The following is a 230686-nucleotide window of genomic DNA, read 5'->3' as shown; positions in this document are numbered from 1 at the left end:
GCGTCCGCCTCGTCCACCTTCGGCGACAGCGACGCGAGGTAATGCGCGATCGCGCGCACGTCGCCCTCGGGCAGTTCGGCAAGCCCGGCCACCACCGGCGCCATCGGGCCAGCCGCCACGCCGTGCTCGGGCGAGAAGCCGGTGCGCAGGTAATCGAACAGCGCGTCCTCGGTCCACGGCACGGGCGCCGCGTGCGAGGCGGCCACCAGCGCCGGCGCGTCCCAGCCCTCGGCGCTGCCGCCCGTCAGGTAGGCGAAGCCGCCCTGCTCGGCGCCGAGCGCGTTGCGCGGCGAGTGGCAGGCGCCGCAGTGGCCCGCGCCGTCCACCAGATATTTGCCGCGGTTCCAGAGCACCGACTTCTGCGGATCGGGCTGGTACGGCGCGGGGTCGTGATAAAGCCAGTTCCAGCCGGCCACCAGGCGCCGCTGGTTCAGCGGGAACGGCAGGCGCGTGGGCGGCGGCGCCGCTTTCACGGCCGGCTGCGACATCAGGTAGGCGTAGAGCGCGAGCAGGTCCGCCTCGCTGAGCTTCGCGAACGCCGTGTACGGGAACGCCGGGTACAGGTGGCGGCCGTCGCGCGAGATGCCCTCGCGCATCGCGCGCGCGAACGCCGGGTACGACCAGCTGCCGATGCCGGTCTCGGGATCGGGCGTGAGGTTGGTCGAATAGATCGTGCCGAACGGCGTGTCGAGCGGGAAGCCGCCCGCGTTGGTGCGGCCGCCCGGCGCCGTATGGCAGACCGCGCAGTCGCCGGCCAGCGCGACCAGCCGGCCGCGTGCGAGCGTCTCGGCGCTCCATACCGGCGCGCCGCCCATGCTGCCGGCCGGCAGCGGCGCGATCGGCGCGGGGCCGGGCAGCAGCGCGCCGGCCAGCCCGATCAGGCCGCCCACCACGCCGCCGATGCCGCCGCCCGCCAGCCAGCGGCGCCAGCGCCGCGCGGCGGACGGCCGGCGTTCGGCCGGCACGGCGCGCGGGTCGTGCGCGGCCAGCGCGTCGCGGATCGTGCCGGTATCGAACGGCGGGGCGCGAAAGCGCACCCCGGTGGCGTCGTAGAGCGCATTGGCGATCGCGGCGGCGGCCGGCGCCACGGCGCGTTCGAGGCGCTCGCGCTCGGCTTCGTCGAGGTCGGCGGGTTCATCCGCCGCGTCCATGGCCTCGACCGCGGCCTCGAGTTCGCCCGGCCGCTGCGCGCGCCGCAGCGCATGCGCGAGCGCGCCGCGCGAACCGTCGGCCGGCGCCGTCTCGTCATGCGCGTGGTGGGCCGCGTGACGCGCGCCGAGCACGCGCGAGACGGCCGCCGCGAGCCGCGCGGCCGGCACCCCCGACAGGCTCGCGGCCTCCGGCGAACCGGGCCGGCCGGTGCCCTGCCCGGCCACCACGCGGCGCAGCGCGACGTCGCCGGTGGCCGGATCGACGTCGATATCGACCACCCAGGCGGTCCAGTCGGGCCGCGTGTCGAGCGCGGGGTCTAGCGCGTTGCCGGCCTGATCGCCGCGTCCGTCGAACGCGAAGCCGCGCCCGCGCAGCCACGGCGAGGCCGGCGACGGCCGGGCGGCGCCCGGCACGCGCCACGCCGCGCGCTCGGTCACCATCCGGATCACTTCGTGCGCACCGGCGTCGCGCACCGGATCGAGCTGGCGCAGCCGCAGCTCGACCGGATCGATCCGCCACTCGGCCGCGCATTCGTCGAGCGCCGATTCGCGCGCGAACACATGGGCCTGCGCCGGCATGCGCCGCGCCGGATCCTCGATCTCGACAGCGAGTTCGGCATGCCGATAGACGAACGGCAGCGCCGGCGCCGGGCCGCCGGGCGACACCGGCAGCGTGCGCGCGCCGGCCGCCGCCGTCAGCCGCGCGCGATAGCGCCAGCTGGCGAGCGTCGCGCGCGCGGACAGCACGGCCTCGACCTCGAACCTGGCTTCGGCGTCGCCTTCGGTGCCGGCCACCGGCCAGCCATAGGCCCAGGCGCGGCGCGCTGGCGGCGCGGCAGCGTCGGGCCGCGCCGCGTTCGCCGCCAGCGCGGCCGCCGTCGATTCATCGTTCATCGTCGTGTTGCAGGTAACGCGCCGCGCGTTGCACCGCGCGCACGATCTCGAGATGGGTGCCGCAGCGGCACAGGTTGAAACGCAGCGCGTCGCGGATCGCCGCGTCGTCGGGCGACGGATCGCGATCGAGCAGCGCCTTGGCGCTCATGATCATGCCGTTCAGGCAGTAGCCGCACTGCGCGGCCTGCTCGTCGATGAACGCGCGCTGGATCGGGTGCAGCGCGTCGAGCGTGCCGAGCCCCTCGAGCGTGGTCACCTCGCGGCCGTGGGCGGCGCCGGCCGGCACCACGCACGAGCGCGCCGGGAGGCCGTCCACCAGCACGGTGCAGGCGCCGCACTGGCCGAGCCCGCAGCCGTACTTCGGGCCGTTCAGCGCCAGATCGTTGCGCAGCACGAACAGCAGCGGCGTGTCGGGCGCGGCGTCGGGGACGCGGCGCTCGTCACCGTTGACGCGGAGCGTGAGCGGTCCCGCGGGATGGCCGGAATGCGACATGACAGACCCGATTCGTCGATACGCCGGCACGCGCGGGCTCGCGCGTGCCGGCAGGCGAAGGCGCGGCACGCGCCGCGCGCTTTTCGTTATACCCCGCCGAAATTCCGGCCGGGCCAAAGCCCGAGCCGAAGCCGGCCCCGCGCCGCGGTTCAGCCCGCCACGGCCGATTCCCTGGCCGGCGCGTCGAGCGGCACCTCGAACACGTCGTAGCCGAACACCCACGACGGATCCTCGTTGGTGCGCAGCCACGTGTTGTTGTGCGAGACCAGCTGCACCTTCGAGGCACGCGCCGCGCGGTTCGCCTCGTACAGCGCGAACGCGTTGCCGTAATCACCGACGCCCACCTCGTCGAGGCAGCGCGCGAGCATCGCCGCGTCCTCGATCGCCATCGCCGCGCCCTGCGCCATGTGCGGCTTCATCGGATGGCAGGCGTCGCCGAGCAGCACCAGCCGGCCGCGGCTCCAGAGCGGCAGCGGATCGCGTTCGAGCAGCGGCCATTTCGTGATCGACGGCGACACGTCGATCAGATGCTGGATGTCGGGATGGAAGCCGGCGAACGCCTCGCGCATCTCCTCGCGGCTGCTGTCGACCATCGACACGCCGGCCGGCCACTCGGCCTGCGGCACGCCCGTCACATAGTAGTACTCGTCGCGTTTTTCGGTCACGTAGTAGACCATCATGTGACGGTCGCCCGACCACCACTTCACGCACATGTCATAGGGCTTGTTGTCGAGCAGCGAGGCCGGGAACACGGCGCGGTGCGCCACGTAGCCGGTGTAGCGCGGCGGCTCGGCGCCGAGCAGGTGCTCGCGCAGCCGCGAGTTCACGCCGTCCGCGCCGATCGCGATGTCGGCCGTCTCCACGGTGCCGTCGTCGAACGTGAGCCGCACCTCGCTGCCGGTGTCCTCGACCGTCGTGAGCCGCTTGCCGAACACCAGCGTGCCCGGCGCGATCGCCTGGGTCATCAGCGCGTGGAAATCGCCGCGATGCACGGTCAGGTAGCTCGCGCCGTAGGTCTTCAGCGCGTAGTCGCCGAGCGGGATCTGCGACATCACTTCGGCGCTGAGGCCGTCGCGGCTGTACCAGAAATCCGGATGCGAACCCATCGCGTTCAGCGCGTCCTCGCAGCCGATGCGGCGCATGATCTTCATCACGTTCGGGCCGAGGTGGATGCCCGCGCCGAGGCGCGAGAACGCCGGTGCCTGCTCGTAGAGCCGCACGTCGTAGCCGCGTCCTTGCAGCAGCGCGGCGGCGGCGGTGCCGCCGAGGCCGGCGCCCACGATCGCGATACGGGGTTGCTTCATCGGAATCTCCTGTTCTGCGCGCCGGCGGCAGCACGCCGGCCGGGCGGATGGGTTACGGTTAAATCTAGCGTACACACTGCAAAATATTCGCACAAGAAAAAACTTTCCCTCGAGGAACCGGCCACGATCCGTCATGCTTCAACAGCGATTTACGCCTTAAATACAAGGGTTTTCCCGAGTCCGGTCGAGATTTTTGAGACGTTGTGAAATTAAAACGTACACGCTAGACTTTGCGCACATTCGGCAATCCGGCCGCGCGCCGCTTGCCGCTTCCTGCCGCCATGGAGCCCCAGATGACTCGAACCTTTCGCATCGGCCAGATCGTGCCGAGCTCGAACACCACGATGGAAACCGAGATCCCCGCGATGCTGCGGCTGCGCGAGACGATCCGCCCCGAGCGCTTCACGTTCCATTCGAGCCGGATGCGCATGAAGAAGGTGGTGAAGGAGGAGCTCGCGGCGATGGACGCCGAGTCGGACCGCTGCGCCGTGGAGCTGTCGGACGCGCGCGTGGACGTGCTCGGCTACGCGTGCCTGGTCGCGATCATGGCGATGGGCCGCGGCTACCACCGCGTCTCGCAGGCGCGCCTGACGCGCCACACGGCCGAGAACGGCGCGCGGGCGCCGGTACTGACCAGCGCGGGCGCGCTGGTGGACGCGCTGAAGGTGATCGGCGCCAGGAAGATCGTGGTGGTGGCGCCGTACATGCTGCCGCTGACCGAGCTGGTGGTGGACTACATCAGCCACGAGGGCTACGAGGTGATCGCCTGGCGCGCGCTCGAGATTCCCGACAACCTCGACGTGGGCCGCCACGATCCGGCGCGCCTGCCCGACATCGTCAGGACGCTGCCCTACCAGGACGCCGACGCGATCGTGCTGTCGGCCTGCGTGCAGATGCCGTCGCTGCCGGCCGTGGCGAAGGTCGAGGCGATCACGGGCAAGCCCGTGATCACGGCCGCGATCGCCACCACCTACTCGATCCTGCGCGAACTCGATCTCGAACCGGTCGTGCCGGGCGCGGGCGCGCTGCTGTCGGGCGCCTACTGAACCGGGAGCCGACCATGACCGCCTCCACCTTCCTGTACGGCGCGAACGTCGCCGCCAACGGCATTCGCCAGCACTACCTGCGCTACGGCGGCGCGAGCGGCGAGCGCGCCGCGCGCTGCGCCGTGATCCTGATCCCCGGCATCACGAGCCCGGCCGTCACCTGGGGCTTCGTCGGCGAGGTGCTCGGCGCCGGCTTCGACACCTACCTGGTCGACGTGCGCGGGCGCGGCCTCAGCTCGGCCTCGGACACGCTCGACTACAGCCTCGACGCGCAGGCCGACGACGTCGCCGCGCTCGCCGCCGCGCTCGAGCTCGAACGCTTCGCGCTGGTCGGCCACTCGATGGGCGCGCGCATCGCCGCGCGCGCGGCGACCCGGATCGGGCGCGGGCTCGCCTCGGTGGTGCTGGTCGATCCGCCCGTCTCGGGACCGGGCCGCCGCGAGTATCCGGGCAAGCTGCCGTGGTACCTCGATTCGATGGCGCTCGCGCGCGCCGGCACCGACGCCGACGGCATGCGCGCGTTCTGCCCGAGCTGGACCGACGAGGAACTGCGGCTGCGCGCCGAGTGGCTGCATACCTGCGACGAGCGCGCGATCCTTGCTTCCTACGACGGTTTCCACCGCGACGATTTCCACGCCGACGCGGCGCGCCTGGCCGTCCCCTCGCTGCTGATCACGGCCGAGCGCGGCGACGTGGTGCGCGACGAGGACGTGGCCGAGCTGCAGCGCGCCACGCCCGCGATGCGCCACGTGCGCGTGCCGAACGCCGGCCACATGATTCCATGGGACAACGCGGCCGGCTTCTACGCCGCGTTCGGCGATTTCCTCGGCGCGCCGCTCGTGCCGCCGCGCGCCTGAGCGCCCCGCCCCCTTTCGACCGGAGCCGACCATGCCGATCAACGACACCCAACTGATCGACGCGTTCAAGCGCGTGCTGACGCTGTCCCGCCTCGAGGCGGGACAGACCGTGACGATCCTGACCAGTGCCTCGACCCATCCGCAGACGCTGCAATGCGCGCTGATCGCCAGCCAGCAGATGGGGGCGATCGTCAACCGCCTCGACCTGCCGCCCGTGAACGGCGAGAAGGCGTTCAGCCGCGATTCGCTGGCCTATCTCGGCACCACGCCGCTGACCGGCAACCATGCCGCGATCGCGGCGCTGAAGGCGAGCGACCTGGTGCTCGACCTGATGACGCTGCTGTTCTCGCCCGAGCAGCACGAGATCCTCGAGTCGGGCACCAGGATCCTGCTCGCGGTCGAGCCGCCCGAGGTGCTGGCGCGAATGGTGCCGACCGAGGCCGACCGCACGCGCGTGCTGGCCGCCGCCGCGAAGCTGCGGGCCGCGCGCGAGATGCGCGTCACGTCCGCCGCCGGCACCGCGCTGGTGTGCCCGCTCGGCGAATTCCCGCCGACCGCCGAATACGGCTACGTGGACGAGCCGGGCCGCTGGGACCACTGGCCGAGCGGCTTCGCGCTGACCTACCCGAACGACGGCACCGCGCACGGCACCATCGTGATCGACCGCGGCGACATCCTGCTGCCGCAGAAGCGCTACGTATCCGAGCCGATCACGCTGACCGTGGAAGGCGGCTACGCGACGAAGATCGAGGGCGGCGTGGATGCCGCGCTGCTGCGCGACTACATGGAGACGTTCGGCGATCCGGAAGGCTATGCGATCTCGCACATCGGCTGGGGGCTGCAGCCGCGCGCGCGCTGGTCCACGCTCGGCCTCTACGATCGCGAGGCCACCATCGGCATGGACGCGCGCGCGTTCGAGGGCAACTTCCTGTTCTCGCTCGGGCCGAACAACGAAGGCGGCGGCAGCCGCACCACCACCTGCCACATCGACATCCCGCTGCGCCACTGCACCGTGCGGCTCGACGGCGAGCCCGTCGTGCGCGACGGCCGCGTGCTCGACCAATCCGCCTGACGAGAAGGCCACGCATGAGCCAACCCAATTCCTCGCTTCATTCCGCCGCGGACCACGCCGAGGCCGGCGTCTATCGCCAGCAGGGCTTCGGCACGCCGCTCGCGCCGGCCGGCAAGGTCGGCCTGCTGATCGTCGACCTGGTGGTCGGCTTCGCCGATCCGGCCACCTTCGGCGGCGGCAACATCGCGGCCGCGATCGCGCGCACCACGCGGGCGCTGGCGATCGCGCGCGAACGCGGCTGGCCGGTCGCGCACAGCCGCATCGTCTACGCGGCCGACGGCAGCGACGACAACGTGTTCTCGCTGAAGGTGCCCGGCATGGCGACGCTGACCGAGGATCATCCGGCGAGCCGGATCGTGCCGGAACTGACGCCGGCCGCGGGCGAGCTGGTGGTGCGCAAGCAGGTGCCGTCGGCGTTCTTCGGCACCCAGCTCGCGCCGTGGCTCACGCAGCGCGCGGTGCGCACGCTGCTGGTGGCCGGCGCCGTGACGAGCGGCTGCGTGCGCGCGAGCGTGGTCGATGCGATGTCGCTCGGGTTCCGGCCGTTCGTGCTCAGCGACTGCGTGGGCGACCGCGCGATCGGCCCGCACGACGCGAACCTGTTCGACATGGCGCAGAAGTACGCGGCCGTGATGCCGCTCGACGACGCGATCGCGGCGATCGACGCGGCGCGCGCCGACGCGCGTTGAGTTTTTTGGCGCCGGGACGTTTGCAGGGGGCATGCGCCGGGCGCGATGCACCGCCGGCGGACGTGCTGCCAGCGGACGTGCTGCCAGAAAACGCGGCGGGAAAACGATCCGGGCCGGCTGGCGGCGGCCGTGATTCGTTACGCTCGTTCGTTGCCACGGATTGCGGTGGTGAGTTTGCCGTTTGCCGTTGCGGTTCACTGGCCGGCCGCGCCGTTTGACCGGCGAGTTTTGGCTGTCTAGATTGCTGGCTGCCGGCGCCGCGGCGTCGGCGCCAGCCCGCGCCGCGCCTCGAAGCCGGTTCATGCGATGAACCGCCCTCCACCCCTCACGCGGAACCCACGCTCGTGAACCGCTCCGAACTGCTCGCCCGCGACGGCTGCCTGACGGTGATCCGGCGCCCCGCGCCGCCCGTCAAACCGGCCGCCGGCCAGCCCGGCAGCCTGTCGTCGTATACGCCCGAGGTGGCGGAAGTGTTCGTCGCGATCCTCGACGACGGGCGCGTCCTCGCGTTCAACGGCCACGTCGATCTCGGCACCGGCATCCGCACCTCGCTCGGCCAGATCGTCGCCGAGGAACTCGACCTGCGGCCCGCGCAGGTCGCCATGGAACTGGGCCACACGGCGGCCACGCCGAACCAGGGGCCGACCATCGCCAGCGCGACGATCCAGATCTCGGCCACGCCGCTGCGCGCGGCCGCCGCGCAGGCGCGCCAGGCCCTGCTCGCGCTCGCGGCCGACCGGCTCGGCGTGCCGGCCGCGCGGCTCGCCACCGACGGCGGCAGCGTGTTCGTGAAGGATGATGGCGATGGCGACGATGGCGACGCCGTCGCTCCCGCATCCGCCGCGCCGCGCCGCCTCGCGTTCGCCGAACTCGTCGCCGGCCGGCGCATCGCGCTCGAACTCGAGCCGCGAACGCCCGTCAAGGATCCCTCGACCTATCGCGTGATCGGCCGCGCCTCGCCGCGCGTGGACCTGCCCGCCAAGGCCACCGGCGCGCCGACCTTCGTCCACGACATGCGCGTGCCGGGCATGCTGCACGGCCGCGTGGTGCGCCCGCCCTACAGCGGCCTCGACAGCGGCCCGTTCGTGGGCCGCCTGCTGGCCGGCGTCGAGCGCGAGTCGATCGCGCACCTGCCCGGCATCGTCGAGGTGGTGGTGATCGGCGACTTCGTCGGCGTGGTGGCCGAGCGCGAGGAACAGGCGCTGCGCGCGGCGCGCGAGCTGCGCGTGAACTGGCATCCGCTGCCGCCGCTGCCCTCGCTCGACGATCCGCGCGCCGCGATCGAGGCCGCGCCGGCCACGCGCCGCCCGCTGCTGGAGGAAGGCGACGTGGCCGCCGCGCGCGAGACGCCGGGCGCGCTCACGCTGTCGCGCACCTATGTCTGGCCGTACCAGCTGCACGGCTCGATCGGCCCGTCCTGCGCGCTGGCCGACTATCGCGCGCCGGGCGCCGGGCGCATCACCGTCTGGTCGGGCACGCAGAACCCGGTCACGCTGCGCTACGACCTCGCCACGCTGGTGGGCCGCGACGAGGCCGATCTCGACGTGGTGCGGATGGAGGCGGCCGGCTGCTACGGGCGCAACGGCGCCGACGACGTCTGCGGCGACGCGCTGCTGCTCTCGCGCGCGGTCGGCCGCCCGGTGCGCGTGCAGCTCACGCGCGCCGACGAACATCTGTGGGAGCCGAAGGGCACGGCGCAGGTGGTCGACGTGACCGGCACCGTGAGCCGCGACGGCCGCCTGCTCGGCTACGATTTCGCCACGCGTTATCCGTCGAACGACGCGCCGCTGCTGGCCTCGCTGCTGACCGGCACGGTGCCGGTCGTGCCGCGCGTGTTCGAGATGGGCGACCGCACCGCCGTGTCGCCCTACGAGAGCCCGAACCGCCGCTTCGTCTGCGACGACCTCGCGCCGCTGGTGCGCTCGTCGTGGTTTCGCGGCGTGTCCGCGCTGCCGAACTCGTTCGCGCACGACGCGTTCGCCGACGAATGCGCGGCGCTGGCCGGCGTCGATCCGCTCGAATTCCGCCTGCGCCACCTGTCCGACACGCGCGCGGCCGAACTGCTGCAGGCGGTCGCGACGCGCGCCGGCTGGGTGTCCCGCGCGGCGCGGCGCGAGCCCGAGCCCGAGCCCGCGCCGGCCGACCCGGCGCGCCTCGCGCGCGGCCGCGGCATCGCCTACGCGCGCTACGTCCACAGCCGCTTTCCCGGCTTCGGCGCGGCGTGGTCGGCATGGGTGGTGGATCTGGTGGTCGATCGCCTGACGGGCGAGATCCGCGTGGAGCGCGTGACGGTGGGCCAGGACACCGGCACGATGATCAACCCCGACGGCGTGCGCCATCAGATCCACGGCAACGTGATCCAGGTGTTGAGCCGCTCGCTGAAGGAGCGTGTGCGCTTCGTCGACGGCCGCGTGGCGACGCGCGAGTGGGCCAGCTATCCGATCCTGACGTTTCCGGAGCTGCCGGCCGTGGACGTGGTGCTGATGCCGCGCCAGGGCGAGCCGCCGCTCGGCGCCGGCGAATCGGCCTCGGTGCCGGGGCCGGCCGCGCTGGCCAACGCGATCTTCGACGCCACCGGCGTGCGCTTCTGCGCGCCGCCGTTCAATCCCGAGACGATCCGCGCGGGCCTGCGCGCGGCCGGCAAGCTGCTCGACGCGCAGCCGGCCGCGCCGACGGGGCGGCCCTGATCCGGCGTGGCGCCCGCGGCGAAGCAATCAACGGCTGTGCAAACGGCGGAGGTGGCGGCAAAGGCCGCGGCGGCGCTCAGGCGTCGTCGCCTTCCATCATCTTGTTGAGCAGGAACTGCAGCGCGACGCGCTCGCCCACGTTCAGCGCGCCGTAGGTGCGCTCGGTCACCTGCCGCGCGAACGGCACGGTGCGATCGATCAGCGCGAGCCCGGCCGCGCTCGCGCGCACCACCAGCTTGCGGCCGTCGCTCGGATCGGGCAGCACTTCCACCAGCGAGCGCGCCTTGAGCCGCTCCACCACGCCGCGGATGGTGGCCTGGTCGATCGCGGTGGTCTTGACGATGTCGTTCAGCGAGCAGCCCTTCTTTTCCTTGACGGTGCAAAGCGTGACGAACTGCGCGGCGGTCAGGTCGGAATCGGGGATCGCCTCCTGGAAGATCGCGACGTGACGCTGGTAGGCGCGCCGCAGCAGGTGGCCGATCTGGTCGTGAAAGTCGTAGGAATCTTTGGAGGACGGCATGAACGGCGGCGGCCCGACGGCCCGGAATCGAAAGACACGCAGTGTACACCCTCGACTTTTGCGCTCCGCGAGCTTCCCGCGCGCCGTCGCGACCAGATCAAGGGACGACTCGAACCCTGCCTCGCGCCCCGCCTCGCACCTCGTCCGGCAAGCCTCGCGCGCGCGCCGGCGGCCGCCGCGCGGGCACGGAAGATGCATGACGTGAAGCCTCGACAATTCATGATGTGTACGCTTCATTTTCATGCGAATCCGCACTATTCGAGTGCGACGATGCCGGCCCGCGGGACCCGCACGCACCGTTCCCGATCCTCATGGAAACCCCTAGTGAAACAATGGATTCCACCCGCACGACGGGTTTCGGCGGGACACTTTTCGAGCTTCGTACACTCGACAATTTTATAGTGTGTACGCTCATTAAATGGCGTGATATACAGACTACCGGGCGCCGCCGCGCACCCGATCGCGGCGGCCGGCTTCCACCCAACCCCACCCATCCGAACAGGGGCAGTCCCATGTCAACGACTCATCCGAACGCGGCCCTGCCGGCCGCACCGGCACAACAGCAGGCGCTGTACCGCAAGGTCACGATCCGTCTCGTCACGATCTTCTGCCTCTGCTACTTCGCCGCCTACCTGGACCGGATCAACATCGGCCTCGCGAAGCTGCAGATGCTCGACGCGTTGAAGTTCAGCGACTCGATCTACGGGCTCGGCGCGGGCCTGTTCTTCGCCGGCTACATCCTGTTCGAGGTGCCGAGCAATCTGGTGCTGCAGCGCGTGGGCGCCAAGCTCTGGATCGCGCGCATCATGATCACCTGGGGCATCCTCTCGGGCGCCACGCTGTTCGTGAAGACACCGATGCAGTTCTACGTCGTGCGCTTCCTGCTCGGCGCGGCCGAGGCCGGCTTCCTGCCCGGCGTGCTGCTGTACCTGACGCAGTGGTATCCCGACGCGCGCCGCGCGCGCATCGTGGCGCTGTTCATGGTGGGGCTGCCGCTGTCGAGCATGGTGGGCAGCCCGATCTCGGGCTGGATCATGCGCGCGTTCGACGGCCTGCACGGGCTGGGCGGCTGGCAGTGGCTGTTCCTGCTCGAGGCGCTGCCGTCGATCGTGCTCGGCTTCGCGGTGCTGCGCTGGCTGCCGAATTCGATCGAGACCGCCGCGTGGCTCGACGCCGCCGAGAAGCAGACGCTGCGCGCGAACCTCGACGGCGATCCGGCCGACAACAAGAGCCACGCGCTCGCGCGCGCGTTCAGCGACCCGAAGGTGTGGGCGCTCGGCATGATCGACCTGTGCGTGCTGCTCGGGCTCTACGCGGTGAGCTTCTGGCTGCCCACCATCCTGCGCGACACGGGCGTGAAGGACGCCTACCAGATCGGCTGGCTGATGGTGATCCCGAACGCGGCCGCGGTGCTCGCCACGCTCTATTGCGGCGCGAGTTCGGACCGCACGCGCGAGCGCCGCTGGCACATCGTGGTGCCGTTCGCGATCGCGGCGGTCGCGCTGGTGGCCGCCGCCGGCGCGCCGCACGGCACGCTGATGACGCTGCTGCTGTTCTCGCTGATCAACGCGGGCGCCGCCGCCGCGATGCCGGTGGTCTGGTCGCTGCCGTCGATGTTCCTGAAGGGCGCGGCCGCCGCGGGCGGGATCGCGTTCGCCTGCTCGCTTGCCAACCTCGGCGGCTTCGGCAGCACCTACTTCATCGGCTGGCTGCGCGACACGTTCCATTCGCAGAGCGCCGGGCTCTACGGCTTCGCGGCCTGCATGCTGGTGGGCTGCGCGCTCGCGCTCGCCTATCCGAAGCAGCTCGTCAACCGCTGAGGTGGCGGGGGCGTCGCCCCCTCTCTTCACCGCGAAAACGAGGATGCGGAACCGTCGCCGGTTCCGCGTTTTTTCATGCCCGACCGACGCGGCTCAGGTCGCGCCGGCCCGGTCCCGCGCGATCAGAAGCGGTGGCGCAGGCCGATGCGCGTGGCGAACTGCGAGTTCGCGCCCGCGTTGCCGAGGAACGACGACGACGAGCCGATTTCCGCCTGCACCGGCACCACGCGGCCGGCCACCGTGTTGCTGCCGGCCGCGTGCTGGTAGACCGCCAGCAGGTAGACGTCGGTGCGCCTGGACAGCGCGTAGTCGAGCGCGCCGCTCAGCTGGTGCCAGCGGCCGTCGAAGGTGCCGCCCAGGTCCGAGAACGTATAGGCGAGGCTGGCCGCGAGCGGCGTGGCGAGCTGGTACTTGCCGCCGATTTCGTAGTTGTTCAACGTCGAGGACGGCAGCAGCAGCGGCTGGAACTGCGTGTGCGTCCAGTTCGCCCAGGCCACCGCCGGCCCGAGCGTGTAGCGCGCGCCCACGCCGACCGTCGAGAGGCTGCGCAGCCCCTGCGTGTTGACGTTCGCGATGCTGACGCTGAACGCCGGCGCGGCCGCGTTCGGGAAGCGGATGCTGGTATAGGCCGCGCCGATGCCGACCGGCCCCTGCGCGAAGTTCGCGCCGAAGCTGTAGGTGCTCGACGAGCCCTGCGTGGTGGTGGTGCCGACCGTGGTGGTGGGCGTGCCGGCGAAGTTCGTCGAGTTCGAGAAGCCGTACAGCGCGCCGAACGTGAGGCCCGAGAAGTTCGCGCTGGTGAACTTCACCGCGTTGTTGATGCGGCTGGAGGTGAGCTGGTCCAGATCGTTGATGTGGTAGGCGTAGTTGCCGGCCACGGTCTGGCTGCCGGCCGAGTAGTTCGCGCCGATCACGTCGGTCGAGAACGAGTACTGGCGGCCGAACGTCAGCGCGCCGACGCCGGCCTTCGACAGGCCGACGTAGGCCTGCCGGCCGAACAGCGCGCCGCCCTGGCCGAGCGTGCCGTCGCCGCTGCTGAAGCCGCTCTCGAGCACGAAGATCGCCTTGAGGCCGCCGCCCAGATCCTCCGAGCCGCGGATGCCCCAGCGGCTGCCCTGCGCGACGCCGTCGCCGTACTTGACGAGGTCGCCGTGGCCGGTGCTGGTGGCGGCCTTGTTCGTATAGGTCACCCCGGCGTCGATCACGCCGTACAGCGTGACGCTGCTCTGCGCGTAGGCCGAGGCGCCGAACGCGCCGAGTGCCGCCAATGCAATGCTCTTCTTCATTCCTGTTCCTGACGATTCCTGATGATGAAACGACACGGGCAGCCGGCCGGGCCGGCGCTCGCGACGCGATGAAACGAACCGGCCGGCCTGGCCGCCGCCAATGGCGCGAGCGAAAACCGCGCGCGTGACGACGCCTCGCCGGGCAATGCGCGATCAGGTCGAACGATTCGCTGGATTCAGTCGAGGCCCCGTCGGCGGCAGCCGGTCGATCGGACCGGTGGCCGCCCCTCGCCGTCGCGCGGAACGCGCCGGCAGAACGCCGCGCTCCGTGATGACCGGAGCCGTGGCTGGCTTCGCAATATTTTGTGGAATATAGCCAGCTGTTGGTAAAGCGTAAACGTTTTCATCGTCACTGTCGGCTGGAGACGACAGTTTTGGTGCCGGATGGCTTGACGGCGCTCGGTTCGGAGGCGGGAAGCGGGCCGGCGGATTCGCACCAAAGGCGTGGCGGTCCTGGCGTTTCAGCCGGAGCGGAGGCGCCGGCCGGGGGTGAGCGCGGCGCCTGGCAGCGAGCGGGGAATGAAGCCGGAAGCCGAATGCATCAAACGCGCGCGAAGTCCGGTAACGGCGAGCGGAATCGGGGCAATGCGTCGGGTGGGCGGTGACCTGAGCGAGGTGCTCATCGGCCCGGGCATGCTGGTCGTCGCGACATCAAAAAGACAAGGGCGACCCCAAGGGCCGCCCTTCCTTCACCTGCCGCTCGATCGCGAAACGATCATCCGCTTCGTGTACCTGATCGATCCGGCAGCGATACGAGGCCGACGTGATGCGATCGATCACGGATGACGATACATCGCGTCCCAATCCGACTTCGACACCACCGGCCGGCTGCCCGACTGCGTCGCGTTGCTCACGCCGCCGTAGCCGCTCGTGTCCACGCCGTTGACTGCCGCGACCTGACGCTCGGCGGCCTGGATGTCGGCCGGATAGCGCGTATCGGCACCGGCGGACGGGCGCCAGCCGGTCTGTTCGAGCTGCACCAGTTCGGCGCGCACCTGCGCGCGGGTGACGGGACCGTTCGACTGCGCCTGGGCGAACGAAGCAACCGGAACGACGAGCGCGGCGGCCACGGCAACGGCCTGGATCAGATTCTTCATGATCGATACCTCCTGGGTGTTGGTGTGTTCGGTGCGAACTGTTTCGCAACCGATGGAATGCAGTGTAGGCGCATCAACACCTAGGGTTAACGCTTAAATCGTGACAACAGTATTTCTTGATGCAGAACAATGGGCGGCCAGTCCGATGCACTAGTGCGCCGCCGCCCGGCAGCGGATTCCGGGTGTCGGGGCCGGGCCACCCCGCCGCGTCATCGATGAGGCGTGGGCTCGCGCGCGGCGGCCGTCAGGCATTCGGCGAACGCCGCGGCGGCCCCGGGCCGCTCGCCGGCCGTGCGCTCGACGTAGCCGATCTCGCGCGTCGGCGGCTCGCCGCCGAGCGGCAGCGCCGCCACCGTGCGCGGCAGGCGCAGCGCACTCGCGAGCGGCACCAGCGCCACCCCGACACCGCGCCCCACCAGTTCGACGATCGCCTGCAGTTCGTCGAGTTCGACCACGTCGTGGACGTCGGCGCGAACCTTGCGCAGCCAGCGATCGACGATGCGCCCGCCGAACGAGTTGCGGTCGTAGCGCACGAACGGCTCGCGCTTGAGCAGCGCGCGGGCGTCCTCGTGGCGCAGCGCGCGCGGCACCAGCAGCACGAACGGCTCGTGCGCGAGCGCGCGCCATTTCAGCTCGGCCGGCAGCGCGAACGGCGGGCGGATCAGGATCGCGCCGTCCACCTCGCCGGAATCGACCTGCGCGAGCAGGTTCAGCGACACGCCCGGGATCACGCGCACGCGCCAGCCCGGCGCGCGCTCGCGAAACGGCACGATGGCGCGCACCAGCAGCGAGGTCTGCGCCGAGGCGATCGCGCCGATCCGCAGCAGGCCGCTGTCCTGCCCGGGCACGCCCGGGTCGGCGAGCCGCGCGTAGGCGGCCAGCAGTTCCTCCGCACGCTCGACGGTGCGCCGGCCCGCCGCGTTCAGCGTGGCCGAGCGGCCGGTGCGATCGAACAGCGCGAAGCCGAGTTCGTCCTCGAGCCGCTGGATCTGCGCGCTGACGGCCGACTGCGTGAGGCCGACCTGCGCGCCGGCGCGCGCGAACGTGCCGTGGCGCACGACGGACAGGAAGGTTTTCAGTTCGCGGATCATGGGCCGATTGATCGAAATCATTGCTGGAAGGCCGCCAATATAGCGTGCTTCGCAACGCATTCCTTCATGCATTTCGGGTCACGTCGACGGTATTCCTCAGGCCGGGCCGAACCGGCCCGTACCCGATGCCTTGGCCGCCGTCGTTGCGCCCGCAACCAGTCCGGGCGCCGTCATGACGTGCCATGCGGCGCGCACGGCCATGCCGCCCCGGATGCGCGACGCGGCACGCCTCTTGCGTCCTCGCGTCCGCCCCACGCGCGAGAGGCCGCGAGGCCGGCGCGGCGAGCCATCGCTCGCGAGGGTTTCGGACCGCCCCGTCAAGCCCGCCCGGCGGGGCGGCCCGCCTGCCGCCGGCGACGCAAGCGCTTGATTCGCAACGCCCGCCCGCCGGCCAGCGCGTTCGCGGCGGCGCCGGCCCGGGCACCCTCCGGCCAGTACCGGACCGCGCCGGCCCGGTGGCCCGGCGCCCGATGCGCCGCCGCGCGCGGCTTGCCATGCCGCCGGAACTAATCGGTGCCGGGTCCGATCATGTTAACTTCCTCCTCGTTTTCCATGATCGGCCGGCGCGTCGTGCGCGCGGCCACCCACGCCCAACATGCGACAGATCCTTATCGGCTGGCTGCTCGCCATCGTCGTCACGTCGGCCCAGGCGGCCGCGCCCGCCGCGGCGGCCTCCACCGCCGTGCCGCCGCTCACGCCGCAGCAGGCGCAACAGGCGCTCACCGTGCTCGAGAATCCGCGCCAGCGCGCGCAGTTCGAATCGACACTGCGCGCGATCGCCGCCGCCGGCGCGCTGAGCACGCCCGCCGCACCGGCCAGCGCCGCCAGCGCGGCCTCGCCCGCGAGCGCCGCGCCGGCCGCCTCGAGCCCCACCGCGTTCCTCAGCAACGGGCTCGCCTCGCAGCTGATGCGCCAGGGCTCGCACTGGGCCGCGCAGATCGGCAACGCGCTGCGCGACTCGATGCGCTCGCTGCTCGACGTGGGCTCGGTGGGCGCGTGGTGGCGCACGAAGCTCACGCATGCCAACGAGCGCGCCGACTTCGCCAGCTTCCTGCAGCTGATCATCGCCGCGCTGGCCCCCGCGCTGCTCATCGAATGGCTCGCGCGCCGGCTGCTGCGGCGTGCGCTGACGGCGCTGGCCGCGCGCCGCGCCGGCGGCGTGCTGGCCGGCGAGCCGTCGTCCGAATCCGCGTCCGAATCCGCGCTCGAATCGCCCGCGGCCCCGTCGCCGGCCGCCGCCGACACGCCCGCCGACGTTGCCACGCTCGCCGCGGCCGGCACCGGCGCGAGCGCCGCGCCGCGTCCCGACGAGCCCGATCACGCGCAGCGCGCGGCCCACGCCACGCGCGGGCGCGGCCACGCGCTGCGCCACAGCACGCTGCTGCAGCGCATGCCGCGCGCGCTGGTGAGCCTCGCGCTGCGCGCGATTCCGCTGCTGGTGTTCGTCGGCGTGGCGACGCTGATGATGTCGATCCTGACCGACGACGACACGCCCGCCGCCAACGCGATCGGCTCGCTGGTGGACATCTACGTGATCTGCCGCGCCGTGGCGATCGTCTCGCGCCTGTTCTTCCAGCCCGACGCGCCGCAACTGCGGCTGCTGCACATCGGCGACACCTGGGCCGCGTTCACGCAGCACTGGATCCGCCGCATCGTGATCGTGATCGGCGCCTGTTCGGCGGTGGTCGAGACGGCCGGCAGCTTCGGCCTGAGCGACGCGGGCCACGTCGCGCTGATGAAGGCGGTGGCGCTGATCGGCCACGTGATGGTGTCGATCCTGATCCTGCAGTGCAGCCGGCCGGTGGCCGCCTGGATTCGCGCGCAGTGCAGCGGGCAGCCCTCGCTCGCGGTGCTCGGCAACGCGCTGGCCGACGCCTGGGCGCCGGTGGCGGTCTTCATCGTGATGGCGCTCTGGTTCGTCTGGGCGCTCGACGTCCACAACGGCTACCACGTGCTGATCGCGCTGGGCGGCCGCTCGATCGCGGTGATGATCGGCATGCGGATCGTCTCGATCGTGGTGTTCGGCGCGCTCGCGCGCCTGTTCGAGCGGCACGGCAGCGACCACGGCACGGTGATGCACCGCCATGCCTATCGCTACTATCCGCTGCTGCGGCAGGTGGTGTCCGGCGTGGTCGGCATCGTCACGCTGCTGCTGTTGCTGCAGATCTGGGGCGTGCCGGTCGCGCGCGCGTTCGAGGCCGGCACCATCGGCCACCGCCTCGCCTCCGCGCTGGTGACGATCGCGATCGCCGCGCTGGTCGCGCTGCTGGTGTGGGAAAGCGCGAACATCGCGATCGAGCGGCGCCTCGACCGCTGGACCAAGCAGGGCAACCTGATGCGCGCCGCGCGGCTGCGCACGCTGCTGCCGATGCTGCGCTCGCTGCTGTTCGTGCTGATCGCGCTGGTGGTGGTGCTGACCGGCCTGAGCGAGCTGGGCGTGAACGTCGGGCCGCTCCTGGCCGGCGCGAGCATCTTCGGCGTGGCGCTCGGCTTCGGCTCGCAGAAGCTCGTGCAGGATTTCATCACCGGCATCTTCCTGCTGATGGAGAACGCGATGCAGGTGGGCGACTGGGTCACGCTGGCGGGCGTGTCGGGCACCGTCGAATACCTGTCGATCCGCACCGTGCGGCTGCGCGCCGGCGACGGCTCGCTGCACACGGTGCCGTTCAGCTCGGTGTCCACCGTCAACAACACCAATCGCGGGCTCGGCAACGCGGCCGTGAAGGTCAGCATCCTCTACAGCGAGGACATCGACCGCGCGGTGGAAACGCTCAAGGAGATCGGCGCCGCGCTGCGCGAGGACCCGAAGTACAAGGACGGCATCCTGTCGGACTTCGCCTACTGGGGCGTCGATTCGGTGGACGGCTCGGCGATCACCATGTCGGGCCAGGTGCAGTGCCGCGACAGCGGACGCTGGGGCGTGCAGCGCGAGTTCAACCGCCGCATCGCCGTGCTGTTCGCCGAGCGCGGCATCCGCATCGCGAACCCGCAGCGCACCGTCTATGCGCGCGATCCGGCCGAGGCGGGCGATGGCGGCGAGGCCGGCGGCGATCCGCGCGACCCCGATGGCGGCAGCGACCGTGGCGGGCCGAAGGATGGGGCGCCGGCGAACGGGAAGGCCGATGCGTCCTCGGCCGCGGCGCAGGCCGACAAGCCGTCCACGGCCGCGCCCCACGCGCCGCCGCCGACCAAGTCCTGACGGCACCTTGCCGGGCCGTGGCCGATGCCGCGGCCCGGCCGCGCGCAATGCCCGCGCCCGCGGCCTGCGAGGCGCATCGGAACCGGGCCGGATTACGCATCAGCGCCGCCCCTATCGCTCGCGTCGCGGCCCGCGGACCGCTTCGCAGCCGGACCGGATGAATCGCCGGCGCCGTGCGTCCCCCGCGCCGTGACGCCCATGATGGTCGTCGCGGCTCGCGATGGCCCGTGGCGCCCCGTCACCGCCCGGCCGCCCCTTCAGCGCCCGTCCCCACCCTCGTCGAAGCCGCCCGCGAACGCCTCGCGCAGATAGGCGACGAACGCCCGCACCACGCGCGGCACGTGCGTCGCGTAGGGCCGCACCGCCAGCAGCTGCTCGGCGAACACGCCCACCGGGCGCCACTCGGGCAGCACGCGCACCAGCGTGCCGGCGCGCAGCGCGGCCACCGCCGTGAAGTCGGGCAGCAGCGCGATGCCGAGCCCGTCGAGCGCCGCGTCGCGCAGCACCTCGCTGTTGTTCGCGCCGAGCGGGCCGGCGATCGGCACCGTCACGCGCGCGGCGCGCTGGCGCCGCGTGCCGGTGCGCTCGAAGGTCCACGCCGCCGAATCGTGGCTGCGCGGGTAATAGAGGCAATCGTGGCCGGCCAGCTGGTCCGGATGCGCGGGCGCGCCGCGCGCGGCCAGGTAGGCCGGCGTCGCGACGATCACCGAGCGGGTGCGGCACAGCTTCCAGGCCACGTGCGTCTCGGGCGCCGCGGCGCTGTGGCGGATCGCCAGATCGAAGCCCTCGGTGGCGAGCGAGGCGAGCCGGTCGGACACGTCGAGCTGGATCCGCACCGCCGGATAACGGCGCCGGAATTCGGCGAGCCGCGGCACCAGCTGCTGGCGCGCAAGCGCCACCGGCGCCGTCACGCGCAGGCTGCCGCGCACGTCGCCTCCGGTGTCGCGCACGCCCGTGAAGCTCTGCGAGATGCGGTCGTAGAGCGGGCGCGTCTCGTCGGCGAGCCGCAGGCCCGCCTCGGTCAGCCGCACGCTGCGCGTGGTGCGCTGCACCAGCGGCACGCCGGCCGCGCGCTCGAGTTCGGCGATCTTCAGGCTGACGGCCGCCTTGCTCACGCCCAGCCGCCCCGCGGCGCCGGTGAAGCTGCCCTGGTCGGCCAGCACGGTGAGCCAGTGCAGGTGGACCCAGAGGCTTTCGATATGGTCGGTTGGCATCGCTCGATCGTTCAGAAATTTAAACAATGATTTCATCGCCAGTGTATATCCAGCGCGCCGGGCGGCTCCTACACTGCCGGACATCCACACTGGCATCGGCCACATCCCGGAGGAGCACATGGATTCGTACACCGATCGCGCGGACGTCGAACATTTCATCGGCGGCCAGCGCACCGCCGGCCGCGGCACGCGCTCGCAGCCCGTCTACAACCCCGCCACCGGCGACGTCGCGCGCACGCTGCGCCTCGGCGACGCGAGCGACGTGGACGCGGCCGTGGAAAGCGCGCGGCGCGCCTTCGCGGGCTGGAGCAACACGCCGCCGATCCGCCGCGCGCGCGTGATGCTGCGTTTCCTCGAACTGATGAACCAGCACCGCGACGCGCTGGCCGCGATCATCACCGCCGAGCACGGCAAGGTGTTCAGCGACGCGCAGGGCGAGGTCTCGCGCGGCATCGACGTGATCGAGTTCGCGTGCGGCATCCCGCAGCTGCTCAAGGGCGACTACACCGAGCAGGTCTCCACCGGCATCGACAACTGGACCACGCGCCAGGCGCTCGGCGTGGTGGCCGGCATCACGCCGTTCAACTTCCCGTGCATGGTGCCGTGCTGGATGTTCCCGGTGGCGATCGCGGCCGGCAACTGCTTCATCCTGAAGCCGAGCGAGCGCGATCCGTCGGCCTCGCTGTTCATGGCTGACCTGCTCAAGCAGGCCGGGCTGCCGGACGGCGTGTTCAACGTGGTGCAGGGCGACAAGGACGTGGTGGACGCGCTGCTCACGCATCGCGACGTGAAGGCGGTCAGCTTCGTCGGCTCGACGCCGATCGCGAACTACATCTACGAGACCGGCGCGAAGCACGGCAAGCGCGTGCAGGCGCTCGGCGGCGCCAAGAACCACATGGTGGTGATGCCCGACGCCGATCTCGACGCGGCCGTGGACGGCCTGATCGGCGCCGGCTACGGCTCGGCCGGCGAGCGCTGCATGGCGATCTCGGTGGCGGTGCTGGTGGGCGAGGTGGCCGACCAGCTGGTGCCGCGCCTGGCCGAACGCGCCCGCCAGCTGAAGATCGGCAACGGCATGAACGCCGAGTCGGAAATGGGCCCGGTGGTCACGCGCCAGGCGCTTGAGAAGATCGAGGGCTACATCGGCCTCGGCGTCGAGGAAGGGGCGACGCTGGTGGTGGACGGCCGCGGCCACCGGGTGGCGGGCCACGAGCACGGCTTCTTCACGGGCGGCACGCTGTTCGACCACGTCACGCCGGAGATGCGCATCTATCGCGAAGAGATCTTCGGGCCGGTGCTGGCCTGCGTGCGCGTGAAGGACCTGGGCGAGGCGATCGAGCTGATCAACGCGCACGAGTTCGGCAACGGCGTGGCCGTCTACACGCGCGACGGCCATGTGGCGCGCGAGTTCGGCCGCCGCATCGAGGTGGGCATGGTCGGCATCAACGTGCCGATCCCGGTGCCGATGGCATGGCACGGCTTCGGCGGCTGGAAGCGCAGCCTGTTCGGCGACATGCATGCCTACGGCGAGGAAGGCGTGCGCTTCTACACGCGCCAGAAGTCGATCATGCAGCGCTGGAACGAGAGCATCGAGAAGGGCGCCGAGTTCGCGATGCCGACCGCGAAGTAAGCGGCGCGGGCCGCGCGGCTCTCGCCCGCGGCCCGCCCGCATGATGAAAGAAAGGCCGGCGCGCGGCGCCGGCCTTTTCACATCGTCAGCTCGTCACATTCTCACATCGGGCGCGCGGCCCGCGTGCCTTGCGCTTTACCACTCCACCACGATCTTGCCGAAGTGGCCGCCCTGCTCCTGCCAGCGGAACGCGTCGGCCAATTCCCCGAAACCGAAGCTGCGGTCGATCACGGGGCGGATGCCGGTGGCCTCGAGCGCGGCCACGTAGTCCTGCTGCTGGCGCCGGCTGCCGACGATCAGCCCCTGCAGCCGCGCCTGCTTGCCCATCAGCGCGGCGGTCGGCACGTCGCCCTGCATGCCGGTCAGCACGCCGATCAGCGAGATGTGGCCGCCCACGCGCACCGCGTCGATCGACTGCGCGAGCGTACCCGGCCCGCCCAGCTCGATCACGTGATCGACGCCGCGCCCGCCCGTCAGCTCGCGCGCCACGCGGCCCCAGTCGGGCGTCTGCCGGTAGTTGACGGTGTGATCGGCGCCGAGCGCGCTGGCGCGGCTCAGCTTTTCGTCCGACGACGAGGTGACGATCACGGTCGCGCCCGACGCCTTGGCGATCTGCAGCGCCGCGATCGAGACGCCGCCGGTGCCAAGCGTGAGCACCACGTCGCCGGGCTTCAGGCCCGCGTCGCCGACCAGCGCGCGCCAGGCGGTCAGCCCGGCGGTGGTGATGGTCGCGCTCTCGGCATGGCGCCAGCCGCGCGGCGCGTGCGTGAACGCGCCGGCCGCGCGCACCACCACTTCGGTCGCGAAGCCGTCGATGCCGTCGCCGGGCGTGCCGGCGAAATCGCCGACCGGCGTGGACGGCGCGCCGTCGGCCCAGTGCGGGAAGAACAGCGAGACCACGTGGTCGCCCGGCGCGAATTCGGTCACGCCCTCGCCCACCGCCTCGACCACGCCCGCGCCGTCGGACATCAGCACGCGGCCGTCGGCGGTACCCATGCCGCCCTTGGCGACGATCAGGTCATGGAAATTGAGCGAGGTGGCGTGCAGCGCGACGCGGAGCTGGCCCGGGCCGGGCCGTCCCGGGTCGGCCACGTCACGGATCTCGATGCGCTCGAGGCCGCCGGGGGCGCGGAACACGGCGGCCTTCATGCGAGCCTCCGGCGGACGGTGACGGCCGGCGCGGCGGCGGCCGCGCGCGAAATGGAAACGACTGAATGCATGCTGGACTCCCTCGAAATCGGGTGGGAAGAAAGCGCCGGCGCCGGCGGCCTCGTCACGGCAAGGCACGGCACGGCGATGCGCGGTGGAGCCGGTGCCGGCAGCGAACGCCGAGGCGCCGCGCGGCAAGGGCTCCATGATCGCTCCGTGGCCGCGTCGCTGCCAAGCCGAAATCGCGCGCGGGTTGACGGGGGCGTGCGCGGCGAAGCAGCGGCAGGCCGGCAGCGCCGAGGCGCCCGACAACGGCAAGCGGCAAGGAGCAAGAGACAAGCGGCACGCCCGCCGCCGACACTCGCGCGTACCCACGTTTGCTTCCGGGTTTCCTCGTCGCCCCCGTATCGGCCGCTCGCCGCCGCCCGGACCGCAACCGGCGCCCGCCGCCCGCGTTCCGCCCGCCCGCGTCCGGCTCCGGCAAGAACGCCGAAACGCGGCTAGAGTAGCGGGTTCGACGCGGTGCTTCAGCGAGGCGCCGCGCCCGCCCCTTCGCCCCGCGGCCCCGCACGCGGGCTGTCGATGCCCTTTTCGGAGAACATTGCATGAGCCAGGATTCCGTCTACGTCCCCCCGGCCGTCTGGACGCAGCGCGCGCCGTCCGGCGGCCATTTCGCGAACATCAACCGCCCGGTGTCCGGCGCGACCCACGAGAAGGCGCTGCCGGTCGGCAAGCATCCGCTGCAGCTCTATTCGCTGGCCACGCCGAACGGCGTGAAGATCGGCGTGATGCTCGAGGAACTGCTCGCGCTCGGCCATGCGGGCGCCGAATACGACGCCTGGCTGATCCGCATCGGCGACGGCGACCAGTTCGGCAGCGGCTTCGTGGACATCAATCCGAATTCGAAGATCCCGGCGCTGGTCGACCACGGCGGCGCCGCGCCGGTGCGCGTGTTCGAATCGGGCTCGATCCTGCTCTACCTCGCCGACAAGTTCGGCGCGCTGGTGCCGACCGATCCGGCCGCGCGCGCGGAAACGCTGAACTGGCTGTTCTGGCAGATGGGCTCGGCGCCCTACGTGGGCGGCGGCTTCGGGCACTTCTACGCCTACGCGCCCGAGAAGCTCGAATATCCGATCGACCGCTTCACGATGGAGACCAAGCGCCAGCTCGACGTGCTGGACCGCCTGCTCGCCACGCGGCGCTACATCGCCGGCGACGCCTACACGATCGCCGACATCGCCATCTGGCCGTGGTACGGCGGCCTCGTGCAGGGCGAACTCTACGGCGCGGCCGAGTTCCTCGACGTCGGCACATACACGCACGTGCAGCGCTGGGCCGACGAGATCGCCGCGCGGCCGGCCGTCAAGCGCGGCCGCCACGTCAACCGCGTGCGCGGCGACGCCTCGGAGCAGCAGCACGAGCGCCACGACAGCGCCGATCTCGACCGCTTCGCGCCGGCCACGCGCGCGTAACGACGCGCGCGCAACGGCACGGCCCCGGCCGGCGCGCGCCGACGCAAGGCAACGCGCGCCGGCCCCCAAACGTCAACCCAGACGCATCGACAGCTCGACGTCGCCGCCGAACGGCGTCGACAGATAGCCGTGCCGGGGCGCGCGCACGCGTGCCAGATACTCGGGGCTGTGCTCGGCGTTGTCGGCCACCACGAACGCGCCGGGCCGCAGCCGCGGCTCGATCAGCGCGAGGATCTCGGGATAGAGCGACTTCGCGCCGTCGAGCAGCAGCAGGTCGACACGGTCCGGCAGGCCGGCCGCGAGCGTTTGCAGCGCGTCGCCCTCGCGGATCTCGACGAGATCGATCAGGCCGCCCACCGTCAGGTTGTGGCGGGCGCGCGCGATCTTCGACGGCTCGAACTCGCTCGTGATCAGCCGGCCGCCGCCGTTGTCGCGCAGCGCGGCGGCCAGATGCAGCGTCGAGATGCCGAACGAGGTGCCGAACTCGACGATGGTGCGCGCGCCGCCGCCGCGCGCGAGCTGGTACAGCAGCGTGCCGGTGTCCCGCGATACCGGCAGCGGCAGATCCTTCATGCGGCCGTAGAAGTCGAGATAGTCGGTCTTGCTGCGCATCAGGCGCGTCAGTTCCCCGTCGGGCAGCCCGGCGGCGGCGCGGCTCATGGCCGGCGCCGCGGCGTCGGCTTCGTCGAACAGGCGCGCGAGCAGCGGCGCGAGCGGGGCGGTGGTCAGGGTGCTCATGACTTACTCCATGAAAAGGAAGTCTCGTTTCAATCGGCAGGATGACTAAACGATCGCGCATCGATCCGGGCCCCGGACCGGCGCGTCGCGGGCTCAGTCGAACGTGCCGCGGTATTCGGGGGCCGCGTCGGCGCGCGTGTTCAGCTCGAACATCACGCCGCCCGGCGCCCGGCAGAAGAAGCGCGAGCCGCGGCCGTTGTTGAAGATGCCGGTTTCGAGCGCCACGCCGTCGCCTTCGAAGCGTTCGTAGAGCGCGCGCACCGCGTCGATGTCGGGCATCTCGAAGCCGGCGTGGAACGATCGCGGCCAGGCCGGCGCGCCGTCGTCGACGTGCTCGATCACCACGTCGAAGCCGGGGCGCTTGAGGATGTAGGACCGGTCCCAGGTACCGGCGACCGTGAAGCCGAGATAGCGTTCGAAGAAGGCGGCGGTCGCGGCCGTGTCGGCCGAGGGAAAGCTCAGGTGATTCAGTTTCATGATGGCGTAAGGGCTCCGGATGAACCGGCGGTGATCCATGGTCATCACCGCCAGCGCCATCAGAATACGGGCCGGGGCCGGCGGCCGGCTACTCGCATTGCCCGCGCCCCGGCGCGGCGCCGGGAACGCCGCGCGGCAGGCCGCGGCGGCCCGGTGCGGCGCGCCGGAGCCGGCTCGCCTTGCTCACATTCACGGCTCGCATTCCGCCAACACGGGCGGGCCGCCGCGAGCGCCTCAGCCGGCGCTCCGATGCGTGAGATAGCCGAACACGGCCGCGCGAACGCGCCGTTCGAGATGAGCCACGTCGCGTTCGCCGCGCTCGCCGGCCGCGTCCACCAGCCCGCGGATCATCGCGCACAGATCGGCCGCGGCGAGCGCCGGCTCGGGGCAGGCCGGGAACGCGCGGCGGATCACCGTCGCGACGATCTCCGGCATCGACGCGCATCGCACCGCGTCGCGCAGCGCCGGATTGCCCTCCTGCACGTCGAGCAGCCGCGCCAGCATCGGGCGCTCCAGCTGCTGGCGCGCGGCCGCGCCAATCAGGCGTTCGAGCGCGGCGGTGCCGTCGGGCGCGTCGAGCGCCGCCTCCAGATCCTGCTGGAAGCGCAGCATCTCGCGCTGCATCAGCGCGACCGTCAGGGCATCCTTGCCGGGGAAATACTGGTAGAGCGAGCCGATGCTGACGCCCGCGCGCTCGGCCACGGCGTTGGTGTTGAACCCCTCGATGCCGACCATCTCCAGCACCTGCGCGGCGGCCTCGACGATCGCGGCCACCGTTTCGGCCGCGCGCGCCTGGCTTGGGGTCTTGCGGGGCTGCAGGCGCGGGGCCGAGGTGCGTGTGGACATGGCGGGCGGGCGCCGCGGGGGCGCATGAGCGGTCGGATCGCCGTCATTGTACAAAGCCGGCGCACGCCGATCGAGCCCGGCCGGCGGCCGGGCGCAAGGCGTCAGAGCTTGCCGAGGCGCCGGCGCATCGCCGCCGTGATGCGCGTGCGCGCGGCATCGTAATCCTCCCACGGGTCGGCCCGCTGCGTGTCGAGCCGCGCCGGCAGGTTGGCGATCGTCCACTGCGCACCGCCCGTGGTGGCGGCCACCTCCTCCCAGGTGAGCGGCACCGATACGCCCATCCCGGGCCGCGCGCGCGCCGAATAGGCGGCTACCGTGCTCGCACCGCGCCCGTTGCGCAGGTAGTCGACGAAGATCAGGCCCTTGCGGTTCTCCGGCCCCATCTTCGCGGTGAAGCGGTCCGGCAGCTGCCCGGCCAGATGCCGCGCCACCGCCTGCGAGAACGCCTTCGCGTCGTCCCATTCCGTATGCCGCGTGATCGGCACCACCAGGTGCAGCCCCTTGCCGCCGCTGGTCTTGCAGAACGCGGGCAGCCCGAGTGCGTCGAGCAGCGCGCGCACCAGGCCGGCCGCCTCGATCATCCGCTCCCACGGCAGCGCCGGATCGGGATCGAGGTCGAACACCAGGCGCTCGGGCCGCTCGATCCGGTCCACCGTCGCGTTCCAGGTGTGGAATTCGAGCGCGTCGAACTGCGCGGCGCCCACCAGCGCGGCGGTGTCGTCGAGCGTCATCAGCGCGTCGTGGCCGGGATCGAGCCCCGGGTGGCGCGTGACGAAGCCCATGCCGCGCTCGCCCGCGTGCTTCTGGAAGAACGATTCGCCGCCGACGCCCTTCATGTAGCGCACCAGCGACACGGGCCGCCCGCTCAGTTGCGGCAGCAGCCAGCGCGCGACCGACGCGTAGTAGCGCACCACGTCGATCTTGCGAAAGCCGCCGTCCGGATCGACCATGCGCTCCGGATGCGTGATGCGCACGCCCGCCACGGTCGAGTCCGCGGCTTTCGTTGCCTTCGTTGCCTTCGTTGCCTTCGTTGCCTTCGTTGCCTTCGTCGGCTCGTTCGCCCCGGCGCGATGGCCGCGCCTGGCGTTGCCGGCCGTGACGGGTTCGGTCGTGGCCATCCTGGTTCCCGTGGTTTGCCCTGCCGTCGGCACGGCGGTTTCCCTGACGATGCGCGCGGCCGGCTTGTCGTCGCGCAGCGCGACGAACGCCGCCTGCCGCACCAGCCCGTCGGCGGTCCAGCCCGCGAACTCGCATTCGGCGACGAGCGTCGGCTCGACCCAGCGTACCGCGTCGCCGCGTGAAGGCGGCGGCACGGCGAACGGCGCGCGTTCGCATTCGAGCGCCGCGAGCCGCTTCGCGAGCGCGGCGAGCTGCCTGGCGTCGAAGCCGGTGCCGACACGGCCGACGTACTGCAGGGCGCGCGGCTCGCGCGCGCCGTGGCGGCCATGCCGCCGCGCGCCGTCCGGCGCCGCGTGGACGCCGAGCAGCAGCGCGCCGAAGTGGCTGCGGCTGCCGCGCGGGGCGCTGTAGCCGCCGATCACGAACTCCTGGCGCTGCCGGCATTTGAGCTTGATCCATTGGCTGCCGCGTCCGGCGCGGTAGGCGCCGTCGGCGCGCTTGCCGATCAGGCCTTCGAGTCCGGCTTGCGCGGCGGCCTCGAGCAGCGCCGCCGGCGGGCCGTCGAGCGTCGGCGAGAACCGCAGGCAGCCGGAATCGGAATCCGCCAGCAGCGCGGCGAGCCGCTCGCGGCGCGCCTCGAGCGGCACGGCCTGCAGCGCGCGGCCGTCCAGATGCAGCAGGTCGAACACGAAGCAGACGATCGCCGCGTCGTTGCCGTCGGACAGCGCCTGCTGCAGCGCCGAAAAATCGGGGACGCCGCGCGCGTCGAGCACGACGGCCTCGGCGTCGAGCCAGGCGTTGTCGACCGGCAGCGCCGCGAACGCCGCGCACTGCGCGCCAAACTTCGCGCTCCAGTCGAGGCCCTCGCGCGTCAGCACGCGCACCGTACGGCGCCTGCCGCGACCGGCGATGCGGATCAGCACGCGGTAGCCGTCGAACTTCATCTCGTAGCGCCAGCCCTCGTCCTCGGGCGGCACGGCGACGAGCATCGCGAGCTGCGGCGCGAGCGTGTCCGGCAACGCGGCGCGGCGCGCGCCGGGAAGATCGCTTCGGGTGCGCGATTTCGTTGCCGTCGATTTCGTTGCCGTCGATTTCGTGGCGGCCGGTTTCGTGGCGGCCGGTTTCGTGGCGGCCGGTTTCGTGGCGGCCGGTTTCGTGGCGGCCGGTTTCGTGGCGGCCGGTTTCGTGGCGGCCGGTTTCGTGGCGGCTCGCTTCGCCGCCGCCTTGCCGTGCCGGATGCGTCGTCCCGTGGCGGGTTCGTCCGCCGGTACGTCGCCGGCCGCGTCGTCGCGCGCCTTCACGAGCAGCCACGACGACTTGCCCCCGGCTCCCGGCATCGCGGTGCGGATCAGCGACCAGCGCCCCCGCAGCTTCGTGCCGTCGAGTTCGAACGTGAGCTTGCCGTCGCGATAGCCGCGCCGTGCGCCCGCCACGCCGCCGTCGGGCCGCCAGACGCCGTGGTCGTCGATCCGCACGCTACCCGCGCCGTAGTGGCCGGGCGGAATCTCGCCCTCGAAACCCGCGTAGTCGAGCGGATGGTCCTCGACGTGGACGGCGAGCCGCTTGTCGGCCGGATCGAGGCTCGGGCCTTTCGGCACGGCCCACGATTTCAGCACGCCGTCCAGTTCGAGACGGAAGTCGTAATGCAGGCGCCGCGCGTGATGCTCCTGCACCACGAAATGCAGCGGCCCGGCCGCGCCACGCCGCCGCTTCGCGCCGGCCGGCTCGGGCGTCGCGTCGAAGCGGCGCCTGCGCTGGTATTCGGAAAGGGGGTCGGCCATCGTCGTCGCCATCCGCGCGTCAGGCGGCGCGCTTGCGCGACGCGGGTGCCGCGCTCGTCGAGCGGCCGGCGGACTTGCGGCTCGCGCCGGGCTTCGCGTCCTTCTTCGCGTTCTTCTTCGCAGCCGTTTTTGCGGCTGGCTTCCCGGCGGATGTCACGGCAGGCTTCGAGCGGCTCGACGTGCCGCTGGTCTTCGCCGCCCGCGCAGGTTTCGCCGCCGCGCGCGCCGCGGGCTTTCCGGCCGCCGTCTTCCTGCCGGCCGCCTTGCCGTTCCTCACCCGCCCCGCGTCCTCCTCCCCGGCATCCTTGCCGGCGCCGCGCCGCCCGCCGCCACCGAGGCTGCGCCTCAGCAGCTCGGTCAGGTCGAGCACGTTGGACGACGTCTTCGCCGGCGCGTCGGCGTGCGGCGTCTCGATGGTCTTCGTCTTGCCGGCCTTCACCTTGCGCTCGACCAGCGCGAGGATGTCGTCACGAAACGTGTCGTGGTACTCGTCGGGCGCCCAGTCGCCCGACATGTCCTCGATCAGCTTGCGCGCCATCCGCCGCTCCTGCGCGCTCGCGCTGGCGCCGCGCTTGCCGCCCTTGCCGCCCGACAGTTCGTCGAGCCCGCGCAGCTCGTCCTGCCAGCGCAGCGTATCGAGCGCCAGCACCTCGCCCACCGGGATCAGCGCGGCCAGATGCTGGCGCTCGCGCATCACCACCAGCGCGATGCCCACCCGGCCCGTCTCGGCCAGCGCATCGCGCAGCAGCGCGTAGACCTTCTCGCCGTTGCGCTCGGGCAGCAGGTAGTAAGGCGTGTCGAGATAAAGAAACGACACGGCCGAGGTGTCGACGAAGGTGAGGATGTCCACCGACTGCGTGGACTCGGGATTGGCGGCCTGGATCTCGTCGTCGCCGAGCACGACGAAGCGCTCCTTCTCGTACTCGTAGCCGCGCACGATGTCCTCGCGCGCCACCTCGCGGCCGGTGCGCTTGTTCACGCGCCGATAGCCGATCGGGTCGAGCGAACGCCGGTCGAGCATGCGAAACGACGGCTTGACGGTACGCGTGGCCGGCACGAGCCGCACCGGCACATGGACCAGCCCGAAGCTGATCGCGCCTCTCCAGATCATCGCCGGCATCGCTGCCCTCCTCTCGTGACGGGTTCGCACGCCGCGACGCGCAGGTTCGCGCCGCCGCCGCGCCACCGGCGACGCAACATGCATGCCACGTGCGCCGCGAGCGGGCAGGCGCCGCGTTCGAATCGCCGCCGGAACGTCGCCGGCACATCATCGGACGGCGCCGTCGAGCCAACTCATCCGTCCGCTCCGCGCCCCGCTCCACCGCCACGCCGGCGGCCCGTTTCGGCCGCCGGCCTCACATCATCTTGCGGCGCGCGCTCCGCCTTCGCCGCGTCGGCCGCCGACGCCACGTCGCGACCCTCCTCGGGCGGAGGCAGCACGGCCTCGAAGCCCATCGACTGGAGCCACATCTCGCGCGCCCAGCCGCGAGTGTGATAAAGGTGATGATCCTTGTCCGCCTCCACCTCATCGTGCGCCTCCTTGAGCACCCGGGCGGCGTCGCCGGACAGCCGGTCCGCCGCGCAGCCGGTCAGCGCCCGGTTCAGGTGATCCTTCGTTTCGGCCGGCACCACGCACTCGGCGGCCACGATCTGCGCGACCGCCGGCGCCGCGTTTTGCTTCGCCGGCTCGATCGCGTTGACGAGCGACTTGCCGGTTTCCATCACCGCGCGGCGGCCCGCCGTCTGCGTCTGCTCGTCGAGCCCGAGGCTGCGGAACACCAAACGCAGCACATCCTGGTGATGCGGCGTCTGCCGATAGTCGTGCTCCCATTGGTCGTGCAGGCCCTGATCGATCGCGCAGGACAGCGCCGCCCGATAGATCCGCGCGCCGCCCAGCTCGGTTCCAGCGCCTGATACAGCACTCGTGTGTACCCGGTTCCTTCGCCTTGCTGCATGCCAAGGCTGCCTCCGTGAAGAATGGGCCGCGACGAACCGGCCCGGCCGTCACCGGAGCATCGCGCAACGGCCGTGCCGCGCGCCCGGGTTGCCGGCCGCCGCCGCCCCGGGCGACAACCGCGCAAAAGCTGCATGACGTTGTAAAAAGGAGGCCCCCGCGCGCGGCCGGCCGGCTCGCCCGCGCCTCGCGCGATGGCACGGCGTTTGCGTGGTCGGGAGCGGGGCATCGCGCCGGAACCGGCGGGCCCGGGTTCCGGCGGCGGCATCGACAGGCGCCGCGCGGCACCCGCCCGACCCGCCGGCTCGATCGATCCCGCAGCAGCGTCCCACGTCCGGCTTCGCGCATCCCGCGCCGCCATCTCGAAGGAGGTATCCCGATGAAAACGCCCGATACGAAACCCGCCGGCTCGCGGAGCGGCCCGCTTGCCGGCTATCGCGAGACCGATCCGAGCGGCGCGCTGCCGATCGCCGCGCATACGCTCGAAGGCGCCAGCGTGCGGGCCGACGACGACGTGGACGTGGGCCACGTCAGCGACCTGCTGCTCGACCTCGGCGGCGGGCGCATCACGCATGTGCTCGTGACGAGCGCGAAAGGCCAAGGCGATCGCCTGATCGCGATTCCCTGGCAGGCGCTGGCGGCCGACACCGAGGGCAAGGGCCTGCGCGTGGCCGTGTCGTCCGAGCGCGTATTCGCGGCGCCCGACTTCGACCGCAACCAGCTGCCGTCCGCGCGGCCAGCCGACTGGGCCAGTTCGATCGAACGCCACTTCGGCTCGCGGGCCTGACGCGCGAGGCCCGATGCGCTGCCCGCCTGCCGCGCCATGCGCGATGCGGGAGGTCCGGTGCCTGATTGGCGACGCCGGCCATTGCGATTCGCGCGGCGCGGGCACACTGGTGTAATGTCGTCGCTTTGCGCCGCGCCGAGCCCGCCATGCCCGCCTTCGAACCCATCACGATCATCACCCGCCGGCTGCGTCTGCGCGCGATGCGCGACGACGACTGGCAGGCCGGCTTCGCGCTCTGGTCCGACGCCGACGCGATGCGCTACTTCTCGTTCCCGCCGATGATCGAGCCGGCGCACGCGCGGGCCCGCACGGCGCGGCTCGCGCAGGCCGCGGCGTCCGGCGAGGAATTCGTCTGCGTGGTGGAGGCGCTCGCGAGCGGCGAGCCGCTCGGCGACTGCAGCCTGTTCGATCACGACGCGCAGTGCCGCCGCGCGCAGCTCGGCTTTTCGCTGCAGCGCCGCCATTGGGGCAACGGCTACATGACCGAGGCCGTGTCGGCGCTGCTCGACCATGCGTTCGACACGGTGGGCCTGCGCCGTGTCGAGGCCGACGTCGATCCGCGCAACGAGGCGTCGACGCGCCTGCTCGACCGGCTCGGCTTCGTGCGCGAGGGCTTGCTGCGCGAGCGCTGGATGGTGGGCGGCGAAGTGTCGGACAGCGCGATCTACGGGCTGCTGCGGACCGACCGCCGTCCCGCCGCGACGGTCACGCCCTCGCTCAGCGACGCCGGCGGGCGCTGAGGCGCGCGAGAGCCGAACGCGGCGTCATGCATTCACGAGGCCGGGCGGCTCGCGCGCCGCGCCCCCGATTCCAGCCTGTCACGCCACCGGCCGCGTGAGGCAAGCGGAAATGCCGCCGGCCGTGCGATGCCGCCCGGTGGATCGCGGCGCGCCCGCACGCGTCCACCCGCCCCGACACCGCTTCCAGCCAACGCCATCCCGATGCCGCACGCAGCCGGCCGCGTGAGCATGGTCCGCGCACGCGGCGCGGAAAAACCGCCGGGACGCCTCGCGGCGACGCTCAACGATAGAACACGTATTGCGCGAGATACGGCACGCTGCCCGATTGATGCTCGCTCGCGCACGGCGCGGCCGGCGCGGTGCCGCCGACGGTATGGATGCGCTGCACGTAGCGCACCCCGGCCAGCAGCCCCGCCGCATCGGTGCCGTGCGTGAGCAGCAGCAGTTGCGGGATGCTGCCCGGCGTCGCGCTCGGCTGCTGCGCGCGCACCTGCCCGACGATGCGGCTGCCGTCGCCGGCCTGCCACGACGGCCCGGCGCCATGGCGCAGCACCTCACGGCCGCTGTCGTCGTAGAGCACGGCGCGCGGCTGCTTGAACACCCATTGCAGGCGATGCTGCGCATCGAATTCGCAGGCGTAGATCTGCACGCCCGACGCGTTCAGCGTCATGACGCGCACGCCCTCGGGTGCCTCGATCGCGGCACCGGGCGCCGCCACGGGAGCCGCACCGGGCGCCATCGCGCAGGCACCCAGCGCAAGCCCCGCGGCGCTGCAGAACGATGCGCACGCAACGGTTCGGACGACCGGCATCGTCGGCCGATCGCCGTCGTGCCCGACCGACCGCGCCGACGGCCCGGCCACGCCAACGCGGCGCGACCGGGAGAAGCCCGATAAAGCGAACGAGACACCCGCAAGCAGGCGACGCGAAAGGTTCGAATTCAACATGACGAAAGCCCCGGAGTAAGGATCGCGCGAACGCACGCCCCGCCGTCCTGCCGACGGCGGTATCCGTGCGACCACTCCCCCCCAGAACACCCGAACCCGCCCCGCTATTCCATCGCCCCGCTCGCCGGTTCCATCCACCGGATCCGTGCGCGATCCCGATGGAATAAAAGCCCCGGCCTCGTGTTCTGCACTCGACGAACGCGCGCTGCGCCGCCGCTGTCGGGGGGGGACACGGCGGCCACCCCGGCGCGCGCCGTCGCTGCATCCGCGCCGGCCAACCCAAGGCCGGCCGGACCCGAATCCCAACATCGATCAGGAATCCAACATGAAGACGAAACGCATTGCAGCCCTGGCCGCGCTGGCCGCCGTCACGGCCTTCACGCTCACCGCATGCGGTGGCGGAGACGACGACAACAATCCCGGCAGCCCCACCGTGACGGCCCCGCCGCCGCCCGCGCTGAAGACGCAGTTCAAGGCCACCACACTGGTGTCCGACGGCAGCGCCACCGCCGCGAACCTCGACCCGAACCTGAAGAACGGCTGGGGCATCGCGTTCAATCCGACCGGCGTGATGTGGGTGTCGGACAACAACACGCAGCGCTCGTCGCTCTATGACGGCAACGGCCTGGTGCAGTCGCTGGTGGTGACGATCCCGCCGAACGCGGCCGGCCAGAACGCCGGCCCCACCGGCATCGTGTTCAACAAGACCACCGACTTCCAGATCAGCGCGAACGGCGGCGCGGCCAGCAACGCCGTGTTCCTGTGGGCCACCGACGCCGGCACGATCGCCGCGTGGTCGCCGAAGGTGCTGCCGACGCAGGCCGTCAACGCGCACGACGACGGCACCGGCGGCGCCGTCTACAAGGGCCTCGCGATCGGCGTGAACAACGGCGCGAACCTCCTTTACGCGACCGACTTTCACAACAGGAAAATCGACGTGTTCGACAAGTCGTTCAACAAGGTCCAGCCCGGCGGCAGCTTCACCGACCCGAACCTGCCGGCCGGCTTCTCGCCGTTCGGCATCGCCGCGATCGGCAACACGCTCTACGTGTCCTACGCGCTGCTCGGCGGCAACGGCAAGACCCAGGTGAACGGTGCCGGCAACGGCGTGGTGGACGCGTTCGACATGGCCGGCAACTTCGTCAAGCGCATCGCCGCCGGCGGCACGCTCAACTCGCCGTGGGGCATGGTGCTGGCGCCGGCTAACTTCGGCTCGGCCAGCAACGACCTGCTGGTGGGCAACTTCGGCGACGGCACCGTGGACGTGTTCGACCCGAACACCAACCAGTTCGTCGGCGCGCTGCCGAATCCGGACGGCTCGACCTTCAAGCAGGCCGGCATCTGGGGCATGTCGTTCGGCAACAACGCGGCGAACCAGCCCGCCAACACGCTGTTCTACGCGGCCGGCCCGACGCCCGCCACCGGCGTGTACGGCCGCATCGACGTCACGCCCTGAGTCGTGCCGCCGGTCGTGCCGTCCGTCGTGTTCACGATCGCGCCCCGCCTCGCGTGCCGAAGCCGGGCCGCGAGCGCGGCAGGCATGCGCCTTCCGCCACGATCCGCGCGGCCGCGGCCGCGCGTGAACGGCGCGGCCGGCGTGAGTCCGGCGCACGCCCCGGGCGCCGCCAGACCCGTTTCGAACAACCGCGCGAGCGCCGCGCGCCGGCGCCGCCGGTGGCGGCCGCCTGCCTCGCGCGCGGCCATCCGCAGTCCTGCCCGCCGGCGGTCCGCCGCCGCGCGGCCACGCATGCGCCGGCACGCCGGGCGGAATCGCGCCCCGGGCGCCAGGCTTCCGCGATCGCGCCCCCGGCACGCGTGCGCGGTCGCCCGACGACCGGCGATGCAGCAACCGGACCCCAGGGGAGAGTTACGTCGATGACCGGTGCAGACTTGCCACGCCTGCTTCCCGAGATGCTGCCGCGGCTCTGGGCCTTCGCACTGCGGCTCGCCGGCGATCAGCACGATGCCGAGGATCTGGTGCAGCGCGCCTGCCTGCGCGCGCTCGAACGCGCCCACCAGTTGCAGCCCGACACCGCGCCGCTCAGCTGGATGTTCTCGATCGTCCACACCACCTGGCTCAACGAATTGCGCGCGCGCGGCGTGCGGCGGCGTTCGAGCCTCGACTGGGACGACGACTTCATCGAGAACCTTGCCGATCCGTCGGGCCGCACGCCGGAATCGGCGCTGATGCACGAGCAGGTGATCGCCGCCGTCGAGCGGCTGCCCGAGGCGCAGCGCGTGGTGATGCTGCTGGTGGCGGTGGAGGGCCTCAGCTACCAGGAAGCGGCCGACGTGCTCGAGATCCCGATCGGCACCGTCATGAGCCGGCTCTCGCGCGCCCGCCAGGCGATCGGCGCGCGCTTCGCGCCGCGTCCCGCCGCCCCGCGCGCCACGACCACGCCCGGAGATTCGCTCGCATGAGAATCGACGAGACCTTGCTGATCGCCTACACCGACGGCACGCTGCCGCCCGCGCAGTTCGCCGGCGTCGCCTCGCTGGTGGCGGGTTCGGCCGAGGCCGCGCGGATCGTGCGGCTGCTGCGCGCCTCGCAGCTCGACTATCGCGCCGCGTTCGCCGCGCAGCCGCTGCCGCCGCTGCCGGCCGCGCTTGCCCGCGACGTCGGGCGTCTGGTCGGCGACTGGCGCGAACCGCGCGCGGCCGCGCGCGACGGTGCCGGCCGTGTCGACAGGATCGAAGCAGCCGACGAGGCCGGAGACGCGGCAAGCGGAAACGACCGCGGCACCGGCGGCCATGCCGCCGGCATGCCCGCCGCCTCGCACGCCGCGCCGCCGCGCGACCCGCCCGGCCGGCCGCGCGCGCGAACGTTCGCGCGCCCGCCGTCGCCGGCATCGCTGCCATGGCTGCTGGCGGCCCGCGCCGGGCCGCTGCTGCGCGCGGGGCCGGACGCCGGGCTCGCGCCGTGGGTCGAGGCGGCGCTCGGCTACCAGCGGCTCCACACGCGCGACACGGCCCACCGCACGCGGCTCGCCGCGGCCGACGCCGCCGGGCTGGTCGCGACGATCCGCGAGCGGGACGGCCTCGATCCGCGCCTGCCCGAGCTGGCCGCCGCCGGCCTGCAGCTGCGCGCCGTGCAGCGCCTGAAGTTCCACGGCAGGCCGCTCGCGCGGTTCGTCTATCTGCCGCGACGCGGCGCGCCGGTGGCGCTCTGCGTGATCGGCGAGGCCCGGCGCGATGCCGGCGTGACGGCGCGCAGCATCGGCGCGATGCATGTGGTAACGTGGCGCCGCGCCGGGCTCGGCTACGCGCTGATCGGCGCGCGCGGCGATCTCGATCTGGCCGCGCTGGGCCGCCGGCTCGCGGCCGACGCCAAGGACGGCGCGCCGCGATGAAGCCGGTCGCAAGGAACGCGCAACGAAAGCGTCAGGCCGGTAACGGCGCGTGACGCGGAGACCCGGCGCGTGACCGAGGCCCATGAACGAGGCACGCGGAAGAAGCGGCAAACCGGGACGAAGGTACGGAACGACCGCGCAGGATGACGGCGCGGAGCAAAAACGCGGAGCAACCGCGTGCGGCGGCAACGCGGCGAGGGCCGCGCGCCGTCGCGACAAGCCAGTGCGGCGAACCTGTACCGCACGGCAAATGCGGCGCCGATCGGACCGTCGGCGCCCGGGAATGGATCGACTCCATCCGCCCCCATTCGATTAGAACGACACCGATTGATGAAACCGGACGATATCCAGCTACTGGCTTACGTGAACGGCGAACTGCCGGCCCGCGAGCGCGACACGGTCGAGCAGGCAATGCGCCGCCTGCCCGACGTGGCGGGGCAGGTCGCGCTGCTGCGCGCGTCCGACCTGCCCTATCGCGAAGCGTTCGCCGCCCAGCGGCTGCCGCCGCTGCCGGCCGGCCTCGCGCGCGGCATCGAGCGGCTCGCGCAGCACCACGCGGCCCGCATGCCGCGCGTGACGGTGGCGGCCGGCGCCAACGATCCCGTGGTTGATCCCATCGACCCGGCCGTCGCCTCGAGCGGCACGGCGCGGCGGCGCGTGGCGCCGGCCTGGCTCGCGGCGGCGTTCGTGGCCGGCGCGTTCATCTGGGGCGGCATCGCGCGCCTCGCGCCCGACGGGTTCGCCGGCCTCGGCGGCGCGGACGGCCTGCTTGCCGACGCGCCGGCGACGCGCGGCTGGATCGCGGCGGCGGCCGGCTACCAGCAGCTCTATTCGCACGACACGCTGGCCTCGGTCAGCGTCGATCCGCACCTGACGGCGTCCACGCTCGGCGAGATCCGCCGCCTCGACGGCCTCGCGCTGACGATCCCCGACCTGCGCGCGGCCGGCCTCGCGTTCAAGCGCCTGCAGCGGCTGCGCTTCCAGGACCGGCCGCTCGCGCAGATCGTCTACCTGCCCGAACACGGCGCGCCGGTGGCGCTCTGCGTGATGCGCGAGAACCGGCCCGACGAGGCCGCGGCCGAGCACACGGTCGAGCACATGGACGTCGTGACGTGGCGCAGCGCCGGGCTGCGCTATGCCCTGATCGGCCGGCCCGGCGACGCCGATCTCGCGCTGCTCGCGCGCCGCATCGCGGACGCGGACGGCGAGCCGCTGTTCTCGTCGCTCGGCACCGCGCCGGCCGCGGACGCGAGTGCGAACGGCACGGCGCCGACCGCCGGCTGAGCGCGTGGCCGTCCGCTGCGCGTCATTGATTTCATGCGGCCCGCTTTACGCCGTTATTGCGCCGTTATTGCCCGACGTCGTGCCGGCATCACGGCCCGCCCGCGTCGCCTCGCAAGCCGCCGCACCAGGCGTGCCCCGCGAACCGCGAGCAGGTGCCGCCCGCCTTACGATCCTTGCGCCCGCCTCGCCCGAACGCCTTGCCCCACGGGCCTCGCGCACGGAAAATCCGGCGCCGTGATGGAATAGACCGCGTGCCGCGAGCGTTATGCAAGGGAGCGGACGACGATCGCCGGCCGCCACCCTCCTTCAACGCAACCGACTCACCGACCACGCCATGAAACTGATTCCGCATCGCGCCCTGCTGCTCGCCACGCTGGCCCTCGGCCTCGGCTCGTCGCTCGCCGCCCGCGCCGACACGCTCGCCGTCCACGCCGACCTGACGGCCGCCGCCGAAGTCCCGCCCAAGCAGAGCGACGGCCACGGCCAGCTGACGGGTTCGTATGACACGGGTTCGAAGCAGCTGAGCTGGCACGTCGTCTACGCGGGGCTGACCGGCCCGGCGACGATGGCGCACTTCCACGGCCCGGCGCCCGTCGGCCAGAACGCCGGCGTCGTGATCCCGATCGACATGAAGGACCTGCCGAGCCCGATCAACGGCCACGCCACGCTGAGCACGGCGCAGGAAGCCGACCTGCTGGCCGGCCGCTGGTACTTCAACGTCCACACGGCGAAGAACCCGGGCGGCGAGATCCGCGGCCAGGTGGCCGCCGACCGCCAGTAACACCGGCCATGGCGACCTGTCCGCACCACCGGGCCGGCCCGGTCGCCGCGGCCCGCCCGGCGCGGCGCTTTCTGCGCGGCGCGGGCCAACCGGCGCATCATGTATGCCGTTGGCCGCATCCGCCGCGCCCGCAGCTCGCGGCGCGCGGCGCCCCGGGGCGCCCGCCGGGGTGCATCCAGCGCCGTTCCCGTTCCCGGGCACCGGGCTGACGCGTCCGTCGCCACACCGCTTGCCCGCATCGCACCGTTGCACTGTTGCCCCGAACCCGACCGACCATCGACCGACCATCGACCGACGACGCACCATCACGACCCGAAGAAGATCGACATGAATTCACGCGCCCCGTCCCCCGCCAGCCCGACCGATGCCACGGTCCGCCCCGTCATGCGCTACACGCGAACCGCCATGGTGCTGCACTGGCTGATCGCGCTCGGCATCCTCTGCAACGTGGCGATCGTGCTGTCCGCCGATTCGATGCCGGACGGCTGGGTGCGCCCGGCGATCGACATCCACAAGTCGATCGGCATCACCGTGCTGGGCCTCGCGATCCTGCGTCTGCTGTGGCGCGCGACGCATCGCCCGCCCGCGCTGCCGGGCTGGTTCCGCCGCTGGGAGCTGCGTGCCGCGCACGTCGCCCACATCCTGCTCTACGTGCTGATGTTCGCGATGCCGATCACGGGCTGGCTGCACGACTCGGCCTGGAAGGACGCGGCCACGCATCCGATGTCGCTCTACTACCTGGTGCCCTGGTTCCGCCTCGGCTTCATCACGAGCCTGCCGCCGGACCTGAAGGAACACCTGCACACGCTGTTCGGCGAGTTCCACACCTGGGGCGCCTACGCGCTCTACGCGGTGCTGGCGATGCACATCCTCGGCGCGCTCAAGCACGAGCTGTTCGATCGCGAATCGGTCCTGCGCCGCATGCTGCCGTGAGCACCACCTCGTCCACCTCGAACCGGGAGCCTCGCATGGGCCATCCGCGCCACCTGCCGCGCCGCCTCGCCGCGAGCGGCGCCAATGCCGTCACGGCCGCCGCGCGCGACGCGCTCGACCTGGCCCGCACGCGCCTGTCGCCGCGCCTCACGCCGCGCGATACGCCGCTCGCGAGCCGGCTGATCCACGGCGGCGCGCTGCTGCTCTGGATCGCGCTGTTCACGCGCGCGCTGGCGCCGGGCCTCGTGTCGTGGTCGGTGGGCATCGCCTACGTGATCTACGACACGCTGCTGCTCACGTTCGTGGCCATCAAGATCCTGCCGCTCGCCGGGCCGCTCGCGCGCGTCCACGCGCCGGCCGCCCCCGCGCCCGGCGCGCGCCGGCCGTCGCTCGGCGTGGTGGTGGCCGCCTACAACGAGGCGAGCGTGATCAAGGTCACGCTCGACGGCCTGTTCGGGCAGACCGAGCCGCTGCAGCAGATCGTGTTCGCCGACGACGGCTCGACCGACGCCACCATCGAGGTGCTGACCGCCCAGTACGGCCTCGTGCAGGCGCCCGACGGCGAGCTGAGCGCGCCCAGCACGCGCCATCCGAACCTGCGCTGGCTGCGCGTGCCGCACGGCGGCAAGGCGGCCGCGCTCAACGCCGCGCTGATCCATCTCGACACCGACGCGGTGCTGACCGTGGACGCCGACACGCGGCTCGCGCCCGACGCCTGCGCCGCGATGCGCCGCGCGTTCGCGGCCGAGCCGGCGCTGGTGGCCGCCACCGGGATCCTCACGCCGATCTGTGCGCGCGACCTGTCGGGCCGCTTCTTCCAGTGGTTCCAGACCTACGAATACATCCGCAACTTCATCTCGCGCTTCGCCTGGATGCGCGCCGACAGCCTGCTGCTGATCTCGGGCGCGTTCGCCTGCTTCCGGCGCGACGCGCTGCTGAAGGTGGGCGGCTTCGACGGCGCCTGCCTGGTGGAGGATTACGAGCTGATCCACCGGCTGCGCCGCTACGCGGTGGAGAACGGCGAGACCTGGAACGTGCGCGTGATCGGCGACGCCCACGCGCGCACCGACGCGCCCGGCACGCTGCGCAGCTTCCTGCGCCAGCGCCGCCGCTGGTTCGCGGGCTTCCTGCAGACGCAGTACTGGAACCGCGACATGACCGGCAACCGCCGCTACGGCCAGCTCGGCCTGCTGATGCTGCCGGTCAAGGCGCTCGACACCCTGCAGCCGATCTACGGCCTCACCGCGATCGTGCTGCTGATGCTGTTCCTCTGCCAGCACCGGTTCCACGTCGCGCTGTCGATCTCGGGCGTGATCGCGGCGAAGATCGCGATCGACTTCGCGTTCCACCTCTGGTCGATCCACCTGTACCGCCGCTGGACCGGCAGCCGCGAGCATTCGAGCCTCGCGATCGCGTTGGTGGCCTCGGTGCTCGAACCGTTCAGCTTCCAGGTGCTGCGCCACGCGGGCGCCGCGCTCGGCTGGGTCCACTTCCTGCGCGGCAACCAGCGCTGGGGCGCGCAGGAGCGCACCGGGCTGGTCGGCGACGGGCAGTAAGCGCTCGGTGCGCGGCAGCGGGACGAGGACGACGGCGCTGCCGTCGTCCTCGTTTTCGTTGACGCCAGGAAACGCGGGTTGTCACGGGTTGTCACGGCCCGCTGCGCTCACTGCGCGATGCGGCAGGCGTGGTCCTGGATCTCCTCGGCCGGCACGCCGCGCCAGAAGCCGCCCGTCGCCTCGAGCACGAGGAACGTGTCGGGCGCGAGATTGACGAGCGCGATGCCGGTGTAGGCGAGCCGCCGGTGCCCGGCGGCGACGTGCTCGCCCACCAGCGCGAACAGGTTGGTCGCCGCCAGCTGCGCCGCGCTCAGCTTCCTCGCTTCGTAGCGACGCCCCGCGAGCGGCTCGGGCAGCGTGAACCAGCCGTCGCCGAGCCGCGTCGCGTCGAGCCGGCCCAGCACCGCGCGCGCGGCCGGCGCGAGGCACGAGACGTGGATGTGCAGCTGGTTCTGCGAGCGGGCGTTTGCGGCGTTGACGGTCAGCGCCACGTCGGTGTCCGGCAGCGGCCGGCCGAGCCGCTCGCGCACCCGCGCGCGCGCCTGCCACGCGAACTGGAAATAGTCCGGCACGTCGGGCGCCTGCAGGCGCGCGTCCTCGATGCCGGTGACGCGCACGGTCGGCAGCAGCAGATACTGGTAGCGGTCGCCGTCGACCTTGTAGAGCGCGTAGCCGCGTTCGGGATCGACACGCGCGCAGGGCCCGGGATCGTGATCGGCGAGATAGCGCGGCAGGCACTGCTGGCTCAGCCGGTTCCAGAGGAAGTCGGGATCGGCCGCGCGCGCGCGAGGGCTCGGCAGCAACAGCAGGCAGGCCAGGATGGCGCCGCCGGGAACGGCGAGGGATCGGAGCATCGAGGCTGGCCCGGCAGGAAACGGTACGGCGCGCCCGGCGGCCCGGGCGGCGCTGCCGTGATTGTCCACGCGCCGCCGCGGAGCAACAAGCCCGCCGCGCGAACCGTGTGCCGTCCACGCGAACGCGCGGCGCCCGGCGTCCCTGCCGGCGCGCCCGCCCTCAGCACCCGAGGCCGCCGCCCAGCCGCACCGAGCGGTAGGTCTCCGAGCGCTCGGGATGGGTCAGCACGAGCTGCCAGAGCTGGCCCTGCCGCGAGCGGAAGAAGCCCGCGCAGCAGAGCAGATAGTATTTCCACATGCGGTAGAAACGCTGGCCATAGCGCGCCTGCAGCGCCGGCCACGCGGCCTCGAAGCGGTCCCACCAGGCCATCAGCGTGCGGTCGTAGTCGGGGCCGAAGTTGTGCCAGTCCTCGATGATGAAGCGCCCGTCCACGGCCTCGACGATCTGCCGCGCCGACGGCAGCTTGCCGTTCGGGAACACGTAGCGGTCGATCCACGGATCGGTGCCGGCCGCCTCGGTGGCGATCCCGATCGAGTGCAGCACGAACACGCCCTCGGGCGCGAGCAGGCGCTTCGCGGTGTCGAAGTAGGTCGCGTAGTTCTTCGGCCCGACGTGCTCGAACATGCCCACCGAGACGATCTTGTCGAAGCGGCCCCGCAGCTCGCGGTAGTCGCGCAGCAACAGCGTGACGGGCAGCCCGCGGCAGCGTTCCTGCGCGAGCGCGAGCTGCTCCTTCGAGACGGTCACGCCGGTCACCTTCGCGCCGTAGCGCTCGGCCGCGAACTTCGCGAGCCCGCCCCAGCCGCAGCCGATGTCGAGCAGCGTCTCGCCGGGCCGCAGCCGCAGCTTGCGGCACAGCATGTCGAGCTTGTCGATCTGCGCCTGCTCGAGATCGGTGGCGTGTTCCCAGTAGCCGCACGAATAGATCATGCGCGTATCGAGCATCGCCTCGAACACGTCGTTGCCGGCGTCGTAGTGCTGCTCGCCCACCTGGAACGCGCGGCTCTCCGATTGCAGGTTGAACAGGCGGTGGCGCAGATGCCCGGCGGCGAGCCGCAGCTTTGCCAGCCCCAGCGCGGCGCCGTCGAGGTCGGCGCGCAGCAGCTTCGTGAACAGCACGTCGAGCCGGTCGCAATCCCACTGCCCGTCCAGGTAGGCCTCGCCGAGCCCGAGCGACCAGCTCGCGAACACGCGCCGGTAGACCTGCGCGTCGTGGACCTGGATGTCCCAGGCGCGCGGGCCGTCGATCGTCACGTCGGCCTGCCGCAGCAGCTCGCTCAGGACCGCGGGCGCGGCGCCGGTGCCGGTACGGGTGCCGTCGGGCCGGCCGGGGAAACGGGATTCGGGTGTCATGTCGCTCCAGGTCGCGTTGCGGTTCGCCGCCAGTCGTTCGCGGATCTGACGTGGATCCGCACTATCGCCGTTCGCGCCCCGACTGTGAAATTTAATAAACGAATGAGACCGATAGTGTCGGGCCGCCTGACGACCGGCCCGCGCGAGCCGCCCGGGCGCGCCGGCCGGCATGTCCGTCGGCAGCGTGAAATGGCAGGAATCGTCGTGCCGCCAACATTGATATCAACTATCAATAAACGGAAACTTATTGCGTTTTGCGACACAGCAACCGGCGCGGCTCCCGCGATCCCGGCTGCGTGCCGCGGCAACCAGGCCGGCGATCGCCCAGCGGAGGCGAGCGCCGGCCGGCATCCTCACGCGCCGGCTCGCCGAGACCGGCACGCGCCTCCCCACGCCCGTTCAGGAGAAAGTCCATGTCCGACAAGACGACCGCCACCGCGCCGTTGACCCACGCCACCGGCGCCCCGGTCAGCGACAACCTCAACATCCAGACGGCCGGCCCGCGCGGCCCGGCGCTGCTGCAGGACGTCTGGCTGATCGAGAAGCTCGCGCACTTCGACCGCGAGGTGATCCCCGAGCGGCGCATGCATGCGAAGGGTGCCGGCGCGCACGGCACCTTCACGGTCACGCACGACGTCACGCGCTATACGAAGGCCAGGCTGTTCTCGGAGATCGGCAAGCGCACGCCGATGTTCGCGCGCTTCTCGACGGTGGCGGGCGAGCGCGGCGCGGCCGACGCCGAACGCGACATCCGCGGCTTCGCGCTGAAGTTCTACACCGAGGAAGGCAACTGGGACGTGGTCGGCAACAACACGCCGGTGTTCTTCTTCCGCGATCCGCTGCGGTTCCCCGACCTGAACCACGCGATCAAGCGCGACCCGCGCACCGGCCTGCGCAGCGCCGACAGCAACTGGGATTTCTGGTCGCTGCTGCCCGAGGCGCTGCACCAGGTGACGATCGTGATGAGCGAACGCGGCATCCCGCGCACGTTCCGCCACATGCACGGCTTCGGCAGCCATACCTACAGCTTCCTGAACGCCGCCAACGAGCGCAGCTGGGTGAAGTTCCACTTCCGCTCGCAGCAGGGCATCGAGAACCTGACCGACGGCGAGGCGGAGGCGCTGGTAGGCCGCGATCGCGAGACGCATCACCGCGACCTCTACGAGAGCATCGAGCGCGGCGAGTTTCCGCGCTGGACGCTGTTCATCCAGGTGATGACGGATGCGCAGGCCAAGGCGCACCGCTTCAATCCGTTCGACCTGACGAAGGTCTGGTCGAAGCGCGAGTTCCCGCTGATCGAGGTCGGCCAGGTCGAGCTGAACCGCAACCCGGAGAACTTCTTCGCGGAGACCGAGCAGGCCGCGTTCTCGCCCGCCAACATCGTGCCGGGCATCGGATATTCGCCGGACAAGATGCTGCAGGCGCGGCTGTTCTCGTACGCGGACGCGCAGCGCTACCGGCTCGGCGTGAACTTCAACCACATCCCCGTGAACGCGCCGAAGTGCCCGTTCCACAGCTACCACCGCGACGGCGCGATGCGCACCGACGGCAACCTCGGCGGCACGCCGTCGTACTGGCCGAACAGCAAGGGCGTGTGGGCCGATCAGCAGCAGCTCAACGAGCCGCCGCTCGAGATCGACGGCGCCGCCGCGCACTGGGACCACCGCGTCGACGACGACCACTACCAGCAGCCGGGCGACCTGTTCCGCATGATGACGCCCGCCCAGCAGCAGACGCTGTTCGACAACACCGCGCGCGCGATGGGCGATGCGCGCGACGTGGTCAAGCAGCGCCACGTCGACAACTGCGCGAAGGCCGATCCGGCCTACGGTGCCGGCGTGGCCGCGGCGCTCGCGCGGCTCGCGGCCGGGCAGGGGCGCTGAGGCGGTAGCGAGCCGGGGAAGGCCGGCGGCAGGTCGTGTCGCCGGCCTCCGGCAGCGGACTTTCGGCCGGCCGGCTCGGCAACCCGGCGGGCCGGCGGCCGTCGAGCGGGCCGGCATCACGCCGGTCAAGCGACGCGAGCGACGAACCGGCAGTCGAAGCGGGCGGACACCGCGCGTGGCGCGTCCCGGAGCCCGTGCCGATCCATGCCCGATTCACCATCGCGCAACGACTCTCACGATCCGGCCGATCCCGCGCCGGCAAACCCGCCGGCCACACGCCCTTCCTCCTTCAGCCTCCCGCCTGGCGCCTTTCCCGCCGCGCGCACCACCCGCCACCAACCCGCGGCACCGGCGAACATCGGGAAAAACCGCACGCGCCGTCCCGACGAATCGCATCGTCGCGGTCACCGGGCGGGTACGCCTCGCGGCGAATCACGGCGCCCATCGAGGTTCGCCGGCATGCGTCGCGAACGCCGCCGTTCGCATCTGCCCGACAACACGCCCGTGCGCGTTCCGCACCGCGCCGGCCCCGCCTGCCGGCAGGCCGCAACGGCCGCTCCGGCGCCCCTGGCTGACGCGAATCTGGCAGCCCTGCCAGCAAGCGGAGAACGGAGTGGCGATGCGCAAAATGAACCGGTAGTATCCCGGCGTTGTGCCGGGCCGCGCCGCCCGAAATCGCGGACTTTCCCTCCATCGTTTCTCCAGGAAGACCATGCTCGGCCTAGTACGCACTGCCTTGCGAAGACCGTACACGTTCGTCGTACTCGCAATCCTGATTCTCATCATCGGGCCGCTGGCGGCGCTGCGCACGCCCACCGACATCTTCCCGAACATCCGGATCCCCGTGATCGCGGTGATCTGGCAATACACGGGCCTGTCGCCGGACCAGATGGTGGGCCGCATCTCGTCGCCGTTCGAGCGCGTGCTGACCACCACCGTCAACGACATCGAGCACACCGAGGCGCAGTCGATCGCCGGCTTCGGCATCGTCAAGATCTTCTTCCAGCCCGGCGTCGACATCAATACGGCCAACGCGCAGGTCACGGCGGTGGCGCAGACGCTGCTGCGCCAGCTGCCGCCCGGCACCACGCCGCCGCTGATCCTGAACTACAGCGCCTCGACGGTGCCGATCATCCAGCTCGCGCTGTCGGGCAAGGGCCTGTCCGAACAGAACCTGGCCGACCTCGGCACCAACATCATCCGGCCGTCGCTGGTGTCGGTGCCGGGCGCGGCGATCCCCTACCCGTTCGGCGGCAAGACGCGCCAGGTGCAGCTCGACGTGGATCCGGCCGCGCTGCAGGCGCGCGGGCTGTCGGCGCAGGACGTGGCCAACGCGCTGGCCGGCCAGAACCTGCTCACGCCGGTCGGCACGCAGAAGATCGGCAACTTCGAATACACGCTGAACCTCAACGACGCGCCCGACGACATCCGCGATCTCGCCAACCTGCCGGTCAAGGCGGTGAACGGCACGACGATCTACATGCACGACATCGCGAACGTCCACGACGGCAGCGCGCCGCAGACCAACATCGTCCACGTCAACGGCAGCCGCTCGGTGCTGCTGACGGTGCTGAAGAACGGCGCGGCCTCGACGCTCGCGATCATCGCCGGCATCAAGGACCGGGTGGCCGCCGGCAAGGCGGGCTGGCCCGACGCGCTGCGCATCGATCCGATCGGCGACCAGTCGCTGTTCGTGACGGCCGCGATCAGCGGCGTAGCGCGCGAGGGCGTGATCGCCGCCGTGCTGACCAGCCTGATGATCCTGCTGTTCCTCGGCAGCTGGCGCTCCACGCTGATCATCGCCACCTCGATCCCGCTCGCGGTGCTCGGTTCGATCATCACGCTCTCGGCGCTCGGCGAGACGCTCAACATCATGACGCTGGGCGGCCTCGCGCTCGCGGTGGGGATCCTGGTGGACGACGCCACCGTGACGATCGAGAACATCAACTGGCACCTGGAACAGGGCAAGCAGGTGGAGGAGGCGATCCTCGACGGCGCCGCGCAGATCGTCACGCCGGCCTTCGTCTCGCTGCTCTGCATCTGCATCGTGTTCGTGCCGATGTTCTTCCTGAACGGCATCGCGCGCTTCCTGTTCGTGCCGATGGCCGAGGCCGTGATGTTCGCGATGATCTCGTCGTTCATCCTGTCGCGCACGCTGGTGCCGACCATGGCGAAGTACCTGCTCAAACCGCACCTCCACGCCGGCGGCGACGGCCACGACGGCCATGGCGAGCCCGCCGCGAAGCCGGCCAGCCGCAACCCGCTGGTGCGCTTCCAGCGCGCCTTCGAGGCGCGCTTCGAAGCCGTGCGCGCGCGCTATCGCGGCCTGCTCGAGCTGGCGCTCGCCAACCGCCGGCCGTTCGTCTCGGTGTTCTTCGGCTGCGTGCTGCTGTCGTTCGCGCTGGTGCCGCTGCTGGGCCAGAACTTCTTCCCGTCGGTGGACGCCGGCCAGATCGTGATGCACGTGCGCGCGCCGGTGGGCACGCGCGTGGAGCGCACCGCCGAGATCCTCGCCGACGTGCAGCGCGCGGTCCGCCGCATCGTGCCGGCCGCCGAGCTCGGCGCGATGGTCGACAACATGGGCCTGTCGGTCAGCGGCATCAACACCGCCTACAACAACACCGGCACCATCGGCTCGCAGGACGGCGACATCCAGATCACGCTCAACGAGGGCCACGCGCCCACCGCCGACTACGTGCGCAAGATGCGCGAGGTGCTGCCGCGCGAATTCCCGGGCGTGACGTTCTCGTTCCCGCCCGCCGACATCATCAGCCAGATCCTGAACTTCGGCGCGCCCGCTCCGATCGACCTGCAGGTGCGCGGCAACAACCTGGCCGCGAACTTCGCCTACGCCGACACGCTGCTGCGCGAGATCCGCCGCGTGCCGGGCGTGGCGGACGCGCGGCTGCAGCAGTCGGCGCAGAATCCGGCGTTCTCGGTGGACGTCGACCGCACCCGCGCGCAACTGCTCGGCATCACCGAACGCGACGTCACCAACAGCCTGGTGGTGAACCTGGCCGGCTCCAGCCAGGTCGCGCCGACCTACTGGCTGAACCCGGCCAACGGCGTGTCCTACCCGATCGTGATGCAGACCCCGCAGTACAACCTCGATTCGCTCGCGGCGCTGCAGAACCTGCCGGTGTCGGCCACCGGCGTGAACGCGACCGGCAGCGGCGGCCAGATCCTCGGCGGACTCGCCACCATCCGCCGCCAGAACATCCACTCGGTGATCAGCCAGTACAACATCCAGCCGATGGTGGAGATCTTCGCGACCACCCAGGACCGCGATCTCGGCGCGGTCTCGCGCGACATCAACCGGATCGTCGCCGCGCACGCCTCGACGCTGCCGCGCGGCGCCTCGGTGTCGCTGCTCGGCCAGGTGCAGACCATGAACAACGCGTTCGGCGGCATGCTGTTCGGCCTGCTCGGCGCGGTGGTGCTGATCTACCTGCTGATCGTGGTGAACTTCCAGTCGTGGTCCGATCCGTTCGTGATCGTCACCGCGCTGCCCGCCGCGCTGGCCGGCATCGTCTGGATGCTGTTCGCGACCCACACCACCATGTCGGTGCCCGCGCTGACCGGCGCGATCATGTGCATGGGGGTGGCCACCGCGAACTCGATCCTGGTGGTCAGCTTCTGCCGCGAGTCGCTCGCGCAGCACGGCGACGTGATGCGCGCCGCGCTCGAAGGCGGCTTCACGCGGTTCCGGCCGGTGCTGATGACGGCGCTGTCGATGATCATCGGCATGGCGCCGATGGCGCTCGGCCTCGGCGAGGGCGGCGAGCAGAACGCCCCGCTCGGGCGCGCCGTGATCGGCGGCCTGGTCTTCGCGACCACCGCCACGCTGTTCCTGGTGCCCGCCGTGTTCTGCATGATTCATTCGCGCCCGCGCCGGGCGCCCTCCTCCGACCTCACTCAGCAAGGATCTGGTCATGTCGTCTGAAGTCACCCGTGCGCAAGGCGCCTCCCGACGCCGGCTGCGGCTCGCCGGCCTGACGGGCATCGTGATCGCCGTGGCGATCGTGGCCGCCGGCATCGCCGTGCGCGCCCACGATACCTCGAGCGTTCGCGCCTGGACCGATTCGAACTCGATCCCGACCGTGGCCGTGATCACCGCCACGCGCGCCGGCGCCGGCCCCGCGCTGAACCTGCCCGGCCGGCTCGAAGCCTGGTCGAGCGCGCCGATCCTCGCGCGCGTGAGCGGCTACCTGAAGTCGTGGCGGTACGACATCGGCGCACGCGTGAAGGCCGGCCAGGAACTCGGCGTGATCGAGACGCCCGAGATCGACCAGCAGCTGCTGCAGGCACGCGCCGACCTCGAAAGCGCGCGCACCAACGCGAAGCTCGCCGAGATCACCGCGCAGCGCTGGCAGTCGCTGCAGAACTCCGACGCGGTGTCGAAGCAGGACGTCGACCAGCGCACCAGCGACTACGCGGCCCGCCGCGCCGCGGTGGACGCGGCGCAGGCCAACGTCAACCGGCTCGTCGCGCAGAAGGGCTTCGCGCGGCTGGTGGCGCCATTCGACGGCGTGGTCACGGCGCGCCGCACCGACGTGGGCGCGCTCGTCAACGCGGGCGGCTCGAGCGGCGAGGAGCTGTTCACGGTGTCCGACGTGACGAAGCTGCGCGTCTACGTGCAGGTGCCGCAGAACTACGCGCCGAGCGTGCGTCCCGGCACCACCGCCTCGCTGACCGTGCCGGAATACCCGGGCCGCAAGTTCGAGGCGAAGGTGGTGGCGGCCTCCGGCGCGGTCAACCCGCAGTCGGGCACGACGCTGGTGCAGCTGGTGGTCGACAACGCGTCGGGCGCGCTGCTGCCCGGCGGCTTCGCGAACCTCGGCTTCGCGCTGCCGGCCTCGGCCGACACGCTGCGCGTGCCGGCCAGCGCGATCGTGTTCGACGCGAAGGGCACGCGCGTGCTGACGGTGGGCACCGACGGCCACGTCCACTATCGCCCCGTGACGATCACGCGCGATCTCGGCGCGCAGGTCGAGATCGCCGGCGGCCCGAACACCGGCGAGCGCGTGGTGGAAACGCCGCCCGACGGCCTTGCCGACGGCGACCCGGTGCGCGTGGCCGCCGCCGGCAAGGCCGCGCCGGGGGCCGCGCCCGGTGGCGCGTCCGGCGCGCAGAAGGCCGCCTCATGAGCGCGCCGACCCTCCGCCGCGCGCTGCTCGCGAGCGCGCTCGCGCTGGCGCTGGCCGGCTGCTCGCTCGCGCCCGACTACCACGTGCCGCCGGTGCAGGCCGCCGCGGCCTATCACGGCGTCGGCCCGTGGGCGCCCGCCACGCCGTCCGACCGGATCGCGCGCGACGCCTGGTGGCAGGCCTACCGGGAGCCCGCGCTCGACGCGCTGGAGACGCGCCTCGTCGCCAACAACGCGGACCTGGCCGCCGCGCTCTCGCACTACGCGCAGGCCCGTGCGTTCGTCGCGCAGCAGAGCGCGGCCGAACTGCCGCGCGTGTCGGCCAACGCCCAGCCGCTGCGCAACCGCCAGTCCGACACGCGGCCGCTGCGCGGCGCCGGCAGCCCGAACGACTACAACTCGGTCACGCTCGGCGGCGAGATCGATTACGAACTCGACCTGTGGGGCCGCGTGCGCGACACCGTGGCCGCGGCGAAATACGAGGCGCAGGCCACCCAGGCCGATCTCGCCTCGGTGCAGCTGAGCCTCGAGGCGCAGCTCGCGCAGACCTACGTGCAGCTGCGCGGCCTGGACCGCCAGACCAAGCTGCTGCAGGACACCGTGGCCGCCTACCAGCGCGCGCTGCAGCTCACGCAGCGGCTGCACGACGCCGGCGCGGTGTCGGGACTCGACGTCACGCGCGCCACCTCGCTGCTGGCCGACGCGAAATCGCAGCTCTCGCAGAACGTCGCGCAGCGCGCGCTCGACGAGCATGCGATCGCGGTGCTGGTCGGCGCGTCCGCGTCGGACTTCCAGGTCGCGCCGTCGGTGGCCGACATCGCGCTGCCGCCGGTGCCGGTGGGCGTGCCGTCCGCGCTGTTGCAGCGGCGCCCCGACATCGCGGCGGCCGAGCGGCGCGTGGCCGAATCGAACGCGAGGATCGGCGTGGCGCGCGCGGCCTACTTCCCGCAGATCACGTTGAGCGCGCAAGGCGGGCTGCAGAGTTCGAACTACACGAACTTCTTCAGCGCGCCGAACTTCTTCTGGTCGGTCGGGCCGGCGCTCGCGCAGTACATCTTCGACGGCGGGCTGCGCCGCGCCCAGTTGAACGCCGTGAAGGCCGCCACCGACGAGGCCGCCGCGCGCTATCGCGGCGTCGCGCTCGCGGCGTTCCAGCAGGTCGAGGACAACCTCACGCTGCTGCGCGACCTCGGCACCGCGCTGGACCAGGAACGCGAATCGGCCGACGCCGCGCAGCGCGCCGAGAACCTCGCGCTGACGCGCTATCAGCGCGGCATCTCGAGCTACCTCGACGTGGTGCAGGCGCAGACCACGGCGCTCGCCACGCAGCGCAGCGCGCTCGACATCCAGACCCGCCAGCTGGTCGCGAACGTGCAGCTGGTGCGCGCGCTCGGCGGCGGCTGGTCGAGCGAGGATCTCAACGGGGTGACGAAGGCGGCCGAGGCGGCGCAGGCGGCGTCACAGCCGGCCTCCGTGCCGGGCGAGCCGGCGCCCGCCGGCTGAGCCGATTCCCGGCAATCCCTAAGCGGCACGAATGGCCCGCGGCGCGACAGCACCGCGGGCCATTCGCCATGAGGAGCTCGATGTGGCCGGCATGATCTCGCGCCGACCTCTCCGACGCTGCGCATCGTCTCTCGATCCCGTCACGCCCGTTCCACCCGTCAAACCCGCCGCGCATCGGTGCCCATCCGCCCGCCGGCCGCCGCGCGCACGACTGCATGCGCCTCATCCCGCGCCACCGCATTGATGTGGCGCATGCCGATCACGGCGCTGACGAGCTTCACGGCGAGGATCAGCGCCACGCAGCCCGGCCAGCCGCCCGCCGCGCAGGCGAAGCCCGGCACGAACGCGCCGACGCTGCCGCGCGCGTCGTAGCAGCAGACCTAGACGCCCGCCGCCGACGATTTCGCCTTGCCGGCCACAACGCCCATCCGCCCGGTGGCGGCCGTCTGCGCGACGAACACGCCGATGAGCGCGACCACCAGGTTCGGCACCCGCGTCAGCAGGAGGCCGAGCGTGTCGATCGCGAGCGCGGCGATCAGGCCGGTGCGATAGCCGACGCGGCCCATCCAGCGTCCCGCGAACGGATTGGCCACGGCACCGAACAGGTTCGGCAGGAACATCAGGCCGAGCGCGGCGCGACCGGGCCCGAACGGCGGCTGGACCAGCTCGAACGTGATGTGGGTAAACGCGCTGACGAACACGAACAGGTTGAAGGCACACGCGTAGATCGCCATCAGCCGCGGATTCCTCGGATGTCGCGCCATCGCGAGCAGGCCCGGGTCGATCCGGCGCTGGCGCTCGAAGTAACGCGCGCGCGGCGGCAGCAGCCGGACGCAGGCGCCGCCCGCCAGGATCATCGCCACCAGCACCCGGAACGCGGCGCGCCAGCCGTGCAGGTCGGTGGCCGAGGCCGGGATGACCACCCGGTTCGCGCGCCGGCCGGCGCGAAGCGAAGCGATCGTTTCGGTCCCGTGTATCGAAGCCGATATCGAAATGAAGTTCGCCATCGAGACGAAAACTTCGCATTCGGGGAATACCCCGATTTCCACCAGCGACGACACTGACCGTGAAGTTCCGCGCGGCCCGCCGGCGGCGGCCGGGACTTCGGCAACCGGCAACGCATCGGGCCGCTCGCCGGCCCGGTGGCATCTCATGAATCGAGGAATTCCATGTCGAGCAACATTCGCAACAACGCCCCCGTCGGCCAGTCCTACGCGTCGTACCCGCAGCAATCCAGCCTGCAGAGCCAGTATCCGGCCGCGACCTCCCACGGCGCTTCCGCCCAGCCGCAAGGCGCCGGGCCACTGCAGAACCTCGCACGGCGCCAGCCGCGCGCGGACGGCTCGCGGATCCGCACCGCGCCGGCCGTCATGCAACCCAACGTGTCGGCACTGTTCCGGCAGCCGCGCAGCGTCGACGAGGCGCATCAGTTGATCGGGCAGCTCGGCGAGGCCGCGCATCACGGCCATATTTCCGAGCAGCAATACCGGTCCCAGGCGGATTCGCTGATGCATACCGTCAACAGCTGGCGCATGGCGCAGCCGCAGAACCCGCAGCTCCAGCAATCGTCGTTCGGCTTCATCATGGCGCGCGCGGAAATGGACGTGAGCTTCGGCGAGCCGGCCGACCTCGTCGCCCATCGCTACGGCCTGACCGATCCGGGTTCGCTTCAGCGCCTGCAGGTGGCCGAACAGGCGGCCGCCCAACACACCGAGGATCCGAGCCCGTTCGCGTTCAACATCTGATGTCACGCGCCGCGTGATGCCACCACGAGGCCGGCGTCACGCGGCGCGGCGCGGGCTTCGTGGTCTGAGAAAGCCTCGCCCGGTGCCGGGCTGGACGCGCTGGGCGCCGCGCTGCGCGGCAAGGCCGCCGAATTCGCCGACGTGCTGCACCTGGGCCGCACCTGCCTGCAGGACGCGCAGCCGATGCGGCTCGGGCAGCTGTTCGGCGGCTACGCCTCGCTGGTCGCGCGGCTGGCCGCGGAGCTGACGGCGGTGCGCGACAAGCTGCGCACGCTGCCGCTCGGCGGCACCGCGATCGCCACCGGCTTCGGCGCGCCGGCCGGCTATCGCGCGGCCGTGTACCGGCACCTGTGGGAAATCAGCGGCGTGGCCTACGCCGCGCCGGCCGATTCATTCGACGCGATGCAGAACCTCGACGTGTTCGCGCGCGTGTCCGGCGAGCTGCGCACCTGCGCGGCCACGCTCGCGAAGCTGGCCTCGGACCTGACCGTGCTGTCGTCGGGGCCGGTGGGCGGGCTCGGCGAACTGCGCCTGCCCGAGGCGCAGGCCGGCTCGTCGATCATGCCCGGCAAGGTCAACCCGGTGCTGCCGATGGCGATGATCCAGCTCAGCTTCGCCGTGATCGGCAACGACGTGGCGGTGGCCCAGGCGGTACAGTACGGCGAGCTCGAAATCAATCACTTCGAGCCGGTGGTGGCCTCGCGCGTGTTCGACAGCATCATGCCGCTGACGCACGGCGTGGGCCGCTTCACGCGCAAGTGCGTGGCCGGCCTCACCGCCGACGCGGCGCGCAACGAGCGGCACCTGATGGCGTCGATGGCGGTGGCCACGGCGCTGGTTCCCGAGCTTGGCTATGCTCGCGTCAGCCAGCTCGCGCGGCAGTCGGTGGCCGAAGGCCGGCCGCTCGCGACGATCCTCGACGAGTCGGGGCTGATGACGCGCGCCGACACCGTCGCGGCGATCGAGCGGGCCTCGCATCCGGTGTTCGACGCGACGGCGCGCTGAAACAGGCCGCGCGGCGGATCGCCGGGCCGGCCCGCCGGGCCGGCCACGACGTGACCATTCCAGCGGCCCGCCGGACCCAACGAAACGAAACGGAACATGATCGACAAGGACGCATTGCTCGCGCTGCTGCGCCGCCATGCCATCGACTTCGAGGCCGAGCAGCACGCGCCGGTCCACAACATGGCGGAATCGGACACGCTCGCGCTGACGCTGGCGGGCGCGCGCTGCAAGAACCTGCTGCTGCGCGACAAGCCGGGCAACACCTGGCTGGTGGTGACCCGCTCGCACAAGTCGCTCGACCTGGCCGCCGCCGCGGACGCGTTCGGCAGCAGGCGCCTGTCGTTCGCCTCGCCCGAGCGGCTCGATGCGCTGCTCGGCGTGAAGCCGGGCTCGCTGAGCCCGCTCGCGCTCGTCAACGACAGCGAGCGGCAAGTGCGGCTCGTGATCGACGCGGAGCTTGCCGACGAACCGGTGTTCCTGTTCCATCCGCTCGACAGCGGCGCGACGCTCGCGCTGGCACGGCCGCAGCTCGACGCGTTCCTGCGGCTCACCGGCCACGCGCCGGCCTGGCTCACGCTCGCGGCGCGCGCGCCGGCCTGAGCGCGGCGCGCCACGCTTGCCTCGCCGTGCGCGCCGCGCCATGAGGCAACCGCTCGCGCGCGCCTCAGGTCGGGCTCGCCTCGCGATAATCCTCGGCGTCGACGTCGTAGCCCGACGGCTCCCAGCGCAGCAACAGCAGCGCCGTGAGCGAGGCGAGCGGCGCCAGCGCGATCAGCCAGAACACGCGCGTGCCGAGCGCGGCGGCCAGCACCGGGAACAGGAACAGCGACACCGTCGACAGCCCGCGCGAGACGGTCTGCGTGAAGCCCACGCCCACCCCGCGCAGCGAGGTCGGGTAGCTCAGCGACGCGTAGGTCATCGAATGCGAGCCGGGGCCGAAGCCCTGCCCGAACAGGTAGGCGCCGAGCAGCAGCACCGCCGCCGCCACCAGCGCCGTGCCGCTCGGCCGGCCGATCAGCGCGAGCCCCAGCAGCGCCGCGAACTGCAGCGCGACGCCGGCCGTGGTCATCTTCCAGGCGCCGATGGTGGCGGCCGTGCGCACGCCGATCAGCCCGCCCACGAACGCGAACAGCAGGTTCAGCGCCAGCGCGGCGACGATCGTCGTGAGCGGCCCCTGCTTCAGGAAGCTCGCGAGGATCACCGGCAGCCCGTAGACGATCGCGTTGTAGCCGAACGACGACGCGCCGCCGATCACCAGCGCGAGGATCGTGCGCCGGCGGTAGCGCGCGCCGAACAGCGCCGCGTAGCTGCGCCACGAGGCGCGCGCGGGGCGGGCCGCGTCGGCGCCCGCGGCCAGGTCGGCGCCCTCGGCCACCACCGCGTCGATGCCGTGCGAGCGCCTGAGGATGCGCGCCGCGCCGGCCAGGTCGCCCTGGTTCGCGGCCCACACCGGCGATTCGCTGATGTAGCGGCTGCGCACCGCGATGATCACCAGCGCCGGCACCGCGCCGAACGCCAGCACGATGCGCCACAGCCAGCCCAGCTGCGCGTCGGGCAGCAGCGCGTAGAGCGCGAGGATCAGCAGATAGCAGGCGCTGGTGGCCGCGTACCAGGCTGGGCACCAGGCGGCGATGCTGGCCGCCTTGTTGCCGCGCCCCGAGACGCGCGAGAACTCGGCGAGGAACGCCATCGCCACCGGCAGGTCGAGCCCGACGCCGAGCCCCATCACGAAGCGCGCGATCGCCAGCACCCAGGCGTTCGGCGCGAGGCCGGCCGCGATCGCCGCCACCACGAAGAACACCATGTCGGCCATGAACACGCGATAGCGGCCGATGCGGTCGGTCAGGTAGCCGCCGACGAACGCGCCCACCAGCGCGCCGAACGTGATCGCCGAGGACACCAGCCCGACCTGCACCGGGCTCAGCGCGAACTCGCGCGCGATGTCCTTGACGCCGTAGGCGAGCGAGGTCAGATCGTAGGCGTCGAGGAACACGCCGCCCAGCGCGATCGCGACCACCGCGCGCGCGTGGCCGCCCGCGGCGGCGCCGTCGTTGGCGAGCCGCGCGACGTCGCGCGCCGAGCGGATCACGAACGGCGCGCCCGGCGCGGATGCCGGGCCGGCCGGAGCCGAGGGGGAGGACGAGGACGAAGAGGAATCGAGGATGACGGTCGACATGATGCGGGCCGCGGGTACCGCGTAACGATGAGCAGGAATCGACTATATCGACGGCCCCCGCCGCGACAAATGCCGATTTCGTCGATCCATATCGCCAGGGCTGCATAGCGGCGGCGGGCGCGGCCGGCGGCGCCCCGCTTGCGCGCTCGCGCGGCGGGATTGTGCGCGAATCGCGGATTGTGAATCGCCGCACGCCGCGCTTACGGCGCACGCGGCGCTCCCTAGAATGTCGCCATCGCAACCGCAGACTTTCCAGGGCAGCGCCCCATGACTCTCCCGACTTCGCTACCGGCCTCCGGCACCGCCCCGACGCGCGCGGCGGGCGCCATCGCGTTCACCATCGTCTCGTGGGCCGCCGCGTTCCCGTGCATCCGCATCGGCCTGCAGGCGCTCGCGCCGATGCAGCTCGCCGCCGCCCGCTTCGCGGTCGCCGCCATGCTGGTGGCGGCGTGGCTCGTCCACCGCCGCCCGCGCCGGCCGTCGCCGGCCCATGCCGCGCTGTTCCTGCTGTCCGGCCTGCTCGGCATCGCCGCCTACAACGCGCTGCTGAACACGGCCGAACTGACCGTCGCGCCCGGCGCCGCCGCGTTCATCATGAGCACCTCGCCGATCCTCACCGCGATCCTCGCGCGGCTGTTCCTCGGCGAGCGGCTCAACCGCTGGGGCTGGCTCGGCTCGCTGTTCAGCTTCGCCGGCATCGGCCTGATCGCGAGCGGCCAGCCGGGCGGCATCGCGCCAGGCGGCGGCACCACGCTGATCCTGCTGGCCGCCGCGAGCTCCGCCGGCTACTTCGTGCTGCAGCGCCGCCTGCTGCCCGCCTACGGCCCGCTCGCCTGCACCGCCTACACGCTGCTGGCCGGGGCGCTGCTGCTCTCGCCGTGGCTGCCGGGCGCACTGCGGGTGCTGGCCGCCCCGGCCGCGCCGTCCGGCGCCGTGCCGGCCGTGCTGGCGCTCGGCATCTTTCCCGCCGCGCTCGGCTACGCGACCTGGACCGTCGCGCTCGCGCATTTCGGCCCGGCGCGCGCCACCCATTTTCTGTATCTGGTGCCGGCGCTCGCCACCGCGCTGTCGGCCGTGCTGACCGGCGAGCACCCGGGCCTGGCCACGGTCGGCGGCGGCGCCATGGCGATCGCCGGCGTCGCGTTCGTGGCCTGGCGCGGCCGGTCCTAGCCGAGCGGCGGGCCACTCGCCCCCTTCCACGGTGGCCCTCGCCACCCCCTTTTTAGATAAATCACGTCAGCTAAAAACTGCTACCATGCGGTGATCTGTATGGATTCCGGGCGCGCGGCATGTGGCGCCCGGTTCCGGAAGGGGAACCTCAATGAAGAAATCGAAAGCGGAAACGGCGGCCACCCGCCGGCGGATCGTCGAGATCGCGTCCCACGCGATCCGGGCCAAGGGCATCGACGGCACCGGCGTGGCCGAGGTCATGGCCGCGGCCGGCCTCACGCACGGCGCGTTCTATCGCCATTTCGAATCGAAGGAAGCACTGGTGACCGAGGCGGCCGCGCTGAGCATGGACGTGTTCGTCGAGGCAGCGCAGACCGCCGCCGAGGCCGGGCAGTTGCAGAAGCACATGGAGCGCTACCTGCTGCCCGAGTATCGCGACGGCGTGCTGGGCGGGTGCCCGGTGATCCAGCTCGGCAGCGACCTGGCGCGTGCCGACACGCAGACGCGGCACGGTGTGGCGCAGGGGCTGGAGCGCCTGATCGAACTCGGCACGCGGGAGAACGGCGGCAGTCCCACCGCGCGCGAGGACGCGATCTTCGCACTCTTCGCGCTGCAGGGCGCGGTGGCGCTGTCGCGGCTCGTCGAGGACCGCAAGCTCGCCAGGGAGATTCTCGCGATCGCCCGGCGACGGGTGCTGCCGGAGCCGGCGGCAGGCAAGGGCCGAGGCGGCGCCACGCGCGGACAGGGCGGCAAGGACGGGCAAGCCGCGCGGCCGGCGGCGGCGCGGAAAACGGCCGCGAAAGCCGCGGGCAAGCGGGCCGAGGCGGTGGCCGTCGAGCCGGCCGCCCGGCCGGCCGCGAAGCCGGCCAGCCGGGTACGACGACCCACGCCTTCCAGCTGAGCCGGCGGCGGCGCGCCTGTCGATGAAATGGACGCGCCGTCGGGATGCTGGTGCTCGGCGATTCGCGCGCGAAGCGCGATGCCGACGAGCCGGCGGCCTGCTAGGGCGTCTGGATCTGGACCGCGCCATACGAGCGTGAAGCGTCGTCGTCACGCAATGCCGTGTCCTGGGACGCCTCCCGGGTAGCCGGGTTGGTCGATGCCCGCTTCGCCGCGTAGGCCGACCCGGCCGACATGACCGCTCCCGCCGCCCAGGCCACCGCGGACGCGTTCCCGTACCACATGGCATTCACCGTATCGTGCTTGGCGGATGCGTCCACCGAAGCCACCGACATGCCGGTGGCAAAGGCATTCGCCATCGCGCTTCCCGCCTGCAGCAAGCGGGAAGCGCGATTACGGGAATTGTCGAGAAGCGCGTTCATGCCGGAGGTCACGGCGCTCGCGCCCCACGCCGCCGCCGACGCGTAGCCCAGATCGGACTGGTTGCTGCCCGAAGTGAGCGCGGCGGCGGCGCCCAATACGCCGGCGCTGGCATTCAGTGCATTGGAGGCGCTTGCCACCGCCTGGGCAAGCCTCGGGTGCGTCACCGGCGGGCTGTCAGGCAGGGTATTGCCGCCTTCCGCCATGCCGGCGCCAAGCGCCCATAGCGCCCCGCTGCTCGCGCCGGCCACCTGCGCTCCCACGGTGCTCGACGTCAGCCCTCCCACCAGGCTCGTGGCAAGCGACGCTCCCGCCGCCACGAAATCGACGGCCGGTGCCCATTTGCTCGCTTGCTCCCACCGGTTCTTGACAGCCGTCGTCCAGGAGGACGGCGCAGGCGGCTGTCCGCCCAGCATCGGCACCGAGAGCGAGCCCGAAAGGTCGATCACCGCCTCCCCGCCATGCGGCCCCGGAACGTTGCCGACCGACTGCCGGCGCTCGGCCGGGGATTGATGGGGAGCAGCGGCTGCCGCTTCGAGATCGTGTATCAGCGGTGAGAGTGCCGAGCCGCCCGGTGCGCGCGGCCCCGGCACATTGCTGACCGATTGCCGGCGTTCGAGCGGGGATTGATGCGGTGCCGCCGCCGCCGCATCGGGGTCGTGCATCAGCGGCGAGAGTGCCGAGCCGCCCTGCTGTCGCGGGCTCGCCGGCACCACCAGCGGCGATGCCGGTAACGACGCGTCGCTCGCGGCATGCCGTCCGGCATTCGGCGACACCGGAGGTGGCAGCAGACTCTCGTGGACGGACTCCCCGCGCCCGGTATTGGACGTAGCCGCCGAGGGCGGCGGCGGGGTTCCCTGACCGGTCGGCCGGGGCGAATTGGATGGCAAATGCATGGAGCTCCCGGGACATCAAGCACATGCGTTCTCCATCAGCAAACTCCGCGCCACCACGAATGCGCCGATCAAACCCCGCCGGCACGCGTTCCAGCCGGCAGGCCGTGGCGGCGGCCGGGCAGTTTTCCGCCCCGCCACCCGCCCACCCGGGTGAATTTCCACCCTGCCGCCGCATGCCGCGACGGCTTTCGAGCCGATCGCCCCGTCCGCCATGGCGCCCGGTCGGCCCAAGGTTCATTGCACCGCCCCGGCGATGGTTGCTCGACGACCTCAGGCGGCGCGAACGCCCCCCATCTCACCCGATCCCCAACGCCAGCAACACCGGCAAATGAACCCGCGCGAATCGTTCCGCCTGCGCGATGCGCTCGGCCAGCACCCCCTCCTCGACCGGCTCCCCTGCCGCCATCGTGGCCGCCGCGAACTCGCCCCACTCGCGCGGCCCCGCCATTGCGCGCCGCCGCGCCAACAGGAACAGTTGCGCCACGCGCGGCACGCGGATCCCCGAACCCGACACCGGGCTCGCCAGGAACTGCACCGCGTCGCGATCGAGTGCCTGCTCGCAGATCGCCGCGTTCAGGCGGCCCGCGCCCGGCCGCGCCGCGTCGCTTGGCGCCTCGTCCCGCGCGTTGAGCAGCGCGCCGGTGCCGACCAGCAGCATCACGGCCCCGGCCAGTTGCGCCAGCGTGACGCCTCGCTCGCGAACGCGCTGCTCGAGCTCGCCGAGCGTGGCGGGCCGATGGTCCGCCAGCGCATCGAGGATCGGCCCGTACAGCGCCTCGGGCAGCACCGCCTCGCCGAGCGCGCCGCGCACCTTCAGCGCCACGGCCGCGCGCGGCAGCGCCAGCACCACCCGCTGCAGGCGCAACGCGGCGTCGCGTCCGGCGGCATCGAGCCGGCGCGGCGCCTTGATCCAGTAATCGCGGCGCAGCGAACGGTTCATGCAGACGTCGCGCACGGTCTCGCGCTGCACCGGGTCGGCGATGCCCGCCAGCAGCGCGCGCTGCGCCGCGTCGAGGTTGAGCTCGTCGAAATGGTCGCGATAGTCGGCCGAGCCGGCGTAGACGAGGCCCGCCCCGGCCAGCGACGCCGCCACCTGCCGGAACGACAGGGCCTGCCAGTCGCGATTGAAATATTCGTGCGCGAGGTATTGCGTGTCCTCGCGGGCCAGCGCCTCGACGCGTTCGGTCAGCGCCGGGTTGGCCACCGCGTAGCCGGGCCGCGCCGCGAAGACCTCGCGCGCGAACCCGACCGCCGCCTTCACGGCCTGCCGCGTGCGCGCCTCGCTGCTCCCGCCGTGCGCGCCCGACGCCGCCGCGCCGGCCTGGAAGTGCCCCATCATCAGCTCGCGCACGGGCAGCATCGCGGCCCAGCCGGGCTGCGCGTTGTAGCTCAGGTAGAGCACGCCGCCGGGCTTGAGCTTGCGGTGCAGGAACCCGGCGATCAGCGCGCGGTTCTCGTCGGACACCCAGCTCCAGATGCCGTGCATGCCGATGAAATCGAAATCGGGCAGATCCTCGCGCCGGCAGAACTCGGCGAACCGTTCGCCGGACAGCGCGGCGCGCGATCCGGCCTCGCGCGCGAGCGCCTGCGCGAAACCGGCGTGGGCCGCGTTGAAATCGGTGCCGTGCCAGCTCGTGCCGGAGCCGGCCGCGTGGATGTTCACGCTCACGCCGTACCCGAAGCCGAGCTCGCAGGCGGCCTGCACGGCCGGCGCCGCGAAGCCCGCCCGCAGCAGCGGCAGCGCGAGCCGCTGCGGATCGAGTTCGTCGCAATAGCCGAACGTGTAGGGGATCTCGTCCACCTCGCCGGTTTGCCGCTCGTTCATCTGTCTTGATTCCCGTGTCTGTCGCCAAAGGGGCCGGCCTCGGCGGCCGGCAAAGTCCGATACAGTACCGCTCCGACGCGAAAAGCAGAATGACGGCTGCCGCGCGCCACTGCCGCCCGACCTTTCACAACGCCTTCCGATTTCATCAGACGAAATGCAAGCCCGGCCGCGGCCGGCGGGCGCCCGCCCCGCGTGCCTGCCCGAAAACCCACGCCGGGCGGGCGCCGCCCGCTTGCCGGCCGCACTTCGACGGGCGTCGAGGTTGAAATCGTCGCCCATGACTTTTACACTGCCACGGCGTCAATCCATGAGAGCACCAATGAGAGCGGATCTCGATGCGTGTCCTGACATTCTGATGACAGGTACCCCGGACGCGGTCGACACTTACCTCGTGCGCCGTCTCTGGGAGGGCGGCGCGGCGGCGCCCGCCCCCCATATGGTCGTGAACTGGCTGCGCGTGCTGAAGGCGCGCGGCGAGCCGTTCGCGTCGCATGTCGCCGCCTGCCACTATTGGCTCTACGAGCATCGTCGCGGCTACGACCACGCCACCGTCTTCCGCCCCTTGCGCGGCGAGACCGGCTGGCTGTCGCGCACCGGCGCCGGCGCGTCGCGCAACCCGCGCGGCAGCGACGGCTGACGCGCCGGCCGGCCCCGGCACATCGGCGTGACGCTTTCACGTCGCGCGCGCCTCGTTTTCAGGTCATACGATGGCCACGCCCGCCCCCGGACGCGTCGCGAACCCGCTCCGGACCTCGTGCGCGACCGGCCGCATGCTCGCCACCTCCGAGGCAAGCACGCCACGCCCGCCCGTCGACAAAAAATTTCAATGCTTCGGATACCCAACCAATTCGCGGTGCATCTCGAGTCGCGTCGTCGCGCCTCGCCGGCGCGGCAGACCGGCCGCATCGCATCGCGCGGCGGCACGCGCCGCTGGTCCCGCCCGGCGATCGCGGGCACCGCGCTTCCCTGCCCGAGCAGATCGCGCCGCGCGCGCCGTCGCATTCTCATGACGAAAGCGCGAACACCTCGCGCGAGCCGGTCCGAACGGTAGCCGCACGCCACGCGTCGCGAGCCGCACGCAGCCCGGGCGCCTCGACGCGGGCAAGCATTAAAACGTTTGCCCGTGGTCCCGCGTCGGACTGTGATCGAAACGGAGCCGGCGCATCCGCGCTTGTCACATAAGTTACATGTAGACCCGTTAGCGTCCGGTGTTTCTTCACCTACCGGCTCGCGTCGCCATGCATCCAGCTTTCTCGCGATTTCGCCGCCCGTCGACATCCGGCGATCCGCGCACCGCCGGTGACCTCGGCCACGATGTCCCGGCCGTGGATGCCGGCGATCCCAACTCCGTCGTCATGGAAATCTTCTCGACGCATCGCGAGATGGGGAGCCTGGCCGTGCTCGAGGACGGCCGCCCGATCGGGCTGATCAATCGCAACATCTTCATGTCGCAGATGAGCAAGCCGTTCCATCGCGAGCTGTACGACAAGAAGAGCTGCATCGCGTTCATGGACAAGGAACCGCTGGTGGTGGACGCCGACGTCGGCATCGAGGCACTGGCGTTCCGCACCGTCGAGACCGGCGAGAAGGCCCTGGTGGACGGCTTCATCGTGACGCGCGACGGCCGCTTCTCGGGCCTCGGCAGCGGCCTGCAACTGGTGAACGCGGTGGCGGAAATGCAGGCGGAGAAGAACCGCCAGATCATGCAGAGCATCGAGTACGCGAGCGTGATCCAGCGCGCCATGCTGCGCGCCTCCAGCGAGACGCTCTCGACCCGGCTGCACGACGCGGCGATGATCTGGGAGCCGCGCGACGTGGTGGGCGGCGACTTCTATCACTTCTCGGCGCTGCCGCACGGCTGGTTCGGCGCGGTGGCCGACTGCACCGGCCATGGCGTGCCGGGCGCGTTCATGACGATGCTGGCCTCGGCATCGCTGTCCAAGGAGCTCGAACAGCTCGGGCCGCGCGATCCGGCCGCGCTGCTCGCGGCGGTCAACCGCAACGTCAAGAGCCTGCTCGGGCAGGCCAACAGCTCGGCCGAGCGCGCGCAGTCGAACGACGGCCTCGACGCCGCGGTGATCTGGTTCGACGCCGCGCAGAGCGTGCTGCACTTCGCAGGCGCGCGGATCGCGCTGAACCTCCTGCCGCCCGACAGCCCGGAGTTCCGGACGATCGCGCCGGACAAGATGGGCGTGGGCTACGTGGACAGCCGCGAGGACTACACCTGGAACCTGCACTCGCTGCCGGTGGCGGCGGGCAGCCTGCTGTTCATCTGCACCGACGGCCTGACCGACCAGATCGGCGGGCCGCGCAGCATCTCGTTCGGCCGGCGGCGCGCGCTCGACGTGATCCGCCAGCACCGCACGGAATCCCCCTCGGCGATCTGCGAACATATCCGCCAGACGCTGGGACAATGGCAAGGCGGACAGCCGCGCCGCGACGACGTCACGTTTTTTTGTGCCCGTATCTAATCGATTCCACGAATGTTTCAACTACTCGATCAAGACAGCGCGTTTTTCGATCTGGCGCAGCGGCGCAACGTGCTCTTCTATCACAAGGGTTTTTTCTCCCACAACATCGTGGCGGCCATGAGCGAGGTGGTGAAGCTGCAGCTGGAAGTGGCCGGCGTGACCGGTCCGACCCGCCGCAAGCTGTTCTCCTCGTTCGTCGAACTGTCCCAGAACATCGTCCATTACTCGGCGAACGCGCTGCAGGCGGGCGAAGGCGGCCGCGGCGACGTGCGCGAGGGCGCGGTCTGCATCTCGCAGAATGGCGAGCATTACGTGATGTGGTGCGTGAACCCGATGGCGACCAGCCAGGTGGAAAACCTGCGCGCCAAGCTCGAGCCGCTGCGCAACATGTCCGTCGAGGAGATCAAGCAAGCGTATAAGATAACGCTGCGCGCCGAGACCCCGGAGGACAGCAAGGGCGCCGGCCTCGGCTTTCTGACGATGGCGCGCGATGCGAGCGCGCCGCTCGAGTTCGCCTTTCACCCGCGTGCCGGCGAATCCGGAATCACGCTGTTCTGCCTCATGGCCATCATCTGAGCAGGAAGACACACATACCAGCCATGGATAATCTTTTTATTGCAGCCACGACGACATCGCCCGAGATCGACTTCCGTTTCGATCAGCACCGGCTGTCGATCAAGGGCGAGTCGTACCCGGAGAACGCCGCCGCGTTCTACGCGCCGATCATCGACACGATGCGCAAGTACCTCGCCGAGAGCACCGGCGCCGCGATCACGATCGACGTCGCGCTGACCTACTTCAACAGCTCCAGCACCAAGATGCTGTTCAGCATCTTCGACGCGCTCGACCAGGCCGCCCAATCGGGCAGCCGCGTGTCGCTGAACTGGTATCGCGACGAGGAAGACGAGACGATCGCCGAGTTCGGCGAGGAACTGAAGGCCGATTTCGACGCGATCGAATTCAACGACCGTCCCGTCACGCACTAAGGAAGGCCCGTGACTTCGACGTCCTCCCCCAACGTGCATCCGGGTGCCGCGCCGGATCTCTTCGAGACCGAGAGCGCGGCGCTGGAACGGGCGCGCGCCATCCATTGCGCCACGGATGCCGACGCCGCGGCGTACCGCCAGTCGTTGGGGGAGCTCATCGAGCACTTCGAGCGCCTGATGCGCGAGACGCGGCGGCTGATCGGCCGCAGCGACCGGGCCGAGCGCGAGATGCAGGCGCTCGCCAACCAGCTGGCGCACCGCGCCTCGCACGACGCGCTGACCGGCGTGCTGAACCGCAGCGCCGTGATCGAGCGCACCGCCAAGACGCTGCGCACCAGCAACGCGGCGATGGTGGTGCTCGACATCGACGAGTTCAAGCGCATCAACGACGATTTCGGCCATCCCACCGGCGACGCGGTGATCCTCGGCGTGGTCGACTGCCTGCGCGGCATCGTCGGCGAGCGCGGCTTCATCGGGCGCGTCGGCGGCGAGGAATTCACGGTGATCCTGCCCGCCTGCGACGCCGACGAGGCCGCCCTGCTTGCCGAGCGGATGCGGCGCGCGATGAGCGACTCGCTGGTGGTACCGCCCGTCGACCGCCCGATCACCGCCAGTTTCGGCGTCAGCATCAACGCGGCCGGCACCAGCTTCGACACCGCCTACGGCATGGCGGACGAGGCGCTCTACCGCGCCAAGCGCGGCGGCCGCAACCGCGTGGAATTCACCGACCAGTAAGCGTCGGCGCCACCGGCATCGGCTGCATCGGCTGCTTGGGCGCGCGCCGTCGCGGCCGCGCCGCGCGCGCCACCGGCCGGCGGCACGCCGTTCGCGGGCCGCGCGCCCCCTCTGATCGATCTCAACCAAGCCGCGACAGATTGGCGCATATAGGCGCCACTTGATTCACTCGCTGCAGCGCGGCACGTCGCCCCCCTATAATGAGAACGATTGCTATTCATACATTTTCCCTGCAATGCTCCTCTCCCATTTGGCCAAGAACGTGCCCGCGGTCGTCGTCGATGTCGCGAATGTCTCCCAGCCCGATCCGATTGCCCAACGCCTGCGCGATCTGGGCTTCGTTGCCGGCGAAATGGTCCGGGTCGTCGCGCACGGCCCCTGGCGGGCCGATCCGGTGCTGATCCAGATCGGCTCCACGCGGTTCGCGCTGCGCCGCACCGAAGCGGCGCGCGTCACGGTCACGGAGGCCCAATCGCAATGAGCACGCTCCCGCTGCGCGTCGCCCTCGTCGGCAGCCCCAATTGCGGCAAGACCGCCCTCTTCAACCAGCTCACCGGCGCCCGCCAGAAGGTCGCGAACTACGCGGGCGTGACCGTCGAGCGCAAGGCCGGGCAGTTCCTCACGCGCTCGGGCCGCACCATCCACCTGCTCGACCTGCCCGGCGCCTACAGCCTCGAATCGGCGAGCCTCGACGAGCGCGTCACGCGCGACCTGCTGCTCGGGCGCCAGGCCGGCGAGGCCGTGCCCGACCTGATCGTCTGCGTGATCGACGCCACCAACCTGCGCCTGCACCTGCGCTTCCTGCTGGAGATCCGGCGGCTCGGGCCGCCGGTGCTGGTCGCGCTGAACATGATGGACGAGGCCGCGCGGCGCGGCATCGCGATCGACGTCGCCATGCTCGAACGCGAACTCGGCCTGCCGATCGTCGAGACGGTGGCGATCAAGCGGCGCGGCGCCGATGCGCTGGTCGCCGCGATCGACGCTCACGAAACCCGTGACGGCGCACGCGCCGGCGCGCCCGCCGCGATCGCGGCCGCCGCCGGCGAGCCGCCGGCCGACATCCATGCCCAGGTGCGCGCGCTGCTGGCCGCGGCCGTGACGATGCCGCGCGCCACCGACGAGCGCGACGACCGGCTCGACCGCTGGACGCTGCATCCCGTGCTAGGCCTGCTGATCCTCGCGATCGTGATGTTCATCACGTTCCAGGCCGTCTACTCGATCGGCAAGCCGCTCACCGACGCGATCGGCGACGGCTTCGGCTGGCTCGGCACGATCGTCGGCGCGTGGCTGCCGGACGGGCCGCTGCGCAGCCTGCTGACCGACGGGATACTGACCGGCCTCGGCACGGTGCTCGGCTTCCTGCCGGAAATCCTCGTGCTGTTCCTGTTCATCCTGGTGCTCGAAGAATCGGGCTACCTGCCGCGCGCGGCGTTCCTGCTCGACCGGATGATGCTGTCGGTGGGCCTGACGGGCCGCTCGTTCATCCCGCTGCTGTCGAGCTTCGCCTGCGCGATTCCCGGCATCCTCGGCACGCGCAGCATCACCGACCCGCGCGACCGGCTCGCCACGATCCTGGTCGCCCCGCTGATGACCTGCTCGGCGCGGCTGCCCGTGTACGCGCTGCTGATCGGCGCGTTCATCCCGGCGCATCGCGTGGCCTACCTGTTCAACCTGCAGGGCCTGGTGCTGTTCCTGCTCTACGCGGGCGGCATCGGCGGCGCGATGCTGGTGGGCTTCATCATGAAGAAGATCCGCGGCGATCGCGAGGAACACGCACTGCTGATGGAGCTGCCGTCCTACCGCGTGCCGCGCGCGCGCGACATCGGCATCGGCCTCTGGGAACGCGGCTCGATCTTCCTCAAGCGGCTGACCGGCGTGATCCTCGCGCTGACGGTGCTGATGTGGTTCATCTCGACGTTCCCGTCGCCGCCCGACGGCGCGACCGGCCCGGCCATCGACTACACGTTCGCCGGCTACATCGGCCGCAGCCTCGAGACCCTCTTCGCCCCGCTCGGCTTCAACTGGCAGATCAGCCTGTCGCTGATCCCGGCCTTCGCGGCCCGCGAGACCGCCGTGGCCGCGCTCGCCACCGTCTACGCGGTGAGCGGCGGCGAGGGCGACATCGCCGGCCTCGGCCACGCGCTAACCGCGAACTTCTCGCTGGCCAGCGCGCTGTCGCTGCTGGTCTGGTTCGCGTTCGCGCCGCAATGCATGTCGACGCTGGCGGTGATCCGGCGCGAGACGCGCTCGTGGAAGAACGTCGCGATCTCGTTTTGCTACATGTTCGCGATGGCCTACGCGGCGTCGCTCGTCACCTATCAGATCGCGAGGGCATTCCTGTGAGCAGCGGACTCGGATGGCAGTACGCGGTGATCGGCGTGGTGGTCGTCGCGAGTTGCATCGTGATGGTGCGCAAACTCGCGCCGGCATGGGCTTCGCGCCGCCAGACGGCGCTGGCCGCGCGCCTCGGCGGCCGGCGCAACCCGGTGCTGCGCTGGCTCGGGCGGCGCCTCGCGCAGGCCGCCGCCGGCGGCTGCGACTCGGGCTGCTCGACCTGCGGCGGCTGCGGCACCCCGGACGGGCCGCCGCCCGAGGAAAGCCCGCTCACGTTCAAGCCGCGCGCCGCGCGCGATCACGCCGACGCGGCCGGCGCCTCGCACACCGACTCGCACACCGACTCGCACACCGACTCGCACACCGACTCGTACACCGATACCCGCTGCCACTGACTCGCGCCGCGGGCGGCAGGCCAACCGGGCCCGCCACCCGTCGCGCGCCGCGCGTCGCCCAAGCCGCCGCCACCGGGCAACGGCGCCTGCCGCCCGCTCCGCGCCCCCTGCCGCTTCCGTCGCCGCTTCTCCCGCGGCCTCTCCCCACGCTGCTCGCGCCCCTCGCGCGCCTGCGCCCCGCCTGCCCTACTTGCCCGTCGTGCCCGGCGCGTGGCTGCCGGGCGCCATCACCGCCCCCGGCGACACCGCGAAGTCCGCCACCTTCGCGTTCGTCATCGTCGCGTCGCTGGTCGTGCCGAACCAGAACGACAGCGTCTGCTTCAGTTCGTTGAACCAGTAGCCGATCACCGTGCCCACCGTCAGGCTCGTGGTGGCGTCCTTCAGGAGCGTGGCGTTGCCGTGGAACACGAACACGAGGATCGCGATCGCGCCGAACAGCAGCCCGAACGTGATGGTCGGGCGCACCCAGTCGCGCGGCTGCGTGGCCGCCAGCTTGCGCGCGCTGTCGCGATCGGCGGCCTCGGCGGCATACAGCGCCGTGCGCGCCGACAGCTCGGTCTGCTCGCGCTGCGCGGCGATCTGCGCGAGATCGCGTTCGTGATCCATCTCGGCCTGCTTCAGCTTGCCGGCCGCCTCGGGATCGTTCGCGAGCGCGCCCATCACGCTGTCGGGCGACGGATCGGTGCCGAGCGCCTTGGCGATCACCGACGCGGCGAGCCCGACCCCGGAGCCGACCAGCGTGCCCACGCCGGGCACCGCGTTGCCGAGGATCGGCGCGACCTTCGAGACTTCCGCTGCCACATCGCCCCAGGTGCTCATGCCGTCCCTCCCAATGCCCGATTGAGTTGCCAGCCGTATTCGAAGACTTTCTGGCTGGCGTTCTGCTCCGCCAGCTCGATGTAGCGCACCGACTGCTGCGCGGCGATCATGCCCTTCAGCACCGGCTGGCCCGCGCCGCCGCGCTGCGCGTAGAACGCGCGCAGCAGCGCCAGCGTGGACGGCCCGACCTGGCCGTCCACCGTCACCGCCACCTGGTTCGGCACGTTCAGCACGTTCAGCGCGCGCTGCATGAACTTCACGCCGGTGGCCGGCCCCATGTTGACGCCGATGTCGAGCAGCCTGGCGGCCAGCGCCTGGTCGAGCGCGGCGATCTGGTCGAAGCGCGGCGCCGTCCAGTAGTTCTGCCGATAGATCTGCACGGCCAGATCGCGCGGCAGGTCCTGCATCGCGCCCCGGTAGCCGAACGCGCGCGCCGTCGCCTCGGTGATGCCGAAGTTCGTCTCGCCGCCGCGGTCGTCGGGATTGTTGACGTAGCCGCCTTCGCGCGCGATCACGCTGTCGATGTAGTCGTCGGGAATCGTGCTCATCGCGTCCCTCCGAAGCCGGCTTCTTTCCTAAGCATGCCAAAGTAATTCATGGTGGTCTCGTTGTAGCGGATCGTTGATGTTTCCCGCCAGCGCGGCGGCACTCGCGGCGCTGCCAAGCACGCCACCTCGACGACGACGGGATGACGCCAGCTTAGCGAGGCCGCGCGCGGCCGGCGCGGACAATCCGATGCAAATCGGCGCGCGAAAAACCGCGAGCGCCGGCGGCGATGCCGCGAAACCGATGGTTTGGCGCGCAACGCGCGCGCGGCCGGGCGCCGGGACCGGCCCGCCCGCGCGGTGCCCGGTTGCACGCCATGCACCGATCGCGTGCTTGCGCGCCGGTGACGTTCTCGGTACGATTGCATTTGCAATCGTACCGAGAACTCAGATCAACCCGCGGGCACGTGCCAACATGACCTCCAACAGCCTCACGTTCTATACGGCGGATACGCCGAACGGGCAGAAGATCAGCATCTTCCTTCGCGAAGCCAGGCTGAGTTACGAACAGGTGAACCTGAATCTGTCGAAAGGCCAGCAGCGCGAGCCGGCCTTCCTCAAGCTCAATCCCAACGGGAAAATCCCCGTGATCGTCGATCACGAGGCCGGCATCACGCTCGCCGAATCCGGCGCGATCCTGACCTATCTCGCCTCGAAGCACGGCCTGCTGTGGCCGAAGGACTATCGCGAGCAGGCCGTCATCAACCAGTGGCTGCAGTTCCAGATGGGCGCGATCGGCCCGATGCTCGGCCAGCTGTGGTGGTTCACGCACGGCTCGAAGACCGGCAACACCGAGGCCATCCATCGCTACCACAACGAAACGCACCGACTGTACGGCGTGGTGGACCGGCAGCTCGGCGCCTGGCCCTACCTTGCCGGCGATCAGTACACGATCGCCGACATCGCCGCGTTCCCGTGGCTGCGCACCTACGACGAACTCGGCATCGACCCCACGCCCTATTCCAACGTGCAGCGGTGGCTCGATTCGATCGAAAAACGCGGCGCCGTGCGCGACGGGCTGGCCGCCGTCAAGGCCGGGTGACGGCGGCGCCCGTGCCGCCACGCCGGCGGCGGCATGGCGAATCCCGTGCCGCCGTCGCGCCATGCATCGCGCCCGGCCCGGCCGGCGCGCCCTGACCATAGCCCGCGAATCCACGCGGGCACGCCCTTCGACGCGGCCACGCCAGGTCCGTACACGTTGGCGCGACGAGACCAGCCTTGCCCGACACGCGGCGCCGATCCGATCGCATCGGCGCCGCGCACGACTCACGCAGCCACGCCATCCGAGGCTCCAGAATGGACACGATGCTTCTCAAACGCACCCGACACACGGAGCATGCCGCGCAGGCCTGCATCCGCTGCGTCGAGGACACCCGCGGCGACGAAGGCGGCCACGATTCTCCGCTGCTCATCGCGTCGGAACTGATCCGCAACCTGCATCAGGACGCCGTGGTCGACGGGCAGTTCTGGTTCGTCGACGACCGCGCGGACCAGCAGCAGCGCAACGCGGCGATCGGCGCGTGGCCGCTGTGGATCAGCGAACGTGCGCGCAACGACGAGCGCCCGCTGTTCTATCTCACGCAGTCGCCCACCTCGCGCCATCTCTCGATGCTGACCGCGCAGACGGCCGAGCGCGGCATCATCCTGAACGACATCGAATCGTCGCCGTCCCGCTGGGCCAAGGGCGCGCATCCGTGGCTGCCGCTCTGGCTCGCCTCGAACCGCCAGTGCATGCCGTTCGATCCGGCCTGCGGCGAGGAGGTCAAGGCGATCGTGGCCGGCGCGCTGCACGACCTCTACATGAAGGGCGAGCCGGGCTTCTGCTACCTGACGCTGCACGGCGAACCGATCGAGACGTTCCGCTGCGACCGGACCCAGGCCTACCTCGGCATGTATCGCCTGTCGGAACCGCGCGCGTCGCAGCCCCACGTCCGGCTGCTCGGCGCCGGGCTCGTGCTGCGCGAGGTACGCGCCGCGGCGCAACTGCTCAAGGACGACTGGGGCGTCGAGAGCGAGGTGTGGAGCTGCCCGAGCTACACCCGGCTCGCGCGCGACGCGGCCGACGCGCAGCGCTGGAACGCCAGCCTCGGCAGCTGCGCGCGCCGCACCTCGCACCTGCATGCCTGCCTGAACCGCAACCGCCAGCCGGTGGTCGCCGTGACGGCCTATGCCGAATTCGTCGCCGCCCAGCTGGGCGCCTACCTCGACGCGCCGTTCGCCGTGCTCGGCGCCGACACCTTCGCGCCGAACCGGTGTCCGGACCGGCGCTGGATCGCCTACCGCGCCCTCAACGCGCTGAGCCAGCAAGGGCAGTTCGACGGCGCGGATCTGGCCCGGGCGCTCGACCTCTACGGGCTTGGCGAACTCGTCCCGCCCCGCGCGCATGCCGGCGGCGCGTCCGCGTGAACGCGGCGCCCCGCCCGCTCGCAGCCCCCACCGTGCCGGGCCGCGCGAGCCGCAGCGGCTCGTGGCGGCCCGCGCGCGACGCGCACCGCGCCCACGCCGTGCCGCGCGAGCGCCAAGCCCGTCAGCCCTCGCTCAACGCGGCCAGCCCGAGCCGCGACGCGACGATCACGGCCTGCTTGGCGGTCGACACGTCGAGCTTCTGCACGACGTTCGCCATGTGGTACTTGACGGTCCGCTCGCGAATCCCGCAGATGTCGGCGATCTCGTTGTACGACTTGCCCATGGCGGCCCATTTGAGCACGGTGCGCTCGCGTAGCGTGAGCGACTCGACCCGGTGCCGCGAGTCGGGCGGCTTCGCGTTGATCCTGCTGTGAAACAGCACCAGCGCGAGCTGGATCGCGCCTTTCACGCGCTCGATCTCGGCCCGGAACTCGGGCCGCCCGCCGCGATTGAAGAAGCTGAGCATGCCCATGTACTGGTACGGATCGTGGACCGTGAACACGTAGCCGTCGTGCAGTTCGAACTCGCGGCGCAACACCTCGAATTCCGACTGGTCGGGCAGCCGCTGCTGCCTGAACGCCTCGGCCCACGAAAACGGCGCGACGCTCTGGATCGCGTGCAGGACCACCGGATCGACGCGATGAAACGCGCGGCGCCGGTATTCCTGCTGCAGGGCGATCGGATAGCTCGAAAGAAAGCAGCCGATCTCCAGCGAATTCTTGTCGATCATGGCATAGGCGAACGGGTAATCGATCTCGGCGGGCAGATGCTCGATCAGTACGGCCAGGCTCGGGTCGTCGCCCAGCCGGATCAACGGCGAGGCCTTGTTGGTTTCACCGCCCATCATGCGTTACCCCCGCGCAGGCAAGCCGGCCGCCAGCGATGCGCCGCGCGCCCTCGCGCGTTCGCGCCCGGGGCCGGCGCGTACCGGCGCGCGCCGCGTGGCGCGCGCGTGCCTGGGACCGATGCCACGCGGCCCGGCGCATGAGAAACACGAGGCGCGGCCGGGCACGGCCGGCCGCGCGATGCGGATCACCAACGATCCACGGGATTTCAGCTCGACAATCTGCCTCGCGCTCGCGACGACGGAGAATGGCTGCATGGACTGCGGTCTCCTGTCTTGTTGGTTTTTGCGGTGCCGGAGGCGGCGCTCCGGCATGAATGCCGCTTGACTGACTCGCCGGATCGGCCGGTTGCCGGCCTGGCAGGCCGGCGTGAATGCCGCGATATCCGCCGCCGGCTGTGCTTCACCGGCCCGGCGCGCCGTAATGCATTTGTAATTGACAATTATGTCACATGATCCGGATTCTCGGCGGTTTTCCTGAAATTGTCGATGTCGGGAATCGGTTTCCAGAATTTCTCCGCCTCGTTCAAATCGGCGGATGCCAATTCCATGACAGCAACATGCCGGCCTGGAAAATAGGCGGAACCGACACTTAAATCATTTTGTTATTCATATTCGGCTATTGCAAATTCCGGCAATCGCGGTGGCGGGATGCGCCGCAGGTCCCGACAGTGCGCCGCCAGGAGCCGGCCGATACCGTGGACACATCGCAAAGTCGGCCACCCTGCCGGCTTTCGGAAGCATCGCGCGGTGACCCGGGCATTGTCCGACACCCCCCGCGCGTCACGCCATGTCGCCCGCATGCAGGTTCGCAAAAAATCGACTTGCTGATCCGGATCGAAAAAGCGACGTAAGCCGCATCAATCGAATCAATCATGCGCCGCATCAGTACGCGGCGAATTACGCAATACTACGTATATCAGGGAAACGGCAATCCGTTGCAAACGCCATATCAATGTCCAACTCGGCAAACCGCCTGAATTCCGCAATTCGTTTCATATTGTTATATAGCAGTCGATTGGTGCGCCACAACATCCCCGGCAAACCCTTTATTTGTCTGGCTTTCGCAAATTCCACCGGAATTCCCGATCGGCACTGGAAATAAAAACCTGCACCTACGTACAGTTTTTTAAATATCAAACTCAGAGCAGGCTACGGAAACTTTCCAAAAGCCTGGATTCGAAAACACGGCCGCGGAAAATTACGGCAGTTACATGATTTTCTGAATCCGGAAACAAAACAGGATCTCGATATCGAAATTCGCGTAATAAATGGCGAAACCGGAATAACAAAATACCGGTTTCGTGAACGGGGTCCACGGCGCCGCGCCGGCTGATCCGGCCGATCCGGCAGCCGCGCGATCCGTGACCGATGCGCGGCGCCTGAGTCGTGTCTGCCTGCAGATGCCGCACCGTCAACTGGAGTGAGACAGCCGCATGAGCCATCCCAGGAACAGCCCGGTTCGCCGGCGGCCGGCGAGCGCGCGGGCGGTGTCGCTCGATCGCCCCGGCGGGCACGGCCCGCCCGCCGGCGCCCGGGCAAGACGTGGCGTACCGGCGGCCGATGGCAGCCCCATCGGCCGCCGTTGGATACCGTTCAACGTCTCCGGCGTTCACACCCGGAGCGCGCTCCTACCTGGATCGATATGCTGACGACACAACACAACTCGCTGCGCCGTTTCTGGTACCCGGTGGCCCGCGCGGTGGACGTGACGGACGCCCCGCTGGCCGTGACCATCCTCGGCGAGCCGCTCGCGCTCTGGCGCACCGGCGAGAACGAATTCGGCGTGGTCAGGGACAAGTGCCCGCATCGCTCGGCCCGGCTGTCGAGCGGCTGGGTCGATCAGGGCAACCTGGTGTGCCCGTATCACGGCTGGACCTACAACGGCGTCGGCGCCTGCGTGCGGATTCCGCAAATGCCGATGAAGAAGCCGTCGGAGCGGATCGTCGTCGACCATTACCGCTGCCGGACGAAATACGGCTACGTGTGGGTCGCGCTCGACGAACCGATCCACGACATCCCCGATTTTCCCGAGGCCGCCGATCCCGGCTTCTACCAGATCCACGAGTTCATGGAGGTGTGGAACTGCAGCGGGCTGCGCATCCTCGAGAACGGGCTCGACAACTCGCATTTCGCGTTCGTCCATCGCAAGACCTTCGGGCTGGCCGAGATGCCGGAGCCGGCGCCGGCCCGCTACGAGGACACCGAGACGGGTTTCAACATGTACAGCGACGTGCTCGTGAACAACCCGGGCCTGCAGAAGGACAACCTCGGGATCGGCAGCGAGCAGACCACGCGCTACATGGAGCACAACTGGTTCGCGCCGTTCGGCCGCCGGATGCGCATCCAGTACCCCAACCAATTGGTCCACACGATCATCACCTGGGCCACGCCGATCAACGACCGCCAGTCGCTGTTCGTGCAGTTCGCGTTCCGCAACGACGCCGACCGCGATCCGGACCTGGATGACATCGTGGCATGGGACCGCGCCGTCACGAACGAGGATCGCGGCATCCTGGAGACGACCGACTGGGACACGCCGCTGACGCTGACCGAGGAATTCCACATGGCATCGGACATGCCGGGGATCAAGATGAGACGAAAGATCAACGACATCTTCGAGCAATTCGACACTAAAGCCCCGGCCCAGTGGCTCGAGGTTCTAGATGTAACCGAGCGTTAACTCACCCCGCAATCTGGAGACATCCAACCATGAGCGCTTTCGGCAAGATCGTCGTTTCGCCCAAACAGGAAAACAAGGTCATCCGCGTCCTCGACACGGTCGACATCACCATCCGCATGAGCCGCAAGGCCACCGGCGGCCGGTTCGCCATCTTCGAGGAGTGCGTGCCGCCCGGTTACGGCGTGCCGTTCCATCTGCACAAGAACGAGGACGAGATGTTCTACATCGTCGAGGGCAAGTACCAGATCTGGTGCGACAAGCAAACCCTGATCGCCGAACCCGGCGACACGGTGCTGCTGCCCCGCAACGTACCGCATTCGTTCTACAACGCCGGCGACACCGTCAGCAAGACGATCAACACCTATCTGCCGGGCGGCTTCGACGAATTCGTCGAAGTGCTCTCGACGATGGGCAACGACATCGACCTGACCAACCTCGGCGAGCTCGGCGTGAAGTACGGCATTTCCTATACGTCCCACGCGCCGTGGGAAGACAAGGCGGCCTGAAGCCGGCGCCGCGAACGAATCACGGGAGCCGTTGTTCGACCACCGGCTCCACGAGAACCGAAGTGCCACGTCAAGAGCACTGTCGTACCGATGGCCAGCATTGCGAGGATGGCATGTTTGAAAGACGAAGTCGCTCCAATACGCTCAAACTCTATCGGCGTCAGCCGTCGGCCTTCCGGCCCGGCATGTTCGCCCTCCGCCGCGCCAGCGCGCCCGGCGGCCTCAGCGGTAAGCCCGGCACGCGTCGCCGCGTGCCGGGTGCCCGAATCGCGACACTGGCCCATTGTCGAGCAAGCCTCATGTAACCACGCCGTGACGAGACACGCGGCCACGAGGGAACGCCGATTGCCACGGCGCCACCCGCCGGCCCGCGTGCTCGCCCTTTGACAAGACAGCGTGCCCGCCCGGACCACGCTGGATACCTGAGAGACTGAGATCATGGACGTCCTTACCGAACACATCGCCGATACCGACAACCAGGCCAAGGAAGACATCACGCAGCACGAGATTTCGGCGCTGAAGACGCGCTTCAACCTCGCCGACGCGCACACCCACCAAGGCCAGAGCCCGTCGCAGAAGGGCATCGTCGAAAGCCTGCCGTACCTCTGGTACAAGGCCGCGTCGGAAACCCAGCACCAGGCCGAGCAGGCCTTCATCGAGGCGTTCTATCGGCTGCACGGCCAGCACCGCGCGCTGCAACGCAAGGACGAGATCTACCTGGTCTATGCCGCGTCGATCGCGATGCACATCACGGCCACCTTCCTGCGCAAGCGCAACCTGCGCGTGGGCCTGATCGAGCCGTGCTTCGACAACCTGCACGACCTGCTCAAGCACATGGAAGTGCCGATGTCGGCGCTCGACGAATCGCTGTTCGAGCAGCCCGGGCGGATCTACGCCAACCTGCAGAAGCACGCCTCGCAGATCGACGCGATCTTCCTCGTCGATCCGAACAACCCGACCGGCGCGAGCCTGTTCGCCGACGGCGCCGAGCCGTTCAGGGAAGTGGTCCGCTACTGCAAGGACCACGGCAAGATCCTGATCCTCGACTTCTGCTTCTCGGCGTTCATCCTGACCTCCGGGCGCGAGCGCATCGACGCCTACGCGATCATGGAAGACGCCGGCGTGAGCTACATCGCGATGGAGGACACCGGCAAGACCTGGCCGCTGCAGGACGCCAAGTGCGCGACCGTCACCTCGAGCCGCAACCTCAACGCCGACATCTACAGCATCGTCACGAGCGTGCTGCTGAACGTCTCGCCGTTCATCCTCAACGTCGTCACGCAATACATCAAGGACAGCGTCAATGACGGCTTCCGCTCGGTGCGCGAAGTGCTGGCGATCAACCGCGCCAGCGCGATCCAGCACCTGAACGGCAAGATCCTGTCCTACTGCGAGCCGAAGGTGGAGACCAGCGTGGGCTGGTTCCGCATCGTCGACGAACGCGTCTCGGCCGACGAGCTGCATGCTCACCTGCTGAAGTCCAACGTCTACGTGCTGCCGGGCAAGTATTTCTACTGGAAGCATCCGGAACGCGGCCAGCGCTTCGTGCGCATCGCGCTCGCGCGCGACCCGGAGATCTTCCGCCAGGCGATGGCCGCGATGAAGTCGGCGCTGGAGAGCTATCATGCGTAACACGATGCCGTTCATCGATGCCTCGCTGTTCCTCGGCATGCATCATGGCGACCGGGTGATCCGCACGCGTTCGCTGGACTTCTTCCATGGCCACTTCACGATCGGGGCCAGGATGAATTTCGAGCAGATCGGCATCTGCGACTCGGTCATCTGGCGGCAGCCGCGCGAAACCCAGGACGACTACTACCCGTTCATGGATGTGCTGCACACCGACATGACATTCGTGCGGCAGGGCTACGAGACGCGCCACCTGCTGACCGCGTACTCGGACGAGCGGCTCGCCCACCTGCGTGCCGAGCAGAAGCTGCTGGTGGCGCAGGTGCTGGCCGCCGAGGCCAAGCTCTACACGCACGATCCGGCGCTGCGCAGCCTGCCGTGCCTGGCCGAGCATCTCGGTTCATTCGACGAGGCGTCGGCCGCGGGCAGCTTCCCGACCGAGCTCGAAAACCTCTATCACCGCTCGAAGGCGTTTCTGCTGACGGGCGAGGAGTGGTTCCATGTCAACTGATTCCGCGCTCTACGTGCCGCTCGTCACGCCGCTCACCGAACAGGGCGAAGTCTGCCCGACCGGCGTCGCGCGGCTGATCGCGAACACCACGCGCCACGCCACCGGCTTCATCGCCTGCCTCACCTCGGGCGAGGGCTGGCTGCTCGACGAAACGCGCTGGGAAGCGATGCTGCGCGCGACGCTGGCCGTGGCCGGCGGCCAGCGCGTGATCGCCGGCATCGAGCGGGCGACCACCGCCGAAGTGGTGCGCTACGCCACCAAGGCGCAGGCGCTCGGCGCGCAGGCCGTGATGTTCCCGACGCCGTTCGGCACGGCGGTGTCGCAGGCCGAGATGGTCGCGCACTTCACCGCCGTCCACGACGCGACCGACCTGAAGCTGTACATCTACAACGAAACCTCGCTGTCGCAGAACACGGCAACGCTCGAGACCCTGCTCGAGATCGCCCGGCTGCCGCGCGTGGTCGGGATCAAGGACTCCCCGCCCGAGCTGCGCAGCCAGACCGACATCGACCGCCTGCGCAACGCAGGGCTGGCCTACTACCTGGGCTGGGAGCACTGGCTCTGCACCGGCCTGGAGTCGGACGGCCAGACCGTCTCGCTCGCCAACCTCGAACCGGCCGTGTGCCGGCTGGCGACGCGCTCGTCGGACCCGGCGCTGCGCGAGTTCATCGGCGAGCTGACGGTGAGGTTCGGGCTGGACCAGGAAGACTGGTACCGGCACATCAAGGAGGAACTGACCGAGCGCGGCATCCTCGCGTCGAATCAAATCGTGGCTGTGGAGGTGAATCTGTCATGAGTGAACTGCAAAGGGCGTTGTACATCGCCAATCGCGCGCAAACCAAGCGCCTCATCCCCGTCGAGGAGCGGCTGCTCGCCTTCGAACGGGACTGGACCAGCTCGACGATCAGCCGGGTCTCGCCTGCCGACCTGCCGGCCGATCTCGCGGAACTGCAGAAGCGCCTCGCGGCGCTGATCAAGCAGGACGAGGAGGACGACGCCGAGAGCGTGCGCTACGTGGCCGAGCAGATGTCGCTCGACGAATTCCGGATCCTGGTGCAGGAATTCGCCACCGACGGCCTGACCGAGGCCCAGGTGTTCTATTTCCTGATGCCGCGGCTCTCGCTGGAGGCGCAGATGCCGGTACTGCGGATGATGGTCGACGAGTTCGGCTCGGGCAACCTGCAGCGCTCGCACACCGCGCTCTACATCAAGCTGCTCGACGAACTGGGGCTGCCGACCGACCTGAACTACTACATCGACAACGTCTCGCCGGACGCGCTCGCGTTCGTCAACATGTTCTACTGGCTGTCGGTGCGGGCCGACGATCCGTCGTACTTCGCCGGCGTCATCACCTACTTCGAGAGCATCATCCCCTCGTTCTTCCTCTGCTACACGCGTGCCTGCGAGCGGCTCGGCGTCAGCGCGCACCACTACTACAGCGAGCACGTCCACATCGACGTGTTCCATGCCATCGAAGGCCACCGCCTGCTGCGCGCGATGGACAAGTCCGGGCAGCTCGACTGCGCGAAGGCATGGCAGGGCGTGTGCTTCGGCCGGGAAATCACCACCCAGGCGTTCGAGGCGTCCGTCAGCAAGGCCCGGCACTACGCCAGCGAGTACTCGTGAGCGGCACGTGCGCCGCGCCCTTTTCGGCGCGGCGCACGTCGTCGTGACCGGGCCTTCGTCACCATCCACTCCGGAGAAGCGGCCGCCGGAGCGGCGCGCGCGAACCCTCGCGCGTGCGCCGCGCCGCGCGCGCCACCAACGCACATGAACAATCTCGACGACTACGAAGAAAACGAAACCTTCACGATCCACCTCGACGACGTGGACGTGACGATCCCGAAGCACTGCCCGCATCGCCACGGCTGGCTCACGCACGGCGTGATCAACCGGCAGAAGAAGACCATCGCCTGCCCGCTGCACTTCTCGCAGTTCAGCCTCGAGACGGGCGAACGGCTGACCGGGCCGTCCTGCGGAGACCTGGTCATCGTGGTGCGTGAACGCAAGGGCGCGACGCTCGACAAGTAGGCCGGCCGATCACGCGCCGGGCGTTGCCCGATGCCGTGCCGTCGCCGCGCGTCGCCGTGTACCCATCAGGACATGGAATTTTGTTATGACAACCATAAATTCGAAATTCCCGCACGGCGAGGCGCAGCAATACATCGAGGCGATGCTGCGGCCGGTCCACGATGCCGGCAAGCTCGCCAAGCGCCGGTTCTTCACCGACGTGCGCGTGTCGGAACTGGCCGACTTCGACTGCATCGTGGACGAGGTCAACCTCGCCTGCGAGAAGCTGATCATCAAGGGGATCCGCTGCATCGACGGCTCCCATCCGATCCATTCGGCGAAGTCGGCGGTATCGGGGGGCACCGCCGACTGGAGCTGGATCGTCGATCCGCTCGATGGTACGCACAACTACCTATCGGCGATCCCGCTGTTCGGCGTCACGCTCACGCTCTGCCATCTGGACGAGCCGGTCGCCGCGATCCTCTACGACGCCTATCAGGACGAGATGGTCCACGGCATTCGCAACGGGCCGATCTTCCACAATCAGGTGCCGCTGCGCGAGCTGTCCACCGGCCAGTCCCTCAGGCACTCGACGATCGGCTGGATGCAGGGCCACGCGATGCGGGACGATCCGCTCGCGCGGCAGATCCGGGAAATCGTCGAGCGGCATTCGAAGCGGCTGCTCGCCACCTGGTCGCCCGTGATCGACACGATCAAGATCGCCACCGGCAGGTTCGGCGGCACCGTGTCGTTCGACGGCGCCAGCACCGACGTGTCGGCCGCGCAGGTCATCATCCCCGCGCTCGGCGGCAAGGTGGTGCGCTTCTCGCGCGACGGCGCCGATCGCGGCTTCATCATCGGCGCCTCGCAGCACGTGGCCGAACTGTCGGGCCACATCCAGCAGGCGATCAGCGGATAGCGCAGCGACCGGACTCGAAGGAATGCCGCGAGCCCGCGCGGCTCAAGCCCGCGCGGCTCAAAGCGTCAGGCCGCGGCGCCCTTCGAGGAATAGGCTTCGCGCGCGGCATGCGCGGCGCGGTCGAGCGCGCTCGCGAACAGCCGGCGCTGCTCGGCGTCGAATTGCGACACGAACAGTTCGGCGACGGTGGCCTCGTAGATCTTCCACATCTTCTTGCGCAGCGTGCGCCCTTCCTTCGTGATCGCCACGAAGGCGGCGCGGCCGTCGTCGGCCGAGCGCGTGCGGGTGACGAGCCCCTCGGCTTCGAGGCGATCGACGAGGCGGGTCAGGTTGTAGCGCTCGACGGCCAGCGAGTCGGCCAGTTCGTGCATGCGGCGCGAGCCTTCGGGGCTGCTTTCGATGCCCCAGAGAATGTCGTACCACGCATAGGCGGGCAGTTTCGCCTCGGCCAGGCGGCGCTCGATCTCACGAATCAGTCGTCGATGGGTCCTGACAAACGAGAACCAGAGATCAGGCTCATGGGTGGGCACGGCGGGGCTCCTGGAGAATCGATTGTAGTTGCAATTCTACTCTATGCCGATACAATCGCTCTCGTTGCAATTGCAACTCATATCTGGACGAGACGACCCCTCTCGCGTTGCGCGCAGTCCTTGCGGCTTGCCGTTGCTATCTGGTCGGGCTGCCCCCCGGCCATCTATTTCTATGGAGCTATGTCATGAACCAACCGTCCACGCTACCGGACGTTGACCCACAGGAAACCCGCGAGTGGCTGGAGGCAATGCAGGCTGTAGTGGAAGTCGAGGGGCGCCCGCGCGCGCACTATCTGATCGATCAGCTGCTGGACTACGACGTGGGCACGCACGGCGATCTGTACGCGCGCGTCACGACCCCTTACGTCAACACGATTCCGGCAAAAAACCAGCCGCACTATCCGGGCGACCTCGCCATCGAGCGGCGCCTGGGCGCCTACATCCGCTGGAACGCGATGGCGATGGTGCTGCGCGCGGGCCGGCACTCGAACGTGGGCGGACACATCGCGACCTACGCCTCGGCCGCGGTGCTCTATGAAACGGGCTTCAATCACTTTTTCCGCGGTCGCACCGAATCGTTCGACGGCGATCTCGTCTACATCCAGGGCCACTCGGCGCCCGGCATCTATGGCCGCGCGTTCCTCGAAGGCCGCATCAGCGAGGAACAGCTGGAGAACTTCCGCCGCGAGGCGGGCCGCGACGGCATCTCGTCCTACCCTCACCCGCGGCTGATGCCGAACTTCTGGCAGTTCCCGACCGTGTCGATGGGGCTGGGGCCGCTGACGGCCGCCTATCAGGCGCGCTTCATGCGCTACCTCGAATATCGCGGCCTGAAGCAGCATCAGGGCCGCAAGGTGTGGGCCTTCCTCGGCGACGGCGAGATGGACCAGCCGGAATCGCTGGCGGCGATTTCGCTGGGCGGGCGCGAAAGCCTCGACAACCTGATCTTCGTCGTCAACTGCAACCTGCAGCGGCTCGACGGGCCAGTGCGCGGCAACAGCAAGGTGATGCAGGAACTGGAAGGCAATTTCCGCGCCGCGGGCTGGAACGTCATCAAGGTGGTGTGGGGCAGCGGCTGGGACCGCCTGCTCGAACAGGACCGCACGGGGCTGCTGCGCCGGCGCATGATGGAGTGCGTCGACGGCGATTACCAGACTTTCAAGTCGCAGAACGGCGCCTACGTGCGCGAACATTTCTTCGGCAAGTATCCCGAGCTGCTGGAAATGGTGGCCGACATGTCCGACGACGAGATCTGGGCGCTCTCGCGCGGCGGCCACGATCCGGAGAAGGTCTACGCCGCCTATGAGCGCGCGGTAAATCACAAGGGCCAGCCGACCGTGATCCTGGCCAAGACGGTCAAGGGCTTCGGGATGGGCGAGGCCGGTGAAGGCCAGAACATCAACCACCAGTTGAAGAAGATGAGCGCGGACGCCGTGCGCGTGTTCCGCGACCGCTTCGCGCTGCCGCTGTCCGACGAGCAACTGGCCGAGATGGCCTACCTGAAGCCGGAGCCGGGCAGCGAGGAGGCGCGCTACTTCGAGCAGCGCCGCGCGAGCCTGGGCGGCCACGTGCCGGCCCGCTTCAGCGACGTGCCGCGCCTCGACGTGCCGCCGCTGTCGGCGTTCGCGAGCCAGCTGAAGGACAGCGGCGATCGCGGCGCCTCCACCACCATGGCATTCGTGCGGATCCTCTCCACGCTGCTGAAGGATCCGAACCTGAGCAAGATCGTGGTGCCGATCGTGCCCGACGAATCGCGCACGTTCGGCATGGAAGGCATGTTCCGCCAGATCGGCATCCACTCGTACATGGGCCAGCTCTACACGCCGCAGGATGCCGGCCAGCTCAGCTACTACAAGGAAGCCAAGGACGGCCAGATCCTGCAGGAAGGGATCAACGAGTCGGGCGCGATCTCGTCGTGGATCGCGGCCGGCACGTCCTACAGCACGCACGGCCTGACCACCATCCCGTTCTACATCTTCTATTCGATGTTCGGGCTGCAGCGCGTGGGTGACCTGGCCTGGGCGGCCGGCGACGCCCGCACGCGCGGCTTCCTGCTGGGCGCCACCTCGGGCCGCACCACGCTGATGGGCGAAGGGCTGCAGCACGACGACGGCCACAGCCACGTGCTGTCGTCGGTGATTCCCTGCTGCGTGTCGTACGACCCGACCTTCTCCTACGAGCTGGCGGTGATCATCCAGGACGGCCTGCGCCGCATGTATCAGGAGCAGGAAGACGTCTTCTACTACATCACGCTGCTCAACGAGAACTACCCGCACCCGGGGCTGCCGGAAGGCGCCGAGGCCGGCATCCTGAAGGGCCTTTACCAGTTCAGCAAAGGCGCCGCCACCGAGGCCGACGCACCGCGCGTGCAGCTGATGGGCAGCGGCTCGATCCTGCGCGAAGTGATCGCGGCCGCGGAACTGCTCAAGCAGGACTTCTCGATCGACAGCGACGTCTGGAGCGCCACGAGCCTGACCGAGCTGCGCCGCGAAGGGCTGCAGGCCGAACGCTGGAACCTGCTGCATCCGGACGACGAGCAGCGCACCCCCTACGTGCAGCAGTGCCTGCACGGCCACACGGGGCCGCTGGTGGTGGCGACCGACTACATGAAGATCGTCGGCGACCAGATCCGCCCGTATGTCACGGACCGCCGGCTCGTCTCGCTCGGCACCGACGGCTTCGGCCGCTCGGACACGCGCGAGTCGCTGCGCACGTTCTTCGAGGTCGACCGCCACTTCATCGTGCTGGCCGCGCTGAAGGCGCTCGCCGACGACGGCAAGATCGCCCGCGCACGCGTCGGCGAGGCGATCAAGCGCTACGGCATCGACACCGAGAAGCTCGATCCGACCACGGTCTGATCGTCTGACCGCGCGCTTCACCGCGGCCGCGCCCGGGGGGCGGGCCGGCCGCATGCGCGACGGGGCGGCCGACGGGAATGAATGCATCGGCCCGCGCAAGCCCGATGCGCTCCCGGCGGCATCGCGCGAGTGTCGGCGCGGGCCGTCGGCCGTGGCGCGTGGGGCCGCCTTGCCGCTCGCGGTTCCCGCGCGTCGGTCGGCTGTCGCCCGGGCCGATGCTGCCCGGCTACGGCCCGCGCGACACCTCGGGCCGGATCACGCCGCGCGCGCGGCACGCGGCACGACAGCCGCCGCACCGACGACGCACCGTGCCGCGGGTTCTCCCACCATGGAACGACCATGTACGACTTGCTGAACACCATCGACGATCCGGCGGACCTGCGCCGCCTCGATCGTCGCCAGCTGCGTCCGCTCGCCGACGAACTGCGCGCCTTCGTGCTCGACAGCGTCTCGAAGACGGGCGGCCATCTCTCGCCGAACCTCGGCACCGTCGAACTGACGATCGCGCTGCACTACGTGTTCGACACGCCGCGCGACCGCATCGTCTGGGACGTCGGCCACCAGACCTATCCGCACAAGATCCTGACCGGCCGCCGCGAGCAGATGCCCACGCTGCGCCAGATCGGCGGCATCTCCGGCTTCCCGGTGCGCACCGAGTCGGTGTACGACACGTTCGGCACCGCGCATTCGAGCACCTCGATCTCGGCGGCGTTCGGCATGGCGGTCGCCGCGAAGCTGCAGGACAGCGAGCGCCGCGCGATCGCCGTGATCGGCGACGGCGCGATGACGGCCGGCATGGCCTTCGAAGCACTGAACAACGCCGGCGTGGCCGACGACGTGCCGCTGATCGTGATCCTCAACGACAACGACATGTCGATCTCGCCGCCGGTCGGCGCGCTGAACCGCCATCTCGCGCGCCTGATGTCGGGCCGCTTCTACGCGGCCGCGCGCGCCGGCGTGGAGCGCGTGCTGAGCGTGGCGCCGCCGATGCTCGACCTGGCCCGCAAGCTCGAGGAGCACGCGAAAGGCATGATCCTGCCGGCCACCATGTTCGAGGAGTTCGGCTTCAACTACCTCGGCCCGATCGACGGCCACGATCTGGACGCGCTGATCCCCACGCTGCGCAACATCAAGGGCCTGCCGGGCCCGCAGTTCCTGCACGTGGTGACGAAGAAGGGCCTCGGCTACAAGCTCGCCGAGGCCGACCCGGTGCTCTACCACGGCCCCGGCAAGTTCAATCCGGCCGAGGGCATCAAGCCGTCGGCAACGCCCGCCAAAAAGACCTACGCGCAGGTGTTCGGCGAATGGCTGTGCGACGCCGCCGAGCTCGACGCGCGCGTGGTCGGCATCACGCCGGCGATGCGCGAGGGCTCGGGCATGGTCGAGTTCGAGAAGCGCTTCCCCGACCGCTACTACGACGTCGGCATCGCCGAGCAGCACGCCGTGACGTTCGCGGCCGGGCTCGCCACCGAGGGCCTGAGGCCCGTGGTGGCGATCTACTCGACGTTCCTGCAGCGCGCCTACGACCAGTTGATCCACGACGTCGCGCTGCAGAACCTGCCGGTGGTGTTCGCGATCGACCGGGCCGGCATCGTCGGCGCCGACGGCGCGACGCACGCGGGCGCCTACGATCATGCGTTCCTGCGCTGCGTGCCGAACCTGACGGTGATGGCCGCCTCGGACGAGAACGAATGCCGCCAGATGCTCTACACCGCGCTGCAGCAGCCGAACCCGACGGCCGTGCGCTATCCGCGCGGCGCCGGCACCGGCGTGGCCACCGTCAGGCAGATGGAGGCGCTGCCGGTCGGCAAGGGCGAGGTGCGGCGCCGCTCCACGCAGCAGGAAGGCCAGCGCATCGCGATCCTCGCGTTCGGCACGATGGTCGCGCCGGCGCTCGCGGCGGCCGAGGAACTCGACGCCACCGTGGCCAACATGCGCTTCGTGAAGCCGCTCGACACCGAACTGGTGCGCCAGCTCGCCGAGACGCACGACGCGATCGTCACGGTCGAGGAAGCCGCCGTGATGGGCGGCGCCGGCTCGGCCTGCCTGGAGGCGCTGACGGCCGCCGGCCTCTTGCGACCCGTGCTGCAACTGGGCCTGCCCGACCGCTTCATCGATCATGGCGACCCGGCCAGGCTGCTCGCCGCCTGCGGCCTCGACGGCGCCGGCATCGCGCGATCGATCCGCGCGCGCTTCATCGAGCCGCCCGCCGACGCCGGCACCGGTCCGTCGAAGAAGCGCGGCGACACGCTCGCGTTCGCGGCGAAAACGGCGCGCTCGGCGTGATGAGGCCGGCAGCGTGCCGCGTGCCGGCCGCGCGCCTCGTCCGCCTGAGTGCATCGGCGCCGCGCGGCGGCGACGGATGACGCGCACGCCCCCGCCTTGCCCTCGCCGCCGCGGCCGACGCGGCGGCAGGGCGAACCGCTTCGCCCTGGTCCGATGCGCCGACAACCGTTTCGCAGCCCGTCCTCCCGCCATGTCCAATCCCAACTTCGCCAAGGCCAGCCTGCCCGCCGCCTGCCTGGCCGTCGTCTATCTCTGCCTCGTCTCGAGCGTAGGCAAGCTGATCCACAACGAGTTCGCGTTCTTCCCCGAACTGGCCGCGCTCGGCTACGGCATCTTCATGCGGCCGAACGGGCCGTGGGCCAAGGCGCCGCTGATGGTGCTGGCCACCCCCACCGTCACCGCGCTGTGGGGCATGGCCGTGGCGACCCACCTGCCGTATGGCGCGCCGGCCGCGATCCTGTGCATCGCGGGCGCGATCCTGATCGTGAAGGTGATGAAGTCGCCGGTGTTCCCGGCCGTGCCGGCCGCGTTCCTGCCGCTCGTGTTCGGCGTGACGAGCCTGCACTACGTCGTGTTCATCGCCTGCGATACCGGCGCGCTCGCGCTGCTGTCGATGGCCTACCGTCCCGCCTGGCAGCCCGGCGCCACCGCCTCCGGCAAGGCCACGCGCTGGGTCGCGTACTGGTGCGTGCTGGCGATCGCCTACCTGCTCGCGGCCCGCGCCGGGATCCGGCTGATCCTGTTTCCGCCGCTGCTGGTGCTCGCCTACGAAATGCTGATCCGGCCCGAGCACTGCCCGTGGGCGCGGCGCGCCGCGCTGGTGCCCGTGCTGTGCGTGGCCTGCGCGGCGCTCGGCTGGGCGAGCGTGGCGCTGTTCGGCACCGGGCCGCTGTCGGTGCTGATCGCGTTCGGGCTGGCCATCGTCCTGATTCGCGCCGCGGACGCGTTCGTGCTGCCGGCGCTGGCGATCTCGGTGATTCCGCAGATCATGCCGCACGTCGACTGGAAGTACCCGCTCGCGATCGGCACGGGCACCTGCGTGGTGGTGGCGGTGCGCGCGGTGCTCAACGTGGTCGAGCAGGGGCAGGCGCGCGCCACCGGGGGGCGCGCGATCGAGTGAGGGAATCGACGGGGCGCGCCCGCGCGATGCGGGCGAGCGCTCCCGAGCCGGGAACGCATCGACGACATCGATCCATCCGGATCGTCCGATTCGCGCCGTGCCTTCCCGGGTTCGAACCTCACCACGCCGCGCGCGCTCGCGGCCCTCGCATGCGATCCTTGTCGCCCGCTCGACCGTCTCGATCAGGCGCTGACCGGCCTTCCCGCTGATCCACACCCACCGGCCGCCACCCGGCCCCGCCACCCCCGCAAGGTAGAATCCCCGCTTTCGCGCCGTCTGCCAGGCATGCGCCGTCCCACGAGGACCGGCGCCGGACGATCCGGCAGTCAACCCGCTGCCCGCTTGCGCCGCCTGTTCCGCGAGGCGCGCCCAGCGCCCTCGCGCCGGCTCCCGCGGGGCCGCCCCGCGCGACGCGGCCCGGCCCGCCACGACACCAACAAGATCGACCAAGGATTCTTCACCATGCTTGCCCGGGTTACCCGACTCTTTCCGCTGTGGGCCGTGCTGATCTCGCTCGCCGCGTATTTCTCGCCGGCGACCTTCTCGCCCGTCGCGCCGCACGTCACCGCGCTGCTCACGCTGATCATGCTGTCGATGGGCGTCACGCTGTCGATCGCCGATTTCCGCCGCGTCTTCACGCGCCCCGCGCCGGTGCTCGCCGGCATCGTGCTGCACTACCTCGTGATGCCGCTCGCCGCCTGGGCGCTCGCGAAGCTGCTGCGGATGCCGCCCGACCTGACCGCCGGCATGGTGCTGGTCGGCAGCGTCGCGAGCGGCACCGCCTCGAACGTGATGATCTATCTGGCGCGCGGCGACGTCGCGCTGTCGGTGACGATCAGCGCGCTGTCGACGCTGGTCGGCGTGTTCGCCACGCCGCTGCTCACGCGCCTGTACGTCGACGCGTCGATCGCCGTCGACGTCCACGGCATGCTGATGAGCATCCTGCAGATCGTCGCGCTGCCGATCGTGGTCGGGCTGATCGTCAACCACCTGTTCCGCCGCGCGGTCGATGCGATCGAGCCGTACCTGCCGCTCGTGTCGATGGTCGCGATCCTGCTGATCATCGCCGCCGTGGTGGCCGGCACGCGCAACAGCATCGCCTCGGTGGGGCTCGTCGTGATGGTCGGCGTCATGCTGCACAACGCGATCGGGCTGCTCGGCGGCTACTGGGGCGGGCGCCTGCTCGGCTTCGACGAAGCCGTGTGCCGCACGCTCGCGATCGAGGTCGGCATGCAGAACTCCGGGCTCGCCGCCACGCTCGGCAAGCTCTACTTCACGCCGATCGCGGCGCTGCCGGGCGCGCTGTTCTCGGTCTGGCACAACCTGTCGGGTTCGCTGCTGGCGGGGTATTGGGCCGGGCGGCCGGCGAAGGGCGCGCCGCGCGAGTGAGGGCGCGTAACCGACCGGCGTCGGCGGCCGGTCATGAACAAAACCCGCGAGACCTTCGAAGGCTCGCGGGTTTTTTTCTGGCGGCGGTCGCGCGGCGGCAGACGGCTTGAATGCCTCGCCCGACAACGATCGTGAGAGGTGGCCGCGCAAATTCGGACAGTCGGGTAAGTGGAATGCCCGGGGCCTGAGCCAGCGATACTGCAGGCAAAGGAATCGGAAAGATGACGAAGAGAACCCGACGGACGCACTCAGCGGCGTTCAAGGCGAAAGTGGCCCTGGCGGCGGTCAAGGGCGAGCGCACGCTGGCCGAGCTGGCGCAGCAGTTCGATGTGCATCCGAACCAGATCACGGAGTGGAAGCGGCAACTGCAGGAGCGTGCGGCGGATGTGTTCGGCGCGGCCGGTCCACCGTCGAACGAGCCGCCGGTGGACGTGAAAACGCTGCACGCGAAGATCGGACAGTTGACGCTGGAGAACGATTTTTTGTCCGGAGCGCTCGGCAAAGCCGGACTGTCGAGCGCAAAGCGATGATTGACCGCACGCATGCGTTGCCGGTTTCGCGACAGACGCGACTGGTTGGCGTCGCGAGATCGAGCGCATATTACCGGGCGCAGCCAGTGAGCGAGGCGGATCAGTTGCTGATGCGTCGAATCGACGAACTGCACATGGGGTTTCCATTTTCCGGGGCACGGATGCTGGCACGTCTGTTACGCCGGGAAGGCCATGAAGTCGGCCGCCGGCGTGAGCGCACGCTGATGAGGCGCATGGGTGTCGAGGCGCTGTACTGCAAGCCGAACACGAGCCGGCGCCACGCACAGCACAAGATCTGGCCGTACCCGCTGCGCGGCATGAAGGTCGACCGCGCCAATCAGGTGTTCGCTCTCGACACGACGTCCATTCCGATGGCGCGCGGCTTCTTGTACCTGACGGCGGTGGTGGACTGGGCGAGTCGCAAGATTCTCGCGCATCGGGTCGCCATTACGCTGGAAGCCACGCCCGGCGCTCCATCGGCGACTACATCGAGCTATACAACCGAAAACGGCCCCATTCGAGCCTGGCGGATCGCACGCCGGACGAGGCATACTTCGCGACGCTGCCTGCGATCAAATCGGCCGCATGATTGCCTCGGACGCTCCACTTAAAAATCTCGGATAACTGTCCGAACGAGTGAGGCCACCTCTCACATACTTGGTGCCGGGGACCGGACTCGAACCGGCAAGCCAATGAAGGCGGCGGATTTTCGTCACACTGCTTCTTTCGAAGCCGGCGGCGCGCTGGCGCTGCCGTTCGTGCGCTGGACTATGCCTTCACCTTCGCCGGCAAGCGGTGCTTCCGCTCGCGCAACCTTAGGCGCCCCCCGTCTAGTCTCTACACCTTCCCGCCTGCGCTCGCGCGGCATCCGGGCTTGGCTCGGCGTTGCCTCGGCGCATCGCGCGCCAGGGGTTTCACCGAATTTGAAGGGTTCTGCACCGGCCGTTTCCAACCGGGCACTCAATCATTTAAGTCCGCTATGTTTACCAATTTCATCACCCCGGCAAAAGGGCGGTCCGCATTCTACCACCGGTGCGCCGCGTCTTCAGTCGGGTGGGGCAAATGTCTGCGCATTGCCAGTGAAGGGTTCGCGTTCGGGTTCGCCGGCGCGGTCGCCGACGGAATTTCGATTCCTTCACGCGCAATCGTTTTCGCCGGCGGCGGTCAATTTGGCGTCATCGATCCGTCATGTGCGCTGTCGATAATTTTGGCCATGAAAACGATTACACCGCCGAGTTCATGACGTCGACCATCAAAGATGTGGCCGCCCTGTCCGGCTTTTCGATCGCCACCGTGTCGCGGGCGATCAATGCGCCGGACTCGGTGAGCCCGGCCACGCTCGCGACGATCCAGGAAGCGATCGAAACGCTGCGGTTCCGTCCGAGTCCGCTGGGCCGCCAGTTGCGCAACGAGCGCACGCAGCTGATCGGCGTGATGCTGCCCACGCTCGCGAACCCGGTGTTCGCCGAATGCCTGCAGGGCATCGACGAACTCGCCTCGCGCGCCGGCTTCAAGCTGATCGTGATGACCACCGAATACAACGCGGCGCGCGAGCGGCACGCGATCGACACGTTGCGCGCGCAGCGCGTCGAAGGGCTGATCCTGACGGTGGCCGATGCGCACGCGCATCCGCTGCTCGACGCGCTCGACGAGGACGGCCTGCTCTACACGCTGATCCACAACGACACGCCGCATCGCCCGTCGGTGGCGGTCGACAACCGGCTCGCCGCCTACGACGGCGTGCGCCACCTGATCGCGCGCGGCCACCGCCGCGTGCTGATGCTGGCGGGCTCGCTGGCCGCCTCGGACCGCGCCCGGCTGCGCCACATCGGCTACGCGCAGGCGCTCTCCGACCAGGGGCTGACGCCGCTGCCGGCGCTCGAGGTGGACTTCAACGCGCCGGTGCTGCCGAACGCGGTGCTCGCGCACCTGACCTCGCGCACCACGCGGCCGACGGCGATCTTCTGCAGCAACGACCTGCTCGCGATGGTGGTGATGCGCGCGCTGCGCGACGCGAACTTCAGCGTGCCCGACGACATCTCGGTGCTCGGCTTCGACGGCCTCGCCGTGGGCGAGCTGCTGGCGCCGGCGCTGGCGAGCGTCGCCACGCCGAACCGCGAGATCGGCCGCTTCGCCTGGCGGCGCCTGGCCGAGCGGCTGGCCGGCGAGACCCACGACACGCCCGCGCTGACGCTGCCGCACGTGGTGCGTGACGGCGCCTCGATCGCCACCATCGGCGACGGCGTCGTGACGCGCCTCGCGCGCGGCCGCTGAGCGTCCCGCCATGCCGCCGCCCGCCGCGCCCCCGTCTCTCGCCGTCGCGATCGCCATCGCCGGCCCGGCGCCGCGCCGGCCCGCCTCGGCATGCATCTCTGCCGCGCCGTCACCGGCCGGCCTCGCCACCTCGCGCGCCGCGCGCCATCGTCCGTCCCATCCGTTTCCGTCAGGAGGCCCGCAGTGATCCCTCGCCCCTCGTCGCGGCACGCGCGCCTCGGCGCGCTGCGCCGCGCAACCGCTTCGGCGGCACTGGCTGCGGTCGCAGCCCTCGCCGCGTTCGCGCCGGCCTCGGCCCAGGCCGAGGAAACGGCGATCTGCTACAACTGCCCGCCCGAGTGGGCCGACTGGGCCGCGCAGCTCGCCGCGATCCGGCAGGCCACGGGCATCCGCGTGCCGGCCGACGACAAGAACTCGGGCCAGGCGATCGCGCAGCTGATCGCCGAGCAGAAGAGCCCGGTGGCCGACGTGGTCTATCTCGGCGTGTCGTCGGCGATCCAGGCCAGGCAGCGCGGCGTGATCGAGCCGTACAAGCCGGCCCACTGGGACCAGATCCCGCCGAACCTGAAGGACCCGCAGGGCTACTGGTTCGCGATCCATTCGGGCACGCTCGGCTTCTTCGTCAACCAGGACGCGCTCGACGGCCGGCCGGTGCCGCGCTCGTGGGCCGACCTGCTCAAGCCCGAATACAAGGGCATGGTGGGCTACCTCGATCCATCCAGCGCGTTCGTCGGCTACGCAGGCGCGGTGGCCGTGAACCAGGCGCTCGGCGGCTCGCTCGACGATTTCCGCCCCGCGCTCGACTGGTTCCGCAAGCTGCGCGCGAACCGGCCGATCGTGCCGAAGCAGACCGCCTACGCGCGCGTGCTGTCGGGCGAGATCCCGATCCTGATCGACTACGACTTCGACGCCTATCGCGCCAGATACAAGGACCACGCGAACGTGGCGTTCGTGATCCCCGCCGAGGGCACCATCTCGGTGCCCTACGTGATGAGCCTGGTGAAGCACGCGCCGCACGCGGCCAACGGCCGGAAGGTGCTCGACTTCGTGCTGTCCGACGCGGGCCAGAAGCTGTGGGCCGCCGCCTGGCTGCGGCCGGTGCGCCCGCAGGCGCTCGCGCCCGACATCGCCTCGAAGTTCCTGCCGGCGAGCGACTACGCGCGCGCCCGGCCGGTGGACTTCGGCAAAATGGCGGCCGGCCAGCAGGCGTTCGGCCAGCAGTACCTGCAGGCGCTGCCGTGACGGCCGGCGCGATGCGCGAGCTGACGTTCCCCACCGGCTGGCGGGTCGCGCTGGTCGCGCCGGCGCTGGCGGTGTTCGCCGCGTTCTGGCTGCTGCCGATGGCGGCGCTGGTGCGCGAGTCGGCCGGCGCCGCGCCGCTCGACACCTACGCCGCGCTGCTGTCGAACCCGCGCTACCTGAAGACGCTGGCCGCCACGGTCGCGCTGTCGGCGGCGGTCACGCTGGTCACGCTGGTGCTGTCGACCGTGGCCGGGCTGCTGCTCGCGCGCCGCGCGTTCGCCGGCAAGCGCCTGCTGGTGGCGCTGCTGACCTTCCCGCTGGCGTTCCCGGGCGTGGTGGTGGGCTTCATGGTGATCATGCTGGCGGGCCGCCAGGGGCTGATCGGGCTGCTGTCGGCGAAGCTGACGGGCGACCGGTGGGTGTTCGCCTACTCGCTCGCGGGCCTGTTCGCCGGATACCTGTACTTCTCGATCCCGCGCGTGATCGTCACCGTGATCGCCGCGGCCTCGAAGCTCGACGCCTCGCTCGAGGAGGCCGCGCGCTCGCTCGGCGCCTCGCCGTGGCGCGTGTTCGCCGACATCGTGCTGCCGGCGCTCGCGCCGGGCCTGATCGCCTCGGGCGCGATCTGCTTCGCGACCTCGATGGGCGCGTTCGGCACCGCGTTCACGCTGGCCACCGAGCTCGACGTGCTGCCGATGACGATCTACACCGAATTCACGCTGAACGCGGACGTGGCCACCGCGGCGGGCCTGTCGATCGTGCTCGGCCTCGTCACCTGGGCCGTGCTCGCGATCGCGCGCAGCCTGACCGGGCAGGCCGCCGCGGCCGCATGAGACCATCGCAATGACGCTGCCCACCTCCGATACCGTTGTGCCCGCAACTTCCACACTGCCATCGCACGTTCCGCAGCCTGACTTCCCGCGCCGCCGCGCCAGCCGCGAGTTCAGGCTCGGTTCAGCCCTGCAATGGCTCGTCACGCTCGGCCTCTGCGCGTTCCTGATCGTGCCGGTGGTGATGTCGGTGCTGACCGGCCTGACCGTCAACGCGTTCCGCGGCCTGTCGAGCGGGCTCACGCTGCACTGGCTGGCCGAAGTCTGGGTCCAGTACCGCGGCTCGGTGTGGCTCTCGCTCGCGGTCGCGCTCGCCACGCTCGCCGTCACGCTGGTCACGGGCGTGCCGGCCGGCTACGCGCTCGCGCGCAGCCGCCATCGGGCCGCGCGCCTGATCGAGGAAGCGCTGGTGCTGCCCGTCGCGCTGCCGGGGCTCGCCTCGGCGCTCGGGCTGCTGATCGTCTACGGCGGTTTCTCCGCGTTCCGCACCAGCCTCTGGTTCATCGTGACCGGCCACGTCGTGTTCACGCTGCCGTTCATGGTCCGCGCGGTGGCCGCCGTGGCCGCGCGCGCGGACCTGCGCACGCTCGAGGAAGGCGCGGCCAGCCTCGGCGCCTCGTTCGCCACGCGCTTCGCCACCATCGTGCTGCCGAACCTGCGGCCCGGCATCGTGGCCGGCGCGCTCGCGGTGCTGACGCTCTCGATCGGCGAGTTCAACCTGACCTGGATGCTGCACACGCCCGACACCAAGACGCTGCCGGTGGGCCTCGCCGACACCTATGCCTCGATGCGCATCGAACTCGGCAGCGCCTACACGATCCTGTTCCTGCTGATGACGCTGCCGCTGCTGGTGGCGATGCAACGGCTCGGCATCGACGCGGCCGGCTCGCGGATCGACGCCGCGCCGCGCCGGCCGTCGGCCTGACGCCCATGTTCCTCCGCCCCACGCCCCCACCCGCCACGCCGATGAAACTCGCCTCCCTGCCCGTCACGCTCACGCGCTGCGCGAAGACGTTTCGCGCCGCGCGCGTGCTCGAACCGCTCGATCTCGCGATCGGGGCGGGCGAAACGCTCGTGCTGCTGGGGCCGTCCGGCTGCGGCAAGACCACCACGCTGCGCCTGATCGCCGGGCTCGAGACGCCCGACGCCGGCGGCACCATCGCGTTCGGCGACGAGGACGTGACCGCGCTGCCGATCGAGCGCCGCCAGGTGGGCATGGTGTTCCAGAACTACGCGCTGTTCCCGAACCTGACGGTGCGCGGCAACGTCGGCTACGGCCTTCGCATCCGCCGGACCGAGGCCGCCGCGCTGCGCGCGCGCGTGGACGAACTGCTGGCGATGATGCAGCTGGCGTCGCTGGCCGAGCGCCCCGTCACCGAGCTGTCGGGCGGCCAGAAGCAGCGCGTCGCGCTGGCCCGCGCGCTGGCGGTGCAGCCGCGCGTGCTGCTGCTCGACGAGCCGCTGACCGCGCTCGACGCGAAGCTGCGCGAGACGCTGCGCCGCGAGATGAACGCGCTGCTGCGCGAACTCGGCGTGACCACCGTCTACGTCACGCACGACCAGGCCGAAGCGATGGCGCTCGGCGACCGCATCGTGGTGATGGGCGCGGGCCGCATCGAGCAGATCGGCACGCCGCGCGAGATCTATTACCAGCCCGCGAACCGCGCCGTCGCGCAGTTCATCGGCACGCTGAACCGGCTCGCCGGCAGCTGGCGCGACGGCATGCTCGTCACCACCGGCGGCGCGGTACCGTCGACCCGTCAGGTATCCGAACTGTTCTTTCGCCCCGAGGACGCGCGCCTCGTCGACCCGGCCGCCGCCCAGCTGCGCGGCGTCGTGGCCGGCTGCGCGTTCCTCGGCGAACGCACGCGCCTGAGCATCGACCACGCGGCGCCCGACGCGCTCGCGATCGACGTACCCGGCCGCATCGCGCTCGCGCGCGGCACGGCCGTGGGCCTCGCGATCGCGCCCGAAGGGCTGATCGCGCTGCCCTGAGCCCACCCCGCCACCCCGCCACTCCGCAACACGAGGCCCCGCCATGCTGCTCGCCCAGATCAGCGATCTCCATATCAAGCGCCCCGGCGCGCTCGCCTACCGGCGCGTCGACACCGCGGCGAGTCTCGCCCGCACCGTCGCCAGACTGAACGCGCTCGTGCCGCGCCCCGACGCGGTGCTGATCACCGGCGACCTGACCGACTTCGGCCACGACGACGAATACCAGCACCTGAAGCGGCTGCTCGCGCCGCTCGAGATTCCGTACTACCTGCTGATCGGCAACCACGACGAGCGCGGCGCGCTGCGGCGCGCGTTCGCCGAGCGCGCCGAACTGCAGACGGGCGAGTTCGTGCAGTACGCGCTCGATCTCGGCCCGCTGCGCGTGATCGCGCTCGATTCGCAGATCACCGGGCAAAGCCGCGGCCTGCTCTGCGACGCGCGGCTCGACTGGCTCGCGGCCGAGCTGCAGGCCGCCGCGGGACGCCCGGTGGTGGTCGCGCTGCATCATCCGCCGTTCGCCTGCGGGATCGCGCACATGGACGCGCAGCGGCTCGATCCGGCCGCCGCGCGCCGGCTCGACACGATCCTGCGCGCCCATCCGAACGTCGAGCGCGTGCTGTGCGGGCACGTCCACCGGCCGATGGTGGCGCGCTTCGGCGGCACGCTCGCCTCGACGGTGGCCGCGCCCGCGCACCAGGTGGCGTTCGACCTGCGCCCGAACGGGCCGTCCGCGTTCACGCTGGAGCCGCCCTCGTTCGCCGTGCATCGCTACGACCCGGTGGGTGGACTGGTCTCGCATCAGGTCTACGTCGATACCGCCGACGGACCGCATCCGTTCCACGACGACACGGGCGCGCTGATCGACTGAACCCGGCGCGGCGCGAACGGCGCACGGGATGCGCGGCGGCGTCTCATCCCCCACCGCCCCGCCGTCGGCGAATTTCACGGGCCTCCGGTATGATCGGCAGCCTTGCCGGCGCGCCACCCTCGTTTCGATCCGATCGCCTCATGTCCACACCGAACCCCACCGCCCCGAACCCGCCGCCCGCCGCGCATCCGCACTACTCGCGCGGCCTGCTGCTCCTGCTCGCGACCATCGCGGGCGTATCGGTCGCCAACATCTATTACAACCAGCCCCTGCTCGGCGCGCTGCGCGAGTCGTTCCCGCACGAGGCCGGCTGGATCGGCGTGGTGCCCACGGCCACCCAGCTCGGCTACGCGGCCGGCATGCTGCTGCTCGCGCCGCTCGGCGACCGCTTCGACCGCCGCCGCCTGATCCTGCTGCAGATCGCCGGCCTCTGCGCCGCGCTGCTGATCGCGGCCGCCGCGCCGGCGCTGCCGGTGCTGGCCGCCGCGAGCCTCGCGATCGGCGTGCTCTCCACCATCGCGCAGCAGGCCGTGCCGTTCGCGGCCGAGATCGCGCCGGCCGCCGAGCGCGGGCAAGCGGTGGGCACCGTGATGAGCGGGCTGCTGCTGGGGATCCTGCTGGCGCGCACGGCGGCCGGCTTCATCGCCGAATACTTCGGCTGGCGCGCCGTGTTCTGCGCCTCGGTGGCCTCGCTGGTCGCGATCGCGGCGGCCGTGCTGCTGCGGCTGCCGCGCAGCACGCCCACCTCGACGCTGAGCTACCCGCAGTTGATCGGCTCGCTCTGGCATCTGGCGGTGGAGCTGCGCGGGCTGCGCCACGCGTCGGCCACGGGCGCCGCGCTGTTCGCCGCGTTCAGCGCGTTCTGGCCGGCGCTCACGCTGCTCTTGGCCGGCACGCCGTTCCACTTCGGGCCGCAGGTGGCGGGGTTGTTCGGCATCGTCGGCGCCGCGGGCGCGCTCGCGGCGCCCTATGCGGGCAAGTCGGCCGACCGGCGCGGGCCGCGCGCCGTGATCTCGCTGTCGATCGGGCTGGTGGCGCTGTCGTTCGTGATCTTCGCGGTGTCGGCCACGCACCTGATCGGGCTGGCGCTCGGCGTGATCGTGCTCGACGTGGGCGTGCAGGCCGCGCAGATCTCGAACCAGTCGCGCATCTATGCGCTGAAGCCCGAGGCGCGCAGCCGCGTCAACACGGTCTACATGGTCTGTTATTTCATCGGCGGGGCAATCGGTTCGTCGGCCGGCGTGGCGGCCTGGCACGCGGCGGGCTGGACGGGCGTCAGCGCGGTCGGGCTGCTGTTCGCGGCGCTCGCGGGATGGATCCACCATCGCAGCGGAAGGCATCGCGACTGACCGCGCGGTGCCTCGACGGCACCCGGCCGCGCGCCGTACCCAACGACCGTTGATTCCGGCAGCCGCCGCCCCATCCCGGCCGCCGCGTGCCCCGATCGAGGCGCGGGCGACCGGCGGCGCGCGTCAGCGCGTGGCCTTGCGGGCCGGGTCGCAGATGAACGAGAGCCCGACGCTGCCGAGGATCGCGAGCGTCGCGACCACGGTGGCGGTCGTGACCGGCTCGCCGAGCAGCAGCGCCCCGAGCGCGACCGCGACGATCGGGTTCACGTACATGCAGCTGCTCGCGAGCACCGGGCTGGTGTTGCGGATCAGGTAGCCGTAGGCGACGTAGGCGATCATCGTGCCGAAGATCATCAGGTAGAAGAACGCCACCATCGGCAGGAACGCCGGATGGACGCTGCGCTCGCCGAGGCACAGCGCCGCCACGGTCGAGGCCATGCCGCCGAGGCCGATCTGCAGCGCGGTGGACAGGAACAGGTCCGAGGGCAGCTTCAGGCGGCTCGACAGATGCACGCCTCCGGCCCAGAACAGCCCGCCGCACAGCACCGTGATGCTGCCGAGCGTCGAGCCGGGCGTGGACGGCCCGCCCGAGTTGAGGATCACGATGCCGACCATGCCGAGCCCGACCGCGGTCCACTCGCCCTTCGATACCTGGCGCCCCGCGATCGCGGCGATCACGGTGGCGAACAGCGGCACGGTGGCGACCATCACGGCCGCCGAGCCGCTGCTGACGGTGCGCATGCCGAGCGCGATCAGCCCCGAGGAGGCCGCCACCAGCATGGTGCCGACGATCGCCGCGTTGCGGATCTCGCCGAACGAGGGCAGCGCCGGCTTGCGGCGCATCGCGAACACGAACAGGCCGATGCCGGCAAAGCCGTTGCGCATGCCTGACAGCAGCAGCGGCGGGAACGTCTCCAGCGCGACGTGCAGCGCGAGATAGGTCGAGCCCCAGACGAAATAGATGAACGCGAGCGCGAGCACGATGCGACCGCCGCGGCTTTGCGGCAGGCGAATCCGGTCCCGCAGGCGCAGGCGGCTCGCGGCCGCGAGCAGGCGGTCGAACGGTGTCATCGCTCAGGCCGCCCGACTGGCGCCGCGCGCGTCACCCCCGCCACGAGGCCCGGCGGCCGGCGGAACGCGATGCGATTCGGGGGGGTGCGAAACAAGCGAGGGGACGAGCGCGCGCGGCCGGCATGAAGCCGGAGCGGCAGGGAAAAACGGGCGGGACGGCATGTCGTCGAGAACGGAACCGGAGAAGTCGAACTGACCCAGCGAACGCGGGAGCGCCGCGAGCCGCGACGCATCGAAGGCATTATGCATGAACGCTCCGGCCGAAAATCGCCGTCAATCAGGAAAAGCACGGCGCTGATGCATCGGCGCGACACCACGATGCCACGCCCGCGCCTTGCTACGGCTACCCGCGCCTCGCTGCCTGCCGTGACGCGACGGCCGCTTGCCGGAATCCGACGCGCGCCCGGCACGGGTTTGGCGCGCGGCCGGCACGCACCGTCGTGATCCGGCACCGGAAGCCCGCGCATCGGCACCGGTTGAAACCACGGCCGTCCGGGTGTATCGTTCGCCCTAGCTAACGCGGGGGTCCTGCGTGGCGCCATTCGAAACACGGCGCTTCGCGGGTGAGAAATACCCTTTGAACCTGATCTGGATAATGCCAGCGCAGGGAAGCGTACAGGCCTCGACCATTTGCCTCATCCTCCGGCCGGCCTGCCGCCCATCTCGTCTCCTGCTTAGCGCCCCACATCAGGAGATGACTGCATGAATGCCAATCCGAAGTTCCTGTCCGCCGACGCCCGCGTCGACGCCGCCGCGATCGCCCCGCTGCCGAATTCCCGCAAGGTCTACGTGACCGGCTCGCAGCCCGACATCCGCGTGCCGATGCGCGAGATCACGCAGTCGGACACGCCGACCGGCTTCGGCGGCGAGAAGAACCCGCCGATCTACGTCTACGACACGTCCGGCCCGTACACGGACCCGGAAGCCGAGATCGACATCCGCTCGGGCCTGCCGGCGCTGCGCCAGCGCTGGATCGAGGCGCGCGGCGACACCGAAACGCTGGCCGGCCTGACGAGCGAGTACGGCCGCGAGCGCGCCGCCGACGCGGCCACCGCCGAGCTGCGCTTCCCGGGCCTGCACCGCCAGCCGCGCCGCGCGCAGGGCGGGCGCAACGTCACGCAGATGCACTACGCGCGCCAGGGCATCATCACGCCGGAGATGGAATACATCGCGATCCGCGAGAACCAGCGCCGCGCCGAATACCTCGAAAGCCTGCGCGACAGCGGCCCGAACGGCGCCAAGCTGGCCGCCATGATGGGCCGCCAGCACCGCGGCCAGGCGTTCGGCGCCGCCGCGTTCGGCGCGCAGGCGCTCACCGAGATCACGCCCGAATTCGTGCGCGAGGAAGTGGCGCGCGGCCGCGCGATCATCCCGGCCAACATCAACCACCCCGAGTCGGAGCCGATGATCATCGGCCGCAACTTCCTCGTGAAGATCAACGCGAACATCGGCAACTCGGCCGTGACCTCGTCGATCGGCGAGGAGGTCGACAAGATGACCTGGGCGATCCGCTGGGGCGGCGACACGGTGATGGATCTCTCCACCGGCAAGCACATCCACGAGACGCGCGAGTGGATCATCCGCAACAGCCCGGTGCCGATCGGCACGGTGCCGATCTACCAGGCGCTGGAAAAGGTCAACGGCAAGGCCGAGGACCTGACCTGGGAAATCTTCCGCGACACGCTGATCGAGCAGGCCGAGCAAGGCGTCGACTACTTCACGATCCACGCCGGCGTGCGCCTGCAGTACGTGCCGCTCACGGCCAACCGGATGACGGGCATCGTCTCGCGCGGCGGCTCGATCATGGCGAAGTGGTGCCTCGCGCATCACAAGGAGAGCTTCCTCTACGAGCACTTCGAGGACATCTGCGAAATCATGAAGGCCTACGACGTGAGCTTCTCGCTCGGCGACGGCCTGCGCCCCGGCTCGATCTACGACGCCAACGACGAGGCGCAGCTGGGCGAGCTGAAGACGCTCGGCGAACTCACGCAGATCGCCTGGAAGCACGACGTGCAGGTGATGATCGAAGGCCCCGGCCACGTGCCGATGCAGCTGATCAAGGAGAACATGGACCTGCAGCTCGAATGGTGCGACGAGGCGCCGTTCTACACGCTCGGGCCGCTCACCACCGACATCGCGCCCGGCTACGACCACATCACCTCGGGCATCGGCGCGGCGATGATCGGCTGGTTCGGCACGGCGATGCTCTGCTACGTCACGCCGAAGGAGCACCTCGGGCTGCCGAACAAGGACGACGTCAAGGAAGGCATCATCACCTACAAGCTCGCGGCGCACGCGGCCGACCTGGCCAAGGGCCACCCGGGCGCGCAGGTGCGCGACAACGCGCTTTCGAAGGCGCGCTTCGAGTTCCGCTGGGAAGACCAGTTCAACATCGGCCTCGATCCCGACAAGGCACGCGAATTCCACGACGAGACGCTGCCGAAGGATTCGGCCAAGGTCGCGCACTTCTGCTCGATGTGCGGCCCGCACTTCTGCTCGATGAAGATCACGCAGGACGTGCGCGACTTCGCGGCGAAGCAGGGTGTGTCGGAAACCGAGGCGTTGAAGAAGGGCATGGAGGTCAAGGCCGTCGAGTTCGTCAAGACCGGCGCCGAGATCTACCACCGCCAGTGAGCGTTCGCGCGGCGGCCGGCGCCGCCGTGGCGTCGCGCGAGCCGCTGCGCCGCGTCGCGGCGCAAGGCGCATTCCCGCGCGGATACATTTGATTACGCGGGAAAAGACGCTTAACAAGTCCTTACAACAGCGCATCGCGGCCTCGGCTAGATTGATGGTGTCGCGCGGCCTTGGCGCCGCGCCTTTTCCATTCTTGCGAGGAGCCCGTCATGAACTCGATCCGGCGTGTTGGCATAGGTGCATTGTTGATCGCCTCCATCGCGAGCCTTTCGGCTTGTGATTCGATGACCACGCGCCAGCGCGATACGGCGATCGGGGCCGGCGTCGGCGGTGTGGCCGGCGCGGCGATCGGCGGCAGCGCGCTGTCGACGCTCGGCGGCGCCGCGGCGGGCGGCCTGATCGGCAATCAGGTCGGCAAGTAAGCCGCTGGCGTTCGCGCCAGTTCGCGAGCTTCAGCCGGGAGGGCGGGCAGTGTCATGCCACCCCGACTGAAGCTTGTCGACGGGTTGGCAACGACTGGATAAGGCACGGCGCCCATCGCCGCGCGCGGCCGGTTGAAATGCGCCGTTACCGTTTCACACAGCGTTTCATCTCCGACGCGCCTAAGCTGGCGGTATCGCCACCGACACAGGATGCCGCCGCATCGAGTCCCGCCATGAAAACCCGCACCTTTGCCGCCGCCGCGCTTGCCACCGTTGTGCTGGCCGGCTGCTATTACCCCTACGGCTACTACCCGGCCGGCGGCTATGTGGCTACGCCGGTACCGACCGATCCGGTTGTCGCGGCCGCGCCGCCGGTGGCGGCCTATCCGGCGCCGGCTTATGTCGCGCCGGCCTATCCTGCCTATCCGGCCTATTACCCCGGCTACTATCCCGCCCCCGCCTACTATCCGGCCTACGGCGGCTGGGGCGGACCGTCCGTGTCGCTGGGCTTCCGCTTCGGCGGCGGCTGGGGCGGCAGGGGATGGGGCGGCCGCGGTTGGGGCGGCGGCTGGCACGGGCATCGATGATCATCGCGGGCTGGCCGGCTCGTGAGCCGGCCGGAACCTTCCGCCTTGCCGGGTCCTGATTCCTCCCGCCGCCTTCCGTCCCGGTGTCGCTTGCGCCGCCCTCCCGCCCGAGATCGGTCCGCGGCGCGTTCAGGCGCCGTCGTCTTTCGTCCGACGTTTCCGTTTCCTGCCGTTTCATTCGATCGTGTAACACCGGTGCCCGGCACGCGCTACCATGCCGGGGCATGCCCGCCCGGGGCATGCGCGCTCCACACCGACTTACACCATGTCCGCCCGCCATCTTTCGCTGCTGATCCTGCTTGCCTCGCTTTGGGGCGCCTCGTTCCTGTTCATCCGCGTCGGCGTCGCCGAGTTCGGCGTCGCGCCGCTGATGGCGCTGCGCGTCGGCTTCGGCGCGCTGTTCCTGGTCGGCCTCGCGCTCTGGCGGGTTGGCGCCGCCCCGCTCGCGGCCGCGTTGCGCAGCCATGCGTGGCCGCTGCTGGTGTGCGGTCTGCTCAATTCGGCCGCGCCGTTCTGCCTGTTCGCGTTCGCCGAGCTGACGCTGCAGGCCGGCATCACCTCGGTGATCAACGCCACCGCGCCGCTCTGGAGCGCAGTGGTGGCCTACGTCTGGCTGCGCGAGCGGCTCTCGCTCACGCGCACGCTCGGGCTCGTGACCGGCTTCGCCGGCGTGCTGCTGCTGGTGGCGCGCCAGGTGTTCGCGCCGGACGGCGGCACGGGCAGCGCCACCGGCAGCGCGGGCGCCACGGCGCTGGCCGCCACCGCCGCGCTGGCCGCCACGCTGCTGTACGGGATCGCCGCGAACTACACGAAGCGCAAGCTGTCCGGCGTCGATCCGCTGCTCAACGCGGCCGGCACCATGATCGGCTCGACCGTGCTGTTGCTGCTGCCGGCGCTCGCGACCTGGCCGGCCACGCCGGTCTCGGCGCATGCCTGGGGCTCGGTGCTCGCGCTCGGCGTCCTCTGCACCGGCGTGGCCTACTTCATCTTCTTCCACCTGATCGCGCACGTCGGGCCGTCGCGCGCGATCACCGTCACGTTCGTGATTCCGATCTTCGGGATCTTCTGGGGCGCCGTGTTCCTCGACGAAGCGGTCGCGCCGGTCATGCTCGCCGGCTGCGCGGTGGTGCTGCTCGGCACCGCGCTCGCCACCGGCGTGATCCGGCGCATCCCGGGCCTCGGGCCGGCGCGCGACGCGGCCTGACCCGGCGGCCGGCGCCGCCGCGTGACGGCACCGGCAGGGCCGGCCGCCCGGCCCGCCCGATATCCGCCGCCTGCCGTACCCGCCGCCGGCGCCGCCGCGCCGTCGTTCCGGTCACCTGAACGATTCCCGGCGGGACGCGACGGCGACCGCCGCGACCGCCCCATGTCGGCCCCGGACCCGCATCGACTGGTCGCGATCGCCGTCGCGACGCAATCCATGATCGATTCGCCATTCGCGTCCACACGCATTTTCTGCCGTCAGACAATCGGTGTAGAGTACGTGTGGACATGCGACGCGGCCCGCCCGACGCCCGGTATCGGCGGCGGTCGGGCCGCGCGCCCGACGACGTTTCATACGCGACCGCGCGATCCGCACCGACGATCCCATCGGTCCGTCGGCGCGCCGCCCTCACTGGACCGACGCGCAATGCGACCGTCTGCCGAACTGACACTCGACAATCTCGTCAGCCTGCTCGTCTCCGACGGCGCCGGCGGCTGGGCCGCAAACTACCGCGGCATGCGCCTCACGAGCGTCTTCCAGCCCGTACTCTCGATCACGCACCGGCGCATCGTCGGCTACGAGGCGCTGGTGCGCGCGCATGCTTCGCACAGCGCCTCGCTCGAACCGGAAGCGCTGTTCGCGCTCGCGCACACACGCGGCGACGCCCCGCTCGTCGACCGCATGACGCGCTGCCTGCACGCGGCGAACTTCGCCGCGCAGGATCCCGGCCACGGCTGGCTGTTTCTCAACGTGATGCCGCAGATGCTCGATTCGGGCAGCGCGCAGCGCGAATCGATCGACGAGCTGTGCGAGCACTTCGCGCTGCCGCCCACGCGCGTCGTGCTGGAAGTGATCGAGCAGCCGGTACGCGACGAGGCCGCGCTCGCGCGCACCATCGACCGCATCCAGCATCGCGACTTCCTGATCGCGATCGACGATTTCGGCACCGGCTTTTCGAACTTCGATCGCGTCTGGCAGGCGCATCCCGACATCGTCAAGCTCGACCGCTCGCTCGTCGAGCGCGCCCAGCAGCCCGGCGACGCGCGGCGCAACATCCGCCACCTGGTAACGATGCTGCATCAGGCCGGCGCGATGGTGCTGGCCGAGGGCATCGAGACCGAACACGCGCTGCAGATCCTGATGGATGCCGACGTCGATTTCGTGCAGGGCTTCCTGTTCGGCCAGCCCGAGGCATCGCTCACGCGCGCGAGCGAAGGCGGCCCGCGCTACATCGACCGCGCCTGGCAGCACCACGCGCGGCGCCGCGCCGGGCATTCGCACACGACGGGCGCCGGCTTCGACGAGCTGGAGCGGCTGGTGCTGCAGACCGCGCATGCCTACGTCGCGACCGGCGACCTGGCCGGCATGGCCGCGCCGCTGTTCGAATTCGCCGCGATCCGCCGCGTGTTCGTGACCGATGCGAACGGCGTGCAGCCCGAGCCGTCGATCATGCGGGCCGGCGTCGTGACGGCGACCCAGGCCGCGCGCCTCGCGCCCCTCTTTCCCGACACGCACTGCAACTGGTCGCGGCTGCCGGTCTGGGAGCGCGCGATCCAGACGCCGGGCCGCGTGGTGTTGACCGGCCCGCATCATTCGCTGACCGAAGGACGCGACGCGTGGACCGCCGCCATCGCGCTGCCGGCCGGCGACGGGCCGAAGGTGGTCTGCGTCGAATTCGTGCCCGACGGGCCAGGCGAGGTGGACGGATTCGGCGAGGCGCCGGCGGCCTGAGTGCCGCCGCGCTCACTGCGCGCCAAGAATCGCGGCGGCGAGCGTCGCGCCGAAGATCACGATCGCGGCCACCACCACCACGGCGCTGACGCCCACGCCGAACAGCACGGTCCGGCCCACCGACACCGATTTCACCTCCATGCTGCGCATCTCGCGCACGTCGATCTCCGCGCCACCGCCACCGATCGTGTCCGCGCCGATCGTCTCGACCTTCATGCTGCCCGCGGTGCCGTCGCAGCCGTGATAGCGGATCTCGTCGCCGACCTTCACGTCGCGCTCGAGATCGATCGCCAGCCGCGAGCACGTCGAGCGCACCGTATGGTTCGCCTCGCCGCCAGTGCCGGCGGTATCGCCGGCCGGCTCGTGGACAACCGGCTGGAACGACGTACATCCCGACACGCTCATCGTCACCACCAGCGCGATCGCGCAGCACTTCGCCATCCGCGTTCCGCTTGCCTGCATTCCGTCTCTCCCTGATTCGATGGCCGCTTCGCCGCCCGCGGCGCCCCAAAACGCGAAAAGGCGGCCGGCGTCCGCGCATGCATTGCGGACCCCAGCCGCCCGGGGCATCGCCGTCGCCGCCCGGACCGCGCGGCAACGGCGTTACCTGGCGCTTACTTCGCGCTTGCCCGGTCGCGAATCTTCTTGCCGGTTTCCTTCTCGTACTGGCTGACGTAGTCCTCGATCAGCTTGCGCAGCGCGCGGCCGATCTTGCGATAGTCGGACTCGTTGAGATTGGCGAGCGACACGCGGCCCGACGGATGCGGCGTGCCGAAGCCGCGGCCCGGCAGCAGCACCACGCGCGCCTCGCGGGCGAGGCGGAACAGCAGGTCCGACGGCTCGGCGCTCTTGAGCAGCCAGTCCACGAACTCGCGGCCATACTCGCGCTCGCCGAGGAATTCCAGATCGAGGATCGTGTAGTAGTCGACCTGGTTCGGATCGCTGTCGTCGAACGCGATGCCCACTTCCTCGTACAGCGCGCGCTTGCGACTGCGGATCAGGCGCTTCAGCGCGTTCTTGTACGCGTCCGGCGTATCCATCAGCGAGAACAGCGAGAACAGCACCATCTGCACCTGCTGCGGCGTGGCGAGACCTGCCGTGTGGTTCAGCGCGACGGTACGGCTGTCGGCCACCAGGCGATCGATGAACTTCAGCGATTCCGGATCGGTCGTGATCGACTCGTAGCGTTCGTGCAGGCCGTGCTTCTGTTCCTTCGTCAGCTTGGCGATCTGGCGGTCCAGCACGTTGTCGCGATGCGTTGCGATGGTGCCCAGGCGCCAACCGGTCGCGCCGAAGTACTTCGAATACGAGTAGACGAGGATCGTGTTGTGCGGCGCGAGCGCGAACAGCGAGACGAAATCGTCGGCGAACGTGCCGTACACGTCGTCGGTCAGCAGCACCAGGTCCGGGCGTTCCTTGACGATTTCCGCGATGTACTCGAGGCTCTCGTCGCTCAGGCGCACCGACGGCGGATTGCTCGGATTGACGAGGAAGAACGCCTTGATCTTCGGATCACGCAGCTTGTCGAGTTCGTCCTTCGAGTATTGCCAGTTGTTCTCGACCGTCGCGTTCAGATGCACGACATTGAGCTGGTAGTCGTTGAGCTTCGGAATCTCGATGTACGGCGTGAAGATCGGCATGCCGAGCGCGATGGTGTCGCCCGGCTTGATCAGGTGGTTCTCGCGCATCGTGTTGAAGATGTACGTCATCGCCGCCGTGCCGCCTTCGGTGGCGAACACGTCGAACTCACCGACGAACGGATGCTTGCCGATCATTTCGCGGCGCAGGTACTGGCCGACGATCACTTCCGAGAGCTTCAGCATGCGGTCGGGCACCGGGTAGTTCGCGCCCAGGATGCCTTCGCACATTTCGTAGAGGAAGTCGGTGTCGGACAGGCCGAGCTGGTCGCGCACGTACGACACCGCGCCGCGCAGGAAGTCGATGCCGGGGCAGCCGCGGTTCTCGCGCAGGAACAGGTCGAAGCGCTCGACGATGCCGTCGCGCTTGGGCATGCCGCCGAGCCCTTCGGGCATGTAGGCGAACGAGCGCTCCGCCTCGCGCATCGCGAACAGGCCGAGCTGCCAGAAGCCGTGGCGCGGGATGGTGGCGAGGAAGTTGGGGTTGCCGCGGCCGGCGTTCAGCATCGAGACGTTGGCGGGGCGTTCGACCACGCCTTCGCCGGCAACCTTGATCAGTTCGTCCTTCAGTTCGAAGGGGCTGAGGGCGGCGAGTTTTGCCCGCTCGTTCAGATTTTTGTCGTTCTTGGTCATGTTTCCATTCTCCGATAAGAACAGTTAAGAGTGCCGTGGCGGGGGTAATCGCCACGACGTGTCGAATCCGGTGATCGGGCGCGATCCGGCCCGCGAGGGCGGCGGCTCGCGCCTGGATGGACGGGTCAGACGAGGCCGACCACGAGCGGGCCGAGCAGCGTCAGCAGCACGTTGGCGATCGCGTAGGTGATCGCGAACGGCACCGTGGGAATCGCGCTTTCGGCCTTGTCGAGCACGCCGCCGAACGCGGGGTTCGCGCTGCGCGAGCCGGCCAGCGCACCGGCCAGGATCGCCGCGTTGCGGTAGCGCAGCACGTAGCGGCCGAACAGCATGGTCAGGATCAGCGGCACCACCGTGACCACGATGCCGAGCAGGAAGATCGTCATGCCGCTTTGCTTGACCGTGACGACGGCCTGCAGGCCGGAGTTCAGCCCGACCACCGTGACGAAGCCGGCCAGCCCGATGTCCTTCAGCAGCTGCGAGGCCGCGGTCGGCATCACGCCGTACATCGGGTGCTTGCCGCGCATCCAGCCGAACAGCAGGCCGGCCACGAGACAGCCGCCGCCCGAGCCGAGCGTGAGCGGAATGCCGCCGACGCGCGCCACCAGCAGGCCCAGCAGGAGGCCCAGCACGATGCCGGTACCCATGTAGATGAAGTCGGTCTTGTTCGTGTACGGAAGTTCGTAACCTGCCGCGTCGACAGCGCGCTTCGTATCCTTCGGGGTGCCATAGAACGTGATGACGTCGCCGTGCTGCAGCTCGGTGTCGGCGAACACCGGCAGCGGCTGGCCGGCGCGCGTCGCGCTCTCGACGTACACGCCGTGGCGCAGGTCGCGATCGACGTTGGCGCGCACCTCGGCCAGCGTGGTGTGGTTCATGCCCTTGCGCGTGAACACGCCCTGGCGCTTCTGCATCGGGATGTTGATGTCCTCGCCGTCCTGCAGCTCGGCCCCGATCGTGGCGGCTGCGCCGACCATGCCTTCGCGGCGCCCCACCAGCAGCACGACGTCGCCGTTGCTCAGCACGAAGTCGGGCGTCGGCTCGACCGTCTTGCCGTGACGGCGAATGGTCTCGACCGTCACGAGATCACCGTGCTCCACCTCGACCTGCTGGATCGTGCGGCCGGCCGCGCCTTCGATGCGGAACACCCGGCCCACCAGCTCAGGCAACGCGGCCGTCTGGCCCGCGGCGGGCGCGAGGCGGTTGCCCGACAGCTCGCGCTCGGCGTCCTGCGATGCTTCCTTGAGCCCGCGGCCCATGAACTTCGGCAGGATGTTCACGCAGACCAGGATCGAGCCGAGCGAACCGAACACATAGGTGACGGCGTAGCCGATCGCCACGTCCGCCTGCAGCGACTTGATCTGGTCGAGCGGCAGATCGAGGCGCGAGATCGCGTCACCGGCGGTGCCGATGATGGCCGACTGGGTCAGCGCCCCGCCGGCGAGCCCGGCGGCCAGCCCCTTGTTCAGGTGGAACAGCTTCGCGCAGATCAGCACCGTGAACAGCGCGCTCACCGCGAGAAACACCGCCATCGCGATTTCACGCAGGGTCTTGCGGCTCAGCGAATTGAAGAACCCGGGGCCGGACTCGTAGCCGACCGCGTAAATGAACACGGCGAACATGACCGACTTGACGCCGTTGTCGATCGTGATGCCCACCTGGCTGATCACGACGGCGGCCAGCAACGAGCCGCCCACGCCGCCCAGCTGGAATTTGCCGAACTTGATTTGGCCGATGAAATAGCCGATGGCCAGAGATAGGAAGAACGCTATCTCCGGCGATCTCGTGAATATGTTGTGTAACCAGGTCATGGTTGCCTCTCCGCTCTTAAAGAAAGTTGTTGTTCGGAACGGGTATTTCCGTACTTGTGCGCGAACCGTGCGCGCGCCCCTCCTCCCTGTCACCTCCCGACACCCATCGCTGCCAGGCAGGCCGAAGCCGACGATGCAGCCCGCCGAGCCACGGCCGCCGCGGCTCGCGAACGAGACGCGGCCTGCCCGCGATCGTTTCGCACGGGCAATGCCAATACTTCGGGATGCGAAATAACGGCAGCACGACCCGCCCGCGCGGAGCGGATGCGGGCGGCCATCATGAACGCATGCCGAAGCGGTTCGCGTAGCGTGGCGCCGGACGGCACGCATGAAAACGTGGCGCCCGGCCGGCCGCTCCGCGATCGATTCCGTTGTCACCGTCTCTGGTGGCCGGGGCGGCCGGTGGGCGGTTTGCAATCTCGATCAACAGCGCCTGCGTGATGCCAGACAAGTGATGCCCCTGAGCGGATACCGGCGCGACGGGCCGGGTGGCGTCAGGCGGAAACCATCCCGCGCGGCCACCGGATCGGCCCGAACCCGGCTTCACGGCAAATCAATCAAATCATTAATTAACCGTGAAAACTGCAATACCGTTTTCAATCCAATCCGCTACTTTCATCCAAAACACCGGGAAACATCCAGCAATCCGGGCGTTTTTTCCAACTGAGGCATGACTCTTCTTCAAAACACCCATCGATCGTATGCCAAGTTACTTACAAAAACCATACATTTAACGAAATTTGTCAATGAGACCGCTCGCCGCTGACGCTTTTCTTGCTGAAAATCAAATTTTCATCCGACCCCAAAAATCGATCAATTGATGAATTACCTCAGCCAGGTGAAATAAAAGACGGAACGGTCACGGCCATTTCCCGGGGCCGTTCGCGGCGCGGGAGATGCCATGGGACGCGGTGTGGAGCGGCCGTCTCCCGATCGCCAGGCATCGCTCGCCGAGCCTCGATCCAGGCTGGGAAGAACCGTGAAATTCCACGCCCATCGGGGAATTTGTCAGAAGAAATCGCGGCCGGACGAGCGGATTTGAGGTGGATCGTTGATGTCCGTCACCTGCCCCGCAGGCTGATGCCGAAACGCTGAAAGCGAGGTGCGGAACGGACCGGCGGGCAGCCGGAGCGCTGGGCCCTGCTCGCGGCATTACATCGAAAATTGCATTAATCAGACGACGCGAGAGGAGACCTGGCGTCATTTCATCTCAAAAGTGAAACGTCATGACGCACGTTGTTTTAATTCAAATTAGCCAATTTTTATTAAATAAAAATTCATGAATCAACTCCGCCATCAATTCACGAAAAAACCAAAAACAATAGCCAATTTTCCAAACCCATAGTTACATCACCTTGAAAACGATTAACCACTGCCAGGCCACTCGATAATCATCGAATTTAAAATACCTGGCGATCGAGCGCACGGCAGCGAAAGCGATTTCGGCATCCCGGCCGGCGTGGCGCGCGCCACTGCCGCCGGGTTCGTCTCGCGACGGCCCGGCGGGCTTCGAACAGGGAACGGATGGGAACGCGGAAGACCGGCCGGCGCCGGCGGCTAGTGCCGCGTTTCGGCCTCGGCGGCCGCCTGCGCGGCGTCGGCGATGCGCGCGGCCAGGCCCGAATCGCGTTGCGTGCGGGTCGCGATCGCCTGCGCGAGCACGGCGCGCGGGCCGATCACCTGCACGCGCGAGCGGGCCCGCGTGATCGCGGTATAGACCAGCTCGCGCGACAGCACGCGGCCGAACACGGCCGGCAGCACCAGCGCGGCCTCGTCGAACTCCGAGCCCTGCGATTTGTGGACCGTCAGCGCGAACGCCGTGTCGTGCGGCGGCAGCGCGGCAGGCGAGACCGCCCGCGCGCGCCCGTCGGCGCCGCGGAACCAGACCCGCAGCGCGCCCTGCGCGTCGGGCAACGCGATGCCGATGTCGCCGTTGAAGAGGCCGAGCGCGTAGTCGTTGCGCGTCACCATCACCGGCCGGCCGGCGAACCAGTGCGCGCCCACGGCGAGCGGCACGCCCACCGCGCGCCGCACCTGCGCGGCCACGCGCAGATTGATCTCGTCGGCGCCGCGCGCGCCGGTGCGCGTCGCGCAGAGCACGCGGAAGCGGTTCAGCACGTCGAACAGCGGCAGCGGATCCGGCTCGCCGCCGGCGAGCGCGTCGCGCAGCGCCTCGCCGTAGGCGGCGAAGCCGTCGGCGAGGCGCTCGACGGTGACGGCGGCCAGCGCGTCGCCGCTGTCGTCGACGAAGCGCGCGGCGGCGTCCGCCTGCGTCGAGAGCGCATCGAGCGCGGCCTGCGCGTCGCCGCGCCGGATCGCCAGCGACAGCCGGCCGATCGGCGAATCGAGGCCGAAACGGTAGTTGCGTTCGAGCCAGACCACGCAATCGGCGAGCGGTTCGTCGAAGGCGACCGCATCGACAGGGCTTGCCGGTTCGAATCCGGTCCCCTGCACCCCCTGCATGCCAGGGCGCCCCGCGTCGAACCGCGCGACCTCCACCTCGTCCATCCGCCACGCGTCGAGCCACGCCAGTTCGTCGGGTTCGATCCACGCGTCGAGCGGCGCGCCGGCGAAGCCGTCCTCGTCGGTCCGGCTCGCCGGTTCGGCGGCGGGGGCATGTGCGGTGCCGGATGCGGACGCGTCATCACTCGCGGCTGCGTCGTCGAAATCGAACAGCGAGCGCTGCGCCGGCACGCCGGCGGCGTCGAGCGTCGTCGAGCGCGCGCGGCGCCGCCCCCGCGCGACAGCCGGGGCCGATTCGCGTCGTACCGCTTCAGACACACCCGGCCGGCGATCGGCGTCGGCACCCGCCGCTTCCGCCGCGGCCCGCGCGTCGGGCAAAACCGCCGCCGGGCCGCGCGCCTCGTCCGGCAGCGCCGCGACGAACGCGGCCGGCGCCACGCCGAGCGCCTCGGCGATCCGCTCGCAGCCGGCCGCGCTGAACGTCGGCCGCGCGCTCAGTTCGGCGAACACCGCGCCCGCCTCCACGGCGGCGAGCTGGTCCTTGTCGCCGAGCAGCACGAGCCGCGCCCCGGGCGCGAGCGCGTCGAGCAGATGGGCGGCCAGCGCGACGTCGATCATCGACGCCTCGTCGACCACCACGAGGTCGTAGGGCAGCGGGTTGTCGCGATGGTGGCGGAACCGGCCGCCGGGCAGCCAGCCGAGCAGCCGATGCAGCGTGTACGAGGTGCGCGGCAGCTGCGCCGCGAGTTCGGCCGGCAGCCCGGAGGCGCGCGCGTGCAGCGCTTCCTGCATGCGCTGCGCGGCCTTGCCGGTCGGCGCCGCGAGCGCGATGCGCAGCGCCGGCTGCATCTCGATCAGGCAGGCGATCACGCCGACCACGGTGGTCGTCTTGCCGGTGCCCGGCCCGCCGCTGACGATCGTCACGCGGCCGCCGAGCGCGACCACGGCCGCCACGCGCTGCCAGTCGATCTCGCCCTCGCGCGGCGGCGCGAAGTAACGCCCGAGGCTCTCGCGCAGGCGCGCCGGCGCCAGCGCGCCGCCGGAACCCGACCCGGACCCGGGCCGCGCCGCGCGCGCGTGCGCCACCAGCGCGTCGGCGAGCCGCGTCTCGTAGTCGAAATAGCGGGCGAGATAGAGCCGCCCCTGCGCGTCCACCACGAGCGGACGATCGGCACCGAGCGGCGCGCGGCCGAATGCGGTCACGCCGCTCGCGGCCAGCTCGGCGCGCACCTGGTCGAGCGTCACCGCGTAGCGCGCGGCCAGCGCGCCGAGCGAGATGCAGACGTGCCCGGCCGCCGTGGCGCGGCTCGCCGCGAACGCGGCGCGCGCGGCCCAGCGCGCCGCGTCGGCGGGCGCGCCGAGCCGGCGCGACAGCATCCCGATGCGGCGCGCGAAGCCCTCGGCCAGCGCGAGCCCGAAATCGGCCGGCTCGGGCAGGCGCTCGGCGAGGCCGCCGATGAAGCCGAACGGTTCGGTCAGATCCTTCATCCGCGCTCCTTGCGCATCAGGGCGTCGAGCGCGTCGACGAGTTCGCGCGAGGCGCGCTTCGCGTGAACGCCGGCGGGCGCGCCGCCGCTGCGCCAGTCGGGCCGCACGCCGCGCACGAACAGGTAAAGGTAGCCCGCCATGTGCGTGTCGTAGTCGTAGCCGGGCAGCCGCACGCGCAGGTAGCGATGCAGCGCCACCGTGTAGAGCAGCGCCTGCAGATGGTAGGCATGATCGGCCATCGCCGCGTCGAGCGCGGCTGGCCCGTAGGCATCGGGCGTCGCGCCGAGATGGTTCGATTTCCAGTCGACGATCCAGAAGCGGCCATCGTGCTCGACGATCATGTCGATGAAGCCCTTCAGGAAGCCGGCGAGCGTGCCCGATTCGAGCGCGACGTCGGGATAGCCGTGCGCGCTCAGCAGCTCGCGCAGCGCGAGGAAATCGAGCGACGCGGCCGGGAACAGGAACGCCATCTCGTTCAGGCGCCTGCGCGGGTCGAGCGCGTCGAGCCGCAGGCCCGGCACCAGCTCGGTCGCCACCACGTCGGCCACCAGCCGCGTCATCATCGCCGGCAGCCGCTCGCCGAGCGTCGGCTCGGCCTCCACGGGCCGCTCGTGCAGCGCGCGCCGGGCCGCCTCGGGCCAGCTGTCGGCGCGGTCGAACGCGCTCAGCTCGAACAGCAGGTGCAGGCACTCGCCCGCCGCCGCGCCGCGCGGGAACGCGACGATGTCGTCGCCGTCGGGCTCGGCGGGCGCGCCGGTGCCGGCCGCGCCGTCGTCGAGGCGCGGCATCGGATCGACGGCCGCCGCGAGCGCGTCGTGATCGGGCCGCAGTGCCTCGTCGGGCAGCACCGCCACACCCTCCTGCTCGCGCGCGAGCGAGGCGGTGAGCGAGCTGAAGCTCGCGATCCGCCATGCGTCGCGCAGGAACCGCGCGGCATGCCGCGCGCCGCCCAGCGCATCGGCGTCGTGGCCGGCCGCGAGCGGCTCGCGGGCCGGCACCGCCGGCAGCGGCTCGATCGAGATCGGGCCGTCGGCGAGCCGGCGCCAGCTCGCGGCAAGTTCATCGGCCTCCGGCGGCGTGTCGAGCCACGCGTCGAAATCGTGGCCGCCGCCGGCCACGAGCCAGTTCAGCACGCTGCGCCGCGCTTCCCTGGTCGACCTCGCCGCCTGGTAGACGCCCGCCACCAGATAGCAGCGATAGACGGCGCGCGTCAGCGCCACGTAGACGAGCCGCGCGCGCTCGGCGGCCTGCTCGCGGCGCGCCTGCGCGGCGGCCATCTCGGCGGCGGCCTCGTCGCAGCCGTAGTGCAGCACCGCCGCGCCGGTCTCGTCGTGATACTCGCGCGCGTCGGGCAGCGCCTCCTCGCGCGGCTCGTGGAGCCGGCCGTCGTTGAGGAACGGGCAGAACACCACCGCGTATTCGAGCCCCTTCGACTTGTGAACGGTGACGATCTGCACCAGGTTGCGGTCCGATTCGAGCCGCAGCTGCGCATCCTCGCCGCCGCCCGCGCGACGCTGCGCGGCGAGCCAGCGCAGCGTCGGCGCGATGCCGGGCTGCGCCGACGCGCGCGCCTGCGTGAGCTCCGCGAGATGGTTCACGTCGGTCACGCGCCGCTCGCCGCCGGCGCCGTCAAGCAGCCGCTCGGCGATCCGCAGCTCGCGCGCGAGCGTGCGCCACATCACCGCGAAGCCGCGTTCGCGCCACAGCAGCCGGTAGCGCGAGAAGCGCTCGACCCAGCTCATCGCGTCGGCCCCGGCCGCCGCGCCGGCGGGCGCGTCGCCCTGTTCGAGCCGCCACAGCGCCGCGGCGTCGAGCCCGAACCAGTCGGTGGCGAGCGCCGCGCGCAGCCGGCGCAGGTCGCCCGGCGCGTCGACCGCGGCCAGCACGCGTTCGAGTTGCTCGGCGTCCGGCGTCGCGAACACCGACGCCTGCGCCAGCTCGACGCTGCCGATTCCCCAGGCGGCCAGCACGCGCTTGACGATGCTGCCCTGCCGATGCGTCTGCACCAGCACGGCGATGTCGGACGGCGCGAGCGGCGTCTCGCCGAGCCGCACCGCGCCGGCGCGCGCGCCGCGCATCAGCCGCGCGATCTCGGCCGCGCAGGACTGCGCGGCCTGCCATTGCGCGTCGCGCTTGGCCAGCATCGCGTCGCCCTCGGGCAGCGTCCAGATCCGGAAGTCGCCCGCGCCCGCGCGCGGATCGGTGCCGTCGACGAACGGCGCGCGCTGGCGCGTGCCGGCGCGCACCGGCGGGTAGTCGAGATCGTCAAGCACGAACGCATGCGGGTTCGCCGTGAACACGCGGTTGCAGGCATCGACAATGGCCGGCGTCGAGCGCTGGTTCACCGCCAGCGTGTAGCACGAGCGCGCGCTCGCGCGCGCGGCCAGATAGGTATGCAGGTCGGCCGCGCGGAAGCTGTAGATCGCCTGCTTCGGGTCGCCCACCAGGAACAGCGGGCCGTCCGGCGCGAAGATCGTGTCGAAGATCTCGAACTGCAGCGGATCGGTGTCCTGGAACTCGTCGATCAGCGCGGCCGGATAGCGGCGCCGCAGCGTGTCGGCCAGCCACGGATGCGTGGCCAGCGCGTGATGGAGGTTCGCGAGCAGATCGTCGAACGACACCACGCGGCGCGTGCGCTTCTTCTCGACGAGCCGCGCCGGCGCCTCGGCCAGCCACGCGGCGATCAGCGAGAGCCAGCGCCCGCGCTGCGCGTCCTCGGCCGCGGCCAGCGCCGCGTCGAGCACCTCGGCCGCCTCGAAGAACGGATGCTCGGGCGTGGTGCCGCCCTTCTTCGTCGCCTTCTCGAGTACGCCGCGCGTGAGCTTGAGTGCCGCCTTCGGCAGCGGCGCGGGGGCGGCCGAGTGGTCCGCGGCGCCGTCCGCCATCTCGGCCTCACCGAAATAGGTGGCCCACGCGGCCAGCGCGTCGGCCACCGCCTCGGGCTTGTGCGAGCGCTGGTTCAACGACGGCTGCGCGTCGTCCAGCAGCGCGGCGATGCGCGCGCGCCCGCCATGCCAGAGCGCGGCGGCCTCGTCATGACGCGCGCGCGCGATGGCGTCGGCATCGGGCCCGCCCGTGTCGTGCAGCGGCGTCAGGCCGTCGAAACGCAGCTCGGCGAGCGGCTTCTTCAGGCGCCGCGCGAGCTGCGCATCGAGCGCGTCCGGCCCGGCGCGATGCTCCACGAGCCACGCCGCGAACGCCGGATACGCGGCCGCCACGGGCTCGACGCGCGAGTACCAGAAGTCGGCCGCGAGTTCGAAGCGCAGCGACGCGTCGTCGGCCTCCATCTCGAACGCGAACGGCATCGCCGCGGCGAACGGCGCCTCCTGCAGCGCGCGCTGGCAGAACGCGTGGATGGTGTGGATCGCCGCCTGGTCGAACTTGCGCAGCGCGCGGCGGATCCGCTTCCCGGCCACCTCCACGTCGATGCCGCCCTGCGCCCCGAGCGTGGTCTCGAACAGCTTCGCGACAAACGGATCGCCGCCGTCGTCGCCGGTGTCGAGCACGTGCGCGAGCTGCGCGAGGCGAGCGCGAATGCGCTCGTGCAGCTCGGCCGTGGCCGCCTTGGTGAACGTGACGACGAGGATCTGGTCGGCCTCGAGATCGTGTTCGAGCAGCAGCCGCACGTAGAGCGCGCAGATGTTCCAGGTCTTGCCGGTACCGGCCGACGCCTCGATCTGGTTCACGCCGTCGAGCGCGCAGGCGAACACGTCGAGTTCGACGGGCGCCCGGGCGGCGGAAACGGAGACGTTCGTCATGCCGCGCTCCGCAGATGCTCGACGAGCGGATCGAACACCAGATGCGCGAGCGCCGGAAACGGCGCGTCGAGCGAGAGGTTCGCGCCGCGCCAGGCGATCGCGAGCGCCGCGTCGTCGGCCTCGCTCGCGACGCGCTCGTTGATCCAGACGCCGGCCGCCTTGGCCTCGCCGCCCGACACCAGCGCCCAGGCGCTCTTCGGGAAGAACGCGAGCGGCATGCGGTGCCCGGCGCGGAACAGCGCGGCGAGCGGCGCGAGATGCGCGTGCGGATCGGCCACCGGCGCGAATTCGAAGCCGTCGCCGTTGCCGAGCCAGAGCGTGCGGCGCGGCCCGGCCGGCTCGATCGCGCAATAGACGAGATGGGCGAGCCAGGCCGACAGATGATCGCGCGCGCCGGGCCGCGCATGGCGATAGATGACCTGCCCGGCCGGCGTGAGCCGGTTCAGCGTGCCGTGCAGCGCGAGCGGCGCGCGCACGGCGTCGGCGGCCAGCGCCGCGTCGAACGCGCCGAACCAGGTCTCGCCGGCGGGCCACGCCGGCCGCACCTCGAGCGCGAACGGGCGCCGCTCGGCGCCGCCTTCCAGCGCGCGCCGCACGTTCGCGGCGAGCCGTTCGAGCGCGCCGAGCGCCTGCTCGCGCCAGACCGCGCCGGTCGCGCCGCCCGGCATCTCGGGGCTCGCGTCGGCCACGCGCCGCGCGAGTCCGGCCACGCTCGCGCCATCGGTTTCGACGAACATCGGCAGCACGCGCGCGGCCAGCGCGTCGCTGCCCGCGTAGTCGAGCGCGAACGGCTCGGTGTCGATCAGCTCGGCCTGCGCGTCGGTCAGCACCACGCCGAGCCGCTCGCGCAGCAGCGCGCGCGCCGGATGCCGCCAGAAGCGCTCGAAGTCGCCGAACGCGACCGGCGCGTCGGGCTCGGGCGGCAGCGGCGCGGCGAAGAACGGCGTGGCCTCGCGCGTCGTGCCGCGCGCGAGCTGGCCGGCCAGCACGGCGCGCCCGGCATCGTAGGAATAGAGCGCGCCGCCCGCCGTGAAATATTCGGCCGAGAACGGCTGCAGCGGATGCTCGACGATGAAGCCGCGCCGCGCGGCCTCGATCGCGGCCGGCGACGCGTCGGGGCCGGCCGTGACCGCCGCCGCGTAGTCGAGCAGTTCGTCGACCAGCGCGGCGGGCGGCAACGGCGCGTTGTCGCGAATGCTGCGGCCCGTGTAGGTGATCACGAGCCGGTCGCGCGCGGCGAGCAGCAGGTCGAGGAACAGGTTGCGTTCGTCGTCGCGGCGCTGGCGGTCGCCGAGCTTCGCGTACACCGCCATCAGGTCGAACTCGTCGGCGCGCGCGAGGCTCGGCAGCACGCCGTCGTCCATCCCGACCAGGCACACCATGCGGTACGGCAGCCCGCGCAGGCTGGTCAGCGACGAGAACGTCACGCCGCCCCACGGCACCCCGCCGCGCGCCGGGTCGTCGAGCACGGCCGCGAAGCCGGCGCGCACCACGGCGGCCGGCATCGGCAGCGCGAGCGCACCTTCGCGAACGGCGGCGAGCAGCGCGTCGAGCGCGTCGCGCACGCCCGACAGCGCGTCCGCGTAGGCCGGGCCCGAATCGAAGAAGCGCGCCAGCGCGTCGGCGAAGATCTCGCTCCAGGCGTCCGGCGTGGCGTCGGCCGTGATGCGGCCGGCGAACCAGTCGAGATCGTCGGTGAAGCGCGCGAGGCGCCCGAGCAGTTCCGCCTCGCCGCCCTCGGGGCCGTCCACCGGCAGGTAGGCGCCCACCGGCGCCGCGCCGTCGGGCATCGCGTAGCCGAGGAACAGCCGCGCCAGCGCGTCGGCGAACGTGTGGCGCGGCGCGGGCACGGCCGGCGCCCGTTGCGCATCGGGATCGCTCGCGGCCGCGGCCAGCCCGCGCCGCGCGCCGGCCGCGGCGAGCCAGGTCTGCACCGTCTCGAGCGCGGCCGCGTCGATGCCGTAGCGCGCGGCCACGGCGTCGACGCGCAGCCATTCCACCAGTTCCGGCGCGCCGATCTCGCGCTCGGGCAGCGCGAGCCAGTCGAGCAGCACGCGTGCGATCGGGTTGGCCTGCGACGGCGGCAGGCCGGTGATCCGGTACGGCACGCGCGCGGCGTCCTGCGCGGCCGAGGTGCCGAACACCGCATCGATCAGCGGGCCGGCCGCGGCCAGATCGGCCACCGCCACCAGCACGTCCGAGGGCGCGAGCGACGGATCCTCGGCGAACCCGGCGAGCAGGCGGTCGTGCAGCACTTCCAGCTGGCGCGCGAGGCTGTGACAGACGTGGACCTCGATGCCGCGCTCGTCGGGCGGCGGCCCGAGTTCGGCCTCGGGCCGCAGTTCGAGGATCGCGTTCTGGATCCGCGCGAGCCAGCTGCGGTCCGGGTGCGGCTCGTAGCGCGCGGCGTCGGTGGCCGCGGCGGTCTCGGTCAGCTCGTGCAGCATGTGCAGCTGCGCCTGGGTCTGGCGGCCCCACTCGGCCAGCAGCGGATGGCCGACCTGCTGGTAGTCGAGCTGCCCGGCCGCGTCGAGCGATTCGACGCGCGCGGCGGTGACGATGTCGAACCAGAACTCGCGGCACGGATTGAGCGCGTAGATCCGCACGTCGATCCAGCGCGACAGCTCGCGCAGCAGCGCGACGTGCAGCGGCGGCATGGTCGGCAGCGCGAACACGCTGACCGCGCCGGGCCAGGCGGCGAGCGTGTCCGGCCCGGGGGCGAGCGACGGCGCGTCGCGCAGGAAGCGGTGCGCGGGCGGCTCGCCATCCTCCGCGAGCTCGGCCACCAGCGCGCGCCACAGCGCCGCCTGCCACTGCTCGTCGTCGCGCGCGGCCTCGGCGCCGCGCGCGGGCGGGCCCTCGAGCGCGACGATCGAAGTCCCGTCGCGCCAGGCGGCCAGCCACTCGGGCCGGTAGGTCAGGTAATGATCGAACACCGAGGCGATGCGGTGCGCGAGTTCGTGGCGCATCGGCGCGTCGGCCGCGGCGAGGTAGCCGGCCAGGCGCGGCGAGGCGAGCCACGGCGCGGCACTGGCTTCCGGGCTCGCGTCGAGGCCGGCGTCGAAGTCCGCATCGAAGCCGGCCGAGCCGGCACCGCGCGACAGCAGCCGGTAGCAACGCCAGACCAGCCGGTCCGGCGCGAACGGCGAGCGCGGCGGCACGCGCAGCACCTGCCCGATCTGCGCCCACAGCCACTGCGCGAGATAGCTGAACGCCACGTTCGCGCAGATGCCGTGCCGCGCGGCGATGTCGAGCTCGAGGCGCCGGCGCAGCGAGGCGCTCGGCACGATCACCTGCTGCGCGGCCCAGGGGCCGGCCGCGCCCGGATGGGCGGCGAGGTGGTCGATCAGCGCGTCGGCGAGCGTTTCGTGGCGATTCGAGAAAAAGAGGTGGAGCATGCGGCGGCCGGCGTGGCGAGGCGCGAACGGGATTCGCGCGGAGCGGGACGCGGACGGCATCCGCGCGGACAGCGCCAAGCATAGCAAACCCGACGCAGCGCGAATATCGGGCGAAACCGGCGGACTGTCGGCCCCGTGAAATACGTTAGACTCGTCGGTCTCCCGCGCCGCTTTGCCAACCGACAATCGATGCGCTATTCGATCGAAATCCGGAAGTTCCTCTACAGCCAGTATTTCTTCGGCGGCCTGCGCATCGCGGTCGGCGTGTCGCTGCCGGCGGTGCTTTGCCTGATCGTGCTGCACGAGCACGACCTCGGCTTCACGATCGCCACCGGCGCGCTCGGCGCCTGCGTGGTCGACATGCCCGGCCCGCTCAAGTACAAGCACAACGAGATGCTCGCCTGCAGCGTGATCGGCTTTTTGTCGGCGCTCGCCACCGGGCTCGCCACGCCGAACATCTTCGCGCTGTGGCTGACCATCGTGCCGCTCACCTTCGTGCTGTCGCTGATCGTGGTGTACGGCAACCGCTGGCCGCAGATCAGCTTCGCCACGCTGTTCATGATGGTGATGACGCTGGAGGACAGCTTCACGCCGATGGAGGCGCTCGTCAACGCGGCGTGGATCCTCGCGGGCGGCCTCTGGTACACCTACTGGGCAACGCTCGTGTCGCGCTGGCAGGCGCGCCGCATCGAGCAGCAGGCGCTGGCCGACAGCTTCTTCGCGCTGGCCGGCTACCTGCTCGCGCGCGCCGAGTTCTACGATCTCGACGCCGATCTCGACGACTGCTACCGCAACCTCGTGCTCAAGCAGGTGGCCGCCGTCGAATCGCAGGAGACCGCGCGCGACATCGTGCTGCGCAACCTGCCGAAGCTGCGCCACGGCAAGCTCGACGCCGCGCGCACCATGATGTTCAACCTGTTCATCAACAGCGTGGACCTGCACGAGATGTTCGTCGGCGCGCACACCGACTACCCGCTCGTGCGCAGCACGTTCGGCGGCTCGGACCTGCTGATCTTCTATCGCGACCTGATCCGCAAGGCGGCCGGCGATCTCGAAACGGTCGGCCTGGCCGTGCTGGAGAACCGCGCGCCGCAGTCGCGCACCAGCGTGAAGGCCGAGCTGCGCGCGATCGAGTACGAGATCGAGCTGATGCGCAAGAAGAACTTCCCGGCCACCAACCCGGAAGCCTACGCGGCGGTGCTGGCCACGTTCCGGCGGATCTGGAGCGCCACGCGCCTGATCGACAAGATGCGCCGCTCGCTGACCGAGACGCCCGACAGCACGCGCACCGAGATCAAGATCGACAAGACGCTCGCGCGCTTCCTGCAGCGCCGCCGGCTCTCGCCGATGCTGATCTTCTCGAACCTGAGCCTGCGCTCGCCGAGCTTTCGCCACGCGCTGCGCGTGACGGTGGCGGTGGCCGTGGCGTTCTGGCTCGGCCGGCTGCTGCCGCTCACCAACGCGTACTGGATCGTGATGACCACCATCATCATCCTGAAGCCCGGCTATTCGCTGACCAAGCAGCGCAACGCGCAGCGGATCGTCGGCACGCTGCTCGGCTGCGCGATCAGCATCGCGCTGATCTACACGGTGAAATCGCCGCCGCTCTTGATCGCCATCATGTTCGGCTCGATGGTGATGAGCTATAGCCTGCTGCTGTTCAACTACGCGGCGAGCGTCGTGTTCACCTCGTCCTACGTGCTGCTGATGTTCCACCTGCTCGCGCCCGGCAGCATGCGCATCATCGGCGAGCGCGCGATCGACACCGTGGTGGGCTGCATGATCGCGATCGCGGCGAGCCGGCTGTTCCCGTACTGGGAATACCGCGCGATGGGCAAGCTGGTGGCCGAGGTGCTGGCCACCACGCGCAAGTACTTCGAGGCCGCGTGGCGCGTGGGGCGCGGGCAGACGCAGCGTGCAGCGCCGGTGGTGGCCGTCGACGGCGCGGCCGTGGTGCCGGCCGTGGCGGCCGCGGCCGAGGCGGCGGTCAGGGACGCGAAGGGCTCGCCGCTCGAAGGCGATTATCCGTACCGGCTCGCGCGCAAGAACGTCCACATCGCGTTCGCCAACCTCGGCCAGGCGTTCCAGCGCATGATGATCGAGCCGAAGGCGCACCAGCGCTTCGTGCCCGAACTGAACGACCTGCTGGTGCAGGCGCACGTGCTGGGCGCGCAGATCACGGCCGCCGCGCCGCTGCTACGCAACACCAGCGAGGAAGCCGGGCCGGGCAGCTACGCGGCGCTGCAGAAGGGGCTCGCGCAGGTGCGCGAGAACCTCGAACAGGCCGAGGCCGGCACGCCGCCGCCCGCCAACCAGGCCGAGCTGACGAAGCAGCTCACGCGCGAACTCGACTCGATGGTGGTCGCGGCGGAAAAATCGGAAACGGCCGGCGCGGAGGTGGTGCGCGACCTGAAGGAGCTCGCGCATCAGTGCAAGCAGATGCTCGCGTCGTCGCTGCTGATCCGCAAGGATGCGAGCCTGATCCGGCTGCCGCAGTGAGCCGGGAGGATCGCGAGGCGGCGGCCGGGCGGGCCGTCAACGGGCGAGCGGGCGAACGGGCTGACTGACGGGCGAAGGCGAAGGAAAGAGACTCAGCGGACTCAGCCGCCGGACGCCGGGCCGGCCGCCGACGAGGTCGCGGGCGCCGCGGCCGATGCCCCGCCGCCCTGCTGCGCGTCGTAGGCGCGCTTTTCGGAAATGGCGTTGTAGAGCACCGTGCCGATCACCAGCAGCACGATCACCACGATCATCACGGACACACCCCGTACCGGATCCTTCCTGCGCTGCTCGCTCATGGGACGACGCTCTCCGCGATGGCCGAAAGCGCCCATTCTACGCGCGCCCGCACGCCGCGCTAGGCGATCGCCGCTTCGCTGCGCACCGGCAGCGCGGTCGAATACTTGATCTGCTCCATCGCGAACGACGAGCTGACGTCGGACAGCGGCACCGTGCGGATCAGCAGCTTGTAGACGCGATCGTAGTCGGCGATGTCGGCCACCACCACGCGCAGCAGGTAATCGGTCTCGCCGCTCATCCGGTACACCTCGACCACTTCCGGGATCTCGCGCACCGCCCGCGTGAACGTGTTCGCCCAATCCTCGGTGTGCTGGTTGGTGCGTACCGCGACGAACACGGTGGTGCCCACGCCGAGCTTGCGCGCGTCGCAGAGCGCCACCTGCGCGCGGATCGCGCCGGTGTCCTTGAGTCGCTGGATCCGCTTCCAGCACGGCGTCTGCGACAGGTTCACCTTCTGGGCGAGTTCCGAGATCGGCAGGGTCGCGTCGGTCTGCAGCAGTTCCAGCAACTTGCGGTCGATGTGGTCCATTTCCCCGTTCCTGTTGGTATAGAAAATTTTTCTACGCCGGATATTATCGGAGGAACAATATGAAAACTCACCCTCGGCGTCGACCGGGATAAATACGGACGCGCAAGAAACGCAACGGTTGCGGCGCGTGCATCGGCGCTGCCTCGTGCCTGGGCGATGCCGGGCACGACGCGCTACCAGGCGCCACCGGGCAGCACGAGGCAACCCGGCGGCGCCGGCCACATACGCTCAATACGCGACCGTCGCGACCTCGCGCACGAACTGCCCCTGCTCGATCGCGTCGACGAACGCGACCGCGTAGTCCTCGGCCGAGATCCGGCTGTTGCCCGCGGCGTCGCTGATCAGCGCGCCCGCGCCGGTGCGGAACGTGCCGGTGCGCTCGCCCGGCGCGATCATCGCGGCCGGCGCGAAGAACGTCCAGTCGAGATCGCTGGCCGGACGCAGTTCGCCGTCGAGCGCGGCGCGGTGCGCGAGCGCGACCGGCTTGTACTCGGCCGGGAAACCGTCGGTATCGACCAGTTGCTTGCCCGGCGCCACTTCCAGCGAACCGGCGCCGCCCACCACCACCAGCCGCTTCAGGCCCGCCGCGCGCGTCCCCTCCACCAGCGCGCGCGTGGCGCGGCTCACCTCGCCCTCGCTGCCATGGGCCGGCCCGTAGGCGCTCGCCACCACGTCCTGCCCCGCCAGCGCCGCCGCCACGCTGGCCGCGTCGAACAGGTCGGCCGTCTTCGCCGTCAGGTTGCCCGTGCTTGCGCCCGGCCGGCGCGACAGCGCCGTCACGCGGTGGCCGCGCCGCGCCGCTTCCGCCGCGATCCGCGAGCCGATCATGCCCGATGCGCCGAACAGCGCGATATTCAAGGTGCGTTGCGTCATGTCGAAACTCCTTCCGGTTATATGTAACCATATTGATTACATTTAAATTCGCAAAAAAGGCGGAGACGTCGCTCCGCCCGGTAAGTGTCCGCCCGGCGCGCCCTGCCGCTAACCCGCGCCGGCGCCTTCCTCGCGCAGCACGTCGGCCGTCACGTCGGCCAGCGTGCGCGCCGCGAGCGAGGCTTCCATCGCACGCTGCGCGTCGTCGATATAGACGGTCAGCACGCTCTGGATGTGCCGCCCGACCATGCAGTCAGGATTCGGCGCCTCGCGGTGCAGCGCGAACAACTGCGCATCGTCCACCGCCCGGTACACCTCGAGCAGCGTGATCGAGCCCGGCTCGCGCGCCAGCAGCGCGCCGCCGCCGGCACCGAGCTGCGAGCCGGTGAGCCCCGCCGCCGCCAGCATCGACAGCAGCCGGCGGATGAGCGCCGGATTCGTGTTGACGCTGCCCGCGATGATCTCGGACGACAGCGGCACGCCCTCCTGTTGCGACAGCAAGGCAAGCACGTGGACGGCAAAAGCGAACCGGCTGCTCGTGTTCATGCTCGGTGACCTGGCCGCGCGACTGGCCGGGCGTCTCGGCGAGAAAGTGTGCTCATGATAGTTACATTTATTCGGAACGGCAAGCTCCGTTCAGCGGTTCGCCGATTGATCGGCGTCGGACGAGGACGCGGCATTCTCGCGGCTCCATTGCTGCAGCTTGCGGCCGGCCGTCTCGAGGCCCGAGCCGGCCGCCGAGGCGGCCAGGCCGAACGCCGCCGTGGCGGCATTCTTCAGGTGCGCCTGCGCATCACTGGCCGAGACGGGCGGCACGGCCGAGGCCGCCGAGGCGACGCCGGCCTTGGCGGCGGCGATCTGGCTGTCGACGAAGCTGGCCGCCTGGTCGAGCTTGCTGGCGGCCTGCGCGGCGGCCTGGGCCACGGCGCTCGCCGCGTGGTCGGGCGCCGTGGCGTTCGAATCGGGCTTGTCGCAGCCGGCCAGCGCCAGCGCGGCGAACGCGGCGACGGCGGCGAACCGGTACGACGGCGCGCGGCGCGGCGCGAAACGGAAGGAAGACGTCATGGCGGTATGCGCGCTCGGGCGCGCTCTCGATGCAGGAATCGCGATGATACGATGCGCGCGGCCCGGCGCCGCATTCATGTGGCCCGAGACCGGGCGCCGTGGCGACATGCGGCCCGCGCCGCGCGTGCCGGGGCGCGACTCTCCACGCAATCCGCGCGAAGTCTCGCGCGTGCCGCCGGACCACTGCCCGCCGCGCACCATCCCACGGCACGGCCGCACCAAATTCACTCACGCCACGGCACCATCGGCGTGCAAATGCCGGCGCACATCCGGGCCGCGCGAATCCGGTGCGCCCGACCGGCTCCCGTCTCGCCTTGTCGCGGTGCGGATCGCACCGACATCAGGCATCGATTCACCGCATTGGCCCGGTTCTTGCTGAGGATGCCCACTTTTCGAGCGAACACGGGCAACGGATGGACAACCTGAAATCGGCGGCCGACACCTTATTTCTCCTTCTCGGTGCGGCCATGGTGCTGGCGATGCATGCGGGTTTCGCGTTCCTCGAACTCGGCACCGTGCGCAAGAAGAACCAGGTCAACGCGCTCGTGAAGATCCTCGTCGATTTCTCCGTCTCGACGCTCGCCTACTTCTTCGTCGGCTACACGGTGGCCTACGGCATCGAGTTCTTCGACGACATCGGCACGCTCTCGCAGCACAACGGCTACGCGCTGGTGCGCTTCTTCTTCCTGCTGACGTTCGCGGCCGCGATTCCCGCGATCGTCTCGGGCGGCATCGCCGAGCGCGCGAAGTTCAACCCGCAGCTGATCGCGACCTCGGTGATCGTGGGGCTCGTCTATCCGTTCTTCGAGGGCATCGCCTGGAACGACCGCTTCGGCATCGAGGACTGGCTCGCCCACGCGTTCGGCGCGCCGTTCCACGATTTCGCCGGCTCGGTGGTGGTGCATGCGTTCGGCGGCTGGATCGCGCTGCCGGCCGTGATCCTGCTCGGCGCGCGCCACGGCCGCTATTCGAAGGACGGCCGGATCGCCGCGCATCCGCCCTCGAACATCCCGTTCCTCGCGCTGGGCGCCTGGGTGCTCGCGGTGGGCTGGTTCGGCTTCAACGTGATGAGCGCGCAGACGCTCGACAAGATCAGCGGGCTGGTGGCCGTCAACTCGCTGATGGCGATGGTGGGCGGCACGCTGGCCGCCTGGTTCGCGGGCCGCAACGACCCCGGCTTCACCTACAACGGGCCGCTCGCCGGGCTGGTGGCCGTCTGCGCCGGCTCCGACATCATGCATCCGCTCGGCGCGCTGGCCACGGGCGCCGTGGCGGGCGCGCTGTTCGTCGTGATGTTCACCTGCGTGCAGAACCGCTGGCGCATCGACGACGTGCTCGGCGTCTGGCCGCTGCACGGGCTGTGCGGCGCGCTGGGCGGGATCGCGGCCGGCGTGTTCGGCCAGCCGGCGCTGGGCGGGCTCGGCGGCGTGTCGTTGGTCTCGCAGCTGGTCGGCACGCTCGGCGGGATCGTGGTGGCGCTGGTGGGCGGCACGCTCGTCTATGGCGTGCTGAAGCTCACGCTCGGGCTGCGGCTCGATCAGGAAGCCGAGTTCGACGGGGCCGATCTGTCGATCCATCGCATCACGGCGACGCCGGAGCGGGATTGAGGAGAGCCGGCTGGCGGCGATCGCGCCGGCCGGAAGCGCCGCTGCGTCGGCGCGTGGTCATCGCGTGGCTGGCACGCACGCCCGACAGGAGTCGAACCCGTCCCGCTTTGTCCTAAGCACGGCGTGCCGCATAGGCGGCCATCAACCGATCCAGAAACCCGAACAGCACCTCGTTCATCGCCCGCATCGCCTCCGGCCGGTTGGCGCGCAACGCAGCGGGCTGCTGCACGAAGCGATGCGCCGCGAGCGCGGCCAGCTCGCGCGCCGAGGCCGCGATCAGCAGCTCGATCACCTCGGGCGTGAACTCCATGTGGCACTGGAAGCCGTAGACGAGTTCGCCGTACTCCACGATCTGGCGCGGGCAGCCCTCGCTCGCCGCCAGCACCGTCGCCCCGGCGGTCAGGCCCGGCATGTCGCCGTGCCAGTGGCCGACCTCGAGCGTGTCGGGGAAATCCGCGAACTTGCCGTTCGCGCGCCCCGCCCGCGTCAGCGTGATCGGGAACTGCCCGATCTCCTTCTGCGGGCTCGTCTCGACCTTCGCGCCCAGCGCCTCGCCGATCAGTTGCGCACCGAGGCAGACGCCCACCACGGCCTTGCCGTCGGCGATGCATTGCGCGATCAGGCGTTGCTCGGCGGCCGAGTCGAAGTGCGCGCATTCCTGTCGCGTGGTGGCCGGCGACTGCGGGCCGCCCAGCACCACCAGCAGGTCGATGCCCGCGCTCGACGCCGGCGGCGCGTCGCCGGCGTGGACACGCGAATAGCCGGCCTGGTGGCCGCGGGTCGTTACCCAGGTCTCGTAGGCGCCGGGCGCCTCGAAGGCTTCGTGAATCACGAAATGAACGTTCATGGCGGCTTCCTGGGAGGTGCCGGCGCGGGCCGGCATGCGGTGAAGGCGGTCGAAGCGGCGACGCTGCCGGGTATCGCGGCAGCACGGCTCTTTGTCATAGGACAAATTATTCTAGAGACGGCCGTTCGTCGATGTCAAGCCGATGCCCGGCGCTCCCGGCCCGCGCGCCGCGCCCCGTCCTGATGGCCTGGCCTGTCGGATGCACACGGCCGAGGCGGCGAAATCGGGCAAAATCGCGGCTGCCGCCGGGTGCATCCTGCACGGCCCGGCGGCCTCCGATCCTCCCAATGTCCCAGGACATATGAAATTCTCAGGCAAGACCGCGACCGAAATCTTCGACGGCATCCGTACCCTGGTGCAGTCCGGGCAGCTGCCGCCGGGCGCCTCGCTGCCGCCCGTGCGCGATCTGGCCGTCGAACTCGACGTCAACCGCAATACGGTGGCCGCGGCCTACCGGCGGCTCGTGACGGCCGGCATCGCGCAGGCGCAGGGGCGCCTCGGCACCACCATCCGCGATCCGGCCACGCCCGGCGAGCAGGAAGGCGCGCGCGCCGACACGCAGCTGATGGACTTCGCCAGCGGCAATCCTGGCGCCCGCTGGCTGCCGGACCTGACGGCCGCGTTCCATGTGCGGCCCTACAAGCCGCGGCTCTATGGCGCCGCCACGGTCAATCCGGGCCTGGAGAGCTACATCCGCAAATGGATGGCGCCCGACGCACCCGTGCCGTTCGAGGTCGATCTCGCGCACGGCGCCGTCGATGCCGTCGAGCGCCTGCTCGGCGCCTACCTGGTGCCGGGCGACAAGGTCGCGGTCGAGAATCCCTGCTTTCTCAGCAGCATCAACACGCTGCGCACGGCCGGCTGCCAGCCGCTCGGCGTGCCGGTGGACGAGGAAGGCATGCTGGCTCCGGCGCTGGCGGCGGCGCTCGCGAAGGGCGCGCAGGCCGTGATCCTGACGCCGCGCATCCATAACCCCACCGGCTGCAACCTGAGCGCGAAGCGCGCCCGCGCGCTCGCGCGCGTGCTGGCGAAATACCCGCAAACGCTGGTGGTGATCGACGATCACTTCGCCTCGCTGGCCACCGCCGGCTATCACTCGGTGCTGCCGCGCGGCGCGGCGCGCTGGGCGCTGGTGCGCTCGTTCAGCAAGGCGCTCGGCCCCGACGTGCGGGTGGCCGCGATCGCGAGCGACGCGCAGACCGCGAAACGCCTGCGCCTGCGCCTCGCCTCGGGCACGAGCTGGGTCAGCCATCTGCTGCAGGACGTGGTGGAGATGACGGTCACGCGCCCAGGCTTCGCCGAACTGATGGAGCAGGCCCGGGCCGACTACGCGCGCCGCCGGCAGGCACTGGCCGATGCGCTGACGGCCAAGGGCATCGGCGTTCACGCCCACGCCGACGGGCTCAATCTGTGGGTGCCGCTCGAGCGCGACGACGCCGCCGTGGTCGCCGAGCTGGCCGCGCTCGGCTGGCTGGTGCGGCACGGCGAGGCGTTCTCGGTACAGGAGCGCGTCCACGGGCTGCGCATCACCATTTCCGACATCGAGCCGGAGCAGTGCGCGACGTTCGCGCAGGACCTGCGGCGCTGCCTCGGCGGCTAAGTCAGCCCGGGACATCCCGCCCGACCTTGCCGGCCGGCCCGCATGCTAGACTTTGTCCTATGACAAAGCCAGCACAGGTACATGCCGTGCCCGAAAGCGATCCTCCCGTCCCGACCCTCACCCGGCACGACCGGCACAATCGCTGGCCGCGCGCCGAATCGGTGGACGACTTCCGCGCCAATCTCGACGCGGTACGCGCGCGCATCGCGGCGGCCTGCCGGCGGGCCGGACGCGCGCCGGACAGCGTTCGGCTGCTGCCCGTGAGCAAGACCATGGACGAGGCCCACTTGCGCCTCGCCCATGCCGCCGGCTGTCGCGAGCTGGGCGAGAACAAGCCGCAGGAGGCGCACGGGAAGTGGGAGGCGATGCGCGACCTGCCGGACCTGCAATGGTCGGTCATCGGGCATCTGCAGACCAACAAGGCCAGGCTCGTTGCACGCTTCGCCGCCGAGTTCCAGGCGCTCGACAGCCTGCGCGTGGCCGCGGCGCTCGATCGGCGGCTGCAGGCCGAGGGCCGCGCGCTCGACGTGTTCGTGCAGGTCAACACCTCGGACGAAGCGAGCAAGTACGGCCTCGCGCCCGACGCACTCGCGCCGTTCCTCGCCGGGCTGCCCGCCTATGCGTCGCTGCGCGTGCGCGGGCTGATGACGCTGGCGCTGTTCTCCGCCGACGCAACACGCGTGCGCGCCTGCTTCGCGCGGCTGCGGACACTGCGCGACCGGTTGCGCGAGACGGCGCCCGCCGGCGTGCGGCTGGACGAACTGTCGATGGGCATGTCCGGCGACTACGAGATCGCCATCGAGGAAGGCGCCACCGTGGTGCGGGTGGGCCAGGCGATCTTCGGCGCCCGCTCGACGCCCGACAGTCATTACTGGCCCACCGCGCCGCAAGCGGACGACGCAGCCTGACCGGGCAGGGCGCCCGCACTGGCTCCCCGGCTGGCGAGGCGCCCGCCCGCATGGTCGAGAATCCATTCAAATACCATTCAAATTACTTTCATATCTCCAATCTAGACTGCGCCAGGCTCGTCGAAGCTTTCTTTTTACTTTCGAAAACTTCGTCCCCACTCACGATACGAACCTGGACACCCCATGACCGCGCCGACCCAACTTTCCCGCCGCCACGCGCTGAGACTCCTCGTCGGCGCCCCGATGCTGCCGCTCGGCGGCCTCGCCCTGCCCGCGCTGCTGACCGGCTGCGGCAACGACGACGATAGCGGCCCGCCCGCCGGTGGAAGCACCGGCGGCGGCACCGGCACCGCGCCCGCGGCCAGCTTCGCGGCCGCGACATTCGTCTCGATGCCGGCGCCGACGCTCGCCAACCCGGCCGCGATGGCCACCACCACGGTCGGCTCGACGCTGTCGGTCTCGTTCACCGACGGCAGCACGCACGACTACCGGCTCGCCTACCGGCCGTTCTTCACGACCGGCGACCCGGTGCCGGACGGCAACGGCGGCACGCTGCTCGCGGGCGGCTACTACGACATCGCCAACCGGCCGATCGTCGATCGCTCGAAGGCCGGCAGCGAACGCCAGTTCTTCTCGGACTGCCCGGACGGCAGCTCGCTGCTCACGCTCGCCAACGCGAACGTGGCGGGCGTGAAAGGCAAACCGGTATTCGCGGTGGTGCAGTTCGAATACACCACGCGCAACCAGAACGGCGATTCGACCTACGGCCGGCTGCCCTCGCCGATCGCGGTGCTCACGCTCGACCAGGATCCGGCCACCGGCGCGCTCACGCTCGTCAAGTATCACAACGTCGACACCTCGGCGGCGCACGGCCTCTGGATCACCTGCGGCGCGAGCCTGTCGCCCTGGAACACGCACCTATCGAGCGAGGAATACGAGCCGGACGCGACCCAGGCCGCCACCGACGCGCAGTTCCTCGCGTTCAGCCAGAACACGTTCGGCAACACGGCCACGGCGAATCCCTACCACTACGGCCACCTGCCCGAAGTGACGGTCAATCCCGACGGCACCGGCACGATCCGCAAGCACTACTGTCTCGGCCGGATCTCGCACGAGCTGATCCAGGTGATGCCGGACCAGCGCACCGTGATGATGGGCGACGACGCGACCAACGGCGGCCTGTTCATGTTCATCGCCGACCAGCCGGCGGACCTGTCGGCCGGCACGCTGTACGTGGCGAAGTGGAACCAGACCTCGTCGGCCGGCGCCGGCGCCGCGACGCTGACGTGGCTGCGCATCGGCCATGCCACCAGCGCCGAGATCGAGGCGCTCGCCAACACGCTGAAGGCATCGGACATCATGGACCTCGCCACCACCGACCCGGCCGACGCGTCCTACACGGCGATCCACTACGGCGGCAAGTTCAACTGGATTCGCATCAAGCCGGGCATGGAGCAGGCCGCGGCGTTCCTCGAGACCCATCGTTACGCGGCGCTGATCGGCGCCAGCATGGGCTTCACGAAGCTCGAGGGCACGACGGTGGATACGCGCGACAAGGTGGTCTACACGGCGATGTCGCGGATCGAGACCTCGATGGTCAAGGGCAACGCGGTGTCGCGCGACGTGGCGGTGGATCGCAGGATTGCGTCCGGCGCCGTCTACGCGCTGAACCTGAAGGGCGGCCAGCGCGATACCTCGGGCACGGCGATCGACAGCGACTGGGTGCCGGTGGACATGAGCGCGCCGGCCGCGCTGGTGGGCGAGGATCTCGCCACGGCCGACGCGCTCGGCAACACGGCGAACGCGGACCGGATCGCGAACCCGGACAACCTGAAGTTCTCGCAGAAGCTGCGCACGCTGTTCATCGGCGAGGACTCCGGCATGCACGTGAACAACTTCCTGTGGGCCTACCAGGTCGATACGAAGACGCTGTCGCGCGTGCTGTCCTGCCCGTCCGGCGCCGAATCGACCGGCCTGCACGCGGTGGATGAAATCCATGGCTGGACTTACATCATGAGCAACTTTCAGCATGTCGGCGATTGGGAATCGCCGCTTCACGACAAGGTGAAAGCGACGCTCGATCCGCTGGTGAGAACCCAATACAAGGATCGTTTCGGCGCGAGCGTGGGTTATCTGACCGCCGAATCCGCCGCCATTCGCCTCGCTTGAATGCGCAGGATTATGGGTGAGACCGGTCTGTCTATTTTTTGAAACATCGTTTCATCGGTTCATGCCGGGTTTCACGACAGCGCGCCGCGGGCCTCCGCGGCGCGCTTTTTTTCTGTGCCGTTAGCTGCACTTCGTGTCGACCGCGCGGCATCTGCGCCCGATTCGGGCTCCCGGCCTCGAAATACCCCGGTCTGGCCAGCCGTTTTTCAGTCAATTTCTCACATATTGGGAAATCGACTACCTTCCGACAAAACAAAAAAAAAGCGCCACGGGGGACCGTGGCGCTAAAAAAGTTCTAGCCATTCCGAGGGCCGTGCTAGAACCTGAGAGACTGCATCGAAACCTCGTTACCTAAAATTCGGCGAAACGTTGTTTCGAAATTCAGGTACATTTTTTCCGTTTCCCGATGACAAGTCAAGCGAAAAATACGGTCAGATTGTGAATTTTCCGACATGCGCAGCGGGTTAAACCCTAAAAAACAGGGCATCTGCGAGACTTTGTCATTGCATGCAAAGTTGGCTTTAAAACATGCACGAATCGCTATTTGTCGTACTATTTAAGAAAATTTGAAATTTTGTTTCGCAAAAAAGAGAGAGTTTCGTGTCGATATTGAATAACGCAGCTGCCGCTTCACGGGATCGGGAATCGTCCACGGACGAGATTTCGGCACTCGCCAGAGGGCTCGCGGTACTGCGCCGGATCGCGGCCGCGGACGCTCCGGTCAGCAACCGGGAACTGACAGAATTGACAGGCATCCCGAAACCAACCGTTTCGCGCATCACCGCGACGCTGGTCGGCGCCGGTTTCCTGTTCCGGCTGCCCGACAGCGAACGCTTCGTGCTGACCGCCTCGGTGCTCGAACTGAGCAACGGCTTCCTGCGCAATTTCGACATCCGCGCCCGCTCGCGGCCGTTCCTGAGCGAGCTGGCCGAGCGCACCTCGCTGTCGGTCCATCTCGCCGTGCGCGACCGGCTCGACATGGTCGCGATCGACGTGATCCGGCCGCGCTCGGCGGTGCTCGTCACGCGGCTCGAGATCGGCTCGCGGATGGACATCGCACGCACCGCCGTCGGCCGCGCCTATCTGGCCGCGCTCGACGAAGACGAACGCCGCGAGCTGCTCGGCGCGCTGCAGGCGGCCCACGGCGACGACTGGCCGCTCGTGGTGGCACGGCTCAACGCCGCCCTGGAGGATACGCTGCGCAACGGCTATTCGCTCGCGATCGGCGAATGGCGCGACGGGCTCAACGCGATCGCGGCCGGCTTCGTCGGTCCGTCGGGCCAGCGCTACGCCGTCAATTGCGGCGGCGCCGCGCAACAGTATCCGGCCGAATGGCTGCTCGAGACCGCCGTGCCCGCCATGCAGGAGTGCATCGCCAGCATCACGCGCGAGATCGGCGGCGAGATCCCGCCGCGCGACGCGCGCTGATCACGAAGTCAACCGCGCCCGGCCGGGTACGCCGACACGGCGCCCCGACATGGCGCTGCGGCCCCTCCGACGCACGAGGCACGCCCCATGCCCGGCCCCGCGCCGCCGCCGCGCCCCGTGGCGGCGGCGGCCAGGACAGCCCCCGCCATCGCGTCGGCGAAACGTCATCCCCGCGTCACCACGGCGTCACGCCGCGAAAACATGTCGTTACCGTAGTAAACGGTTGAAAGAAAGTGCTCTGGACGATTGCCCGGCCGGCAACGTAGCATCATGCAACTTCGCGCCCTGCCGGCGCGCTCCACTCTTTCGCCGCCCGAGGCGGCCCGCTACGATAGCGGGCCCGCGCGGCGCCTCCCTCGCCCGCTCACGTCAGCGTCAGCCAGATCGAAAATGAATAATCAGGAACCGCAAACGCCTCGCTCCCCCGCCCCCGCGCCCCAGGACCCGCCACCGCGCCATCGCCGCCGGCCGGTCGTGATCGGCGTGGTTGCCGTCGTCGTGATCGGCGCGGCGCTGCTCTGGTGGCACCCGTGGAAGCCGTCCGCCGCGCCGGCCAGCGATCAGGCCGCGGGCCAGGCGGGCGGCCGCCGCCATGGCGGCCCGGCCGCGTTCGCGAACCAGCCGCAGCCGGTGCAGGTCGCCACCGCCACGCGCGGCGAGATGCCGATCGTGCTGTCCGCGCTCGGCACCGTCACGCCGCTCGCCAACGTGACGGTCAAGACCCAGCTGTCCGGCTACCTGCAATCGGTGAACTTCACCGAAGGCCAGATGGTGAAAAAGGGCGACGTGCTGGCCCAGATCGATCCGCGCCCGTATCAGGTCGCGCTCGAAACCGCCGAAGGCACGCTCGCGCGCGACCAGGCGCTGCTCGCCACCGCGCGCCTGGACCTGAAGCGCTACCAGACGCTGGTCTCGCAGGACTCGATCGCCCAGCAGACGGCCGACACCCAGGCCTCGCTCGTCAAGCAGTACGAAGGCACCGTCAAGACCGACCAGGCCTCGATCGATTCGGCCAAGCTGAACCTGACCTACGCGCGCGTGACGGCGCCCGTCTCGGGCCGCGTCGGCCTGCGCCAGGTCGATCCCGGCAACTACGTGACGCCCGGCGACACCAACGGCCTGGTGGTGATCACGCAACTGCAGCCGATGAGCGTGATCTTCACCACCTCGGAAGACAACCTGCCGCCGATCCTCAAGCAGGTGAACGCGGGCCGGACGCTGTCGGTCACGGCCTACAACCGCAACAACACGGTGCCGCTCGAAACCGGCTCGCTGGAAACCCTCGACAACCAGATCGACACCACCACCGGCACCTTGAAGCTGCGCGCGATCTTCGCCAACCAGGGCAACGCGCTGTTCCCGAACCAGTTCGTCAACACCCGGCTGCTGGTCGACACGCTGCGCGACGCGGTGATCGTGCCGACCGCCGCGGTGCAGACCGGCTCGATCGGCCAGTTCGTCTACATCGTCAAGCCCGACAACACGGTCACGGTACGCAAGGTCAAGCCCGGCCCGGTCGACGGCGAGCGCACCAGCATCGCGCAGGGCGTGCAGGTGGGCGAGCGCGTCGTCACCGACGGCGTGGATCGCCTGCGCGAAGGCGCGAAGATCACGATCCCGGCCGCTCATCCGGCCGGCGCCTCCGGCGCATCGGGCGCCGCGGCGGCCTCGGCCGCGTCCGGCGCCTCGCGGGCGCACGCCGGCTCCGGCGCCCACGGCCATCGCCATCACGGCGCGTCCCAATCCGCCGCGCAATGACGACGCCTGATCGATGAATCCGTCACGTCTCTTCATTCTCCGCCCGGTCGGTACCGCGCTGCTGATGGCCGCGATCATGCTGGCCGGCCTGCTCGCGCTGCGCTTCCTGCCGCTTGCCGCGCTGCCCGAGGTCGACTACCCGACCATCCAGGTGCAGACCTTCTACCCCGGCGCGAGCCCGGAAGTGATGACCTCCTCGGTCACCGCGCCGCTCGAGCGCCAGTTCGGGCAGATGCCGTCGCTGAACCAGATGTCGTCGCAAAGCTCGGCGGGCGCCTCGGTGATCACGCTGCAGTTCAGCCTCGACCTGCCGCTCGACATCGCCGAGCAGGAAGTGCAGGCGGCCATCAACGCGGCCGGCAACCTGCTGCCGTCGGATCTGCCCGCGCCGCCGATCTACGCGAAGGTGAATCCGGCCGACGCGCCGATCCTCACGCTCGCGATCACCTCGAAGACGCTGCCGCTCTCGCAGGTGCAGGACCTGACCGATACGCGCCTCGCGATGAAGATCTCGCAGGTCTCCGGCGTGGGCCTCGTGAGCCTGTCGGGCGGCAACCGGCCGGCGGTGCGGATCCAGGCCAACCCGCTCGCGCTCGCGCAGTACGGGCTGAACCTCGACGACCTGCGCACCACCATCTCGAACCTCAACGTCAACACGCCGAAAGGCAACTTCGACGGCCCGACGCGCGCCTACACGATCAACGCGAACGACCAGCTGACCAGCGCCGACCAGTACAACAGCGCGGTGGTGGCCTACAAGAACGGCCGGCCGGTGATGCTGACCGACGTCGCGAAGGTGGTGGCGGGCACCGAGAACACCAAGCTCGGCGCCTGGGTCGACGCGGAACCGGCGATCATCGTCAACGTGCAGCGCCAGCCCGGCGCGAACGTGATCCAGACCGTCGACAGCATCAAGGCGATCCTGCCGAAGCTGCAGGAAACGCTGCCCGCCGCGCTCGACGTGCAGATCGTCACCGACCGCACCACCATGATCCGCGCCGCGGTGCGCGACGTGCAGTTCGAGCTGATGCTCTCGGTGGTGCTGGTGGTGCTGGTGATGTACCTGTTCCTCGCCAACGTCTACGCCACCATCATCCCGAGCCTGTCGGTGCCGCTCTCGCTGATCGGCACGCTGGCCGTGATGTACATGGCCGGCTTCTCGCTGAACAATCTCTCGCTGATGGCGCTGACCATCGCCACCGGCTTCGTGGTCGACGACGCGATCGTGATGATCGAGAACGTCGCGCGTTACGTGGAGGAAGGCGAGAGTCCGCTCGAGGCGGCGCTCAAGGGTTCGCGCCAGATCGGCTTCACCATCATCTCGCTGACGGTCTCGCTGATCGCGGTGCTGATCCCGCTGCTGTTCATGGGCGACGTGGTGGGGCGGCTGTTCCACGAGTTCGCGATCACGCTGGCGGTGACCATCGTGATCTCGGCGGTGGTGTCGCTGACGCTGGTGCCCATGATGTGCGCGAAGCTGCTGCGCCACACGCCGCCGAAGGGCCAGCACCGCTTCGAGACGCGCGTCCACGCGGCGATCGACTACGTGATCGCGCGCTACGCCACCGCGCTGCGCTGGGTGCTCGACCGGCAGGCCGCCACGCTGGTGGTGGCGCTGCTCACGCTGGCGCTGACCGCGCTGCTCTACATCTTCGTGCCGAAAGGCTTCTTCCCGGTGCAGGACACCGGCGTGATCCAGGCCATCACGCAGGCGCCGCAGGCGGTCTCCTACGGCTCGATGGCCGAGCGCCAGCAGACGCTGGCCGCGCGCATCCTGAAGAACCCGAACGTCGACAGCCTGACCTCGTTCATCGGCGTGGACGGTTCGAACATCACGCTCAACAGCGGCCGCATGCTGATCAACCTGAAGCCGCGCGACGACCGCAGCGAATCGGCCACCTCGATCATCCGCGACCTGCAGCAGGAGGTGGCCGACCTGCCCGGCATCTCGCTCTACATGCAGCCGGTGCAGGATCTGACGATCGACTCGACGGTCAGCCCGACGCAGTACCAGTTCATGCTGACGAGCCCGAACCCCGACGACTTCGCCACCTGGGTGCCGAAGCTGGTGCGCCAGCTGCAGCACGAGCCGGCGCTGGCCGACGTGGCCACCGACCTGCAGGCCAACGGCAAGTCGGTCTACGTCGAGATCGACCGCGCCACCGCGGCGCGCTTCGGCATCACGCCGGCCACCGTGGACAACGCGCTCTACGACGCGTTCGGCCAGCGCATCGTCTCGACCATCTTCACGCAGTCGAACCAGTACCGCGTGATCCTCGAGGCCGAGCCGCAGATGCAGTACTACGCCGAGTCGCTGAACGGCATCTACCTGCCGGCCGCGGGCGGCGGGCAGGTGCCGCTGTCGTCGATCGCCAAGTTCCACGAACGCCCCGCCCCGCTGCTGGTCACCCACCTCGGCCAGTTCCCGGCCACCACGGTGTCGTTCAACCTGGCACCGGGCGCCTCGCTCGGCGAGGGCGTGAAGGCGATCGTCTCGGCCGAGAAGGCGCTCGCGCTGCCGGCCTCGTTCCAGACGCGCTTCCAGGGCGCCGCGCTGGCGTTCCAGTCGTCGCTGTCGAACCAGCTGTTCCTGATCCTCGCGGCGGTGGTGACGATGTACATCGTGCTGGGCGTGCTCTACGAGAGCTACATCCATCCGATCACGATCCTCTCGACGCTGCCGTCGGCCGGCGTCGGCGCGCTGCTCGCGCTGATCATCACCGGCCACGACCTCGACATCATCGGCATCATCGGCATCGTGCTGCTGATCGGCATCGTCAAGAAGAACGCGATCATGATGATCGACTTCGCGCTCGAGGCCGAACGCGTGGAAGGCAAGCCGCCGCGCGAGGCGATCTACCAGGCCTGCCTGCTGCGCTTCCGGCCGATCCTGATGACCACGCTCGCGGCGCTGCTCGGCGCAGTGCCGCTGATCGTCGGCTCGGGCGCCGGCTCCGAGCTGCGCCAGCCGCTCGGGATCGCGATCGCGGGCGGGCTGATCGTCTCGCAGGTGCTCACGCTGTTTACCACGCCGGTGATCTACCTCGGCTTCGACTCGCTCGCGCGCCGCGTGCGCCGCGCGTTCGAGCGGCGCCGGCCGGCCGCCGGCGGTGACGCGAACGACACGGGCGCGTAAGCCATGAACCTGTCGCGCCTGTTCATCCACCGCCCGATCGCGACCACGCTGCTCGCGCTCGGCATCGCGCTGTCGGGGCTGTTCGCGTTCGCGAAGCTGCCGGTCTCGCCGCTGCCGCAGGTCGACTTCCCGACCATCTCGGTGTTCGCGGCGCTGCCCGGCGCCAGCCCCGAGACCATGGCCACCAGCGTGACGAGCCCGCTCGAACGGCACCTCGGCTCGATCGCGGGCGTCTCGCAGATGACCTCGACGAGTTCGCTCGGCAACGCGCTGATCAGCCTGCAGTTCGTGCTCGACCGCGACCTGAACGGCGCCGCGCGCGACGTGCAGGCCGCCATCAACGGCGCGCGCGCCGACCTGCCGGCCAGCCTCAAGAGCAACCCCACCTACCAGAAGGTCAATCTCGCCGATTCGCCGATCATGGTGCTGTCGGTCACGTCCGACACGGCCGCGCCGTCGCGCGTCTACGATGCGGCCTCCACCGTGCTGCAGCAGTCGCTCTCGCAGATCCAGGGCATCGGCGAGGTGGACGTGTTCGGCTCCGCGAATCCGGCGGTGCGCGTCGAGCTGGAGCCGCCCGCGCTGTTCCACTACGGCATCGGCCTCGAGGACGTGCGCGCCGCGCTGGCCTCGGCCAACGCCAACAGCCCGAAGGGCGCCATCGAGTTCGGCCCGCACCGCTTCCAGCTCTACACCAACGACCAGGCCTCGGCCGCCGCGCAGTACCGCGACCTGGTGGTGGCCTACCGCAACGGCGCGGCCGTGAGCCTGGCCGACGTCGGCAGCGTGATCGATTCGGTCGAGGACGTGCGCAACCTCGGCCGCGCCAACGGCAAGCGCGCCGTGCTGGTGATCCTCTACCGCGCGCCCGGCGCCAACATCATCGACGTGGTCGACCGCGTGCAGGCCGCGCTGCCGCGCCTGAAGGCCGCGATGCCGGCCGACGTGGACGTGGCGCCCGTGCTCGACCGCTCGCGCACGATCCGCGCCTCGCTGCACGACACCGAGCACACGCTGCTGATCGCCGTGGGCCTGGTGGTGATGGTGGTGTTCCTGTTCCTGCGCAACTGGCGCGCCACGCTGATCCCCAGCGTGGCCGTGCCGATCTCGATCATCGGCACGTTCGGCGCGATGTACCTGCTCGGCTTCTCGATCGACAACCTCTCGCTGATGGCGCTGATCGTGGCCACCGGCTTCGTGGTGGACGACGCGATCGTGGTGCTGGAAAACATCTCGCGCCATATCGAAAACGGCAAGTCGCGCACGCAGGCCGCGCTCGACGGCGCGCGCGAGGTCGGCTTCACGGTCCTGTCGATCAGCCTCTCGCTGGTGGCGGTGTTCCTGCCGATCCTGCTGATGAGCGGCATCATCGGCCGGCTGTTCCGCGAGTTCGCGCTGACGCTGTCGCTCGCGATCGGCGTGTCGCTGATCGTCTCGCTCACGCTCACGCCGATGATGTGCGCGCGCCTCTTGCCCGAGGCCGATGCGCATCGCGAGGAAGGCCGCTTCGCGCGCTGGCTCGAACGCGGCTTCGACCGGATGCAGCACGGCTACGACGTCTCGGTGCTGTGGGCGCTGCGCCATCCGCGCCTGATCCTGCTGTCGCTCGTGGCCACCGTCGCGCTTAACGTGCTGCTCTACGTGAAGGTGCCCAAGGGCTTCTTCCCGCAGCAGGACACCGGCATGATGATCGGCGGGATCCAGGCCGACCAGTCCACCTCGTTCCAGGCCATGCAGGTGAAGTTCACCGAGATGATGCAGATCGTCCGGTCCGATCCGAACGTGGCGAGCGTGGCCGGCTTCAGCGGCGGGCGCGCCACCAACGCCGGCTTCATGTTCGTCTCGCTCAAGGACAAGCCCGGCCGCAAGAAATCGGCCGACCAGGTGATCGCCGATCTGCGCCCGAAGCTGGCTCGCGTGGCCGGCGCGCGCACCTTCCTGCAGGCCGCGCAGGACCTGCGGGTCGGCGGCCGGCAGTCGAACGCGCAGTACCAGTTCACGCTGTTCGCCGATTCGACGGCCGAGCTCTACCAGTGGGGACCGAAGCTGACCGAGGCGCTGCAGCGCAACCCGAAGCTCGCCGACGTGAACTCCGACCAGCAGCAGGGCGGCCTGGAGGCGATGGTCACGATCGACCGGGCGACCGCGGCGCGCTTCGGCATCAAGCCCGCGCAGATCGACAACACGCTCTACGACGCGTTCGGCCAGCGCCAGGTGTCGACCATCTACAACCCGCTGAACCAGTACCACGTGATCATGGAGGTCGCGCCGAAGTACTGGCAGGATCCGGAGATGCTCAAGCAGGTGTACGTCAGCACCTCGGGCGGCACGGCCAACGGTTCGCAGACCACCAACGCCTCGGCCGGCACCTTCGTCGGCGCGAGCACCGGAGCGGGCACCAGCTCGGGCAGCGCCGCCGGTACCGGCACGGCCGGCACCAGCGCGACCAGCGCGGCCGCGATCGCCAGCGACTCGGCGCGCAACGCGGCGCTGAACTCGATCGCCTCGAGCGGCAAGTCGAGCGCGTCGTCGGGCGCGGCCGTCTCGACCTCGCAGTCCACCATGATCCCGCTCTCGGCGATCGCCTCGTTCGGGCCGAGCACCACGCCGCTGTCGGTCAGCCACCAGGGCCTGTTCGTGGCGACCACCATCTCGTTCAACCTGCCGCCCGGCGTGGCGCTGTCGGACGCGACCCAGACGATCTACCAGACCATGGCCGAGCTCGGCATGCCGCCCTCCATCACCGGCAGCTTCCAGGGCACCGCGCAGGCCTTCGAGCAGGCGCTGCACGATCAGCTGTTCCTGATCGCGGCCGCCATCGCGGCGATCTACATCGTGCTCGGCATGCTCTACGAGAGCTACATCCATCCGGTGACGATCCTCTCGACGCTGCCCTCGGCCGGCGTCGGCGCGCTGCTCGGGCTGCTGCTGTTCAAGACCGAGTTCGGCATCATCGGGCTGATCGGCGTGATCCTGCTGATCGGCATCGTCAAGAAGAACGCGATCATGATGGTGGACTTCGCGATCGACGCGTCGCGGCACGGCAAATCGTCGTTTGACGCGATCCACGAGGCCTGCCGGCTGCGCTTCCGGCCGATCATGATGACCACCATGGCCGCGCTGCTCGGCGCGCTGCCGCTCGCGTTCGGCCACGGCGACGGCGCCGAACTGCGCGCGCCGCTCGGCATCGCGATCGTCGGCGGGCTGATCGTCTCGCAGATGCTGACGCTCTACACCACGCCGGTCGTCTATCTCTACATGGACCGGATCCGCGTGGCGGCCGAACGGCGCCGCGCGCGCCGCAATCCGCCGCCTCGGCCGGCCGGCGCGAGCGAGTGACGCGCCACGGCGCCGGGGGGGCCGAGACAGGCCCGCCCGGCGCCGCGGACGCCGTCGGCACGCGGCGTCGCTGCCGGCCCGAATCGCCCCCGCTCTCCTTTTTCGCGTCCCTTGCGGGGCAGCCCCGCCGGCTGCCCGCATTTGCGTCGGCTTTCTGTAAGATGACGAACGGCCTGCCGCGTCCCGCCCGCCGCCCCCGGCCAATCGGCCGACCGCCGAATCCGCGCCTGCGGAGCGCCGCGGATTCGGCATACACTGATGAGCCATGCGTCGCCCGGCTCGGCCGGACCCGACGCGGCGTTATCGAAGGAGCGGTTTCATGTCGATGAAGATTCTACTGATCGGCGCGACCGGCCGAACCGGCCGTGCGCTCGCGGACCTGCTGCTCGAGCAGCGGGATTTCGAACTGACGGCGCTGGTGCGCCGGCCCGGCTTCACGCTGCCGCGCACGAAGGTGGTGGTGGCCGACCTGAACGACGATTTCTCGGCCGCGTTCGACGGCATCACGCACGCGATCTACGCGGCCGGCTCGGCCGAGGCGGACGGCGCGCCGGAGGAAATCGCGATCGACCGCGACGCGGTCGGGCGCGCGGCCGATTACGCGAAGGCGCGCAACGTGCAGAAGCTGGTGGTGATCAGTTCGCTGACGGCCTACGCGCCGGAGCGCGGCCCGGACTGGCTCGTCCATTATTCGCGGATGAAGCGCGAGGGCGACGAACGCGTGATCGCGTCCGGCATCGATTACGTGATCCTGCGGCCCGGCACGCTGTCGGACGCGCCCGGGGTCGGCAAGATCGCGCTGACCGACCGCTGGCAGGACGGCGCCACGCCGGTGGCGCGACAGGACGTGGCCTGGGCCGCCGTCGAGGCGATCAAGCTCGGCATCTCGCGCAAGACGATCGGTTTCATCGGCGGCGGCAGTCCGATCGAGCAGGCGCTGCGAGCCTGAACCGGGCGCCGGCGCGCCGCGATCTGGCGGAGCGTCCGGGAGCCGGCGCCCGGCACGACCCGGGCCGGCAAAGCCGCGTCAAACGATCGACGGCCATCGATCGCGGCCGGCAGCGGCCGATGAAGCCTCGGACGGCTCCGAACGGCTCCGGACGGGGCGAACGGCCGCCTCCAGCCCAGGGCACCGCAAAACCGGCCCGCAGCGGGCCGGCCACGGCATCGGGCAGCACCGCCGCGGCGGTCTGCTTCGCCGCCCGCACCGCCCGCCCCGCCCCGTGTGCCCGTCGCCTCCCGCATCGCTTCCGAGCCCCCTGGCGGGCCGCAAGCGGGGCGCCCGCGGCCCTGCCGCGTGCCCCCATCCCGAACCCGGGCCCGAGGCCCGGAAGCGCGTCTCGACGGCCTTACTGCGTCTTGTGGGCAGCCGCCCACGCCTTCACGGCGTTCAGCGTGTTCTCGACGTGCTTGTCCGGCGCCATGCTCGTGTACTCGTAGAGCACCTTGCCTTCCGGCGAGATCACGTACGAAATGCGGTTCGCGCGCTCCACGGCCGGCAGCTTCGCATCGTATTCGCGGATGATCTTCGCATTCGGGTCGGCGGCGACCGGGAATTTGCTGCGGCACTCGCTGACCGAGAACTTCGTCAGCGTGCCGATGTTGTCGGCCGACACGCCGATCACGGTCGCGCCATACTGCTTGTACTCGTCCACGGCATCGGCGAACGCGTGCGCCTCGATCGTGCAGCCGGTAGTGAACGCGGCCGGATAGAAGTACAGCACCACCGGCCCCTTCTTCAGCTCGCTGGCCAGCGAATACGTGTAGGTCTTGCCGCCCAGCGACGCCTGGGTCGTGAACTCGGGCGCCGTATCGCCGGCTTTCAGCACCGCCTGGGCGACGAGTGCATGCATCGCAAGCATCGCGACGGCGAGGGTGGACACTATTTTCCGCTTCATTTCGTTCCTTGTTTTCAATAAAGTCCCAGATGATCCCGAATCCGCCCCCGTTCGCCTGCCGAACAATCTGGCGAGCGAACGAGGCGGCGTGCATACCAATCCCGCACCACTCGCTAAAGAATCGTGGCCGATAGCCGTTATTGCAACCGAACCAACGGTTCCAGCCTCACCAGCCAGCGAGAAACATGGAAGCCTACAGGAACACGTCGCCCCGCAAGAGCGCATGGCATCACGCCCTCCGCGCGCTGCGCCGACTCGCGTGGTCCGGCGGCGCATTGATGCCTGCCCGCGCCAGCGCCCCACGCGACGACGACACCGTCCGACATTGGCTCGAACAGACCGTCGGCGCCGTCGATTTTCTCGCCCACGTCGACCGCGACCTGCGGTTTTTATACGTCTCCGAGGCCAGCCTGCGCTTCATCGGCTACCACCGCGACTATCTGCGGACGCTGACGCTGCGCGACCTGATCCCCGAGCAGGATACCGCGACGCTCGAGGCATTGCTCGCGCGCGCGAACCAGACCGGCCATATCGAAAAGGCGACGGTCTGCATCGTCAAGTCGCTGACCTATCCGCTCGACGTCGAGCTGCGCGCGGTGCGCAGCCGCCACGCCGGCGTGGACGGCTTCGCGATCGCCGCGTTCGACGTTTCGGCATGGCGCGCGCTCGAGGCGCGCCTGACCTACGAGATGCATCACGACCCGATGACGGGGCTCGACAACCTGTCGGCGCTGATCCCGGGGCTGATGGAAGCGCAGCGCGAGGCCGACGAGGACGGCAGCTGCGCGGCGCTGCTGCTGCTCGACCTCGACGACTACCAGCGCATCAACCGCGGGCTCGGCTACGACGCCGGCGACGTGCTGCTGCGCGATACCGCCCAGCGGCTGCGCTCGGTGATCGCCGGCCACGAACGCCTCGCGCGCGTGGCCAGCGACAAGTTCGCGATCGTGTTCGGCGCGTCCGATCCCGGGCACGCGCGCGAGCAGGCGCAGGCACTGGCACGCCGGCTGCAGGCGGCGATCCAGCCGCCCTACCGCTACGACGGCCAGTCGGTCCACCTGTCGGCCAGCATCGGCATCGCGCTGTACCCCGACGAGCGCCCCGGCAGCCAGCGCGCGCAGAACCACAGCCCGCTGCTGCGCCGCGCCGACCACGCGCTGTCGCAGGCCAAGGCGCTCGGCGGCAACACGCTGGCATTCCACCAGACCGCGGCCGACCCGACCGACGCCGAACGCCTCAAGCTCGAGGCCGATCTCTACGACGGCGTGCGCAACGGCGAATTCTCGCTGCACTTCCAGCCGATCACCGAGAGCCGCACCGGCGCGGTGGCCGGCGTCGAGGCGCTGATCCGCTGGCACCATCCGGTCCACGGCATGGTGCCGCCCGCCACCTTCATCCCGCTCGCCGAATCGATCGGGCTGATCCACTATCTGGGCAACTGGGTGCTGAAGGCCGCCTGCATGCAGATCGTGCAGTGGGACGACCAGGGCATCGCGCTCGAATACGTGGCCGTCAACGTCTCGCCGCAGCAGTTCCGCGATCCGCGTTTCGTGCAGGGCGTGCGCGAGGCGATCGCGCTGACCGGCATCAGCCCGCAGCGGATCGTGCTCGAGATCACCGAGAGCCTGCTGATGCACGACCCGGTCGGGGCGAAGGCGCTGCTCGAGGAAGTGGCCGCGCTGGGGATTCGTTTTGCGGTCGATGATTTCGGCACCGGTTACTCGAGCCTCGCGTATTTGCAACGGTTTCCGCTCGCCCGGCTCAAGATCGATCGCAGTTTCGTCGAAAATCTGTTGACGTCGCGCAACGATCGCGCGATCGTGTCGGCCGTCGTCGGACTTGCACAAACGCTCGACCTCGAGCTCGTCGCCGAAGGCGTCGAAACCGAGGCCCAGCGTGCGCTGTTGACCGAAATGGGTTGCGATCACATCCAGGGTTGGCTGGTTTGCCGCGCACTGCCGTCCGACGAACTCGCCCAGCGTTTCGAGGCTCGCCAGCTTCACGTGCGCGAACCGGCCTGACGGCCGCGACCGAGCCATAACCGTATGACGACATTCACCGAACACCTGCCGAAAGCAGCGCTGCTCGACAAGCTTTGGGCACGCATGAACGAGCGTGGCGATTTTCCGATGCTGTCGGATTCGCTGCGCGCGACGATGGCCGCGATCGACGGCGATAATCTCGATTTCACGGCGCTGGTCGGCGTCGTGCTGTCCGACTTCGCGCTGACCCAGAAGGTGATCCGGCTCGCGAACTCGGCGATGTACATCGCGTTCGGCGGCAACATCACCACCGTGACCCGCGCCCTGATGGTGCTGGGCATGGACGCGGTCGGCCACCTGGTGGTCGGCCTCAAGCTCGTCGACCATTTCCACCAGAGCGCCGCGCAGCGCATCGACGCGAAGCTCGAACTGAACCGCGCGCTGCTCTCGGGCTGCGTGGCGCGTCGCCTGACCGAGGATTCCGACCTGCGCGCCGGCGAGGAAGCCACCGTCTGCACGTTGATGCGCCAGGTCGGCAAGCTGCTGGTGGTGTTCTACCTCGACGGCGAATGGGACGCGATCCGCCAGCGCGCGGCCGAGCTCGGCGCCGACGAGGCCGCGGCCTGCGTCGACGTGCTCGGCGTGGGCTTCGACGAGATCGGCCGCGAAGCCGCCACGCGCTGGCGGCTGCCGGACACGATCCGCGCCAGCATCGCGCCGTTCGATCCGCACGAGGAGCCCGAGGGCCATGGCGAGCTCGACGCGCACATCGACCGCGCCGACCACGAGCGGCGCCAGTGGCTGCGCGCCGTCAGCGACTGCTCGACCGAGGTGGCGGCCGTGATGACCGTGCCCGGCCTCACCACGGCGCAGCGCGACGCACGCCTGGCCGCGCTCGCGCAGCGCTTCGCGCCGACGCTCGACATCGACGCGGACGCGCTGCTGGAGATCGCGCGCGAACTCGCGCACGACGAGACCAGCGACACCGTGCTGCGCGAGATCGTCGCCCTGCGCGCCAACGCGGCCGCGCTCGAACGCGCCGCGGCCGAACCGCAGGCGACGCTCGACACGGGTCTGGCCGACCTGCGCGCCCTGCCGTCCGAGAACCATCAGGAGCCGGTGCTCGCGCTCGCCTCCGAAAGCGTGCTGGCCAGCCTCGCGCTGAGCCGCACGGTCATGTTCGTGCGCGGCGAGGACGGCACGTTCGCCGCGAAGCTCGGCTTCGGCTACGGCGTCGAGGCCGCGCTCGACCGGATGCGCTTTCACGAGACCTTCGAGCCCGACGTGTTCCATCTGGCGATCTCGAACTCGGTCGGCATCTTCATCGAGGACGCGCACGAGCCGAAGATGCTGCGACGCCTGCCGGGCTGGTACCGCGACGCGTTCCACAACGTCCACGGCTTCGTGCTGCTGCCGGTGCGCACCGACGAGCGCTGCGTCGCGCTGCTCTACGGCGACTGGTCCGGCGCACAGCCGACCCGGCGCATCTCGCATCGCGACATGGCCACGCTGAACCACATCGGCGCCGAGCTGGGCCGCTTCTTCGCGAAGTCCGACGCCGGCGCGGCCTGAGCGCCGACGCGCTCCCATGTCGAAACGACCGGCCCCAGCGCCGGCCGGCAGCCATAAAAAAGGCCGGCGCGCCCTCGATCGGGAGCGCCGGCCTTCGTGTTTCGGCGGCGGCAGTGGCGGCGGCCACGCGTCAGGCGCGCGCCCGCCGCCCGCATCCGCTTACTTCAGCACCACCGGGACGCTGAAATACTTCTTCGCGAGCGTGTCGATCGTGCCGTCCGCCTTCAATTCCTTCAGCGCCTGGTTGAGCGCGGCGCGCAGCGCCGTGTCGTTCTTGCGCAGGCCGTAGCCGACGCCCGAGCCGAGGATCTCGGCGTCCACCACCTGCGGGCCGGCGAACGCGAAACCGGCGGCCTGCGGCTTCGACAGGAAGCCCTTGGCGGCCGCCTCCGAATCCTGGAACGTCGCGTCGAGCCGGCCGGACTGCAGGTCGGCGTAGGCCAGATCCTGAGTCTGGTACGGCACCACCTCGACGCCGGCCGGCGCCCAGCGCGCCTTCGCGTAGGACTCCTGGATCGTGCCCTGCAGCACGCCCACGCGCTTGCCCTTCAGCGAGGCCGGGGTCGGCAGCAGGCCGCTGCCCTTCTTCGCGATCAGCTGGTTCGGGATCGAGTAGATCGGATCGGTGAACGCGATCGCGTGCGCGCGCTGCGGCGTGATCGTCATGTCGGAGTTGATCGCGTCGAACTTGCGCGCCTGCAGCGCCGGGATCAGGCCATCGAAGTCGTTCTCGACCCACACGCACGGCACCTTCAGCTTCGCGCAGACGGCATTGCCGACATCGACGTCGAACCCGGCGAGCTTGCCGTCCGGCGTCTTGTATTCGAACGGCGCGTACGACGCCTCGACGCCGAAACGGATCTGCTTGAGGTCGGCCGCGTGCGCGCCCGACAGGGTGGACACCGCGGCGGCCGTCGCCACCGCGCATGTGGCCATCTTTCGCCAGTTCAACTTCATTGGGATGCTCTCCTCGCTATTGCTTCAGTCAGGGTGCTACGACAACCGGACCGGCCGCGCCTCGTGGGCGCGCCGTCCGGACCAACGCGTGGGCGGCGGATGCCGGCCACCCGGCGGCGGATGCCGCCGCGAGCGCGCGATTGTACCGCCATGCGCGCCAGATCCCGCGCCAGGCGCCGCGCGCGACATCGGCGCGATATTGGTGCGTTATCGATTCAGCTGCGCGCGGGCCGGCTGGTTCGGCTGGCTCCGGGATTGCTTCCCGGCCAGCTGCCGGCGGCTCGGGGCGCGAGTCAGTCAAGCGCGGCCGGCGTGGCCGCGGTCGTCTCGACCACCAGCAGCCCGGCGCGCAGGCCCGGCTTGACCGACGGGTTCGGAAACACGATGCGCTCCTCGTCGTGCGACACCAGGTAGCGGTAGTCGCCGTCGCGCGCGAGCAGCGTGCCGCGTGCGAACGGCGTGAAGTTCGGCACGTCGCGCGCGACGAACAGCTCGAACGCCTCGCTCTGCTTCGTGATCTGGCCGATCACGGTGAACACGCGCGGCAGCGCGACGCCGGCGGCCGTATCCCCAGCGGACGCGGCACCGGCGATCAGCCGCCGCAGCGCGGCGTCGGCGCCGGCGAAACGCGTCAGGTCGTTCTGCCCGAACGGCCGCACCTTGCCCAGTTCGAGCGTGCTGGCGAGCGCCCCGCAGGCGCTCGCCGTGAACTGCGAATAGGTGTTGCCGCGCTCGGTGTGCAGCAGCACGGCCGGAATCCGCGCCGCGCCGAACCAGTCGAGCAGCGCGCGCGACGGCGCCTCGCCCGTGTGCGGCAGCAGCGCGAACTGCTCGAACGCCGAGGCGCGGATCGCGGTATGCAGGTCGAGGTGCCAGCGCGCGCCGCGCCGCCCGGGCGCCGCCGCGAAGAACTCGACGGCGGCCGCCTCGAGCCGGGCCGCGCGCGGTGCGTCGTGGCTGCCGGCGAGCGCGGCATGACGGCCGTTGAACAGGCGGTTCAGGTCGTCGTCGAGATAACGCGTGCCGGCGCGCATCGCGGCCGGATGGCCGAACACGATCAACAGCCGGCAGGCGAGCGCCAGCGCGCCATGCGCGAGATCGCGCACGATCGCCGACAGCAGCTCGATCGGCGCCGTCTCGTCGCCGTGTACGCCGGCCGAGACCAGCAGCGCGTGCGGGGCCGCTTCGTTCACGTCGAGCAGCCGCGCCGGCGTGAGTTCGAGCAGCCCCTCGCCGCGCCACGCGTAATGCACCGCGCCGCCCGCGCAGACGCCTTCGGCCGGATCCGGCGTGTCGCCCGCGAGCAAGCTCGCGAGGCAATCATCGAGCCAGGCGGGCACGCCGCCGCGATCAGCGCTGGAAGTCATAGAGCGAGCCCAGCCGCAGGATCTGCGTCAGTTCGTCGAGCGCGGTGCGCGATTCATCGAGCAGCGCCGGATCGGCCAGATCCGACGGCGCGAGCCGGTCGCGATAGTGCCGTTCGATCCAGGCATCGAGCGAGCCGAACAGCGCGTCGTCGATCCAGACCTTGGGCTGCACCGCGGCGCGCTCGGCGTCGCTCAACACCACGCGCAGCCGCAGGCAGGCCGGGCCGCCGCCGTTCTTCATGCTCTCGCGCAGGTCGAACACCAGCACGTCGTCGATCGGCCCGTGGCCGGCCGCGAGCGCGTCGAGATAGCGCGCGACGCGTTCGTTCTCGCGACACTCCTGCGGCACCACCAGCACCTGCCTGCCGTCGGCGCGCGTCAGCAGCTGGCTGTTGAACAGGTAGGAGCCGACCGCGTCGGCCACGCTGACCGCGGCGTCCGGCACCTCCAGCACCTTCAGTTGCGCGCCGCGTGCGTCGAGCGCGTCGCGCAGCGCGTCGTAGACGGCCTGCCGCTCCGCGAACGCGAGCTCGTGGCAGAACAGCGTGTCGCGATTGCCGACCGCGATCACGTCGTTGTGGAACACGCCCGCGTCGATCACCTCGGGGTTCTGCAGCGCGTAGACGGTCGCCGCCTCGGCCAGCCCGTGGCGCTGCGCGACGGCGCGGCTCGCCTCGAAGGTCTGGCGCGCCGGGAAGCGCTTCGGTTCCGGCCCGCGCCGGTATTCGCTGCGGCCGTAGACGAAGAACTCCACGCCGGCGGCGCCGTACTCGCCGCAAAAGCGCGTGTGGTTGGCCGCGCCCTCGTCGCCGAGCGCCGGCGTGCCGGGCAGCGCGTCGTGGACCACGAAGCGCGCCTCGTCGGCGAAAATCGCCGACAGCGTGCGGCGCGTCGCCTCGTGCTCGATCGCGCGGTGCAGCTTGCTGCACAGGTTGGCCGGCGTGAAGTGGACCCGGCCGTCGCCGGTATCGGCCGACGGGCTCACGGTGGCCGCGTTGGCGGTCCACATCGCCGAGGCCGAGCTCGCGGCGGCCAGCAGCTCGGGGGCCTGCCGCGCGGCCTTGGCGATCACGTCGGCGTCCTTGCCGGAGAAGCCGAGCTCGCGCAAAAGGCGCAGCGACGGCCGCTCCTGCGGCGGCAGCACGCCCTGCGCGAAGCCGAGATCGGCCAGATGCTTCATCTTGCGCAGCCCCTGCCTGGCGGCCGCCTTCGGGTTCGCGGCCGACTTCTCGTTGTTCAGCGACGCGACGTTGCCGAACGACAGCCCCGCGTAGTTGTGGGTCGGGCCGACCAGCCCGTCGAAATTCGCCTCGATGGCGTGTCCGGTTGCGTTCATGGTCGCGTTCCGCTCAGAAATGAAGGCCGGGCGAGAGGCTCGCCGGCATCTGCAGTCGTTCGCTCTCGACCGAGGCCATCGGGTACGCGCAGTAGTCCGCCGCGTAATAGGCGCTCGGCCGGTGGTTGCCCGAGCGGCCGGTGCCGCCGAACGGCGCGGCCGACGAGGCGCCGTTGGTGGGCCGGTTCCAGTTCACGATGCCGGCGCGCACGCCGCGGCAGAACTGCTCCCAGGCGCGCGCGTCGTCGGACAGCAGGCCCGCCGACAGGCCGTAGGCGGTGTCGTTGGCGCGCTCGATCGCTTCATCGAGCGTGCGGTAGCGGATCACCTGCGCGAGCGGGCCGAAATGCTCGACGTCGGGCAGCTCGCGCACCGCGCTCACGTCGAGGATCGCCGCGTTGACGAAGCCGAGCCGCGCGTCGCGCTGCGTCATCGCGATCAGCGGCGTCGCGCCGGCCGCGAGCAGCGCGTCCTGCGCCGCCACCAGCCGCGCCGCCGCGCGCGCCGAGATCACCGCGCCCATGAACGGCTGCGGATCGGCGTCGAAAAGCCCGGCCGTGATGGCCGCCGTCACTTCGGTGAAGCGCGCCAGGAACCGCTCGCCCCGCGCGCCCTCGGGCACGAAAATACGACGCGCGCAGGTGCAGCGCTGCCCGGCCGACAGGAACGCCGACTGGATCGTGTGATGGACGGCCGCGTCGATGTCGGCCAGCTCGCCGATCACGAGCGGATTGTTGCCGCCCATCTCGAGCGCGAGCACGATCTCGGGCCGCCCGCCGAACTGGCGGTGCAGCAGCGTGCCGGTGTCGGAGCTGCCGGTGAAGAACAGCCCGTCGATCTGGCGATGGTTGGCCAGCGCGACGCCGGTGTCCTTCTCGCCCTGCACCAGGTTCAGCACGCCGGGCGGCAGCCCCGCGTCGCGCCACGCCTCGACGGTGGCCTGCGCCACGCCGGGCGCCAGCTCGGACGGCTTGAACACCACCGCGTTGCCGGCGATCAGCGCCGGCACGATGTGTCCGTTCGGCAGATGGCCCGGAAAGTTGTACGGGCCGAACACGGCCACCACGCCGTGCGGGCGGTGCCGCAGCACGGCCGTGCCGTCGGCCAGCGGCGCGCGTTTCTCGCCGGTGCGTTCGTGATACGACTGGATCGAGATGTCGACCTTGGCGGCCATCGTCGCGACCTCGGTGCGTGCTTCCCAGAGCGGCTTGCCGGTCTCGCGGCCGATCGCGGCGGCGAGCGCCTCCTTGCGTTCGCCGAGGATCGCGGCGAAGCGCCTGACGATCGCGATGCGCGCGTCGAGCCCGAGCACGGACCAGGCGGCGAACGCGCGGCGCGCGCTCGACACGGCGCGCTCGACGTCGGCGGCCGAGGCGCTCGCGCCGCGCCAGACCACCTCGTCGGTGCCGGGGTTGCGCGAGACGAATTCGGGACCGCTGCCGGCGAGCCAGTCGCCGTCGATGAAGAGTTCGGACATGAGTTATCTCGGTTGTGACTTGAGCGCGTAGACGCGCGCCGGCTCGCCCGCGCGCAGGCCGAGCGCGGCGGCGTCGGCGGCCGACAGCACGAAGCGGCCGTCGGCGACCTCGCCCGGCGCCGCGCCGACGCGGAAATCGGCCAGCGAGGTGTTCGACACCAGCGCGCGCGGGCCGCCCTCGACCGCCTCGGGCGTGCCGATCTCGACCGGCACCAGCACGCTGTCGCGCACCGTGCGCAGGTCGCCGACGTGGCATTCGAGCACCGGTCCGGCATCGAAGATGTCGACGTGGTTCTGGTAGCGCAGCCCCTCGGCCTCGAGCATGCGGCGCGCGGGCAGCGTGTCGCGATGCGTGAGCCCGACGCAGTCCTGCGCGTCCTGCGGCAGCAGGTCGACGTAGACGGGAAAGCGCGGCATCAGCTCGGCCAGGAACGACTTGCGGCCGTGCGAACTCAGGTAATCGGCCGCGTTGAAGTCGATCTGGTAGAAGTGCGAGCCGACCGCGCGCCAGAACGGCGAGGTGCCCTGCTCGTCGAAATGGCCGCGCAGCTCGGCGCAGATCCGCTCCGGAAAGCGCTCGCGGAACTGCGCGATGAACATGAAGCGCGAGCGCGACAGCAGCCCGCCCACGCCCGCCGTGCGGTAGCGCGGGCTCAGGAACAGCGAGCAGACCTCGGCGTAGCCGGTCAGGTCGTGCGAGATGTTGAGCAGCGACATGCGGGTCCAGACGCCGAGATCCTGGCTCGCATGCACCACCGTGCTGACGCGGTAGTTGTAGAACGGCTGGGCCAGGCCGACCTCGGTCTCGATCCCGCACACGCCGGCGATGTCGCCGCTGGCGGTGTCCTCCATCACGAAGAAGTAGCCGGCCTCGGCCGGCGCCGCGCTGCCGTCGAGCGTGCGGCGCGCGCGCTCGACGCGCGCGGCCAGCGCGTCGCGGTCGGGCTTGAAGGTGGTCAGGCCGGGGCCGGTTTCCTGCGCGAGCGCGACGAGTGCGTCGACGTCGCCGGTGCGCACGACTCGAACGACGATCATCGCGATTCTCCAGACAGGGCGTGAGAGGAAGCCTCGGCGTCCTCGCGCCGGTGCAGCGGCACGCTGTAGACCGTGTCGCCGTCGATCACGCCGAGCGCCGCGCGCGCGGCGGCGTCGAGCGGCGCGACGTCGCCGCGGCTCACGCTGGCCGCGTCGGGCAGGTCGGCCAGCACGCAGCGGAACGCGTCGCCGGCGCCGGCCGACACCAGATGCGTGGCGCCGGCGCGCGCGGCATGGCCGCCGCGCGCGTGGCCGGCACCGTTCGCGCCGTTCGCGTCAAGCGCGGCATCGGCCGCGCGCACCGTGCGCGAGCTGCCGTGCGTGACGCAGGCGGTGCGGTCGATCTGCGCCGTCAGCACCGGGCCGGCGTCGAAGATGTCGACGTAGCGGTCCGGCTCGAAGCCTTCCTCGAGATGGATGTCGTAGGCGAGCAGGCCGTTCTCGTTCGGCTCGCCGAGCACGCGCTGCGCGGCCTCCGGCAGCAGCGGCACGTACACCGGGTAGACCGGCATCACCTCGGCGATGAAGGTGCGGCTGCGCCCGCCCGACTCGACCTCGATGTCGGCGAAGTCGCGCCGGAAGAACTTGCGGCCCACCGCCTCCCAGAACGGCGAGGCGCCCTGCGCGTCGGTCACGCCGAGCAGCAGCGAGAACACCTCGGGCGTGAAGCGGCGGCGGTTCGCGGCGATGTACATCATGCGCGCGCGCGACACCAGGTGCGCGGCCGCGTCGCCGCGCAGCGCCGGATCGACATAGAAGCCGGCCAGCCGGCTCTTGCCGGTCAGCTCGTGCGACATGGTCAGCGCGTGGATCTTGCGGTTCACGTGCAGCTCGCGCGAGGCATGGATCAGCGCGTCGTTGCGAAACGCGTAGAACGGCTCCGAATAGCCGGCCGCGGCGACGATGCTCGCGGTGCCGAGCAGGCGGCCCGTCTCGCTGTCCTCGAGCACGAACAGGTAGAACTCCTCGCCGGGAAAATCGGCGTCGGCGCGAAACGAATCCTCCGACAGCGCGACGCGCGCCTCGAGCGCGCGGCGGTCGTGCGGCAGCGAATGCAGCACGGGCCGCGCGGTCCGGGCCATCTGCGCCAGCGCGTCGAGATCGGCAAGCCTGCCGGGGCGTACAAATAGCATCGTCGTTACCTGGAACGCAGTGGCGTCAGCGCGTGGCGCCGACCGCCTGTTCGACCGCGCGCGAGAAACGCGCGAGGCCCTCGTCGAGCACGTCGTGCGGGATCACCAGCGACGGCGCGAAGCGCAGCACGTCGGGGCCGGCGATCAGCATGATCACGCCGTGTTCGGCCGCCGCGTTGATGAAGTCCTTGGCGCGCCCGGCATGCGCCTCGGTCAGCTCGGCGCCGATCAGGAGGCCCTTGCCGCGGATCTCGCGAAACAGGCCGAAGCGCCCGTCGAGCGCCGCCAGCGTGGCGCGGATCCGCTCGCCGCGGGCCGTCACGCCCGCCAGCAGCGCGGGATCGCTGACCAGCTCGACCACCTTGTCGGCGATCGCGGTGCCGAGCGGATTGCCGCCGTAGGTGGTGCCGTGGACGCCGACCTTGAAGTGCGCCGCGTATTGTTCCGTGGTCAGCATCGCGCCGATCGGGAAGCCGTTGCCGAGCGCCTTGGCGGTGGTCAGCACGTCGGGCGTCACGCCCGTGTCCATGTACGCGTAGAAATGGCCGGTGCGGCCCACGCCGGTCTGCACCTCGTCGAAGATCAGGAGCGCGCCATGCGTGTCGCAGGCCTCGCGCAGCGCCTTCAGGAACGCCGGATCGGCCGGCAGCACGCCGCCCTCGCCCTGGATCGGCTCGACGATCACCGCGCAGGTGCGCGGGCCGATCGCGGCCTTCGCGGCCGCGATGTCGTTGTACGGCAGATGATGGATGCCGTCCGGCTTCGGCCCGAAGCCGTCCGAATACTTCGGCTGGCCGCCCACGCTGACCGTGAAGAAGGTGCGGCCGTGGAACGACTGCGCGAACGAGACGATCTCGTACTTGTCGGCGCCGAAACGCTCGAACGCGACGCGGCGCGCGAGCTTCAGCGCCGCCTCGTTGGCCTCGGCGCCCGAGTTCGCGAAGAACGCGCGGTCGGCGAAGGTCAGCGCTTCGAGGCGCCTGGCGAGCCGCAGCACCGGCTCGTTGGTGTAGCCGTTGCCGATGTGCCAGAGCTTGCGGCCCTGCTCGTCGAGTACCTTGAGCAGTTCGGGATGACCATGGCCGAGCGCCGTCACCGCGATGCCGCCGGCGAAATCGACGTAGTCCTTGCCGTCGGTGTCCCACACGCGCGAGCCTTCGCCGCGCTCGGGCACGAACGGGGCCGGCGAGAACACCGGCACCATCACGTCATCGAAAGTCTGTCGGGTCACGTCCGGGCGAATCATGGCGCCTCCTTCATTCAGAAATCACAGGGTTCAGTGTAGGCAAGCGGCCGGCAATCGTCTTGCGCATTTGCGACGGGTTCTGTCGGCAAGGCCGGCCGCCTCGCCTGGCGTGCCGCGCCTGGCATGCCGGGGACATGCACGAAGCGTGCCGCGTCAGCCTTCGTCGCGCTCCACCAGCGCGCCCGCGCGCGGCTCGCTCGCGCCGCCGTGCTGCTTTTCGAGCCAGGCGCGGCGGTCCTCGCGCGGCGTCACGCCGAAGCGCTCGCGGTACGCGTTCGAGAAATGCGCGGCCGACGAGAAGCCGCTCGCGAGGCTGACCTGCACCACCGACTTGCTGGTGCGCTGCAACTGCGTGCGCGCCTTCAGGAGCCGCAGGTTCAGGTAATACTTCGACGGCATCGCGCCGAGATACTGGCGGAACAGCCGTTCGAGCTGACGCCGCGAGATGCCCACCAGCGTGGCGATCTCGTCGGTGGTGAGCGGGTCCTCGACGTTCGCCTCCATCAATTGCAGCGCATCGTTCAGACGCGGATGGCGCTCGCCCGGCGCCGTCACGAACGGAATCCGCTGGCGCGCCTCGCCGCTGCGCGGCGTGCCGCAGCCGAGCGCGTCGGCGATCCGCTCGGGCAGCGCGGGGCCGTGGTCGCGGCCGATCATCGCCAGCATGAAATCGAGGCTGGCCTGGCCGCCCGCGCAGGTCGCGCGATCGCGGTCGATCTCGAAGATCTGCTGCGTGACGATGGTGCGCTCGAACTGCTCGGCGAACTGCTGGTAGGTTTCCCAGTTCACGGCCACGCGGTAGCCCGCCAGTTGCCCCGCCATCGCGAGCCACCAGACGCCGTGATGGATGCCGGTGACGAGCGGCGTGCGCTGGCCCACCCGCGCGAGGCTCGCGAGGAACAGCCGATAGTCGGCGAATTGCTGGAACCGTTCGCTGACGACGATCAACCAGTCGCAGGCGACGGCGTCGTTGAACGCCGCGTCGGCGGCCCACGACGCGCCGCCCGCGAGCGGCACCGGCCGGCCATCCCACGAGCAGACCTGCCAGCGGTACAACGCGCGGCCGTCGATCTCGTTGGCGAGCGCGAGCGCGTCGACGATCGGGCCGACGCCCGACATCGACACCGGCGGCAGCGCGACGATCGCGACCTGCGTGGCGCGCGCGGCGCCGCCCGTGCGGCCGGGGATGGCGGCCATGCGCGGCACGCCCTTACTTGAGGCTGCCGGACAGGAACTGCCTGAGGCGCTCGCTGTTCGGCCGCGACAGCACCTCGGCGGGATGCCCCTCCTCCTCGGTGCGGCCCTGGTGCAGGAACATGACGTGGTTCGAGACGTTGCGCGCGAAGCCCATCTCGTGCGTGACCACGATCATGGTGCGGCCTTCCTCGGCCAGCTTCTGCATCACCTTCAGCACCTCGCCCACCAGCTCCGGGTCGAGCGCCGAGGTCGGCTCGTCGAACAGCATCACGTCCGGGTGCATCGCCAGCGCGCGCGCGATCGCCACGCGCTGCTGCTGGCCGCCCGACAGATGCGACGGGTATTGCTTCTCGACGCGCGGCGGCAGGCCGACCTTCTCCAGGTACTCGCGCGCGCGTTCCTCGGCCTCGCGCTTCGACAGGCCGAGCACGTGGACCGGCGCCTCGACCACGTTCTCGAGCACGTTCATGTGCGCCCACAGGTTGAAGTGCTGGAACACCATCGCGAGCTTGGTGCGGATCCGCTGCAGCTGCTTGTGGTCGGCCACGTCGAGCGCGCCGAGCTTGTCGGCGCGGGTGCGGACCTCCTCGCCGTCCACCACGATCCGGCCCGCATTCGGCTTCTCGAGGAAATTGATGCAGCGCAGGAAGGTGCTCTTACCCGAGCCGCTCGCGCCGATGATGCTGATCACGTCGCCCGCGTGCGCGTCGAGCGACACGCCCTTGAGCACTTCGTTGTCGCCGTAGCGCTTGTGAATGTCGTGCGCCGCGAGCTTGCTGGCGGCGTTCGGCTGCGTGGTCTCTGCCAACTGGCCTCTCCGGAAATGAAGACGATTCAATGACGGCCGGCCGCGAGATACGCGAGCCAGTGGCGCTCGGCCCGGCGAAACGCCGCGACGAGTGCGAACGATACCGCAAGATAGATCAGCGCGGCCACGCCGAACGACTGGAACGCCATGTAGGTGGCCGAGTTCGCGTCGCGCGCGACCTTCAGGATGTCGGGCACGGTGGCCGTAAACGCCACCGTGGTGGCGTGCAGCATCAGGATCACCTCGTTACTTTAGAGCGGCAGCGCGCGACGCAGCGCCGAGGGCAGGATCACGCGCCGGTACAGGGTCCAGCCGCCCATGCCGTAGGCGCGCGCCGCCTCCACCTCGCCGTGCGCCGTGGCGCGGATCGCGCCGGCGAAAATCTCGGTGGTGTAGGCGCAGGTGTTCAGCGCGAAGGCCAGCACCGCGCAGTGGAAGCCGCTGCGGAAGAACGCGTCGAGCAGCGAGTGCGAGCGCACGAACTCGAGGCTGTAGATGCCGGTGTAGATCAGCAGCAGCTGCACGTAGAGCGGCGTGCCGCGGAACACGTAGGTGTAGAGCCGCACCGGCGTGGACAGCCAGCGCTTGCGCGAGACGCGCGCCACCGCGAGCGGCACCGCGCAGACGAAGCCGATGCCGATCGACGCCACCAGCAGCCACAGCGTGACCACGAGGCCGGACAGACGCTGGCCGTCCCAGTAGAGGAACGCGCGGCCGAATTCCTGGAGGATCTCGATCATAGTTCCGCGTGCCTCACGCCGAGCGAGTAGCGCCGCTCCAGCTGCCGCAGCACCAGGTTGGACAGCGTCGTGATCGCCAGATAGATCAGCGCCGCGACGAGGATGAAGAAGAACATGTTGAAGGTGCTCTTGCCCGCGTCCTGCGCGGCCTTCACGACGTCGGCCAGGCCGATGATCGAGACCAGCGCCGTCGCCTTCACGAGCACCTGCCAGTTATTGCCGATGCCGGGCAGCGCGAAGCGCATCATCTGCGGGAACAGGATCCGCGTGAACACGCGCAGTCCGCTCATGCCGTAGGCCGCGCCCGCCTCCAGCTGGCCGCGCGGCACCGACAGGAACGCGCCGCGGAACGTCTCGGTGAAGTACGCGCCGTAGATGAAGCCGAGCGTGAGTACGCCGGCCACGAACGGGTCGATGTCGATCTGGTCCCAGCCGAGCAGGTCGGTGATCTGGTTCAGCCAGATCTGGATGCTGTAGAACAGCAGCAGCATCAGCACCAGGTCGGGCACCGAGCGGATCAGCGTGGTGTAGGCCGTGGCGAGCGCGCGCAGCACGCGGTTCGTCGACAGCTTCGCGACCGCGCCGGCCAGGCCGAGCACGACCGCCGCGGCGAGCGAGAGCACCGACAGCTCGATGGTCTGCACGGTGCCCGCCCAGATGACGGGGCCGAATCCGTATAGGAACACGCGTGTCTCCAGGGTGGCGATGTTGGGATCGGAAGCGTGGCGGCTTCTGCTCGGGAAGCGGCCGGGGCATGCGGCGGATGGTGGCTCGCGAAAAAAACCGGCTCAAAGGGGGCGGGGGCGGGATGCTGCGACGCAGCAACGACGGACGGGACGACCAGGCGGCGACGCCCGCCCGGCATGGCGGGGCTTGCGGATGGCGGGGGTGGATGGCAGGCGATGGCGACGCGGCGGCGGCCTGCGCGTTTTTGCAGGTTTCGGGTCGCTTTTTCGATAGCGCGAGGCTTGCCCTGGATGGAATGTGCATGAGGCGGCGCCGCACGCTTCCCCCGCTCCGGTCTGCTTCGCATGACAGCCCGCAGGTGCGTGAGGCGGGCAACAGGCTGGCGCCCTGACGTTCGTCCCGACAGGCTCGACACGGCTTGCGACCTCACGAATCGTGGCGAAAGATGCCGGAACAACGGCAAACCATACTCACCTGGACGGCAGCGCGTCCGTCAACGTTCCGGAAACCGCCCATGCCGCTGACGCCCCCGATGCCGAGCGGCGCTATCGCGAAGCCAGGCATGCACGCGGCGAATGACCGCGAACATCGTGCGGGCGACGCGCCCTACCGCCCCGCCTCCGCATCCGACCGCGAGGTCGTCGCGACCAGCCCGTCCACGCCGAAGTGGATGTTGAAGAACGCATCCTGATTCACGCCATCCTCGCGCCAGCGCCAGCTCCAGACCGTCTCCGGCTTGAGCGGATAGCGCGCGACCTCGGTCGGCTTGCCCAGCAGCTGGCGCACCTCGTCCTGCGTCATGCCGGGGCGGATCATCGCGAAGGTCTCGGCCGTGAGCACCTGGGTCGCGCCGAGGTACAGGCCGTTGCGGTCGATGTCGACCATGTAGGTCTCGTCGCCCATCGGGCCGCGCGGATATTCGAGGCGCTTCGAGCCGTCGATCGCCTGCCGCTCGGTCTCGGGCTTGCCGAGCCGCGAGCGCACCTCGGCCTCGGTCGAGACGCCCGGCTTCAGCCCCTTGAGCAGCAACGGCGCGGGCTGGATCGCGCGGAAGAATTCCTTCAGTCGATGCACGACGTCCTCGGACTGGCGGCTGTCGCAGCCGCCGAGCAGACAGGTCGCGGCGACCGCCGTGGCCACGAGCCACGGCCGCGCCGGCCGGATAACGAACTCCATCATCGGTCAGGTGGCGCGCCGTCGGGCGCGCAAAGCGGAGATCGCACAAGCATACGCGTGGAACCCCGCGCGCGACAGATCGACCGGCGCGGCTCGCGGCGGGTCAAGCCGCGGGCCGCGCCGCAAACAGGCGGCACCGCGCGCGCGCCTCACCGCGACGAACGCGCCTCGGCGGCGCGCCGGCCGCCCTCCCCGCGGCGCGCCTCGCGACGCGCCACGAGCTTCAGCCGCCGCCGCGAGCGCGCGAGTTCCACCACCTGCCACGACGCGAGCGCGAGGCCGCCCGACAGCAGTTCGCGCGCGCGCCGCACCAGCGCGAGCGACAGCGCCGTCTCGCGATCGACGCCGAACAGCTGCGCGAGCAGCACGATGGTCGCCTCCTGCACGCCCACGCCGCCCGGCACCATGAACGCGATATGCCGGATCGCCTGGATCATCGCCTCGATCGCGATCGCGCCGCTCGCCGACACCGGATGCCCCAGCATCGCAAGCGCCAGATAGATCTCCAGCGCCCCGCTCAGGTAGCCGGCGAACTGCCAGCCGAACACGCGCAGCAGGAGCCCGGTGCGCGACATCAGTGCGATGATCTCGGCGTCGAGCCGCTCGCCGTCGATGCCCCGCAGCAGCTTGCTGGTATCGCCGAGCAGCTTCGCGGCGAAGCGCTCGATGGTCTGGAAGATCCCGCCACGGCGCAGCATGATGAAGCCGATCACGGGCATCGGCAGCGACAGCACCAGCGACAGCGCGATCGTCTTCACGCTGTCGCCCGAGCCGGTCGCGGCCACCAGCAGCACGAGCCCGAGCGCCGAAAACGCGTACTGCACCGACAGCGTCACCAGCAGCTCGACGATCACGGTCGCCGTGACGAAGCTCGCGTCCGGCACGCGCCAGCGCGCCACGCGAATGCCGATCAGTTCGCCGCCCACGCCCACCACCGGCAGCAGCCGGTTCACGGCCTCGCGCACGGTGGCGAGCCACCAGAGGAACGGCAGCGAGGCGCGCCGCGCGAGCAGCAGGCGCCAGCCCTGCGCGTCGAGCAGCAGCGGAAACGCGTGGTATGGCACGAGCCACAACAGCACGAAGCCTGCGCGGCCGATGGTGCGGATCACGTCACCCCAGCCCTGATGCAGGGCCAGCACGAGCAGGATCGCGATGCCGACCGGCCAGCCGAGTCGATGGAGCCATTTCATCATCGCGGGCTTGCGCCTCCCGCGCGGCTGACGGTGGGCGCCGGGGCGCCGTGCGGGACGGCCGGGTTCGGCCGGCCGTTGCCGAACACCGCGGCGAACCCGCCGCGCGCGACGCCGGCCGCGTCGAGCGCGGCGGCCACGCGCGGCGAGAGCAGCGCGGCGAGTTCGTCGGCGGGCTGGTAGTCGCGCATCGACGGCGTGATCGGCGCGTCGCCGGCCTCGGCCGGATGGCAGTAGATTTCGCCGACGCCGTGCGCCGGCAGCGCGGCGATCGCGTCGAGCAAGATTCGTTCGTTCATGTGTCCCGTATGTTCAATGCCGACTACGTAGTCGTTGTGGGCGAGGCCCGCGCGATCGAGTCGCGCGCGCACCAGCGCGATCCACGGCCGCAGCCAGACCGGCGCCGAACGCTCGAACGGCAGCCGCACGGCGCGCAGCCCGTAGTCGCGGCCGATCTCGACGATCATCGCGAGCACGGTCGGATGCAGGTGGAAATGCTTGTGCGCGTTGACGTGATCGAGCGGCAGCCCGCTCGCGGCGAACGCCTCGAACTGCGCGCGGATCTCGCAACGCAGTTGCGCGCGCACCCGGGGCAGGAAAAAGAAGCGGCAGCCGTCCTTCGCCATCGCGTCGCCGAAGCGGCCGTCGGGGCCGACCAGCGCGCCGATCTCGCGCGCGGGCAGCATCGCCGCGCCGTCGGCGAGCACCAGGTGCAGCCCCACGGCCAGCGTCGGCAGCCGCCGCGCGCGCGCGATCGCGTCCCGCGCGGCGGGGGCCGCCACCATCAGGCTCGCGGCCGCGAGCACGCCGTCGCGATGCGCGCGCTCGACGGCCGCGTTCACGCGGGGATGCAGGCCGAAATCGTCGGCGGTGAAAATCAGTGCGCGCGCGGGCGCCGGTGAATGCGTCACGCGCTCACGCCTCGTGCGCGCGCAGGAAGCGGAAGAACTCGACGCCCTCGCGCAGGCGACGCTTCATCATGTCCCGGCTCGACAGCATCTCGCGCACGATCTCCCAGATCTTCGCGGGCCGGAAGTAGAACGCGCGGTAGAAGTGTTCCAGCTCGTGATAGATGGCTTCCCTCGACAGGTGCGGATAGCCGATCGCCGCCAGTTGCACGCCTTCCTTGCTGACCAGGTTGATGGTCTTGTTCTCCTCCATCCAGCCGTTCTCCACCGCCTGCTCGTAGAGCTTCGTGCCCGGATACGGCGCCGCCAGCGACACCTGGATCGTGTGCGGATTGATTTCCTTCGCGTATTCGATGGTCTTCTGGATGGTGTCCTTCGTCTCGCCCGGCAGCCCGAGGATGAAGGTGCCGTGGATCTTGATGCCGAGCTTCCTGCAATCCTCGTTGAAGCGGCGCGCGATGTCGGTGCGCAGGCCCTTCCTGATGTTCAGCAGGATCTGGTCGTCGCCCGATTCGTAGCCCACCAGCAGCAGGCGCAGGCCGTTCTCCTTCATGATCTTCAGCGTCGAGTACGGCACGTTCGCCTTGGCGTTGCACGACCACGTCACGCCGAGCCTGCCGAGCCCGCGCGCGATTTCCTCGACGCGCGGCTTGAAGTCGGTGAAGGTGTCGTCGTCGAACATGATCTCCTTGACTTCCGGCATGTTGTCGCGAATCCACTTCACCTCGGCCAGCACGTTCTCGACCGAGCGCACGCGGTAGCGGTGGCCGCCCACGGTCTGCGGCCAGAGGCAGAACGTGCATTTCGAGCGGCAGCCGCGACCGGTGTAGATCGAGACGTAGGGGTAATCGAGATAGCCGATGAAGTAATTGTCGATCTTGAGGTCGCGCTGGTAGACGGGGGCGACGAACGGCAGCGCGTCCATGTCCTCGATCATCGGGCGCGGGCCGTTGTGCTCGATCGAGCCGTCGGCGGCGCGGTAGCTCAAGCCGAGGATCCCGGCGAAGGGCTTGCCCTCGGCGACGTCGCGGCAGGTGTAGTCGAATTCCTCGCGGCAGACGAAGTCGATCGCGTCGGAGGCGGTCAGGGAGTTGTGCGGATCGACGGCGACCTTGGCGCCGACCATGCCGATCAGGACCGCCGGGTTGCGCTGCTTGAGGTCCTGGGCGAACAGGGCGTCGGTGGGGAACGACGGCGTGCTGGTGTGGATGATGACGAGCTCGTAGCCGGCGGCGATGTCGAGCGTGGCCGCGACGGACAGGCCGTCGGCGGGGGCGTCGAGCACGCGGCTGCCGGGCACGAGCGCGGCGGGCTGGGCGAGCCAGGTGGGATACCAGAACGAGCGGATCTCGCGCCTGGCCTGGTAGCGCGAACCGGCGCCGCCGTCGAAGCCGTCATAGGACGGGGCTTGCAGGAACAGTGTTTTCAGAAAGGTTCCGTTATCTTGCATGATTCGTCTTCGTGCAGTCGATGTTCGTCGTCATCGCGCGACGCCTGCCGGCCCCGCGCGCTCGATGTGCTTGCCGCCGCGCCCGCCATCGGGCCGGTCGCGGCGCGCACCGGCGCCACGGCGCCGGGCTTCGATTCCGTCGGGCCGGCCGCCCCCGCATGCGTCGCCGTCGCCGGGGCCGCGCTCGCCACCTTGATGCGCGCGCCGCGCCATATCACGTGCGAGCCGAACGCGGCCGCGATCCAGGCCGCAAACAGCAGCGTATCGCGAATCGGCACGAGCGGCAGGTCACGCCAGAACGCGCGCCAGCCCGACGCGGTGCGCGCATGCAGCACGAGCCGCGCGAGGACGCCGGCCGCCGCCGCGAACGCGCCGATCGTGCCGGGCACGGTGCCGGCGAGCCGCATCGCCAGATACGTGCCCATCGCCAGCCACGGCGCCGTGAACGTGATCAGCAGGCTCGTGAAACCGCCCATTTTCAGCGAACGGATGGTACGAAGCCAGCGCGTCTCGCGCGCCCAGAGTTCGGCGAAGCGGGTTTCGATCACGTCGGTCGTCACGTCCACCTCGGACAGCACGGTGCGGCGCCCGAGGCGGCGCGGCAGCGCGGCGAGCCAGTAGTCGTCGGCGAGTTCGTCCTTCAGCGCGGCCAGCCCGCCGATCCGCTCGAGCGTCTCGCGCGTGAGCGCGAGCGTCGCGCCGAAGCCAAAGTCGCTCGACCCGCCCAGATGCGCGATCCGCACCGAGGGCGCGAACCACGCGTCGACGAACTGCGCGCCGATGCGGGTCCAGAAGCCGCCCACGCCGCGCGCATGGTACAGGCAGGTAACGACGCCGATCGACGGATCGGCGAGCGGCGCCGTCACGCGTTCCAGATAGTCGGACTCGACCGCGATGTCGCTGTCGGCAATCACGAGGCGGCCGTAGCGGACCCGCCGGTCGAGATTGATGAGGTTGCTGACCTTCCGATTCCTGCCGTGGATGCGCGGGTCGATCACGAGTTCGAGGTCGCAATCGGGGAAATCGGTCTGCAGGCGCCGCACCACGGCGATCGCCGGATCGGCCGGCGACGCCACGCCGCAAATGACCTGATAACGCGGATGCCGCTGCCGGCAGAAGCTCGCGAGGTTTTCATAGAGTCGCGGCTCGGCGCCGCACAGCGGCTTGAGCACGCTGACGCCGGCACGGCCGTCGCGCCAGCGTGAGTCCGGCGCGCGCGGCGCCGGCGCGAGCGCCGCGAACCACGCGTAGGCGCAGGCCGCGCAGGTCAGCGCCAGCAGCATGCAATCGAGGATCGGAAGAAGGGCGCTCATGCGGTGCCCCACCCGGCCCACGGGCCGGCATGCTGCGCACTGCACGATGCGGATGAAACGACGACGGACACGGTCCCGGCTCCTGGTCCCGCGAGGGCGGGGCAGTGATGGTTCGATCGGGAGCACCGCCGCATTCGGCTTGCCGCCGGTCGAGGGCGGCGTCTCCCGGGAATCCCGCGGCGCGTTTTAATTTAGGGTTTGATGAGTGTAGCAGCGAATCCCGAGGCGCCGGCCCGGGCAACCTACTTAAGCGTCAAATCCACACATATAGCGACAAATTGGCCATATTTAATCGCAATAATCGGGTGAATAACGTAGGCGACTCGCATGACCATCGTCAGGATCATCGTCAATCTCATGCGCGGTTCGACCTTGCGGAGCATCAATTCAGCTCGTTTCCGAGAAGAATTACCGTTCCCGACACGCCATTGCGACACGCTGGGAAACAAAAATGACCGTCACAAACTGCGCTTTTCTGCCGCGGCCCCCTGGTCGGTCCGCCGGCCCGCCGGCGCCGCGTCCGGCCGCCGCTTACCCTGCGGACGGCAGGGTTATCGTCGCACCGCCAGCGGGTTCGGCCGCGCTTTGGCACAATCGGCGGCACCTGTCGCGCCGCTTTCGCGCGCGTCGGTTCGCGCCGCGCCCGTATGCGGCGCGCGCGAGCCCGCTCCCCTACTTTTCCGTTTCCCGCCCATGATCCCGTTTTCCGTTCTCGATCTCGCGCCGATCCCCGAAGGCGCCGACGCCGGCCAGGCGTTCAGCAACTCGCTCGATCTCGCGCAGCACGCCGAGCGCTGGGGCTACCAGCGCTACTGGCTCGCCGAGCACCACAACATGCCCGGCATCGCGAGCGCGGCCACCGCGGTGGTGATCGGCCACATCGCCGGCGGCACCAAGACGATCCGCGTGGGCTCGGGCGGCATCATGCTGCCCAATCACGCACCGCTCGTGATCGCCGAGCAGTTCGGCACGCTCGCCTCGCTGTATCCGGGCCGCATCGAGCTCGGGCTGGGCCGCGCGCCCGGCACCGACCAGACCACCGCGCGCGCGCTGCGACGCGACCTGGTGGGCAGCGCCGACGCGTTCCCCGACGACGTGGTCGAGCTGCAGCGCTACTTCGCCGAGCCGGTGGACGGCCAGCGCGTGCGCGCGGTGCCCGGCGCGGGCCTCGAGGTGCCGCTGTGGCTGCTCGGTTCGAGCCTCTTCAGCGCGCAACTGGCGGCCATGCTGGGCCTGCCGTTCGCGTTCGCGTCGCACTTCGCGCCCGACTACCTGATGCGCGCGCTGGAGGTCTACCGCGCGCAGTTCCGGCCTTCGGCCGCGCTCGCGAAGCCGTATGCGATGGTGGGCGTCAACGTATTCGCGGCCGACACCGACGAGGAGGCGCGGCGCCTCTTCACGTCGCTGCAACAGCAGTTCCTGAACCTGCGGCGCGGCACGCCGGGCAAGCTGCCGCCGCCGGTCGAAGTGCTCGAGGGCAGCGACTTCGAGCTCGCGAACGTCGCGCATGCGCTGTCGTTCGCGGCGGTCGGCTCGCGCGACACGGTGCGCGAGCGGCTCCAGCGGCTGATCGCGCAGACCGGCGCCGACGAGATGATCGTGGCCGCGCAGATCTACGATCACGCCGCGCGCGTGCGCTCCTACGAGATCACCGCGCAGGTGCGCGACGAACTCGCGGCGCAATGACGGAGAAACGGGGCGCGCGGCCGGCGGGTGGCGCTGAAGGGCGCGCAAACGACGCGGCGGGGCGGAAATGGCCGCCTGACCGGTGATCCGGCCGATGCGATGTCGTTGCGATGTCGTTGCGAGATGGCCATGCGCGATAGGCGGGAGGCGGCCGGACGCGGATCGTCCGATGCCCGATCAGGTCCGGCGAATCATCCGGCCCGGGGGCGTAATCGGGTCGGCCGCAGCGGCGCCGGGGCAAGGCGCCGCGCGCACGGTGGAGAAGTTGCCGGGCAAATGAGCCGTCCGGCACACGCTCAGACTCGGCCAGTCACCCAGTCCGGCGCTTAACCGGGCCGACGCGTGACCTAGCCGGCCCCCTACAAAGCCGGCACATGCACCGCGGCCGCGTGCGGCGCCGCGAGCCAGGCCAGCAGCGCCCTGTGAAACGCCTCCGGGCCCTGCATCTGCGGCGCGTGGCCGAGCCCGGGAAATTCGATCAGCGTGGCGCCCGGAATCGCGGCCCGCGCGCGCCGGCCCAGTTCCGCGTAGTGTCCGAGCTTCGCATGCACCTCGGGCGGCGCGACGTCCTTGCCGATCGCCGTGGTGTCCTTGTCGCCGATCAGCAGCAGCGTCGGCACGCGGATCTGGCCGAATTCATAGAGCACGGGCTGGTTCAGGATCATGTCGTCGAGCAGCGCCGCGTTCCAGGCGACGGCGTCGCGCCCCGCCCCGCGATACATGCCGGCCTGCATCTGCACCCAGCGCTCGTAGGCCGGCAACCATTCGCCGGCGTAATAGGTGGTCTGCTCGTAGCGGCGAATCGCGTCGGCGTTCGTTTTCAGCTCGTGCGCGTACCAGTAGTCGACCGTCAGCGGCGGCACGCCCAGCGCCTTCCAGTCCTCGAGCCCGAGCGGATCGACCAGCACCAGCTGCTGCGTCGCCTTCGGGAACATCAGCGCGTAGCGCGCCGCCAGCATGCCGCCCGTCGAATGGCCGACGATCGTCGCCTCCTTCACGCCGATCGATTCGAGCAGCGCGTGCGTGTCGTGAGCGAGCTGCTGGAACGTGTACTGATAGCGCTCGGGCTTGCTCGACTTGCACAGGCCGATCTGGTCCGGCGCGATCACGCGGTAGCCGGCCTTCGACAGCACCTCGATCGTCCCTTCCCAGCTGCCTGCGCAGTAGTACCGGCCCTGCAGCAGCACCACGGTGCGGCCGTTCGGATGCTCGGGTTTCACGTCGAGATAGGCCATCTGCATCGGCTCGCGCTGCGAGCTGAACCTGTAGCGATGGACCGGATACGGATAGTCGAAGCCTTCGAGCTCGGTGCCGTAGACGGGACCGTCGTTGCCGGTGGCGGCGGCCGGGGCACCCGGCGCGCCGGGCGCGGCGGCCGTCGCCGGCGCGGCCGTGCCGGCCGGCGCGACGCCGCCGGCACGGCATGCGGTGGCGGCCGCGACGCCGGTGACCAGGACGACGGCGAACCCGGTCATCAGCCGCGCGAACCAAAGCGGGCGCGGGATCGTGCGAATCGGAAACATCGGAATACCGGAAGGATCAAGGGGACGGCGCGGCGCGCCGCCCGCAATTTTACGATCAGTAAGGCAAGCCGGCCCCGACCCGCCCGCAGTGGTTTGATTACCGCGTATTTCCGTGTCGTGACGAGTTCCTGTATCGTGCAGACACCGAATCGCGACCATCCGCCGATCATGAAGAACGTCCTCAGCATTCAGTCGCACGTGATCTACGGACATGCGGGCAACAGCGCGGCCGTGTTCCCGATGCAGCGCCTCGGCGTGAACGTCTGGCCGCTCAACACGGTCCAGCTCTCGAACCACATGCAATACGGCAACTGGGCCGGCAGCGCGATCGACGCGGCGAAGATGGAGCAGCTGGTGGACGGCATCGCCGCGATCGGCGCGCTCAAGCGCTGCGACGCGATCCTCTCGGGCTTCCTCGGCTCGCCCGCGCAGGCGCACGCGGCGGCCGACATCGTGCGCACCGTCAAGTCGATGAACCCCAACGCCTGGTACTTCTGCGACCCAGCGATGGGCCAGACGGGCGGCGTGCGCCCGGAGCCCGGCGTCGAGGAGTTCATCGTCGCCGAGCTGCCGACGCTCGCCGACGGCATGGCGCCCAACCACAGCGAGCTGCAGAAGCTGGCCGGACGCCGCGTCGAAACGGTGCGCGAGGCCGTGGACGCCTGCCGCGAGATCATCCGGCGCGGCCCGAAGATCATCCTCGTCAAGCATCTGCACGACCGCAACAGCCCGGCCGACCGCTTCAACATGCTGGCCGTCACCGAGCACGAGGCCTGGATCGGCCAGCGGCCGCTCTACGCGTTCCCGCGTCATCCGGTCGGCGTCGGCGACCTGACGAGCGCCGTGTTCGTGGCACGGCGGCTGCGCGGCGACTCGGTGCGCGCCGCGTTCGAGCACACGCTCGCGGCGGTCCACGCCGTGGTCAAGGCGACCTACGACGCGCGCCGCTACGAGCTCGAACTCGTGGCCGCGCAGGACGAGATCGCGCGGCCGAGCGAATGGTTCGGCGCCTGGGTGACCGATATCGAATGAGCGGTGCGTGGCCGTGGTGCCGCGCGCCAGGGTGGATCCCGCAGGCGGGTCGCGGCGGCCCGCTCGTTTCCTGCGCCCGTCTTCCGTCCTCGCCTTCCGCTCCAGCCTTTCGCGCTGCCTCCCGTCCACACGTACCGTCGCTTTTCGGGCCAACCTGCCCCACGTTCACGGCCCCCGCACCCTCCTCCGCCCTCGGCATGAACACCGCCAATCCCGCCCGCCGTCGCAAACGTGTCATTTTTAGGCAATACGATGCGTTTTGTTGCAATTGATCCGGATCCGCGATGACCGCCTCGTCCTCCGTCCCGCCCGTGCCGTCCCATGCCCGCGTCGTGATCGTGGGTGGCGGGATCATCGGCTGCTCGACCGCCTACCATCTCGCGAAAGCCGGCATCACCGACGTCGTGCTGCTCGAACAGGGCCGGCTCTCGTGCGGCACCACCTGGCACGCGGCCGGCCTGGTCGGTCAGTTGCGCACGCAACGAAGCCTGACGCAGTTGATCCGCTATTCCACCGAGCTGTACGCGTCGCTCGAGGCCGAGACCGGTCTCGCCACCGGCTGGAAGCGCTGCGGCTCGCTGTCGGTCGCTCGCACGGCCGAGCGCCTAACGCAGTTGAAGCGCACCGCCGCCGTGGCGCGCGCCTACGGCGTCGACTGCGAGCTGATCGACGCGCGCGAGGCCGGCGAGCTGTGGCCCGCGATGCGCACCGACGATCTGACCGGCGCGGTCTGGCTGCCCGGCGACGGCAAGGCGAATCCCGCCGACCTCACCCAGTCGCTGGCGCGCGGCGCGCGCCAGCGCGGCGTGCGGATCGTCGAGAACACGCGCGTCACGGCCGTGCGGAGCGAGCGCACCGGCACGCGCCGCCGCGCGGCCGGCGTGGTCTGGCGCAACAAGGCCGGCGACACCGGCACGCTCGGCGCCGACATCGTCGTGAACTGCGCGGGCCTATGGGCCAAGGGCCTCGGCCGGCTCGCCGACGTCACGGTGCCGCTGCACGCGGCCGAGCACTACTACATCGTGACCGGCCGGATTCCGGGCGCGCATCCGGACCTGCCGGTGATGCGCGACCCCGACGGCTACATCTACTTCAAGGAGGAAGTGGGCGGCCTCGTGATGGGCGGCTTCGAGCCCGACGCGAAGCCGTGGGGCATGGACGGCATTCCCGACGAATTCGAATTCCAGTTGCTGCCCGACGACTGGGACCAGTTCGAGATCCTGATGCGCAACGCGCTGCACCGCGTGCCGGCGCTCGAGACGGCCGGGGTCCGGCAGTTCTACAACGGCCCCAAGTCGTTCACGCCAGACAATCACTTCATCCTCGGCGAGGCGCCCGAGCTGGCGAACTTCTTCGTCGGCGCGGGCTTCAACTCGATGGGCATCGCCTCGGCGGGCGGCGCCGGACGCGCGCTGGCCGAGTGGATCGAGGCGGGCGAGCCGACCCAGGATCTGTGGGCCGTCGACATCCGCCGCTTCGCGCGCTTCCACGGCAACGACATGTGGCTCCACGACCGCGTCAAGGAAACGCTCGGCCTGCACTACGCGATGCCCTGGCCGAACCGCGAGCTCGACAGCGCGCGCGGCGTGCGGCGCTCGCCGGTCCATGCGCAGCTGCAGGCTGCCGGCGCCTGCTTCGGCAGCCGGATGGGCTGGGAGATCCCCAACGTGTTCGCGCCGCCGGGCCAGGCGCCGCGCCTCGACTACAGCTTCGGCCGGCAGAACTGGCACGACTGGAGCGCCGCCGAGCACCGCGCCTGCCGCGAGACGGTGGCCCTGTTCGACCGCAGCGCGCTCGCCAAGCTGCTCGTCAAGGGACGCGACGCCGAAAGCGCGCTGCAGGCGCGGCTCGCCAACGACGTCGCGGTGGCGCCCGGCAGCGTCGTGCGCAGCGGCATCCTCAACGCGCGCGGCGGCTACGAGTCCGACGTCGTGCTCGCGCGGCTCGCCGACGACCGCTACCTGCTGCTCACCGGCGTCACGCAGGCCACGCGCGACCTCGACCTGCTCGAACGCCATCTCGACGCCGGCGAACGGCGCTGCGTCGCGCTCGACGTGACGGGCCAGTACGCGTTGTTCTCGCTGATCGGCCCTCACGCGCGCACGCTGCTGCAGCGCCTGTCGCGCGCCGACTTCAGCGACGCGGGGTTCGCGCACGGCACGAGCCGCGAGCTCGACCTCGGCCACGCCGTCGTGCGCGTGCTGCGCCACGCGATCGCCGGCGCGCCGGGCTGGGACCTGCTGGTGCCGGTCGAGTCGGCGGTGCCGGTCCACGCGGCGCTCACGCAGGCCGGCGCCGCGCTCGGGCTCGTCCACGCCGGCGACTACGCGCTCGAATCGCTGCGCATCGAGAACGGCCAGGCCGCCTGGGGCCGCGAGCTGTCGCCGGGCCTGGATCCGTTCGAAGCCGGCCTCGCCGGGCTCTGCAAGCTCGCGACGCCGGTGCCGTTCACGGGCTCGGCGGCGCTCTGCGCGCGTATCGGCCAGCCGTGCGCGCGCCGCCTGGTCGCGCTGCGCGTGGAGGGCCGGCCCGACGTCACGCTGTGGGGCGGCGAGGCGATCCTGCGCGACGGCGTGGCGGTCGGCACGCTCAGCTCGGCCGCGTTCGGCCACACGCTCGGCCTGCCGGTCGCGCTCGGCGTGGTGAACTGCGCGCCCGGCGCCCTCGATCCCGCGCAGGGCCGCTACGAGATCGAACTGGCGGGCGAACGGCTCGCGGCAACGGTGCGCCTGCCGGCATCGCCCGATCCGCTCGGGCTCTCGCACGGCCCGAATGAGCGCGCCGGCGGGTAAGCTGTCGCGTCCGCCTGGCTGCCCGCGCCGCCCCCGTTCCGCCTCCGTTTCTTACCTGTTTTCGTGATGGCGTCCGGGTCGCTTTTCCGGTTTGCTTTCATGTTGTTTTCGTTCATTTTTTTCGTTTCGCAAACGTTGTCGCGGTCACGTGAATGACACCGTTTCCTCGCTATTCTCGGCGACGACTCACGCCGCGCCCCGCGCGACGCCGACCGCATTTCCCTCCGGCCGTACTGGCACGGCCGCCCATCCCCGCCGCACAGGAAGCAACCCATGACGACGAAGCATCGCCGCGACTTTCTGCGTCTCGCCGCCGGCACCGCCGGCGCCGCCGCGCTCAGCGTGTTCCCGCCCGTGATCCGCAACGCGCTCGCGATTCCCGCGAACCGCCGCACCGGCACGATCCGTGATATCGAACACATCGTGATCCTGATGCAGGAGAACCGCTCGTTCGACCATTACTTCGGCACGCTGCGCGGCGTGCGCGGTTTCGGCGATCCGCGTCCGCTCACGCTCGCGAGCGGCAAGTCGGTGTTCCATCAACCGGCCGGTCTCGGCGAAGTGCTGCCGTTCCATCCCGCCGCGTCGAACCTCGGCCTGCAGTTCATCCAGGATCTGCCGCACGGCTGGCAGGACATGCACGCGGCCTGGAACCACGGCCGCTACGACCAGTGGGTGCCGAACAAGGGCACGACCTCGATGGCCTACCTGCAGCGCGAGGACATCCCGTTCCACTACGCACTCGCCGACGCATTCACGATCTGCGACGCCTACCACTGCTCGATCCCGAGTTCGACCGACCCGAACCGCTATTACATGTGGACCGGCTACGTCGGCAACGACGGCCAGGGCGGCGGCCCGGTGCTCGGCAACGAGGAATCGGGTTACGGCTGGACCACCTATCCCGAGGTGCTCGAGAAGGCCGGCGTGTCGTGGAAGATCTACCAGGACATCGGCGAGGGGCTGAACGCGGCCGGCTCGTGGGGCTGGACCAGCGACAACGCCTATATCGGCAACTACGGCGACAACTCGCTGCTCTACTTCAACCAGTATCGCAACGCGCAGCCGGGCAACCCGCTGTACGACAAGGCCCGCACGGGCACCAACATCAGCGCGGGCGGCACGCTGTTCGACGTGCTGAAGGCCGACGTCGCGAACGGCACGCTGCCGCAGGTGTCGTGGATCTGCTCGCCGGAAGCGTATTCGGAACACCCGAACTGGCCGGCCAACTACGGCGCCTGGTACGTCGAGCAGGTGCTCGCGACGCTGACCTCGAACCCCGAGGTGTGGAGCAAAACCGCGCTGTTCATCACCTACGACGAGAACGACGGCTTCTTCGACCACGTGCCGCCGCCGTTCGCGCCGCAGTCGCGCGACAACGGCCTGTCCACCGTGGCCACCACCAACGAGGTGTTCGCCGGTGACGCGAGCCACATGGCCGGCCCCTACGGCCTCGGCCCGCGCGTGCCGATGATCGTGGTCTCGCCGTGGACCAAGGGCGGCTGGCTCTGCTCGCAGACCTTCGATCACACCTCGCTGCTGCAGTTCATCGAGGCGCGCTTCGGCGAGCAGTACGACATCCCGGCCTCGAACGTCTCGCCGTGGCGCCGCGTGGTGTGCGGCAACCTCACCACCGCGTTCGACTTCCGCGATCCGGACGCGCGCCTGCCGCAGTTGCCCGACACGAGCGGCTACGCGCCGCCAGACCGCACCACGCACCCTGACTACGTCCCGGTGCCGCCCGCCTCGCAGGCCGTGCCGCAGCAGGAAGCCGGACTGCGTCCGGCGCGCGCGCTGCCCTACGAGCTGTTCGTGTTCGGCCGCATCGATGCCGCGAGCGGCAAGTACAAGCTGACCTTCGCGAACAGCGGCCGGGCCGGCGCGGCGTTCCAGGTGCAGGCCGCGAACCGTGTCGACGGCCCGTGGGCCTACACCGTCGAGGCGGGCCGGAAGCTCGCCGACAGCTGGAGCACGGCGGCCACGCTCGGCCTGTACGACCTCTCGGTGTACGGCCCGAACGGCTTCTTCAGCCGCTTCCGCGGCACCACCGCGGCCGGCGACGGCCGCACGCCGAACCCCGAAGCGCTGTACGGCTACGACGTGATCAACGGCAACCTCACGCTGCGCCTCACGAACCGTGGCAAGGCGCCGGTGCGGCTGACCGTGTCGAACGGCTATGGCGGCCACACGCGCACCTGGGAGCTGTTCCCGGGCCAGCGCATCGACGACTACTGGGACCTGCGCGGCAGCCATGGCTGGTACGATCTGACGATCAGCGACGGCACCGCGTCCGGCTTCCTGCGCCGCTTCGCCGGCCACGTCGAGACGGGCCGCGCGAGCACCAGCGATCCGGCGATCGCCACCGCGTAAACGGCGACGGCGCCCGCCGCGCAATGCGACGGGCGCCGTCTGCCGGGTCTTCGCGCCGCCGCGCGCATCTCGCGCGCGGTGGTGCCCCGCCCCGCCGTGCCGCTCACGCGGCCGGCGGGTTGCTTGTTTCCGGCCGCCTCAGCTCGTGAGCTTGGGCTCCCCCTGCGGTTCGCCGACCACGAAGCCGCCGCCCTGGTAGCGCTGCGCCGGATCGTCGAGATTGCGGTCCGGGCCGCTCGACGGGAACAGATGCTCGAACGGCGCCGAGCTGTCCTGCGGACGGAAGCCGAGGAACGCGGCCTTGGCATTGTCGATCCACTTGGTGCGGTTGTCCGACACGCCGTAGACGATCGCGTGGCCGACGCGGTTCGTCATCAGCGAGCAGCGCACCAGCTCGATGAAGTCGCGGAAGCTCAAGAACGTGACCAGCATGCGCGGGTTCTTCGGCACGTCGAACGACGAACCGATCCGCAGGCACACCGTCTCCAGCCCGAAGCGGTCGAAGTAATAGCGCGACAGCGACTCGCCGAAGCACTTCGTGACGCCGTACAGCGAATCGGGGCGCTGCGGCGAATCGACGTCGACGACCTCGGTGACCGGATGGAAACCGACCACGTGGTTCGAGCTCGCGTAGACGATGCGGCGCACGCCGAACTGATGCGCGGCCGCGTAGAGGTTGTAGACGCCGCGGATGTTCGCCTCGATCAGCGCGTCGAACGGCGCGTCCACCGAGATGCCGCCCAGGTGGATCACGGCGTCCACGCCCTCGACCAGCGCGTTGACGGCAGCGCGGTCGGCCAGGTCCGCCACCACCGCTTCCTCGTGCGGCGCGACTTCGCCCAGCGGCGCGATATCGCTGACGCGGACGATGTCGGCCCAGTCGCCGAGTGCGGCGCGCAGCTGGCGGCCGAGGTTGCCCGCGGCGCCGGTCAACAGCAGGCGGCGGAACGGCTTGGCGGTCGTGGAAGTCGGCGAAGTCACGGCGGAATCCTCTCTGGATGGCGAATCGAAGCAGGTGGCAAGGCGCCGATGCGAATGCATCGAAGCGCGGAACCGCGATGTTATACGATGACTGACGTTTTAGGCTACCCGGCGAGAACCCCTAGCCGCGCCGGCCCCGCGTCTTGCAGGCAAGCGCAGGCCGGCGCCGGCCTCGCCATCCGCACCGCGCGTCCAGCGGCGCGGCGGATGCACCGAACCGTCAGTCGGCGCCGTCGCGGCCCGCCTCGGCCGCCTCGTGCGCACGGCGCAGGCGTTCGCGGCTGTTGGTCAGGTGGGTGCGCATCGCGGCGCGCGCCGCCTCCGGATCGCGCCGCGCGATCGCCTCGAAGATCGCCTCGTGCTCGTGGTTCAGGCGCCCGACGTAGCGCTCCAGATCGTCGCCGGCGAAGCGCGCCGAATTCACGCGCGCGCGCGGAATGATCGAGGTGCCGAGCTGCGTCATGATGTCGACGAAATAGCGATTGCCGGTGGCCTGGGCGATCTGCAGATGGAAATGGAAATCGAGCTGGGCCGTGTCGCGGCCGCCCGAGGCGCTCTGCGCGATCGCATCGAGCGCGCGGCGCAGCGAGCCGAGGTCGGCGTCGTTGGCGCGCTGCGCGGCGAGGCTCGCGCATTCGCTCTCGAGGCTGATGCGCAGCTCGAGCACGGCGAGCACGTCGCGCAGCGTGGTGATGGTGGCCGGATCGATGCCGAGCGTGCGGCGCCGCTCCGGCGCCAGCACGAAGCTGCCGATCCCGTGGCGCGTCTCGATCAGGCCGCTCGCCTGCATCCGCGAGATCGCCTCGCGCACCACCGTGCGGCTCACGCCCTGCGTCGCCATCACTTCCGTCTCGGTCGGCAGCTTGTCGCCGGGACGCAGCGCGCCGTTCTCGATCTGCGAGCTCAGCGCGTCGACGACGTCTTGGGCGAGGCTGCGGGCGCGGCGGCGCGGGGGCACGGGAAGCGCGGGCACGGACATGGGGCCTTATCCTTAAAATAGAGATCCGACCGAACGGGAAGCGGATCAGATCGAAATGGCGCGGCCATTATACTGCGTCACAAGTCATCCGATGACTGATGTTTCCCCCAATCCCTTGATGGACGGGGCCGCAGCGGCGTGGCGCACGCGGCGGTCGGATGTCGAATCATCGCACTTCTTGACGGGCGTGGACAGGTCGGCCTGTCAGGCCGCCACCCGCGATCGGCACGGCAAAGCCGGGGCCGCCGCGGCCGCCTCAGCCGGCACCGACGCCGCGCGCCATGCCGGCGGCGGCGAACACGATGATGATGATCAGCGCGGCCTGCGCATGGCAGATACGCGAATAGGTGAACGCACGCGCGACGTCGGGCAGCTCGCCGCGCCGCACCGCCGCGCGCCATCGCAACAGCGCGCTCATCGGCCGGATTTCGAGGATCAGGATGATCACGACGGCCATCATCTTCAGATGAAACAGCGGCTCGTGCAGGTAATAGGCGCTGCCCTTCTCGAAACCGCCGAACGCACGCATCAGCCCCGTGACGAGCAGCACCAGCGCCGTCAGCCCCCAGCCCGTGTCGGCACGGAACACCGCCTTCAGGTCGGCGACCTGCGCGACCGGCGCGGCGGCCACGCGCTTGAACGCGCGGTTGCGCGTGGCGCTCGCGGCCAGCGCGAGGCCGAACGCGCTCAGATGGATCGCGGCCAGCAGCCAGTGGATGATCATCGGAATGTCCTTTTTCGGGCGCGCCGGCAGGCGCGACTGTCGTGCCATGCATGCACGGTGCGGCGGGCAAGACCATCGGGGAGACGGCAGGACCGCCGCTGCGCGAGGCGATCGTGCCACATGGCGGGCGTCAGCCGAACTGCCGCAGCGTCGCATCGAGCGCGCGCGCGGCGACACGATCGCCCTCGGTCGCGAGCGGCGCGCGCATCACGATCTTGCGGTTGTGGCCGACCGCCGCTGGCGAATTCCAGAGCAGTTCGACCTTCGGCCGCGAGAACGGCCGCCCGCGCGGCATGTCCGAGGTCGCCGGCACGCCGGGTCGGGAGGGATCCGGTTCGGCCGGTTTCGGCCCGGCCGTGGCGGCCGCTTCGGGAGCCATATCCGCAGCGGCTTCGACGACTGCTGGGGCCGGCGCGGGCCCGGAATTTGCGCCGACGGGCGCCGGTTCGAGGTTCGCAGGGAGGTTCGACGGCGCCGCGCCCTCGCCCGAATGCGGCCCGGCCGCATGATCGACCGCATGACCGACGACGGCATCGGAGGGGTCGCCGGCGCCGGCCGCCGCGCTCACGCCGCCCGGCGCGATCGCCGGCGCCGGCTCGGCCGGCGAAACCAGTGCAACGGGCGCAACCGGTTCAGCCGCCACCGGCGCAATCGGCGCCACCTCGGCCGGGACCGCGGCAGCCTGAGGTTCACCCACCGTCGCGAACGGCAGCACGGTGCCGCGCGGCCAGCGGATCGCCAACTCGCGCGCATCGTATTGACCGACCTTGCGGCTTTCCATCCAGACGACCACGGTGCGCGTCAGCACGTCGAGCGAGATCGCGTAGCGGCCGATCGCGAACCGGCGCGCGGCGATATTGGTGCGCCAGAGCGGCTGCGGACGGCAAATCCAGACCACGGCGGCATAAAGCACCGGCGCGGCCACCAACCAGCCGTTGCTCGCGATCACCGCGTGCAGCGCGCGGCGCCAGCCGGCGAACCAGACGAACGCGCCGACCGACCAGACGGCGAACAGGAAGCCGAGCAGCGCGAACAGGCGCAGCGCCTGGCGCAGCCATTGCGGCAGCGGGTGGCTCGGCCGCTCGGCGCGCGCGGCGGCGCCCGGCAGCGTCATCAGCAGGAACAGGAACACCAGATTCACGCAGGCCCACGGCGACGACGCCATGGTCGACAGCGTCGACCAATCCATCTGCGCCATCGCGTGCAGCCAGCGAACGAACAGCACGAGACCGATCGCGCGCAACGCGAAAATGACGCCGGCCCCGGGGGCCGGACTCGCGCGCGTGATTTTCGTTCTCGCCAAAACCTCTCTCCTGTCGATCTCGCTGGTGCCGGATTTTACGGCACGGCCATTATAGGGGCATGACCTGCCGCGTCAGACGAAACCCGTCGCATTGCCGTCAAACGCACCGGCCGCGCGGCGCGGATACAACACCGGCGCGCCCCAATGAACAACGCCCCGCAGGGCAAACCCTGCGGGGCGTCGGGGCGCGCCGGACCAGCCGGCGCGTCACTGCATGCGATCAGTTCGCGTTGACTTCGCGCAGCACCGTGCGGCGGTTCTGGCGCAGCAACTCTTCGTAGACCTTCACGTAGTTGGCGGCCATCACCTTCGACGAGAAGCGCGATTCGAACGCGCCGCGCACCTTCTCGCGCGGCAGCGTGTCGAGCCGCTTGACGGCGGCGATCGCCGAGATCTCGTCTTCGACGACGAAGCCAGACACGCCGTTGTCGATCACTTCCGGCACCGAGCCGCGCTTGAACGCGATCACCGGCGTGCCGCAGGCCATCGCCTCGATCATCACCAGGCCGAACGGCTCCGGCCAGTCGATCGGGAACAGCAGCGCGTGCGCGTTGCCGAGGAATTCGGACTTCTGCGATTCGTTGATCTCGCCGATGTACTCGACGTGCGGCAGTGCGAACAGCGGCTTGATCTTCTCTTCGTAATAGGCGCGGTCGGCCTTGTCGAGCTTCGCGGCGATCTTGATCGGCATGCCGGCCTGCTCGGCGATGCGGATCGCGGTGTCCACGCGCTTTTCCGGCGAGATGCGGCCGAGGAACGCGAGGTAGCCCGGCTTGGCGTCCTTCGGCGGCGTCAGCAGGTTTTCCGGCAGGCCGTGATAGACGGTCGGCTGCCAGTTGGCCTGCGGCAGCGGAATGCGCTGGTTGTCCGAGATCGACACCACCGGCACGGTGTTGAACGTGTTGAAGATCGGTTGCAGTTCCGGCAGGTCCAGGCGGCCGTGCATCGTCGTGACGTGCGGCACCGGCTGGCGCGAGAACAGCGAGAACGGGTAATAGTCGATGTGGAAATGCAGCACGTCGAATTCGTCCGCGCGGCGGCGCACTTCCTCGAGCAGCAGCATGTGCGGGGCCATCACGTCGCGGATCGTCGGGTCGAGGCGCAGCGCCTGCGGCCAGAACGCTTCGAGCTTCGCGGACGTCTGCGAATCGCCGCTGGCGAACAGCGTCACGTCATGCCCCATCTCGACCAATGCCTCGGTCAGGTAGGACACCACCCGTTCGGTACCGCCATACAGCTTCGGGGGAACCGCCTCGTGCAACGGAGCGATTTGAGCGATTCGCATCTGAGTAACTCCTAAAATATCGGCAAAAAGTCAGGCTGGATCAACCGTAAGCCTTGCCGTCCGGCGAGCCGGACTGATCAAAACGTCGGACAAAAAACGACCGGCTCGCGGTAACGAGGCGCCGCCTGCTGTCGGCGCACTTGCATTCAACGCATGGTGCTGCGCGTCGTTGACAGCATCCCGTAAAATTTCCTTCATCCTGCGGGAACCGGCACCGGGCATCCTGTAAAAATGACTCAGGGTTAGCCCGAGGGCCATTATCAGATCGAACGATGGCCGCAACGCGGAACATTTCAAAGACTTTACCTTGTTACAAAGGCGCAACATTTTGCAACCCTTGGATTTTCAAGGCGGAATTAGAGTAGGACCATCGCTGCGGCGCCGCGGCAACCTGATCGGTCGGCGTCGCTTTTTCGTTTCGACGATACCCGACGTCCGCGCGTGCCGCGCGGAAAGCATGCGAGCCGCCGGATTTTATCCCAAAATGGATCGCAGACCGTAGCTCGATCGGATGCGATCGGGTGCGGCACAAATCCCGGGCTTGTTTACAATGCCGGCTTTCGTCCGCTTCGTGGACCATCGCGGCACGCTGTCCGCACCGCGCGCGCCGCTTAACCTCCGTTTCGACCACACGCACAAATTTTGGAAGCTCTCACACCTGCCCAGCGCAACGCCCACAACGCGAAGCTCTCGAGCTATGCGAGCCACCCTCTTGCGTTTCTGTTTCGCTACATCCGCAAGCATCCCGTCGCCCACCTCATCGTGCTGGCCAGCGTGCTGGCCGCCGTCGGCTGCGCGCTCGGCTCGCAATACGCGATCAAGCACCTGATCGACGTGCTGGCCGGCGGCCGCCATCACCCGGGCCCGCTGTGGGCCGCGTTCGGCCTGCTGGTCGGCCTGATCGCGGCCGACAACCTGCTCTGGCGCATCGGCGGCTGGGTTGCCGCGCATACGTTCGTCGCCGTCACGGGCGACCTGCGCCGCGACCTGTTCCAGTACCTGAGCGGCCATTCGCCGACCTATTACGCCGAAAAGCAGCCCGGCACACTCGCGAGCCGGATCACCGCCACCTCGAACGCCGTCTACACGTCCGAGAACACCATGGCGTGGAACGTGCTGCCGCCGTGCATCGCGGTGGCGGGCGCGATCGTCATGATCATCGTCGTCAATCCGCTGATGGCGCTGGGCCTGTTTACCTGCTCGGCGGTCCTCGCGATCGTGCTGTTCAAGCTGGCCGGGCGCGGCTCGGCTCGCCACCACGCGTTCGCGACCAAGGCCGCGGCCGTGGACGGCGAGCTCGTCGACGTGATCGGCAACATGGCGATGGTGCGCGCGTTCGGCATGACGCTGCGCGAGCAGAAGCGCTTCGGCCAGACCGTCAAGGCCGAGATGGACGCGCGCCAGCAGAGCCTGCTCTACCTCGAAAAGCTGCGGCTGCTGCACGCGGTGATCACGGCGATGCTGTCGGCCGGCCTGCTCGGCTGGGCGCTGCTGCTCTGGGACCAGGGCAAGGCGACCTCGGGCGACATCGTGCTGGTCAGCTCGCTCGGCTTCACGATCCTGCACGGCACGCGTGACCTGGCGGTCGCGCTGGTGGACGTCACGCAGCACATCGCGCGGCTCGCCGAGGCCGTCAAGACGATCCTCGAGCCGCACGGCATGCCGGACCGCTCCGACGCGACCGAGCTGAAGCCGAGCGGCGGGCGCGTCGAGTTCGAGCACGTCACGTTCGCCTATCCGGGCCGCCGGCCGATCCTCGACCATTTCGACCTGCGCATCGAGGCGGGCCAGCGCGTCGGGCTGATCGGCAAGTCGGGCGCCGGCAAGTCGACCGTGCTCGCGCTGCTGCAGCGCTTCTACGACGTCCAGCAGGGCGCGATCAAGATCGACGGCCAGGACATCGCGGCGATCACGCAGGACAGCCTGCGCCAGCAGATCGCGCTGGTGCCGCAGGACATCTCGCTGCTGCATCGCTCGATCTACGAGAACATCGCCTACGGGCGCCCCGAGGCAAGCCGCGAGGAAGTGCTCGCCGCCGCGCGCGACGCGCGCTGCAGCGAATTCATCGAGGCCATGCCCGACGGCTACGACACGATCGTCGGCGACCGCGGCGTGAAGCTGTCCGGCGGGCAGCGCCAGCGCATCGCGATCGCGCGCGCGATCCTCAAGGACGCGCCGATCCTGCTGCTCGACGAGGCCACCTCGGCGCTCGACAGCGCGTCCGAGGAAGCGATCCAGGCCGCGCTCGACCGGCTGATGGTCGGCCGCACCGTGATCGCGATCGCGCACCGGCTCTCGACGCTGCGCAACTTCGACCGGATCATCGCGATGAGCACTGGCAAGGTGATCGACGACGGCTCGCCCGAACAGCTGCGCAACCGCCCCGGCATCTATCGCGACCTGCTGACCAAGCAGCACGGCCGCCACATGATGCCCGACGACGACGCGACGCTCGGCGACGAACGCGTCGCCTGATGCCTCGCGCGACGCCTGTCGATAAGAAAAACCGCCGGTCCAGCCGGCGGTTTTTCATGGGCGCAATGCAGGCAACGCGCGGCGCGCGGCGCGCGGCTCAGCCGGCCCGCTGCAGATCGCGCAGGAAGTTGTCGCGCCAGACCGAGACGTTGTTCTCGCGCAGCTGCGCGATCATGTCCGCGTAGCGCGCGCGGCGCTCGGCTACCGGCATCGACAGCGCCTGCGCGAGCGCCTCGGCCATCCCGTCGATGTCCATCGGATTGACGATCAGCGCGCCCGTCAATTCGCGCGCGGCGCCCGCGAAGCGCGACAGCACCAGCACGCCCGGATCCTCGGGGTCCTGCGCCGACACGTATTCCTTCGCCACCAGGTTCATGCCGTCGCGCAGCGGCGTCACGAAGCCGACGCGGCCGAGCCGGTACAGCGCGGCCAGCAGCGGCCGCTCGTACTGCCGGTGGATGTAGAGGATCGGCGCCCAGTCGAGCTCCGCGTAACGACCGTTGATGCGCCCCGACTCGCCCTCGAGCTGCAGCCGGATGTCCTGGTAGGCGCGCAGGTCCGCGCGCGTGGACGGCGCGATCTGCAGGAACGACACGCGGTTGCGGTACGACGCTTCGTGCTCGAGCAGCTTCTCGAACGCGCGGAAGCGCTCGACGAGGCCCTTCGAGTAATCGAGCCGGTCCACGCTCATCACGAGCTGGCGGCCGTGCAGCGAGGTGGCGAGCGTGCGCACCGCGCGGCCGTTCGCGCCCGCCTGCGCGAGCGAGGCGATCTCGTCGGGATAGATGCCGATCGGATAGGCATGCGCCTGCAGCACGCGGCCGAACGCGCGGATCGTCACCGGGCCGCTGCCGCGCATGCCGGCTTCGCCGCCGCGCTCGAGGCCGCCGCCCGCCTCGGCGTCGACGTAGTCGCAGAACGCGCGCAGGTCCGGCTCGGTCTGAAAGCCGAGCAGGTCATACGAGCACATCGCCTCGACCAGCGCGCGGTGCGGCGGCACGTTGACGAGCACCTGCGCGGCCGGAAACGGGATATGCAGGAAGAAGCCGATCCGGTTCTTCACGCCGGCCGCGCGCAGCGCCTGCGCGAACGGGATCAGGTGATAGTCGTGGACCCAGATCACGTCGTCGTCGCGCAGCAGCGGCACCAGTTGCTGCGCGAGCCAGACGTTGACGCGGCCGTAGCCCTCGAATTCGTGGCGGTCGTACTGGATCAGGTCGGTCCGGTAGTGGAACGCCGGCCACAGCGTCGCGTTCGAGAAGCCGCGGTAGTACTGGTCGTAGTCGCGGCGCACGAGGCCGATGGTGGCGAACGTGACGGGGCCGCGCTCCTCCACGCTGATCTGCGGCGCGCCCGAGGCGACCACCTCGCCGCTCCAGCCGAACCACATGCCGCCGGTTTCCTTCAGCGCGTCGTAGACGCCGATCGCGAGGCCGCCCGCGGCCGGTTCGCCTTCGGAGATCGGTGCGACGCGATTCGATACGATGATCAGCCGGCTCATGCGCGAGTGCGCTCCGCCGCGATCCAGGCGGCGATCTGCGCGCGCATCGCCTCGACCGAATCGAGCCGCGTGCGCGCCATGGTGTCGCCCGCGCCGATCTTGATCGACAGGCCGCCCGCCGCGTCCACCACCGCGAAGCCTTTCTCGTCGGTCAGGTCGTCGCCGGCGAACACCGGCGTGCGGCCCGCGAACGGCGGCTCGTTCAGGAACGCCGCGATCGCGCGGCCCTTGTCGACGCCTTTCGGCTTGATCTCGAACACCATCTTGCCGGGCTGCAGCACGTAGGCATCGGGATAGTCGGCGACCAGCCGCTCGGCGGCCTCGCGCGCCACCGCCTCGCGCTCGGGCGCGTTGCGAAAGTGCAGCGCGACGGCCGCGCCCTTGATCTCGAGCAGCATGCCGGGATGACGCTCGACCACCGCGGCGAGTTCGTGCTCGATGCGCAGCAGGCGCTCGTCGTGGAAGCCGATACGCTGCGTGTCGCCGTTCGCGTCGCGCCGCTCGGCGCCGTGCAGGCCGGCGACCGGCAGGTCCGTCAGGCCGAGGAAGCCGTCGATGCTGTCGATGCCGCGGCCCGAGACGATCGCCACCGCGCCGCGCGCGAGCGTGCGCAGTTCGGTCAGCAGCGCGGGCAGCGAAGCGGGTACATGGATGCCGTCGGGCGTCGGCGCGAGATCGACGAGCGTGCCGTCGAAATCGAAGAAGAATGCGGTATCGGTCAGGGAGAGGGAAGCCGGGACGGATTGCATCGGATCTCGGAGGAGGGTGGCGTGGGTGGCGTGAAAAAAATGGCCGCCGACGGCGCGAATGCCGACGAAAGCATGACGGCATCTTACCGCGCCGGCCGGGCCGAGGGCAAAGCCGACGGCGCCGCGCGGGCCGCGCGAGGCCCCCGATGCGGGCCGGCCGACGCGGGTTCGCGTGCGATCCGTATCCGTTTTTCGTGATCGCCGGCATCGCGCAGGGCCGCCCCTCGCCCGGAAGAATTGCGCTACAGTCGGACGATTCGAGGACGGGCCGCACGCCGCGACCACGCTGCCGCTTCGTCCTGCCCTGCCCGTGTATTCACCGATACTCACCGGCACACACCGATATCCACCTCCATCGACGAGCCGATCGATGCCCTTCCTGCCCGGCGCCACCCGATGCCCCTCCCGCGGCTTGCGCCACGCCCGCTCGTCGCGCGCCGCGACGGCGTGCGCGGCGCTGCTGCTGGCGGCGGCCTGCGCGCTGGCCGCCTGCTCGCCGCGCGGCACCGGCACCCCCGCCGCCACGCTGACCGACGTCACGGGCCACCTGCCCGATCTCGCGTTCTCGCTGACCGGCGAGGACGGCCGGCCGATCGACGCGTCGGCGTTTCGCGGCCGCGTCACGCTCGTCTATTTCGGCTACACGCACTGCCCCGACGTCTGCCCGGAAACGATGGCGCGGCTCATGCAGGTGCTCGCCCGGCTCGGCCCCGACGCGAACCGGGTGCGCATCCTGTTCGTGTCGGTCGATCCGGCGCGCGACACGCCGGCCCTGATGCGCGCCTACGTCGGCGCGTTCGACGCCGCGCACGCGGTCGGGCTGACCGGCAGCGCGCGCGAGATCGAGACGCTCGCGAAACGCTACCGCGTCGCCTATCAGATGGAAGCGCCCGATGCGTCGGGCGACTATGCGGTCACGCACAGCTCGGCTGTCTACGTGTTCGATGCGCACGGCCGGGCGCGGCTGCTCGCCACCGACCAGGACTCGCCCGAGGCGTTCGCCGCCGATCTGCGCGGCATCCTTGCGACATCGGCCTCGTGAAGCCGCCCCTCAACCCGCCACGGCAAAGGCTCGCGCGATGAACCCGCTCATCTGGCTCGATCCCTGGGAGCCGTCGCCGACGGTGGTGATCGCGATCCTCGGCGCGGCCGTGCTGTTCGCGCGCGGCGCCCGCAAGGCGCGCGTCACGCCGCTGCGGCGGCTGTCGTTCTGGTTCGGGCTCGGCGCGCTCTACGTGGCGCTGCACACGCGGCTCGACTACTTCTTCGAGCACGAATTCTTCATGCATCGCGCGCAGCATCTGGTGCTGCATCATCTCGGGCCGTTCTTCATCGCGCTGTCGTATCCCGGCGCCGCGATCCGTGCCGGCATCCCGTTCGCGTGGCGGCAGCGCGCGTTGCGGCCCGTGCTCGCCGCGCGGCCGGTGCGCGTGGCGCTCGACATCGTGTTCCATCCGGTCGTCGCGGTGCTGCTGTTCGTCGGGCTGATCTATTTCTGGCTGCTCGCGCCGATCCACTTCCTCGCAATGCTCGACTGGCGGCTCTACCGCGTCATGAACTGGAGCATGGTGATCGACGGGCTGCTGTTCTGGTGGCTCGTCGTCGATCCGCGCCCCGCGCCGCCGGCCCGCCTCGCGCCGGGGCGGCGCGTACTGATCGCGATCGCCGCGATCCCGCCGCAGATCCTGCTCGGCGCGCTGATCTTCTTCACGCCGCGCGAACTCTACCCGATCTACTCGATCTGCGGCCGCGCGTTCACCTGGCTGAGCCCGCTGCGCGACCAGCAGATCGGCGGCCTGCTGCTATGGATTCCGGGCTCGATGATGAGCGTGCTCGGCGCGCTGATCGCGCTGCGGCACTGGATGCGCCTGTCCGCGCGCGGCCGGCTGCGCGAGCGGGCCGGCACGGCCCCGCGCGCGACGGGCCGGGGCCACGCCGCCGCCCATCGCTAGAGGCCCGGCGACGGGCGACGGGCGACGTCTGGCGCGCGCGTTACGCGGAACGCATCCAGATGTGCGGAATGCCGTCGTCGTCGTGAATTTCCGAGCTCGGCGCGAAACCGAACGCGCCGTAGTACTTCTGCAGGTGCGCCTGCGCATGCAGGCTGATCGGCGTGGCCGGCCATTGCTCGCGGATCCGTTCGAGCGCATTGGCGAGCAGCGCGTTGCCGAGCCCGATGCCGCGAAACGGCGCCGTGGTCAGCACGCGGCCGATGCGGATGTCGGGCGAGCCGGCATCGGGCAGCAGCACGCGCAGGTAGCCGGCCAGCCGGCCGTCGGCATCGACGGCGCTGAGGTGCCACGCGTCGAAATCGGCGCCATCGATGTCGCCGTAGATGCATCGCTGCTCGATCACGAACACGGCGCTGCGCGCCTCGAGCAGCGTGTAGACGTCGCGCGCGGACAGCGCGTCGAACGGCTGCCAGCGCCATTCGAGCGCGGCGAGCGAAGCGGAACGGGACGAGGACGGCGGGGAGGAAGCGTTGGAAGACGACATGCGGCGGCCCAGAATGAAAACGCGCGCCCGGGCGGGCGCGCTCCAATCGGCCATTATGCCTGCCGCGCGGCCGGCCGGGCAGGCCACGGACGCGCCCCCGGCGCCGCCGGAAGACGGCGCCGGGCAGCGTCCGACTACGCTCAGGCCGGCATCCGGCCGAACCGGCCGCTGTTGAAATCGTCGACGGCCGCGCGAATCTCCGCGTCGCTGTTCATCACGAACGGACCGTAGCCGACCACCGGCTCGTCGATCGGCTCGCCGCTCAGCACCAGCAGCGTCGCGTCGTTGTTCGCCTCGATCTCCACGCCCGCGCCGTCGCGCGACAGATGGATCACCTGCGCCTCGCGCACGACTTCGCTACCGTTCACCAGCACCGTGCCGCGCAGCACCGCGAGCGCCAGCGTGCGGCCGTCCGCGATCTCGAAGCGGGTGCGGCCTCCCTGCGTGAGCCGCACATCCCAGACGTCGATCGGCGTGAAGGTGCGGGCCGGACCACGATGCCCGTCGAACTCGCCCGCGATCACGCGTACGCGCCCCGCGCCACCGGCGAGCGGCACCGACGGAATCTCGGCGTCGCGCAGCGTCTGGTAACCAGGCGCGGCGAGCTTGTGCTTCGCGGGCAGGTTCACCCACAGCTGCACCATCTCCAGCGCGCCGCCGCGCTTCGCGAACGCGTCGGAGTGGAATTCCTCGTGCAGGATCCCGCTCGCCGCGGTCATCCACTGCACGTCGCCGGGGCCGATATGGCCGCCCGCGCCGGTCGAATCGCGGTGATCAACTTCGCCGTCGTAGACGATCGTCACCGTCTCGAAACCACGGTGCGGATGCTGGCCCACGCCGCGCCGCTCGCCGGTCGGCTCGAAGCGGGCCGGGCCCGCGTAGTCGAGCAGCAGGAACGGGCTCAGGTGCGCGCCGGTGCTGTGATAGCTGAACAGCGAGCGGACCGGAAAACCATCTCCGACCCAGTGCGGACGCGGGGCGCTGTAGGTGCCGACGATCTGTTTCATCTGCGTTCTCCTGAATCTGCATGCCCACGGCGATCTGCCCGGGCGACAGGACAAGCATAAGATCGGAACGATCGTTTCGGTAGTATGGGAAAATCGCACTCAGCGTTCTATTTGGTGAACGATGATGCGGGATCTGAACGACCTTTATTTCTTCGTGCAGGTGGTTGACCACGGCGGCTTCGCGCCGGCCGGACGCGCGCTGAACCTGCCGAAATCGCGGCTGAGCCGGCGCATCGCCGGGCTCGAGGAGCGTCTCGGGATGCGGCTGATCCAGCGTTCGACGCGGCGCTTCGCGCTGACCGAGGTCGGCGCGACCTATTATGCCCACTGCCGCGCGATGCTCGTCGAAGCCGACGCGGCCGACCAGGCGGTCGCGCTGCGCCACGCGGAGCCGCGCGGGATCGTGCGCGTGACGTGTCCGATCGCGCTGCTCGATTCGCTGGTCGGCGAGATGCTGGGCGCGTTCATGGCGCAGTGTCCGCACGTCGAAATCCATCTCGAGGAAACCAACCGGCGCGTCGACGTGGTCGGCGAAGGGGTCGACATCGCGCTGCGCGTGCGGCCGCCGCCGCTCGAGGACAGCGAGCTCGTGCTGCGCCCGCTCGCCGAGCGCGGCCAGTGCCTGGTAGCGAGCCCGGCGCTGCTCGCGCGCGCGGCGGCGCCGCGTGTGCCGGCCGATCTCGCCGCGCTGCCGAGCCTCGCGCTCGGCCAGCCGCAGGACGATCACGTCTGGAACCTGCGCGGGCCGGGCGGCGCGCACGCGACGATCCCGCACCGGCCGCGCTTCGTCACGCGCGGGATGTTCGCGCTGCGCGCGGCGGCCGTGGCCGGTGTCGGCGTGGTGCAGCTGCCGACCATGATGATCCGCGACGCCGTCGCGCGCGGCGAGTTGCAGGTCGTGCTGCCCGACTGGGCGCCGCGTCGCGAGATGGTCCACGCGGTGCTCGCGTCGCGGCGTGGCCTGCTGCCGGCGGTGCGCGCGCTGCTGGACTTTCTCGTCGAGCGGTTCGCGGCGCTCGAAGCCGATTGATCGAGTCTCATCGGACCCGGTCGGATCGCCCCGCTCCCCGCCGCCGTGACGCGTTTCGGGCAAACCTCGGCGATTTCTTTTAGACTGCGCGAATTCCGTGCAGCCATGGCCGCGCGCCCCGAAATTCCCGTCCCCTGTTGATCATGTTCGAACTCTCCGCCTCGCCGTCCACCTCGAAACCCGAGCTCTACGCCACGCTCGTCGAGCAAGCGCGCTCGCTGCTCGAATCGGAAACGGATCTCGTCGCGAACGCGGCGAACTTCTCGTCGCTCGTCTATCACTCGCTCGACGGCCTGAACTGGGCCGGCTTCTACTTTTACGACGGCGCCGGACTCGTGGTCGGGCCGTTCCAGGGCAAGCCCGCCTGCGTGCGGATTCCACTCGGCAAGGGCGTGTGCGGTACGGCCGCGCAAACGCGCGAGACGCAGGTGGTGCGCGACGTGCATGAATTCCCGGGCCACATCGCCTGCGATTCGGCTTCGCGATCGGAAATCGTCGTGCCGCTGGTAGCCGGCGACGGCACGCTGATCGGCGTGTGGGACGTGGACAGCCCGGATCTCGCCCGCTTCGACGCGGCCGACCGGGAAGGCATGGAAGCGCTGTGCCGCGTGTTCGTCGCGGCCTGGGCGCGGCGCGGCAAGGCTTGAGCGCGGGCGGCGCGCGGCTCGTTACGGGCCGCGCCGGCCGAACGGTGCAGTTCAGTGCCAGCTGACGAGCCAGCCGTGTCGAGGTATTCCCCCCGACCGGCGCCGCAGGTGACAGGCAACGCGCCCCGCACCAGCTCATATCGCCGGCCCGAAAAAGAAAAAGCCCCGCGTTTGCGGGGCTTTTTCTTTCCAACCTGGAGGCGCGAGCCGGAGTCGAACCGGCCTACACGGCTTTGCAGGCCGCTGCATAACCGCTTTGCTATCGCGCCGAAAGCGGACTGCCGATCATCGCGATACAGCCTGACGCAACGACCGCAGATTTTTGCCCGACAGACCCGGAAGTCTGCCAAACAAAAAGGGAAGCGTTGCTTCCCCTTGTTTTGGAGCGGGAGACGAGTCTCGAACTCGCGACCTCAACCTTGGCAAGGTTGCGCTCTACCAACTGAGCTACTCCCGCATTGTCCTGCATGCGCAGACTTTGCCGAACCACACTGCTTCAACAAAACGCCGCTTGAATCTGGAGCGGGAGACGAGTCTCGAACTCGCGACCTCAACCTTGGCAAGGTTGCGCTCTACCAACTGAGCTACTCCCGCGTTTTGCTGCTTCTTGCTGCCTTCTCCGCTTTACTGCTTCGTTCGCTGCTGCGTTCGTTTCAGTGCAGCGGAGAAGTGAGATTATGTAGAACCCGTTTCAGTGTGTCAAGCGTTTTTCGTGCCCTTTTAGTCGGCACCTTCAACGACCGCCGACACCATCAGATCGCGCCGCCGCGCTCGCGAATCTGCGGCCACGCCAGCTTCATGTAGTACAGCATCGACCAGATCGTCAGCACCGCAGCGAGGTAGATCAGCCAGAGCCCCAGCATGCGCGTGTCGATGGTGATGCCGCCCCCGATCGGCAGCGCGCCATAGTACAGCAACATCGGAATCGCGACCATCTGGCAGGCGGTCTTGAACTTGCCGAGCGAATTCACCGCCACGCTCTTCGAGGCGCCGATCTGCGCCATCCATTCACGCAGCGCCGAGATCGCGATCTCGCGGCCGATGATCACCAGCGCGATCGCCGCGTCGATGCGCGTGAGCTGCACCAGCACCAGCAGCGCGGCCGTCACCATCAGCTTGTCGGCGACCGGGTCGAGGAACGCGCCGAACGCCGAGGTCTGGTTCCACTTGCGCGCGAGGAAACCGTCGAACCAGTCGGTCAGCGCGGCCAGCACGAAGATCAGCGCCGCCGCGAGATTGCGGTGCTCGATGCTCATCATCACGTCCGGCAGGTAGAACACGCCGACCACGAGCGGAATCAGCACGATTCGCACCCAAGTCAGGAAAATCGGGAAATTGAACGGCATGACGGGCTGGACGGGTAAAGGATTTGCAATTGTGCCGCGCCGCCCGCACCGCCACAAGCCGCGCGGACACACGTCGCGTCAATGGAGCTGCCGGTAGATCTGCTCGGCGAGCGCGTGCGAGATGCCTTCGACGCTCGCCAGTTCCTCGACGCTCGCGGCCACCACGCCGCGCAGGCCGCCGAAGCGCGCGAGCAACCGCTGGCGCCGCTTCGCGCCGACGCCCTCGAGTTCCTCGAGGCGCGAGGTCTGACGCGCCTTGGCGCGTTTCGCGCGCATCCCGGTGATGGCGAAGCGGTGCGCCTCGTCGCGAATCTGCGCGACCAGCATCAGCGCGGCGCTCTCCTTGCCGAGTTCGAGCGAGGGTCGGCCGTCCGCGAAGATCAGCGTCTCCAGGCCGACCTTGCGGCCCTCGCCCTTCGCCACGCCGACCAGCATCGAGCAGTCGAGGCCCAGCTCGGTGAACACCTGCCGCGCAACCTCCACCTGCCCCTTGCCGCCGTCGATCAGCACGATGTTCGGCAGCAGCGCGGCCGCGGCGCTGGCGCGCGTCGCGTCGCCGTCGATGCCGGCCTGCGTATCGGCCGCGGCCGCCTCGCCCGCCTGCTCGATCATCTTCTCGTAGCGGCGCGTCAGCACCTGGCGCATCGCCGCGTAATCGTCGCCGGGCGTGATCCCGGTGATGTTGTAGCGGCGATACTCGCCCGACTGCATCTTGTGATGGTGAAACACCACGCACGAGGCCTGGGTCGCCTCGCCCATCGTGTGGCTGATGTCGAAGCACTCGATGCGCAGTTGCGCGAGATCGTCGGCCTCGAAGCCCAGCGTCTCGGCCAGCGCGCGCGTGCGGGCCTGCTGCGAACCCTGCTCGGACAACAGCCGCGCGAGCGCGAGCCGCGCGTTCTGCTCGGCCATCGCGAGCCACGCGCGCTTCTGCCCCTGCGGCTGGCGCAGCACGGCCACCTTGTGGCCGGCCTGCTCGATCAGCAGGTCGATCAGCTCGCGGTTGACCAGCGCGTGGCTGACCACCAGCACCGGCGGCACGCGGTTGCCGAGATAGTGCTGGGCGATGAACGCCTCCAGCACCTCGGTCTCGATCGGCGCGACCATCGTTTCGGCGTCGGCATCGGTGCCGGCTTGCGTGTCGTCCGACGGCGGCTGGCCGGCGGCTTCGTCGGCGCCGGTGGCAACCCCGGCCTCGGCGACGGCCGCCGCGAGAGCCGGCGCCGCGTCATCCGGCGTCCGCGCGTGATCGTCGGGCACCGCGACGCCCGGCGCATCGACATCGACGACGCCAGCGACGCCGGCGTCCGATACGGTGCCGACCGCCGCCGCGAGATCCTCGACAATCATCCCCGCGCCTTCGTCCGGTGCCGCCTCCTGCGCACCGCCCGTCGCCAGCGCGAGCGCGCTGTCGGCGTGCGCGGGGAAGTAGGCCTTGTCGCCGAGGTGCCGCCCGCCGCGCACCATCGCGAGATTGACGCAGACGCGCCCGCCGTGCGCGACCACGGCGAGGATGTCGACGTCGCTCTCGCTGCCGACCTCGATCGCCTGCTGATGCAGCACCGTGGCGAGCGAACTCATCTGGTTGCGCACCGCGGCGGCCTGCTCGAACTTCAGATCCGCGGCGAAGCCATGCATCTTCTGCTCGAGCTCCTTCATCACTTCGCTCTGCCGACCGAGCAGGAAGCGCGAGGCGTTCGAGACGTCGCGCGCGTAGTCCTCCGCCTCGATCGCGCCGACGCACGGCGCGGAGCAGCGGCCGATCTGGTGCAGCAGGCAGGGACGCGTGCGGTTGTTGAAGACCGAATCCTCGCAGGTGCGCAGCTGGAACACGCGCTGCAGGATCTGGATGCTCTCGCGCACCGCCCAGGCGCTCGGGAACGGCCCGAAATACTGGTTCTTGCGATCGACGGCGCCGCGGTAATAGGCCATGCGCGGAAACGCGTGGCCGGTGAGCTTCAGATACGGATACGACTTGTCGTCGCGAAACAGGATGTTGTAGCGCGGCGTGAGCGCCTTGATCAGGTTGTTTTCGAGCAGCAGCGCCTCGGCTTCCGAGCGCGTCACCGTAGTCTCGATCCTGGCGATCCGCGTGACCATCATCGCGATGCGCGGCGAGAGCTGGGTCTTCGTGAAGTAGCTCGAAACACGCTTTTTCAGATTGCGCGCCTTGCCCACGTAGAGCACCGCGCCGCCGGCGTCGTAATACCGGTAGACGCCGGGAAGGTGCGGCAATTGCGCGAGGATCGGCTTCGGCTCGAACGGCGCTGCCGCCTGGCTCGTCGGGGCTGGCTGGCCGGAATGGCCGGAGGTCTCGGATTGATCGGACGTATCGGGGGATGTCATGCGAAATCCGGGCGCCATGCGCGCGCGAACGGGTCATTTAGAATCGCCAGTTTAGTGCATTCGTCCCGATTCCTTCGATGTCCCCGATCCTCTCCGCCGCAGCCACCTCACCCCCGCGCCCCGGTGCCGGCCCGCTCGCCTGCGACATCTTCTGCACGGTCGTCGACAATTTCGGCGACATCGGCGTCTGCTGGCGGCTCGCGACCCAGCTCGCGCGCGAGCACGGCTGGCAGGTGCGCCTGTTCGTCGACGATCTCGCCACATTCGCGCGGCTCGCGCCGGGGCTCGACCCGGCCGCCCGGCGCCAGACCCGCGACGGCATCGCGATCGAACATTGGGGCGAGCCGGTGCATGCGGGCGACACGCTCGCGATCGCAGACGTCGTGATCGAGGCGTTCGCCTGCGAGCTGCCGGCCGAATACGTCGCGGCGATGGCGCGCCGCGCGCGCGCGCCGGTCTGGATCAATCTGGACTACCTGAGCGCCGAGGACTGGGTCACCGATTTCCACCTGCGCCCGTCGCCGCATCCGCGCTATCCGCTGCGCAAGACGTTCTTCTTTCCCGGGCTCGGCCACGGCACCGGCGGCGTGCTGAAGGAAGCCGGCCTCGATGCGCGGCGCGAGGCGTTCCTGGCCAACGCCGCCGAGCGCGAAACCTGGTGGCGGCAGGCCACCGGCGGCCCGCCGCCTGGCGCCGATACGCTCGTCGTGTCGCTGTTCGCCTACGAGAATCCGGCGCTCGGCGCGCTGCTCGAACAATGGCGCGACGGCGCGCGGCCGGTGCGGCTGCTGGTGCCCGAAGGCCGGATCTGCCCGGCCGTCGCCGGCTTCTTCGGCACCGGCCGGTTCGGCGCCGGCAGCCACGCCGGCGCGGGCCAGCTCAGCGCGCACGGGCTCGCGTTCGTCGCCCAACCGAATTACGACAAGCTGCTGTGGGCCGCCGACCTCAATTTCGTGCGCGGCGAGGATTCGTTCGTGCGGGCGCAGTGGGCGCGCAAGCCGTTCGTCTGGCACATCTACCCGCAGGCCGACGACGCGCACCTGCCGAAGCTCGACGCCGCGCTCGCGCACCTGAGCGCCACGCTGCCGCCGGCCGCGCGCGATGCCACCGCGCGCTTCTGGCATGCCTGGAACGGCGCCGGCACGCCGGACTGGGCCGACTTCCTCACGCATCGCGCCGCCCTCGAGGCCCGCGCGCATGCCTGGGCGGACGAGCTTGCCACACTCGGGGATCTTGCCGGAAATCTGGCGGAATTCTCAAAAACTCAGTTAAAATAAGCGGTTATCCAACGGCGGACCACGCAAGCGAGTCGCTGTCGGCGCCCCGGGCGGGTGGCTTCGATGCCACCGCGAACGGCGCGGACCGGCGGCACGCAGCCGAACCGCGCGTGCGAGCGACGCCGAGCGAGCGTTCCGGCCCCGGCGGCAAGCCGGTACAACGGCGCGTCGCACGCCCCGCTTGCGTTGTCGGCCGTTGCGCAACGTCAGGAAAATTTTTTCGCACAGGACAGTTTTGATATGAAAACCGCACAGGAACTCCGCGTAGGCAACGTCGTGATGGTCGGCAGCGACGCATGGGTCGTCTCGAAAGCCGAATACAACAAGTCGGGCCGTAACTCCGCCGTCGTCAAGATGAAGCTGAAGAACCTGCTGACGAACGCGGGCCAGGAATCCGTCTACAAGGCCGACGACAAGTTCGACGTCGTCGTGCTCGACCGCAAGGAAGTGACGTACTCGTACTTCGCGGACCCGATGTACGTGTTCATGGACGCCGACTACAACCAGTACGAAGTCGAAGCCGAAATGATGGGCGACGCGCTGAACTATCTCGAAGACGGCATGACCTGCGAAGTCGTCTTCTACAACGAGAAGGCGATCTCGGTCGACATGCCGACCGTCATCGTGCGCGAGATCACCTACACGGAGCCGGCCGTCAAGGGCGACACGTCGTCGGGCAAGGTGCTGAAGAACGCCAAGCTCGCGACCGGCTACGAACTGCAGGTGCCGCTGTTCTGCAACACCGGCGACAAGATCGAAATCGACACGCGTACCAACGAATACCGCAGCCGCGCCTAAGTTCGCACAACCTGCACGAAAAGCGCCCTTCCGGGCGCTTTTTCTTTTTGGAGAGCCGTATTGTTGCAGACTCGTGACAGGCCGCGAAACGCTGCGAAACGTCATTCCGAAAAGGCATCAATTTGTATCTTCGGTAACTCTTTTGCTTACATCGGCAAATATCGTACGCTTTACGCGCCGAGGGACATAAAATCCGACTCTAATCAAACAATGGGGCGAACACGCCCGCCATGCACGGCCGCCCTTTGAACATCCAGCACACCATGCCACACGCCCTCATAGTCGAAGACGATCCCAACAGCTTGTCCGGCCTGACGGCGCTGCTCGCCGCGGACGGATTCACGGTCGACACGGCCACCTCGCTCGCCGAGGCCCGGGCCGCGCTGGCGCGGACGATCCCCGACGTCGTGCTCGTCGACCTGAACCTGCCGGACGGCAGCGGCTTCGATCTGCTGCAGCATCTGCCCCAACCGCAACAGCCGAACGGCGGCCTGCCGGTGATCGTGCTGACCGGCAACGCGACGGTCGAGAGCGCCATCGAGGGCTTGCGACATGGCATCTGGGACTACCTGCTGAAGCCGGTCAACATTCCGCGGCTGCGCAGCCTGCTGGCGCGCATCCCGCGCCCCTACGAGCTGATCGAGGAAGTCCAGGCGCTGCGCACCACGCTGCGCAAGCTCGGTCGTTTCGGTCCCCTGATCGGGCGCAGCGATGCGGTCCAGCACGTCTACGACATGATCGAGCGCAATGCGCGCAGCGAGGCCGCGGTGCTGGTGTGGGGCGAGGCCGGCACCGGCAAGGAGACCACGGCGCGGGCGCTGCACGACCTGAGCCGCCGCCGCAAGGGGCCGTTCATCAAGTTCGACTGTCGCGCCGCGCTGCAGCTGCCGCGCGTGATGGAGCTCGGCAGCATCGTGATCGAAAGCATGCTGTTCGGCCGCGAGCGCGGCTCCTACGGCGGCGCCGAGCGGCGCGAGCCGGGCCTGTTCGAACAGGCGAGCGGCGGCACGCTGCTGCTCAAGGACATCACCGCGCTGCCGCTGCCGATTCAGGAATCGCTGCTGCGCGCGCTCGACTCGCAGAGCTTCCGGCGCATCGAAGGCACCGCCGAGGTGGCCACCGACTTCCGGCTGATCGCCACCTCGCGCCGGCCGTCGCGCGAAGCGCTCGACAACGGCACGCTGCGCGAGGATCTGTGGCTGCGGCTCGACGCGGCGTCGATCGCGCTGCCGCCGCTGCGCGCGCGCGACGACGATATGCTGCAGATCGCCGAGGCGTTCGTCGACGACCTGAACCGCCAGGCGCACGAGGCTGGCCTCGGCGCCGTCGACAAGCGGATCGCGCCCGACTTCATCCGAGAGTGTCTCGCCTACGACTGGCCCGGCAACGTGCGGGAACTGCGCGATCGCGTGCGGCTCGCCTACGAGGCATCGGGCGATTTCATCGAGACGCTGCGCGCCAACGACGGCGTGTTCGTGCCGGGCGCGGCGCTGAACGGCAGCAGCGTGCAGGTGCGCGTCGGCACGCCGCTGTCGGATGTGGAAGACCTGCTGATCCGCGCCACGCTCGACGCGGTCGGCGGTACGCGCCATCGCGCGGCCGCGCTGCTCGGTATCAGCCCGAAGACGCTCTACAACAAGCTGCAGCGCATGAAGATGAACTGACGGCGACGCGGGCGGCGCGGGTGAAACGCGCCGCCCGCCGCCGTTCGCGTTCCGGCTTCGGCCTCAGCCGAATGTCTCGCGCAGCAGTGCGCAGGCGCGCTGGTACTCGGGCCGACGCATCAGCTTGTCCCAGTTCGACGCCTTGCCGCGCGGCCGCAGCCGGCGGATCCGCCGTGCCGATTCCGGCGACACCTCCACCATCATCTCCTCAAGTACCCGCTCGGCCGCTTCCGGCTGGTTGCAGACCAGCACCATGTCGCAGCCGGCCTCGAGCGCCGCGTCGGCCGCCTGCGCGAGCGTGCCGCCCGCGCGCGCCGCTTCCATGGAAAGGTCGTCGCTGAACACCGCGCCCGTGAAGCCGAGCCGCTCGCGCAGCACGCGCTGCAGCCAGATCGACGAGAAGCCGGCCGGTCGCGAATCCACCTGCGTATAGATCACGTGCGCCGGAATCACGGCCGCCAGCGCCAGCCCGAGCCAGTCATACGGCGCGGCGTCGAGCTTGAGGATCTGCTCGAGCGGGCGGTCGTCGGTCGGCAGCGCGACGTGCGAGTCGGCCTCGGCGTAGCCGTGGCCGGGGAAATGCTTGCCGCAGTTCGCCATGCCGGCCAGCGCGAGCCCGTGGTTCAGGCTCTTCGCCAGCAGCGTGACGACGCGCGGATCGCGATGGAACGCGCGGTCGCCGATCACCTTCGAGCGGCCGTAGTCGAGATCGAGCACCGGCGTGAAACTGAGATCGATACCGCAGGCGCGCAGCTCGGCGGCCAGCACGTAGCCGACCGCGGTCGCCGCGCGCGTGGCGTGCAGCACGTCCTTGTCCCACAGCTCGCCGAGCCGGCGCATCGCCGGCAGCACGGTGAAGCCGTCGGTGCGGAAGCGCTGCACGCGCCCGCCCTCGTGATCGACGGCGATCAGGATGTCGTCGCGCACGGCGCGGATCGCCTCGGTCAGCGCGCACAGCTGCTCGCGGCTCTCGAAGTGGCGCGCGAACAGGATCACGCCGCCCGTGCGCGGATGCGCGAGGCGTCGCGCGTCGTCGCGCGTGAGCGTCGTGCCGACGACGTCGAGCATGACGGGGCCGGGAGTCGGTTTCATCGAGTCGGGTCCGTGAAATGAAAGGGAGAATCAGCCGGAAGAGTTCAGCCGGAAGAGTTCAGCCGGAAGAATCAGCCGGCGAGGCTCGCCGGCGCCGCGTCCGGCACTTCGGCGACCACGAACGACACCGCGTAGTCGCGTTCGTCGCTGACGGTCACGCGCGCGGTGATGTGCTGCGCGGCGAGCCAGTCGGCCAGTTCCCCGGAGGCCACCACGTAGGGCTGGCCGCTCGGTTCGTTGAGGGTTTGCAGGGCGCGCCAAGTCATCGGCCAGCGCATCCCGAGGCCGATCGCCTTCGAGAACGCTTCCTTCGCGGAAAAGCGCGTCGCGAGGAACGCGATGCCGCGCACCTCGGAGCGCTTGCGGCGCGCATGAAACACGCGCAGTTCGTCGGGGCCGAGCACCTTCTCCGCGAACCTGCCGTCGGTGCGTTCGAGCACCGCCGCGATCCGGCTCACCTGGACGATGTCGGTGCCGATGCCGTAGATCGCCATGAGGCGGGGCTCAGCGGCCGCCGTGGCGCGCCGCCACGCGCGCGGCGACCATGATCGCCTTCATCTCGCGCACGGCGTTGTCCCAGCCCGTGAAGATCGACTGCGCGACGATCGCGTGCCCGATATTGAGCTCGACGATGCCGTCGATCGCCGCGATCTGCTGCACGTTCGTGTAGTGCAGGCCGTGGCCCGCGTTGACCTTGAGGCCGAGCGCGACGCCGGCGTCGACGGCGGCCACCACGCGCTCGTACTCGCGCTGCTGGGCGGCCGCCTCGCGCGCCTCGGCGTAGGCGCCGGTGTGCAGTTCGACCACGGGCGCGCCGGCCTCGTGGGCCGCGCGGATCTGGGTCTCGTCCGGATCGATGAACAGCGACACGCGCACGCCCGCGTCGGCGAGCTGCCGACAGGCCGCGCGCACCGCCTCGAAATGGCCGGCCACGTCGAGCCCGCCCTCGGTGGTCAGCTCGGCGCGCTTCTCCGGCACGAGGCAGGCATCGTGCGGACGCACCTCGCAGGTGATGTCGAGCATTTCCGGCGTGACCGCGCATTCGAGGTTCATGCGCGTGGTGAGCAGCGGGCGCAGCGCGCGCACGTCCGCGTCGCGGATGTGGCGGCGATCCTCGCGCAGATGCAGCGTGATCGCGTCGGCACCGGCCTGCTCGGCCGCGAGCGCCGCGCGGATCGGGTCCGGATAGGCGGTGCCGCGAACATTGCGCAGCGTCGCGACGTGATCGATGTTGACGCCAAGATCGATGGCGTTCAGCGCGGTCAGGAAGAAGCTCATAGGTTTTGCAGGTCGATGAGGATCTGGCGCGTCGCGAGTGGCGTGCCGCCCAGATAGGTATTGAGCAGGAAGCGCATCAGCGTCTTGCTTTGCGCAACCGTCTGGGCACGATGGTAATCGTCCTCCTCCATGTCGAGCAATGTCTGACCCGAGACGATCGGCCAGTGCGACGGTGTGTCCTCCCCGGCCTCGCGCACGCCGCGCTCCGGGTCGAACACATAGCGGCCGTCGGCGATGACGGCGCGGCGCGCCACGGTCCGGTTCAGCGCCCGCGCGTAGCCGGTCTCGCGCAGCAGCACGCGCTCGAACGATCTCAGCACCTGCACGGCCGGCTCGTCGTGGGCAAGCCGCGCGAGCGTCACCAGGTAGTGCTGGAACAGCGCCGGGAACGGATCCTCGCGCGCGCAGAACTTGACCAGCAGTTCGTTGACGTAGAACCCGCAGAGCAGCGCGTCGCCGCCGAGCGGCAGCATCCCGCCCACCCACTCCGCGCCCGTCAGCGTGCGCATCTCCGACTTGCCGGACCACGACAGCGCGAGTGGCTGGAACGTCTGCAGCACGCCGCGCAGCGCCGAATGCGGGCGCTTGGCGCCCTTCGCGACGAGCGCGACGCGGCCGTGGTCGCGCGTCAGCACGTCGATGATCAGGCTGGTTTCGCGATAGGGATGGCTGTGCAGCACGAAGCCGGGCTGCTCGGCGACGCGAAAATCGGATGCGCGCGGCGCGGCGCGGCGCGTCTTGCGGGGCCGCGCCGGCTCGGCGGGCGGCACGGAGGCCGGCGGTTCCACGACGGAGACGGGCACCTCGTCGGCCCCGTCGGAGCCGTCGTGCCTGCCGTCATTCGTACCCATAGGCACGCAGCCCCGCTTCGTTGTCCGCCCAGCCGCTCTTCACCTTGATGAAGGTTTCGAGATAAACCGGGCCGTCGAACAGCTTCTCCATGTCGAGCCGCGCCTCGGTGCTGATCTGCTTGAGCTTGGCGCCCTTCTTGCCGATCACCATCGCCTTGTGCGAATCGCGCTCGACGAGAATCGTCGCGAACACGCGCGTGAGGCGCCCCTCCTCCTCGAACTTGTCGATGATCACGGTGCTCGTGTACGGCAACTCGTCGCCCGTCCAGCGGAACACCTTCTCGCGCAGGATCTCGGCCGCGAGAAAGCGCGAGCTGCGATCGGTCAGGTCGTCCTCGCCGTAGATCGGGTCGCCCTCGGGCAGGTAAGGCTTGACCGTGTTCATCAGGCGGCGGATGTCGTCGTCCTGCTTGGCCGACAGCGGCACCACCTCGGCGAACGGGCGCAGCTCGCCCATCTGCTTCAGGAACGGGAACAGCGTCGACTTGTCGTTGATGCGGTCGAGCTTGTTGAGGATCAGCAGCGTCGGCACCTTGGGCGGAATCAGGTCGAGCACCTTCTGGTCGTCCGGGCCGAAGCGGCCGGCCTCGATCACGAACAGGATCGCGTCGACCGAAGTCAGCGTCGAGGTGACGGTGCGGTTCAGCGTGCGGTTCAGCGCGGTGCTGTGGCGCGTCTGGAAGCCCGGCGTGTCAACGAAGATGTACTGCGCGTCGGGCAGCGTGTGGATGCCGGTGATGCGGTGGCGCGTGGTCTGCGCCTTGCGCGAGGTGATGCTGATCTTCTGGCCGACGAGCGCGTTCATCAGCGTCGACTTGCCGACGTTCGGCCGGCCGACGATGGCGATCATGCCGCAACGGAATGCGGGGGTGGCGGGTGCGTTCATATCAGGCTGCTGCGATTCGAGGCGGGCCGCACGACGCGGCCCGCGGATGGGATCAGGCGTTCAACGACCGGCATCGGCCACGCGCAATGGCGTGACGGACAGGTCGGCGTCCGCGTCGGGCACCACATTCGCGGCGTCACGCACGCGCAACGTGCGGTCCGGCGCGCCCGCACCGCGCGGCGCGGTGTCGGCCTTGTCGGTGGAAACCGGATTGCCGGCGGACGCGGATCTTTCGACGGCGGACTTGTCGGTCGCGGGCTTGTCAGCGGGAACCGGCGGCCCGGCCGCGGGCGCCGGGTCCGTCATCGGCCGGTCGGCGGCCAGCTGCTCGGCCAGGGCCGGCTTCTCCGGCGTAGCCGGCACGGAGGGTGCCGCCGGTTTGTCGGCGCTCGCGGGCTTGTCGGCGGCGGACGGCTTCGCGCCGCGCTCGGTCTTCTCCGGCGCCGCGTCGGCGTGCGCGACCGCGCGAATCACGGCCACCGGCGGCGCGCCGCGTTCGGCGGCCTCGGCCGGCGCCTTCGCCGCGCCCGGCACCGAGATCACGGTGCGCTCCTTGTGCTCCGGCGCCGCGCGCAGATCGAGCGCTTCCTGCACGCCCTTCACGCCCGGCACGATCTCGGGCTCGCTCTTCGACGCACGCGCGCTCTTCGAGCGCTTCGACTTGGCAGCCGCCATCGGGCGCGCCATCACCTCGTCGAGCGCCTTCTTCGCGGCAGCCTGCTCGGCCGCGCGGCGGCTCGCGCCGGAGCCCGACACCTTCACGTCGAGCTTCGGCACAGTGCATTCCACCTCGAACTGCTGATTGTGCGCCGCACCATGGGTAGCCACGACCGTGTAGGTCGGCAGCGCGATCTTGTGGCCCTGCAGATATTCCTGCAGCAGCGTCTTCGCGTCCTTGCCGAGCGTGCGCGGATCGATATGGTCGAGGATCGGGATGTAGAGGCGCTTGATCACCCCTTGGGCGGCTTCGAAGCCGCCATCGAGGAACACCGCCCCGATGATGGCTTCGAACGCGTCCGCGAGGATCGACGGCCGGCGGAACCCGCCGCTGCGCAGTTCCCCTTCGCCGAGCCGCAGGCCGTCGGCAATATTGAGCGCCTGAGCAATCTCGTACAACGACTGCTGCTTGACGAGGTTCGCGCGCACCCGCGACAGGTCGCCTTCGTCCAGTTTGCCGAAACGCTGGAATAAAAGGGCCGCTACCGCGCAATTCAGAACGGAGTCGCCGAGAAACTCGAGCCGTTCGTTATGCGTGGCGCTGTGGCTACGATGGGTCAAAGCCTGACGCAGCAATTCCGCATTGCGGAATTCGTAGCGCAGCCGGCTTTCCAACTGGGACTGAGACATGAGCAGGAGTATAACGCGGGCGCCGGTTCCGTCTAGCGGCGGACGCGGGGCTCGAAAAGGCGTGTCGAAGCGGTGTTACCGCCGGTTCTTGAAGTAATTTGCCAGCATCGCGCGCGGCCATCGCGCGATGCTGGCGAGCGCGGCTCAGTGGAACGAGCCGATCCGCTTCAGGTCGCTGAAGTTCATCCAGATGAAGAACGCGCGGCCGACGATGTCGCTGTCGGGCACGAAGCCCCAGTAGCGGCTGTCCGCGCTGTTGTCGCGGTTGTCGCCCATCATGAAGTAGTGGCCCGGCGGCACCTTGCAGATCACACCGTGCTCGTTGTACGTGCAGTTGTTCTTGTACGGGAAATCGTAGGCGCCCATCACGAACGGCGGCACGGCCGGATTGTTCAGGATCGCGTTCTTGCGCGTGCCGTCGATGGTCTCCTCGTACTGCTTCGCATAGTTCATGCGCTCTTCGTCGAAGAAGTCGGGCAGCGGCGTCTCGGGCACCGGCTGGCCGTTGATCGTCAGCTTCTTGTCGAGGTACTGGACGGTGTCGCCGGGAAGGCCGATCACGCGCTTGATGTAGTCGACCGACTCGTCCTTCGGATAGCGGAACACCACCACGTCGCCGCGCGAGAGCGGGCTGCCCTGGGTAATCTTCTGGTTGCCGATCGGCAGGCGCAGGCCGTACTCGAACTTGTTCACGAGGATGAAATCACCGACCAGCAGTGTCGGCACCATCGAACCCGACGGGATCTTGAACGGCTCGACCACGAACGAACGGACCACGAACACCGCCAGGATCACCGGGAAGAAGCTCGCCGTGTACTCGAGCCACCACGGCTGACGCAGCTTGTCGTCGCGCAGCTTGGCGCGCGTCTCGGCCGCGTTCTCGTCGACGAAGCGTTCGCCGACGCGCGCCTGCTGGCGGTCGAACTCGGCGGCGGCCTCGTCGGCCGCCTTGCGCCGGCGCGGCAGGAACACCAGTTTGTCCAGCACCCACGCGATACCCGTCAAGACGACGAGCACAAAAAGAATCAATGCGAAATTCATAAAAGGATCAGTCCTGTTATTTGTCTTCGACACGCAAGATCGCGAGGAACGCTTCCTGCGGGATCTCGACCGAACCCACCTGCTTCATGCGCTTTTTGCCTTCCTTCTGCTTTTCCAGCAGCTTCTTCTTACGCGTGATGTCGCCGCCGTAGCACTTGGCCAGCACGTTCTTGCGCAGCGCCTTGATGTTCTCGCGCGCGATGATGTGCGCGCCGATCGCCGCCTGGATCGCGACGTCATACATCTGGCGCGGGATGATCTCGCGCATCTTCGCCGCCACCTCGCGGCCGCGGTACTGCGACTGCGAACGGTGGACGATGACCGACAGCGCGTCGACCTTGTCGCCGTTGATCAGCATGTCGACCTTGACCACGTCCGAGGCGCGATACTCCTTGAACTCGTAGTCCATCGACGCGTAGCCGCGCGACACCGACTTCAGCCGGTCGAAGAAATCGAGCACGATTTCCGCCATCGGAATCTCGTAGGTCAGCTGCACCTGGCGGCCGTGGTACTGCATGTTGATCTGCGAGCCGCGCTTCTGCGTGCAGAGCGTGATGACCGAGCCGACGTAGTCCTGCGGCATGTAGAGGTTCACGGTCACGATCGGCTCGCGCACCTCCTCGATGCGGGCCGGCTCCGGCATCTTGGCCGGGTTCTCGACCTTGATCGTGCTGCCGTCGCTCTGTACGACCTCGTAGACCACCGTCGGCGCGGTGGTGATGAGGTCCATGTCGAACTCGCGCTCGAGCCGCTCCTGCACGATCTCCATGTGCAGCAGGCCGAGGAAGCCGCAGCGGAAGCCGAAGCCGAGCGCCTGCGAGACTTCCGGCTCGTACTGCAGCGACGCGTCGTTGAGCTTGAGCTTCTCGAGCGATTCGCGCAGCGCGTCGTACTGGTTCGCCTCGACTGGATAGAGGCCCGCGAACACCTGCGGCTTCACTTCCTTGAAGCCCGGCAGCGGCTCGGTGGCGGCCTTCATCGCGTGCGTGACGGTGTCGCCGACCTTGGCGGCCGTCAGTTCCTTGATGCCGGCGATGATGAAGCCGACCTGCCCCGCCGAGAGCGATTCCAGGTTGCGCGACTTTGGCGTGAACACGCCGACGTGCTCGACCGGGAACTGCGCGCCGGTGGCCATCAGCTTGATCTTGTCCTTCGGGCGCAGCGTGCCGTTGACGATGCGCACCAGCATCACCACGCCAACGTAGTTGTCGAACCACGAATCGATGATCAGCGCCTGCAGCGGGGCGTCCGGATCGCCCTTCGGCGGCGGCACCTTGGCGATCAGCGACTCGAGCACGTCTTCCACGCCGAGCCCCGTCTTCGCGCTGCAGCGCGTCGCGTCGGTCGCGTCGATGCCGATCACGTCCTCGATCTCGGTGATCGCGTTGTCGGGGTTCGCCGCGGGCAGGTCGATCTTGTTCAGTACCGGCACCACCTCGACGCCGAGCTCGATCGCCGTGTAGCAGTTCGCGACCGTCTGCGCCTCGACGCCCTGGCTCGCGTCCACCACCAGCAGCGCGCCCTCGCAGGCCGACAGCGAGCGGCTGACTTCGTAGGAAAAGTCGACGTGCCCCGGGGTGTCGATCAGGTTCAGGTTGTAGACCTTGCCGTCGCGGGCGCGGTACGTGAGCGCCGCCGTCTGGGCCTTGATCGTGATGCCGCGCTCGCGCTCGAGATCCATCGAGTCGAGCACCTGGGCTTCCATCTCGCGGTCGGTCAGACCGCCGCAAACCTGGATGATGCGATCCGCGAGCGTCGACTTGCCATGGTCGATGTGAGCGATGATCGAGAAATTGCGAATATGATCCATTCAGTGCCGATCAAGCGAAAAAGGCGCGCTCGACGACTGCGGAGCACGCCTTGTAAGTCGGTGAAAAAACAGCCTATTTTAGCCGAAAAGGGCTGTCCGGGGCGGCATTTTGGCCGCCGCGACCTGCCGCGCGGCACGAAACCTGCAGGAATGACCGGCCGCGGGCACGCCCAGGCCCTGACGCCCGGGTTCGCCGACGGCATGCGACCTGATTCAGCAAGCCGCCGCGCGACGTTCGAGCGCCGTCCGCACACACCGCGGATCGAGGCGATGCCGGCACAGCTCGACGCCGTCGAGCAGCAACACCGGCACGTCCTCGTCATAGCGCGCGACAAGCGCCGGATCGGCGTCGATGTCGAGATAATCGACGGCCACGCCGAATTCGGTCGCGAGCGGTGCCAGCGCGGCGCGCATCTCGTCGCACAGGTGGCACCAGCCGCGGCCGTACAACGTGAGCGCCATGCGTGGCCTACTTCTGCCGCGGCCGCAGCGGGATGAACTGCGTGTTGTCGCCGCGCCGCACCAGCACCGCGACCATCTTCTGCGGATCGAGCTTCGAGGTGACCTCGACGAACTGCTTCGCGCTGGTGATATCGGTGTCGCCGACCCGGATCACGATGTCGTCGCGCTTCAGGCCCGCCCGCGCGGCCGGCCCTTCGGCCAGGTCGACGTGTACGCCGTTCGGCACCTTCGCCGTCTTCAGCTGGTCCGCCGTCAGGTCGCTGACCGTCAGCCCGAGCGCGTTGCTCTGGCGCGGCTTGGCGGGCTGGCTCGGCTTGCCGTCGGTGCGCGCGTTATTCTCGGCCGGCACCTCCGCGACCGTGATCGGCAGGTCGCGCGCGCTGCCCTTGCGCCAGATCGTCAGCGTCGCCTTGGTGCCCGGCTTGGTATCGCCGACCATGCGCGGCAGGTCGGTGGCTTCGTCCACCTGGCGGCCGTTGAACTTCAGGATGATGTCGCCCGGCTGCACGCCGGCCTTGTCGGCCGGGCCGCCCGCCTCGACGCTGCTGACCAGCGCGCCTTCCGCGCGCGGCAGCCCGATCGAGTCGGCCACGTCCTTCGTGACCTCGCCGATCGCCACCGCAATGCGGCCGCGCGTGACCTTGCCCGTGGCCTTCAGCTGCTCGGCCACGCGCATCGCCTCGTCGATCGGAATTGCGAACGAAATGCCCATGAAGCCGCCGGTGCGGCTGTAGATCTGCGAGTTGATGCCGATCACCTCGCCCTGCATGTTGATCAGCGGGCCGCCCGAGTTGCCGGGATTGACCGCCACGTCGGTCTGGATGAACGGCAGGTAGTCGCCGGTGTTGCGGCCCTTCGCGCTGACGATGCCGGCCGTGACCGTATTGTCGAGCCCGAACGGCGAACCGATCGCGACCACCCACTCGCCCACGCGCACCTTGTTCGAATCGCCGATCGCCACGGTCGGCAGGCTGCTCGCGTTGATCTTGACGATCGCCACGTCGGTGCGCTCGTCCACGCCGATCAGCCTAGCCTTGAACTCGCGCTTGTCGGTCAGCGTGACGTAGATGGTGTCGGCATCGTCGACCACGTGCGCGTTCGTCATCACGTAGCCGTCCGGCGACAGGATGAAGCCCGAGCCCACGCCGCGGTTCTGCTCGGTGTCGGGCGCGTCGGGCGGCGCGTTTTTCGGCGTGCCGGGCGAGCCCGGCGCCCCCGGCAGCGGAATGCCGAAGAAGCGGCGGAAGAACTCCGACATGTCGCCATCGTCCGGCCCCTGCGGGAACGCGCCACCGCGCGGGTCGGCCGGCACGGTCGCGGTGGTGCGGATGTTCACGACCGCCGGGCCGGCCTTCTCGACCAGATCCGCGAAATCGGGCAGCGCCGCGCGCGCCGCCGGCGCGCTGGGCGGTGCGACCGGCACGGTGATCGGTGCGGACGCGCCCTGCACGGACGCGGCAGTTTGCGCCGCCAGCGACGCGACGGGCAGGCAAGCCGTCAGCGCCGCCGCGGCCATCCAGGGACGCAGCGTGAACTTGATCATGTCGGGAAACCGGAAGGTTACTTCGAAGGCTTGTATTCTATGGCAGCCGCGAACTGCTGCAACGTCGCCGGCGGCACTTCGCCGAGCAGCGTGATCCAGAAATCGCCGCGGCGCTTCACCAGCACGTGCGTCGCGCCCGTGCTGCCCGCGCCTTCCTTGCGCGTGCCTTTCTCCGCCGGTTCGAGAAATACCGAGATCGTCGCGAGCCCGTCGGTGAAGACGGCCTGGTCGACCGGAATCGGCGGCTCGTTCGCGTCGCGCGCGGCCATCGGACGGCGCACCTCGCGGATCTTGCGGAAACCAGCCACGCTCGGCGCGATCCGCCAGCCCTGCGATTCGATGTCGACCGACTGCACCGGCGGACGCACCACCGTGCAGCCGCTCAGATTGTGGATGCCGTTCGCGATTGCCGTCTTTTGGGCCGGGTTCTCCTGGCCGATCTGCAATTGCGAGAATGCCACCTGTTCGAGCACGTGATCGTCGGCATCGAGCGTCTGGGTACGCAGCAGCAGGCCCGTCTTCGCGTCGGTCCAGAGCTTGTAGGCGTAACGGTAGCCGTCCTTCGGCACCAGTTCGGCGACCTGCGCGTCGACACCGGCCACGCGATCCTGGCCGAGCGGCTTCAGGTCGTACACGGACAGCACCTCGGCACCGCTCGCGCCGAGCAGCGCCGGGAACGCGTCGCGGTTCTGGCGGCGCTCGACCACACAGAGCCGGCGCTCCGGCACGAACGTGACGAGATCGTCGTTGTGGCGCAGCAGCTTGCGCGGCTTGCCGTCAAGGCTTTCGATCTGCTCGTACTCGCCGCCCTTGGCGGCGATATGGGTGATGCGCGAGGACTGCACGTAAGTGCCGCGCTGGAACACGAACGTGCCGTCGTAGCTTTGCTGCTGCGCGGCCTGCTGGATGCGGTCGAGCCATGCGGCAGCGGCTTGCGGGCCGGCGGCCGGATCGACCGGCTGCTGCGCGATGGCGTGCGAATGAACGGAAAGCAAAGCGGCCGCGCAGAGCACAAGCGCAGCCAGCCGCGTCCAGCCGGAAGTGGCGCGATTCAACAGCAATGTCCGCATCGGGTTTATTGGCCTTGCGTGGCGACGGCGGTACGAATGAGCGGCATCGAACCCGACACGACGGGCTGCTGCGCGAATTGTTGGTGGGCTTCGAGATACTGGTCGAGGCTCGCGTCGCGGATGATGTTGACGTCCTGACGGCTCGACGCGGCCACGCGCTGCAGATCCTGCGGCGCGACCGAGGCGACCTGTACCGTGCCGCCAGCCTGACCGGCCGTGCCCTGCAGCTGCGGCACGACGATCCAGGTCAGCGTGGCCGCGGCGGCGGCAACCGCGAACGCGGGCAGCACGCGGCGGCGCAGCGGCTGACGCCGCGCGGCCGCTTCGGCCGTGGCAGCCGACGCCACCGTGACGGCGGCCGGCGCGATCAGGTGCGGCTCGGCCGCGAACGCGGCCGCGAACCGGGCGCCGAAAGCCTGGCTGACGGCCGGTTCGATCGCGAGTTCGTCGGAACGCAGCGCGTCGCCGATCGCGTGATAATCGGCCCAAGTGCGACGCTCCGTGACGCCGAAACCGGCCAGAACCTGCCCGAGCGAACCAGCCGACGCTTCACCGTCGACCAGTGCGGAGACTTGCTCGCCGTGCGAGCCTGCTTGCGATTGCGTAGAGACCGACCCCATGATGCTCCCCATCTTCCGATACCCCGTCGTGACCACGACTCAATCTGTAACTGGACCCCGAGCCGATCCTGCCGCCGGACAGGCGCCTACCAGCGCTTGCCTTCCGGCGTGTCGAGCAGCGGCCGCAACTTGTTGGCGATCGCTTCCCGGGCCCGAAAGATACGCGAACGCACGGTGCCGATGGGGCAATCCATCATTTCCGCGATTTCCTCGTAACTCAGGCCTTCGATTTCCCGCAGCGTGATGGCCGTGCGCAATTCCTCGGGCAACAGCGCCATCGCCGCGTTCACCGTTTCGGCGATCTGCTTGCTCATCAACATCGACTCGGGCGTGTTGATATCCCTTAGTTGGTCCGCGTCGGAGAAAGTTTCAGCCTCTTCGGCATCCGCTTCAGTCGAGGTCGGCGCGCGGCGCCCCTGGGTCGCAAGGTAGTTCTTCGCCGTGTTGACGGCAATCCGGTACAACCACGTGTAGAAAGCGGACTCGCCGCGGAATTGCGGCAGCGCCCGGTAGGCCTTGATGAACGCGTCCTGGGCCACGTCTTCGACCTCGGCCGGGTCACGCACGAGGCGCGAGATCAGCCGGAGGATCTTGCGGTGGTATTTGGAGACCAGGAGTTCGAACGCCGCCTTGTCGCCTTTCTGTACGCGCTCGACCAGAACCTGATCGATTTCTTTTTCACTCACCTGACAAATCCGTTAACTAGGGATGCAACGCGGAGCGCTATTGTAGCAACGCCACCTGGCGCGCCGCGAAACGCGGGCGGCGCGTGCTGCCAGCCTAGCCGTGCGTGGCCTGCCTGCCGTAGACGGACAGGGCGCGAAAGGCTCGCGCGTCGAGCGCGTCGGCCGACACCACGAACGGCACCGGACGGCCGCGCTCGCGAGCGATCGCGAGCACCAGCAAGCAGTCCGCCCACTGCGTGCAGGCGACCACGGGGCCGAACGCCACGCGCCGGCCGCCGCGATCGAACACGGCCAGCGCGCCACTGCCCGCTTCGATCCGCAAGGCAGCCGGCACGCGGCTGGCGCTGGTCCGCCGCGCGACCGACGCGAGATACGCGCCGCTCAGCATCCCGACGAGCATCGCTCCCGTTTGATCCATGAACCGACCCGGCAGCGCCGCGGCGCCCGCGGCGACGGCCGCCGCGCAAAGCACGACGAACGCCGCCAGCGCGACGCGTAGCGTCGCCGAGGCACGCAGCGCGACGGGCTGCGTGCCGGCGGAAAACGGGAGGAAGGGATCCGTCAAGCGATCCCGCTTCAGACGCGCTTGAAAACCAGCGTGCCGTTAGTCCCGCCAAAACCGAAGGAGTTCTTCAGCGCGACATCGATCTTCATGTCCCGCGCTTCATTCGCGCAGTAATCGAGATCACATTCGGGATCCTGATTGAAGATGTTGATGGTCGGCGGCGACACCTGGTTGTGAACGGCGAGCACCGTGAACACCGACTCGAGGCCGCCCGCGCCGCCCAGCAGATGGCCCGTCATCGACTTCGTCGAGTTGACCACCATCTGCCTGGCGCGATCGCCGAACGCACGCTTGATGCCGATCGTCTCGGCCAGATCGCCGAGTTGCGTCGAAGTGCCGTGCGCGTTCAGGTAGTTGACCTCGTCGGAATTGACGCGGGCGTTGCGCAGCGCGGCCAGCATGCAGCGGCGTGCGCCGTCGCCGTCCTCGACGGGCGCGGTCATGTGATAGGCGTCGGCGCTCATGCCGTAGCCGGACACTTCGGCGTAGATCTTCGCGCCGCGCGCCTTCGCGTGCTCGTACTCCTCGAGCACCATCACGCCGGCACCCTCGCCAAGCACGAAGCCGTCGCGGTCCTTGTCCCACGGACGGCTCGCCGTCGCCGGATCGTCGTTGCGCTGCGACAGCGCGCGCGCGGCCGCGAAGCCGCCGATGCCGAGCGGCGAGACGGTCGCTTCCGCGCCGCCCGCGATCATCACGTCGGCGTCGCCGTACTCGATCAGGCGCGCGGCCTCACCGATGCAGTGCAGGCCGGTGGTGCAGGCCGTCACGATCGCGAGGTTCGGGCCTTTCAGGCCGAACTTGATCGACAGGTGGCCCGAGATCATGTTGATGATCGAGGCCGGCACGAAGAACGGCGAGATCCGGCGCGGGCCGCGATTGAGCAATTCGGTCTGCGTGACCTCGATCATCGGCAGGCCGCCGATGCCGGAGCCCACGACGACGCCGATGCGCTCCGAATTCTCGTCGGTCACTTCGAGGCCACAGTCCTTCATGGCCTGCATGCCGGCGGCGATGCCGTAATGGATGAAGGTATCCATGTGGCGCGCTTCCTTCGCCGGCAGGTACGCTTCGACGTTGAAGTCCTTCACCTCGCCCGCGAAGCGGGTCGAAAAGTTCGTGGCATCGAACTTGGTGATGTTGACGATGCCGGATTTTCCGGCAACGAGATTGGCCCAACCGTCGGCAACATTATTGCCAACAGGCGAAATCAGCCCCAGGCCTGTAACGACAACTCGGCGGCGGCTCACGGTACCCTCTTTTCCATTGAATGACTAAAGCAAAAGCCACAGGGGCCGCAGGAACCAGCCCTGCGAGCCCTGTGGCTGTTAGCGCGGCCGGCATCGATGCCGGCTGCGAGATCGAGCGCCAATGCAGCGTTCCAGAAAACGTTGCAGACGGCGTGTGCCTGACTCAGGCCTTGACGTTCGCGCGAGCGTAGTCGATCGCTTGCTGAACCGTCGTGATCTTTTCGGCCTCTTCGTCCGGGATTTCCATGCCGAACTCGTCTTCGAGCGCCATCACCAGCTCGACCGTGTCGAGCGAGTCCGCGCCCAGATCGTTCACGAACGAGGCTTCGTTCTTGATTTCGCCTTCGGCGACGCCCAGTTGCTCGGCGACGATCTTCTTGACACGTTGTTCGATGTTGTCCATTACCCCTCCGAGGGAAAGTTCAGATTTACAAGTGCGCGCATTTTATCAGGTTTGATGCCGCCAAAAATGCGTGCCGGCGTTGCGGTTCGACAGGCGCCCAATGCGCCTTTCTCCATCCGTCACACGGCGCGGATGGTAAACGAATTCCGTTACGACATGTACATGCCGCCGTTCACGTGCAGCGTCGTGCCGGTGATGTAGCCGGCTTGCGGCGATGCGAGGAACGCGACGGCGTGGGCGATGTCGTCGGTGCTGCCGAGGCGGCCGAGCGGAATCTGGGTCTTCAGCGCCGCCTGCTGTTCTTCAGGCAGCGTCTTGGTCATGTCGGTATCGATGAAACCGGGCGCGACGCAGTTCACCGTGATGCCGCGGCTGCCGATCTCGCGCGCGAGCGCGCGCGTCAGGCCCGCGACGCCGGCCTTCGCCGCGGCGTAGTTGGCCTGGCCCGGATTGCCGAGCGAGCCGACCACCGAGGTGATGTTGATGATGCGCCCGCCGCGGGCCTTCATCATCGGGCGCAGCACCGCGCGCGAGAGGCGGAACACCGACTTCAGGTTGGTGTCGATCACCGCGTCCCAGTCGTCGTCCTTCATGCGCATCGCGAGCTGGTCCTGCGTGATGCCGGCGTTATTGACGAGCACGTCGAGGCGGCCGAATTCCTTCACGGTCGCGTCGATCAGCGCTTCTCCGGCGGCCGCGTCGTTGACGTTGAGCACCGCGCCGCGGCCGGTCGCGCCGGCTTCCGCGAACGCGGCGCCGATCGCCTGCGCGCCGGCCTCGCTGGTCGCGGTGCCGATCACCGTCGCGCCCCGGCGCGCGAGTTCGAGCGCGATTGCACGGCCGATGCCGCGCGATGCGCCGGTCACGATCGCCACCTGTTTGTCGAGATTCTTGTCCATGTTGGTTCCGTGAAGCGGTGGAAGCGGAATGCGTGGGCGCCGCGCGTTACGCGGTGACGAGCTTGAGCACGTCGTCGAGCGTGGCGGGATCGAACACCGAGGCGCCCGCGAGCGTGCCGTCGATGCGCTTGGTCAGCCCCGCGAGCACCTTGCCCGGACCGCATTCGACCAACTGCGTGACGCCGGTGCCGGCGATGTGCTTCACGCACTCGACCCAGCGCACCGGGCCAGCCGCCTGGCGCACCAGCGCGTCCTTGATCGCGGCGGGATCGGACACCACGGCCACGTCGATGTTGTTGACCACCGGGATCACCGGCGCGTTCACCGTGACGCCCGCCAGGTAATCGCGCAGTTGATCCGAGGCCGGCTTGAGCAGCGACGAATGGAACGGCGCCGACACCGGCAGCGGCAGCGCGCGCTTGGCGCCCTTCGCCTTGGCCAGTTCGCAGGCCTTCTCGACCGCGGCCTTGCCGCCGGCGATCACGACCTGCGCCGGTGCGTTGAAGTTGACCGCCTCGACCACGCCCTCGGCCGAGGCCTCGGCGCAGATGGCGCGGACCGTGTCGTCGTCGAGGCCGAGGATCGCGGCCATGCCGCCCTGGCCGACCGGCACCGCGCTCTGCATCGCCTGGGCGCGGAACCGCACCAGCGGCACCGCATCGCGGAACGCGAGCGCGCCGGCGGCGACCAGCGCCGTGTACTCGCCGAGGCTGTGACCCGCGACGATCGACGGCGCCGGGCCACCCGCCTCCTGCCATGCGCGATAGCAGGCGTAGGCGGCCGTCAGCATGACGGGCTGGGTATTGGTCGTCAGATTCAGTTCTTCGGCCGGACCGTCGGCGATCAGCTTGCCGAGATCCTGGTTCAGCGCGTCGGACGCTTCCTGGACGGTGTCACGCACGACGGCGAGATCGGCGAATGCGTTGAGCATGCCGACCGACTGCGAACCCTGTCCCGGAAAAACAAAGGCAAATTTCATTTCGTCCTCATTGAATCGATTCGAGCGGCGCACCGGCGACAGCGGGCGCGGCCGCGAGGGGCGGCCCGGCGCTCAGAAGCGGAATACCGTCGCGCCCCAGGTGAAGCCACCGCCGACGCCTTCGACCAGGACCGTCTGACCGCGCTGGATCCGGCCGTCGCGCACCGCCACGTCGAGCGCCAGCGGGATCGAGGCGGCCGAGGTGTTGCCGTGCTCGCCGACGGTGACGACCATGCGGTCCTGCGGCAGGCCGAGCTTGCGGCAGGTGCTGGTCATGATACGGATATTCGCCTGGTGTGGAATCAGCCAGTCGACCTGGTCGGCCGACAGGTTCGCCTTTTCGAGCGCCTCGACGGCCACCTTCTCGAGCACGTTGACGGCGAGCTTGAATACCGCCTGGCCGTCCATGTGCAGGAACGCGCTGCCGGCGATCACGCCGCCGTTCACGTTGCCCGGCGTGCAGAGGATGTGCGAGTAGCTGCCGTCCGCGTGCAGCGCGCTGCCGAGGATGCCCGGCTCGTCGGAAGCCGACAGCACCACGGCGCCGGCGCCGTCGCCGAACAGCACGCAGGTGGTGCGATCCTTGAAATCGAGGATCCGCGAGAAGGTCTCGGCACCCACCACCAGCGCGTTGCGGTGCTGGCCGCTGCGGATGAAGCTGTCGGCCGTGGCCAGCGCGTAGGCGAAGCCCGAGCAGACCGCCTGCACGTCGAATGCGGCGCCGCCGTTGCGGATGCCGAGCTTGTTCTGCAGCAGGCAGGCGGTGCTGGGGAAGACGAAATCGGGGGTCGAGGTGGCGACGATGATCAGGTCGATCGATTGCGGATCGATGTCGGCGGCCTCGATCGCGCGCTGCGCGGCGACCAGCGCGAGATCGCTGGTCGTCACGTCCGGGTCGGCGAAATGGCGTGCGTGGATGCCGGTGCGCGCGACGATCCATTCGTCGCTGGTTTCGATGCCGTCTTTCGCGAGACGCTCGGCGAGCGCCTGGTTCGTGACCCGGTTGGAAGGCAGATGACTGCCCGTGCCGAGCACGCGGGAATAGAGAGTCGATTGGGCCATTTAAGCTTTCGAGGACAAAGCGGAAGAAGGCTCGGCCTGCTGACCGGCGGACGGGCCCGCCTGGCCGGCACCGCCCGCGTCGTGACCGCTTTCGCCAAGCGGCATCGCGTTTTCCGCCATGGCCCGGGAAAGGCGCTCCAGCACGCCATTTTTGACCGCATCATACCCGCGTTTGATGGCCCACTCAAACGCGTAGGCATCGGCCGAACCGTGGCTCTTGATGACGAGGCCGCGCAGGCCGAGCAACGCCGCGCCATTGTACTGGCGATGATCGACGCGCTTCTTGAAACGCAGCAACACCGGCAGCGCGAGCACGGCCATCAGCTTGGTCAGCCACGAACGGCTGAACTCTTCCTTGATGATGTCGGCGAGCATCTGGGCGAGTCCTTCCGAGGTCTTCAGCGCGACGTTGCCGACGAAGCCGTCGCAGACGATCACGTCGACCGTGCCCTTGTAGATGTCGTTGCCCTCGACGTTGCCGCGGAAGTTGAGCGTGCTGGCGCGCAGCAGTTCGCCCGCACGCTTGATCGTGTCGTTGCCCTTGATCACCTCCTCGCCGATGTTGAGCAGGCCGATCGACGGACGATCCCTGCCCTCGAGCGCGGCGACGAGCGCGTGCCCCATCTCGGCGAACTGCAGCAGGTGCTGCGGCTCGCAATCGACGTTCGCGCCGAGGTCGAGCATCATCGTGTAGCCGCTCGGGTTCGGCAGCGCGGACGCGATCGCCGGGCGTTCGATGCCGGGCAGCGTCTTCAGCACATAGCGCGACACCGCCATCAGCGCGCCGGTGTTGCCGGCCGAGACGCAGGCCTGCGCCGCGCCGTCCTTGACGTGGTTCAGCGCGACGCGCATCGAGGAATCTTTTTTCCGCCGCAGCGCGATCTCGACGGAATCGTCCATCGCGACCACTTCCGTGGCCGGGACGATCGAGAGCGTGGGCTCGTCGAGCGCCTTGAGCTTTTTCAGCTGGGCACGTATCGCGGTATCGATGCCTACCAGCATCAGATGCGCATCGGGGTGCGCACGGACAAACTTGACTGCCGCGGGAACGGTCACGGACGGGCCGTGGTCGCCTCCCATGCAATCGATCGTGAGCTTTACTGTCATGGAGTGCGACGAATTTCAGGCACAAAAAAGCGGCAGTTGAATGCCGCCTTTTTGTCGAGCCAGGAAAGTGTCAAGCGAACCGGTCGTCGTGCGAAGCGCCCGGGCATGGGCCGGACCTCGCGCGACGAAACGCGCTTAGTCGTTCTTCGTCTTGACGACTTTCTTGCCGCGGTAGTAGCCGTTCGGGCTGATGTGGTGACGCAGATGCACTTCACCCGTGCTCGGCTCGACGGCCAGCGGCGTGGTCGTCAGGAAATCGTGCGAACGATGCATGCCGCGCTTCGACGGCGACTTCTTGTTTTGCTGAACTGCCATGACTAACTCCTAAAAATTTTCCGGATTCTAACACAGCCCGATACGGCGCCTAACCACATCCGGGCACTGCCGCCCGACGCCTTCCCGTGCTCCACCTACGTCAGTGTTTCTTGTCGCCGTCCCGCTTCAGCGCTTCGAGCGCCGCGAACGGATTGGGCCGCTTTTCACCGCCCTCGTCGCCTTCGCTTTCGGTCTCTTCGTCGGCCACGAAATCCTCGGCGGGGCCGCTGACACCCGAAACGAGACTTTCATGCACCGCCGGACAGACTTCATGCTTTGGCACAAGCGGCAGCGAGAGCAACAGCTCCTCTTCGATCAAGTCGACGAGATCGAACTGGCGCGAACCCACGATCACATCGACTTCATCGTCCTCATCGAGCGGAATGGCTTCCGCTTCCTCCTCGGTGGCAACGATCCGATACACCATGTCGATATCGAAGGCCTGCGAGTACGGCGTCATGCAGCGCTGGCATTCGAGCCACGCGACGCCGTGCAGCGCGAGCCGCAGATACGGCTGCTGGCCTTCGCTGCCGTCGTCCTGCAGTTCCGACTGCGTCGAGCCTTCCGCCTGCCACGTGAACGCGGCGTCACGATCTGGCGCATCGGCCGGCACTTCGTTTAACATGCGCGGCAGTTGCGAGAGCCGCACCGCGCCGGCCGATTGCCGGGCGCTGCGCGCGAACTCGAACAGGTCGACGACATGCGGATCGAGCGATACCGCAGGTTTGCCAGAAGAAGGATTCATGTGCGCTCCTGCCGTATTGTGCTTGCCACCATCGACGCAGTACCGGATTGCCGGACGCGCCGGCTTGCGGACCGGGCCCGCGACGGTCGATGCCGGGGCCCGAAGTCGGCGCTTCCGGTCGGCACCCCAGTCGGCACCCATTAACCGCCGCCGATGAAAAGCGCAAAACTATATCTGTTTTATCTTTTCAAGTCAATCACTTAAGACCCCGCCTCGCGCCACGCCGCGAGGCCCCTTCCGAAGCGCCATGATGACCACGTTTGCCCGTCCGCCCAGGCTGATCCTGGCGTCCAGTTCCCGTTACCGGCGCGAGTTGCTCGAACGCCTGAGGATTCCGTTCGAGGTCGCCACGCCCGATCTCGACGAGGCGCCGCGCGCCGGCGAAACGCCGGCCGACACCGCGCTGCGGCTCGCCGCCGAAAAGGCGCGCGCCGTCGCCGGCCGCGTCGCCGCGCCCGAGGGCACGATCGTGATCGGCTCCGACCAAGTCGCGACCTTCGACGGCCGCCAGATCGGCAAGCCCGGCACGCACGAACGCGCGCTCGAACAACTGAAATCGATGCAGGGCCGCCGCGTCGAATTCCATAGCGCGCTATGTGTCTACGACAGCCGCACCGATCGCGCGCAAGTCGAGGACGTGATCACTCGCGTGCGCTTCCGCTCGCTGTCCGACGCCGAACTCGACGCCTACCTGCGCGCGGAGACGCCCTACGACGTGGCCGGCAGCGCCAAGTCGGAGGGGCTCGGCATCGCACTGCTCGACGCGATCGACTCCGACGACCCGACCGCGCTGGTCGGCCTGCCGCTGATCGCGCTCACGCGCATGCTGCGCGAGGCAGGCGTGGCGCTGTTCGGCACGGAGGCGCAGGCATGACGAAGGGCACGCTCTATCTGATCCCGAACACGCTCGGCGAAGGCGACGCGTCGATGCTCGCGGCCGTGCTGCCGGCCGCGGTGCAGGCACGCGCCGCCGCGCTCGGCTATTACATCGGCGAGAACGCGAAGACCACGCGCGCGTTCCTGAAGAAGATCGGCACCGAACGGCCGATCCAGGAAATCGAAATCCGCGAATTGAACGTGAAGACGCCGGCGGGCGAGATCGAGCGGCTGCTCGGGCCGATCCTCGCCGGCGCCGACGGCGGCCTCGTGTCCGAAGCCGGCGTGCCGGCCGTGGCGGACCCGGGCGCGCTGCTGGTGCGGCGCGCGCACGAGCGCGGCGTGCGCGTGGTGCCGCTGGTCGGCCCGAGTTCGATCCTGCTCGCGCTGATGGCCTCCGGCCTGAACGGCCAGACCTTCGCGTTCCACGGCTACCTGCCGGTCGACGCGGCCGCGCGCGCAAAGCGCCTGCGCGAACTCGAACAGCAGTCGCGCAAGGCCAAGGAAACCGAGATCTTCATCGAGACGCCGTATCGCAACCAGGCGATGCTGGAGGCGCTGGTCACGAACTGCGCGCCGTCGACGCTGATCTGCGTCGCGGCGGACCTGACGCTCGATACCGAGACGATCGTGAGCCGCAGCGCGGCTGACTGGAAGAAGGCGCCGCCGCTGAACCTGCAGAAACGGCCGGCGATCTTCCTGCTGCTCGCGAACTGAGCGCAACGGCCGGCCCGCCGACGGCGCCCCCCGGCCCCCGGGCCACGCGCACCCGCAGCGGCGCGCGCCTGCCCGGCTACCCGCGAGGCCTCAGCGCAGCCGGATCCCGCTGTCCGACAGCGCCGACTTCACCGCCCCGCCGCCGATCGCCGCGCCGAAGCGCCGTGCCACGCGGTTGCTCAAGCTTTCCTTGACCGTGTAATCGACGATGTCGGGCGCCTTCAGCACGTCGCGCGCGACCGAGTCGGTGGTGCCGAAGCCGTCCGCGAGGCCGAGTTCGACGCTCTTCGCGCCGGTCCAGAACAGCCCCGAGAACAGATCCGGCGAATCATGCAGCCGCTTGCCGCGGCCGTCCTTCACGGCCTGGATGAACTGCGCATGGATCTCGTCGAGCATCGCCTGCGCATGCTCGTTCATCTTCGGCGTTTCCGGCGAGAACGGATCGAAAAAGCCCTTGTTCTCGCCCGACGTATGCAGCCGGCGCTCGACGCCGAGCTTGTCCATCAGGCCGGTGAAGCCGAAGCCGTCCATCAGCACACCGATCGAGCCGACGATGCTGGCCTTGTTGACGTAGATCTTGTCAGCCGCCGCGGCGATGTAATAACCGCCCGATGCGCACATGTCGCTGACCACCACGTAGAGCGGCTTCGACGGGTATTTCTTGCGCAGCCGGCGGATCTCGTCATAGACGATGCCGGCCTGCACCGGGCTGCCGCCCGGGCTGTTGATGCGCAGCACGACGCCGACCGTGCCGGAATCGTCGAAGGCGTCGTCGAGCGCGGAGTTGATGTCGTCGGCGTTCGCGTTGGTGCCCGCCGCGATCTCGCCGTCGATCGTCACGAGCGCGGTGTGGCGGCTGCTCGACAGCTTGCCGTCGCCCGAGAAGTCGAACACCGCGAACACGATCGCCACCAGCAGGATCAGCCAGAGGAAACGGAACGCGATGCGCCAGCGGCGCGCCCGGCGCTGCTCGATGATCGCCGCCATCGCGATCCGCTCGAGCGCCGCGCGCTCCCAGCCGGGTTCATGGCCGGCGCCGCGCGCGGTGCCGGAGGAATCGGGAGAAGTCGGTTGGTCGGTCATGCGTGGGCCAGTGAGGGTCGGAAAAGAGGAATCGGCGACGAATCAGGCCGACGGATCAGGGCGCCGGCGGCCGCAGTTCGGCGTCGGGCAGCCAGTAGACGGCGCGGCCCTCGGGCGTGTCGCGCTCGTCGACCGCGACCGCGCGCAGCCGAGCGCCGCGGCACGGGCCGCCGACGCACTTGCCGGTGTCGGGCGCGTAGATTGCGCCGTGTGTCGCGCACATCAGGTACAGGCCCGAGGATTCGAAGAACTGGCCCTCGTTCCAGTCCAGCTCCATCGGCACATGCGCGCAGCGGTTCAGGTAGCCATAGGCCCGCCCGTCATAGCGAACGAAGAAGACGACAACCTCCTCGCCACGCAGGCGCGCCGTCTGCCGCACGCCGAGCCCGCCGTCGACGAGCGCGTCGGACGCGCAGACAAATACGGCCTCGTCGCTCATGCGTGCAGGCGCAGCCAGTCGGCGAGCGCGCTCACGTCGGTGGCGATGAAGCGCGGCTCCAGCGCGGCCAGCGACTCGGCCGGATGAGCGCCGTAGGCCACTCCGACGCCGGCCGCGCCGGCGCTTGCCGCCATCTGCAGGTCGTGCGTGGTGTCGCCGATCATCACGGTGCGCGCCAGATCCTGCCCCAGTTCACGGCTCAGTTCGTGCAGCATCGCCGGATGCGGCTTCGAGAAGGTTTCGTCGGCGCAGCGCGTGCCGTCGAAAAAGCGCGTCAGCTTGGTCTCGTCGAGCGCGCGGTTCAGCCCGACTCGGCCCTTCCCGGTCGCCACCGCAAGGAGATAGCCAGTATCGCGCAGTTCCTCGAGCAGCTCGCGCACGCCGGCGAACAGCTCGATGCGCTGGTCCTTGACCAGATAGTGGAACCGGTACCGCTCGGCGAGCCGCGCGTACTCGGACGGATCGAGCGTGGGCGCGGCGATCGCCAGCGCGTCGCGCAACCCGAGGCCGATCACGTAGCGCGAGGCCTCGTCGGACGGCGTCGGCAGGCCAAGGTCGCGGCAGGCCGCCTGGATGCTCTGCGCGATGTGCGCGGTCGAATCCATCAGCGTGCCGTCCCAGTCGAAAACAATCAGGTCAAATTGCTGTCGGGCCATGCGATTCATGCGGCGGGTGCGCGCAGGTCGTTGAGTTGGTCGAGGAAGCGCCGGCATTCGTCAGGCAGCGGCGCATCGAATTGCAGCGACTCGCCGGACAGCGGATGCGCGAGCTTCAGGCGGTAGGCGTGCAGGAACATCCGTTTCAGCGACGGACGCGCGTTGGCGCGGGCCAGCGCCTTGTTCAGCGCGAAATCGCCGTACTTCGCATCGCCCGCGATCGGCAGCCCGAGATGCGCCAAGTGTACGCGTATCTGGTGGGTCCGACCCGTTTTGAGTTCCGCCTCGACAAACGCGTATTCCGGCCAGCGCTGGATCAGGTTGAAGACCGTATGCGACGGCAGGCCGTCGTCCTGCACGCGCACGCGGCGCTCGCCGTCGGCGGTCGAATACTTGAACAGCGGCACCTTCACGGCGCGCCGGCGGCCCCAATCGGCCGCCCAGTCGCCATGCGCGCAGGCGTAGTAGCGCTTGTCCATGCGGTTCTCGCGGATCTGCTCGTGCAGCGCGACCAGCGCCGAGCGCTTCTTCGCGAGCATCAGGATCCCCGAGGTTTCGCGGTCGAGCCGATGCACGAGTTCAAGAAATTTCGCGCTCGGCCGCGCGGCGCGCATCTGCTCGATCACACCGAACGACACGCCGCTGCCGCCGTGAACCGCGACCCCGGCCGGCTTGTTGATGGCGATCAGCGCGTCGTCCTCGAACAGGATCTCGAATTCGACGGCCGGCACCGGCGCCGCCTCGCGCGCGGGATCGGCCGCGGCCACGCGGATCGGCGGGATCCGCACCACGTCGCCAAATGCGAGCCGGTACTGCGCATCGATCCGGCCCTTGTTGACACGGACTTCGCCACTGCGCAGGATGCGGTAGATGTGACTTTTGGGCACACCCTTGCAGACGCGCAGCAGGAAATTGTCGATGCGCTGACCGGCAGCGTCCTCACCGACTTCGACCATGGAAACCTGACCGCTTGCGACCGATTTCTGGGATATTTTGCCTAACTCATTCATACTGAATATAATTTTGCCCAGCTTTCCGCTGCGGGCGGCCGGATTGGCCGGTTCGGGCGGATTGCGCAAAGGCGCAAGCGCAAACCGCTATTTTACTTGCGCCCGGGGTCCGCTGCTCGCCCCGCACAAAAGAGAAGCAGCGAGTTGCACGCACGGCACTCCGCGCCGGCAGGGATCGCGCCCACAGGCGGATTCGGTTGGTGGTGTGCTGCGGTAACGGAAGGTTGGACAAAAAGAATTCAATTGGCAGCGGCGGCCCGGCGCGAAGTAAGCCGGTCGCGCTGCCGGTTGCGAATATGACGGCGTGCGCCCGGTGTGGTCTCGCGAAGCGTGCGGAGCCAGGCGACGTCAAACCAAGGTAGAACACCCCAGGCGGGGAAGTCGGGCTGGATTCGATACTCCCCGCTGCGGCCCGGCCGCAGCACATGCCGCCCCAGCGACGTCGCGCGCAACTTGCGCCGCGTGCTGCGTGCGGCATTGCCCGGCAGCAGGCTTAGCGCGCCGCATGGCGCGCGGGGTGGACACCCGTGCTTTGAAGCCGCGTTCGCAGGTGCCCATGGCCGCCGACCAGTCGTATCGGTCCGCGCCTCTTCAGGCAATTCTCCCGCCATCATTCCCGCTCCAGCGTGCTCGTGACAACACAACAAGGCGCGGCCTGCTATCGCCCGCGTTCCGCCTGACAACCGGAACGCACCGCTGGTAGCGCCGCCTGGAGCCGTTTTATGAAACGCATGCTGTTCAATGCGACACAGCAGGAAGAACTGCGTGTCGCCATCGTCGATGGGCAGAAGCTCATCGACATCGATATCGAAACCGCCGGCCGCGAACAGCGCAAAGGCAACATCTACAAGGGCGTCGTCACCCGCATCGAGCCCTCGCTCGAAGCCTGCTTCGTCAACTACGGCGAAGATCGCCACGGCTTCCTGCCGTTCAAGGAAGTCGCCCGCCAGTACTTCCGCGACGGCGTGGACATGCGCTCCGCGCGGATCCAGGATGCGCTGCGCGAAGGCCAGGAGCTGATCGTCCAGGTCGAGAAGGAAGAACGCGGCAACAAGGGCGCCGCGCTGACCACCTTCATCTCGCTGGCCGGCCGCTACCTGGTGCTGATGCCGAACAACCCGCGCGGCGGCGGCGTGTCGCGCCGCATCGAGGGCGACGAGCGTCAGGAACTGCGCGAAACCATGGCGCAGCTCGAAATCCCCGAAGGGATGAGCATGATCGCCCGCACCGCGGGCATCGGCCGCAGCGCCGAGGAACTGCAGTGGGATCTGAACTACCTGCTGCAGCTCTGGCACGCGATCGAGGCCGCCTCGAAGAGCGGCCATTCGGGCCAGCCGATGCTGATCTATCTGGAATCGAGCCTCGTGATCCGCGCGATCCGCGACTATTTCCAGCCCGACATCGGCGAAATCCTGATCGACACGAACGAGATCCACGATCAGGCGCGTGCGTTCATGGACATCGTGATGCCCGACAACGTCGGCAAGGTGAAGCGCTACCACGACGACGTGCCGCTTTTCTCGCGCTTCCAGATCGAGCACCAGATAGAGACCGCGTACTCGCGCACGGTGCCGCTGCCCTCGGGCGGCGCGATCGTGATCGACCACACCGAGGCGCTGGTCGCGATCGACGTGAACTCGGCGCGCGCCACCAAGGGCGCCGACATCGAGGAAACCGCCACCCGCACCAACCTCGAAGCCGCCGACGAAGTCGCGCGCCAGCTGCGCCTGCGCGACCTCGGTGGCCTGATCGTGATCGATTTCATCGACATGGAATCGGCCAAGAGCCAGCGCGAGGTCGAGCAGCGCCTGAAGGACGCGCTCAAGCACGACCGCGCGCGCGTGCAGATGGGCAAGATCTCGCGTTTCGGCCTGATGGAGCTGTCGCGCCAGCGACTGCGCCCGGCGCTGTCGGAAGGCAGCCACGTGACCTGCCCGCGCTGTAACGGCACCGGCCACATCCGCGATACCGAATCGTCGGCGCTGCAGGTCCTGCGCATCATCCAGGAAGAGGCGATGAAGGAGAACACCGCGGCGATCCATTGCCAGGTGCCGGTCGAAGTCACCGCCTTCCTGCTCAACGAAAAGCGTCAGGAAATCAACAAGATCGAGTCGCGCTTCAAGGTCGGCATCGTGCTGATCCCGAACAAGCACCTCGATACGCCCCACTACAAGCTCGAACGCCTGCGCCACGACGACGTACGCCTCGACGATCCGCGCGCCTCGTGGAAGATGGCCGAGGAAGCGGCTCGCGAACTCGAGTCGGAGACTGGCTACAGCAAGCGCACCGGCGACGTGAAACCGAAGCAGGAAGCGGCCGTCAAGGGCATCACGCCCGAGCATCCGGCACCGGGCGCGCCGCAGCGCGAGGCCGCGCCGGCTCCGGTGGCCGCTCCGGTCGCACCGGCGCCCGCGCCGGTCGCCACCTCGGGCAGTGGTTTCTTCGGCTGGATCAAGAGCCTGTTCGGCGGCCAGCCGGCCGCCCCGGCTCCGGCTCCGGCGCCCGTCAAGGAAGTGGCGACGGAAGCGCGCCCGGCCCGCGAGCGCGGCGAGAAGTCCGAGCGCGGCGAACGCGGCGAACGCGGCGGCGATCGCAACCGCAATCCGAATCGCCGCAACGGCCAGCCGGCCGGCGCGCGCGACGCGCAACCGGCGGTGGCAGGTGGCCGTGCGCCGCAGGCACGCGGCGAACGCGAGGGCAAGGAAGGCCGCGAGCCGCGTGAAAACCGCGGCGAGGCACGCGAGGGCCGCGGCAATCGCGAGCCGCGCGAGGCACGCGAAGGCCGTGAGGGTCGCGAGCCGCGCGAAGTGCGCGAAGTGCGCGAAGCCCGTGAACCGCGCGAGGCACGCGAGCCGCGTGAAGGCCGTGAGCCGCGCGAGGCCCGCGAACCGCGTGAAAACCGCGAGCCGCGTGAACGCGTGGTGGCGGCCGACGGCGCGGAAGCCCCGCGTCAGGAACGGCGCGAGCGCGGTGAACGCGGCGAGCGCCGCAAGGCCGTGCCGCACGCGGCCACGCTCGAAACCGTGAATCGCGGCGAGACGGCGCACGCGGAAGCGACGGAAGACGCGGAGCTGCTGGCACCGGGCGCCGAATTCGCCGCCGACGCGGAAGCCGGTGCGCGTGACGGCGAGGAACGCCGCCGTCGCCGCCGCGGCCGTCGTGGTGGTCGCCGTGATCGCGAGGAAGGCGTGGCGGGCGCCGCGCCGGAAGGCGTGGAAGCTGGTGAAGGCGCCGAGCAGGCAGCGCAAGCCGAAGCGGGTCATTCCCACTACGCCGACGCACCGGTGGTGGCAGCCGTCGCCACCGTGACGGCCGCCACGGCCGCGGTCGCGGCTGAAGCGGTGGCCGCGCATGCCGCCGAAGCGACGCAGGCCGAAGCGGCGCCGGCGGCGGCGGCGGCACCGGCTGAAACGGCATCGCTCGCGATCGAGCCGGCACCGGCTGCGATCACGCCGGCGCCGGTCGAGACGGCGCCTGCCGGGCAGGCCGTAACGCCCGCCGCCGAGCCCGTCGTGCTGGCCACGCCGGCCCCGGTGGAACCGGCTCCCGCGGCCGCACCCGCGCCGGTCGAACCGGTCGAGACGGCTCCGCGGGAAACCGCACCGGCCGAGGTGAGCGAAACGCCGGTCACGCCGACGGCACTGATCGTCGAACCGGCGGCTGCGGCAGTCGAGCCGACGCAGGCCGCGCTGTTCGAGCCGGCACCGGCGATCGAACCGGCGCCGCCCTCGGTCGAGCCGGCCGCCGAATCGACACAGGAATCGGCACCGGCCGAGCCCCCGGTGGCGGACGCCGTGCCGTTGGTCGCGCGCGCGCCGGTCGAACCGGCTCCGGTCGCGGCCGAGCCGCAGGTGGAGGCCGAGCCGGCCCCGGTGGTGGCCGCCGAGCCGCAGCCGGTCGCGCCGGCTCCCGCTCCGGCACCGGTCGAAACCGCCGCAGCGCCGGAAGCGGCCCCTGCTCCGGCTCTCGCACCGGCATCGCTCGGCATCGAAGCCGCGCTCGACGCCGCCGGCCTGACCTGGGTCAACACCGACGCGGACAAGCTGCGCGCCGCCCAGCAGGCCGCCGCGCAGATCGCCCCGCCGGTGCGCGCCCCGCGTGAGCGCAAGGCGCTGCCGCCGGTCGATCCGGCGCCGATGCAGCAGGTCGAGACCCGTTCGCAGCAGTAAGCGACACAGGCTTGAGGCCCCGCAAACCCGCCCTCCCGAGGGCGGGTTTTTTCATGCTCGCGCGCTTCGCGTGGATTTCGCACGGATTTCGCGCACGCCTGGCCGCCTCACCGGCGTTTCGCGCGCGCTTCACGCGTCCCCACCCCGGCGCGCCGCCATCTGTGCTCTTTTCCTAGGGGTTTGCGTGCGCCGGTCCGATCGGCCGCTTCCCGTTAAAATGACGGTCTGGTCGTCATTTTCGAACGAGCTTCTGTCACCATGTCCCAACGCATCATCCCGGTCACCGACGTCAGCGGCATTCCGGATATCTCCGGCACCCCGCTCGCGCCGAGCGGCATCCTGCGCGACACTCTCGCGCGGCCGTTGCGGGATCTGCGCATCTCGGTCACCGATCGCTGCAATTTCCGCTGTGTCTACTGCATGCCGCGCGACGTGTTCGACAAGGACTACCCGTTCCTGCCGCACAGCGCACTGCTTTCGCTCGAGGAGCTCGAGCGCGTGGCGCGGATCTTCGTCGCGCACGGCGTCGAGAAGATCCGCATCACCGGCGGCGAGCCGCTGCTGCGCAAGAACCTCGAATTCCTGATCGAGCGACTCGCGCGGATGGAAACGGTGGACGGCCGCCCGCTCGACCTGACGCTGACGACCAACGGCTCGCTGCTCGCGCGCAAGGCACGCAGCCTGCGCGACGCAGGCCTGACGCGCGTCACGGTCAGCCTCGACGCACTCGACGACACGCTGTTCCGCCGCATGAACGATGCCGATTTCGCGAGCGCCGACGTGCTCGAAGGGATCTTCGCCGCGCAGGACGCCGGGCTCGCGCCGATCAAGGTCAACATGGTGGTCAAGCGCGGCACCAACGACGCCGAGATCGTGCCGATGGCACGCCGCTTCAAGGGCACCGGCATCGTGCTGCGCTTTATCGAATACATGGACGTGGGCACCTCGAACGGCTGGAACATGACCGACGTGCTGCCATCGGCCGAGGTGCTCGAACGGATCGACGCGCAGTTCCCGCTGGTGCCGCTCGAAGCGCATTCGGCGGCAGAAACCGCGCAGCGCTGGGGCTATGCGGACGGCAGCGGCGAGATCGGCGTGATCTCGAGCGTCACGCGCGCGTTCTGCGGCGCCTGCACGCGCGCTCGGCTGTCGACCGAAGGCAAGCTCTATCTGTGCCTGTTCGGCTCGTCGGGCCACGACCTGCGCGCGCTGCTGCGCAACGGCGCCACCGATGCGCAGCTCGCGACCGCCGTCGCGCGGATCTGGCAGACGCGCGACGACCGCTATTCTCAGCTGCGCGGCACCGCGCAGGCCGGGCAGCGCGCCGACGCCGGCGCGCCTCGCGTCGAGATGTCCTATATCGGCGGCTGAACGCCGTCGCCGCCCGCCCCGCTCTCGTGACAGATCCCGCGCCGTTGCCACATGACGCCACACGGCGGTTGACCG

Annotated in this window: 187 protein-coding genes, 3 tRNA genes, 3 pseudogenes and 1 riboswitch (1 of these 194 running past the window's edge); of the genes and pseudogenes, 95 read left to right on the top strand and 98 right to left on the bottom strand. The window is 69.8% G+C overall.

Translation table 11 applies throughout. The annotated features are described in order from the left end of the window. From bpln_RS05730 to bpln_RS05720, 3 genes are all read right to left on the bottom strand, one after another. On the bottom strand, positions 1–2045 hold the 5' portion of the coding sequence (locus tag bpln_RS05730; RefSeq protein WP_055138293.1) for a cytochrome c. Its footprint begins 391 nt before the window's first position; only the first 2045 of its 2436 coding nucleotides appear in the window; its start codon is at positions 2043–2045; its stop codon lies off the left edge, out of view. Continuing rightward, positions 2035–2538 (bottom strand): (2Fe-2S)-binding protein, encoded by a 504-nt coding sequence (locus bpln_RS05725; protein WP_042624369.1) that lies wholly within the window; start codon positions 2536–2538, stop codon positions 2035–2037. Before bpln_RS05725 ends, bpln_RS05730 begins: the two co-directional genes overlap by 11 nt. Positions 2539–2687: 149 nt before the next feature. Then, positions 2688–3842, bottom strand: a complete 1155-nt coding sequence (locus bpln_RS05720; protein WP_055138292.1) for an FAD-dependent monooxygenase — start codon at positions 3840–3842, stop codon at positions 2688–2690. 293 nt (positions 3843–4135) lie between these two features. On the opposite strand from bpln_RS05720, the gene bpln_RS05715 reads away from it, so the two are divergent. The 5 genes from bpln_RS05715 (at position 4136) to bpln_RS05695 (ending at position 10193) form a co-directional block, all read left to right on the top strand. Next, complete coding sequence (locus bpln_RS05715; RefSeq protein WP_042626469.1) at positions 4136–4888, top strand: maleate cis-trans isomerase family protein; 753 nt, start codon at positions 4136–4138, stop codon at positions 4886–4888. 14 nt (positions 4889–4902) lie between these two features. Beyond that, positions 4903–5745 (top strand): alpha/beta fold hydrolase, encoded by an 843-nt coding sequence (locus tag bpln_RS05710; protein ID WP_055138291.1) that lies wholly within the window; start codon positions 4903–4905, stop codon positions 5743–5745. Positions 5746–5776: 31 nt separating this feature from the next. Continuing rightward, positions 5777–6817 carry a 2,5-dihydroxypyridine 5,6-dioxygenase NicX family protein gene (locus bpln_RS05705; protein WP_055138290.1) on the top strand — a complete coding sequence of 347 codons (1041 nt, stop codon included), beginning with the start codon at positions 5777–5779 and terminating at the stop codon, positions 6815–6817. A 14-nt stretch (positions 6818–6831) separates the two neighbouring features. After that, the gene (locus bpln_RS05700; RefSeq protein ID WP_055138289.1) at positions 6832–7506 is read left to right on the top strand and encodes an isochorismatase family protein; all 675 of its coding nucleotides are present in this window, start codon (positions 6832–6834) and stop codon (positions 7504–7506) included. A 344-nt stretch (positions 7507–7850) separates the two neighbouring features. Further along, on the top strand, positions 7851–10193 hold the full coding sequence (locus bpln_RS05695; RefSeq protein WP_055138288.1) for a xanthine dehydrogenase family protein molybdopterin-binding subunit: 2343 nt from the start codon (positions 7851–7853) through the stop codon (positions 10191–10193). A gap of 76 nt (positions 10194–10269) precedes the next feature. On the opposite strand, the gene bpln_RS05690 is transcribed toward bpln_RS05695, so the two are convergent. After that, complete coding sequence (locus bpln_RS05690; RefSeq protein ID WP_042624363.1) at positions 10270–10713, bottom strand: MarR family winged helix-turn-helix transcriptional regulator; 444 nt, start codon at positions 10711–10713, stop codon at positions 10270–10272. Between the two features lie 512 nt (positions 10714–11225). Between bpln_RS05690 and bpln_RS05685 the strand changes: the two genes are divergently transcribed. Next, a complete protein-coding gene (locus tag bpln_RS05685; RefSeq protein WP_042624362.1) occupies positions 11226–12533 on the top strand; it encodes an MFS transporter in 1308 nt (435 codons plus the stop codon). 122 nt (positions 12534–12655) lie between these two features. Here bpln_RS05685 and bpln_RS05680 read toward each other — a convergent pair whose 3' ends face one another. Continuing rightward, positions 12656–13819 (bottom strand): porin, encoded by a 1164-nt coding sequence (locus bpln_RS05680; RefSeq protein WP_042624361.1) that lies wholly within the window; start codon positions 13817–13819, stop codon positions 12656–12658. Positions 13820–14338: 519 nt separating this feature from the next. On the opposite strand from bpln_RS05680, the gene bpln_RS35100 reads away from it, so the two are divergent. Continuing rightward, positions 14339–14605, top strand: a complete 267-nt coding sequence (locus bpln_RS35100; RefSeq protein WP_141755401.1) for a hypothetical protein — start codon at positions 14339–14341, stop codon at positions 14603–14605. Here bpln_RS35100 and bpln_RS05675 read toward each other — a convergent pair. Both bpln_RS05675 and bpln_RS05670 read right to left on the bottom strand, forming a co-directional pair. After that, on the bottom strand, positions 14596–14916 hold the full coding sequence (locus tag bpln_RS05675; protein ID WP_042624360.1) for a DUF4148 domain-containing protein: 321 nt from the start codon (positions 14914–14916) through the stop codon (positions 14596–14598). The two genes, bpln_RS35100 and bpln_RS05675, sit on opposite strands and share 10 nt — an antisense overlap. Positions 14917–15125: 209 nt before the next feature. Beyond that, a complete protein-coding gene (locus bpln_RS05670) occupies positions 15126–16007 on the bottom strand; it encodes a LysR family transcriptional regulator (protein ID WP_055139455.1) in 882 nt (293 codons plus the stop codon). Between the two features lie 595 nt (positions 16008–16602). Here bpln_RS05670 and bpln_RS05665 point away from each other — a divergent pair. Then, the gene (locus bpln_RS05665) at positions 16603–19206 is read left to right on the top strand and encodes a mechanosensitive ion channel family protein (protein ID WP_055138287.1); all 2604 of its coding nucleotides are present in this window, start codon (positions 16603–16605) and stop codon (positions 19204–19206) included. A 257-nt stretch (positions 19207–19463) separates the two neighbouring features. Here bpln_RS05665 and bpln_RS05660 read toward each other — a convergent pair whose 3' ends face one another. Continuing rightward, positions 19464–20420: a LysR family transcriptional regulator gene (locus bpln_RS05660; RefSeq protein ID WP_055138286.1), complete on the bottom strand. Its 957-nt coding sequence runs from the start codon at positions 20418–20420 to the stop codon at positions 19464–19466. Positions 20421–20538: 118 nt separating this feature from the next. Between bpln_RS05660 and bpln_RS05655 the strand changes: the two genes are divergently transcribed. Then, entirely contained in the window at positions 20539–22050 is a 1512-nt protein-coding gene (locus bpln_RS05655) for a CoA-acylating methylmalonate-semialdehyde dehydrogenase (protein WP_055138285.1), read from the top strand. 135 nt (positions 22051–22185) lie between these two features. Here bpln_RS05655 and bpln_RS05650 read toward each other — a convergent pair whose 3' ends face one another. Next, the gene (locus bpln_RS05650) at positions 22186–23199 is read right to left on the bottom strand and encodes a zinc-dependent alcohol dehydrogenase family protein (RefSeq protein WP_055139454.1); all 1014 of its coding nucleotides are present in this window, start codon (positions 23197–23199) and stop codon (positions 22186–22188) included. A 605-nt stretch (positions 23200–23804) separates the two neighbouring features. Between bpln_RS05650 and yghU the strand changes: the two genes are divergently transcribed. Then, entirely contained in the window at positions 23805–24671 is an 867-nt protein-coding gene (gene yghU, locus bpln_RS05645) for a glutathione-dependent disulfide-bond oxidoreductase (RefSeq protein WP_042624356.1), read from the top strand. 72 nt (positions 24672–24743) lie between these two features. On the opposite strand, the gene bpln_RS05640 is transcribed toward yghU, so the two are convergent. The 6 genes and pseudogenes from bpln_RS05640 to bpln_RS38240 form a co-directional block, all read right to left on the bottom strand. Further along, on the bottom strand, positions 24744–25409 hold the full coding sequence (locus bpln_RS05640; RefSeq protein ID WP_042624355.1) for an O-methyltransferase: 666 nt from the start codon (positions 25407–25409) through the stop codon (positions 24744–24746). Between the two features lie 93 nt (positions 25410–25502). After that, positions 25503–25886: a VOC family protein gene (locus bpln_RS05635; protein WP_042626466.1), complete on the bottom strand. Its 384-nt coding sequence runs from the start codon at positions 25884–25886 to the stop codon at positions 25503–25505. Between the two features lie 234 nt (positions 25887–26120). Next, entirely contained in the window at positions 26121–26732 is a 612-nt protein-coding gene (locus tag bpln_RS05630; RefSeq protein ID WP_042624354.1) for a TetR/AcrR family transcriptional regulator, read from the bottom strand. Between the two features lie 101 nt (positions 26733–26833). Next, the gene (gene ligD, locus bpln_RS05625) at positions 26834–29632 is read right to left on the bottom strand and encodes a DNA ligase D (protein ID WP_055139453.1); all 2799 of its coding nucleotides are present in this window, start codon (positions 29630–29632) and stop codon (positions 26834–26836) included. A gap of 19 nt (positions 29633–29651) precedes the next feature. Beyond that, on the bottom strand, positions 29652–30752 hold the full coding sequence (gene ku / locus bpln_RS05620; protein ID WP_055138284.1) for a non-homologous end joining protein Ku: 1101 nt from the start codon (positions 30750–30752) through the stop codon (positions 29652–29654). 173 nt (positions 30753–30925) lie between these two features. Continuing rightward, a pseudogene (locus bpln_RS38240) lies at positions 30926–31592 on the bottom strand (hypothetical protein). A gap of 373 nt (positions 31593–31965) precedes the next feature. Here bpln_RS38240 and bpln_RS05610 point away from each other — a divergent pair. Continuing rightward, positions 31966–32373 carry a PRC-barrel domain-containing protein gene (locus tag bpln_RS05610; RefSeq protein ID WP_042624351.1) on the top strand — a complete coding sequence of 136 codons (408 nt, stop codon included), beginning with the start codon at positions 31966–31968 and terminating at the stop codon, positions 32371–32373. 146 nt (positions 32374–32519) lie between these two features. After that, on the top strand, positions 32520–33113 hold the full coding sequence (locus bpln_RS05605; protein ID WP_055139452.1) for a GNAT family N-acetyltransferase: 594 nt from the start codon (positions 32520–32522) through the stop codon (positions 33111–33113). 280 nt (positions 33114–33393) lie between these two features. On the opposite strand, the gene bpln_RS05600 is transcribed toward bpln_RS05605, so the two are convergent. Further along, positions 33394–33852 carry a DUF3455 domain-containing protein gene (locus bpln_RS05600; RefSeq protein ID WP_042626464.1) on the bottom strand — a complete coding sequence of 153 codons (459 nt, stop codon included), beginning with the start codon at positions 33850–33852 and terminating at the stop codon, positions 33394–33396. Between bpln_RS05600 and bpln_RS37285 the strand changes: the two genes are divergently transcribed. The 8 genes from bpln_RS37285 (at position 33782) to bpln_RS05560 (ending at position 41963) form a co-directional block, all read left to right on the top strand. After that, positions 33782–34078: a hypothetical protein gene (locus tag bpln_RS37285; RefSeq protein WP_171907441.1), complete on the top strand. Its 297-nt coding sequence runs from the start codon at positions 33782–33784 to the stop codon at positions 34076–34078. The two genes, bpln_RS05600 and bpln_RS37285, sit on opposite strands and share 71 nt — an antisense overlap. Positions 34079–34384: 306 nt before the next feature. After that, complete coding sequence (locus bpln_RS05595) at positions 34385–35515, top strand: TIGR03118 family protein (RefSeq protein WP_055138283.1); 1131 nt, start codon at positions 34385–34387, stop codon at positions 35513–35515. Between the two features lie 419 nt (positions 35516–35934). Then, positions 35935–36480: an RNA polymerase sigma factor gene (locus tag bpln_RS05585; protein ID WP_042624348.1), complete on the top strand. Its 546-nt coding sequence runs from the start codon at positions 35935–35937 to the stop codon at positions 36478–36480. Beyond that, entirely contained in the window at positions 36477–37409 is a 933-nt protein-coding gene (locus bpln_RS05580; RefSeq protein ID WP_055138282.1) for a hypothetical protein, read from the top strand. Before bpln_RS05585 ends, bpln_RS05580 begins: the two co-directional genes overlap by 4 nt. 330 nt (positions 37410–37739) lie before the next feature. Continuing rightward, entirely contained in the window at positions 37740–38693 is a 954-nt protein-coding gene (locus bpln_RS05575; protein WP_055138281.1) for an anti-sigma factor, read from the top strand. Positions 38694–39027: 334 nt separating this feature from the next. Next, positions 39028–39474, top strand: a complete 447-nt coding sequence (locus bpln_RS05570; protein ID WP_080937093.1) for a CHRD domain-containing protein — start codon at positions 39028–39030, stop codon at positions 39472–39474. Positions 39475–39801: 327 nt separating this feature from the next. Then, entirely contained in the window at positions 39802–40407 is a 606-nt protein-coding gene (locus bpln_RS05565; RefSeq protein ID WP_055138280.1) for a cytochrome b, read from the top strand. Then, entirely contained in the window at positions 40404–41963 is a 1560-nt protein-coding gene (locus bpln_RS05560) for a glycosyltransferase family 2 protein (protein WP_042624343.1), read from the top strand. Before bpln_RS05565 ends, bpln_RS05560 begins: the two co-directional genes overlap by 4 nt. A 107-nt stretch (positions 41964–42070) precedes the next feature. Here bpln_RS05560 and bpln_RS05555 read toward each other — a convergent pair whose 3' ends face one another. Both bpln_RS05555 and cfa read right to left on the bottom strand, forming a co-directional pair. Continuing rightward, entirely contained in the window at positions 42071–42817 is a 747-nt protein-coding gene (locus tag bpln_RS05555) for a CDP-diacylglycerol diphosphatase (RefSeq protein WP_082465192.1), read from the bottom strand. Between the two features lie 160 nt (positions 42818–42977). After that, positions 42978–44171, bottom strand: coding sequence for a cyclopropane fatty acyl phospholipid synthase (gene cfa, locus bpln_RS05550; RefSeq protein ID WP_055138279.1), 1194 nt, complete (start codon positions 44169–44171; stop codon positions 42978–42980). A 413-nt stretch (positions 44172–44584) separates the two neighbouring features. Between cfa and bpln_RS05545 the strand changes: the two genes are divergently transcribed. From bpln_RS05545 to bpln_RS05530, 4 genes are all read left to right on the top strand, one after another. Continuing rightward, positions 44585–46054, top strand: a complete 1470-nt coding sequence (locus tag bpln_RS05545; protein WP_042624341.1) for a catalase — start codon at positions 44585–44587, stop codon at positions 46052–46054. Positions 46055–46766: 712 nt separating this feature from the next. Beyond that, positions 46767–49997 (top strand): efflux RND transporter permease subunit, encoded by a 3231-nt coding sequence (locus bpln_RS05540; protein ID WP_055138278.1) that lies wholly within the window; start codon positions 46767–46769, stop codon positions 49995–49997. Beyond that, a complete protein-coding gene (locus tag bpln_RS05535) occupies positions 49987–51201 on the top strand; it encodes an efflux RND transporter periplasmic adaptor subunit (RefSeq protein ID WP_055138277.1) in 1215 nt (404 codons plus the stop codon). Before bpln_RS05540 ends, bpln_RS05535 begins: the two co-directional genes overlap by 11 nt. Next, a complete protein-coding gene (locus tag bpln_RS05530) occupies positions 51198–52703 on the top strand; it encodes an efflux transporter outer membrane subunit (RefSeq protein WP_055138276.1) in 1506 nt (501 codons plus the stop codon). The genes bpln_RS05535 and bpln_RS05530 overlap by 4 nt, the downstream gene beginning before the upstream one ends. A 158-nt stretch (positions 52704–52861) precedes the next feature. Here the strand turns inward: bpln_RS05530 and bpln_RS36615 are convergent, their stop codons facing one another. Next, a complete protein-coding gene (locus bpln_RS36615; protein ID WP_158336036.1) occupies positions 52862–53002 on the bottom strand; it encodes a hypothetical protein in 141 nt (46 codons plus the stop codon). 81 nt (positions 53003–53083) lie between these two features. Then, positions 53084–53626 carry an MFS transporter gene (locus bpln_RS36610; RefSeq protein WP_158512001.1) on the bottom strand — a complete coding sequence of 181 codons (543 nt, stop codon included), beginning with the start codon at positions 53624–53626 and terminating at the stop codon, positions 53084–53086. A gap of 246 nt (positions 53627–53872) precedes the next feature. Between bpln_RS36610 and bpln_RS36605 the strand changes: the two genes are divergently transcribed. From bpln_RS36605 to bpln_RS05510, 3 genes are all read left to right on the top strand, one after another. Then, on the top strand, positions 53873–54448 hold the full coding sequence (locus tag bpln_RS36605) for a hypothetical protein (protein WP_055138274.1): 576 nt from the start codon (positions 53873–53875) through the stop codon (positions 54446–54448). Between the two features lie 141 nt (positions 54449–54589). Further along, the gene (locus tag bpln_RS05515) at positions 54590–55453 is read left to right on the top strand and encodes a lyase family protein (RefSeq protein ID WP_244132093.1); all 864 of its coding nucleotides are present in this window, start codon (positions 54590–54592) and stop codon (positions 55451–55453) included. A gap of 96 nt (positions 55454–55549) precedes the next feature. Beyond that, complete coding sequence (locus bpln_RS05510) at positions 55550–56053, top strand: prolyl-tRNA synthetase associated domain-containing protein (protein ID WP_055138273.1); 504 nt, start codon at positions 55550–55552, stop codon at positions 56051–56053. Positions 56054–56117: 64 nt separating this feature from the next. On the opposite strand, the gene bpln_RS05505 is transcribed toward bpln_RS05510, so the two are convergent. Further along, positions 56118–57629: an MFS transporter gene (locus bpln_RS05505; RefSeq protein ID WP_055138272.1), complete on the bottom strand. Its 1512-nt coding sequence runs from the start codon at positions 57627–57629 to the stop codon at positions 56118–56120. A gap of 267 nt (positions 57630–57896) precedes the next feature. Here bpln_RS05505 and bpln_RS05500 point away from each other — a divergent pair, with 267 nt between their 5' ends. Then, entirely contained in the window at positions 57897–58799 is a 903-nt protein-coding gene (locus bpln_RS05500; RefSeq protein WP_055138271.1) for a DMT family transporter, read from the top strand. A 151-nt stretch (positions 58800–58950) separates the two neighbouring features. Next, positions 58951–59700, top strand: coding sequence for a TetR/AcrR family transcriptional regulator (locus bpln_RS05495; RefSeq protein WP_055138270.1), 750 nt, complete (start codon positions 58951–58953; stop codon positions 59698–59700). Between the two features lie 100 nt (positions 59701–59800). On the opposite strand, the gene bpln_RS35090 is transcribed toward bpln_RS05495, so the two are convergent. After that, on the bottom strand, positions 59801–60895 hold the full coding sequence (locus tag bpln_RS35090; protein ID WP_158512000.1) for a hypothetical protein: 1095 nt from the start codon (positions 60893–60895) through the stop codon (positions 59801–59803). A gap of 415 nt (positions 60896–61310) precedes the next feature. Continuing rightward, positions 61311–62840, bottom strand: coding sequence for a methyltransferase regulatory domain-containing protein (locus tag bpln_RS38155; protein WP_055138268.1), 1530 nt, complete (start codon positions 62838–62840; stop codon positions 61311–61313). Positions 62841–63195: 355 nt separating this feature from the next. Between bpln_RS38155 and bpln_RS05480 the strand changes: the two genes are divergently transcribed. From bpln_RS05480 to bpln_RS05445, 8 genes are all read left to right on the top strand, one after another. Next, the gene (locus bpln_RS05480) at positions 63196–63477 is read left to right on the top strand and encodes a hypothetical protein (RefSeq protein WP_226993605.1); all 282 of its coding nucleotides are present in this window, start codon (positions 63196–63198) and stop codon (positions 63475–63477) included. Between the two features lie 718 nt (positions 63478–64195). Further along, positions 64196–65311, top strand: coding sequence for a SpoIIE family protein phosphatase (locus tag bpln_RS05475; RefSeq protein ID WP_055139451.1), 1116 nt, complete (start codon positions 64196–64198; stop codon positions 65309–65311). 12 nt (positions 65312–65323) lie between these two features. Beyond that, positions 65324–65887, top strand: a complete 564-nt coding sequence (locus bpln_RS05470; protein WP_042624330.1) for a SiaB family protein kinase — start codon at positions 65324–65326, stop codon at positions 65885–65887. 23 nt (positions 65888–65910) lie between these two features. After that, positions 65911–66297, top strand: coding sequence for a DUF1987 domain-containing protein (locus bpln_RS05465; protein ID WP_042624329.1), 387 nt, complete (start codon positions 65911–65913; stop codon positions 66295–66297). A 9-nt stretch (positions 66298–66306) separates the two neighbouring features. Continuing rightward, positions 66307–67032 carry a GGDEF domain-containing protein gene (locus bpln_RS05460; RefSeq protein ID WP_042624328.1) on the top strand — a complete coding sequence of 242 codons (726 nt, stop codon included), beginning with the start codon at positions 66307–66309 and terminating at the stop codon, positions 67030–67032. 235 nt (positions 67033–67267) lie between these two features. Beyond that, positions 67268–67513, top strand: coding sequence for a FeoA family protein (locus bpln_RS05455; RefSeq protein ID WP_042624327.1), 246 nt, complete (start codon positions 67268–67270; stop codon positions 67511–67513). Next, positions 67510–69375, top strand: coding sequence for a ferrous iron transporter B (gene feoB / locus bpln_RS05450; protein ID WP_042624326.1), 1866 nt, complete (start codon positions 67510–67512; stop codon positions 69373–69375). The genes bpln_RS05455 and feoB overlap by 4 nt, the downstream gene beginning before the upstream one ends. Further along, complete coding sequence (locus bpln_RS05445) at positions 69372–69761, top strand: DUF6587 family protein (RefSeq protein ID WP_055138267.1); 390 nt, start codon at positions 69372–69374, stop codon at positions 69759–69761. The genes feoB and bpln_RS05445 overlap by 4 nt, the downstream gene beginning before the upstream one ends. A 186-nt stretch (positions 69762–69947) precedes the next feature. On the opposite strand, the gene bpln_RS05440 is transcribed toward bpln_RS05445, so the two are convergent. Both bpln_RS05440 and bpln_RS05435 read right to left on the bottom strand, forming a co-directional pair. Further along, positions 69948–70580 carry a hypothetical protein gene (locus tag bpln_RS05440; protein WP_042624325.1) on the bottom strand — a complete coding sequence of 211 codons (633 nt, stop codon included), beginning with the start codon at positions 70578–70580 and terminating at the stop codon, positions 69948–69950. After that, positions 70577–71128 carry a glycoside hydrolase family 108 protein gene (locus bpln_RS05435; protein WP_042624324.1) on the bottom strand — a complete coding sequence of 184 codons (552 nt, stop codon included), beginning with the start codon at positions 71126–71128 and terminating at the stop codon, positions 70577–70579. The genes bpln_RS05440 and bpln_RS05435 overlap by 4 nt, the downstream gene beginning before the upstream one ends. A gap of 412 nt (positions 71129–71540) precedes the next feature. Between bpln_RS05435 and bpln_RS05430 the strand changes: the two genes are divergently transcribed. Further along, positions 71541–72167 carry a glutathione S-transferase family protein gene (locus bpln_RS05430; RefSeq protein WP_042624323.1) on the top strand — a complete coding sequence of 209 codons (627 nt, stop codon included), beginning with the start codon at positions 71541–71543 and terminating at the stop codon, positions 72165–72167. A 254-nt stretch (positions 72168–72421) separates the two neighbouring features. Next, a complete protein-coding gene (locus bpln_RS05425; RefSeq protein WP_055138266.1) occupies positions 72422–73531 on the top strand; it encodes a transketolase-like TK C-terminal-containing protein in 1110 nt (369 codons plus the stop codon). Positions 73532–73652: 121 nt separating this feature from the next. Here bpln_RS05425 and bpln_RS05420 read toward each other — a convergent pair whose 3' ends face one another. Next, on the bottom strand, positions 73653–74378 hold the full coding sequence (locus tag bpln_RS05420) for a LuxR family transcriptional regulator (protein ID WP_042624321.1): 726 nt from the start codon (positions 74376–74378) through the stop codon (positions 73653–73655). 1642 nt (positions 74379–76020) lie between these two features. Between bpln_RS05420 and bpln_RS05415 the strand changes: the two genes are divergently transcribed. The 8 genes from bpln_RS05415 (at position 76021) to bpln_RS05380 (ending at position 82633) form a co-directional block, all read left to right on the top strand. Beyond that, positions 76021–77058, top strand: coding sequence for an aromatic ring-hydroxylating oxygenase subunit alpha (locus bpln_RS05415; RefSeq protein WP_055138265.1), 1038 nt, complete (start codon positions 76021–76023; stop codon positions 77056–77058). A gap of 29 nt (positions 77059–77087) precedes the next feature. Further along, on the top strand, positions 77088–77564 hold the full coding sequence (locus tag bpln_RS05410; protein ID WP_042624319.1) for a cupin domain-containing protein: 477 nt from the start codon (positions 77088–77090) through the stop codon (positions 77562–77564). Positions 77565–78002: 438 nt separating this feature from the next. After that, on the top strand, positions 78003–79196 hold the full coding sequence (locus bpln_RS05405) for a pyridoxal phosphate-dependent aminotransferase (protein WP_042624318.1): 1194 nt from the start codon (positions 78003–78005) through the stop codon (positions 79194–79196). Further along, entirely contained in the window at positions 79189–79704 is a 516-nt protein-coding gene (locus tag bpln_RS05400; RefSeq protein WP_244132094.1) for a DUF6190 family protein, read from the top strand. The genes bpln_RS05405 and bpln_RS05400 overlap by 8 nt, the downstream gene beginning before the upstream one ends. Next, positions 79694–80500 carry a dihydrodipicolinate synthase family protein gene (locus tag bpln_RS05395; RefSeq protein WP_055138263.1) on the top strand — a complete coding sequence of 269 codons (807 nt, stop codon included), beginning with the start codon at positions 79694–79696 and terminating at the stop codon, positions 80498–80500. The genes bpln_RS05400 and bpln_RS05395 overlap by 11 nt, the downstream gene beginning before the upstream one ends. Next, a complete protein-coding gene (locus bpln_RS05390) occupies positions 80497–81330 on the top strand; it encodes an iron-containing redox enzyme family protein (protein ID WP_055138262.1) in 834 nt (277 codons plus the stop codon). The genes bpln_RS05395 and bpln_RS05390 overlap by 4 nt, the downstream gene beginning before the upstream one ends. 144 nt (positions 81331–81474) lie before the next feature. After that, positions 81475–81735 carry a Rieske (2Fe-2S) protein gene (locus bpln_RS05385; RefSeq protein WP_055138261.1) on the top strand — a complete coding sequence of 87 codons (261 nt, stop codon included), beginning with the start codon at positions 81475–81477 and terminating at the stop codon, positions 81733–81735. 85 nt (positions 81736–81820) lie between these two features. Beyond that, positions 81821–82633 (top strand): inositol monophosphatase family protein, encoded by an 813-nt coding sequence (locus tag bpln_RS05380; protein ID WP_055138260.1) that lies wholly within the window; start codon positions 81821–81823, stop codon positions 82631–82633. A 65-nt stretch (positions 82634–82698) separates the two neighbouring features. Here the strand turns inward: bpln_RS05380 and bpln_RS05375 are convergent, their stop codons facing one another. Continuing rightward, on the bottom strand, positions 82699–83163 hold the full coding sequence (locus tag bpln_RS05375; protein WP_042624312.1) for a MarR family winged helix-turn-helix transcriptional regulator: 465 nt from the start codon (positions 83161–83163) through the stop codon (positions 82699–82701). A gap of 185 nt (positions 83164–83348) precedes the next feature. Here bpln_RS05375 and aceE point away from each other — a divergent pair, with 185 nt between their 5' ends. From aceE to bpln_RS05315, 13 genes and pseudogenes are all read left to right on the top strand, one after another. Then, positions 83349–86021: a pyruvate dehydrogenase (acetyl-transferring), homodimeric type gene (gene aceE, locus bpln_RS05370; protein WP_055138259.1), complete on the top strand. Its 2673-nt coding sequence runs from the start codon at positions 83349–83351 to the stop codon at positions 86019–86021. 339 nt (positions 86022–86360) lie between these two features. Next, on the top strand, positions 86361–88307 hold the full coding sequence (dxs, locus tag bpln_RS05365) for a 1-deoxy-D-xylulose-5-phosphate synthase (protein WP_055138258.1): 1947 nt from the start codon (positions 86361–86363) through the stop codon (positions 88305–88307). A 190-nt stretch (positions 88308–88497) separates the two neighbouring features. Further along, positions 88498–89427: a hypothetical protein gene (locus tag bpln_RS05360; protein WP_055138257.1), complete on the top strand. Its 930-nt coding sequence runs from the start codon at positions 88498–88500 to the stop codon at positions 89425–89427. A 462-nt stretch (positions 89428–89889) separates the two neighbouring features. Beyond that, positions 89890–90816, top strand: coding sequence for a ketopantoate/pantoate/pantothenate transporter PanS (panS, locus tag bpln_RS05355; protein ID WP_055138256.1), 927 nt, complete (start codon positions 89890–89892; stop codon positions 90814–90816). A 221-nt stretch (positions 90817–91037) separates the two neighbouring features. Further along, a pseudogene (locus bpln_RS33610) lies at positions 91038–91807 on the top strand (IS3 family transposase); the annotation flags it as partial. A gap of 518 nt (positions 91808–92325) precedes the next feature. Then, on the top strand, positions 92326–92589 hold the full coding sequence (locus bpln_RS33600; RefSeq protein WP_162487013.1) for a hypothetical protein: 264 nt from the start codon (positions 92326–92328) through the stop codon (positions 92587–92589). After that, positions 92586–93620, top strand: coding sequence for a substrate-binding domain-containing protein (locus bpln_RS05345; RefSeq protein ID WP_055139450.1), 1035 nt, complete (start codon positions 92586–92588; stop codon positions 93618–93620). Before bpln_RS33600 ends, bpln_RS05345 begins: the two co-directional genes overlap by 4 nt. Positions 93621–93803: 183 nt before the next feature. Further along, positions 93804–94862 (top strand): ABC transporter substrate-binding protein, encoded by a 1059-nt coding sequence (locus bpln_RS05340; RefSeq protein ID WP_055138254.1) that lies wholly within the window; start codon positions 93804–93806, stop codon positions 94860–94862. Between the two features lie 11 nt (positions 94863–94873). Then, positions 94874–95695: an ABC transporter permease gene (locus bpln_RS05335; RefSeq protein ID WP_055139449.1), complete on the top strand. Its 822-nt coding sequence runs from the start codon at positions 94874–94876 to the stop codon at positions 95693–95695. Between the two features lie 10 nt (positions 95696–95705). Next, positions 95706–96617: an ABC transporter permease gene (locus bpln_RS05330; RefSeq protein WP_042624307.1), complete on the top strand. Its 912-nt coding sequence runs from the start codon at positions 95706–95708 to the stop codon at positions 96615–96617. Positions 96618–96658: 41 nt separating this feature from the next. Further along, positions 96659–97687 carry an ABC transporter ATP-binding protein gene (locus bpln_RS05325; protein ID WP_055138253.1) on the top strand — a complete coding sequence of 343 codons (1029 nt, stop codon included), beginning with the start codon at positions 96659–96661 and terminating at the stop codon, positions 97685–97687. Between the two features lie 43 nt (positions 97688–97730). Next, positions 97731–98555, top strand: a complete 825-nt coding sequence (locus bpln_RS05320) for a phosphodiesterase (protein WP_055138252.1) — start codon at positions 97731–97733, stop codon at positions 98553–98555. Between the two features lie 140 nt (positions 98556–98695). Further along, the gene (locus tag bpln_RS05315) at positions 98696–99904 is read left to right on the top strand and encodes an MFS transporter (RefSeq protein ID WP_055138251.1); all 1209 of its coding nucleotides are present in this window, start codon (positions 98696–98698) and stop codon (positions 99902–99904) included. 123 nt (positions 99905–100027) lie between these two features. Here bpln_RS05315 and bpln_RS05310 read toward each other — a convergent pair whose 3' ends face one another. Beyond that, positions 100028–100975 (bottom strand): EamA family transporter, encoded by a 948-nt coding sequence (locus bpln_RS05310; RefSeq protein ID WP_055138250.1) that lies wholly within the window; start codon positions 100973–100975, stop codon positions 100028–100030. A gap of 511 nt (positions 100976–101486) precedes the next feature. Beyond that, positions 101487–101603, top strand: a riboswitch (TPP riboswitch). Positions 101604–101677: 74 nt separating this feature from the next. Between bpln_RS05310 and thiC the strand changes: the two genes are divergently transcribed. The 5 genes from thiC to bpln_RS05285 all read left to right on the top strand — a co-directional run bounded on the left by thiC (position 101678) and on the right by bpln_RS05285 (position 107553). Further along, positions 101678–103609: a phosphomethylpyrimidine synthase ThiC gene (thiC, locus tag bpln_RS05305; protein WP_055138249.1), complete on the top strand. Its 1932-nt coding sequence runs from the start codon at positions 101678–101680 to the stop codon at positions 103607–103609. 209 nt (positions 103610–103818) lie between these two features. Next, a complete protein-coding gene (locus bpln_RS05300; RefSeq protein WP_055138248.1) occupies positions 103819–104031 on the top strand; it encodes a glycine zipper 2TM domain-containing protein in 213 nt (70 codons plus the stop codon). A gap of 233 nt (positions 104032–104264) precedes the next feature. Further along, positions 104265–104618 (top strand): hypothetical protein, encoded by a 354-nt coding sequence (locus bpln_RS05295; RefSeq protein ID WP_042624300.1) that lies wholly within the window; start codon positions 104265–104267, stop codon positions 104616–104618. Between the two features lie 265 nt (positions 104619–104883). After that, on the top strand, positions 104884–105822 hold the full coding sequence (locus bpln_RS05290) for a DMT family transporter (protein WP_055138247.1): 939 nt from the start codon (positions 104884–104886) through the stop codon (positions 105820–105822). Between the two features lie 426 nt (positions 105823–106248). Next, positions 106249–107553 carry an EAL domain-containing protein gene (locus bpln_RS05285; RefSeq protein WP_042624298.1) on the top strand — a complete coding sequence of 435 codons (1305 nt, stop codon included), beginning with the start codon at positions 106249–106251 and terminating at the stop codon, positions 107551–107553. A 12-nt stretch (positions 107554–107565) separates the two neighbouring features. On the opposite strand, the gene bpln_RS05280 is transcribed toward bpln_RS05285, so the two are convergent. The 3 genes from bpln_RS05280 to aspT form a co-directional block, all read right to left on the bottom strand. Beyond that, on the bottom strand, positions 107566–108015 hold the full coding sequence (locus bpln_RS05280; RefSeq protein ID WP_055138246.1) for a hypothetical protein: 450 nt from the start codon (positions 108013–108015) through the stop codon (positions 107566–107568). Positions 108016–108167: 152 nt separating this feature from the next. Continuing rightward, positions 108168–109823 (bottom strand): bifunctional aspartate transaminase/aspartate 4-decarboxylase, encoded by a 1656-nt coding sequence (locus tag bpln_RS05275; RefSeq protein WP_042624296.1) that lies wholly within the window; start codon positions 109821–109823, stop codon positions 108168–108170. Between the two features lie 125 nt (positions 109824–109948). Continuing rightward, on the bottom strand, positions 109949–111634 hold the full coding sequence (gene aspT / locus bpln_RS05270) for an aspartate-alanine antiporter (RefSeq protein ID WP_042624295.1): 1686 nt from the start codon (positions 111632–111634) through the stop codon (positions 109949–109951). Positions 111635–111962: 328 nt separating this feature from the next. Between aspT and bpln_RS35085 the strand changes: the two genes are divergently transcribed. Further along, the gene (locus bpln_RS35085; RefSeq protein WP_141755393.1) at positions 111963–112301 is read left to right on the top strand and encodes a hypothetical protein; all 339 of its coding nucleotides are present in this window, start codon (positions 111963–111965) and stop codon (positions 112299–112301) included. 890 nt (positions 112302–113191) lie between these two features. Here bpln_RS35085 and bpln_RS05265 read toward each other — a convergent pair. Genes bpln_RS05265 through recC form a run of 3 tightly spaced genes read right to left on the bottom strand, consistent with a single transcriptional unit; the run spans position 113192 to position 122741 of the window. Then, positions 113192–115585, bottom strand: a complete 2394-nt coding sequence (locus bpln_RS05265; RefSeq protein WP_055138245.1) for an AAA family ATPase — start codon at positions 115583–115585, stop codon at positions 113192–113194. Further along, positions 115582–119343, bottom strand: a complete 3762-nt coding sequence (gene recB, locus bpln_RS05260; RefSeq protein ID WP_055138244.1) for an exodeoxyribonuclease V subunit beta — start codon at positions 119341–119343, stop codon at positions 115582–115584. The genes bpln_RS05265 and recB overlap by 4 nt, the downstream gene beginning before the upstream one ends. After that, positions 119340–122741, bottom strand: a complete 3402-nt coding sequence (gene recC / locus bpln_RS05255; RefSeq protein ID WP_055138243.1) for an exodeoxyribonuclease V subunit gamma — start codon at positions 122739–122741, stop codon at positions 119340–119342. The genes recB and recC overlap by 4 nt, the downstream gene beginning before the upstream one ends. A gap of 189 nt (positions 122742–122930) precedes the next feature. Between recC and bpln_RS05250 the strand changes: the two genes are divergently transcribed. Then, positions 122931–125240, top strand: coding sequence for an FUSC family protein (locus bpln_RS05250; protein WP_055138242.1), 2310 nt, complete (start codon positions 122931–122933; stop codon positions 125238–125240). Between the two features lie 101 nt (positions 125241–125341). Here the strand turns inward: bpln_RS05250 and bpln_RS05245 are convergent, their stop codons facing one another. From bpln_RS05245 to bpln_RS05225, 5 genes are all read right to left on the bottom strand, one after another. After that, entirely contained in the window at positions 125342–125536 is a 195-nt protein-coding gene (locus tag bpln_RS05245; protein ID WP_042624290.1) for a hypothetical protein, read from the bottom strand. Between the two features lie 59 nt (positions 125537–125595). Then, entirely contained in the window at positions 125596–126066 is a 471-nt protein-coding gene (locus tag bpln_RS05240; protein WP_055138241.1) for an Lrp/AsnC family transcriptional regulator, read from the bottom strand. 228 nt (positions 126067–126294) lie between these two features. Next, positions 126295–126939, bottom strand: coding sequence for an NAD(P)-dependent oxidoreductase (locus bpln_RS05235; protein ID WP_055138240.1), 645 nt, complete (start codon positions 126937–126939; stop codon positions 126295–126297). A 108-nt stretch (positions 126940–127047) separates the two neighbouring features. Continuing rightward, positions 127048–127485: an Rrf2 family transcriptional regulator gene (locus tag bpln_RS05230; protein ID WP_042624287.1), complete on the bottom strand. Its 438-nt coding sequence runs from the start codon at positions 127483–127485 to the stop codon at positions 127048–127050. A gap of 90 nt (positions 127486–127575) precedes the next feature. Beyond that, the gene (locus tag bpln_RS05225; RefSeq protein ID WP_055138239.1) at positions 127576–128004 is read right to left on the bottom strand and encodes a BCAL1086 family glycoprotein; all 429 of its coding nucleotides are present in this window, start codon (positions 128002–128004) and stop codon (positions 127576–127578) included. A 413-nt stretch (positions 128005–128417) separates the two neighbouring features. Here bpln_RS05225 and bpln_RS05220 point away from each other — a divergent pair, with 413 nt between their 5' ends. Then, the gene (locus bpln_RS05220; RefSeq protein WP_042624285.1) at positions 128418–129611 is read left to right on the top strand and encodes an ammonium transporter; all 1194 of its coding nucleotides are present in this window, start codon (positions 128418–128420) and stop codon (positions 129609–129611) included. A 112-nt stretch (positions 129612–129723) separates the two neighbouring features. Here bpln_RS05220 and bpln_RS05215 read toward each other — a convergent pair whose 3' ends face one another. Further along, positions 129724–130458 carry a glutamine amidotransferase-related protein gene (locus bpln_RS05215; protein ID WP_055139448.1) on the bottom strand — a complete coding sequence of 245 codons (735 nt, stop codon included), beginning with the start codon at positions 130456–130458 and terminating at the stop codon, positions 129724–129726. Positions 130459–130759: 301 nt separating this feature from the next. Here bpln_RS05215 and ptsJ point away from each other — a divergent pair, with 301 nt between their 5' ends. The 8 genes from ptsJ to bpln_RS05175 all read left to right on the top strand — a co-directional run bounded on the left by ptsJ (position 130760) and on the right by bpln_RS05175 (position 145745). Then, complete coding sequence (gene ptsJ / locus bpln_RS05210) at positions 130760–132058, top strand: MocR-like B6 salvage transcription factor PtsJ (RefSeq protein WP_055138238.1); 1299 nt, start codon at positions 130760–130762, stop codon at positions 132056–132058. 59 nt (positions 132059–132117) lie between these two features. Next, on the top strand, positions 132118–132966 hold the full coding sequence (locus bpln_RS05205; RefSeq protein ID WP_042624283.1) for a YggS family pyridoxal phosphate-dependent enzyme: 849 nt from the start codon (positions 132118–132120) through the stop codon (positions 132964–132966). A gap of 183 nt (positions 132967–133149) precedes the next feature. Next, the gene (locus bpln_RS05200; protein ID WP_055138237.1) at positions 133150–135135 is read left to right on the top strand and encodes a PhoX family protein; all 1986 of its coding nucleotides are present in this window, start codon (positions 133150–133152) and stop codon (positions 135133–135135) included. 600 nt (positions 135136–135735) lie between these two features. Continuing rightward, positions 135736–136563, top strand: coding sequence for an IclR family transcriptional regulator (locus bpln_RS05195; RefSeq protein WP_055138236.1), 828 nt, complete (start codon positions 135736–135738; stop codon positions 136561–136563). Positions 136564–136953: 390 nt separating this feature from the next. Further along, complete coding sequence (locus bpln_RS05190) at positions 136954–138321, top strand: MdtA/MuxA family multidrug efflux RND transporter periplasmic adaptor subunit (RefSeq protein ID WP_055138235.1); 1368 nt, start codon at positions 136954–136956, stop codon at positions 138319–138321. 13 nt (positions 138322–138334) lie between these two features. Continuing rightward, a complete protein-coding gene (locus bpln_RS05185; protein WP_055138234.1) occupies positions 138335–141457 on the top strand; it encodes an MdtB/MuxB family multidrug efflux RND transporter permease subunit in 3123 nt (1040 codons plus the stop codon). 3 nt (positions 141458–141460) lie between these two features. Beyond that, the gene (locus bpln_RS05180) at positions 141461–144796 is read left to right on the top strand and encodes an efflux RND transporter permease subunit (protein WP_055138233.1); all 3336 of its coding nucleotides are present in this window, start codon (positions 141461–141463) and stop codon (positions 144794–144796) included. A gap of 319 nt (positions 144797–145115) precedes the next feature. After that, the gene (locus tag bpln_RS05175; RefSeq protein ID WP_042624277.1) at positions 145116–145745 is read left to right on the top strand and encodes an SDR family oxidoreductase; all 630 of its coding nucleotides are present in this window, start codon (positions 145116–145118) and stop codon (positions 145743–145745) included. A gap of 400 nt (positions 145746–146145) precedes the next feature. Here bpln_RS05175 and bpln_RS05170 read toward each other — a convergent pair whose 3' ends face one another. Continuing rightward, entirely contained in the window at positions 146146–146694 is a 549-nt protein-coding gene (locus bpln_RS05170; RefSeq protein WP_042624276.1) for a peroxiredoxin, read from the bottom strand. Positions 146695–146972: 278 nt separating this feature from the next. On the opposite strand from bpln_RS05170, the gene cdpA reads away from it, so the two are divergent. Both cdpA and bpln_RS05160 read left to right on the top strand, forming a co-directional pair. Continuing rightward, the gene (gene cdpA / locus bpln_RS05165; protein WP_208459487.1) at positions 146973–148715 is read left to right on the top strand and encodes a putative bifunctional diguanylate cyclase/phosphodiesterase; all 1743 of its coding nucleotides are present in this window, start codon (positions 146973–146975) and stop codon (positions 148713–148715) included. A gap of 24 nt (positions 148716–148739) precedes the next feature. Then, positions 148740–150248 carry an HDOD domain-containing protein gene (locus tag bpln_RS05160; RefSeq protein WP_042624274.1) on the top strand — a complete coding sequence of 503 codons (1509 nt, stop codon included), beginning with the start codon at positions 148740–148742 and terminating at the stop codon, positions 150246–150248. A gap of 159 nt (positions 150249–150407) precedes the next feature. Here bpln_RS05160 and bpln_RS05155 read toward each other — a convergent pair whose 3' ends face one another. The 16 genes and pseudogenes from bpln_RS05155 to hpnI form a co-directional block, all read right to left on the bottom strand. After that, positions 150408–151205 carry an ABC transporter substrate-binding protein gene (locus tag bpln_RS05155; RefSeq protein ID WP_055138232.1) on the bottom strand — a complete coding sequence of 266 codons (798 nt, stop codon included), beginning with the start codon at positions 151203–151205 and terminating at the stop codon, positions 150408–150410. A 293-nt stretch (positions 151206–151498) separates the two neighbouring features. After that, positions 151499–152572 (bottom strand): succinylglutamate desuccinylase, encoded by a 1074-nt coding sequence (astE, locus tag bpln_RS05150; protein ID WP_055138231.1) that lies wholly within the window; start codon positions 152570–152572, stop codon positions 151499–151501. Next, positions 152556–153908: an N-succinylarginine dihydrolase gene (gene astB / locus bpln_RS05145; RefSeq protein ID WP_055138230.1), complete on the bottom strand. Its 1353-nt coding sequence runs from the start codon at positions 153906–153908 to the stop codon at positions 152556–152558. Before astB ends, astE begins: the two co-directional genes overlap by 17 nt. Positions 153909–153921: 13 nt before the next feature. Next, a complete protein-coding gene (gene astD, locus bpln_RS05140) occupies positions 153922–155385 on the bottom strand; it encodes a succinylglutamate-semialdehyde dehydrogenase (RefSeq protein WP_055138229.1) in 1464 nt (487 codons plus the stop codon). Positions 155386–155388: 3 nt separating this feature from the next. Then, positions 155389–156420 carry an arginine N-succinyltransferase gene (astA, locus tag bpln_RS05135; RefSeq protein ID WP_042624269.1) on the bottom strand — a complete coding sequence of 344 codons (1032 nt, stop codon included), beginning with the start codon at positions 156418–156420 and terminating at the stop codon, positions 155389–155391. Continuing rightward, positions 156417–157553, bottom strand: a complete 1137-nt coding sequence (gene aruF, locus bpln_RS05130) for an arginine/ornithine succinyltransferase subunit alpha (RefSeq protein WP_055138228.1) — start codon at positions 157551–157553, stop codon at positions 156417–156419. The genes astA and aruF overlap by 4 nt, the downstream gene beginning before the upstream one ends. 25 nt (positions 157554–157578) lie before the next feature. After that, entirely contained in the window at positions 157579–158799 is a 1221-nt protein-coding gene (locus bpln_RS05125) for an aspartate aminotransferase family protein (RefSeq protein ID WP_055138227.1), read from the bottom strand. A 153-nt stretch (positions 158800–158952) separates the two neighbouring features. Beyond that, the gene (locus bpln_RS05120; RefSeq protein ID WP_055138226.1) at positions 158953–159996 is read right to left on the bottom strand and encodes a GlxA family transcriptional regulator; all 1044 of its coding nucleotides are present in this window, start codon (positions 159994–159996) and stop codon (positions 158953–158955) included. 13 nt (positions 159997–160009) lie between these two features. After that, positions 160010–160804 carry an ABC transporter ATP-binding protein gene (locus bpln_RS05115; protein WP_042624265.1) on the bottom strand — a complete coding sequence of 265 codons (795 nt, stop codon included), beginning with the start codon at positions 160802–160804 and terminating at the stop codon, positions 160010–160012. A gap of 26 nt (positions 160805–160830) precedes the next feature. Further along, a pseudogene (locus bpln_RS05110) lies at positions 160831–161544 on the bottom strand (ABC transporter permease). After that, positions 161541–162230, bottom strand: coding sequence for an ABC transporter permease (locus tag bpln_RS05105; protein ID WP_042624263.1), 690 nt, complete (start codon positions 162228–162230; stop codon positions 161541–161543). The pseudogene bpln_RS05110 and the gene bpln_RS05105 overlap by 4 nt, the downstream one beginning before the upstream one ends. Positions 162231–162837: 607 nt before the next feature. After that, positions 162838–163410 carry an outer membrane protein assembly factor BamE domain-containing protein gene (gene bamE, locus bpln_RS05100; RefSeq protein ID WP_055138225.1) on the bottom strand — a complete coding sequence of 191 codons (573 nt, stop codon included), beginning with the start codon at positions 163408–163410 and terminating at the stop codon, positions 162838–162840. A 146-nt stretch (positions 163411–163556) separates the two neighbouring features. Beyond that, a complete protein-coding gene (locus tag bpln_RS05095; RefSeq protein WP_042626452.1) occupies positions 163557–164600 on the bottom strand; it encodes a lysylphosphatidylglycerol synthase domain-containing protein in 1044 nt (347 codons plus the stop codon). Further along, positions 164597–165508 (bottom strand): hopanoid biosynthesis-associated protein HpnK, encoded by a 912-nt coding sequence (gene hpnK / locus bpln_RS05090; RefSeq protein WP_148653934.1) that lies wholly within the window; start codon positions 165506–165508, stop codon positions 164597–164599. Before hpnK ends, bpln_RS05095 begins: the two co-directional genes overlap by 4 nt. A gap of 4 nt (positions 165509–165512) precedes the next feature. Further along, positions 165513–166955 carry a hopanoid biosynthesis associated radical SAM protein HpnJ gene (hpnJ, locus tag bpln_RS05085; RefSeq protein ID WP_338025964.1) on the bottom strand — a complete coding sequence of 481 codons (1443 nt, stop codon included), beginning with the start codon at positions 166953–166955 and terminating at the stop codon, positions 165513–165515. Further along, positions 166931–168268 (bottom strand): bacteriohopanetetrol glucosamine biosynthesis glycosyltransferase HpnI, encoded by a 1338-nt coding sequence (gene hpnI, locus bpln_RS05080; RefSeq protein ID WP_055139446.1) that lies wholly within the window; start codon positions 168266–168268, stop codon positions 166931–166933. The genes hpnJ and hpnI overlap by 25 nt, the downstream gene beginning before the upstream one ends. 693 nt (positions 168269–168961) lie before the next feature. Here hpnI and bpln_RS05075 point away from each other — a divergent pair. Beyond that, positions 168962–169954 (top strand): LLM class flavin-dependent oxidoreductase, encoded by a 993-nt coding sequence (locus tag bpln_RS05075; RefSeq protein WP_042624260.1) that lies wholly within the window; start codon positions 168962–168964, stop codon positions 169952–169954. 359 nt (positions 169955–170313) lie between these two features. Here bpln_RS05075 and bpln_RS05070 read toward each other — a convergent pair whose 3' ends face one another. Further along, complete coding sequence (locus bpln_RS05070) at positions 170314–171477, bottom strand: alpha/beta fold hydrolase (protein WP_082465190.1); 1164 nt, start codon at positions 171475–171477, stop codon at positions 170314–170316. Positions 171478–171645: 168 nt separating this feature from the next. Here bpln_RS05070 and pdxY point away from each other — a divergent pair, with 168 nt between their 5' ends. The 3 genes from pdxY to bpln_RS05055 all read left to right on the top strand — a co-directional run bounded on the left by pdxY (position 171646) and on the right by bpln_RS05055 (position 177671). Next, positions 171646–172509, top strand: a complete 864-nt coding sequence (gene pdxY / locus bpln_RS05065) for a pyridoxal kinase PdxY (protein WP_042624259.1) — start codon at positions 171646–171648, stop codon at positions 172507–172509. A 284-nt stretch (positions 172510–172793) separates the two neighbouring features. Next, complete coding sequence (locus bpln_RS05060; RefSeq protein WP_055138224.1) at positions 172794–175301, top strand: GcvT family protein; 2508 nt, start codon at positions 172794–172796, stop codon at positions 175299–175301. Positions 175302–175574: 273 nt separating this feature from the next. After that, complete coding sequence (locus bpln_RS05055; RefSeq protein ID WP_055138223.1) at positions 175575–177671, top strand: phosphocholine-specific phospholipase C; 2097 nt, start codon at positions 175575–175577, stop codon at positions 177669–177671. Between the two features lie 138 nt (positions 177672–177809). Here the strand turns inward: bpln_RS05055 and bpln_RS05050 are convergent, their stop codons facing one another. The 5 genes from bpln_RS05050 to bpln_RS05030 all read right to left on the bottom strand — a co-directional run bounded on the left by bpln_RS05050 (position 177810) and on the right by bpln_RS05030 (position 182943). Then, a complete protein-coding gene (locus bpln_RS05050; protein WP_055138222.1) occupies positions 177810–178652 on the bottom strand; it encodes an NAD-dependent epimerase/dehydratase family protein in 843 nt (280 codons plus the stop codon). 220 nt (positions 178653–178872) lie between these two features. Continuing rightward, positions 178873–179631 carry a FadR/GntR family transcriptional regulator gene (locus tag bpln_RS05045; protein WP_055138221.1) on the bottom strand — a complete coding sequence of 253 codons (759 nt, stop codon included), beginning with the start codon at positions 179629–179631 and terminating at the stop codon, positions 178873–178875. A 256-nt stretch (positions 179632–179887) separates the two neighbouring features. After that, a complete protein-coding gene (locus bpln_RS05040; protein WP_042624254.1) occupies positions 179888–180355 on the bottom strand; it encodes a DUF2214 family protein in 468 nt (155 codons plus the stop codon). Between the two features lie 130 nt (positions 180356–180485). Then, positions 180486–181658, bottom strand: coding sequence for a hypothetical protein (locus bpln_RS35080; protein WP_055138220.1), 1173 nt, complete (start codon positions 181656–181658; stop codon positions 180486–180488). 220 nt (positions 181659–181878) lie between these two features. Next, a complete protein-coding gene (locus bpln_RS05030; RefSeq protein WP_042624252.1) occupies positions 181879–182943 on the bottom strand; it encodes a glycosyltransferase family 4 protein in 1065 nt (354 codons plus the stop codon). A 642-nt stretch (positions 182944–183585) separates the two neighbouring features. Between bpln_RS05030 and bpln_RS05025 the strand changes: the two genes are divergently transcribed. Further along, the gene (locus bpln_RS05025) at positions 183586–185418 is read left to right on the top strand and encodes an ABC transporter ATP-binding protein (protein WP_042624251.1); all 1833 of its coding nucleotides are present in this window, start codon (positions 183586–183588) and stop codon (positions 185416–185418) included. Between the two features lie 97 nt (positions 185419–185515). Here the strand turns inward: bpln_RS05025 and otsA are convergent, their stop codons facing one another. Beyond that, on the bottom strand, positions 185516–186919 hold the full coding sequence (otsA, locus tag bpln_RS05020; protein WP_055138219.1) for an alpha,alpha-trehalose-phosphate synthase (UDP-forming): 1404 nt from the start codon (positions 186917–186919) through the stop codon (positions 185516–185518). Continuing rightward, positions 186916–187668, bottom strand: coding sequence for a trehalose-phosphatase (gene otsB / locus bpln_RS05015; protein ID WP_042624249.1), 753 nt, complete (start codon positions 187666–187668; stop codon positions 186916–186918). Before otsB ends, otsA begins: the two co-directional genes overlap by 4 nt. Before the next feature lie 21 nt (positions 187669–187689). Between otsB and bpln_RS36600 the strand changes: the two genes are divergently transcribed. The 3 genes from bpln_RS36600 to bpln_RS05005 all read left to right on the top strand — a co-directional run bounded on the left by bpln_RS36600 (position 187690) and on the right by bpln_RS05005 (position 189620). After that, positions 187690–187866, top strand: a complete 177-nt coding sequence (locus bpln_RS36600; RefSeq protein ID WP_158511999.1) for a hypothetical protein — start codon at positions 187690–187692, stop codon at positions 187864–187866. 172 nt (positions 187867–188038) lie between these two features. Next, positions 188039–188710: an SCO family protein gene (locus tag bpln_RS05010; RefSeq protein WP_080937087.1), complete on the top strand. Its 672-nt coding sequence runs from the start codon at positions 188039–188041 to the stop codon at positions 188708–188710. A 37-nt stretch (positions 188711–188747) separates the two neighbouring features. After that, complete coding sequence (locus tag bpln_RS05005) at positions 188748–189620, top strand: cytochrome c oxidase assembly protein (protein ID WP_055138218.1); 873 nt, start codon at positions 188748–188750, stop codon at positions 189618–189620. A 40-nt stretch (positions 189621–189660) separates the two neighbouring features. Here the strand turns inward: bpln_RS05005 and bpln_RS05000 are convergent, their stop codons facing one another. Continuing rightward, entirely contained in the window at positions 189661–190164 is a 504-nt protein-coding gene (locus bpln_RS05000; protein ID WP_042624246.1) for a GNAT family N-acetyltransferase, read from the bottom strand. 140 nt (positions 190165–190304) lie between these two features. Further along, the gene (locus bpln_RS04995) at positions 190305–191171 is read right to left on the bottom strand and encodes a pirin family protein (protein WP_042624245.1); all 867 of its coding nucleotides are present in this window, start codon (positions 191169–191171) and stop codon (positions 190305–190307) included. 124 nt (positions 191172–191295) lie between these two features. On the opposite strand from bpln_RS04995, the gene bpln_RS04990 reads away from it, so the two are divergent. Beyond that, positions 191296–192201 carry a LysR family transcriptional regulator gene (locus bpln_RS04990; RefSeq protein WP_042626448.1) on the top strand — a complete coding sequence of 302 codons (906 nt, stop codon included), beginning with the start codon at positions 191296–191298 and terminating at the stop codon, positions 192199–192201. 143 nt (positions 192202–192344) lie between these two features. Continuing rightward, a complete protein-coding gene (locus tag bpln_RS04985) occupies positions 192345–192848 on the top strand; it encodes a GAF domain-containing protein (RefSeq protein WP_055138217.1) in 504 nt (167 codons plus the stop codon). A 195-nt stretch (positions 192849–193043) separates the two neighbouring features. On the opposite strand, the gene bpln_RS04980 is transcribed toward bpln_RS04985, so the two are convergent. The 5 genes from bpln_RS04980 to uvrC all read right to left on the bottom strand — a co-directional run bounded on the left by bpln_RS04980 (position 193044) and on the right by uvrC (position 196540). Beyond that, positions 193044–193117, bottom strand: a tRNA-Cys gene (locus bpln_RS04980). A gap of 112 nt (positions 193118–193229) precedes the next feature. Beyond that, a tRNA-Gly gene (locus bpln_RS04975) sits at positions 193230–193305 on the bottom strand. 61 nt (positions 193306–193366) lie between these two features. Next, positions 193367–193442, bottom strand: a tRNA-Gly gene (locus bpln_RS04970). A 158-nt stretch (positions 193443–193600) separates the two neighbouring features. Next, on the bottom strand, positions 193601–194194 hold the full coding sequence (gene pgsA / locus bpln_RS04965) for a CDP-diacylglycerol--glycerol-3-phosphate 3-phosphatidyltransferase (RefSeq protein ID WP_042624243.1): 594 nt from the start codon (positions 194192–194194) through the stop codon (positions 193601–193603). Between the two features lie 78 nt (positions 194195–194272). After that, positions 194273–196540 carry an excinuclease ABC subunit UvrC gene (gene uvrC / locus bpln_RS04960; RefSeq protein WP_055138216.1) on the bottom strand — a complete coding sequence of 756 codons (2268 nt, stop codon included), beginning with the start codon at positions 196538–196540 and terminating at the stop codon, positions 194273–194275. Between the two features lie 77 nt (positions 196541–196617). Between uvrC and earP the strand changes: the two genes are divergently transcribed. The 3 genes from earP to bpln_RS04945 all read left to right on the top strand — a co-directional run bounded on the left by earP (position 196618) and on the right by bpln_RS04945 (position 200279). Then, positions 196618–197817, top strand: coding sequence for an elongation factor P maturation arginine rhamnosyltransferase EarP (gene earP, locus bpln_RS04955; protein WP_055138215.1), 1200 nt, complete (start codon positions 196618–196620; stop codon positions 197815–197817). Between the two features lie 240 nt (positions 197818–198057). Further along, positions 198058–198615: an elongation factor P gene (gene efp, locus bpln_RS04950; protein WP_042624240.1), complete on the top strand. Its 558-nt coding sequence runs from the start codon at positions 198058–198060 to the stop codon at positions 198613–198615. Between the two features lie 263 nt (positions 198616–198878). Next, positions 198879–200279, top strand: a complete 1401-nt coding sequence (locus bpln_RS04945; protein WP_042626447.1) for a sigma-54-dependent transcriptional regulator — start codon at positions 198879–198881, stop codon at positions 200277–200279. Between the two features lie 63 nt (positions 200280–200342). Here the strand turns inward: bpln_RS04945 and nagZ are convergent, their stop codons facing one another. From nagZ to bpln_RS04835, 22 genes are all read right to left on the bottom strand, one after another. Beyond that, positions 200343–201371, bottom strand: a complete 1029-nt coding sequence (gene nagZ, locus bpln_RS04940) for a beta-N-acetylhexosaminidase (protein ID WP_055138214.1) — start codon at positions 201369–201371, stop codon at positions 200343–200345. 71 nt (positions 201372–201442) lie between these two features. Next, complete coding sequence (acpS, locus tag bpln_RS04935; protein ID WP_042624238.1) at positions 201443–201865, bottom strand: holo-ACP synthase; 423 nt, start codon at positions 201863–201865, stop codon at positions 201443–201445. Positions 201866–201875: 10 nt separating this feature from the next. Further along, on the bottom strand, positions 201876–202649 hold the full coding sequence (pdxJ, locus tag bpln_RS04930) for a pyridoxine 5'-phosphate synthase (RefSeq protein ID WP_055138213.1): 774 nt from the start codon (positions 202647–202649) through the stop codon (positions 201876–201878). Then, positions 202646–203500, bottom strand: a complete 855-nt coding sequence (gene recO / locus bpln_RS04925; RefSeq protein WP_042624236.1) for a DNA repair protein RecO — start codon at positions 203498–203500, stop codon at positions 202646–202648. Before recO ends, pdxJ begins: the two co-directional genes overlap by 4 nt. Continuing rightward, positions 203487–204386 carry a GTPase Era gene (gene era, locus bpln_RS04920; protein ID WP_042624235.1) on the bottom strand — a complete coding sequence of 300 codons (900 nt, stop codon included), beginning with the start codon at positions 204384–204386 and terminating at the stop codon, positions 203487–203489. The genes recO and era overlap by 14 nt, the downstream gene beginning before the upstream one ends. Positions 204387–204446: 60 nt before the next feature. Then, on the bottom strand, positions 204447–205733 hold the full coding sequence (rnc, locus tag bpln_RS04915) for a ribonuclease III (protein ID WP_055138212.1): 1287 nt from the start codon (positions 205731–205733) through the stop codon (positions 204447–204449). Positions 205734–205877: 144 nt separating this feature from the next. Further along, entirely contained in the window at positions 205878–206774 is an 897-nt protein-coding gene (gene lepB, locus bpln_RS04910) for a signal peptidase I (protein ID WP_042624233.1), read from the bottom strand. A gap of 16 nt (positions 206775–206790) precedes the next feature. Continuing rightward, positions 206791–208584: a translation elongation factor 4 gene (gene lepA, locus bpln_RS04905; RefSeq protein WP_055138211.1), complete on the bottom strand. Its 1794-nt coding sequence runs from the start codon at positions 208582–208584 to the stop codon at positions 206791–206793. A gap of 213 nt (positions 208585–208797) precedes the next feature. Continuing rightward, positions 208798–209046: a glutaredoxin family protein gene (locus tag bpln_RS04900; protein ID WP_042624231.1), complete on the bottom strand. Its 249-nt coding sequence runs from the start codon at positions 209044–209046 to the stop codon at positions 208798–208800. A 7-nt stretch (positions 209047–209053) separates the two neighbouring features. Then, entirely contained in the window at positions 209054–210589 is a 1536-nt protein-coding gene (locus bpln_RS04895; RefSeq protein WP_055138210.1) for a DegQ family serine endoprotease, read from the bottom strand. Between the two features lie 17 nt (positions 210590–210606). After that, positions 210607–211659: a MucB/RseB C-terminal domain-containing protein gene (locus bpln_RS04890; RefSeq protein ID WP_055138209.1), complete on the bottom strand. Its 1053-nt coding sequence runs from the start codon at positions 211657–211659 to the stop codon at positions 210607–210609. Between the two features lie 5 nt (positions 211660–211664). Beyond that, positions 211665–212279 carry a sigma-E factor negative regulatory protein gene (locus tag bpln_RS04885; protein WP_055138208.1) on the bottom strand — a complete coding sequence of 205 codons (615 nt, stop codon included), beginning with the start codon at positions 212277–212279 and terminating at the stop codon, positions 211665–211667. A gap of 86 nt (positions 212280–212365) precedes the next feature. Then, positions 212366–212965: an RNA polymerase sigma factor RpoE gene (rpoE, locus tag bpln_RS04880; RefSeq protein ID WP_042624228.1), complete on the bottom strand. Its 600-nt coding sequence runs from the start codon at positions 212963–212965 to the stop codon at positions 212366–212368. Between the two features lie 94 nt (positions 212966–213059). Next, positions 213060–213530, bottom strand: a complete 471-nt coding sequence (locus tag bpln_RS04875; protein WP_055138207.1) for a hypothetical protein — start codon at positions 213528–213530, stop codon at positions 213060–213062. A gap of 11 nt (positions 213531–213541) precedes the next feature. After that, entirely contained in the window at positions 213542–214780 is a 1239-nt protein-coding gene (gene fabF / locus bpln_RS04870) for a beta-ketoacyl-ACP synthase II (protein WP_042624226.1), read from the bottom strand. Positions 214781–214943: 163 nt separating this feature from the next. Next, on the bottom strand, positions 214944–215183 hold the full coding sequence (gene acpP, locus bpln_RS04865) for an acyl carrier protein (RefSeq protein ID WP_012735022.1): 240 nt from the start codon (positions 215181–215183) through the stop codon (positions 214944–214946). 149 nt (positions 215184–215332) lie between these two features. Further along, positions 215333–216082 (bottom strand): 3-oxoacyl-ACP reductase FabG, encoded by a 750-nt coding sequence (gene fabG, locus bpln_RS04860; RefSeq protein WP_055138206.1) that lies wholly within the window; start codon positions 216080–216082, stop codon positions 215333–215335. 46 nt (positions 216083–216128) lie between these two features. Beyond that, positions 216129–217061 carry an ACP S-malonyltransferase gene (gene fabD / locus bpln_RS04855; protein ID WP_042624224.1) on the bottom strand — a complete coding sequence of 311 codons (933 nt, stop codon included), beginning with the start codon at positions 217059–217061 and terminating at the stop codon, positions 216129–216131. A 72-nt stretch (positions 217062–217133) separates the two neighbouring features. Then, the gene (locus bpln_RS04850) at positions 217134–218123 is read right to left on the bottom strand and encodes a beta-ketoacyl-ACP synthase III (RefSeq protein WP_055138205.1); all 990 of its coding nucleotides are present in this window, start codon (positions 218121–218123) and stop codon (positions 217134–217136) included. After that, a complete protein-coding gene (plsX, locus tag bpln_RS04845) occupies positions 218124–219230 on the bottom strand; it encodes a phosphate acyltransferase PlsX (protein WP_055138204.1) in 1107 nt (368 codons plus the stop codon). Positions 219231–219365: 135 nt separating this feature from the next. Further along, positions 219366–219545 carry a 50S ribosomal protein L32 gene (gene rpmF / locus bpln_RS04840; RefSeq protein WP_012735017.1) on the bottom strand — a complete coding sequence of 60 codons (180 nt, stop codon included), beginning with the start codon at positions 219543–219545 and terminating at the stop codon, positions 219366–219368. A gap of 100 nt (positions 219546–219645) precedes the next feature. Next, positions 219646–220290, bottom strand: coding sequence for a DUF177 domain-containing protein (locus bpln_RS04835; RefSeq protein ID WP_042624221.1), 645 nt, complete (start codon positions 220288–220290; stop codon positions 219646–219648). A 247-nt stretch (positions 220291–220537) separates the two neighbouring features. Here bpln_RS04835 and bpln_RS04830 point away from each other — a divergent pair, with 247 nt between their 5' ends. Further along, positions 220538–221164: a Maf-like protein gene (locus bpln_RS04830; protein ID WP_042624220.1), complete on the top strand. Its 627-nt coding sequence runs from the start codon at positions 220538–220540 to the stop codon at positions 221162–221164. Continuing rightward, positions 221161–221883, top strand: a complete 723-nt coding sequence (locus tag bpln_RS04825; RefSeq protein ID WP_055138203.1) for an SAM-dependent methyltransferase — start codon at positions 221161–221163, stop codon at positions 221881–221883. Before bpln_RS04830 ends, bpln_RS04825 begins: the two co-directional genes overlap by 4 nt. A 90-nt stretch (positions 221884–221973) precedes the next feature. Here bpln_RS04825 and bpln_RS04820 read toward each other — a convergent pair whose 3' ends face one another. The 4 genes from bpln_RS04820 to bpln_RS04805 are packed head-to-tail and all read right to left on the bottom strand — an operon-like array spanning position 221974 to position 225071. Next, positions 221974–222966, bottom strand: coding sequence for a S49 family peptidase (locus bpln_RS04820; RefSeq protein WP_055138202.1), 993 nt, complete (start codon positions 222964–222966; stop codon positions 221974–221976). Positions 222967–223021: 55 nt separating this feature from the next. Continuing rightward, entirely contained in the window at positions 223022–223405 is a 384-nt protein-coding gene (locus tag bpln_RS04815; RefSeq protein WP_042624217.1) for a Rieske (2Fe-2S) protein, read from the bottom strand. After that, a complete protein-coding gene (locus bpln_RS04810) occupies positions 223402–224061 on the bottom strand; it encodes an HAD-IA family hydrolase (protein WP_055138201.1) in 660 nt (219 codons plus the stop codon). The genes bpln_RS04815 and bpln_RS04810 overlap by 4 nt, the downstream gene beginning before the upstream one ends. Before the next feature lie 5 nt (positions 224062–224066). Then, the gene (locus tag bpln_RS04805) at positions 224067–225071 is read right to left on the bottom strand and encodes an RluA family pseudouridine synthase (RefSeq protein ID WP_055138200.1); all 1005 of its coding nucleotides are present in this window, start codon (positions 225069–225071) and stop codon (positions 224067–224069) included. A gap of 722 nt (positions 225072–225793) precedes the next feature. Between bpln_RS04805 and bpln_RS04800 the strand changes: the two genes are divergently transcribed. Together bpln_RS04800 and moaA are read left to right on the top strand one after the other, a co-directional pair. Beyond that, positions 225794–229240 carry an Rne/Rng family ribonuclease gene (locus bpln_RS04800; protein ID WP_055138199.1) on the top strand — a complete coding sequence of 1149 codons (3447 nt, stop codon included), beginning with the start codon at positions 225794–225796 and terminating at the stop codon, positions 229238–229240. 258 nt (positions 229241–229498) lie between these two features. Then, entirely contained in the window at positions 229499–230611 is a 1113-nt protein-coding gene (moaA, locus tag bpln_RS04795) for a GTP 3',8-cyclase MoaA (RefSeq protein WP_042624213.1), read from the top strand. Positions 230612–230686 lie beyond the last annotated feature (75 nt).

It is taken from the genome of Burkholderia plantarii, from assembly GCF_001411805.1.
GTDB classification, from domain to species: domain Bacteria; phylum Pseudomonadota; class Gammaproteobacteria; order Burkholderiales; family Burkholderiaceae; genus Burkholderia; species Burkholderia plantarii.
Note: the sequence above shows the minus strand (reverse complement) of the source record. Positions and strands in the feature narration are given on the sequence as shown.

Coding starts and splice junctions, on each gene's coding strand:
- bpln_RS05325 (WP_055138253.1), top strand. CDS start 96,659: ATGAAACTCGCCTCCCTGCCCGTCACGCTCACGCGCTGCGCGAAGACG.
- bpln_RS05585 (WP_042624348.1), top strand. CDS start 35,935: ATGACCGGTGCAGACTTGCCACGCCTGCTTCCCGAGATGCTGCCGCGG.
- astE (WP_055138231.1), bottom strand. CDS start 152,572: ATGACTTCCAGCGCTGATCGCGGCGGCGTGCCCGCCTGGCTCGATGAT.
- bpln_RS04830 (WP_042624220.1), top strand. CDS start 220,538: ATGATGACCACGTTTGCCCGTCCGCCCAGGCTGATCCTGGCGTCCAGT.
- bpln_RS05345 (WP_055139450.1), top strand. CDS start 92,586: ATGACGTCGACCATCAAAGATGTGGCCGCCCTGTCCGGCTTTTCGATC.
- bpln_RS05680 (WP_042624361.1), bottom strand. CDS start 13,819: ATGAAGAAGAGCATTGCATTGGCGGCACTCGGCGCGTTCGGCGCCTCG.
- bpln_RS05000 (WP_042624246.1), bottom strand. CDS start 190,164: ATGTCGTCTTCCAACGCTTCCTCCCCGCCGTCCTCGTCCCGTTCCGCT.
- bpln_RS05705 (WP_055138290.1), top strand. CDS start 5,777: ATGCCGATCAACGACACCCAACTGATCGACGCGTTCAAGCGCGTGCTG.
- bpln_RS05245 (WP_042624290.1), bottom strand. CDS start 125,536: ATGAGCGAGCAGCGCAGGAAGGATCCGGTACGGGGTGTGTCCGTGATG.
- bpln_RS05360 (WP_055138257.1), top strand. CDS start 88,498: ATGTCCAATCCCAACTTCGCCAAGGCCAGCCTGCCCGCCGCCTGCCTG.
- bpln_RS05320 (WP_055138252.1), top strand. CDS start 97,731: ATGCTGCTCGCCCAGATCAGCGATCTCCATATCAAGCGCCCCGGCGCG.
- bpln_RS05610 (WP_042624351.1), top strand. CDS start 31,966: ATGAAAACGCCCGATACGAAACCCGCCGGCTCGCGGAGCGGCCCGCTT.
- otsB (WP_042624249.1), bottom strand. CDS start 187,668: ATGCAATCCGTCCCGGCTTCCCTCTCCCTGACCGATACCGCATTCTTC.
- moaA (WP_042624213.1), top strand. CDS start 229,499: ATGTCCCAACGCATCATCCCGGTCACCGACGTCAGCGGCATTCCGGAT.
- bpln_RS05415 (WP_055138265.1), top strand. CDS start 76,021: ATGCTGACGACACAACACAACTCGCTGCGCCGTTTCTGGTACCCGGTG.
- bpln_RS04890 (WP_055138209.1), bottom strand. CDS start 211,659: ATGCGGACATTGCTGTTGAATCGCGCCACTTCCGGCTGGACGCGGCTG.
- bpln_RS05640 (WP_042624355.1), bottom strand. CDS start 25,409: ATGAGCACCCTGACCACCGCCCCGCTCGCGCCGCTGCTCGCGCGCCTG.
- bpln_RS05220 (WP_042624285.1), top strand. CDS start 128,418: ATGGACAACCTGAAATCGGCGGCCGACACCTTATTTCTCCTTCTCGGT.
- recO (WP_042624236.1), bottom strand. CDS start 203,500: ATGGGTACGAATGACGGCAGGCACGACGGCTCCGACGGGGCCGACGAG.
- bpln_RS05240 (WP_055138241.1), bottom strand. CDS start 126,066: ATGGACCACATCGACCGCAAGTTGCTGGAACTGCTGCAGACCGACGCG.
- bpln_RS05540 (WP_055138278.1), top strand. CDS start 46,767: ATGCTCGGCCTAGTACGCACTGCCTTGCGAAGACCGTACACGTTCGTC.
- bpln_RS05315 (WP_055138251.1), top strand. CDS start 98,696: ATGTCCACACCGAACCCCACCGCCCCGAACCCGCCGCCCGCCGCGCAT.
- bpln_RS05280 (WP_055138246.1), bottom strand. CDS start 108,015: ATGCAGGCAAGCGGAACGCGGATGGCGAAGTGCTGCGCGATCGCGCTG.
- bpln_RS05480 (WP_226993605.1), top strand. CDS start 63,196: ATGACAGGTACCCCGGACGCGGTCGACACTTACCTCGTGCGCCGTCTC.
- bpln_RS05570 (WP_080937093.1), top strand. CDS start 39,028: ATGAAACTGATTCCGCATCGCGCCCTGCTGCTCGCCACGCTGGCCCTC.
- recB (WP_055138244.1), bottom strand. CDS start 119,343: ATGACGAACGTCTCCGTTTCCGCCGCCCGGGCGCCCGTCGAACTCGAC.
- bpln_RS05555 (WP_082465192.1), bottom strand. CDS start 42,817: ATGCTCCGATCCCTCGCCGTTCCCGGCGGCGCCATCCTGGCCTGCCTG.
- bpln_RS05310 (WP_055138250.1), bottom strand. CDS start 100,975: ATGACACCGTTCGACCGCCTGCTCGCGGCCGCGAGCCGCCTGCGCCTG.
- cdpA (WP_208459487.1), top strand. CDS start 146,973: ATGCCTGCCCGCGCCAGCGCCCCACGCGACGACGACACCGTCCGACAT.
- bpln_RS05290 (WP_055138247.1), top strand. CDS start 104,884: ATGTCCGCCCGCCATCTTTCGCTGCTGATCCTGCTTGCCTCGCTTTGG.
- yghU (WP_042624356.1), top strand. CDS start 23,805: ATGAGCCAGGATTCCGTCTACGTCCCCCCGGCCGTCTGGACGCAGCGC.
- bpln_RS05605 (WP_055139452.1), top strand. CDS start 32,520: ATGCCCGCCTTCGAACCCATCACGATCATCACCCGCCGGCTGCGTCTG.
- bpln_RS05170 (WP_042624276.1), bottom strand. CDS start 146,694: ATGAAGCGGAAAATAGTGTCCACCCTCGCCGTCGCGATGCTTGCGATG.
- bpln_RS04835 (WP_042624221.1), bottom strand. CDS start 220,290: ATGAATCCTTCTTCTGGCAAACCTGCGGTATCGCTCGATCCGCATGTC.
- bpln_RS05045 (WP_055138221.1), bottom strand. CDS start 179,631: ATGTCCGTGCCCGCGCTTCCCGTGCCCCCGCGCCGCCGCGCCCGCAGC.
- bpln_RS35085 (WP_141755393.1), top strand. CDS start 111,963: ATGAAAACGTGGCGCCCGGCCGGCCGCTCCGCGATCGATTCCGTTGTC.
- ku (WP_055138284.1), bottom strand. CDS start 30,752: ATGCCGGCGATGATCTGGAGAGGCGCGATCAGCTTCGGGCTGGTCCAT.
- bpln_RS05075 (WP_042624260.1), top strand. CDS start 168,962: ATGATCCCGTTTTCCGTTCTCGATCTCGCGCCGATCCCCGAAGGCGCC.
- bpln_RS05725 (WP_042624369.1), bottom strand. CDS start 2,538: ATGTCGCATTCCGGCCATCCCGCGGGACCGCTCACGCTCCGCGTCAAC.
- era (WP_042624235.1), bottom strand. CDS start 204,386: ATGAACGCACCCGCCACCCCCGCATTCCGTTGCGGCATGATCGCCATC.
- bpln_RS05230 (WP_042624287.1), bottom strand. CDS start 127,485: ATGAACACGAGCAGCCGGTTCGCTTTTGCCGTCCACGTGCTTGCCTTG.
- bpln_RS05030 (WP_042624252.1), bottom strand. CDS start 182,943: ATGCGAATCGCTCAAATCGCTCCGTTGCACGAGGCGGTTCCCCCGAAG.
- uvrC (WP_055138216.1), bottom strand. CDS start 196,540: ATGACATCCCCCGATACGTCCGATCAATCCGAGACCTCCGGCCATTCC.
- acpS (WP_042624238.1), bottom strand. CDS start 201,865: ATGGCGATCTACGGCATCGGCACCGACATCGTCCAGGTGAGCCGGATC.
- bpln_RS05395 (WP_055138263.1), top strand. CDS start 79,694: ATGTCAACTGATTCCGCGCTCTACGTGCCGCTCGTCACGCCGCTCACC.
- ptsJ (WP_055138238.1), top strand. CDS start 130,760: ATGAAATTCTCAGGCAAGACCGCGACCGAAATCTTCGACGGCATCCGT.
- pdxY (WP_042624259.1), top strand. CDS start 171,646: ATGAAGAACGTCCTCAGCATTCAGTCGCACGTGATCTACGGACATGCG.
- bpln_RS05005 (WP_055138218.1), top strand. CDS start 188,748: ATGAACCCGCTCATCTGGCTCGATCCCTGGGAGCCGTCGCCGACGGTG.
- bpln_RS05200 (WP_055138237.1), top strand. CDS start 133,150: ATGACCGCGCCGACCCAACTTTCCCGCCGCCACGCGCTGAGACTCCTC.
- bpln_RS04825 (WP_055138203.1), top strand. CDS start 221,161: ATGACGAAGGGCACGCTCTATCTGATCCCGAACACGCTCGGCGAAGGC.
- bpln_RS05535 (WP_055138277.1), top strand. CDS start 49,987: ATGTCGTCTGAAGTCACCCGTGCGCAAGGCGCCTCCCGACGCCGGCTG.
- bpln_RS05215 (WP_055139448.1), bottom strand. CDS start 130,458: ATGAACGTTCATTTCGTGATTCACGAAGCCTTCGAGGCGCCCGGCGCC.
- bpln_RS05275 (WP_042624296.1), bottom strand. CDS start 109,823: ATGACCAAGAACGACAAAAATCTGAACGAGCGGGCAAAACTCGCCGCC.
- bpln_RS05420 (WP_042624321.1), bottom strand. CDS start 74,378: ATGATGGGCGGTGAAACCAACAAGGCCTCGCCGTTGATCCGGCTGGGC.
- bpln_RS33600 (WP_162487013.1), top strand. CDS start 92,326: ATGTTTACCAATTTCATCACCCCGGCAAAAGGGCGGTCCGCATTCTAC.
- astB (WP_055138230.1), bottom strand. CDS start 153,908: ATGAACGCAACCGGACACGCCATCGAGGCGAATTTCGACGGGCTGGTC.
- aruF (WP_055138228.1), bottom strand. CDS start 157,553: ATGCTATTTGTACGCCCCGGCAGGCTTGCCGATCTCGACGCGCTGGCG.
- lepA (WP_055138211.1), bottom strand. CDS start 208,584: ATGGATCATATTCGCAATTTCTCGATCATCGCTCACATCGACCATGGC.
- bpln_RS05400 (WP_244132094.1), top strand. CDS start 79,189: ATGCGTAACACGATGCCGTTCATCGATGCCTCGCTGTTCCTCGGCATG.
- bpln_RS05565 (WP_055138280.1), top strand. CDS start 39,802: ATGAATTCACGCGCCCCGTCCCCCGCCAGCCCGACCGATGCCACGGTC.
- bpln_RS05125 (WP_055138227.1), bottom strand. CDS start 158,799: ATGATTCGCCCGGACGTGACCCGACAGACTTTCGATGACGTGATGGTG.
- bpln_RS04995 (WP_042624245.1), bottom strand. CDS start 191,171: ATGAAACAGATCGTCGGCACCTACAGCGCCCCGCGTCCGCACTGGGTC.
- bpln_RS05685 (WP_042624362.1), top strand. CDS start 11,226: ATGTCAACGACTCATCCGAACGCGGCCCTGCCGGCCGCACCGGCACAA.
- bpln_RS37285 (WP_171907441.1), top strand. CDS start 33,782: ATGACGCGCACGCCCTCGGGTGCCTCGATCGCGGCACCGGGCGCCGCC.
- bpln_RS05690 (WP_042624363.1), bottom strand. CDS start 10,713: ATGCCGTCCTCCAAAGATTCCTACGACTTTCACGACCAGATCGGCCAC.
- bpln_RS05715 (WP_042626469.1), top strand. CDS start 4,136: ATGACTCGAACCTTTCGCATCGGCCAGATCGTGCCGAGCTCGAACACC.
- bpln_RS05475 (WP_055139451.1), top strand. CDS start 64,196: ATGGAAATCTTCTCGACGCATCGCGAGATGGGGAGCCTGGCCGTGCTC.
- aceE (WP_055138259.1), top strand. CDS start 83,349: ATGAACCAACCGTCCACGCTACCGGACGTTGACCCACAGGAAACCCGC.
- nagZ (WP_055138214.1), bottom strand. CDS start 201,371: ATGAAACCGACTCCCGGCCCCGTCATGCTCGACGTCGTCGGCACGACG.
- bpln_RS05665 (WP_055138287.1), top strand. CDS start 16,603: ATGCGACAGATCCTTATCGGCTGGCTGCTCGCCATCGTCGTCACGTCG.
- bpln_RS04900 (WP_042624231.1), bottom strand. CDS start 209,046: ATGGCGCTCACGTTGTACGGCCGCGGCTGGTGCCACCTGTGCGACGAG.
- bpln_RS05330 (WP_042624307.1), top strand. CDS start 95,706: ATGACGCTGCCCACCTCCGATACCGTTGTGCCCGCAACTTCCACACTG.
- bpln_RS05405 (WP_042624318.1), top strand. CDS start 78,003: ATGGACGTCCTTACCGAACACATCGCCGATACCGACAACCAGGCCAAG.
- rnc (WP_055138212.1), bottom strand. CDS start 205,733: ATGTCTCAGTCCCAGTTGGAAAGCCGGCTGCGCTACGAATTCCGCAAT.
- bpln_RS05425 (WP_055138266.1), top strand. CDS start 72,422: ATGGACACGATGCTTCTCAAACGCACCCGACACACGGAGCATGCCGCG.
- bpln_RS05295 (WP_042624300.1), top strand. CDS start 104,265: ATGAAAACCCGCACCTTTGCCGCCGCCGCGCTTGCCACCGTTGTGCTG.
- bpln_RS38155 (WP_055138268.1), bottom strand. CDS start 62,840: ATGAACGAGCGGCAAACCGGCGAGGTGGACGAGATCCCCTACACGTTC.
- feoB (WP_042624326.1), top strand. CDS start 67,510: ATGAGCACGCTCCCGCTGCGCGTCGCCCTCGTCGGCAGCCCCAATTGC.
- cfa (WP_055138279.1), bottom strand. CDS start 44,171: ATGACACCCGAATCCCGTTTCCCCGGCCGGCCCGACGGCACCCGTACC.
- bpln_RS05010 (WP_080937087.1), top strand. CDS start 188,039: ATGCCCTTCCTGCCCGGCGCCACCCGATGCCCCTCCCGCGGCTTGCGC.
- bpln_RS05250 (WP_055138242.1), top strand. CDS start 122,931: ATGCGCTATTCGATCGAAATCCGGAAGTTCCTCTACAGCCAGTATTTC.
- otsA (WP_055138219.1), bottom strand. CDS start 186,919: ATGAGCCGGCTGATCATCGTATCGAATCGCGTCGCACCGATCTCCGAA.
- bamE (WP_055138225.1), bottom strand. CDS start 163,410: ATGATGGAGTTCGTTATCCGGCCGGCGCGGCCGTGGCTCGTGGCCACG.
- bpln_RS05390 (WP_055138262.1), top strand. CDS start 80,497: ATGAGTGAACTGCAAAGGGCGTTGTACATCGCCAATCGCGCGCAAACC.
- bpln_RS05175 (WP_042624277.1), top strand. CDS start 145,116: ATGTCGATGAAGATTCTACTGATCGGCGCGACCGGCCGAACCGGCCGT.
- astA (WP_042624269.1), bottom strand. CDS start 156,420: ATGATCGTCGTTCGAGTCGTGCGCACCGGCGACGTCGACGCACTCGTC.
- bpln_RS05385 (WP_055138261.1), top strand. CDS start 81,475: ATGAACAATCTCGACGACTACGAAGAAAACGAAACCTTCACGATCCAC.
- bpln_RS05435 (WP_042624324.1), bottom strand. CDS start 71,128: ATGAGCACGATTCCCGACGACTACATCGACAGCGTGATCGCGCGCGAA.
- bpln_RS05055 (WP_055138223.1), top strand. CDS start 175,575: ATGACGACGAAGCATCGCCGCGACTTTCTGCGTCTCGCCGCCGGCACC.
- hpnI (WP_055139446.1), bottom strand. CDS start 168,268: ATGAGCGCCCTTCTTCCGATCCTCGATTGCATGCTGCTGGCGCTGACC.
- bpln_RS04895 (WP_055138210.1), bottom strand. CDS start 210,589: ATGATCAAGTTCACGCTGCGTCCCTGGATGGCCGCGGCGGCGCTGACG.
- fabG (WP_055138206.1), bottom strand. CDS start 216,082: ATGGACAAGAATCTCGACAAACAGGTGGCGATCGTGACCGGCGCATCG.
- bpln_RS05495 (WP_055138270.1), top strand. CDS start 58,951: ATGAAGAAATCGAAAGCGGAAACGGCGGCCACCCGCCGGCGGATCGTC.
- fabD (WP_042624224.1), bottom strand. CDS start 217,061: ATGAAATTTGCCTTTGTTTTTCCGGGACAGGGTTCGCAGTCGGTCGGC.
- bpln_RS05225 (WP_055138239.1), bottom strand. CDS start 128,004: ATGACGTCTTCCTTCCGTTTCGCGCCGCGCCGCGCGCCGTCGTACCGG.
- ligD (WP_055139453.1), bottom strand. CDS start 29,632: ATGGCCGACCCCCTTTCCGAATACCAGCGCAGGCGCCGCTTCGACGCG.
- bpln_RS05470 (WP_042624330.1), top strand. CDS start 65,324: ATGTTTCAACTACTCGATCAAGACAGCGCGTTTTTCGATCTGGCGCAG.
- bpln_RS05155 (WP_055138232.1), bottom strand. CDS start 151,205: ATGAAGTTGAACTGGCGAAAGATGGCCACATGCGCGGTGGCGACGGCC.
- bpln_RS05710 (WP_055138291.1), top strand. CDS start 4,903: ATGACCGCCTCCACCTTCCTGTACGGCGCGAACGTCGCCGCCAACGGC.
- hpnJ (WP_338025964.1), bottom strand. CDS start 166,955: ATGCAAGATAACGGAACCTTTCTGAAAACACTGTTCCTGCAAGCCCCG.
- panS (WP_055138256.1), top strand. CDS start 89,890: ATGCTTGCCCGGGTTACCCGACTCTTTCCGCTGTGGGCCGTGCTGATC.
- bpln_RS05070 (WP_082465190.1), bottom strand. CDS start 171,477: ATGTTTCCGATTCGCACGATCCCGCGCCCGCTTTGGTTCGCGCGGCTG.
- bpln_RS05670 (WP_055139455.1), bottom strand. CDS start 16,007: ATGATCCGCGAACTGAAAACCTTCCTGTCCGTCGTGCGCCACGGCACG.
- acpP (WP_012735022.1), bottom strand. CDS start 215,183: ATGGACAACATCGAACAACGTGTCAAGAAGATCGTCGCCGAGCAACTG.
- thiC (WP_055138249.1), top strand. CDS start 101,678: ATGAATGCCAATCCGAAGTTCCTGTCCGCCGACGCCCGCGTCGACGCC.
- bpln_RS05095 (WP_042626452.1), bottom strand. CDS start 164,600: ATGATGAAATGGCTCCATCGACTCGGCTGGCCGGTCGGCATCGCGATC.
- bpln_RS05465 (WP_042624329.1), top strand. CDS start 65,911: ATGGATAATCTTTTTATTGCAGCCACGACGACATCGCCCGAGATCGAC.
- bpln_RS05040 (WP_042624254.1), bottom strand. CDS start 180,355: ATGATCATCCACTGGCTGCTGGCCGCGATCCATCTGAGCGCGTTCGGC.
- pdxJ (WP_055138213.1), bottom strand. CDS start 202,649: ATGAGCTTCTTCCTGACCGCGCTGAACGCCATCGATCTTGGCGTCAAC.
- bpln_RS04885 (WP_055138208.1), bottom strand. CDS start 212,279: ATGGGGTCGGTCTCTACGCAATCGCAAGCAGGCTCGCACGGCGAGCAA.
- bpln_RS05675 (WP_042624360.1), bottom strand. CDS start 14,916: ATGAAGAATCTGATCCAGGCCGTTGCCGTGGCCGCCGCGCTCGTCGTT.
- bpln_RS05180 (WP_055138233.1), top strand. CDS start 141,461: ATGAACCTGTCGCGCCTGTTCATCCACCGCCCGATCGCGACCACGCTG.
- bpln_RS04990 (WP_042626448.1), top strand. CDS start 191,296: ATGCGGGATCTGAACGACCTTTATTTCTTCGTGCAGGTGGTTGACCAC.
- bpln_RS05185 (WP_055138234.1), top strand. CDS start 138,335: ATGAATCCGTCACGTCTCTTCATTCTCCGCCCGGTCGGTACCGCGCTG.
- pgsA (WP_042624243.1), bottom strand. CDS start 194,194: ATGCCGTTCAATTTCCCGATTTTCCTGACTTGGGTGCGAATCGTGCTG.
- bpln_RS05265 (WP_055138245.1), bottom strand. CDS start 115,585: ATGAAGGATCTGACCGAACCGTTCGGCTTCATCGGCGGCCTCGCCGAG.
- bpln_RS05650 (WP_055139454.1), bottom strand. CDS start 23,199: ATGAAGGCCGCCGTGTTCCGCGCCCCCGGCGGCCTCGAGCGCATCGAG.
- bpln_RS36605 (WP_055138274.1), top strand. CDS start 53,873: ATGTCGAGCAACATTCGCAACAACGCCCCCGTCGGCCAGTCCTACGCG.
- rpmF (WP_012735017.1), bottom strand. CDS start 219,545: ATGGCAGTTCAGCAAAACAAGAAGTCGCCGTCGAAGCGCGGCATGCAT.
- astD (WP_055138229.1), bottom strand. CDS start 155,385: ATGTCCGAACTCTTCATCGACGGCGACTGGCTCGCCGGCAGCGGTCCC.
- bpln_RS05160 (WP_042624274.1), top strand. CDS start 148,740: ATGACGACATTCACCGAACACCTGCCGAAAGCAGCGCTGCTCGACAAG.
- lepB (WP_042624233.1), bottom strand. CDS start 206,774: ATGAATTTCGCATTGATTCTTTTTGTGCTCGTCGTCTTGACGGGTATC.
- bpln_RS04850 (WP_055138205.1), bottom strand. CDS start 218,123: ATGGCCCAATCGACTCTCTATTCCCGCGTGCTCGGCACGGGCAGTCAT.
- bpln_RS04945 (WP_042626447.1), top strand. CDS start 198,879: ATGCCACACGCCCTCATAGTCGAAGACGATCCCAACAGCTTGTCCGGC.
- bpln_RS05410 (WP_042624319.1), top strand. CDS start 77,088: ATGAGCGCTTTCGGCAAGATCGTCGTTTCGCCCAAACAGGAAAACAAG.
- bpln_RS04815 (WP_042624217.1), bottom strand. CDS start 223,405: ATGAGCGACGAGGCCGTATTTGTCTGCGCGTCCGACGCGCTCGTCGAC.
- bpln_RS05380 (WP_055138260.1), top strand. CDS start 81,821: ATGACAACCATAAATTCGAAATTCCCGCACGGCGAGGCGCAGCAATAC.
- bpln_RS05430 (WP_042624323.1), top strand. CDS start 71,541: ATGACCTCCAACAGCCTCACGTTCTATACGGCGGATACGCCGAACGGG.
- efp (WP_042624240.1), top strand. CDS start 198,058: ATGAAAACCGCACAGGAACTCCGCGTAGGCAACGTCGTGATGGTCGGC.
- dxs (WP_055138258.1), top strand. CDS start 86,361: ATGTACGACTTGCTGAACACCATCGACGATCCGGCGGACCTGCGCCGC.
- bpln_RS05335 (WP_055139449.1), top strand. CDS start 94,874: ATGCGCGAGCTGACGTTCCCCACCGGCTGGCGGGTCGCGCTGGTCGCG.
- bpln_RS05530 (WP_055138276.1), top strand. CDS start 51,198: ATGAGCGCGCCGACCCTCCGCCGCGCGCTGCTCGCGAGCGCGCTCGCG.
- bpln_RS05510 (WP_055138273.1), top strand. CDS start 55,550: ATGATCGACAAGGACGCATTGCTCGCGCTGCTGCGCCGCCATGCCATC.
- bpln_RS05120 (WP_055138226.1), bottom strand. CDS start 159,996: ATGGCCGCCATCCCCGGCCGCACGGGCGGCGCCGCGCGCGCCACGCAG.
- bpln_RS04820 (WP_055138202.1), bottom strand. CDS start 222,966: ATGACCGACCAACCGACTTCTCCCGATTCCTCCGGCACCGCGCGCGGC.
- bpln_RS05580 (WP_055138282.1), top strand. CDS start 36,477: ATGAGAATCGACGAGACCTTGCTGATCGCCTACACCGACGGCACGCTG.
- bpln_RS05190 (WP_055138235.1), top strand. CDS start 136,954: ATGAATAATCAGGAACCGCAAACGCCTCGCTCCCCCGCCCCCGCGCCC.
- bpln_RS05655 (WP_055138285.1), top strand. CDS start 20,539: ATGGATTCGTACACCGATCGCGCGGACGTCGAACATTTCATCGGCGGC.
- bpln_RS05205 (WP_042624283.1), top strand. CDS start 132,118: ATGACAAAGCCAGCACAGGTACATGCCGTGCCCGAAAGCGATCCTCCC.
- bpln_RS04985 (WP_055138217.1), top strand. CDS start 192,345: ATGTTCGAACTCTCCGCCTCGCCGTCCACCTCGAAACCCGAGCTCTAC.
- bpln_RS05500 (WP_055138271.1), top strand. CDS start 57,897: ATGACTCTCCCGACTTCGCTACCGGCCTCCGGCACCGCCCCGACGCGC.
- bpln_RS05285 (WP_042624298.1), top strand. CDS start 106,249: ATGCGACCGTCTGCCGAACTGACACTCGACAATCTCGTCAGCCTGCTC.
- plsX (WP_055138204.1), bottom strand. CDS start 219,230: ATGACAGTAAAGCTCACGATCGATTGCATGGGAGGCGACCACGGCCCG.
- bpln_RS05060 (WP_055138224.1), top strand. CDS start 172,794: ATGACCGCCTCGTCCTCCGTCCCGCCCGTGCCGTCCCATGCCCGCGTC.
- bpln_RS05595 (WP_055138283.1), top strand. CDS start 34,385: ATGAAGACGAAACGCATTGCAGCCCTGGCCGCGCTGGCCGCCGTCACG.
- bpln_RS04800 (WP_055138199.1), top strand. CDS start 225,794: ATGAAACGCATGCTGTTCAATGCGACACAGCAGGAAGAACTGCGTGTC.
- bpln_RS05455 (WP_042624327.1), top strand. CDS start 67,268: ATGCTCCTCTCCCATTTGGCCAAGAACGTGCCCGCGGTCGTCGTCGAT.
- bpln_RS05660 (WP_055138286.1), bottom strand. CDS start 20,420: ATGCCAACCGACCATATCGAAAGCCTCTGGGTCCACCTGCACTGGCTC.
- recC (WP_055138243.1), bottom strand. CDS start 122,741: ATGCTCCACCTCTTTTTCTCGAATCGCCACGAAACGCTCGCCGACGCG.
- aspT (WP_042624295.1), bottom strand. CDS start 111,634: ATGACCTGGTTACACAACATATTCACGAGATCGCCGGAGATAGCGTTC.
- earP (WP_055138215.1), top strand. CDS start 196,618: ATGTCCCCGATCCTCTCCGCCGCAGCCACCTCACCCCCGCGCCCCGGT.
- bpln_RS05300 (WP_055138248.1), top strand. CDS start 103,819: ATGAACTCGATCCGGCGTGTTGGCATAGGTGCATTGTTGATCGCCTCC.
- bpln_RS05505 (WP_055138272.1), bottom strand. CDS start 57,629: ATGTCGACCGTCATCCTCGATTCCTCTTCGTCCTCGTCCTCCCCCTCG.
- bpln_RS05575 (WP_055138281.1), top strand. CDS start 37,740: ATGAAACCGGACGATATCCAGCTACTGGCTTACGTGAACGGCGAACTG.
- bpln_RS05700 (WP_055138289.1), top strand. CDS start 6,832: ATGAGCCAACCCAATTCCTCGCTTCATTCCGCCGCGGACCACGCCGAG.
- bpln_RS04810 (WP_055138201.1), bottom strand. CDS start 224,061: ATGGCCCGACAGCAATTTGACCTGATTGTTTTCGACTGGGACGGCACG.
- bpln_RS35100 (WP_141755401.1), top strand. CDS start 14,339: ATGAAGCCGGAAGCCGAATGCATCAAACGCGCGCGAAGTCCGGTAACG.
- bpln_RS05440 (WP_042624325.1), bottom strand. CDS start 70,580: ATGAGCACCTGGGGCGATGTGGCAGCGGAAGTCTCGAAGGTCGCGCCG.
- bpln_RS05545 (WP_042624341.1), top strand. CDS start 44,585: ATGTCCGACAAGACGACCGCCACCGCGCCGTTGACCCACGCCACCGGC.
- bpln_RS05600 (WP_042626464.1), bottom strand. CDS start 33,852: ATGGCGCCCGGTGCGGCTCCCGTGGCGGCGCCCGGTGCCGCGATCGAG.
- bpln_RS05630 (WP_042624354.1), bottom strand. CDS start 26,732: ATGTCCACACGCACCTCGGCCCCGCGCCTGCAGCCCCGCAAGACCCCA.
- bpln_RS05235 (WP_055138240.1), bottom strand. CDS start 126,939: ATGACGCAACGCACCTTGAATATCGCGCTGTTCGGCGCATCGGGCATG.
- bpln_RS05635 (WP_042626466.1), bottom strand. CDS start 25,886: ATGAAACTGAATCACCTGAGCTTTCCCTCGGCCGACACGGCCGCGACC.
- bpln_RS04805 (WP_055138200.1), bottom strand. CDS start 225,071: ATGAATGAGTTAGGCAAAATATCCCAGAAATCGGTCGCAAGCGGTCAG.
- bpln_RS05720 (WP_055138292.1), bottom strand. CDS start 3,842: ATGAAGCAACCCCGTATCGCGATCGTGGGCGCCGGCCTCGGCGGCACC.